Origin of the sequence: Kitasatospora sp. NPDC098652 (genome assembly GCF_044760155.1) — a bacterium.
Classification (GTDB): Bacteria; Actinomycetota; Actinomycetes; order Streptomycetales; family Streptomycetaceae; genus Kitasatospora.
This window is the reverse complement of the sequence record NZ_JBIWAQ010000002.1, coordinates 320567-551252: the sequence shown is the minus strand read 5'-3', so window position 1 is coordinate 551252 and position 230686 is coordinate 320567. Positions and strand designations below refer to the sequence as shown.

Here is a 230686-nt window from a genome sequence, read left to right as displayed (position 1 = left end):
GCCTGCGCGAAGAACCGGGCCAGCGCCCGGAAGTCGGCCGACCGGTCCGAGCGCCCGCCGCGCCGCTCGTTCAGCGCGGCCACCGTGTTGACCAGCGCGGTGATCGCGCTGACCGCCGCGCCGCGCAGCAGCTTCGCCTGGGAGGGCTGCCGGCTGGAGCGGCTGAGGAACCAGTCGGTGAGGCCCCGCCAGCGGTTCTCCCAGGCGGTCAGCGCGGCACTCGTCGCCGCCGCGCGGGCCTGCTCCGCCTGCCGACCGTCCACGTCCGCCCCCGGTACGGCGTCCGGCAGGGCATCTCCGGCTTCGCGCTGCGCCGCGGCCAGCAGCAGCCGCTCCACCCCGGCCGCGTTCAGCCGGGTGAGCAGGTTCGCGATCTGCGCGCCGCGATTCGCCAGATCGGCGATGAACCGCTCGATGTACTCGACGAGACGGTCCTTGTACGCGATGAACGCCGCCTCGTCACCGTCCTGGAAGTCGATGGTGCGACGCAGCGAGGCCATGAACGCCTGGGCGTTGTCCGCGAGACTGCCGAACCGCTCCGCGATCTGGAGCAGCAGCAGATGTGCCTTCCCCGGATCGGGATCAGGCTGCCCCGCCAGGACGAGCAGCGACCCCAACTGCTCGGCGATGTCCGCCAGCGCGACCGACTGCAGCTGGCCGCGCCGGCCCAGCGCCTGCTCGTACACGGCGAGTGCCCGCAGGGCGGCCTGGCCGTGCTGGGTCAACTGGTAGAGGTAACGGGCCCGGTGGAAGTCCTCGACCGAGGTCACCCGGCCGGTGTCGGCGTCCGCGCGGAGGTTCCCCCAACCGACCAGCTGCTCCAGCGCGCCACCGACCGCCTCGATCGACGCGACTGCCGAAGACGCGTCCGCCGCCGCGTCCCGACGGAGCTCGGCGGCGACGTCCTCCGGCCGCAGATGGACGATGAACCGCTCCTTCGCCTGGGCGAAGACGGCCAGGACCTGGCCGTACAGGACCGCGTTCGGAGCCTGGAGGTAGGCGAACGGCTGGGGCTGCGGAGCGCTGGACACGCGCTCCAGTCTTGCAGATCCGGTTGCCCGCTCGGGCGGGAGTGGGAAACCCGGTTGACCGCGGAGCCTTCGACCTTGCGTCACCTCAGGTCTGCCGGCGTGCTCGTGGGCTACCGCACCGTGACGGAACGTGTCAGACCGGTGTATGCCTTGGACAGAATCGTGGTGACGGCTCCGATCTCGAAGGAATGACCGTCCACGTCACGCACCGGCTGCACTTCGTAGGCCGTGCCGGTGAGAAAGACCTCCTCGGCGCGTTGCAGTTCCTCGGGCAGGATGTGCCTTTCGTGGACAGAGATCCCCAGGTCCCGGGCGAGGGCCAGGACCGTCTGCCGGGTGATGCCGTTGAGGAAGGTGTCCGCGGTCGGCGTGTGCAGGGCTCCGTCGATCACCAGGAAGAGGTTGGCGCCGGTGGCCTCCGCCAGGTACCCGCGGAAGTCCAGCAGGAGGGCGTCGTGGCAGCCGGCCGCCTCCGCCTCGTCGCGGGCGAGGGTGCAGATGTTGTACAGCGATGCGGCTTTCGCCCGTACCGGCGCGGTGTCGGGGGAAGGACGCCGCCACCGGGAGGTGCGCAGCCGGATGCCGTGGCTGTGCGCGTCGCCGGAGAACACGTGCGGCCACTCCCACGCGGCGATCGCGACGTGGACGGAGGTTCCCGCCCCGGACACGCTGATCTGCTCGCTGCCCCGCCAGGCCACGGGCCTGACGTACCCGTCGGTGATTCCCTGGCGCCGGATGGTCTCCCGCATGGCGGCGTCCAGTTCCGCGGGGCCGAAGGGGATGCGGAAGTTCAGTTCCCGGGCCGAGGTGTGGAGGCGCTCGAAGTGCTCGACGGACTTGAACGGCCGCCCGTCGTACACCCGGATGCCCTCGAAGATGCCGCCGCCGTAGTGCAGGCCGTGGGAGAGCACGTGCAGGTGGGCGTCGCGCCACGGCACGAACGCTCCGTCCAGCCAGATCACGCCGTCACGGTCGTCGAACGGAACGCTGGTCACGCCTGCCCCTCCTGGTGGGTGTCGTCCGTGTAGTCGATGCGGATGGACTGTTCCAGGAAGCTGTGGAACTCCTCGGCCTCGGCGGTGTTCGCGTGCCGCGACAGTACGAACGCCGGGTAGCCGGTGAAGTCCGGGTAGGGCCGCACGACGTCTCCCGGGAAGAGCATCTGCACGACGTGGTCGACCCTGGGGTCGTCGCGCAGTTCGGCCAGGCCGTGGACCGCGGTGATCCGTCCGGAACCGCCGCAGGGGACGATGTAGTTGGCCGCGGCCGCCACGGGCGTCGGCAGCGGGCCGGAGCCCAGGGATTCGGTGGCGGTGCCGGCGGCGATCCGCAGTGCCTGCGCGGCGAAGTCGACACCGGTCACCCCGGAGGCGATGTAGTGGGACACCCCGGAGCCCCCGATCCGGGCTCCCATCTCCAGCAGGTACGGCGTCACGCCACCGCGCAGGCGCAGTTCCGTGTGGGTGGGCCCGTCCGTGATGCCGAGAGCTCGGTGCGCGGCGACCACCTCGCGCCGGATGTCCTCCTGCACGGCCTCGGACAGGACGGCCGGTGCACGGTAGACGCCCTCCTCGAAGTGCGGCCCCTGAGGGTCGCCCTTGTAGCCGATGGCCAGGACCCGCACGTCACCGCCGTGGGCGAGGGACTCGACGGCGAACTCGGGGCCGTCCAGGTACTCCTCGACCACCAGACCGTCCGTGCGGCCGAGCTTGTTCGCCGAGGTCTGCCACACCTCGTCCACGACGCTCCTCAGGTCCTGTGGGGACTCCGCCTTGGTGACGCCGAGGCTGGAGAAGCCGTGTGCCGGCTTCACCACGACGGGGAAGTCCAGGCTCGCGGCCTTCTCCCAGTCGGCCGGGTCATCCACCCGGACGAAACCCGGCACGTTGAGGCTCGCGGCGGCCAGACGCTCCCTCATGACGCGCTTGTCCTGTGCGCCGAGCGCCACGTCGCGGCCGATCCCGGGAAGTCCGAGCAGCTCGGCGGCCTCGGCGACGAACGGGACGGCGGGGTCGTAGAGGGTGACGATCCCCTGGAAGGCGTTCGTCTCGTACCGGTGCCGCAGGGCGTCCAGTGCGCCGGCTCGGTCGGCTTCGACGTCCAGCCGCAGGACGTCGACCACGGCGGGCGGCAACCGGTCCTCGGACACCGCTTCGTCGGGCCGGGGGACCAGCACGAGGTCGATCCCGGCTCGTTCTGCGCTCTCGAAGACCCAGGGGAGCGAGGTGCGCTGGTAGACCAGCACGAGGGTGGGCTTGGGGCTGTCCGTTGTCATCACGAGGTCCTCTGTCGTCACGGTGTTCCTTGCCGGGTGTGAGCTCCGGCTCCCGTCCTGGTGTGCTCTTCGTCCGAAGCCGCCTCGACCGCGGCGGGCCCGGCGGGGCGGGCACCGCCGATGGTGAGCCACACACCGCCCCCGCACAGCAGGAGCAGCAGGAGCACGAGCGGTGCGGGCGCGGCCTCCCGGCCCAGGGTCCATTCCCCCAGCCGCACCAGGAACGGCACCACGAGCGCGAGCGCGGAGGTGAACAACGGCCCCTTGCGCAGGATGAGTTCGTGCGAGATGAGGAAGACCGGGGCGGTGAGGACCGCGCCGAGGACCGCGATGCCGCCCCAGTCGGCCGGGGAGACGCCGCCGAGCGGGACGAACAGGACGACCGTCAGCCCCAGCATGACCGTGCCCGCTCCGGTGACGGCGGGCAGGGCCGCGACCGGGGTCAGGTCCGCCATGCGCCGCCGGTAGACGTAGCCGTACACCGCGTACGTGAAGGTGCCGCCGAGTGCCAGCAGCCCCCCGCCCGCCAGGGCGCCGCCGCCGGTCCCGGAACCCGCGCCGCCGGCCGCGGAGCCGTCGGCCAGGGCGTACCCGCAGGCCGCGACCACGGCCAGCACCGTGCCCAGGACCTTGCGGGGCGTGGAGGGCTCGCGGAAGGCCGCGACTCCGATCACGAAGGTGATGCAGGGCAGCAGGGAGACGATCAGGCCGACCCGGGAGGCACCGATGAAGCCGGTCCCGAGCAGCGTTCCGGCGTAGTACGCGAAGAAGCCGAGGAAGGCCAGGAGCACGACACTTCCGCCGCGGGCGGTCGCGGCCCGGACGTCGGGCCGCGACCGCGGGCGCAGCAGCGCGATGACGGTGATGACCACGAAGCTGGCCGCGGTCCGCCCGGCCGCCACCGCCAGCGGGGGAACGCCGTCGACCAGACGCCCGGCGAGCAGCCAGCCGGCGGCCAGCAGGGCGATCATCAGTGCCGAGAGGGCGGGCACCACGAGGTGTCCGCCCCGGCGGGGGCGCAGGGGTGCGCCGCTCACCACTCCGCCCGCTCGAACTCCAACGCGGGCATCCGGTCCAGCCCCTGCTTGGCGCGCAGCAGGACCCGCTGGTCCTCGGTGAAGGCGTACCGCTGCCGTGCCGCACCTTCGGCGGCGGGCTCGGGAGCGGGGAGGTACCTGCGGACCAGTTCCTTGGCCGCCGAGCGGTACTCGTCGTCGGTCGTGACCTCGGCCTCCAACTCCTCGACCGTGGCGACGAACCGCCGCAGCGCGTCGAGGGCCTTTGCCCGGTCGAAGTGCAGCAGTCCGCCATCGCCCGGGGAGCCGGCCAGCGCACCGTGCTCGCGCAGCCAGGAGTAGAGGAAGACCCCGGTGCCCGAGTCGAAGTTGCGGGTGGCGTCGTCCGCCTGCGGGTAGCGGAAGACCCGCTCCAGCAGGATCATGTCGACCTGTTCCGCCGCGAAGGGCACCACACCGCTGTCCGCGCAGGCCAGGACGGTCCTGGCGTCGACCTTGATCTCCTCCAGCAGGCCGACGAACCAGTTCATCTTCAGCGAGATGTGCTGGTCGAACGGCCAGAGCCCCTGGTAGTGCATCGAGTCGTGCAGGTAGCCCCAGATGGCGCGGGCCTCGAAGCACACGTCGGCGTCCAGGCCCGTGGACGCGCGGGGCAGGGATTCCGGAGTCAGCACGGCCTCCGCACCGCGGAGCGCGTAGGTCTCGTGGATCTTCCGCATCTTGTTGTAGAAGAACATGGCGTACGGCTGCTCGGTGATCTTGTCGTGAGCGGCCACGTTCTCCGGGAAGAACACCAGGCAGTTGCCCTGCCGGAAACCCGCGCTGCCGGTGATCAGGACGAGCGACTGGCAGTTGTTCTTGGGATGCGGGTACGACTCGGCCAGCTCCGGCAGCGCGGCCGGTTCCTTGCGCAGCGCGAAGAAGCAGTCCAGTCGCTTGCCCACGGGCGGCGCGCTGTTGGTGCTCTGCAGCGGTGCGAGGAAGAAGACGGCCGAACCGTCCTCGGGCACGCGCAGGGCGTCCCGGGAGCGTGCGAAGTGCGGCCGGGTGTCGAGGCCGGCCGCGAGCCAGCCGTCGACGTCGGCGGCCAGTGCGGCCGCCTGGTCGTCCTGTCCGCGCCGCGCGTACCAGGCGCACGCCTCGTCGCGGATGCGGCCGAGCAGCGCACGGTCATCCTCGGTCGCGCCGGGGACGGTACCGTCGTCCGCCTGACGCGCCCGGAAGCGGTCGACCCGCGGGATCAGGGACCCGGCCAGTTCGTCGGCGTCGGCGAGCAGGGCCGCGGAAACGGGAGCGGTCGCGGTGGTCACCGGGCCGCTCCCACCGGGAGCAGCCGCTCCTCCTCCGCGCCGACCGCCAGAACCTGATGGACGGTGAAGACCATGGGCACGGCGCCGAAGTCCCGTACCACTCGCAGCCCGTGGTCCTCGGCCGCGACGATGGTGGTGATGCAGCCCTCGACGCGGCCCTCGGCGCACTCGATGGCAGCCCGGGAGTTGCTCAGGACCTCCCGGATCTCCGTGCCGACGGGCACGAGACCCGTCGGCGCCGGGTGCGAGGCGACCGTGGCGGGCACGTCGACCCCGTTGGTGGCGAGCACCATGTTGTGCGTCGGCATGATGAAGCTGTCGACCATGTGCAGGCGGTGCAGGTTCCCGAACACCAGGGTGTGCAGCGCTGGATAGACAGCGCAGGCGACCAGTGCGTGCCGGCCGTCGTCCGGCACGGCGTCGAGCGCGGACTCGATGGAGGAGTGCAGCTCCACCGTCCCCTGGACTCCCCGTCGGCGCAGCCATTCGTGGGACGCGGCTTCCAGATTGGTGCCGCTCGGACCGAGCGTGTGCAGGTGCCGGACCTCATCCGCGTCCGCCCCGTAGCTGGCATGCCTCATCGGCTCCCCCTCCCCCAAAGTGAAGAACACGGCGACCGTGCCAGGTGGTTCCCGGAGGTCCCGGACAGGAGAACATGGCCGCTGGAGGTGATCAAGTGAGTGCGGACACCATCTCGGATGGTGGGCTCACGGCGCTTGTCTCTCCTGCCCCGTCCACGTCGAGCCCGCCGTAGCGGCCGGCGCCGCCTCGGGGGAGCCGCGGCCGAACGCGCTCGCGCAGATCGGCGAGGGCCTGCGGGCCCCGCTGTGGGGCGGGGCCGCGCTGCTGGGGCTGGCCGGTCTGGCCTCGCTGCCGTGGTCGCGCCGCATCGAGCCCGATCCGGCGGCGCGGGCGCAGGCCCCGGTCGAGGAGGCCGACCCGCAGCCCGCCGGTTGAGGGATCAGTGCGGGCCGGCGCTGAGGATGCTGGGGAGGACCATGTCCAGGACGCGCTGGAGTTCCAGCCGCAGGTCCAGGTCCTTGAGGTCGTTCCGGCGCAGCCGGAACAGGGCGCCGAGGTAGGCGTCGCGGAGGAGGTGGCCGACCTGGAGGGGATCGGTGCCGGTGCGGATCTGGCCCTTCGCGATGCCGGTCCGGATCACGTCCGCGAACATCTCGGCGGTGTAGGGGTGTTCGGTGATCGGCAGGCCCGCCCGGACCCAGCACATCAGCATGACCTGGTTGAGTTCCGCCGACTCCTCGTCGTTGATGTCGACGAGCGCCGTCATGCACCGTCCGAGGGCTCTGCTCACGTCGACCTCGGCGAGCGCCTCCTGCTGGAGCTTCTCCTCCAGCAGCTCTCTGCGCCGGTTGCTCCAGGTGGTGATGAGCTCTTCCTTGTGCTGGAAGTGGTTGAAGAAGGTGCCCCGGGCGACGTCGGCGCGTTCCGTGATGTCGTCGATCGTGGTCTGCTCGAACCCCTTCTCGGCGAAGAGGCTCAGGGCGGCCGAGAAGATACGTTCCCTCATCCGCTGCTTGTTGCGCTCCCGGCGGCCCGTCGGAACAAGTGCGACGGCGGCTTCGTCGGCCATGCGTACTCCTGTGGTGAGGGTGTCAGGTCCTGAGGTCCTGCTCCACGGGGTGGGAGCTCCCCGGTCACCGGCGCGGCGTCCGAACGAGCCCGTGGAGGGCTGGGTCAGCCCTTGCATAACTTATACTAGGATTTAAGTTTAGAGTCACATGCCAGGTTCATGTTCATGTGGGTCAGGGTCGCGGCGTCGCGCACTTTCTGACGGGGAGACGTCAATCACAGTGCGGCGATGGACAGCTGGGGCAAACTACAGTCCGTACGAGCGATCCTTTCTCGACCCCATCGCCGATCGGAGCCGCACCCATGGGTGAGCAGACCCAGACGCAGACCATGCCGCGTACCGTGGCGATCCCGCCTGAGGTCCTCAGCCGTTTCGCCGACGGCGGCGTCGACCTGGAGGCGATGTTCGCCTCCGGGCACCTCGGCAACCGCATGGGCATCGTGCTCGTCGAGGCCACCGCCGACCGGGTCGTGGCGACCATGCCGGTCGAGGGCAACACCCAGCCGTACGGACTGCTGCACGGCGGCGCCTCGGCCGTCCTGGCGGAGCACGTGGGCTCGATCGGCGCGACCCTCCACGCCGGTCCCGAGCGGGTCGCGGTCGGCGTGGAGCTGAGCTGCACCCACCACCGGGGGATGCGCGAGGGGACGGTCACGGGCACCGCGACCCCGGTCCACCGCGGCCGCACCACGGCGACCTACGAGGTCGTCATCACCGACGAGCAGGGCCGGCGGGTCTGCACCTCGCGTCTGACCTGCCTCATCCGGGACGTGGCCAAGGGCGGTGCGGGCGCGTCGCACTGACGATCCGTCACAGCTGCGCCGCCGAACTCGAAGGCGCCGCCCGGTGATCGGGCGGCGCCTTCGAGTTCGTGCGTGGGTCCGGGCACGAGGGGGGTCGGCCGCGACGGCTACTTCCGGCTCCCGGCGACGGGGCTGTCGTCGACGATGCTGGGCAGCAGGAAGTCCACGATGCGCTGCAGCTCCGCGGCCAGGCCGTCGCCCTTCAAGTCGCCGCGGCACCACCGGAACAGCGCGCCCAGGTAGGCGTCCCGCAGCAGGTACCCCACCTGCATGGGGTCGACGCCGGGCCGGATCCGGCCCTCCGCCAGTCCGGCCCGGATCACGTTGGCGAACACCTCGGCCGTACGCGGCGGTTCGGTGATCGGCAGGCCCGCCCGGACCCACGAGGTGAGCATGACCCGGTTGAACTCCGGCTCCTCCTCCTCGTTGATCTCGACGAGTGCCGTCATGCACCGTCCGAGGGCGACGCACAGGTCGTCGTTCGAGGGCGTCCTCTGCCGCATCTTCTCCTCGAATCTCGATTGGCGCTGGCTGCTCCAGGTGGTGACGAGCTCTTCCTTGTGCTGGAAGTGGTTGAAGAACGTGCCGCGCGCGACGTCGGCGCGCTCCGTGATGTCGTCGACCTTCGTCTGCTCGAAGCCCTTCTCGGCGAAGAGGCTCAGGGCGGCGGAGAAGATTCGTTCCCTCATCCGCTGCTTGTTGCGTTCGCGGCGGCCCATGACAACGGGCGCGAGAGGGGGGTCAGCAGTATGCATACGTTCTCCAGCGACAAGGGAGTGGACCTTGTAACCATCTGTTGCACGGCCCGTACGGCCGGGCCCGGTCCTCCTCTGCGGAGTTATACCAGAAGTTAACTTTGATGCGTAGTATTCGTTTAAACCTCAGTCGATTCCAGGAGCCGGCCGATGGTCTCCTGGCCGAGCAGGCGCCCCACGGGCAGGTCGATGCCCGTCGCGGTCCGGATGCGCTGCCGCAGTCGGACGGCCGTGATGGAGTCGAGGCCCAGCTCGCGCAACGGCCGTCGGCGGTCGAGGCGTTCGGGGGTCGTGCCGAGCAGCGCAGCGGCGTGCGTCAGTACGGCCGACTCGTGGTCGCCGGCCTGTGCGGGAGCGGGTGCGGGTACGGCCTCGGGCGCCGCTGGGGGCGCGGCGGCGGATACGGCGGCGTCGGGTGCGGCCGCGGGCACGGGTCCGGCCTCCGCCGCCACCGGGCCGGTCAGCCGCAGGAGTTGGACCCCGTGCAGCTCCGCCAGCACATGGTCCCCGTCGTCCGTGTGGAGCACGACGTCCGCGCGGACGACGGAGTCACCGGACGCCGTGCCCTCCGCCACCGGTCGGAGCACGGCCGAGCTCCACACCGGCTTCGCCAGGTCCGTCGCGTCACCGTGCACCGTCACGGCGTCGATGCCGACGGCCAGGTAGCTGTGGCTCGCGCCGTCCGGCCCGCCGTGGGGCAGCACGGCGAGCAGCGGCTGCAACGGCACCTCCCAGGCCGCGGGGTGCCCGGGGGCCGGCAGGTGCATCCGGGCCACCGCGAGGCCCGTCCGCCGCCAGAGCCGTCGGACGCCCGCGAGTTCGTCGGGGACGTCGTAGCCGTACCCCCGGACCTCGTCGTAGAAGTCCGGCCCGGGCAGGTACTCGCCGCACTGCGCCAGCAGCGCGTCCAGGCTCCGGGGCGAGGCGCCGCCCCGGGGCGGGGTGGCGGTGACCCGGGCCGTCAGACAGGTCAGCGCCGGCTCGCTGCCCGAGCCGGGGCTGACGACCTGGACGGTCGCGAGGTGGTCGGCACCCTCGGGGCGCAGCCTGACCCGGAGGGAGGCGCCGAGAGCCTGTCTGCGGTCGACCAGTTCCCCGGTCAGGGTGACGTCCTCCAGGCGGTGCTGCCCGCCGAGTTCGGCCCGCGCCGCGCTCAGCACGGCGTCGACGTACACCATCGGCGGTACGACGGCCGTGCCGCGGAACGACGCCCCCAACGCCTCGATGTCCAGCGGCCGCTCAAAGGTGAAGCCGGTGGCGGCCGGAGGGGCGGCCGGTACCCGCAGGTGCTCGTCGTCCCAGGGATAGCGGGGCAGCGGCACGGGGCGGACCGTGCCCCGGAACCACCGGGTGAAGTCGATCCCGGCGCCCGCGGCGTGCAGGCGGCCGGCCGCGCGGGCGAGTTCGGCGCCCTCGTGCTCCCTCCGGCGCAGCGAGGCGACGGTGAAGGCCGGGGCGCCGAGCGCCTCCAGAGTCTCCTCCACGGCCGAGGTCAGCAGCGGGTGCGGGCTGATCTCCAGGAAGACGCTCTCCTCCTGCTTCGCCAACTGCGCCACGGCACCGGCGAACCGCACCGGGCGCCGCAGGTTGTCCATCCAGTACCGGGCGTCGAGGTCCGTCCCGGGGACGGGCTCGGCGCGCACGGTGGAGTGCAGCGGCAGTGACGTCCCGCGCGGTTCGAGGCCGGTGAGGGCGTCGAGCAGCTCGGGCCGCAGGGCGTCCATGTCGGGGGAGTGGGAGGCCACGTCGACCTTGACGAACCGGGCCAGTCGGCCGCGCTCCGTCAGGCCCTCGGCGAGCCGGGCGAGGCTCTCCGGATCCCCGGCGAGGACGGTGGAGCGCGGTGAGTTCTCCACCGCGACGCACAGCGCGTCGGGGTACCGGGCGGCGACCAGCTCGGCCTCGTCCGGGGACAGGTCGGTGGCCAGCATCCGCCCCCGGCCGCCGAGTCGGGCCATCAGCCGGCTGCGGCGGCAGATGACGGCGGCGGCGTCGCGCACCGACAGGGCGCCGGTGATCACGGCGGCGGCCGCCTCGCCCATGCTGTGCCCGACGCACACGGAGGGGCTGACGCCGAGGTCCTGCCAGAGGGCGGCCAGCGAGACCTCCATCGCCCACAGGGCCGGCTGGACGACGTCGATCCCGGTGGGGAACTCCTCCTGCTCGCGGTTCAGCAGGTCGACGACGGACCAGCCCAGTTCGGCCCGGATCACCGTGTCGCACTCGGCCATCCGGTCGCGGAAGGCGGGGAAGGCCGCCAGCAGCCGGCGCCCCATGCCCGCCCACTGCGCGCCCTGCCCGGGGAGGACGAACACCGTCCGCCGCTGCGGGCCGAAGCCGGCCTCGCCGCGTCCGCCGTCGGCGATCTCCCGGCCGGCCGCCAGCGCCTCCAGCCGGTCGGCGAGCTGCTCGTGGCTGTCGCCGATCGCCCACATCCGGTACGGGTGGTGGTCGCGGCGCAGCGCGGCCGCGGCGCAGATGTCGCGCAGGGGCTCCCGGTGGCCCGCGCCGCCGGGGCGCAGGTGGCGGGCGTAGGCGGTCGCGAGCCGTTCCAGGGAGCGTTGCGAGCGGGCGCTGATCACCAGCAGCTCGGGGCGCCCGTCCGTCGCGGCGTCCGACGAGGTGCCCGATGCGGTGGACTCGGGGGCGGCCTCGGCGGGGTACGGGCTCAGCACGACATGGGCGTTGGTCCCCGACAGGCCGAAGGAGCTGACGCCGAGGTAGCTGGACTCGCCGTCCCCGAGCGGCTCGTTCTCGGTGACCACGCGGACCGGGGAGTCCGGGGCGGCGATCAGCGGGTGCGGACTGTCCAGGTGGAGCGAGGCGGGGATGACGCCGTGGTGGGCGATGAGGACGGTCTTGATCAGCCCCGCCATGCCGGCGGCCGCCTCGGCGTGGCCGATGTTGGACTTCACCGAGCCGGTCCGCAGTGGCCGGCCCGGGGCGCGGCCTCGGCCGGCCGCCGCCGCCAGCGCGGACAGTTCCACCGTGTCGCCGACGGCGGTGCCGGTGCCGTGCGCCTCCACGTAGCCGAGGTCGGCCGGGGAGATCCCGGCGCTGCGGCAGGCCTCCCGGACCATCTCTGCCTGGCCCGGGACGGAGGGCTTGACCAGCAGTCCGCTGCTGCGTCCGTCGTTGTTCACGGCGCTGCCGGCCAGTACCGCCAGGACCGGGTCGCCGTCGCGCCGGGCGTCCGCGAGGCGCTTGAGCAGCACCACGCCGACGCCGTCACTGCGCACGAACCCGTCGGCGTCGGCGTCGCCGAACGCGCAGTGCCCCTCCGGCGAGAGCATGCCCGCCTGCGAGTAGGCGATGGCGTCCCGGGGGGAGAGGACGATGTTGACGCCGCCGACGACGGCGAGGTCGCTCTCCCCGGTGAGCAGGCTCTGCCGGGCCATGTGCACCGCGACCAGGGAGGAGGAGCAGGCGGTGTCCAGCACGATGCTGGGGCCGCGCAGGTCCAGCGCGTACGAGATGCGCCCGGAGGCCATCGACCGCAGCTGGCTGCCGACGGTGCGCCAGATGTCCTGTTCGGTCAGCGGCCGGTGCTCGTCGCCGTACTCGGCGGTGGCCTGGCCGACGAAGACGCCGGTCCGGCTGCCGGCCAGGGTGGAGGGGCGGAGGCCGGCGTCCTCCAGCGCCTCCCAGACGACCTGGAGCAGGACGCGGTGCTGGGGGTCGATGGTGCGGGCCTCGGCGGGCGAGATGCCGAAGAAGCCGGGGTCGAAGGCGAAGGGGTCGCCGATGAACCCGCCCTTCGCCGACACGGACTTGCCCGGGGTGGCCGGGTCGGGGGAGTGGTGGGCGGTCGCGTCGTACCGGTCGCCGGGCACCGCCGTGACGCTGTCGGCATTGCCGATCAGGTGCTCCCAGAACTCGTCGGGGTTCGAGGCGCCGGGGAATCTGCATCCCAGGCCGATGACGGCGATCGCGCGGTCGGACGCTACCTCGGGCTGATCCATGGGGCGTACCTGCCTTCATGTACGAGCGAAGCATCGGTGCTACAGGAGTGATAGTCGTTCAATCATTGATGCAAGGTCAAGATTGAACTCGCGCTGCCTAGTTGCATCGCTGGCCACCGAATGTGCCCCCCACCTGCACCGCTCCGGCGTCGGGCGGTCGGGCGGCGGCTCCGGGTGTGGCCCAGATCGCTCTCGTACTTGGCTCTCAGTTAAAAGTGATACTTGCATCCAACCTCGACTCATGGTCCCATCTTGTCCGGTAGTCGACCAATCCTGAGGAGGCACCAGACATGCCGAGTGCGGGGATACGGATCAGCGGCGGCGACGCCGACGTGGCGTACAGCATCGAAGGCAGCGGTCCGGCTCTGGTCCTGGTGCACGGCACCGGAACCCGCGGCGCCGCTTGGGCCCAGCAAGTCGAGGAGCTGAAAGGGAAGTTCACCGTCGTCACCCCGGACCTGTCCGGCTCCGGTGACACGGTCGACCACGGCGGGCCGCTGACCCTGGGCGACCTGGTCGCGGAGGTGCTGGCGGTGGCCGACCACGCCGGCCTCGACACCTTCCACCTCGCCGGCCACTCCCTCGGCGGGGTGGTGGCGCTGCGCCTCGCGGCCGAGCACCCCGAGCGGGTGCGCTCGGTCGTCTCGCACGCCGGCTGGGCGTACACCGACGAGCGGATGACGGCCGACTTCCGCTACTCGCTCGACCTGCTGCGCACCGACGCGGAGCTGGGCACCGCGCTGGTTCCGCAGATGTTCCCGCTGGCCACCCTCGGCCCCCGCTACTGGGAGGCGACCAACGAGGCGGAGCACGGGAAGCTCGTCCGGCAGATCGCCGACAACTTCCAGCCCGGCACCGCGCGCCAGTTCGAGGTCGGCCTCACCGTCGACCTGCGTCCGCTGCTCGGCCGCATCACCGCGCCGGCGCTGGTGTTCGCCAGCGCGCACGACCGCGTCTGCGGGGCGAACCAGCAGCAGCTGCTGCGCGAGGGCATACCCGGTGCCGCCTACGCGGAGATCGACACGGGCCACAACGCGCTGGCGGAGGACCCCGCGGGGTTCGCCGCGGTGCTCGGCCCGTTCCTCGCCCAGCACACCGGCAGCTGAGAACCACACCCGCTGGTCCCGGCCCGCAGGGCCGCCGCAACACACCGAAAGTTGGAGGAAGTTCATGTCCGTTTGGCTGATCACCGGCAGCTCCCGTGGCCTCGGCCTGCACATCGCCCGGGAGGCGCTGGCCAGCGGTCACCAGGTCGTCGCGACGGCGCGCGACACGGAGGTCGTGCGCGCGGCGCTCGGCGACGCCGGCGGCGAGGTGCTGTACCTGCCGCTCGACGTGACCGACGAGCAGCAGGCCCAGGAGGTCGCGCGGGCCGCGTACGAGCGCTTCGGCCGGATCGACGTCCTGGTGAACAACGCCGGCCGCGGCCTGCTCGGCGCCGTCGAGGAGGCCACGGACGCCGAGGCGCGCGCGGTCTACGACATCAACGTGTTCGGCCTGCTCGCCGTCACCCGGGCGGTGCTGCCGTACATGCGCCGGGAGCGGTCCGGCCGGATCCTCAACATCAGCTCCGTCGGCGGCTTCACGGCCGGCTCGGGCTGGGGCATCTACAACAGCACCAAGTTCGCCGTCGAGGGCCTCAGCGAGGCCCTGCGGGCCGACCTCGCCCCGCTCGGCATCCACGTCACGATCATCGAGCCCGGGGTCTTCCGCACCGACTTCCTGGACGGCTCCTCGCTGCACAGCACCACCCCGATCGACGACTACGCGCAGACCGTCGGCAAGACCCGCGAGTGGGCGGTGGACAACAACCACCAGCAGCCCGGCGACCCGGTCAAGGCCGCCCGCGCGATCGTCACCGTGGCCGCCTCGGACGCGCCCCCGGTGCGCCTGCCGCTCGGCGCGGACTGCGTCGCCCGGGTCGAGAGCAAGCTCGAGACCGTCGCCAAGGAGCTCGACACCTGGCGGGAGCTCGCGCTGGACACCGCCATCTGACCGACCGTCTCCGGAGAAGGAGGACCCCGATGAGCTCGGCGAGTTCGGCGGGGCGGGTGGACCCTCGGGTCTGGCTGCTCGCGCTGGGAACGTTCGCAACCGGTACCGACCTGTTCATCGTCGCCGGCCTGCTGCCGGCGGTGGGACGGGACCTGCACCTATCGACGGCACTCGCGGGCCAGACGTCCACCGCGTTCGCCGCCACCTACGCGGTGGGAGCGCCGATCCTGGCCGGGCTCACCGCCAAGTTCCGGCGCAAGCCGCTGCTCATCGGGGTCATGCTCGTCTTCGGCCTCGGCAACCTCCTGTCGGCCGTCTCGGCGAACTTCACCGTGCTGCTGATCAGCCGGATGATCACCGGTGCGGGCGCCGCCCTGTACTCGGCCAACGCCTCCGCGGTGGCCGCCCGGATCAGCCCGCCCGAGGTGCGCGGCCGGGCGCTGGCCATCGTCTACGCGGGCATGACCAGCGCCATCGCCTTCGGAGTGCCGATCGGTAACTGGATCGGCGAACTCTCGTCCTGGCGCTGGGCGTTCGGTCTGGTCGCGGTGCTCGCGGCGGTGACGGTGGCCGGCATCCAGTTCTTCCTGCCGGACGTGCCCACCGGCCCCGGCGCCACGGTGCGGGAGCGGATGGCCGCGATCCGGATCCCGCAGGCCCCCACGCACCTGCTGGTGACGGCGCTGTGGACCGCGGGCACCTTCACCGTCTACACCTACCTCGGCTCCATCCTGGAGCAGGTCACCGGACTGTCCGCCGGTCAGCAGTCGTGGGTCCTGCTGCTCTTCGGCGTCGGCAGCTTCGGCGGGGTCTTCGTCGGCGGCCGGCTGGCCGACCGCTTCGGCTCGGTCGTCGGCCTCTCGATCACCATCACCGCGCTGGGTCTCTGGCTGGTGGTGCTCACCCCGACCCTCCAGTGGCCGCTGGCCGCGGCGCTCGCCGTCGGCGTGTGGGGCCTGGTGCACTGGCCCAGCTTCCCGCTGCTGCTGCACCGGGCCCTGGGCATCGGCGGGGACCGCGGCGACATGCTCCTGGCGCTGAACAACAGCGCCGTCTACGTGGGCCAGATGACCGCCGCCGCGGTCGGCGGACTGCTCGCCGACGCCGACCTGCTCCGCTGGAACCCGCTGGCCGGGGCCGGCTTCGAGCTGCTGGCCGGCCTCGCCCTGGTCGTCAGCGTGGGAGCGCTGCGCCGCGACCGCAGGCGCCAGCGGCCGGTGGCCGCGCCCACGACGGACGCGGAGGAGTCCAGCCCCGCGCTGCAGGGCTGAACCGAGCCGCCCGGCACCGCCTTGGCGCCGTACCACTGCCGTACGACCGTCCACTGCCGTACGACCGTCCACCGCCGTACGACCGTCCACCGCCGTAGCACCGGCGGCCGAGCACCGACGAAGGAAGCGCGTCCCGAACGAAGGAACCCCCTCCCGCAGGAAGGACACAGCATGTCTGCTCACCAGGAGATGGAAGTCGAGACGGGTCCCCGCCTCGCCCCGGAGGTCCGGGCCCTCGCGGACGGACCGAACTTCGCCGCCCTGACCACCCTGATGCGGGACGGCACCCCGCAGACCCAGATCGTCTGGGTCTCCACCAGGGGTGAGTACCTCGCCCTCAACAGCGAGGTGGGGCGGCAGAAGGTGCGCAACCTGCGCCGCGACCCGCGGGCCACCGTCACCATCTGGCAGCAGGACGACCCGCTGAACTTCGCCGAGGTCCGCGGCCGGGTGGTCGAGGAGGTCCTCGGCGCCGAGGCCCGCGACCACATCGACGAGCTGTCCACCAAGTACCTGGGCGGCCCCTTCGCCGACGAGTTCATCGGCTCGGACCGCGTGCTGCTCCTCCTCGCTCCCGACCGCCAGCTCGTCCGCGACCACGCGCGCTGGGTGGCAGGCCTGCCCCAGCAACAGCACCAGTGAGCCGTATCCGTCCCTTCATGCGTGAGGAGTCACAGTGAAACGCCGCATCCTGATCATCGGAGGGGGCATCGGCGGTCTCGCCGCCGGAGCCGCACTCGGACAGCAGGGCATCGACACCACCGTCGTCGAGATCCAGTCGGAGAACCTCGTCGCCGGCGTCGGCATCAACATCCCGGGCAACGCGCTGCGGGCCCTGAGGCAGCTGGGCCTGCTCGACGAGGTCCTCGCCCACGGCTTCACCTTCGACCGGGTCGACTTCCACGACTCCGCCTCCCGGCTGCTGCTCGCGCTGCGCTCCAAGCTCGGGGTCGACGGCGTGCCCGCCAACTGCGCGATCCAGCGCAAGGACCTGGCCCGGATCCTGGAGAAGGCCTGCGTCGACGTGGGCACCACGATCCGCTACGGCACCTCGGTGGAGAAGATGACCACCACCGCCGACGGCGGGGTCGAGACCCTCCTCACCGACGGCAGCACCGAGCACTACGACCTGGTGGTCGCGTTCGACGGGATCCGCTCCTCCTTCCGCAAGGCGGCCCTCGGCATCGAGCCCCGGTTCACCGGCTACTCGGTGTGGCGGGTGGCCCTCGAACGGCACCCCGACGTCACCCGGAACATGTACTTCCAGGGCATGGGCACCAAGGCGGGCCTCTTCCCGCTCAACACGGATGTCATGTACCTGCTGCACGTGACGCCCGAGCCGGGCAACCCGCGCCACGCGCGGGAGGACTTCCACGGCCACCTCACCCAGCGGCTGGCCGGCTACACCGGCCTGATCGGCGAACTGCGCGACCGCATCCAGCCCGACGACGACATCGTGTACGCGCCGATCGAGGAGGTGCTCCTCCCGCTGCCCTGGTACCAGGACGGGCTGCTGCTGCTCGGCGACGCCGCCCACGCCATGGCGCCGCACCGCACCCAGGGCGCGGCCATGGCCATCGAGGACGCCGCCGTGCTCGGCGAGACGCTCGGCCGCGACGGCGACCTCCGGGAGCTGCTGGCCGAGTTCCAGGACCGCCGCTTCGGCCGCGCCAAGATCGCCCAGGACGCCTCCCGCAACATCCTCCTGTCCGAGATGAACACCACCGACCAGGCGTCCCTGGACCGGCAGCTCGACTTCATCCGCAACGGCCTGGAAGCGGTCGCCCACCAGGTGGACGACGCGCTCAACCAGCCGATCTGATGCCGCACCGCTCCGAAGGGACGAACGCGTGACCAGCACCACCGCCCACCTGTCCGACCCGCACCGCCCACCCCTCGGGGCGGCCGACTTCGACGCCCACGTCCGCGCCCTGATGGCCTGGCACTTCGACGACGCCACCGGCTCGCCGTTCTGGCTCGCCCGCCGCGCGGACCTCGGCTTCGACCCGCGCACCGACGTCACCGGCGCGGCCGACCTGCTGCGCTTCCCCGACGTCAGCCGCGAACTGCGCACCGTCCCGGCGGCCGACCTGATACCCAGGGGCGCCGCACCGGGCCAGGTCTTCCGGGTCTACGAGTCCGGCGGCACCACCGGCGCCCCCAAGCGCATCGTCGACGGCAACTACCGCTCCCGGATGGGCGCCTGGACCAGGCAGCGGCTGACCGAGCACGGCGTGCCCGAGACCGGCGACTGGCTGCACCTGGGGCCCACCGGCCCGCACGTGGTGGCCTTCGACACCTCCCGCTACGCCGAGCCCGCCGGCGGCCTGTGCTACACCGTCGACCTCGACCCGCGCTGGGTCAAGCGCCTGCTCGGCTCCGGCCGGCAGCAGGAGGCCGACGACTACATCGACCACCTCCTCGACCAGGCCCGCGAAGTCCTGCTGAGCCAGCCGGTGCGGGTGCTGAGCACCACGCCGCCGCTGATCGAGGCCATCTGCGCCCGGCCGGAGCTGCACGAACTGGTCGCCTCCCGGGTCGGGGCGATCATCTGGGCCGGCACCTCGTTCAGCCCGGAGAGCCTGCGCGTCGTCAGGGAGGACTTCTTCCCCGACGCCCGCCTGGTGGGGATCTACGGGAACAGCCTGATGGGCGTGGCCCCGCAGCGGGTCCGGACGCCCGAGGACGTCCACGCCTGCGTCTTCGAGCCGTTCGCCGAGACCACCCGCCTGGACCTGGTGGACGAGGACGGTGAGCAGGTCGGCTACGGCGAGCGCGGCCGGGTCAGACTGCACCTGGTCAGCGAGGAGATGTTCCTGCCCAACGTGCTGGAACGGGACACCGCCGTGCGGGTCCGGCCGGCCTCGGACGGCGGCGTCGACGGCCTGGCGGAGGTGACCAGCGTGGCGACCTTCGAGGACGCCGACGTCGTCGAGGGGGTGTACTGAGTGCTCGTCATCGACCCCCTGGTCGCCGGGGAGAGCCGGCCGAGCGCCGACCGCACCGTGCTGACCGACGTGCACGGCGAACCGCTCGCGGACATCGGCCTCGCCCCCAGGCTGGCCGCCCAGGCCGCCGTCAACCGGCTGCGCCGCGACGCCGACGGCCTGCCCCCCGCGCCGGCGGTGTTCCGTACGGCCGCGCGGCTGTTCGCCACCGCCGAGCTGGACGGCGAGAGCGCCGAGGACTACGTGCGGCACACCGTGCGCGGCACCGGCCTCGCCTCCACCACCGTGCGGCGCGGCCTGGCGGACATGGCCGCCGAGATCGAGGAGCTGCCCGCCACCACCGCGGCGGAGCTGCCCGCCGCCCGGCTGACACCGACCCACCGCGTCCACCGGGCGCCGGCGGGCCGGCTCTTCACCGCCGTGATGGCCAGCAACCACCCGCTGCCGCACGCCACCTGGGTGCAGCCGCTGCACCACGGCTACAGCGTGGTCGTCCGGCCCGGCAGCCGCGATCCGTTCACCCCGCGCCGACTGGCCGCCGCCCTGCTGGCGGCCGGGCTGGCGCCGGAGAAGCTGGCCGTGCTGCCGAGCCCGCACGCCGTCGGCTCGTTCCTGCTGAACGCCGCCGACCGCGGCATCATCTACGGCAACGAGCAGGCGGTGAGCGACTGGAGCGACCGCGCCCGGGTCGCCACCCGCGGTCCGGGGCGCTCCCGGGCCCTGCTCGACGTACCGCTGACCGACGCCCTGCTGGACCACCTGGCCACCAGCGCGGCCTTCGACGGCGGCACCCGCTGCACCAACCTCTCGGCCGTCCTCACCAGCAACGACGTCCACGACACCGCGGCCGCCCTGGCCGGGCGACTGGCCCACCTGCCGGTGCTGCCCGCCGCCGACCCGGAGAGCGTGCTCCTCGTCGTCGGGCGCGAGCGCGCCGACGGGCTGCGCCGGCAGATGGCCAAGCTGGCCACCGAACTCACCGACCACAGCACCCCGTTGTACGGAGAGGACTTCCTCGTCGACCTCGGTGACGGCTCCTTCCTGCCCCGCCCCGTGGTCCTCGCCGCCGACCGCGCGGACCACCCGGCCGTCGGCACCGAACTGGCCTTCCCGTTCGTGGTGGTCGCCCCCTGGAGCCCGGCCGACGGCATCGCCCCGCTGCGGCCCTCGCTGGTGCTCAACCTGCTGACCGAGAACGCCGCGATCACCGGCCAGGCGCTGCTCGACCCGTCCGTCCGGAAGATCACCGACGGCGCGGTCCTCCCCTGGGAGCTGGTGCCGGGCATGCCGCACGACGGCAACTACACCGAGTTCCTGCTGGACGCCAAGGGCGTAGTCACACCGGCCGGGTGACCTGGCCGCCGTCCCCCACCTCACCGTCGGGAGTCTTCACCATGTCCAGTCCGACCGGGACACCCGTGCCCGCGTCCGCGCGCTTCTCACGGCTGCCCTCACTGACCGGCATGCGGTTCTTCGCCGCCTTCATGGTCTTCCTCTTCCACTCGACCCTGCCGCCCTACACGCCGTTCACCGGCGGCACCGCCACCTCCGTCACGCACGCCGTCAGCAAGGCGGGCTGGCTGGGCGTCGGGTTCTTCTTCGTCCTCAGCGGCTTCGTGCTGACCTGGTCGGCCCGCCCGGGGGACAAGCCCCGGCAGTTCTGGCGGCGCCGGTTCGTCAAGATCTACCCGAACCACGTGGTGACCTTCTTCGTCGCGCTGGCGCTGTTCGCCTACATGAAGGCGACCTGGACGGCGGGGATCTCCAACCTCTTCCTGCTGCACACCTGGATCCCGGACGCCAAGGTCTTCCAGAGCATCAACCCGCCCGCGTGGTCGCTCTCCGTCGAGGCCGTCTTCTACCTGTGCTTCCCGCTGCTGCACCGGGCGATCCAGCGGATCCGGCCGGAGCGGCTGTGGCTCTGGGTGGGCATCCTGGCCGCCGCCGTGGTCGCCGTCCCCGCCATCGCCTACGCGACCCTGCCCGACTCTCCCGCCATGCCGTTGAAGTTCCAGGCCTCCGTGTGGCAGTACTGGTTCGTCTGGCAGCTGCCGCCGTTCCGGATCCTGGAGTTCGCGGTGGGCATCCTGATGGCCCGGATCGTCATGACCGGCCGCTGGATCAAGTTCCCGGTGGTGCCGGCGCTGGCGCTGGTCGCCGTCGCCTACGTGGTCGAGTTGACGTGGGTGCCGTGGCTGTACGCGATGAGCGCCGTGACGCTGATCCCGGTCGCCCTGCTGATCGCCGCGATGGCCGGCACCGACATCGCGGGCCGGCCCTCGTTCCTGCGCAAGCGGGTCTTCGTCTGGCTCGGTGAGGTCTCGTTCGCCTTCTACCTGGTCCACGACATCACCGTGCACGTCTTCGTCGACCGCTTCGGCCTCAGCGCCACGCACAGCGCGCCGGTCGGGGCCGGGATCCTCGCCCTCGAAGTGCTGATCAGCCTCTTCTTCTCCTGGCTGCTGTACATCGGCGTGGAGCAGCCGCTGATGAAGCGCTTCGCGCGCAGCCGCCCGCCGCTGCCGAGCGCCGCCGCGGGCGGGGTCGGCAGCGTCGAGCCCGACGGCCGGCCGGCCGAACCGGTGCGGACGCACTGACGCCCGCGCCGCCCCCCTGAACCGGGGCGGCCGCGCCACGCCCCCCGGCGCGGCCACCCCTTCCCTCCTTCCCTCGCAACGGCGCGACCGCAGGACGCTCCCCCCTCCGGCACACCAACCAAGGACAGCCCAGGAGACCGATGATGAGCCCCCTCCAGCCGACCGCCGAACTGAGCGCCAGCACCCGGATGCTGCTGGCCTGCGACGGCTCCACCACCCTGCTGCTGCAAGCCCTCACCGGCCACGACCTGTCGATCCGGGTCGACGCCCAGGGCGACACCCCGGCCGGCCGCCTCCCGGACGGCATCCGGTCCGCGCTCGGACTCGCCGACACCGCCGTCGTCCTGGAGCGCCGCTCCTGCCTGGTGACCCCCGAGCAGGAGGTGGTCAGCATCAACCGGGTGGTCTTCGACGGGGCCGCCCGCCGCCGGATGGGCGTGCCCGACGCGCTCACCCCGATCGGCCTCCAGCTCCGCGACCAGCAGGTGCACCAGCACCGCGAGCAGCTGTCCACCGGGCTCATGCGCTGGCGGGACAGCCTCACCGAGCAGTGGGTGGACTCCGCCTTCAAGGAGTACGTCATCCACTACGCCGCCGGCGGACGGGCCTATGTGCACGAGCAGTTCAACCCGCACATGGTCCAGCTCACGAGCGACTAGGGCGCGCTTGACCACCACCGTCACCGCCTGATCGCCCTTCACCCCAGCGAAGGAACTGTCATGCCCCAGGCTCTCGCGACCGCCGAACAGGCGGCCCGCACTCCGCACTCGCACGCCGGAGACCAGACCGGCTGGCGCTTCTACCGGGCGGCCCAGCAGCCCTCCTGGGCCGATCCGGCCCGGCGCGACGAGGTCTGCGCCGACCTCTCCGGCCGTCCCGTCCTCACCCGGCTGCCCGACCTGCTCCAGCTGCGCCGCGAACTCGCCGACGTCGCGGCCGGCGACGCCCACGTGCTCCAGGCCGGCGACTGCGCGGAGGACTTCGCGGAGTGCACGGCCGAGCACGCGGTCCGCAAGGAGCGCGCCCTCGTGCGCCTCGCCGACACCGTCGCGGTCTCGACCGGGCTCCCGGTCGTCCGGATCGGCCGGATCGCGGGGCAGTTCGCCAAGCCCCGGTCCGCGCCCACCGAGGACGTGGACGGCCGCCCGCTGCCGGCCTTCCGCGGCCACATCGTCAACTCCGAGGCCCCGGACGCGGCGGCCCGCAGACACGACCCCGAGCGGATGCTGCGCGCCTACCGGGCCGCCAAAACGGTGGCCGACGCCATCGAGGGGCGGCACGACCGCAGCCCGGCGATCGGCCGGCGCACCTGGATCAGCCACGAAGCCCTGGTGATGGACTACGAGACGGCCCTGGTCCGGTTCGACGAGTCCGCGGGCGGCTGGTTCCTGGGCTCCACCCACCTCCCGTGGATCGGCGAGCGCACCCGGCACAGCGAGGGCGCGCACGTGCGCCTGCTGGCCGACGTGATGAACCCGGTGGCCTGCAAGGTGAGCGGCAAGGCGAAGCCGCAGGACCTGCTCGACGTGGTCGAGCGCCTCGACCCCGAGCGCGAGCCCGGCCGGCTGACGCTGATCTCCCGGTTCGGCAAGGACGAGGTCCGCACCCACCTGCCGGCCCTGGCCCAGGCCGTCAAGAACGCCGGCCACCCCGTCGTCTGGCTCTGCGACCCGATGCACGGCAACACCTACAAGGCCTCGAACGGGCTCAAGACCCGGCGCCTGGACGACGTCTCCGACGAGATCCGGGGCTTCGTCTCCGCCCTGCGCGGCGTCGGGATCCGCCCCGGCGGCCTGCACCTGGAGACCGCCGCCGAGGACGTCACCGAGTGCGTGGGCGCGAACGTGCCGGACGAGGGGGCCCTGACGGCGCGCTACACCAGCCTCTGCGACCCCCGGCTCAACCCGGTCCAGGCGTCCCTGGCCGTCGACACCTTCCTGTCGGCCCTGTAGCGAGGAGGACTCCCATCGACCTCGACGGCGGGCACCCGCCCTTCTGCGTACTCCTCGGCCCCGACTACTCGGGCAAGTCCTCGGCACTCGACCGACTCGCCCGGACCGCGCCCCCGTGGCGGTTCCTCTCCGTGGACGACACCCGCCTCGCCCCCGAGCACGAGCTCATCGGCCGGCTGCGCCGCAACGTCGTCAAGGACGTGGCGCCGCACCCGGGCGTGTGGTCCCCGGACTTCCTCGCCACGCTCGTGCAGACCGCCGTCGTCCACCTGCGCGACCAACTGCTGCGCGCCGACGCCGGCACCCCCGTCCTCGTCGACTCCTACTACTACAAGCTGCTGGCGAAGTGCCGCCTCGCCGGGGCGGGGGAGAGCCCCCTGCTCGACTGGTGGCGCACCTTCCCCCGGCCGAGCCGGGTGGTCTACCTCGACGTGCCGCCCGAGACGACCTGGCAGCGCAGCCGGGAGGGGGCCGACCTCAACGTCCTGGAGCACTACGGCCCGCAGCCGGACCGGGCCGGCTTCCGGCGGTACCAGAGCGACCTCGCCAAGGTCATGCGGGACGAGATCCAGGACCTGCCGGTCACCGTCATCGAGGAGCTGGACCACCCGGAGCTCACCGCGGCCGCGATCCGGGAGGTGGTCAGCCATGAGTTCTGCTGAGGCCTGGTCCGACCCCGTCCGGCTGCGGCGCTACCGCGAGCGGGTCTTCGCCGAACGGCAGGCCCTGCGGGCCGCGTTCAGCGACCCGGCCGGCCGGCAGCAGCAGGTGATGACCGACCTGCTGGAGTTCAACGCAGGCACGGAGTACGGGAAACGGCACGGCTTCGCCCGCATCCGCACCCTGGACGACTACCGCAGCGCCGTACCGGTGCAGAGCTACGCCGACCTCGAACCGTGGATCGAACGGGCCGCGGCCGGAGAGCGGAACGTCCTGACCGCCGACCACCCCGCCGTGTTCTTCACCAGCAGCGGCAGCACCGGCGCCCACAAGAAGATCCCGGTCACCCCCCGCTTCATGCGCACCACCTTCTTCCCCTTCTACTACGCCGCGTGGGCGCCGCTCATCGAGCACTTCCCGGAGGTCCTGGAGTCCCCCGGGGCGGTGCTGAACCTCAAGCACGACCCCATCGCGGCCCCGCCCACCACGGCCTCCGGGCGCCCCCATGTCGGCGCCAGCCAGGTCGACTTCGGCGCCGCCTTCGGGGAGCCGCTGTCCGCGGAGCCCGGCAGCGGCGCCCCCTGGGCGACCCTCCCGGTGCCCGTCGCGGCGGACCGCCACGCGGAGAAGATGTACCTGCGGCTGCGCCTGGCGGTGGAGAGCGACGTCCGCTGCGTCATCGGGATCAACCCGGCGATGGTCGCCGCCCTGCCGTACCAGCTGAACCTGTGGTGGCCCCGGATCGTCCGGGAGGTCCGCGACGGCACCCTCGGCGGACTGCCGCACCGCGCCCCCGACCCCGCCCGCGCCGCCGAGCTGGAGCGCCTCGCCGACCGGCACGGCACCGTGCGCCCCTGCCACGTCTGGCCCCGGATGCGTGCGCTGTTCTGCTGGACCACCGGGGTGGCCTCGCTGTACCTCCCACGGCTGCGCGAGGAGTACGGCCCCGGCGTGGTGGCCCTGCCCGCCCCCGTGGCCGCCTCCGAGGGCCCGGTGGGCGTCGCCCTGGACCGGCACGGCCGGGCCGGCAGCCTGGTGGCGAACGCCGCGGTGTACGAGTTCGCCGACGCCGACCGGGACCTCGGCCCCGACACCGCCACCCTGCGGCCGCACGAACTGGAGCCGGACCGCGACTACCACGTGGTGTTCAGCCACGTCGGCGGGCTCTACCGCTACGCGGTGGGCGATGTCGTCCGCGTCGTCGACCACCAGGACGGCGTGCCGCGGCTGGAGTACGCCGGCCGGGCGAACCGCTCCGACCACGCCGGCGAGCGGCTGCGCGACGCCCAGGTGATCAGGGCGCTGCACGGCGCGCTGGACGCCACCGGCCTCGAACTGCGCAACGTCGCCTGCCGGGTCGCCGGGGCGCCGCGGCGCTCCCCGGGCTACGAGTTCGCCGTCGCCCCGCGCACCCCGTGGAGCCGGGAGGAGTCCGAGCGCTTCACCGCCCTCCTCGACCGGGCCCTCGAACGCCAGTCGGCCGACTACCGCACGGCGCGCAGCCGGGGCCGGCTCTGCGCACCGGCCCTGCTGCCCCTCGACCCCGACGCCTTCCTGCGCGACTGGCAGGCCCGGGTCGAGAGCGGCATCCGGCCCACCCAGGTCAAGGACCGGCTGTTCAGACAGGACCCCCAGGAGTGGGCCCGGCTGACCGGGCAGGGCCCCGAAGGGCACGGCACAGCAGCCCCCTGAGCCGGCGACGAGCCGCCGCGGGCCTGCGCACCCACCGACCGGAGGACCGACATGACCGTTTCACTGGACGCCGTCGAGCGCACCGCGCTCCTCACCGCCGCCCTGCGCGCCGCCGAGAGCGAGCGCCCGGACCGGCTGTACCAGGACCCGCACGCCGCCGCCCTCGCCGGGGACATCGGCCCCGAACTGCTCGCCGAGGTGGTCCGCGCGACCTTCCCGCCGGGCCGCGAGCGCACCATCCCGAGCACCCCCGACTACAACGCGATCCGCACCCGGTTCTTCGACGACTACCTCCGGGCGGCGGCCGAGGACCCGGACACCACCCAGATCGTGCTGGCCCCGGCCGGGATGGACTCCCGCGCCTACCGCCTGGACTGGCCCGACCGGGTGCGCTGGTTCGAGGTGGACCGGCCGGCCGTGCTCGCGTACAAGGCCGAGCGGCTCGGGGCGACCGAGCCGCGCACCGACCACCGGAAGGTCGCCGTCGACCTCACCGAGCCGGACTGGGAGGCCCGCCTGGAGGCCGCCGGGTACGACCCCGCCGTCCCCTCCACCTGGCTGCTCGAAGGCCTCCTCTACTACGTCCCCGCGCCGGACGCCCACCGCGTCCTGGAGCGGGTGGCCGCGATCTCGGCCCCCGGCAGCCGGATCGCCGCCGACATCGTCAACGCGGCCGCCCTGACCCTGCCCCACATGCGTGGCCTGCTGGACGTGTTCAGCGGCTGGGGCTGCCCCTGGCTGTTCGGCACGGACGAGCCGGAGGAGCTCTTCGACCGGCACGGGTTCGACGTCCGGGCGACCCAGCCCGGCGAGGACGGCGCCGACTACGGGCGTTGGCCCGATCCGGTGCCCCCGCGCAGCGAGCGCGACGTGCGCCGGGTCTTCTTCGTCCACGGGCGGCGGCGCTGACATGCCGACCGCAGTGATCGCCGGCGGAAGCGTCGCCGGGCTGGCGAGCGCGCTCGCCCTGTCCGGCATCGGGTACCGCGTGCTGGTCCTGGAGCGCGCCCCGAGTCCGCCGCAGTGGTCCGGCGCGGATCCCGGCTCGGGGTGGCGGCGCCCGACCGCGCCCCAGGGCCTCCAGTCGCACACCCTCACCTCGCTCGGCGTCCGCGTGCTGCGCGAGCGCGCACCGCGGCTGCTGGCCGCCGCCAGGGCCGCGGGCGCGCCCGTCCTCGACCTCACCCGGGCGCTGCCCGCCGACGCCGCCGACAGCGCCCCGGAACCCGGCGACGCCGAGCTGGTCGCGCTCGGCTGCCGCCGCTCCACCCTGGAGCTGCTGCTGCACCGGACCGTCGGCGACACGCCCGGGGTCACCCTCCGGCACGACACCACCGTCGTCGCCCTCGAACTCCACCGCGGGCACCGGGGCGTGGCGGCCGTCGTCACCGGCACGGGCGAGCGGGTGCCCGCCGACATCGTGGTGGACGCGACCGGGCGCCGGGCGCTGTCCCGCCGCTGGCTGCATGACGCCGGGATCCCGGTGACCGCCGACCGCACCAGCGCGTCCGGGCTGGTCGGCCACACCCGCTTCTACCGGCTGCGGGGCCGCACCCTGCCGGGGCCGCTCAACCGCGGCCACGGCGTCGGGGACGTCTACGACCACTACGCGGGCGTGCTGCACCCCGGCGACGACGGCACCTTCTCCATCGCCCTGGGCTCCCTGCCGGGCGACCGCGTCCTCCAGGCCGCCCTGCGCACCCGCACCGGGTTCACCGCGGCCGCCCGCGCCACCCCGGGCCTCGCCCCCTGGCTGGCGGACGGCGTCAGCTCCCCGATCTCCCCGGTGCGGGTGATCTCCAGCCCGCCCAACACCCTCCGCGGGGCGGCCGGCCCGCAGCAGTTCCCCGTCCCGGGCCTCTTCCAGGTCGGCGACGCCGCCTGCATCACCAACCCGCTCTTCGGCCGCGGCATGTCGCTCGCCCTCGACCACGCCTTCCGGCTCGCCGACCTGCTGGCCGAGCGGCCCGACATCGACGCCGCGCAGCGGCTGGCCGTCGCCCGGATGACCCACGAACTGTTCCTGCCCTGGTACGAGCAGGCCGCGGGCGCCGACCGGCTCCGCAGCGCCCGCTGGCAGGCCGCCGTCGACGGCCGCCCCGCCGTGCCGGTGCCGCCCGGCGAGCTGCCCACGGGGGAGCTGCCCACCGGGGAGCTGCCCACCGGCGCGGAGATCGCCGCTGCGGCCCGTACCGACGGCACGGTCTGGCGGGGGCTCACGCGGATGCTCATGACCCTGTGCACGCCCGCGGAGCTGTTCGCCGACGACAAGTTCCTCGCCCGGGTCCGGCAGGCGGCCCCCGCCGGTCCCGCACCGACCCCGCCGCCCGGCCGGGACGAGCTCCTCCGCCTGGTCACCGCGACAGAAGGGACTCGCGCATGACGACGACCCTCTCCGTGGCGGGCCCCCGCCCGCGGCCGGGCGCCGTGGACCGGCCCCGGGTGCTCCTCGCGCCCGTCACCATCACCCCGTCCAAGCCGCTCACGCCGAGCCACCTCAAGGGGCTGCTGTGGACGGACGTGATGTACCGGGCCACCCGCCCGCTCGCGGACGTCGCCTACCGCTACAGCCACACCACCTACCACGCCACCGAACAGACCCTGGGCTTCTGGGAGTTCCTCGACCGCAGCCGGGGCGCCACCGACTACGGCGACCTCACCGAGGAGCGGATCGGCGAGCTGTACGTCGCCTTCCGCGCGGCCGAGCGGGCCCCCGCGCAGGCCCTGCTCCCGTACGCCGAAGCGGTCGAACGCGGCTGGGTGCACCCGGTGAGCACCCGCGTCCTGGAGCTGTGGTCCGGGCACTACGCGGCCCTCGGCCTGCACGATCCGGGCCTGCTGCGGCACCAGCCGCCCGGCCTGGGCCTGGCGGCCGTCCTCGACCGGCTCACCGCGCTCGGCATGTGCCTGGACCAGCGCGAGGTCGGCGGCCCCGTCTACCTGGACCTCACCCGCTTCGGGCTGCCGCTGCGCCGGCTGGTCACCGCGGACGGGCGGCCGAACTACCTGGCCTGCGCCCTGCGGGAACTCATCCCGCTCGCCCCCGACTTCGACGAGCTGGTGCTCCTCTACGACCACGAACTCGACGCCGACTACCAGCAGTTGGAGCGGGTGCTGAGCGCGCTCGGCCCACGCGTGCGGCGGGTGTCGGTCGGCCGGGTGCCGATCGAGGGCCGGATCCGCTCCGCCCGGCAGGGCGGCTGGCGGGGGCTGCACGCCGGGACGCTGATCGACGCCGCCCGCGCCGAGCACCACGAGGACGCCGTACGCCTGGGCATGCGGCTGTACTTCATCGCCGTGCTCGGCCCCGGATGGCAGCAGTCGTTCCGCTCCGACCTGCTGCTGCAGTACGTCCGGCGGGCCGCGCGCCTGCTGGACGAGGCCGGCCCGGCGACGGACCGGCCGACGCTGGGCGACCGGCTGGCGCGGCACCGCAAGGACCACGTGTACGTCGACCCGTACCGGCTGACCTCCCACCTCCTCGGCAGGCACCGCGCCGCGCCCGCCGAGGACCTGCTGAGGGGGGTGTTCCTGTGAGCGCGACGGCCGCCCCCATGACGCAGGACTGCCTGCGCGCCCGGGAGGCGATGCGGATCCGCGCCGCCCGACCCGACCTCGCCGCCCGGCACGACCTGAGCTCGTACGACGGTCTGACCGCCGCCCGCAGCGACATCACCGCGGAGGGCGACACCGGCAGTTCGGTCGCGGTGGTGCTCAGGAGCTTCGACCTGGCCCGGTGGGTGCGCGACACCTGTGTCTTCGCCCTCGGCGTCGAACCCCGGCAGGCGGCGGACTGGCGCACCTCCTTCACCCGTACCGTCTTCCTCGCCGGCAACCCGGAGCAGCTGGGCGAGCGGTTCCGCTTCGCGCACACCGCCGCCGACGGCTCCGCGGCGTGGACCGCGCCCGGGCCCGCGGCTCGGACCGCCTCGCTGCGCCGGCTGCTCAAGGCCTTCGACGCGCCCGCCAGGCTGCCGGACCGGCCGGACACCCTGGTCGAGATACCCGCCGGGCTCCGTCCGCCGGGCCGCCCGCGGGCCCGCCGCGACCTGTACGTCGCCACCGCGGAGTGCACCATCTCGGAGGCCCTGGTGCACGTCAACCACGTGCTGGCGGAAGCCGTCCTGGACGGGCACATCGCGCCCGGCGACCACCTGGTGGTGCACCAGGTGCCCCGGATCGTCGGGGCCCCCGCGCGCCTGGTCACCGTGCGCGTGACCACCGAGAAGCACCTTCCCGGACGGCTCAAGGCGGCCGCCGGACTGACCGAGGAGGCACGCGTTGCCTGAGCAGACCCTGACGCCCGAGCAGACCCTGACGCCCGAGCAGGCCCGGACGCCCGAGCAGGCCACGACCGCCGCCCGCTCCAGGACCGTCCGGTTCGGCTACCACGGCTCCACCGAGGTGGTGGACCGCATCGTCCGGCTGGCCGGCCGCGAGCGGGCCGACGTGCAGCTGGTCGAGTACGACATCGCCGACCCGTTCCGTGGCGTCCGGGCGGGCGAACTCGACGTGATGATCGTGAAGTTCGGCATCAACGAGCCCGACCTGGTCACCAGCCGGGTGCTCACCGAGGACGCCCGCGCGGTGGTCGTCGGCTCCGGGCACCCGCTGGCCGGGCGGGCGTCGGTCTCCATCGAGGAGCTCGCCGACTACGACGCCTTCGCCCCGCCCGGCGTCTTCCCCGCGTACGTGTGGGACGACGTAGTGCCACCGCGCACCCCCGCCGGGCGCCCGATCCGCCGGGTGCGCCGGGTGCGCACCGTCCCGGAGATGATGCGCACGGTCGCCGCCGGCGACGCCGTGCACATCTCGCTGGTCTCGCTCGCCGACCTCGCGCCGCCCGGCATCGAGGTGGTGCCGATCCACGACCTGCCGCCCGCCCCGGTCACCCTGGCGTGGGTCCGCGGCGCCGAGGAGCACGACCACGTACGGGAGTTCATCACCACGGCCGAGGCGGAGGCCTCCCGGTGACCGTGACCGCCACCGGTACGTCCGGCTCCCACGCGCCCGGCACCCGCGCGCCCGGCGCCCGTACGCCCGTCGTCCTGCTGCACGCCCTCTCCCTGCACGCCTCGATGTGGGCGGCCCAGGAGAGCGCCCTGCGCGCCCTGGGGCGAACCGTCCTGGCCGTCGACCAGCGCGGTTTCGGATCGGCCCCGCTCGGCGACGCCCCGCCCTCGCTCGACGTGGTCGCCGAGGACCTGGCCCGCACGCTCGACGGGCACGGCCTGGACCGGGTCGTCCTGGTCGGATCGTCCATGGGCGGCTACGCGGCCATGGCGTTCCTGCGCCGCCACCCCGACCGGGTCGCCGGGCTCGCCCTGCTCTCCGCCCGCGCCACCGCCGACGACCCCGAGGACGCCGCCCAGCGGCTGCGCTTCGCGGAACTGGTCCAGGACCCGGCCCACCGGCCCGTGCTGGTGGAACGGGTCACCCCGCTGCTGCTCGCCGACTCCACCTGCGCCGAGCGCCCCGAGCTGCTCGCCCGGGTCCTCGCCGACGCCCACGCCGCCGACCCCGCCGCCCTGGCCTGGGCCCAGCGGGCGATCGCGGCCCGACCCGACTCCACCGACGTGCTGCGCGCGGCCCGGATCCCCGCCCTGGTGATCGCCGGCGCGCAGGACGCCCTGGTCGCCCCCGAGGAGTCCCGGTACGTGGCGGACGCGTTGCCGCAGGGGCGCCTGATCACCCTCACCCGCACGGGCCACCTCCAGCCCCTGGAAGCCCCCGAGGCGGTCACCGACGCCCTCCGCGGCCTGCTGGCCGAGGTCGATGCCACGGCGGACGCCCGGAGCGGGGCCCGGGCATGCTGACCGAGGACCACGAGGCCTGGGGCCACACCTCCTCGACCGGCCTCGGCTTCACCCACCACACCATCGTCGACGCGCACTTCCGCGCCTGCGAGGAGAGCTATCTGGAGCTGCTCGGCCGGGCCGGCCTGCGCCCCGGACAGCACGTCCTGGACGCGGGCTGCGGCCCCGGCGGCTTCCTGCCGCACCTGGCCGCGCTGGTCGGCGCCGAGGGCCGGATCACGGCCGTCGACCTGGCCGAGGAGAACGCCGCGCTCGCCGCCGACCGCGCGGCCGCCTGGCGGCTGCCCTGCCCCACCGAGGTCCGCACGGCGGACCTGCTGGACCTGCCCCACCCGGACGACAGCTTCGACGCCGTCTGGTGCGCCAACACCGTGCAGTACCTGGACGACGACGAACTCGCCCGCGCACTGGCGGAGTTGATCCGGGTGGTCCGCCCCGGCGGCACCGTCGCGGTCAAGGACCTGGACGCCCACCTGATCACCGCCCGGCCCGCCGACCCCTACCTGTTCACCGACTTCTTCCGCGCCGCGGGCGCGCGGCCCGGCTACGCCCGGCAGCTGCTGCGCAGCCGCGAGCTCCACCGCCACCTGAGGCGCGCCGGGCTCACCGAGGTGCGCCAGTGGACCGTCCTGATCGAGCACCACGCCCCACTGGCCCCCGCCGCCCAGGAGTTCTACAAGGCCGCCTGCGCCCAACTGGCCGGGCAGGCCCTGGCCCTGGGCCTCGACGGCGGGTGGCGGCGGTTCGCCGACCCGGCCGCTCCCGCCCACCCGCTGGACGACCCCGACGGCTACATCAGCGAGGGCAACGTGCTCGCCGTCGGCACCGTGCCCGGCCCTTCCCACTGACCGCGGCACCCGCCGCCCAGGCAACGACGAGGAGCCCGTAGCGCCATGTCAGCGACCACCACCGCCCCCTGCCCGCCGGCCCCCGGGCGGGTTCCCGTCCTGGGCCACGTGCCCGCACTGCTGCGCCGACCGCTGTCCTTCTTCGAGTCCACCAGGACCGAGGACCCGCTGGTACGGGTCGGGTTCGGGCCCGTCGGCCTGTACCTGGCCAACGACCCGGCCCTGGTGCACCGCATCCAGGTCGACACCGACGCCTTCGAACGCGGCCGCTTCTTCGACGTCCTGGCCGGGCACTTCGGGAACCCGCCGATCGCCTCCGACGGCGCGCACCACCGGCACCAGCGGCGCACCCTCCAGCCGGCGTTCAGCCGCACCAGCGTGCGCGACCACACCCGGGCGATCGTCGAGGAGGCGCAGCGGCGCTTCGGTGCCTGGCGGCCCGGAACACCGGTACGGGCGGAGGAGGAGATCTCCGACTTCGTCGCCGCCGTGGTGCTGCGCTCCCTGTTCGGCGCGGAGCTGGCCCCGGCCGTGGTGCGCGACATCCGGCACACCCTCAGCCTGATCTCCGGCAAGCTGCTCGCCGGGACCGTCTTCCCCTCGGCCCTGACGACCCTGCCCACGCCCGCCAACCGGCGCTTCGAGGCCGCCATGGGCCGCTTCCACGCCGTCATCGACGCGCTGATCCGGGACCGGCGGGCCAACCCCGGCTCCGTACCGGACGTGCTCGACATCCTGCTGAAGGCGACCCACCCGGACACCGGCCGCCCCTTCACCGACCACGAGATCCGCGGCGAGGCCCTGATCCTGGTCTTCGCCGGGCTGGAGACCACCAGCACCACGCTGACCTGGGCGGTCTTCGAGACGGCCGTCCGGCCCGAGGTGCAGCAGCGGCTGTACGACGAGGCCGTCCGCGTCCTGGACGGGCAGCCGCTCGGCTACGACCGGGTCAGGGAGCTCTCGTACACCCGGAAGGTCGTGGACGAGACGCTGCGGCTGCACGCGCCGATGCTGTCCACCCGGCGCGCCCGGCACGACGTCGTCCTCGCCGGGACCCTCGTCCCGGCCGGCGCGGAGGTCGGCTACAGCCCGCGCGCCGTGCACCGGAACCCGGCCGTCTACCCGGACCCGCACCGCTTCGACCCGGAGCGCGCCGCGGCCGACCCCGACCAGGCCCCGCCGCCCGGCGCCTACGTCCCCTGGGGCGTCGGAGCGCACCGCTGCATCGGGGAGCACCTCGCCGCGACCACGATGACCGTCGCCCTGGCCACCCTCGCCACCCGCTGGCAGCTGCGCATCGCTCCGGGCGCCCGGATCCGGATGGCGACGAGCTCCCTGCCGTACCCGCGCAGCCTCCCCCTGGTGGTGCGCCCGCGCGGCCGCGGCGGCGCCGAGTGAAGCCGGAACGACCCTCGCAACCGAAGGAGCCCGCCGTGGCATCGGCCACCCCGCCCCAACCGTCCCTGGACACCGGGGACCTGACGGTCACCCGGCTGCTGCGCCGCAACGCCCGCGCCCACCCCGGCCGCCCCGCGCTCACCAGCGGCCCCGGCCCCGACGCCACCACCTGGACCTGGTCGCGGCTGCGCGCCGAGACCGCCGCGCTCGCCCACGGCCTGGCCGGGCTCGGCCTGTGCCGCGGCGAGCGGGTGCTGATCGGGATGTCCAAGCGGCCCGAGCACTGGGTCGCCGACCTGGCCGCCGTCCACCTCGGCGCGCTGGCCTGCACCCCCTACGACACGCTGAGCACCGAACAGCTGCGCTTCGTGGCCCGGCACAGCGCGGCCACGGTGGTGGTGCTGGAGGACGCGGCGCAACTGCGGCGCTGGCAGCCGGTGCTGACGGAGATGCAGGATCTGCGCGCGGTCGTCCTGGTGGAGCCGGCCGAGGCCCCCGAAGGTGACCCGCGCTACGTCACGTACGCCGAGCTGACCCGCGAACTGCCCGACGAGCGCGCCTTCGACGAGCTGACCGACGCCGCGACGCCCGACACGCCGCTGACCGTGGTCTACACCTCGGGCACCACCGGGGATCCCAAGGGTGTGGTGCTCTCGCACCGCAACGTCATCCACGAGTCGATGATGCAGGACCGTCTCGTCCCGGTGCCCGCGCACCCGCGCACCATCGCCCACCTGCCGCTGGCGCACATCGCCGAGCGGGTGCTGGGCATCTACATGCCGATCTGCAACGCGGGCCACGTCACCATCTGCGACGACCCGGCGCAGCTGGCGTCCGCGCTGCGGGTGGTGCGCCCGCACGCGCTCTTCGGGGTGCCGCGGGTGTGGGAGAAGCTGGCGGTCGCGGCGCGCGCCCGGCTCGCGGAGCTGCCGCCCGAGGAGGCCGCGGCGGTCGACGAGGCGCGGGAGACCGCCGTCGAGGTGTACCGGCTGCGCTCGGCCGGGCAGCCAGTCCCGGACGAACTTGCTTCCCAGTATGAAAAGTTGGACGATGTCGTGCTGCAGCCGATCCGAGCCGCCATCGGGCTCGACGACTGTCACCGCGCCCTGAGCGGCGCGGCGCCCATTCCCACTGCCGTGCTGGAGTTCCTGGCCGGTCTCGGGCTGTCCGTGTACGAGGTGTGGGGGCTCAGCGAAACCACCGGAGCCGCCACCGTCAGCACGCCGGAGGTCTTCGCGCTGGGCGCGGTCGGCCGTCCGGGGCCCGGTATCGAGGTCCGGACCGGCGCCGACGGCGAGCTGTTCCTGCGCGGCCCCGTGGTGTGCGCAGGCTACCTGCGTGCCGACGGCGGCCTCGACCCCGCCACCGACGCCGAGGGCTGGCTGCCCACGGGCGACGTCGGCGCCGTGGACGACCGCGGCCTGGTCACCATCACCGACCGGAAGAAGGAGCTGATCATCACCGCCGGTGGCAAGAACATCGCCCCGACGAGACTGGAATCCCTGCTGCGCGCCCACCCGTTGATCGGCCAGGCCGCCGCCATCGGCGACCGCCGACGGTACGTCACCGCGCTGCTCGTCCTGGACGAGGAGGCGCTGCCCACCTGGGCACGGGCCAACGGGGTCGACCCGGCGGGGCTGACCGACCCGGCCCGCCACCCGGCCGTCCGGGCCGCCCTCGACCAGGCCGTCGCCGAGGCCAACGCCGTCCTCGCCCGGGTCGAGCAGATCAAGAAGTACCGCCTGCTGCCCGGCCCGTGGACGCCGGAGAGCGGCGAACTGACGCCGAAGCTCAGCCTGCGCCGGACGGCGATCGCCGAGCTGCACGCGGACGCCATCGAGTCGATGTACGGCGCGGACTGACCCGAGTCCGCCCGTCCCGACCCTCCGCACACCCCGACCGGCCGAGCACCCGAGCACCTGACCACCCGTCCGCCCTCGACCCTTCCTTCCCCGCGTCCCCTTACCCCGACTCTCGACAAGGAGCCACCCCTGTGTCCGACGGGATCCGTCCCCACAACAGGGTCGCCCTGCTCGCCGTGACCTGCATCGGGCAGTTCATGGTCCTCCTCAACAACACCATCACCAGCGCGGCGCTGCCGGACATGCAGAAGCGCCTGGACACGACCCTGACCGGGCTGCAGTGGATCGTGAACGCCTACGTGCTCGCGGTGGCGATGCTGCTGCTGGCCGGCGGCGTCTTCGCGGACCGCTTCGGCGGCAAGCGCATCTTCCTGGGCGGCATGGCGGTGTTCACGCTCGCCTCGCTGGCGTGCAGCCTGTCCGCCTCGGTCGGCTGGCTGCTGGCCGCCCGCATCCTCCAGGGCATCGGCGCCGCCGCGCTCAGCCCCGCCAGCCTCGCGCTGCTCGCCTCCGGCTACCCCGTACCCGGGGACCGGGTGAAGGCGATCGGCCAGTGGGCCACGTTCAGCGGCATCGGCCTCGCGGTCGGGCCCGCGGCCGGCGGCCTGCTGGTCCAGGCCTTCGACTGGCGGGCCATCTTCCTGATCAACATCCCGATCGGTGTGGTGACGCTCCTCGTCGGTGCGCGCATCCTGCCGGACCAGCGCAACCCCGAGGCGCCGCCGCTCGACGTGCCCGGCCAGGTGCTGGCGCTCCTGGTCGTCGGCACGCTGGCCTTCGGACTCACCGAAGCCGGTGACAAGGGCTGGACGGCGCCGCTGATCCTGTCCTGCTTCGCCGCGACGGTCGTCCTGCTGGTGCTGTTCCTGGTCGTCGAGGCCCGGTCGGCCCGGCCGATGCTGCCGCTGCGCCTGTTCCGGCACCGGCTGTTCACCGTCTCCAACGCGGCGATGGTCGTGGTCGGCTTCGGCCTGATGGGCTCGGGCTTCTTCTTCACCCAGTTCTTCGCCACCGTCCAGGGCCATTCGGTGCTGCGCTCGGCGATGGAGACGCTGCCCTGCACGCTCGCGATGGTGGCGTGCAGCCCGTACGCCGCCCGGATCGCCGCGCGGTTCGGCTTCCGCAGCGTCGTCACCGTGGGCCTGGTGCTGGCCGGGGCCGGGCTGGTGACGATGGCCGCCGTGCACACCGACACGCCGTACCTGAACGTGTGGTGGCGCCTGGCCGTCACCGGGGTCGGCTTCGGCCTCACCATGTCCCCGCTGACCGGGGCGGCCATCTCCTCGGTCAGCGCCCAGGAGGGCGGCCTCGCCTCGGGGATCAGCAGCACCACCCGCCAGATCGGCGCGGTCTTCGGGGTCGCGGTGCTCGGCGCCATCGTGCGCACGCGCCAGGAGCACGGCGCCTCCTACAGCAGCGGCCTGAACACCGCGTTCCTCACCGCCGGGGTCGTCACCCTGGTGAGCGCCGTGTTCACCGGCCTGTGGCTGGTGCGGCAGCAGGCCCCCGCGGCCGTCGCCCCGCAGAACGCCCCGACGGCCGTTCCCCGGCCCGAGGGTGAGCCGGTCCTGACCGACTGACCGCCGCCGACCGGAGCAGCAGGGTGGCCGCCCCGGCCGGGGCGGCCACCCTCGCACGACCCGAGGACCCCACCCTCGTACAGGAGAAGGAGATCATGTCCCTTCCGACGTCCCAGTCCTCCCAGTCCTCCCAGTCCTCCCAGCCCTTCCAGCCCTCGCGGTTCTCCCAGATTTCCCGGTCCTCGCCGGGCCTCACCGTGGCCCTGGCGGTCCGCAAGGACATCCACCGCTACGGGCTCGAAGGGATGCTGCACTCCCTGGAGTCGATCGCGAGCATCTTCAGCTACCCGACCGTCGCCGACGCCGCGGCGGCGGCCCCGAAGCTCTCGCCGGACCTGCTGCTCACCTCCGCCGCCGAACTGGCGGAGGCCCCGGACGCGGCGCCGGCCCGGCGGCTGCGCGACCACGACGTGCGCCTGGTGGTCCTGGTCGGCCCGGAGGAGCGGATGACCCCGGCCTGGGCCCCGCACGTGCACGGCTTCGTGGACCGGTCGGCCCTGCACCTCAGCCTGCTGCGGGAGGCGGTCTCCGACGTGTCCGCCGGGCGCTTCCACGTGTCGGCGAGCCTGGCGCGGCGCCTGCTGGTGCCCGCCGACCCCGGCCCCGCCGTCGCGCTGACGGCGCGGGAGACCCAGGTGCTGGAACTGGTCGCGGGCGGCCTCAGCAACAAGCAGGCCGCCCGCTCCCTGGGCATCTCCGAGAACGGCGTCAAGCGGCTGATGGGGAACATCCTCGCCAAGCTCAACAGCCCGAACCGCACCCTCGCCGTGGTCAGGGCGATGGAACTCGGCCTGCTGGCGAAGCCGGCAGCAGCGTGACCAGCTCGCGCTTGAGGACCTTGCCGCTGGGGCCGAGCGGCAGCCGCTCGACGAACTCCACCCGGCGCGGCCGCTTGTAGCCGGTCAACTCCCGGCGGGCCAACTCGTCCAGGCCATCGACGAGTTCGGCGTCCGTGCCGAAGCCGTCCCGGCGCACCACGACGGCGCAGACCTGCTCGCCGCGGGCCGGATCCGGGACGCCCACCACCGCGATCTGCTCGACGCCCGGGTGGCGCAGCAGCACTTCCTCGACCTCGCGCGGGTAGACGTTGTAGCCGCCCTGGATGATCACGTCCTTCTTCCGGTCCACCAGCGTGAGGTAGCCGTCCGGCGCCAGGCGCCCGAGGTCCCCGGACCGGAACCAGCCGTCCACCAGCACCTCGGCGGTGGCCTTCGGCAGGCCGAGGTACCCGGCCATCACGTTGTGGCCCCGGACGACGACCTCGCCCACCTCGCCCACCGGCAGCAGCTCCACCCGGCCCTCCAGGTCGGCGCGGGCGACGGCCACCTCCACACCGGTGACCGGCAGCCCGACGGTGCCGGGCCGCGGCGGCGTCCCCGGGTGGTTGTACGAGACGCAGGGCGAGGTCTCGGTCAGGCCGTACCCCTCGTACACCTCGCAGCCGAGGACCTCCCGGACCTGCGTCAGGACCGCGACCGCCAGGGCGGATCCGCCGCTGTAGGCGCGCCGCAGCCGGTGCGCGGGCGCGCCCGCGGCCACCGCCTCCAGCAGCGCGTGGTACATGGTCGGCACGCCCATGAAGACGGTGCAGCCGTGGCGCGCCATCTCCTGGAGGGCCTGCTCGGCGGCGAACCGGGGCGCCAGGACGAGGGTGGCGCCGGCCAGGAAGCAGGTGCCCATGACGCAGACCTGCCCGAAGGTGTGCGACAGCGGCAGGCACCCGTAGAGCACGTCGTCGTCCTGGACCGCGAAGGGGGAGACGGCGGTCACCTCGATGTTGGTGACGACGTTGCGGTGGGTGAGCATCGCGCCCTTGGGGCGGCCGGTGGTGCCCGAGGTGTACAGGATCGCCGCGAGGTCCTCCGGGGCGACCGCCACGAACTCGGTGACCGGCTGCCCGGGGTGGGGGGCGTCGAGGTCGATCCCGCCGGAGCGCTCGTCCGCCACGGTGAACAGCTCGATCCCGGCGGCCGCGGCCGCCGGCCCGCCCTGTCCGACGACGGTGCCCTCGCAGACCAGGGCGCGCGCGTCGCAGTCCTTGAGCACGAACTCCACCTCGGCGGTGCGGGACTGCGCGTTCATCGGCACCACGACCGCGCCCAGGGCGAGGACCCCGAAGTACGCGGCCGGGAAGCGGGGGGAGTTGGGCAGCATCAGGACCACCCGGTCACCCGGGCCGACGCCGTGGTGGCGCAGCACCGCGGCGTAGTGGCGGGCCCGGTCCCACAGCTGCCGGTAGGTGACGACGGTGTCGTCCTGGACCAGGGCCGGACGGTCCGGCCGCCGTGCCGCCGTATCGGCGAGCACGGCGGCCAGGGAGCGGGTCACACAAGCTCCTTCGCGGTGGTGTGCCCGGCCGCGCGGTCGGACGCGGTGGCGATCCCCAGCTCCTGCCAGATGCCCGCCAGGGCCTGGGCGAACTTCTCCACGTCGGCCTCCGTGTGGGTCGCCGACGGGGCGATCCGCAGCAGTTCCTCGCCGGCGCGGACGCTGGGGGCGTTGATGGCCTGGACGTACAGCTTGTGCCGGTCCAGGAGGAGCGCCGAGGCCTCCTTGCACAGGGCGTCGTCGCCGACCAGCGCCGAGACGATGTGCGAGTCGGTCGACAGGAACGGCACGTCGGCCTCCTGGAGCAGCCGGTGCAGCAGCTGGGCGTTGCGGGCCAGGCTCTCCCGCTCGGCGTCGGAGCCGCGCAGGTGGCGCACGGCGGCCAGGGCGCCGGCCGCGGTCGCGGGCGGCAGCGAGGTGGTGAAGACGAACGCCCGCGACATGGTGCGCACCGCGTCGACCAGGTCCTGCGGCCCGGCGATGTAACCGCCGGCGGTGCCGAGGCCCTTGGCGAGGGTGCCCATGATGACGTCGAACCGGTGGGCGATGCCCTCGCGGGCGGCGATGCCCGCGCCCTCGGGGCCGTACATGCCGATGGCGTGCACCTCGTCGAGGAAGGTGGTCGCGCCGTACTGCTCGGCCAGGTCGGCGATCTCGGCGAGCGGCGCCACGTCACCGGACATGGAGTACACCGACTCCAGCACGATCAGCTTGGGCGCCTCCGGGTCGGTCGCCGCCAGGAGTTCGGCCAGGTGCGCGACGTCGTTGTGGCGGAAGATGCGCTTCTGGGCGCCGCTGCGCCGCAGGCCGTCGATCATCGACGCGTGGTTCAGCTCGTCGGAGAAGACCACGGTGCCCTTGGGGTTGCCCGCGATCACCGCGAGCGCGCCGTCGTTGGCGGTGTAGCCGGAGGCGAAGAGCAGCGCGGCGTCCTTGCGGTGCCAGTCCGCGAGTTCGCGCTCCAGCTCCACGTGGCGGTGGTTGGTGCCGCCGATGTTGCGGGAGCCGCCGGAGCCGGCGCCGAACCGGGCCACGGCGTCGTGGACGGCGGCCAGGACTGAGGGGTGCTGTCCCATCCCGAGGTAGTCGTTGCTGCACCAGACGGTGATCTCGTTGTCCTCGTCGGCGGTGCGGGCGATCGCGCTGGGGAAGCTGCCGGCGCGGCGGCCGATCTCCAGGAAGGTGCGGGTACGGCGCTGCTCCTCGGTGAGCTGCTCGGTGAAGTAGTCGAGGTGCCGGGGCATGGGAGTTCCTCTCGTTCGACACGAAATGCGAAATGGCTTGACCGGTACGGGAGTTCGGGTTGACGCGGGGCCTCAGGCGGTGGCGGCGGCGCTGTGCTCGCGCAGCCGTGCCTTGTCGGGCTTGCCGGTCGGGTTCATGGGGAGTTCGTCGAGCACCAGGACCCGCTCGGGGGCCAGGGCCGGGGAGAGGTTGGCGCTGATGTGCTTGCGCACCGCCTCGGGTTCGACGAGCGTGCCGGGGCGGCAGGTCAGGGCGGCGTGGAGGTGCTCGGTGCCGTCGGCGTCGCGCACCCCGTAGACGGCCGCGAGGGCGACGCCGGGGACGGTCAGCAGCTCGCGCTCGACCACGGCCGGGTAGATCTTGACCCCGTCGACCTTGACCACGTCGGAGACCCGGTCGAGCAGGTGGAGGTAGCCGCGGTCGTCGCGGTAGCCGATGTCGCCGGTGCGGTACCAGCCGTCGCGCAGCACGCCGGCGTCCAGGGCCGGGTCGAGGTAGCCGTCCATGAGCTGCGGGGAGCGCATCCGGATCTCACCGACCTGGCCGTCGGCCAGCGGCACCCCGGTGTCCGGGTCGCGCACCTCCAGCTCGACCTCGGGGAAGACCCGGCCGACCGTGGCGGCCAGGCCGGCGTCGGCGTGCCCGGCCGGGTCGAGGTAGCTGATCCGGCCGCTCTCCGTGGTGCCGTAGAGCTGCAGCAGGATCGGGCCGAACACCTCGTGGGCGACGGCGAGGCGGCTGGGCGCCGCCGACGTCCCGCTGTAGCTCAGGCTCCGCAGGCCGGCCAGCCCGGCCGACCGGGCGTCGCGGTGCCCCAGGTCCTCGAGGTGGTCGAGCAGCCGGTACAGCTGGGTGGTGGCCATGAAGGTGCGGGTGACGCGGTGCTCGATCACGGCGCGCACCACCTGCGGCGCGTCGAACTCCGGCAGCAGCACGACGCTGCCGCCCACCGCCAGGGCGCCGTCGACCAGGAGGCCGGCGCTGTGGCTCAGCGGGGTGCTGTACAGGGCGGTGATCTCGGCGGCCTCCGCGGGGGTGTCGACCGCGATCCGCACGGTGCCCTCCCAGGACCGCAGCGACTTGCGGATGCCCTTGGGGCGGCCGGTGCTGCCGCTGGTGAACATGATGACCGCCAGGTCGTCGGGCTCCCCGCGCCCCGGGGCGACCGCCCCGGGGTCGTCGGTGGGCGCCGTCCCGGCGGACCCGTCCTGCCCGGGGCCCACCAGCACGGCCCCGGACCGCTCGGCCAGTTCGGCGGCCCGCGCCGCGCTGGTCCGGTCGGCGTACAGCACGGTCGCACCGGTGTCCCGCACGATGCCGAGCTGGTCGGTGAGCGGCAGCATCGCCGTGCTGGTGCCCGGGTTGGTGGAGCGCAGGTAGCAGACCGCGGCGCCGGCCAGGTGCGCGGCGTGCCGCACGCTGAGCATGTCCGGGCTGTTGGGCGCGGTGAGCACGGCGACCACGGTGCCGCGCCCGACGCCGTTGGCCCGCAGGGTGCGGTAGGTGCCGGTGACGGCCCGCAGGTAGTCCTCCGCGGTCAGCTCCGTACCCGGGTAGCGCAGCACCACCTTGCCGGGGTGCTCCGCCAGTGCCGCCAGTACCTCGGGCACGTAGCCGCCCGCGTCCGACCACCAGGCCCCGCCCGCAGTCACCATGCCGCCCTCTCCTCACCGCCCCGCCGCATCCGGCGGTCAGCCGTTGACCTGACAGCTGGAGTCTTCTGGTCGCCGCCGGCGCGGAACAGGCGTGTTCGGGCACGTCGATGGTGCGCCCGGGCCGGCTGCACCACGGGGGTACCCGAACGGGTAGGCCACCCGGGGCCGCTGGTGCGCTGCCCGTCGGGGGCTCCCCGGGAGCGGGGGAGCGGGGCGAATGTGAACAGTCTGTGCCGTCGATCACGGAGGGGGGAACGGCGCAGAACGGCTGACCTGCAACGATCTGGTGGGCGGATGGATCGATTCGGGAATCGTGCTTGATCGCCGCTCCCGAACGGCGCAGGATCGATCCCGGCAAGGCACCGAGCCGTGCCGTGACACGGGGGACTGAGCGGGCCGTATCTCCTCGGCTCCGGACGACTTTTCTCACTTTCCTGACGGGCTATCCGACGGGCGGCTTCGGGCCGCTCGTTCCCATGTCACGACCGCGCCGGTTTTTCCCACTACACCGATGTTGCGGGGGAAGTGTGTTGCAACAGCCTTACTCATATCGGTACAGAGCCCTCGTGGAGCCCGACTGGCGGCGGATCCCCGGCTGGCGCGAGGTGACCGAGCAGGAGTGGCACGATCCGCAGTGGCAGCGGGTGCACTGCGTGAAGAACGTCCGCCAGCTCAGGTCGGTCTACGGTGACCTGCTGTCCGAGGAGTTCTACCTCGACGTGGAGCGCGACCAGGCGGAGCGGGCGACCATGTCGCTGCTGCTGCCGCCGTACGTGCTCAGCATGATGGTGCCGCACGCCGAGCCGGACGCCGAGAGCATGTACGCCGACCCGGTGCGCCGGCACATGCTCCCGGTGTTCTCCGACCGGGACCCCGAGTGGCCCTCGCACCCGTACGCCTCGCGGGACTCGCTGCACGAGGCCGAGATGTGGGTGGTCGAGGGCCTGACCCACCGTTACCCGACCAAGGTGCTGGCCGAGTTGGTCTCCACCTGCCCCCAGTACTGCGGGCACTGCACCCGGATGGACCTGGTCGGCAACTCGACGCCGCAGATCCTCAAGTTGAAGTTCACGGTCAAGCAGGCCGACCGCCACGACGCCATGCTGGACTACTTACGCCGGACGCCGACCGTCCGCGACGTGGTGGTCTCCGGCGGCGACGTGGCCAACGTGCCGTGGCCCCGGCTGGAGTCCTTCGTCTCGGCGCTGCTGGAGCTGGACCACATCCGGGACATCCGGCTCGCCTCCAAGGCGCTGATGGACCTGCCGCAGCACTGGCTCAGCGACGACGCCCAGCGCACCATGGGCCGGCTGGCCGCCACCGCGCGCGAGCGCGGCGTCAGCCTGGCCGTGCACACCCACACCAACTCCGCGCAGCAGGTGACCCCGCTGAACGCGCGGGCCGCCCGGAGCATGCTCGACCTCGGCGTGCGCGACGTGCGCAACCAGGGCGTCATGCTGCGCGGGGTCAACGACACCCCCGAGTCGCTGCTCGACCTGTGCTTCGCGCTGCTCGACGGCGCCGGGGTGATGCCGTACTACTTCTACCTCTGCGACATGATCCCGAACGCCGAGCACTGGCGCCTCGCCCTGTGGGAGACCCAGGCGTTGCAGCAGGCGGTCATGGGGTACCTGCCGGGCTTCGCCACGCCCCGGCTGGTCTGCGACGTGCCGTTCGTCGGCAAGCGCTGGGTGCACCAGACCGAGCACTACGACCGTGAGCGCGGCATCTCGTACTGGTCCAAGAACTACGTCACCTCACTGGAACAGGACGACCCGTACGCGCTCGCCAAGTCGTACGAGTACTACGACCCGATCCAGACCCTCGGCGAGGCGGGGCGCGAGTGGTGGCGCTCCCACGTCGCAGTGTCGGAAACCGTCCCGAGCACCAGGAGCTCCCATGAGTGACCTCAGCCCCATCGCGCCGCTCTCGGTGCGGCAGAAGTTCCTGGTCGAGCCCGACCTGGGGGCCGGCAACTTCCTGCAGTACGCCCTCAAGTACAACCCCAACACCGACGTGCCGCTGGTCTACAGCCACCGGACGGACGAGCGCGGGCAGGTGGCGCTGCGCGGGTACAGCCTGCGCGAACTGGAGGCCATCCGCGACCAGTACGCCCGCTGGTACTGGGCGAACGGCGTGCGGCCCGGCGACCCGGTCGCGCTCTACATCGCCGAGGGCCTGCAGCCGATCCTGCACTTCCTGGCGCTCACCGCGCTCGGTGCCGTCCCGGCGCTGGTCAACGACGCGATGCCGATCCCGACGGCCAAGCGCTACCTGGACCACGTCGGCGTGGTCGGCCTGGTCGCGGACGACCCGCGGCTGATCTCGGCGGCCTACAAGCCCGGCCAGCCGCGGCCCCGGTTCATCGTGCCGTCCGCGGAGATCCGCGCGCACGACCCCGAGTCGGGCACGCTCCCGGACGTCTACCCGTACCGGCACGCCGCCGAGGACGTGGTGGGGCTGATCCACTCCTCCGGCACCACCGGCACCCCCAAGTCCACCATGGTGGCCCACCGTCAGTTCTGGGTCGGCAAGGAGACGCGCATGGTGCGCTTCCCGGCCGAGCCGTACGACCGGCTGCTGTCGCTGATGCCGCACACCCACGCCGGCGGTCTCAGCTACCTGCTCACCACGATCCTGCTGGGCCTGCCCACCCTGACCATGGGCGACTGGCGGCGCACCGCGGTGGAGCCGGTGATGAAGGCCTTCCAGCCCACCATGGTCGCCTCCTTCGCCCGCACCTTCGTCGAACTCGCCACCGGCGAGGCGCCGGTGGAGGCCGCCGCCAAGGTGCACACCTGGTTCAACACCGGCGACTCGGCGCACTACGGCCACATCCGCCGGCTGGTGCGGCTCGGCGAGCGCCCCTCCGGCCTGATCCAGCCCTGGCTGCTCCCCGAGGGCGACGCCGGCCAGGCGGTGCTGCCCGGCTCCCGGTTCGTCGACGGGCTGGGCTCCTCCGAGATGGGCATGGCGCTGTTCGGCCAGGTCACCACCCCGGAGACGCCCCGCGACGACCGCTGCGTCGGCCTGCCGGTCGAGGTGGTCGAGCACGCCGCCGTCCTGGACGACGACGGCAACGAGGTGCCGGACGGCACGGTCGGCTACCTCGCGGTCAAGACCCCGTCCCGCACCCCGGGTTACTGGAACGACCCGGAGCTGACCCGCAGCTTCGAGCTGGCCGGCTACTGGCTGACCGGCGACATCGCCCGCCGCACCGAGGACGGCCGGTTCTACCACCTGGACCGCACGGTCGACGTGATCAACACCGCCACGGGCCCGGTCTACAGCCTCCCGCTGGAGGAGGTGCTGATCGCCGACTGCGAGGACCTGGTGATGGACTGTTCGGTCATCGGCGTGCCCGGTGCGCGCGGTGACGGCCAGCAGCCGATCGCCGTGGTCCGGCTCCAGGAGGGCGCGGCCGGCACCGAGCCGGCCACCATCCTCGACGCGGCGAACAAGGCCCTGGCGGCGGCCGGACTGGCCGAGCTGGCCGCGGTCTTCGTGGCCGAGCAGGAGGGCGACTTCCCGACCGGCCCCACCGGCAAGGTGCTCAAGCGCGAGCTGCGCACCCGGCACGCCACGGCGCTGACGGCCGAGGCCGCCCAGCAGTAGTCCGGCTCCACCTCCACTCCTTCACGGCTACCAGGAAGAGCTATGTCAGGAGAGAAGCAGACACGTGCGATCGGCGTCATCGGCGCCGGTCCCCGGGGTCTCTCCGTCGTGGAACGGTTAACCGTCAACGCGACGGAGGGCGGCCACCCGGTCGTGATCCACGTGGTGGATCCGTACGTCGGCAGCGGCGGCCGGGTCTGGGACGTCACGCAGCCGACCGAACTGCTGATGAACACGGTGGCCTCGCAGGTCACCATGTTCACCGACCCGAGCGTCACCTGCGAAGGCCCGATACGTCCGGGACCGAGCCTGTACGAGTGGGCGAAGCTGGACATCGAGCTGGAGCCCCTCGAGTACCCGGAGTGGGTGAGCAAGGAGGCCGCGGAGCTCGGCCCGGACTCCTACCCCTCCCGGGCCTTCTACGGCCACTACCTGGTCTGGGTGCTCGACCGCCTGGTCAGCACGGCCCCCGACCACGTCTCGATCCGGCTGCACCGCAACACCGCGGTGAGCCTGACCGAGGCCGAGGACGGTTCGCAGATCGTCACCCTGGACGACGGCAGCGGACTGCTGCTGGACAGCGTCGTCCTGGCCCAGGGGCACCTGGACATGCCGCCGAGCGCCGGCGAACTGGGCCTGGACGGCTACGCCCGGGCGCAGGGCCTCGGCTACCTGCCGCCGACCAACCCGGCCGAGGCCGACCTGGACTTCGTCGCCCCGGGCCAGCCGGTCGCGCTGCGGGGACTGGGGCTCAACTTCTTCGACTACCTGACGCTGCTGACCACCGGCCGCGGCGGCACCTTCGTCCGGGAGGGCGAGCGGCTGCGCTACCGCCCGTCCGGCCGGGAGCCGTTGATGTACGCCGGCTCCCGGCGCGGCATCCCGTACCACGCGCGCGGCGAGAACCAGAAGGGCGCCTTCGGGCGCCACTGGCCCAACTCCCGCACCATGGAACGGATCAACGTGCTGCGCGAGCAGCGCCGGCAGGGCGCGGAGGTCGAGTTCACCCGGCACATCTGGCCGCTGGTCGACCGCGAGGTCACCGGGGTCTACTACCACGCGCTGATCTCCGAGCGGCTCGGTGGCGAGCAGGCCGACGCCTTCCTGCGGGAGTACGGCGACCGGCTGCCGGGCGCGGACGACGAGGAGTTGCTCGGCCGGTTCGGCCTCGGGCCGGCCGACCGCTGGGACTGGGAGGCGATCGCCCGGCCGTACGGGGACCGCAAGTTCCTCAGCCGGGTCGAGTTCCAGGACTGGCTGCTCGGCCACCTGCGGCAGGACCTGGTGGAGGCCCGGCGCGGCAACGTCCGAGGGGCGCTGAAAGCGGCCCTGGACGTCATGCGGGACCTGCGCAACGAAGTCCGGCTGCTGGTCGACCACGCCGGGATCACCGGCGAGTCCTACCGCGACGAGCTGCAGGCCTGGTACACGCCGCTCAACGCCTACGTCTCGATCGGTCCGCCGCCCAGACGGATCGAGGAGCTGATCGCCCTGGTCGAGGCGGGCGTGGTGACCATGCTCGCCCCCGGCATGCGGGTCACGCCCGCACCGGCGGGGGCCGGGTTCACGGTCGACTCCACGTCCGTTCCCGGTGGGGAGGTCGAGGTGACCGCGCTGATCGAGGCGCGGCTGCCCGAGGTCGACATCCGCACCACCGAGGACCCGCTGGTCCGCAACCTGCTGGAGCGCCGGGCCTGCCGGCCGTACCTGATCCCCACCGGCACCGACGGGCACGTCGAGACCGGCGGGCTGACGGTCACCGAGCGGCCGTACCGGCTGGTCGACGCGGCGGGCCGGGTGCACCCGTACCGCTACGCCTTCGGGGTGCCGACCGAGACGGTGCACTGGGCGACCGCGGCCGGGATCCGGCCCGGGGTCGACTCGGTGATCCTCGGCGACGCCGACGCGATCGCCCGGGCCTGCCTGTCGGCCGAACCGGGCCAGCGCTCGCCGTCGGCGGTGCGGGTGCGGGTCACCCTCTGAGGGGCGGGCGCAACCGCACCACCCGGTGGCCCCGGCCACCGGTCGTACCGACAAGTACCTTGAGAAAGTCCTGAGTTGAACATCCAGAAGGAGGACCGCGCAGTGCCCGACCAGACCGCGTCCGATTCGACCGTCCGCCGACCGAGCGGCAGTGACCGCGCACCGGTGAGCGTCGACGCCGGACTGCTCTCACCGGTCTGGGCGGGCACCGACGCGCTCCGAACCCTGGGCGACGAGGCATGGGTCGCCGCGATGCTGGAGACCGAGGTCGCGCTGGCCCGTGCCCAGGCGTCCCTCGGCGTGATACCCGCCGACCTGGCGGGAGCGATCGCCGAGGGCGCCGCGAGAGCCCGGATCGACGTCGTGGAGCTGGCCGCCGAGGCCCGCGGCGCCGCCAACCCGGTCGTCGTCCTGGTCCGGGAGCTGACGGCGGCGGTCGCCGCCGTCGACCCCGCCGCCGCCGGGTACGTGCACCTCGGCAGCACCAGCCAGGACATCCTGGACTCGGCCGCGATGCTGCTCGGCGCGAGAGTGCTGGCGGACATCCGGCAGAACCTCTCCCGGGTGGCCGCGGCGCTGGCGAAGCTCGCCGACGAGCACCGGGCCACCCCGATGGCCGCCCGCACCCTGGCCCAGCACGCCGTACCCACCACCTTCGGGCTCAAGGCGGCCGGCTGGCTGGACTCGGTACTGGACACCGTCGAGCGGGTCGACCGCACCGCCGCCCTGCTGCCCGCCCAACTGGGCGGCGCGGCCGGCACGATGGCGGCCTACCAGGAGTACGCCGTGGCCACCCCGGCCGACCGGCCCGGCCACGGGATCGAGCTCGCGGCGCGCTTCGCCGCCGAACTCGGCCTGCGCGAGCCCTCCGCCCCCTGGCACAGCCTGCGCGTCCCGCTGAACGACCTCGGCTGGGTGCTCAGTTCCGTCACCGGGACGCTGGGGAAGTTCGCCCTGGACGTCCAGGGGATGTCCCGCACCGAGGTCGGCGAGGTCGCCGAACCGGCCGCCGCGGGCCGCGGCGTCTCCTCGGCGATGCCCCAGAAGCGCAACCCGGTGCTGGCCACCCTCATCATGGCGGCCGCCCGTCAACTGCCCGCCCAGGCCATGATCCTGGCCCAGAGCATGGTGGCCGAGGACGAGCGGGCGCCCGGCGCCTGGCACGCCGAGTGGCAGCCGCTGCGCGAGGCGCTGCGGCTGGCCTCGGGCGCGGCGTACACGGCCGTGGAGCTCGCCGAGGGCCTGGAGGTCTTCCCGGAGCGGATGCGGGAGAACCTGGCGCTCACCGGCGGCTCGATCGTCTCCGAGCGGCTGAACGTCGCCCTCGCCCCACTGCTGGGCAAGGCCGAGGCGAAGAAGCTGCTGGCCGAGTGCGCCCGCCGGTCCGCCTCCGGCGCGGGCTCGTTCACCGAGGTGATGGAGGCCCGGGCGGACCTGGTGGCCAAGCTGCCGGCCGGCGTCACCGTCCAGGACCTGCTGGCCCCCGAGGGCTACCTGGGTGCCGCCGAACAGCTGGTGGACCGCGTGCTGCGGCGCCACCAGGAGAACCACGCGTGAAGGAGCCAGCATGAGTGACCTCTCCCCGGCGGTACGCCCCCGCGGGCTGCGCGGTCCGGTGGCGTTCTGGCTGATCGCCACCACCCAGTGCCTGCTGCTGTTCGCCTCCAGCGCGCCGTCCCCGCTCTACGTGGTCTACCAGGCCAAGTGGGGCTTCTCCTCCATCACCCTGACCGAGGTGTTCGCGGCCTACGCCCTGGCGCTGCTGGTCGCGCTGCTGGTGGTCGGCGGACTGTCCGACTACATCGGCCGGCGGCCGGTGCTGCTCGCCGCGCTCGTCGTCGAGGTGGTCAGCATGGCGCTGTTCATCCGCGCCGACGGCGTCGCCTGGCTGATGGCCGCCCGGGTGGCGCAGGGCCTGGCCACCGGCGCCGCCACCGGGGCGACCAGCGCCGCGATGCTGGACCTCGCCCCGCAGCACCGGCCCAGGCTCGGCCCGCTGGTCAACAGCGCCGCGCCGATCGTCGGGCTGGCGCTGGGCGCGCTGGGCGCGGGCCTGCTGGTCCAGTACGCGCCGCACCCGCAGACCCTGGTGTACGCGCTGCTGCTCGCGGCCTTCGTGCTCTGCGCGCTGGCCGTCCCCGCGCTCGCCGAGACCTCCCCGCGCCGCCCGGGCGCGCCGGCCTCGCTGACGCCGCGGATGGGCATCCCGCGCGAGGCCAGGCCGATGTTCCTGGTGGTGGTGCCCTGCCTGTTCGCGGTCTGGGCGCTGGGCGGCCTCTACATGTCGCTCGGCCCGTCCATCGCGGCCGGCATCCTGCACATCTCCAACCACGTCATCGGCGGCCTGGTCATCTTCGCGCTGACCGGGACGGGGGCGGTCGGCTCGCTGCTGCGCCGCAACCACCCGCCGCGGCAGACCATGACCCTCGGCTTCGTGGCCTTCTTCGTCGGGGTCGGCGCCACCCTGGGCGCCCTGGCCGCGGCCTCCACCCCGCTGTTCTTCGTCGGCACGGTGATCGCCGGGTACGGCTTCGGGACGGGCTTCCTGAGCGCCTTCCAGACCGTCGGGCCGCTGGCCGGACCGGACGTCCGCGCCGAGCTGATCGCCAGCATGTACGTCGTCTGCTACCTGGGGTTCAGCCTGCCGGCCGTCGCCGCCGGGGTGGCCGTGGGCCACATCGGGCTGAAGTCCACCGCGACGGTGTACGGCATCGCCGTGATGGTGCTCGCGGTGGCCGCCACCGCGGGGCTGCTGGTGCAGCAGCGCAAGGAGCAGCGCCTGCGGCGGAGCGGGAGCGAGCCGGTGCCCGTCTCCGGTTCGGCGCGCCGTTGACCGGAGCGCGGCTCCCCGTCCACCTCCACGTCCACGTCCACGTCCCCGCCTACCTGAGGTGCTTCCCATGACTGACGACAACCGGCCGACCGGGTACGACCCGGTCGAGGTGGACGTCCTGCGCCGGTTCCTGCTGACCGCCCGGCGCGACCCGGACGCCGTCGCCGTCGTCGACGACACGTCGACCGTGAGCTACGGCGAACTGGAGCTGCGGGTACGGCGGATCGCCGCCCGGCTCGGCCCGGACTGCGGCACGGTGGCCGTGCTGACCTCCCGCTCCGCGGACACCGTGGCGGCGCTGCTCGGCGTGCTCGCGGCCGGCGGCACCTACTGCCCGATCGACCCCGCGTTCCCGCTGGAGCGCAAGGCCGCGCTGCTGGCGGCCGCCGGGGTGCGCAGCGCGATCGCCGCGGACCCCGGCCGGCTGCCCGCCGGGGTGCCGGTGCTGGACCCGTCCGACGCCGCGGGCACCGGGGAGCCCGAGGCCTTCCCGGCCGGCTGGCTGCCCGAGCCCGATCCGGCCGCCCCCGCCTACCTGCTGTTCACCTCGGGGTCGACCGGGCAGCCCAAGCCGGTGGTCACCCCGCGGCGGGCGATCGGTGCCTCGGTCGCCTCGCTGGCCACCCTGTTCGCGGTCGCCCCCGGCGACCGGGTGCTCCAGTTCGCCTCGCTCAACTGGGACACCTGCTTCGAGGAGATCCTGCCCGCGCTCACCGTCGGCGCCACCCTGGTCTTCGACGCGGACGCCTACTCGGCCTCCTTCCCGCGCTTCCTGCGGATGGTCGAGCGGCACCGGATCACCCTGGTGGACCTGCCCACGGCGTTCTGGCACGAGTTCGTCAACCACCTGACCGAGGAACGGGACCTGACCGAGGAGCAGGACCAGACCGAGGAGCGGGCCGCCCTGCCGGAGAGCCTGCGCACCGTCGTCATCGGCGGCGAGGCGGCCCGGCCGGCCCGGATCGACGACTGGTGCGCGCTGCCGGGCGCCGACGCGGTCCGCCTGGTCAACACCTACGGGTGCACCGAGACCACCCTGGTCACCCACGCGATCGACCTGCACGGACCGTTCGCCGCCCCGGCCCTCGCCCCGGAGGCCGGCCGGGTCGTCCCGATCGGCCGGGCGCTGCCGCACGTCCGGGAGCAGCTCAGCGAGGAGGGCGAACTGCTGATCGGCGGGGACGGGCTGGCGCTCGGCTACCGCGGTCTGCCGGAGGTCACCGCGGAACGGTTCGCCGAACTCGACCTGCCCGGTGCGCCGGGGCGCTACTTCCGCACCGGCGACCGGGTCCGCCGGGAGCCGGACGGCGTCCTCGTCCACCAGGGCCGCCTCGACGACGAGCTCAAGGTCCGCGGCATCCGGGTCAGCCCGGGCGAGGTCGAGGCCCAGATCTGCGCCCACCCGGACGTGGCGGCGGCCGCCGCCACCGGCGCCGCGCTGGGCGACCACACCGTCCTGGTCGCCTATGTGACACCCCGTCCGCACGCCGACACCGACACCCTCGCGGCCGGGCTCGCCCGCTACCTGCGCCGGTCGGGGCCGAGCCACCTCGTACCGTCCCGGATCACCGTGGTGCCCGAACTCGTCCTCACCGCGAGCGGCAAGGTCGACCGGCGCCGGACCCACCAGATGTACGCCACCAGCAACTGAAGCCAAGGAGAACGACCGTGTCCACCGTTGGTACCGTCGACAGCGTGATCGGCATCTTCGGCCGGGTCCTGGAATCCGACCAGGTGACCGCCGACTCGGACTTCTTCGACCTGGGCGGGGACTCCCTGCTCGCCACCCGGGTGCTCAGCGGGGTCGCCCGCGAGTTCGGCGCGGAGTTCGGCATCGCCGAGTTCATCGACGCCCCGACCCCGGCCGCCCTGGCCAAGCTGATCGAAGGTGCGGCCCGATGAGCGTCATCGTCGTCGGCGCCGGCCTGGCCGGGCTCACCGCCGCCACCGAACTCGCCGACAGAGGCGTCGAAGTGACCGTCCTGGAGGCCCGCGACCGGGTCGGCGGCCGCACCCACGGCATCGAGGTCGCCCCCGGCCAGTGGGCCGACGCGGGCGCCGCCTACCTCGGCGAGCGCCACACCGAGCTCAAGGCGCTGATCGAGCGGCTCGGCCTGGCCACCGCGCCCACCACCATGCTCGGCCAGAGCCGGTTCTCCCTGGGCGGCGACCCGGAGAGCACCGACGGCCGCTTCCCGCCGCTCAGCCCGATCGCCCTCGGCGAGATGTTCGACCTGCTGGACGAGGTCACCAAGGCGGTCCGCGCGGACGCCCCGCACCTCACCCCGGACGCGGAGCGGCTGGACCGGCTCACCGTGGCCGAGTGGGTCGAGCAGAACGTCCAGCACCCCGACGCCAAGCTGTTCTTCCCGCTGTTCCTCGGCGAGATGATGGCTGCCGACCCGGCCGACGTGTCGGTGCTGCACATGGCCTTCTACCTGAACTCCGGCGGAGGCATCCGCTACCTCAACGCCTTCCAGGGCGGCGCCCAGGAGGAGCGGGTCGACGGCGGTGCGCACCGGCTGAGCGAGCTGCTGGCGGAGAAGCTCGGCGACCGGGTGCTGCTCTCCCGGCCGGTGCGCCTGGTCGAGCAGATCGGCGACCGGGTCCGGGTCCACACCGACCAGGGCGTGCACGAGGGCGACAGCGTGGTCATCGCGCTGCCGCCGCTGCTGGCCGACACCATCGAGTTCCGGCCCGGGCTGCCCGCGCCGCGGTCGAGCTCGGCCACCGCCCGGGGCTGCGCCGTCAAGGTCCACCTGATCCACCCCAAGCCGCTCTGGCGCGACCACGGGCTGTCCGGCTGGTCGGTCAGCTCCGACGGGCCGCTGCTGTCCACCGTGGACGACTCGCCCCCCGGTGAGGGCGTCGGCATCCTGACCGGCTTCGTCACCGGCAGCGAGGCCCGGACCTTCGCGGCGCTTCCCGCCGAGGAGCAGCGCAGCGCCGTCCTGGCCCAGGCCCGGCGGCTGTTCCCGCAGCTGCCCGAGCCGATCGGCTACCACGTCACCGACTGGATCAACGAGGAGTACAGCCGCGGCTGCTACGCCGCGCTGTTCGGGCCGGGCGACTGGCTGGCCCAGGGCCCGCAGCTGACCGAGCCGTTCGGCCGGGTGCACTGGGCCGGCACCGAGACCAGCACCGAGTTCTTCGGGCTGATGGAGGGCGCGATCCGCTCGGGCCTGCGGGCGGCGGAGGAGATCGCTCCGGTCGACTGACCGGCCCCGAGCGACTGATATATCGTCACATCGCCGTGGTGGGTGCCGGTACCGATCGCGGTACCGGCACCCACCCGTGCCCAGGACCCGACAGCCCCAGGAGCCCACCCATGACCAGTGATTCGGCGGCGTCGGAGGCGGAGGCAACCGCCCGGCGCTGCGCGGAGGCCATGTACGCCGACGACCGGACGTGTCAGGCGCTCGGCATCACCATCGACCAGGTCGGCCCCGGCCGCGCCACCGCCCGCCTCAAGCTCGCCGACACCATGGTGAACGGCCACGGCACGGCGCACGGCGGATACCTGTTCCTGCTCGCCGACGCGGCCTTCGCCTACGCCTGCAACACCCATGGCGTCGCCACCGTGGCCCAGGCGGCCCAGGTGACCTTCCTGCGCCCGGCCTCGGCCGGGGACGAGCTGGCCGCCGAAGCGGTGGAGCGCTCCCGGTTCGGCCGCAGCGGGATCTACGACGTCACGGTGCGCCGGGCGGACGGCAAGGTGATCGCCGAGTTCCGCGGCCAGAGCCAGTCGCTGCCCGGCCAGCCCGTCTCCTCCTCCCGCCCGCAGTCGAAGGACCGGTGATCCCCATCAACACCACACCCGACATCCGGCCCTGGGACCGGCGGGCGCTCCAGGTCACCGAGGAGATCATCGACCGGGTCGGGGCCGAGGACCTCGACCGGCCGACCCCCTGCTCGGAGTGGACGCTGCACAAGCTGCTGGCCCACATGATCGGCCAGAACCACGGCTTCGCCGCCGCCGCCGAAGGCGTGCGGACCGAGCGCGCCGACTGGGCGGACCGCGAGTTCGGCGACGACTGGGCCGGCGCCTTCCGGGCCTCCTCGGCCCGGGTGAGCCGGGCCTTCGCCCGCGAGGGCGTGCTGGACGGCGAGTTCTGGCTGCCCGAGGTGCGCGGCGGACAGATGTTCCCGGCCCGTACGGCGATCGGCTTCCACTTCGTCGACTACGTGGTGCACGGCTGGGACGTGGCCGCCGCGATCGGGGTGCCCGCCGGGTACGAGCCCGAGCTGCTCGACGCGGTGCTCCCGTACGTCGAGGAGGTGCCGGACGGGAGCAACCGGCTCCAGCCCGGGTCCTCCTTCCGGCCGGGGCTGCCCACCGGCAGCACCGACCGGCTGGACCGGATCCTGGCGATGCTCGGACGCTCGCCCCGCTGGCCGGCCGAGCCGGGCGACGCGGCCGGAGCGGGTGCGCCGCTCTCCGGCTCCGCCGCGCCGGGGGAGCCGGGCGCCGGGGCGTGACCCGCGCGCGCGACCTCCCGCTGCTGCTGGCCGCCTCCTTCGCCGTCTTCTCCGACTACGCGCCGCTGGTCTCGGTGGTGCCGCTCTGGTCCGCGACCGGGGGCTCCTCGGGCGTCGGCGCCGGGGCGGCCACCGGGGTGACCATGGGCGCGGGCATCCTGGTGCAGCTGTGCATGGGCCGGCTGGTCCGGGTGCTCGGCCTGCGCCGGCTGCTGATCACCGGCTCCCTGCTGCTCAGCCTGCCGACGGCGGCCTACCTGCTGTCGCCCGCGCTGGGGTGGGTGCTGGCCGTCTCGGCCGTCCGGGGCGCGGGGTTCGGCATGGCCGCCGTGGCGGGCAGCGCGCTGGCCGCCGAACTGGCCCCGCCGGGCCGGCGGGCCTCGGTGGTCGGCTGGTACGGGGCCGCGGCGGGGCTGCCGCAGGTGATCTGCCTGCCGCTGGGGGTGTGGTGCGCGCAGACCTTCGGCTTCCCGGCGGTGTTCCTGGGCGCGACGGTGCTGGGCGGGCTCGCGGTGCCGCTCGCGTGGGCGCTGGTGGTGCCGTCCGCGGCGCCGGGCGGCGGGCCGGCCGTGGAGCCTGCCGCGGTGGAGGCGTCCGTGGCAGAGGCGCCCGTGGTGGAGGCGTCCGTGGTGGAGGCGTCCGTGCTGCCGCCGACGGCTCCGCCGCACCCGCCGGCCGGCGGATTCGCGCCGCTGGTCGGCCTGTTGGCGCTGCTGGCCGCGAGCGCGGCCGCGGTGGGCGGCGTCACCTCGTTCCTGGCCTTCGCGCTGCCGGCCCCGGGAGCGGCGGCCGTGGTGCTGTTCGCACTGTCCGCCGCCATGATCCTGGGCCGGCTGGCGGCGGGCGGGCTCGCCGACCGGATCGGCGAGGGCCGCACGCTGGTCCCGGCGGTGATCGCCGCGGCCCTCGGCACGGGCGGCATCGCCGCGGCGGTGCTGCTCACCGCTGCGGCGACGGTCCCGGCGGCCCTGGCGGCCGTGCTCTGCGGGGCGGGGTTCGGGGCGCTGCAGAACGAGACCCTGGTGCTGGTGTTCGCCCGGACCGGACCGGCCCGCCGCGGCATGGCCAGCACCGCCTGGAACATGGCGTACGACGTGGGCACCGGGGCCGGCTCCCTGCTGGTCGGTGTCGCCTCCCGGCTGGTCGGGGTCGGTGGGGCCTTCCTGCTGTCGGCCGCGGTGGTGGCCGCGGTCCTGCCGGGGGCGTGGGCGCGGCCGAAACCGGGGGAGTCGCAGCCCGGCCAGGAGCAGCCCGGCCAGGAGCAGCCCGGTCAGCAGCAGCCCGGTCAGCAGCAGCCCGGTGAGCAACAGCCGGGCGCGTCCGGCCCGCCGAAGCCCGGTCAGACCGGCGCGGGGACCGGGACCCGTCGGCGGACCTGACCCGGAACGGCGGCCTCCGCCATCCGGGCCGCGCAGTCCGCGATCGCCCGGATCCGGGCGTTCTCCTCGGCGGTGCGCCAGATCAGCGCCACCGGCGCCGGTGGCAGGTCGTGGATCCGGACGAACGCCACGTCCGGCTGGGCGTAGTAGCGGGCCACCGACTCCGCCAGCGGCGCCACCCCCTTCCCGGCGGCCACCAGGGACAGGATCTCCTGGCAGGTCTGCACCTCCTGCCCCCGGCGCAGCACGCGCCCGGCGGGCGTCGCCAGCGGCAGGTGGAAGTCCCGCCAGTAGTCGGGCGCGGTGTTGGCCAGCGCGAACACCGTCTCGTGCGCGATCTCCTCGATCGAGATCGACTGCCGCTCGGCGACCGGGTGGTCCAGGGCGACCGCCAGCATCCGCGACTCCAGGCCGATCACCGGCCCCACCGTGATGTCCGGCTCCTCGATCGGCAGCCGCGCCACCAGCGCGTCCACCTCGCCCCGGCGCAGCGGGCCGAGCAGGTCGCTGCACGCCACCTCGTGCAGGGTGATGTCGCACTCCGGGGCGTACGCCTGTCCGGCGCGTATCAGGCCCGCCGCGTACGACCCGCCGGCCGCGCCGGTGAAGCCCAGCCGCAGCTGTCCGTCGACGCCGCAGGCCTGGGCCACCGTCTCGGAGTACACGGCGGTCATCTCCTGGTAGAGCGGCCGCAACCGGTCGACCAGGCCCACCCCCAGTCTGGTCAGCCTGACCTGACGGCTGGTCCGCTCGAACAGCTGGCCGCCGATGCGCTGCTCCACGTCCCGCAGCGTCTGGCTGACCCTGGACTGCGACACGCGCAGTCTCCTGGCGGCCTGCCCGAAGTGCAGTTCCTCCCCGAGCGTCAACAGTGTCCGTACCTCCCGCAGGTCCAGCACCGGAACCGACCCCTCCCGAATAGACATGTCTGCCTCAACAGAACGCACGGTCCTTACAATGCCGCATGACCAGCCGCTTGTTCGGGTAATCCCCAGTCTCCCGAACTCGGAGGCTCCGGTCCACGCAGTGGCCGGATTCGTACGGTGGCGGCCGGCTCCCGGTGCGGCGGGCGAGCGCCCGGGCGGCCTCCCGGCGTGACCGGCGTCACGGACGGTGCGGGGCGGCGGAGTGTCCGGAGATCCCGACCTGACGGCCCGAGTGCGTCCATTCCTGACGGTACCGATACTCAATGAGGTATTGACGCGACTAAGGACGCTGATACTGTGTCGATCACGCAGACAGCTCAGGGGTGCGTGCCGACTACGGGGAACGGGGTCGGCGGGGGCCGGAGCTGGACCGGGTGACGGTGCATCAGGCCACTTGAGGGAGTGGCCCGTTGTGCCGTGCCCGGTCGCCTGCGGTCCGACAGTCCGGGTACACGGGGGTGCATCGATGCAGGGCATGGCTGGGCGCGAAGCGGACGGTCTCCCGCCCCGGGCGGTCGCGGTGGTCGGGATCGGCTGCCGCTTCCCGCAGGCGGACGGGCCGGAGGCGTTCTGGCGGCTGCTGCGGGCCGGCGGTGACGCCGTCACCGAGCGCCCCGGCGACCGGGGGCCGGCCCGCGGCGGCTTCCTCGACCGGGTGGACGGCTTCGACCCGGAGTTCTTCGGCATCTCCCGCCGCGAGGCCGTCGCGATGGACCCGCAGCAGCGGTTGGCGCTCGAACTGGCCTGGGAGGCCCTGGAGGACGCCAGGACCGGACCGGCCGGGCTCGCCGGCAGCCGGACCGGAGTCTTCCTCGGCGTGATCGCCGACGACTACGCCACGCTGCTGCACGGCCTCGGCCCCGACGCGGTCACCGGGCACACCCTGACCGGACTGCAACGCGGGGTGACCGCCAACCGGATCTCCTACGCGCTGGGCCTGCACGGGCCGAGCCTGGTGGTGGACACCGGACAGTCCTCCTCGCTGACCGCCGTGCACCTGGCCTGCGCCAGCCTGCGCAGCGGCGAGTCCGAACTCGCCCTGGCCGGCGGGGTGAGCCTGATCCTGGCGCCGCAGAGCACCCTGGCCCTGGAGCGGGCCGGGACGCTCTCGCCCGCCGGGCGCTGCCACACCTTCGACGCCCGCGCCGACGGCTACGTCCGCGGTGAGGGCGGCGGGGTGGTCGTCCTCAAGCTGCTGGAGGCCGCCGTCCGGGACGGCGACCGGATCCACGCCGTCATCCGCGGCAGCGCGCTGAACAACGACGGGGCCACCGAGACGCTGCCCACCCCCGGCCGGGAGTCGCAGCGGCGGGTGCTGCTCGCGGCCTGCGCCGACGCGGGCGTCGAGCCGGGCGAGGTCCAGTACGTCGAACTGCACGGCTCGGGCACCCGGGCCGGGGACCCGGTCGAGGCCGCCGCGCTCGGCGCGGCACTGGGCACCGCCCGGGCGGCGGGCGAACCCCTGCTGGTCGGATCGGTCAAGACCAACATCGGCCACCTGGAGGGCGTGGCCGGGATCGCCGGGTTCATCAAGGCCGTGCTGTGCGTCGGCGCGCGCGAGCTCGTGCCAAGCCTGAACCACACCGGGCCCGGCGGGCGGATCCCGCTGGACGAGCTCAACCTGGCGGTCAACACCGGGCTCCGGGACTGGCCGGCGCCGGAGCGCCCGCTGCTCGCCGGGGTCAGCTCCTTCGGCATCGGCGGTACCAACTGCCACGTGCTGCTGGCCGACTGGCGCGCGGGCGGGCCCGCACCGGCGGGCGGCCGGGGCGCGGCCGGGGCGCTGCCCTGGGTGCTCTCGGGGCGGGACGAAGGCGCGCTGCGGGACCAGGCGGAGCGGCTGCGGGCCCGGGTGACGGAGCGTCCGGAGCTCGAACCGGCCGCGGTGGGCCGCTCGCTCGCCGTCACCCGCAGCACCTTCGAACAGCGCTGCGTCGTCGTCGCGGACGACCGGGCGGCCTTCCTCGCCGCCCTGGCGGCACGGGCGGCCGGGCAGCCCTCGGCGGCCGTGATCGAGGGGCGGCACGACGGGCCGCCGATCCGCCCGGTCTTCGTCTTCCCCGGCCAGGGCTCCCAGTGGGCGGGCATGGCGGCGGAGCTGCTCGACGACTCGCCGGTCTTCGCCGAGCGGATCGAGGCCTGCGCGCAGGCCCTCCGCCCCTACGTGGACTGGTCGTTGACCGAGGTGCTGCGCGGCGCCGAGGGCGCGCCGGCCCTGGCGGGCGACGAGGTGATCCAGCCCGCGCTCTGGGCGGTGATGGTGTCGCTGGCCGCGCTGTGGCGCTCGGCCGGGGTGGAGCCCGCCGCCGTGGTGGCCCACTCCCAGGGCGAGATCGCCGCGGTCACCGCGGTGGGCGCGCTGTCGCTGGCGGACGGCGCGCGGATCGTCGCGCTGCGCAGCCGACTGCTGAACCGGATCGCCGGCCGCGGCGGACTGCTGTCCGTCGAACTGCCGGCCGGGGAGGTCGAGTCGGACCTCGCGACGGTGGACCGGGCGCTGTCGGTCGCGGCCGTCAACGGCCCCGCGCACACCGTGGTCGCCGGCCCGGCCGCTGCGCTCGACGCGCTGGCCGCCCACTACGGGCCGGGGGTGCGGACCCGCCGGGTGCCGATCGACTACGCCTCGCACAGCGCGGCCGTCGAGGAGCTGCGGGAGGACCTGCTCACCGCCTTCGCCGGGATCGCCCCGCGCGCCGTCGACGTGCCGTTCCACTCCACCGTCACGGCGGCGCCGGTGGACACCGCGGAGTTGGACGCCCGCTACTGGTACCGCAACCTGCGCGAGCCGGTGCGCTTCGGGCCGGCCGTCGAGCAGCTGCTGGACGCGGGCCACACCGCCTTCCTGGAGATCAGCCCGCACCCGGTGCTGGCGCTGGGCGTCCGGCAGGCGATCGACGCGCGCGGCGGCGCGGGCGCGGTGCTCGGCACCCTCCGGCGCGGGCGCGGGGACCGGCGCCGCTTCCTCACGGCGGCGGCCGAGGCCTTCGTCCGGGGCGTCGCGGTGGACTGGGCGGCGCTGCTGCCCGGCTCGGTGCCGCTGGTCGACCTGCCGACGTACCCGTTCCAGCGGCGCTCCTGCTGGCCGGCCGGGCTGCCGGGGGCGACGCCCGAGGTGGGAACAGCCTTGGCGGAGGCGGCAGTTCGGCCCGCCGTACTCCAGGCCGCGCCCGTCGTACCGCGGGCCCCCGTCGTGTCGCAGGCGCCCGTCGCCCCGCAGTTCCCCGCCGTACCGCAGGCCCCCGCCGTGGACCAGCGGGCGCTGTTGGAGCTGGTCCGCAGCCACACCGCCGTGGTGCTGGACGCCGGTTCGGCCGCCGAGGTCCGGCCCGGCCGGACCTTCCGGGAACTGGGCCTGGACTCCGCCATGGCGCTCGAACTGCGCGACCGGCTGTCGGCCGCGACCGGCCTGACGCTGGAGAGCACCGTCCTGTACGACCACCCGAGCCCGCTCGCCCTGGCCGCCGCGATCGGGGCGCTCCGGCCCGACCCGGCGCCGGTCGAGCAGCCCCCGGCACCGGCCCCAACCGGAGCGCCGGAGACGGACCTGACCGGAGCGCCGGAGCCGGACAGTTCGCCGGACCCCGACGAGGACGACCCCGTGGTCATCGTCGGCATGGCCTGCCGCTACCCCGGCGGGGTCCGCTCGCCCGAGGACCTGTGGCGCCTGGTCGACGCCGGGACGGACGCCACCGGGGACTTCCCGGAGGACCGCGGCTGGGACCTGGCCGCACTGTTCCACCCGGACCAGGAGCGGACCGGCACCTCGTACGTCCGCCGCGGCGGCTTCGTCCGGGACGCGCCGGACTTCGACGCGGAGTTCTTCGGGATCAGCCCCCGCGAGGCACTCGCCATGGACCCGCAGCAGCGGATCCTGCTGGAGGTCGCCTGGGAGGCGCTGGAGCGCGCCGGGATCGACCCGACGGCGCTGGCGGGCAGCCGGACCGGTGTGTTCGCCGGGGCGATGCACGCCGACTACGGGCCCGGCATGGAGACGGCCGGCCCCGGCGTCGCCGGGCACCTGCTGACCGGCACCAGCGTGAGCGTGGTCTCCGGCCGGATCGCCTACCTGCTCGGCCTGAACGGCCCCGCGCTGACCGTGGACACCGCCTGCTCGGCCTCGCTGGTGGCGCTGCACCAGGCGGTGCGCTCGGTGCGCTCCGGGGAGTGCACGCTCGCCCTGGCCGGCGGCGTCACCGTGATGGCCACCCCAGGCATGTTCGTGGAGCTCTCCCTCCAGCGGGTGCTGGCCGCCGACGGCCGCTGCAAGGCGTTCTCCGCGCAGGCGGACGGCACCGGCTGGGGCGAGGGCGCCGGCATGGTGGTGGTCGAGCGGCTCTCCGCCGCCCGCCGCCACGGCCACCCGGTGCTGGCGGTCGTCGCGGGCAGCGCCGTCAACTCCGACGGCGCCTCCAACGGGCTGTCCGCGCCGAACGGCCTCGCCCAGCAGCGCGTCATCCAGGACGCCCTCGCCGACGCCGGGCTCGCCCCGCGGCAGGTCGACGCCGTCGAGGCGCACGGCACCGGCACCGCCCTGGGCGACCCGATCGAGGCGAACGCCCTGCTGGCCACCTACGGGCAGGACCGGGCGGGGCAGCGGCCGCTCTGGCTGGGCTCGCTCAAGTCCAACATCGGGCACGCCCAGGCGGCGGCCGGTATCGGCGGCGTGATCAAGATGGTGCAGGCGATCCGGCACGCCACCCTGCCCGCGACCCTGCACGTCGACCGGCCGTCCCCGCACGTGGACTGGACGGCCGGGGCGGTGGCCCTGCTCGACCGGGCCCGGCCCTGGCCGCAGACCGGCGGGCCCCGGCGCGGCGGCGTCTCCTCCTTCGGGATCAGCGGCACCAATGCGCACGTCATTCTCGCCGAGCCGCCCGTCGTCGCGGCCGGTACTGCGGACACGGCGGACGCGCCGGGGACGGCGGAGCGGCCGCAGCGCCCGCCCGTGGTGCCCGTGGTGCTGTCGGCCCGCACCCCCGAGGCGCTGCGCGAGCAGGCCCGACGGCTGGCCGCCGCCCCGCTCGACCCGACCGCGGCCGCACCGGCCCTGACCGCCCGTACCGCCTTCGACGACCGCGCCGTGGTGATCGCCGCCGACCGCGCGGAGGCCGACCGGGCGCTGGACGCCCTGGCCCGCGGCGAGGAGCACCGCGCCGTCGTCACCGGCCGGGCCGGCGAGCCCGGGCGGACCGTCCTGGTCTTCCCCGGCCAGGGCGGCCAGTGGCAGGGGATGGCGGCGGCGCTCGCCGCCGAGAGCCCGGTCTTCGCGGCCCGGCTGGCCGAGTGCGAGCGGGCGCTCGCGCCGTACGTGGACTGGTCGTTGGCCGACGTCCTGGCCGGGGCGCCGCTGCTGGACCGGATCGACGTGGTGCAGCCCGCGCTGTGGGCCGTGATGGTGTCGCTGGCCGAACTGTGGCGCTCCGCCGGGGTCGTCCCGGACGCCGTGGTCGGCCACTCCCAGGGCGAGATCGCCGCCGCCGTGGTGGCCGGGGCGCTCTCGCTGGAGGACGGCGCCCGCGCCATCGCGCTGCGCAGCAGCGTGGCGATCGAGCTGATGGGCAAGGGCGCGATGGCCGTCGTCCCGCTGCCCGCGGCGCGGGTGCGGGAACGGCTCGTCGAACCGCTGGCCGTCGCCGCGATCAACGGCCCCGGCAGTACGGCGGTGGCCGGGCCGCCGGCGGCGATCGCCGAACTGGTCGACGGCTACCGGGCCGAGGGCGTCGAGGCCCGGGTGATCCCGGCCGCCTTCGCCTCGCACTGCCCGGCGGTCGAACCGATCCGGGACCGGATCCTGGCCGGGCTGGCGCCGCTGGCCCCGCGCGGCGGCGGCACGGCGCTGATGTCCTCGGTCACCGCCGACTGGCAGGACGGCGCCGGGCTGGACGCCTCCTACTGGTACGCCAACCTGCGGCACACCGTGCGCTTCCAGGAGGCCGTCGAGGCGCTGATCGCCGCCGGCCACACCACCTTCGTCGAGGTCGGCCCGCACCCGGTGCTGGTCGGCAGCATCGGCCGGATCCTGGAGGAGGCCGGGGTCGAGGGGACGGTGACCGGCTCGCTGCGCCGCGAGGACGGCGGACTGCGCCGCTTCCTCACCTCCGCCGCCGAGGCCCACGTCCGGGGCCTGCCGGTCGCCTGGGACCGGCTCACCGGCCCCGCCGCCGGAACCGCTGCCGCCGCCGACTGCCCCGAGCTGCCCACCTACCCCTTCCAGGGGCGCCGCTACTGGCTCACCGCCACCGCCGGACCGACCGGCACCGCCGACCTCGGCCAGGCCCCGGCCGACCACCCGCTGCTCGGCGCGGCCGTCGAACTCGGCGACGGCGAGACGGTGTTCACCGGACGGCTGGCCGTCCGCAGCCACCCCTGGCTGGCCGACCACGCCCTCGCCGGGACGGTCGTGCTGCCCGGCAGTGCCTTCCTGGACCTGGCCCTGCACGCGGGTGCCCGGTCCGGGGCCGCCCGGATCGAGGAACTGACCGTCACCGCACCGCTGGTGCTGCCCGCGGACGGCGCCGTCGACCTGCGGGTCCGGATCACCGGCGAGGACGGGGCCGGGCTGCGGACCTGCCGGATCTCCAGCCGGGCGACCGGCGCGGCGACAAGCGGGGCGACCGGCGGGGAGTGGACCGAGCACGCCACCGGCACCCTCGCGGTCGCGAGCCCCGCCGCCGTACCCGCGCCGGAGGCCGGGGAGTGGCCGCCGGCCGGTGCCGTGCCGGTGCCGCCGGAGCGCGCGTACCAGGACCTCGCCCTGCACGGCCACGCCTACGGGCCGGTGTTCCAGGGGCTGCGGGCCGCCTGGCGGCGCGACGGTGAGCAGTTCGCCGAGGCCGTCCTGCCCGAGCCGGCCGCCGAGGCCGCCGGGGCCCATCAGCTGCACCCCGCCCTGCTCGACGCCGCCCTGCACGGGCTGATCGCCGAAGCGCTGGAGCGGCAGGGGCGGCGCACCCAGCCGCTGCGCTGGCGCGGCGTGTCGCTGACCGGCGGGGCCGGCCCGACGGCCCTGCGGGTGCACGCGGAGCCCGCCGGGGACGGCGGCTTCCGGCTGACCCTGCGGGACGCCTCGGGGGCCGCGGTGGGGCTGGTCGAGTCGGTGGAGCTGTGTCCGGTCGCGGAGACCGGCGGCTCGGTCGATCCCGAGGCCGCCGCGCGGGACTCGCTGTTCGCGCTGGACTGGGAGCAACTGAAGCCGTCCGAGGCGGAGTTGACTGAACATCAGCAGACTGTCCGCTGGGAGGACCTCGACCTGGAGGCGCTGTGCACGGCGGCCGAGCCGACCGTGCACGTCCTGGTGGACTGTCCGGCGGGTACGGACGGGACCGATCCGGCGACGGCGGCCCGTACCGTGACCCGTCGGACGCGGGACCTGCTCGGCCGCTGGCTGGCCGAGGAGCGGCTCGCCGGGGTCCGGCTGGTGCTGGTGACCCGTGGGGCGGTCGCCGTCCGGGACGGCGAGACCGTCCGGGACCTCGCCCAGGCGGCGGCCTGGGGGCTGGTGCGGACGGCCCAGGTCGAGCACCCGGGCCGGTTCGTCCTGGTCGACCTCGCCGCCGACCCGGCCGACCCGGCCGACCCGGCCGACCCGGCCGACCCGGCCGGTGCTGCCAGTGCGCTCGGTACCGCCGGGGTGCCGGCCGCCGCCCTGGCGCCGGAGGAGCACCAGCTGGCCGTCCGGGACGGTGCCGTCCTGGTGCCCAGGCTGCGATCCGCGGCGGGGGAGCGCGCGCTGACCGTACCGGCGGACGCGGCGGCCTGGCGGCTGGACCTGTCCCGGCCCGGCACCCTCGACGCCCTGGAGCTCCGCTCCTGCCCCGAGGCCGCCGCGGCACCGGGCCCCGGCCTGGTCCGGATCGCGGTCCGCGCCGCCGGGCTCACCTTCCACGACGTCCTGGGCGCGCTGGACCTGCACGCCGGGGACCCGGGCCCGCTCGGGCTGGAGGGCGCGGGCGTGGTCACCGCGACCGGTCCCGGGGTCACCGGGCTGGCCGTCGGCGACCGGGTGATGGGCCTGTTCCCCGCCGCCTTCGGCACCGTCGCCCACGCCGACCACCGCACCCTGGTGCGGATCCCCGAGGGCTGGTCCTTCACCCGGGCCGCCGCCGTGCCGGTCGCCCACCTGGCCGCCATGCACGCGCTGGTCGAACTGGGCGGGGTGCGCGCGGGCGACGCCGTGCTGATCCACGCCGGGGCGGGCGGCGTCGGCACGGCCGCCGTCCAACTCGCCCGGCACCTGGGTGCGGAGGTCTTCGCGACCGCCGCCCCCGCGAAGTGGCCCGCGCTGCGCGCCCTCGGGGTGGACGACGACCACCTGGCCTCCTCGCGGGAGCCCGGCTTCGGCGAGCGGTTCGCCGAACTTGCCTCCGGCGCACGGGGGATGGCGGTGGTGCTGAACTCGCTGACCGGGGAGCTCGTCGACGAGTCGCTGCGGTCGCTGCGCCCGGGCGGCCTGCTGGTCGAACTCGGCCGGGCCGACCGGCGCGACCCCGCCGAGGTGGCCGCCGCCCACCCCGGCGCCCGCTACCGGGCGATGAACCTGCTGGAGCTGCCGCCCGAGCACCTCGGCCGGCTGCTGCGCCGGGTGGTCGAGCTGTTCGCCGAGGGCGCGTTCGGCCGGGCCCCGGTGACCGACCTGGACGTGCGGCGCGCCCCCGAGGCCTTCGGGCTGCTGAGCCGGGGCGGGCACGTCGGCAAGGTCGTGCTGACCGTGCCGCCGGTCCTCGACCCGGACGGGACCGTCCTGGTCACCGGCGGGACGGGCGCCATCGGCCGGGCCCTCGCCCGGCACCTGGTCACCGCCCACGGCGCCCGGCGGCTGCTGCTGGCCGGACGGCGCGGCGCGGCGGCGCCCGGCGCGGCCGAACTCGCCGCCGAACTGGCGCAGTCGGGCGCCGAGGTGCGGTTCGCGGCGGTCGACGTCGCCGACCGGGCCGCCGTGGCCGCGATGATCGCGGCCGTCCCCGAGCGGCACCCGCTGACCGCGGTGGTGCACGCCGCGGGCGTGGTGGACGACGCCCCGATCACCTCGCTCACCCCCGACCGGATCGACCGGGTGATGCGGACCAAGGCCGACGGCGCCTGGCACCTGCACGAGTTGACCATCGGCCACCCGCTCACCGCCTTCGTGCTGATCTCCTCGGTGATGGCGACGCTCGGCGGCGCCGGGCAGGGCGGCTACACCGCCGCCAACGCCTTCCTGGACGCGCTCGCCCGGCACCGCCGCACCCAGGGCCTGCCCGGGCTCGCCCTCGGCTGGGGCCTGTGGGACGACCCGGACGGCATGCTCGGCGGGCTGAGCGCCGCCGACCGCGCCCGCTTCGCCCGGGCCGGACTGGTCGCGATGGCGCCCGAGCTGGGCCTCGCCCTGCTGGACGCGGCCCTGCCGTCCCCGCATGCCGCCCTGCTGCCCGCCCGGCTGGACCGGGCGGCGCTGCGCGAGCTCGGCGGCGAGCTGCCGCCGGTGCTGCGCGAGGTCCTGGCGGCCGCCGGTGCGCAGCGGCCGGGGCACGCCCCCGGGCGGCGGAACCGGCCGTTGCGGGAGGGGCTGGCCGGGCTGGGCGCCGACGAACGCGCCGAGCTGCTGGCCGAGCTGATCCGCACCCAGATGGCGGCCGTACTGGGCTGCCGTCCCGAGGCCGTCCCGGCCGACCGGCCGTTCGGCGAGCTCGGCTTCGACTCGCTCACCTCGGTCGAGTTCCGCAACCGGCTCGGCGCGGCGACCGAGGTCAAGCTGCCTGTCACCCTGCTGTTCGAGGCGCCGACGCTGCCGGAGCTGGTCGCGGTGCTGGACGCCGCGCTCGTACCGGCCGAGCCGGTGGCAGCCGAGCCGATGGCAGCGGTGCCGGAGCCGGAGCCGCAGCCGACAGCGGAGACGGCGGCGGACACGGCCGATCCGGCGGAGGACGTGACGGCGCTGATCGAAGCCGCCACCGCCGAGGAGCTGTTCGCCTTCATCGACCGTCAGCTCGCCTGACCCCTCGCCTCCTCCCCTCTCTCTCCCCCCCCACGCAAGGACCGATCCGCCATGGCAACAGCAGCAGCACCGGCAACAGCATCAGCACCGGCAGCGGCGCCGACAGTGGCACCGGCGCCGGCCGCCGACGAGAAGCTGCTCGGCTACCTCAAGCGCCTCACCGTCGACCTGCACCAGGCCCGCGAGCGCCTGCGCGAACTGGAGGAGGGCGGCCGGGAGCCGATCGCCATCGTCGGCATGGCCTGCCGCTACCCGGGCGGCATCGACTCGCCCGAGGCCCTGTGGCGGCTGCTGGCCTCCGGTGGGGAGACCGTCGGCGCGTTCCCCCGGGACCGCGGCTGGGCGGAGGGCCTGCACGACCCCGCCGACGGCCGGGGTCCGAGCCTGACCGGCTCCGGCGGCTTCCTGCGCGACGCGGCCGACTTCGACGCGGCCTTCTTCGGCATCAGCCCGCGCGAGGCGCTGGCCATGGACCCGCAGCAGCGGCTGCTGCTGGAGACCGCCTGGCGGGCCTTCGAGGACGCCGGGATCGACCCGGATTCGGTGCGCGACAGCGAGACCGGGGTGTTCACCGGGCTGTCCTGCCTGGACTACGGGCAGGGGTGCGGCGAGGTGCCCGAGGAGGCGGAGGGCTTCCTGACCACCGGCTCGGTGGGCGGCGCCGCCGCCGGCCGGATCTCGTACACGCTGGGCCTGCGCGGCCCCTCGCTGACCGTGGAGACGGCCTGTTCGTCCTCCCTGGTGGCGCTGCACCTCGCCGTGCAGTCGCTGCGCCGCGGCGAGTGCACGATGGCGCTGGCGGGCGGTGCGACGGTGATGTCCACCCCGCAGCTGTTCACCGAGTTCACCCGGATGCAGGGGCTGTCGCCGGACGGCCGATGTCGCCCGTTCTCGGCGCAGGCCGCGGGCAGCGGGCTCGCCGAGGGCGTGGGCGTGCTGCTGGTGGAGCGGCTGTCGGACGCCCGGCGGCTGGGCCACCCGGTGCTGGCCGTGGTGCGCGGCAGCGCGGTGAACCAGGACGGTGCCAGCAACGGCTTCACCGCGCCCAGCGGCTCGGCCCAACAGCGGGTCGTCCGGCAGGCGTTGGCCGACGCGCGGCTCTCGCCCGGCGACGTCCAGGTGGTGGAGGCGAGCAGCACCGGCACCCCGCTCGGCGACCCGATCGAGGCCCGCGCCCTGCTGGCCGCCTACGGGCGCGACCGGGACCCAGGGCAGCCGCTGCGGCTCGGCTCGCTCAAGCCCAACATCGGGCACACCCAGGCGGCGGCGGGCGTCGCCGGGGTGATCAAGACCGTGCTGTCGCTGCGGTACGGGAGGCTCCCCGCCACCCTGCACGTCGCCGAGCCGACCCCGCACGTGGACTGGTCGGCGGGCGCGGTCGAGCTGGTCGCCGAGGCGTGCGACTGGCCGCCGAGCGCGGGGCCCCGGCGGGCCGGGGTGTCCTCGCAGGGCATCACCGGCACCAACGCCCACGTGATCATCGAGGAGGCCCCGGCCGCCCCCGCGGCGGGCGAGCGGACCGCGCCGGACCGTCCGGAGCTGCTCACCCTGTCGGCGAAGACCCCGGCCGCCCTCGCCGAACTCGTCGCTCGCTACGTCGAGTTGCTCGACACCGATCCCGCCGGCCGGTCGCTCGCGGCGCTCTGCCGGACCACCGGCCTCGGACGGGCGCACTTCCCCCACCGGCTCACCGCCGTCGCCTCCTCCACCGCCGAGCTGCGCGGCCTGCTCGCCCGGACCGGCCCGGACGGGGCGCTGCCCGCCGGGGTCCGCCGCGGGGCCCGGACCCCGGAGGGCGCCCGCGGGCCGGTGTTCCTGTTCACCGGCGGCCCGGACGGGCAGTTCGCCGATGCGGCGGCCGAGTTGGCCGCGACCGAGCCGGTCTTCCGCGACGCCCTGGAGCGGTGCGCGGAGGAGCCCGGCGCCCGGCCCTCGGCGTTCGCCGTCCAGTACGCGCTGGCCGAGCTGTGGCGGTCCTGGGGCGTGCAGCCCGCCGCCGTCCTCGGGTACGGCGCCGAGGGCGAGGCGGTGGCCGCCTGCGTCGCGGGCATCGGCGCCGTGAGCCCGGCGGAGGCGCTGCGGGCGGCGCGCGCGACCGCCCCCGTCTCCGCCGCCGACGCGGACCGGCGGTTCGCCGAGGGCCTCGCCGCGCTGCTGCGCGAGGGGCACCGCGGCTTCGTGCTGCTCGGCCCCGCCTCCCCGCTGCTCGACCGGGCCCGGGCGGAGGCCGGGGACGCCGGGTTCCTGCCGTCGCTGCGCGCGGGGGAGGAGGCCCGGCGCACCCTGCTGGACGGCCTCGGCGCGCTGTACGTCCGGGGTGCCCGGATCGACTGGGCGCGGGTGCACGGCCAGCCGGTCGGCCCGCCCGTGCCGCTGCCCGGCTACCCGTTCCAGCGCGAGCGCTACTGGCTCTGGAACGGCAGCCCCCGGCCGGAGGGGACGCCGGCGCACGGCCGTGGCGGGCCGCTGGTCGCGCAGGTGCGGCTGGTCGGCGCCGACGGCACGCCGGTGGCCCTGGCCGAGGGCGTACGGCTGGAGCCGGTGCCCGGTGCCGATCGCCCCGAGCAGTCCGTACCGAGCGAGGCCGTACCGGGGCAGCCCGCGCCCGGGGACCAGGACGTCGACGTCGCCGAGCTGGTGGTCGGCATCGTCGGCCGGGCGCGCGGCGCGGCCGTCACCGGCGAGGACCTGCACCGGCCGCTGCGCAGCCTCGGCGCCGACTCGCTGATCGCGATGGACATCCGGCAGACCCTCGCCCGGCGGCTCGGCGTCGACCTCCCGCTGCCCGAACTGCTGGACGGCCGGAGCGTGGCCGAGCTCGCGCAGCGCGTCCAGGCCTCGTACGGCGGCGCAGCCGCCACCACCCCGGCGGAGCGGCCCGGTGCGGCGCTGGTCGCCGACCCGGCGGCCCGGTACGAGCCGTTCCCGCTCACCGACCTCCAGCAGGCCTACCTGGTCGGCCGGACCGACGCCTTCGAGCTGGGCAACGTCGCCACCTCCTTCCTGGTCGAGCTCGACCTCACCGACACCGACCTCGACCGGCTCGCCGCCGCCCTGCGGCAGCTGATCGACCGCCACGACATGCTCCGCGCGGTGGTCTCCCGGGACGGCTACCAGCGGGTGCTCGCCGAGGTCCCCGCGTACCGGATCGCCACCGTCGACCTGCGGGCCCTCGACGTGGCCGAGCGGGCGGAGCGCCTCGCCGAGACCCACCGGGAGCTGCGCGACCGGGTCTTCGACACCGAGGCCTGGCCGCTGTTCGACGTCCGGGCGAGCCTGCTGGACGACCGCACCACCCGGCTGCACCTCACCTTCGACGCGCTGATCGTCGACGGCCGCAGCTCCGGCGTGCTGTTCCGGGAGTGGGCGCAGGCCTACCGCGACGGCGCCCCCGCGACGCCCGCCCCCGGCGTCAGCTACCGCGACTACGTGCTCGCCGCCGCCCGGACGGACGCCGAGCGGCGCGCGGACTCGCTCGCCTACTGGCAGGCCCGCCTCGCCACCCTGCCGTCCGCGCCCCGGCTGCCACTGCGCCCGGGGGCGCTACCGCGCCGACCGGTGTTCACCCACCGCACGGCCCGGATCGAGCCGGCCGAGTGGCAGCGCTTCCAGGCGAACGCCGACGCGGCGGGCGTCTCGCCCTCGGCAGCCCTGTGCGCCGCGTACGCGCAGGTGGTGGGCGCCTGGAGCGAGTCGCCGCGCTTCACGCTCAACCTGCTGGCGTTCCACCGGCGGCCGCTGCACGAGGACGTCGCCCGGGTCCTCGGCAACCTCAGCACGACCACCCTGCTGGAGGTCGACGCCGCCCCCGCCGAGTCCTTCGCCACCGGCGCCCTGCGGCTCCAGCACCAGCTGCTGACCGACCTCGACCACGGGTACGTCAGCGGCGTCGAGGTGCTGCGCGAGCTCAACCGCACCCGGGGCGGGACGGGCCTGGCGAGCATGCCCGTGGTGTTCACCAGCACCATCGGCTTCTCGGCGCAGGACGCCTCCGGCGAGGGCGGCGGTGCCCTGACGGCGCTGACCGGGCTCGGCCGCTCCGGCCGACTGGCCTCCAGCTCCGTCCGCACCCCGCAGGTCTGGCTCGACCACCAGGCCCTGGAGGAGGCCGGCGAACTGGTCCTGAACTGGGACGTGGTCGAGGAGGTGTTCCCCGACGGCGTGGTCGACGCCATGTGGGAGGCCTACCGGGAGCTGGTCCGGGAGCTGTGCGGCGAGGGGGCGTGGCGTCGACCGGCCGCCGTGCCCGTGCCCGCCACCGACCTGGCCCTGCGACGGGCCGTCAACGCCACCGACGCCCCCGTCCCGGCCGAGCTGCTGCACGACGGCTTCCTGCGGCAGGCCGCGGCCCGGCCGACCGCCCCCGCCGTCATCACCGCCGACCGGACGCTGAGCTACGGCGAGCTGGACCGTCGCTCCGACCGGATCGCCCGCCGGCTGATCGCGCACGGCGCGGGCCCGGGCGTGCCGGTCGGCATCGTGACGGACAAGGGCTGGGAACAGGTGGTCGCCGCGCTGGGCGTCCTCAAGGCCGGGGCCGCCTATGTGCCGGTGGACGCCGCGATGCCGGCCCGCCGGCTCCGGATGATCGTCGAGACCGCCGGCATCGGGCTGGTGCTGACCCGCTCGGCGCTCGCGGACACCCTCGAACTGCCGGACGGCACGCGCTCGTTGAACGTCGACACCGAGTCGGCAGACGGCGTCGGCACCGGCGACGGCCTCCCGCTGCCGCCCTCCCCGGCCCGGCCCGAAGACCTCGCGTACGTCATCTTCACCTCGGGCTCCACCGGCGTCCCCAAGGGCGTGATGATCGAGCACACCGGCGCCGTCAACACGATCCGGGACGTCAACGACCGCTACGGCGTGACCGCCGAGGACCGCGTCCTCGCGCTGTCCGCGCTCAACTTCGACCTCTCCGTCTACGACGTCTTCGGCCTGCTCGCCGCCGGTGGCGCCGTCGTGCTGCCCGACGAGGCCGCGCGGCGCGAACCCGCCGCCTGGCTGGAGCTGGCCGAACGGCACCGGGTGACGGTCTGGAACAGCGTCCCCGCGCTGATGGAGATGTTCACCGAACACCTGCGGGCCGTCGGCGGCACACCCCCGCTGCGCCTGGCGCTGCTGAGCGGCGACTGGATCCCGGTCACCCTCCCCGAGGCCGTCGCCGAGCTGCTGCCCGGCACGCGGGTCCACGCCCTGGGCGGCGCGACCGAGGCGTCCATCTGGTCGATCCAGCACCCGGTCGAGCGGACGGACCGGGAGCGGGCGAGCATCCCGTACGGCCGGCCGATGCGCAACCAGCGCTTCCACGTGCTGGACGAGGCGCTGCGGCCGCGCCCGGCCCTAGTCCCCGGCGACCTGTACATCGCCGGCACCGGCCTGGCCCGCGGCTACCTCGGCGACGAGGCCAGGACCCGCGCCGCCTTCCTCCACCACCCGGTCACCGGGGAGCGGCTCTACCGCACCGGCGACCTCGGCCGCTACCTGCCGGACGGCGAGATCGAGTTCCTGGGCCGCGCGGACTTCCAGGTGAAGATCCAGGGGCACCGGATCGAGCTCGGCGAGGTCGAGGCCGCGCTGCTGCGCCTCCCGGGCGTCCGGGCGGCGGCCGCGGTGGCCGAGGGCGAGCGGGGCGGGCCCCGACGGCTGGTCGGGTACGTGGTGGCCGACACCGCGCCGGCCGAGGACTCCGAAGGCTTCGAGGAGGAACTGCGCACGGCACTCGGCCGGGAACTGCCCGGCTACATGGTGCCCGCCCGGATCGTCCGGCTCGACGAACTGCCGCTGACCGACAACGGCAAGGTGGACCGCCGCCGGCTGCCCGCGCCGCCGGAGTCCGCCCCGCGCTCCGCCGCGACCGTCCCGCCGCGCGACGCCGTCGAACGTCAACTCGCCGGGATCTGGGCCGAGTTCTTCCCGAGCACGGCCGCCCGGGAGCTCGGCGTCACCGAGGACTTCTTCGACCTCGGCGGCGACTCGATGCTCGCGGTGCGGATGATGGCCCGGATCCACCGGGCGACCGGGCGCTCGCTCCCCGTCGCCACCCTGCTCGCCCGCCCGACCGTCGCGGCGCTCGCCGAGGTGCTGCGCGAGCGGCCCGGCCCGGCCGCCGACGAGGCCCGGGCCGCGCTGGTCCCCGTCCGGGCCGCGGGCAGCCGGCCGCCGCTGTTCCTGATCCACCCGGTCGGCGGCGACGTGCTCTGCTACGCCGGGCTCGCCGCCCTGCTGGACACCGAGCAGCCGGTGCACGCCCTCCAGTACCCCGACCCCGATCCCGCGCCGCGCAGCGTGGCCGAGCTGGCCGCCCACTACGTGGACGCGATCACCGAGCGCTTCCCGAACGGCCCGTACCGGCTCGGCGGCTGGTCCATGGGCGGGGTGCTCGCCCTGGAGGCCGCCGCGCTGCTCACCGCCCGGGGCGCCACCGTCGAACTGGTCGCGGCCGTCGACCTGCTGGAGCCGCCCGGCCCGGCCGGGCCGCAGTCCGACGTGGCCCTGCTGGCCCGCTTCGCCCGCGACCTCGCGGGGCTGGCCGGACGCGACTGGCACCCCGGCCCGGAGGACTTCGAGCCCACCGGCGACCGCACCCCGACCGAGGAACTGCTCACCAGGGCCCGGCAGGCGGCCGTCCTCCCGGACGACGTCGACCCCGCCACCCTGGACCGGCTCGCGGGCCGCTTCCTGCACCTCAGCCGTGCCCTGGCCGAGCACCGGCCCACCCCGTACCGGGGCCGGGTCAGGCTGCTGCGCGCCATGGACGGGGCCACCACCGGCACCACCCGGCAGTGGCTGGACCTGCTCGGCGACCGCGCCGAGGCCGTCGACCTGCCCGGCGACCACTACAGCGTCATGCGCCCGCCCCACCTCCAGACCCTGGCGGCCGAGCTCGACAAGGCGCTGAACGACCTGTGACCGACACCCACCGGATGAACCGGACGGAACCGATGAACCGGACGAAGCCGACGGACCGGCCGGACCGGCCGAGCTTGGAGGACGAGCGGATGACCGTCGTCGAACTGCCGCCCCGGGCCCCCGAGTCGGGGCTCACCGCCGACGACGTACTGGAGCGGGTCCGGGCCTACGCCGCGACCCTGCCGGCCCGCGCGCCGGAGGTCGAGCGGCAGGGCCGGATCCCGGCCGACCTGCTCGACGGCCTCCGGGCCACCGGGCTGCTGCGCGCCGCCCTCCCGCCCGCCCTGGGCGGGGTCGAGCTGACCGCGCCGCAACTCACCCGGGCCGTCGACCTGTTGGCCGAGGGCGACGCCTCGGTCGGCTGGTGCGCCGCCGTCGCGCTGAACGCCTCGCTCGCGGTGGTCTCGCTGCCCGCCGAGGTGTTCGCCGAGCTGTTCCCGGACCCTGACCTGATCACCGCCACCGTGCTGCCGCCGCTCGGCCGGTCCGCCGCCCACGACGGCGGGTACCTGCTCTCCGGCCGGTGGCCGTCCGCCAGCGGGATCACCCACGCCGACCGGGTGCTGGCCGGCTTCCTGACGCCCGACGGCGCCCCGCGGGTCGCCGTCCTGGACGCCGCGGACGTCCGGGTGCTCGACACCTGGCACACCACCGGGCTGCGCGGCACCGGCTCCCATGACTTCGAGGTCACCGACCTGTTCGTCCCGGACCGGCACACCTTCACGCCCCCGGCGGCCGGCGCCCCGCAGCCGCTCCACCTGCGCGCCGACAACCTCGCCCTCAAGATGGCCGGCGTCCCGCTGGGCATCGCCCGCTCCGCGCTGAGCTGCGCCCGGGAGCTGCTCACCGCCCGCGGCCCGGCCCTGCCCAGGCCCTCCGCCCCGGCCGAACTCGCCCACGCCGAGGCCCTGATCGGCGCCGCCGACGCCTACGTCTACACCACCCTGGACCGGGCCTGGGCCGCCCAGGCCGCGGGCCGCGCCCCCGAACGCGGCACCGCCGCCCTCGCCCGCCAGTACGCCCACCGCGCCTGCCGGGAGGCCGTCCAGCACCTCTACGACCTGGTCGGCGCGGCGGCCGTCTACACCGAGCGCACCCCGCTCGACCGCTGCCTGCGCGACGTCGTCACGGCCGGCCGGCACGTCGCCTCCGCCGAACGCATCCTCGACGCCGTCGGCGAGCTGCGCCTCGGCGGCGACCCCTCCTCGCCCCACCTCTGACGGTGCGGTCGGACGGCGCCGACCACATCCGGACAACTGCGCACCGGGGGGCCGGGGCGCGATCCGGCCCGGAGCGCGGGTGGAGGATTCGCGGAGTACCTGAGGCATTCATGGCCGCCGTCCCCGGACGGCGGCCATCGTCGTCGCCGAACGGCGGGCATTGTCGTCGCCGAACGACGGCCGCCGAACGAGGCCGCTGGACGAGGCCGCCGACGCAGAAGCGCTCGGCCGGGAAACCCGGCCGAGCGCTCGGACGAAGTGATCAACGGCGGTAGGACACCGCCCGCGCACCGCTGCGGCCCCCGGGCGGGGGCTCGGCGGCGACGCGCGGGCGGGTCAGACCGCGGGGGTGAGCAGGGAGTCGGTGCGGGTGACGGTGACGCCCATGCGGTGGAAGGCGTCGACGGCGGCGGTGTGGCCCTGGGGGGAGAGGGCGGCGACGGCGTCCTCGACGACGGTGGTGGGGTAGCCGAGGTTGACGGCGGTGCGGACGGTCTCGCCGACGCCGTACTCGGTGGCGATGCCCGCGACGACCAGGTCGGTGGCGCCGAGGCGGTTGAGCCGGTCGGCGAGGTCGGTGCCGGCGAAGGCGTCGATGCCGTACTTGGTGACGACCTCGTTGCCGGGGCGGGCGGCGACCTCGGGGGCGAAGCGGTTGAAGGCGGAGTCGGGTCCGCCGTCACTGCCGTCCATCCGGGCGTAGCGGACCAGGACGACGGGCCGGCCGGCGGCCTCGAAGGCGGTCTTGAGCCGGGCGGCGGAGCGGACCACCTCCGGGCCGCTGAGCGGGGCGACCGGGCGGCTGACGATCCACTGCTGGAGGTCGACCAGCACCAGGACGGTGCCGGGGGTGAGGGCGGGGGTGTCGGGCATCGGGGTTCCTCGGTGGTCGGTTCAGTCGGTGACGGGTGGCGGCCGGTCGCTCACTCGGCGGCGACGAGCAGGGCGGTCCAGGTGAAGCCGGCACCGGCGCTCAGCAGGACGGCGATCCGGCCGGGTTCGAGCAAGCCGCGGGCGTGCAGGTGGGCCAGGCCGGCGGCGGCGTCGCCCGCACCCAGGTGGCCGGTGCGGGTGCCCAGGTCGAGCACCTCGACGCCGGTCAGCCCGAGGCGGTCGACGGCCGGGAGGTAGGCGGTCTCCAGGACGGTGCGGCCGAGCCGGGGGAGCAGCAGGTGGCTGAGCCGGGGGTCGTCCGGGCCGAGGCCGGCGTCGGCGAGGGCGCCGCGGACGGCCCGGGCCACGCCCTCGCCCGCGGTGGCGGCGAAGTGCGGGCCGAGGCCGTCGCCCAGGAAGGCCTTCTTGGTGCGCCGGATGTCGAGGGTCTCGCCGTTGGCGCGGGGTGCGGCGGAGAAGGCGTCGTGGCCGCGGTGCATGGACTCCAGGTCGGGGGCGGCGGCGGTGTGCGCGGCGAGCAGCCGGTACGGGCCGCGCTCGCGGTCCAGCACGAGCGCGGTCGCGCCGTCCCCGTACGCGACCCCGTAGTCGCCCTGCCAGCGGTCGAAGCCGGGGGCGGCGAAGCGGTCGCCGGTGGTGACCAGGGCCCGCTCCAGGGCCGGGTCGGCGGCCAGCCGGACGGCCGCCAGCTCGACGGCGGTGGCCCCGCCGTTGCACATCTGCTGGACGCCGAGCGGCACCGCCCGTACGGCGCCCGCGTGTTGGGCGACGTAGTGGGCGGGGGACCAGAAGTCGTGCCCCTGGTGGTAGATCCAGGCGTGGACGACCAGGCCGATGGACTCGGGCGGGCAGCCGGCCTCGCCGATCGCCTTGGCGGCGGCGAGGACGGCCATCTCGGGGCCCGACGGGCCGTCGCTGACGGGCAGTTCGAGGTAGCCGTCCTTGGCGGCGTTCTCGGCGGTGACCCGGCCTCCGGCGACGGCCGCCGCCGCGGTGTCCGTGGTCGGGGGGAGCCAGTCGACCACGGCGGCGATCCGGGGCGGTGGGTCGAAGCGCATCGGGGCGGTCCTTAGGGGAGGGTCGGCGGGCGGGGTCAGCGGGCGGGGTGGTGCAGGGCCTCGTCCAGCAGGGCGGTGATCCGGTGCGCCTCGTGCAGCGGGAGCCGGGTGTGGACGTGCTGGTCGGGGCGGACCAGCACCACGGAGCCGCGGCCGGAGCCGCGACCGGCCGTACGCCCGGCGCCGCGCCCGGCGCCGTGCGGCCGGGTGCCCGGGCCCGGCTCGGCCGGCGCGCCGTCGTGCAGGGTGCCGGTGGCGTCCAGCACCCGGACGTCCAGCAGCCCGGGGTGGCGCTTCTCGGCCTCCGCCAGGGCGCGGGCGACCCGCGGCGGCAGGGCGGTGCCGGGCAGCTCGACCAGCAGGGTGTGCTGGAGGTCGGAGACGGCCTCGCGCAGCGACAGCCGGCGGCCGAGCCGGCGGTCCCAGACCTGCCGGTCGGGGGTGAGCGCCCCGGGCACGAAGCGGTGGCCCCAGAGCTTCCAGCTGCGCAGCCTGGTCTCCCGGCCCTCGCCGTAGACGGTGCGCAGGCCAGCCAGCCAGGGGATGTAGTCGAGGTCGAACAGGCCGAACCGGGAGGCGGCCGAGGCGGCCCGGTCGCGGGCGGTGACCTGGGCGGGCTTGCGCAGCAGCCAGGCGCGGGTCTGGAGGTCTGCCTGGCGGACGACGGCGCGGGCGACCTGGGTGCGCTCGGTGTGGTAGCTGTCGAGCAGCGGGGCGCCGGCCTCGCCGCGCCAGACCAGGGCGAGCTTCCAGGCGAGGTTCTGGGCGTCGGTGACGCCGGTGTTGAGGCCCTGGCCGCCGGCCGGGCTGTGGATGTGCGCGGCGTCGCCGACCAGGAACACCCGGCCCTCGCGGTAGCGCTCGGCGTGCCGGGCGTGCACCGCGAAGGTGCTGGTCCAGGCGGAGTCGCGGAGGGTGAGGCCGCCCGGGCCGCGCTCGTCCACGACCTGCTGCATCAGTTCCAGGGTGGCGTCCTCGGGGGCGAGGCCGGGCGGGAGCGAGGTGAAGACCCGGGAGCGGCCGCCGGGCAGGCCGATGATCACCAGCACGCCGCGCGAGGAGCAGAAGTAGTGGGCGGCGTCGTGCTTGAGCGGGCCGTCCACGTAGGCGTCGACCAGCATGAAGGTGTTGGGGTAGGTGAGGCCCTCGAAGCTGAGGCCGAGCAGCTCCCGGACGGTGCTGCCGGCCCCGTCGCAGCCGAGGACGTACGCGTACTCGGCGCTCCGCTCGGTGCCGTCGGCGCCGCGCAGCACGGCGACCACGTGGTCGGGGTGCTGCTCCAGCGCGGTGAGCGAGGTGCCGCGTTCGACCTCGCCGCCGAGCCGGGTGACGGCGGCGCCGAGCAGGTCCTCGATCTCGGGCTGCGGGAGGATCACCGGCTGGGCGCGACCGGTCAGGTCGAGCGTGGCGATCGGGCGGCCCTCGGAGTAGTAGTGGAAGGCGTCGACCGGCAGGCTGCGGGCGGCGGTGCCGGCCGGGTCGGCGAGCCGGCGCAGCACCTCCAGGGTGCGCGGCCAGACCAGCAGGGCCTTGGTGAGCGGGGAGGGCGCCGGGGCGCGGTCGACCAGGTGGATGTCGACGCCGCGGCGCAGCAGTTCGGCCGCGGAGGTGAGTCCGACCGGGCCGGCGCCGACGATCAGTACGGGCCGTCTGCCGGTGGGACGGGGGGCGGTGGGGTCGGCGCTGCTGGTCACGTCTCTTCTCTCGTACGGGTGTCGGGCGGGTGCCGGCCGGTTGCGGTGCGGGTTCCCGTCGTCGTCAGGGGTGGGCGGTGTGCCCCGGTGGGGCGCCTGGGCTACGCGGCGGCGTGCCAGCGCAGCAGGCTGCTGCCGATCGACATGCCGCCGCCGAAGCCGGAGAGCAGCACCAGTTCGCCGTCGCGCAGGGCGCCGGCGCGGTTCGCGGCGTCGAGGGTGATCGGGACGGAGGCGGCGCCGGTGTTGCCGTACTCGGCGACGGTGAGGTGGGTGCGGGCGCGGTCCAGGCCGAGCGAGGGCAGGATCTCGGCCAGCATCTGGCCGTTGGCCTGGTGCGGCACGAAGTGGTCGACCTCGGCGCCGGTGCGGTCGGCCCGGCGGAGCAGTTCCTTGACCGTGAACGGCAGCCGCTCGGTGACGAACTCGCGGACCTCGCGGCCGTTCATGGCGAACCAGTGGGCGCCCTCGGCCAGGCTCTCGGGCGAGGCGGGTCTGCGGCTGCCGCCGGCCGGGACCCGGATGGTGCGGTGGTGCTGCCCGAAGGTCTCCAGCAGGGAGCTCTCGATGCCGTAGCCGGCCGGGACGGGGCCGAGCACGACGGCGCCGGCGCCGTCGCCGAACAGGACGGCGGTGCGGCGGTCGGTGGGGTCGATGATCCGGGAGTAGACGTCGGCGCCGATCACCAGGGCGTGGCCGCCGTCGGCGATCAGGCGGTGGGCGGTGTGCAGGGCGAAGGCGAAGCCGCTGCAGACCGAGTTCAGGTCGAAGGCCGCGGCCTGCTCGGCGCCGATCAGGTCCTGCACGATGGCGGCCGTGGCGGGCTGCGGGTGGTCGGGCGTGGAGGTGGCCACCACGATGTGGTCGAGCTGGCCGGGGCGGATCCCGGCGTCGGCGAGGGCGGCCCGGGCGGCGTGCGCGGCGAGGTCGGAGGTGGCCTCGCCCTCGGCGGCGTAGCGCCGCTCGCTGATGCCGGTCTTGCGGTGGATCCACTCGGCGGTCACACCGGCCCGGGAGCCGACCAGGGTGTTGTCGACGGCGTTCGCGGGCAGGTGCGACCCGGTGCCGAGGATGCCGATGGACGTCGCGTGCTGCTGCGCTGTCTGCATGATCGATACAGTATCAGAGGCCTGACTTAGGTCAATGCCTTGTCCAGTATCGCAATGTTAATGAGTAGGTGAACCATCGGCTGTATCCGAAGCATGGGCGTCCGGCCCCGGAAAAGGGAAAGGCCGCCCCCTCGGCGCCCCGGGTGGTGATCGGGCGTCCAGGGGGCGGCCTTCCGCCCTGCCTCGCAGTGCTGCCGCGGTGCGGCTCAGTCGGTCTTGCGCAGAGCCGCCGCGGAGCGTTCCAACAACTCGCGCAGCTGGGCCTGCTCGGAGTCGTCGAAGGCGTCGGTGAGTCGCTTCTCGACCCCGCGGGCCAAGGTGTCGGCCTTCTTCGCCAAGGTGCGGCCGGAGCGGGTGAGCTTGGCCACCAGCACCTTCTGGTGCACGCTCGACGTCTCACGGGTGATGAGGCCCTTGTGTTCCAGGTTGGTCAGGATCGTGGTCATGGTCTGCGGCGTGACCATGCACTCCCGGGCCAGCTGCGCCCCGGACATCCCGGAGGACTGTTGGAGCACGAGCAGGGTCACGTACTGCGGAACCGTCAGGTCGACGGTGCGCAGCGCGCGCGTCTTCTCGCCGATCAGCGCCTGCTCGGCCCGCTTGATGGCATGGCCCAGGCGGTCGTGGAAATCGAGCGGAGCTGAGTTCGGCTGGTTGGAGCTGTTATCGGTCACAGTGATCGCATCCCTGGCTGCCCCCCACGGCGGATTATTCGGACTTTAAGGTACATCAGTGGGCTGATCAGTCGCTACGTACGAACTGATCCGCGCCGACGGGTCGGCCTCCGGTGCGGACACCGCTGCCACGGCGCGCCGCAACAGTGAGCGGAAAGCCACCACCTCCTCCGCCAGGAACGAGCTGACCAGCTGCTGTTCGGCCGTGTGCTCGGCCGCCTCGCCCCGGACGGTCAGGGCCCGCCCCTCCTCGGTCAGCCGCGCGGTGAAGACGTGCGAGTGGACCGAGGAGACCTGCCGGTGGACCAGCCCGCGCCCCTCCAGCGAGGCGAGCCGGGTGGCCATGGTCTGCGGCGTGACCAGGCAGTGCCGGGCCAGCTGCGCCCCGGACGCGTCCGGGTGCTCGGCCAGCACCCGGAGGGTGAGGTACTGCGGCACGGTCAGGCCGACCGTCCGCAGCGCCCGGCCGCGTGCGGCCATCATGGTCTGCTCACACTGTTTGAGGAGGTGTCCCAGCCTTCGGGAGGGGACGTCCTGGTCGGGGGGAGCCACGGGGCCTCCTCTGTGGTCGGAACCTGAAGTGCTACTCAGAACCTTAATACTTCGTAGAGCCCTGAGTTACAACTCGGAGAACGAACTCGTTTGTGGCGCACGTCAGTAGCGGGTTCCGACGGGAGCCGGGAGGGAGTCCAGCACGGAGAGATCGTCGGCGCTCAGCAGGACCTCGGCGGCCGCGGCGTTCTGCTCGATGTGGAGTCGGCGGGTGCTGCCCGGGATCGGCACGACGTGCTCGCCCTGGGCCAGCGTCCAGGCCAGCGCGACCTGGGCGGGGGTGGCGCCGTGCCGGGCGGCGACCTCCTGGATGCCGTCCGAGATCCGCTGGTTCTGCGCCCGCGCCTCCTCCTGGAAGCGCGGCAGCCGGGCCCGGAAGTCGTCCTGGTCCGGCGCGTTCTCGCCGTCGAAGCGGCCGGCCAGGAAGCCCCGGCCGAGCGGGGAGAACGGGACGAAGGCGGCCCCGTTGGCCTTGCACCAGGGCAGCACCTCGGCCAGCGGGTCCCGGCTCCACACCGACAGTTCGGACTGCACGGCGCCGACCGGGGCGATCGCGTGCGCCGCGTCCAACTGGGTGGCGGACACCTCGCACAGGCCCAACTGCACGATCTTGCCCGCCTGCTGGAGCTCGGCCAGGGCGCCCCAGCTCTCCACCAGCGGGACCCTCGGGTCGACCCGGTGCAGGTAGTAGACGTCGATCCGGTCGGTGCCCAGCCGGCGCAGCGAGCCCTCCACCGCGGCGCGCAGGTGCTCCGGCCGGCCGTCGGCGGACACCTGCACCGAGCCGAGGTGGGACTCCGGGCCGGCCTTGAGGCCGCCCTTGGTGGCGAGCACCACCTGCTCGCGCAGCCCGCCGCGGAGCGCCTCGCCGAGCAACTCCTCGTTGGTGAAGGGGCCGTAGAGGTCCGCGGTGTCGAGCAGGGTGATGCCGAGGTCGACGGCGTGCCGGATGGCGCCGATCGACTCCTCGGTGCTCTGCAGCTGGGAGGTGTAGACCCAGTTCATCCCCATGCAGCCGAGGCCGATCGGGCCGACGGCCGGTCCCTCGGCGCCCAGGGTGCGCTGCTGTGCCATGAAGTCTCTCCTTGTGGTTGGTGCGGATTCGCGGGGGGCGTGGGGGCGGGGGTGGTGAAGCCGCTTGGGGCAGACGGTGGGTGACCGGGCGTCAGTACCGCGAGCCGACCGGGGCCGGCGCGGAGTCCAGCTCGGTCAGGTCGGCGTCGGACAGCCGCAGGTCGGCCGCGCCGGCGTTCTCGGCGAGGTGGCCGAGCCGCTTGGTGCCGGGGATCGGGACGACCTGCTCGCCCTGGGCGAGGGTCCAGGCGAGGGCGACCTGCCCCGGGGTGGCGCCGTGCCGCTCGGCGACCCGTCGCAGGGTCTCGACGATGGCGAGGTTGGCGGCGAAGGCCTCCCGGGCGAAGCGCGGGTTGGCGGTGCGGTAGTCGTCCGGCGCGAAGGCGTCCGGGCTGGTGTAGCCGCCGGTGAGGAAGCCGCGGCCGAGCGGGGAGTACGGGACGAAGGCGGCGCCGTTGGCCTCGCACCAGGGCAGCACGTCGGCGAGCACCTCCCGGCTCCACAGCGACAGTTCGGTCTGCACGGCGGCGACCGGGTGGACGGCCTGTGCGGCTGCCAGCTCCTCGACGCCGACCTCGGAGAGGCCGATGCCGCGGACCAGGCCGGCCTCGACCAGCTCGGCCATCGCGCCCCAGGACTCGGCCAGCGGGACGTCCGGGTCCACCCGGTGCAGGTAGTACAGGTCGACGTGGTCGGTGCCGAGGCGCTTGAGCGAGGCGCGGATCGAGGCGTGGATGTGCTCGGGGCGGCCGTTGCGGTACATCGGCCGGTCCGGCTCCTGGACCAGCCCGACCTTGGTGGCCAGCACGGCCTGCTCGCGACGGCCGGCCAGCGCCCGGCCGAGCAGCTCCTCGTTGGTGAAGGGGCCGTAGACGTCCGCGGTGTCGATCAGGGTCATGCCCTGGTCGAGGGCGTGGTGGACGACCTCGACCGAGGCGGCCTCGTCGTAGCCGCCGGTGGTGTAGAAGTCGGTCATCCCCATGCAGCCGAGGCCGATGGCTCCGACGTCGAGGCCGGTGGGGCCGAGGTGGCGGCTGTGCATGATCTCTTCCTTCGCGGTGGTTCGGGGGCGGGGGTGCAGGGGGTCCAGCGGGTGCGGGAGGTGCGGGAGGTGCGGGAGGTGCGGGAGGTGCGGAGGCGGAGCGGTCCGGGCGGGGCGGCGGGTTCACCGCGCCCCTCCCGGACCGGTCGCTCGGGTCTGGCGGTCAGTTCCGTCGCGGTGGGCGTCAGCGCCCGGCGCCGACCGGCTCGGGGGCCTGGTCGGCCTCCGGGGCGGTCACCGCGGCCGCGGCGGCCTTGCGGTCACGGAGCATCACGGCGATCAGCGGGGCGCTGAGCGCGGCCACGCCGGCCAGGATCCACAGCACGGTGCGCAGCGCGTCGGTGTAGCCGTCGGCGAGGAAGGTGTGGAAGGCCTGGCGGCCGGCCTCGGCGACGCCGGACTCCGGGTCGGCCAGGTTGCCCTGGGCGACCTTGGCGGCGAGGCCGTCCGGGTTGCCGGTGAAGCCGCTGCCGTAGGAGTCGAGGTTCGTGGAGACGTTGGAGCTGACCAGGCTGACCAGGACGGAGCCCATACCGGCGATGGCGATCGCCTCGCTGGCCAGGCGCATGGTGTTGAACATGCCCGCGGCCATACCGGCCCGCTCCGGCGGGACGGAGCCGATCGCGGCGCCGTCCAGCAGGCCGAAGGAGATGCCGACGCCGGTGCCGATGATCAGGAACGGGCCGATCAGGCCGGCCACGCCGATGCCCGGGTGGATGGTGGTGAGCCAGGCGGCGCCGCCGGCGACCAGCAGCAGGCTGACGGCCAGCAGGGTGCGGACCGAGATCTTCTGGGCGAGGCGACCGGCGATGATCGGGAAGACCAGCACGGGGGCGGTGAGCAGCAGCATCACGGCACCGGCCTCGGAGCTGCTGAACCGGTTGGCGCCCATGAAGTAGGAGGGCAGGAAGACCAGCAGGCAGACGAAGCCGAAGGCGAGCGCGACGGGGACGAAGCAGATCGCGACGAAGCGGCCCTGGGTGAACAGGGTCATGTCGAACATCGGGCGCTCCTGGCGCAGTTCGACGACCACGAAGAGCGCGAGCAGCAGCACGAAGCCGGCCAGCAGGCCGAGCACGACGGGGCTGGTCCAGCCCTGCTGGGGGCCCTCGACCATGGCGAGGGTGACCAGCGCGAGGCTGGTGGTGAAGGTGATGGTGCCGCCCCAGTCGACGCCGCGCGCGCCCGGGTCACGGGACTCGGTGATCCGCGGCAGGGCCAGCAGCAGCGCCAGGTCGATCGCCGCGTGCAGCAGGAAGACCGAGCGCCAGCCGAAGGAGGAGACCAGCAGGCCGGAGGTGGAGGGGCCGAGGGCGAGTCCGACGCCGAAGGACGAACCGAGGACGCCGAAGGCCTTGGCCTGGGCCGGGCCGGAGAAGGTGGTGGCGAGCACCGCGCTGCCGGCGGTGAGCACCGCGGCGGCGGCCGCGCCGGCCAGCAGGCGGGCGCCGTCCAGCAGGTAGATGTTGCTGCTCAGGCCGCTGACCAGGGAGCAGAGGCCGAAGAGCGTGATGCCGATGCCCAGCATTCTGCGGCGGCCGACCAGGTCGGCGATGGCGCCGCAGGCGAGCATGAAGCTGGCGAAGGTCAGGTTGTAGCCGTTGACCACCCACTGGAGCGGTCCGAGGCCCGCGCCCAGATCGGTGGCGATCTTCGGCAGGGCCACCGAGGCGCCGGTGAGCGAGGCGGGGAGCAGCCCGCCGGCGATGCACACCGCTGCGAGCGTGGTGCGTGGGTAGCTCTTCATGGGTCGAGGACTCCGATGATGTCGATGGTGTCGATGAGTTCGATTAGCAGCAAGAACCCTGTTCGGTATCAGGGTTCTTACTCATGACAGAGGACGCTATAGGTTCGCCGCGGCGGGCGTCAAGACGGTCGGTCGTCCGGGATCGGGATTCTTGGTGAAGTCTTGATATGAGACAGGGTCGTAAGCTGTCTACGAATACTGATACTGTCCTGGCAGCTGGCCTCCCGTCAGGAAGGCGGGAGAGGGCTGCAATTCAAGCCTTTTGCCTGTTCAGAGACGCGCGCCACGCGCACTTCATGTGATGGGGGCATTGACATGACGCATCGAACCGATGTTCTGTACCTGGTCGGCGACCGCTTCGGCGCACTGGCCGCGAACGACGGAGTGGCCACCGCGGGTGGGTTCGTCAAGGAGCTGCGGGCGGGGCGCTACAGTGACCCCGAGCTCCGTCTGACGCTGATCAACGGCCAGGGCATGAGCTCCTACGAGTGGGACTGGGTGGCTCGTGAGATCGCCCGCTACGGTGCGGCCGAGCGCATCTCGGTGCCCGAGCTGCAGCCGAGCCTGGCCTGCCGGGACGAGGCGCACAAGCACCGCGAGCAGAACGTCCTGATCGCCGGCCTGCGCCAGATCGACGCGCTGCGCTACCAGGCGGACCTGAGACTGGACAACGACAACGAACTGCTCCTGGACCACACCACCGGCCAGCACATCCAGGGCATGATCATCATCGAGGCGGCGCGGCAGATGTTCCTGGCCGTCACCGAGCGGTTCTACGCCTCGGCCTGGCCGGAGCGGCAGTACTACTACGTGATCAAGAGCTTCGACACGGACTTCGAGAACTTCCTGTTCCCGCTGGACGCCACCGTCGACTACGAGATCCTCAGCGCGAGCATCGACAACCCCGAGCGGCTGTCCTTCGGCGTCGAGATCGCCGTCCACCAGGGCGGCGCCCGCGCCTCGCTCTCCCGGGTCGAGTTCACCGCCTTCGAGAGCGACGTGATCTCGCAGAAGGAGGGCAAGCGCGCGGCCCGCACCGTCGAGCAGGTCCGCCTCGCCCGTACCGAGCAGGAGCAGGAGCGGGACGGCGAGCTGGCCTCCGCCGGCTCGCGCTGACCGACCCGACCGGATCCCGATCGGATCCCGACCGGACCCGGGACGCACCCGGAACGCACCCCGGACGCCATGACGAACACCAGGAGCACCCAGTGACCCGCCCGACCGGCCCCGCGGCCTTCTTCGACGTCGACGAGACCTTGATCAACGTCAAGAGCATGTTCGACTTCCTGGCCTTCCGGTACCGGGTCGAGGGCCGCCCGGAGTCCGACTACGCGCGGGACCACGGCGCCCTCCGCCGACTGGCGGACGGCGGCGTGCCGCGCGAGGAGGTCAACCGGGCGTACTACCGGCTGTTCACCGGCGTACGGGAGGCCGACCTCGCCGAGCAGGGCGAGCAGTGGTTCAAGGAGCGGACCGGGGAGGGGGAGCTCTTCCACGCCCCCGCCCTGGCCGCCTTCCGCCGGCACACCGAGCAGGGCCACCACACCGTCCTGGTCTCCGGGTCCTTCCCCGGCTGCCTGGACCCGATCGCCCGGTACGTCGACGCCGACACCGTCCTGTGCAGCCGCCCACTGGTGGCCGACGGGATCCTCACCGGAGAACTGGAGCAGCCGATGATCGGCGCGGCCAAGGCCGTCGCCGCCCGCGAGCTGCTCGACCGGGGCGGCTTCGACCCGCAGGAGTGCCACGCCTACGGCGACCACTCCTCCGACCTCGACCTGCTCCGACTCGTCGGCCACCCCACGGTGGTGGGCGACGACCCGGTGCTGACCGAGCACGCCGACCGCGGAGGCTGGAGCCGGCTGCCCGGCCTCGGCCACGGCGCGGCACAGCACTGACCGACCGACCGTCCCACCCCCCGCGCCCGCCCGGGTCCCCCCGGCCCGGGCGGGCGCCCCCCGACCGACCCGGTCCGCTGTTCGGCGGCTCGACGCGCCCCGCAAGGGCGCGAAGCGGCTCGAAGCGGACCGGCCCGGTCCACCGAAGTACCCCGCAGTACCCGGCAGTTCACGCGGTGCGCCGCGGTCCACGCGGTTCGCCGCGGCGCCGGCAGACCAGTAGCAGCAGCAGTTCGACAGCACAGCAGCCAGGAGGCATTCCCATGCGCGCCATTCGTTTCGACAGCTACGGCGGCCCCGAGGTCCTGACCCTCGTCGACGTGGAGATCCCCGAGCCCGGTGCGGGCGAGGTGTCGATCGACGTGGAGTACGCGGGCGTCAACTTCGCCGAGGTGATGTTCCGCCGCGGCCAGTTCCAGCCCGGTACCCCGCACGTCCCCGGCCTGGAGGTCACCGGGACCGTCCGCGCCGTCGGCGAGGGCGTCACCAACCTGCGCCCCGGCCAGCGGGTCGCCGCGCTCACCCTGGCCGGCGGCGGCTACGCCGAGGTCGCGGTGGCCCGTGAGCGGCTGACCGTCGCCCTCGACGGCGAGCTGGACGCCATCCCCGGCCCGGTCGCGGCCGCCTTCCCCTGCAACCTGCCGGTCTCCTGGGCGATCCTGCACGACGTGGCCCGGGTCCGCGAGGGCGAGAGCGTCCTGGTGCTGGCCGGTGCCGGCGGCGTGGGCAGCGGCGCCGCGCAGATCGCCCGCAACCTGGGCGCCGGCGCCGTCTACGGCGCGGTGAGCAGCGCGGACAAGGCCGCGTTCGCCAAGGAGAAGTTCGGCTACGACGAGGTGTTCACCTACGACGAGCTGGAGGAGCGCCTCGCCGAGGTGACCGGCGGCCGCGGCGTCGACATCCTGCTGGACTCCATCGGCGGCCCGCTGCGCGCCAAGGCCCTGGACCTGCTGGCCCCGCTCGGCCGCCACGTGGTCTTCGGCAACGCCTCGCAGCAGGACCACACCTACGAGGCCAACCAGATGTGGTACACCGCCAAGACGGTGGCCGGCTACAACATCGGCGGCCTCGCCGACCAGCAGCCCGACCTGGTCCACGGCCACCTGGTGGAGGCCGCCCGCCAGCTCGCCACCGGCGCCGTCCGGATCGAGACCACCGAACTCGCCCTGGAGGAGGCCGTCAAGGCGCACGAGATCCTCGAGGCCCGCGACTCCACCGGCAAGTTCGTCCTGCGCGTCAAGGCCTGACACCCGGCCGCCCGTACCCGAGGGCCGCCTCCGCCATCCGGCGGGGGCGGCCCTTCGGCGTTCCCGCGCGCGGAAGCGCCATCCGCACGCCCGTGAGCGCAACCCCCTTCTGGAGTCCTTCTGATCGCCTTTCGACGCTCGGGCCGCCGCGGAGCCCCGTGAAAGGTGGTTGGAAAGCGCACCGGTCTGGACTGGTCCCAGCCGGGGCCGCCCGGCGGAACCGGACCGGGACCACACCCCGGCCGGACGAGGGACGCACTACGGCACAACGGCACAGCGAACAGCACATGGGGGAGAGCGCAATGACGAAGACCCGGATCATGATCCGCACCGTGCTCGGCCTGGCGGCCGGCGCGATGGCGGTCGGGGTGGTCCTGTCGGCCGCCGGCGCGGGCGGCGAGTCGGGCGACGACACCCACTGGGGCATGGCGCGCTCCTCGGCCGACACCCACTGGGGCGCACCGGTGCCGGTCACCGACGACACCCACTGGGGCGTGACCGGGCCGGAGCTCGCCCCCGGCCGGTGAGCGACCCGAGGGGTCGGGACCGATCGTCAACGGACAGGGAGGAAAAGGTCATGGGCGGGACACGCCGGATGATGAAGCTGGGGGCGTTCATGCTCGTCCCCGGGTACCACGTCGCCTCCTGGCGGCACCCGGCGGCGCGGGCCGACGGCGGCCTGGACTTCGGCCACTACCGGGACCTGGTGCGCACGGCCGAGCGGGCCAAGTTCGACATGTTCTTCGTCGCGGACGGCGTCGGCATCCGCACGCCGTACCAGGACGCCGACGAACTCAGCCGCTGGGGCCGGTTCCTGCAGTTCGACCCGATCACCCTGCTGTCCGCGCTCTCGGTGCACACCGAGCGGATCGGCCTGGCCGCGACCGCCTCGACCACCTACAACGAGCCGTTCCACCTGGCCCGCAAGTTCGCCTCGATCGACCACCTGAGCGCGGGCCGGGCGGCCTGGAACATCGTCACCTCGGTGACCGACGCCGAGGCCCGCAACTTCAACCGGGACTCCCAGCCGGACCACGGCGCCCGCTACCACCGGGCCCGCGAGTTCATGGAGGTGGTCACCGGGCTGTGGGACAGCTGGGAGGACGACGCCTTCGTCTACGACAAGGACGGCGGGCAGTTCTTCCGGCCCGAGAAGCTGCACGTGCTCGGCCACAAGGGCGAGCACTTCTCGGTCGCCGGCCCGCTCAACGTGGCCCGCCCGCCGCAGGGCTACCCGGTGCTGATCCAGGCCGGCGCCTCCGCCGACGGCCAGGACTTCGCGGCCCGGTGGGCCGAGGTGATCTTCACCGCCAGTCAGACCCTGGAGGAGGGGCAGGCCTTCTACCGGGCGATGGGCGAGCAGGTCCGGGCGCACGGGCGCGACCCGGAGCAGGTGAAGATCATGCCGGGGCTGTTCCCGGTGGTCGGCCGCACCCGCGCCGAGGCCGAGGACAAGTACGCCGTCCTGCAGGAACTCGTCGACCCGGTGGTCGGGTTCGGCCTGCTCACCCAGCTGCTCGGCGACGTCGACGTCTCCGGCAGCCCGGTGGACGGCCCGCTGCCCGAACTGCCCGAGACCCAGGGCAGCACCAGCCGGCAGCGGCTGGTCTACGACAAGGCGCGGCGCGAGGGGCTGACCATCAAGCAGCTCTACCAGTCCGTCTCCGGCGGCCGCGGCCACCGGGTGCTGATCGGCACCCCGGAGGAGATCGCGGACGCGATGGAGGAGTGGTTCACCGGCGGCGCCGCCGACGGCTACAACGTGATGCCGCCGGTGCTGCCGGACGGCCTGACCGACTTCGCCGACCTCGTCGTCCCCGAACTGCAGCGCCGCGGCCTGTTCCGCACCGAGTACGAGGGCACCACGCTGCGCGAGAACCTCGGCCTGGACCGCCCCGCCCACGGCGCCGCCGCCCGTACCGAGCACGCCTGAACAGCTCGCACGTCATCCGAGAACCCGAGGAGCACCCGAGCATGCCGTCACTGGCACGAGACCTCAGAGAGATACCCCCCTCGCCCCTGGTCCAGGTGGAGGAACTGCTCAGCCGCAGCGGCGACCTGGCCCCGATCGGCCTGCACCAGGGCAAGACGGTCTTCGAGCCCTGCGCCCGCCCCCGGCCGTGGAACGCCGAGGAGTTCGCCACCGCCGCCCACCAGCACGCCCCGCCCGGCGGCGTCCGACAGCTGCGCGAGGCCTTCGCCGAGCACCTGGCGGCCCGCCGCGGCGCCCCGGTCGAGCCCGCGCAGGTGCTGGTCGGCAACGGCGGCACCCACGCCATCTCGGTGGTGCTGCACGCGATCCTGGGCCAGGGCGACGAGGTGCTGGTGCTGTCCCCGCAGTGGCTGTTCGCCACCGGACTGGTGTGGGCGGCCGGCGGGGTGCCGCGCGAGGTGCCGGTCTTCCTGGAGCTCAGCGCCGACGCCGACTTCGACTTCCTGTCGGTGATCGAGCGGGCGGTGACCGCCCGCACCCGGGCGATCTACTTCAACAACCCCAACAACCCGACCGGCTACCGGCTCAGCGACGCCCAGCTGGCGGCGCTCACCGAGCTGGCCGAGCGGCACGACCTGTGGCTGATCGCCGACAACGCCTACGAGAACTACGACTTCACCCGGACCGGCTTCGTCGACCCGGCCACCGTCGGGCGGGCCGCCGAGCGCACCTTCTCGGTGTACAGCTGCAGCAAGACCTACGCGATGCCGGGCGCCCGGGTGGGCTTCCTGGTCTCGCCGCCCGGCCTGGCCGAGCCGCTCACCAAGTGGTCGCTGCACTCGCTCTACTCGGTCTCCACCGCGGCCCAGTTCGCCGCGTACGAGGCGCTGCGCACCCCGGCCGAGGAGCTCACCCGCCGCCGCGACCGGGCCGCCGCGGCCTGGTGGCTCGCGGACTCCAAGCTGGAGGTCCCGCACACCGCCGTCTCCGGCGGGCTGTACACCTTCCTCGACCTGGCCGCGTACGGCGACGGCGAACGCTTCGTCCGCCGCTGCGCCGAACTGGGCGTGGGGCTGGCCCCCGGCCGGGTGTTCGGCGCCCACTGCGCCGACTGGGCCCGGCTCTGCTTCACCGCCGCGCCGCCGCCGCTGGTGGCGGAGGCGATCGACCGCATCAACAAGATCTACCGGGAGGGCATCGATGAGCACTGACACGGTGGTCCTGGAGCATTCCGGCCTGGCTCCGTTCCTGCGCCGCTACGACGCGCCGTCGCGCGTCGGCCTCAAGGTCAACGCCTACCGGGGCTACGAGGTGGAGGGCCTGGCCCGGGCGCTGGAGGCGCCCGAACTGGCCGACTGCCCGCTGGAGTGCGTGATGGTCGGCGACTCCTACTTCATGACCCACCTGGGCCGCCCGAGCACCGCGCTGGCCGACGACGCCGAGCGCGAGTGGGCGCTGGCCACCCTGACCGGGCTGGTCGCCGAGGTGCGGGAGGCGATCGACGCCCACTTCCCGGCCGACCGCCGGCCCTTCCTGCTGGCCGACCTGCCGGACGGCGCGACCGCGAGCCCCGCGGCCGCCCTCGCCGCCGGCGAACGGTTCCGGGCGGCGGGCGCCGACGCGGTGAAGGTCGAACTGGCCGGCGACGGCGACCTGGACTGCCTGGAGGCGCTCGCGCTGACCGGCACCACCACCCTCGGCCACCTCGGCTACACCCCGCAGCGCGGCGAGCTGAGCCGGCACGGCGACAGCGTCGAGGGCGCGGAGCGGATGTTCGCCCAGGCCCGCCGGGTGCGGGACGCGGGCGCGGCCGGCCTGATCGTCGAGATGGTCAGCGAGCCCGTCAACCGGGCGCTGAGCCGCCCGGACGCCGCCGGCATCCCGCTGTACTCGGTGTTCAGCGGCCGGGCCGAGTGGGGCGGGCAGAGCCTCAACGTCTGGGACGCGGTGGTCCGCCCGGCCCGCGGCGGCCGGTTCTTCCCGCCGACCGCGGTGATCGAGGCCGCCGAGGCCCCGACCCGCTACACCCCGGACCTGATCGCGGACCGCCTGCGCGAGCTGATCGGGCTCACCCTGGACGGCGGCTTCCCGCTGTCGCCGCGCACCGTCCTGACCCCCGAGGAGACCGAGCGGATCTCCGCGACCGAGCCCTGGAGCGCCCGATGACGACCACCCTCCCCGCCGGCCCCTCCTCCGGCACCGCGGTCTTCGAGCAGCTGGAGTCCGAGATCCGCACCTACTGCCGGCGCTTCCCGGCGGTCTTCACCCGGGCCAGCGGGCACCGGATGTGGGACGAGGACGGCCGCGAGTACCTGGACTTCCTGTCCGGTGCCGGCGCGCTGAACTACGGTCACAACCCGGCCGACGCCCGTCAGGCGCTGGTGGACTACCTGCTCGCGGACGGCCCGGTGCACGGGCTGGACCTGCACACCGGCGCCAAGCGCCGCTTCCTGGAGCGCTTCCAGGAGGTCGTGCTGGCCCCGCGCGGCCTCTCCTACCGGGTCCAGTTCACCGGCCCGACCGGCACCAACGCGATCGAGTCCGCGTTCAAGACGGCCCGCCGGGTCACCGGCCGCACCGACATCGTCGCCTTCACCGGCGGCTTCCACGGCCTCTCGCTCGGCGCGCTCGCCGCCTCCGCCACCGCCTTCAAGCGCGACGCGGCCGGCGTCCCGCTGGCCAACGTGGTGCGGATGCCGTACGAGGGCTTCGCCGGCGAGGGCGTCGACACCATCGACCACCTGACCCGGATGCTGGACGACCCGGGCAGCGGCATGGACAAGCCCGCGGCCTTCGTGGTGGAGACCGTGCAGGGCGAGGGCGGCCTGGCCACCGCGACCCCGGAGTGGCTGCGCCGGCTGGCGCAGGTCGCCCGGGAGCGGGACATCCTGCTGATCGTCGACGACATCCAGGCCGGCTGCGGCCGGACCGGCACCTTCTTCAGCTTCGAGGAGTCCGGCATCACCCCGGACCTGGTGTGCCTGTCCAAGTCGATCAGCGGCTACGGGCTGCCGATGGCGCTGGTGCTGGTCAAGCCGGAGCTGGACCAGCTCGGCCCCGGCGAGCACAGCGGCACCTTCCGCGGCAACAACCTGGCCTTCGTCACCGCCGCCGCCGTCCTGGACCGCTGGGCCGACCCGGCGTTCACCGAGGGCCTGGCCGCCCGGGTGGAGCTGCTGGACGGCCTGCTGGCCGACCTCGCCCGGCGCTTCGCCGCGCTCGGCTGCACCCCGCGCGGCCGGGGCCTGATCCGCGGCCTCGGCTTCACCGACCCCGCCTTCGCGGACCGGGTCTCGCGGGCCGCCTTCGCCGCCGGGCTGCTGGTGGAGACCACCGGCGCGCGCGGCCAGGTGCTCAAGATCATGCCGCCGATCGTGCTCGCCGAGGACCGGCTGACGCACGGCGTCACCCTGCTCGCCGACGTCATCGACGCGGTGTCCCGCAAGGAGGAGGACCGTTGACCGACCTGCTGCCCGACCTCGACACCCCCGTCGCCCCGGACGCCGCGGACGGGCCCGAGGACCACGCCCACGGCATCGACGAGACGGTGCTGCGCCGGCTCGCCGCGTCCTGGCCGCGCCGCGCCACCGTCCGCACCGACCTGGACCGGATCACCGACCCGGACCCGGCGGAGTACGACGCCGCGCTGCCCGACTACCCCGAGCGGCTGCTGCCCTTCGCCGAGCACCCGCTCTGGCTGGCCGCCACCCCGGAGCAGCGGCGGACGGTGCAGACGCTGGCCTGGCTGGTCTACAACGAGCGGGTCATCGCCGCCGAGGAGTACGTCGCCAACCCGACCTTCGCGATGATCATGCACGGCGTCTTCCCCGGCGCCGACGGCGTGCACACCAAGCGGGCGGTGCAGCAGACCCACGTCGACGAGGTGTGGCACACCTACATGCACATGGTCGCCATGCAGCGCACCCGGGAGCTGCGCGAGGTGACCGCCGAGCCGGCCTACCCGCACACCGTCACCTACCGGCGGCTGCTGGAGGCCGAGGCCAAGGTCTCCGAGAAGTGGGAGCGCGACCTGCTCAAGCTGGTCTGGACGACCGTCTCGGAGATCAGCGTCAACGCCTACCTGGAGCTGCTCTCCCGCGACGAGACCGTCCAGCCGCTGCACGCGCTGGTGCCCCGGCTGCACGCCCGCGACGAGTCCGCCCACTCCTCCGTGATGGTCGAGGTGGCCAAGGGCCTCTACACCCACCTGAACAAGGAGCAGCAGCGGGCCTTCGTGAACGCCCTGCCCGAGGCCCTGAACGCCTTCGTCGCCCAGGACTTCGCGGTCTGGCCCGGCATCCTCAGGCACGCCGGGTTCGAGCGGGCCGAGGAGATCGTCGAGGACTGCCGGCGGGCCGCGGGCCACAACCTGCTGGTGCGCGACTTCTCCGGGATCCGCCGGATCGTGCGCGAGATGGAGCTGACCGAACTGGTCGACTTCGACTTCGGGGCCGAGTGATGCGGCGGCCGGTCGGTCTGCGGGAGCTCTCCGCCGAAGGGCGCCGACTGGCCCTGGCCGCACTCGTCCAGTCCCTGGGCATCGGCCTGTTCACCGCCAGCTCGATCGCCTGGTTCACCCGGCACGTCGGGCTGAGCGCCAACCAGGTGGCGACCGGCCTCGCGGTGGCCGGCGCCGCCGCCCTGGCCGGCTCGCTGCTGGCCGGGGTGCTCGCCGACCGGCACGGCGCCCGGCGGGTGCTCGCCACCGTCTACGCGGGGCGCGGACTCTGCTTCCTCGCCTTCGCGTTCGTGACGGACCTCTGGCAGTACCTGCTGGTCACCCTGTTCTCGGTGGCCTTCGACCGGGCCGGCCCGCCGGTGCTCCAGGCCCTGGTCGCGGCCGCGCTGCCGGAACAGCGCGACCGCAGCCGGCTGCTCGGCCTGGTCAACGTGGTGCGCAACATCGGCCTGGGGCTCGGCGCCATGGCCGGCGGGGTGACGCTCACCCTCGACACCGTCGAGGCGTACCGGATCACCATGGTGCTGATCACCGTGGCGTTCCTGGGCGGCGCCCTGCTGGTGCTGCGGGTGCCCGCCCCGACCCGACCGGCCGCCGCCGCCACCCCCGTCGGCGGCGGCCCCCGGGCCCTGCCGGACCGCCACTACCTGGCGCTGACCGGCCTGAACTTCCTGTTGTCCTTCTTCGACGTGCTGCTGCTGGTGGCGATGCCGGTCTGGGTGCTGGACCACACCACCGCCCCGCACGCCACGGTGTCGGTGCTGTACGCGCTCAACACCGTCCTGGTGGTGGTCGCCCAGCTGCCGGTGAGCCGGCTCGCCGACGAGGTGCGGCGCAGCAGCCGGATGCTGCTGTGGGGCGGGGTGGCGCTGGCCGCCTGCAGCCTGTGCTTCGCCGCGGCGGGCGCGGTGCACGGCGCGGCCTCCGTCCTGATGCTGGTGCTGGCGATCGTGGCGCTGTCGGTGGGCGAGGTGGTCAGCACCTCGGCCACCTGGAGCCTGTCCATCGAGCTCGCCCCGCCCGAGGCGCGCGGCCGCTACCTGGCCGTGTTCGGCCTCGGCCTGGCCGGCCAGCGGGTGCTCGGACCGGTGGTGGTCACCGGACTGCTGCTCGGCTCGGGCGCGGTCGGCTGGATCGGCGCGGCCGCGGTGTTCGCGCTGACCGGCGCCGCCGCGGAGCGGGTGGCGCTCGCCGGGCACGCCGAACTCACCGCCCGGGAAACCGAATTGACGACAACGTGATGGATGCGAACGTAGGGAGACCGACCATGCGGATCGGATTCGCCGGACTCGGGACGATGGGCGGCGGCATGTGCCGGCGCCTGGCCGAGGCCGGTTTCGAGGTGGCGGCCTTCGACCTGGACGCCGCCGCCGCCGAGCGGGCGGCCGAGCAGCCCGGCATCACCGCCGCCGCCGCGCCCGCCGACTTGGCCGCGCCGGTCGTGGTCACCATGCTGCCGGACGGCGCCGCCGTCCGGGCCGTCGCCGAGCAGCTGCTGCCGGCCATGGCGGCCGGCTCGGTGCTGGTCGACACCGGCTCCAGCGACCCGGCCGACACCCGCGAACTGCGCGAACTGGCCGCCCGGTACGGCGTGCAGGTGGTGGACGCCCCGGTCTCCGGCAGCCCGGCGGCGGCCCGCGGCGGCGAGCTGACCCTGATGGCGGCCGGCGACCCGGCGGCCCTCGACCTGGCCGAGCCGGCGCTCACCGCGCTCGGCCGGGTGTACCGGGTCGGCCCGTCCGGCGCCGGTCACGCGTTGAAGGCGCTGAACAACCTGCTGTCCTCGGTCAGCCTCGCCGCCACCGCCGAAGTCCTGCTCGCCGGGCGGGCGTTCGGCCTCGAACCGGCCGTCGTGCTGGAGGTGGTGAACGCCTCCACCGGCCGTAACCACGCCTCCGAGACCAAGTTCCCGGCGCACGTGCTGACCGGCACCTTCGACTCCGGCTTCGCGCTCCGGCTGATGCTCAAGGACCTGCGGATCGCCGACCGGCTGCTGGCGGACGCCGGCGGCCGCTCCGACCTGGGCCGGGCCTGCCGGGCGCTCTGGGAGGACGCCCGGGAGAAGCTGCCGGAGCAGGCCGACAACGTCGAACTGGTCCGCTGGCTGGAGTCCGAGGCCGGACGGGAGCTGCGGTCGTGAACGGCCCCGAGCTGACCCCCGCCCCGCGGATCGCCGTGATCGGCGGCACCCCCGCCACCCTGCGCAAGGTGCGCGCCGCGGGCTTCGAGATCGTCTGGGTGTACGGGCCGCAGGAGCTGGACCCGACCGGCCTGGCGCACGTCGCCGAGGCCTACCTGACGGACTACCGGGAGCCCGCCGCCGTCGCCGAACTGCTCGCCACCGTGCACCGGTCCCGCCCGCTGGTCCGGGTGGTCTCGATCATCGAGGACGGCCTGGAGCCGGCCGCCGCCGCGACCACCCGGCTCGGCCTGCCCGGCAACGGGCTGGACCTCGTCCAGGTGCTCCAGGACAAGCTGGCCTTCCGCACCCTCCTCGCCGAGCGCGGTGTGGACGCCGTCGCGGCCCGGATCGGGCACACCGCCGAGGACATCCGCGCCTTCGTGGCCGAGCACGGCCCGACCGTGATCAAGCCGCGCTACGGCTCCGGCAGCCTCGGGGTGCGCTTCGTCGAGGACCTCGCCGCCGTGGACGAGGCGGGCACCTGGGCGGCCGGCTTCGGACTGCACTCCTTCCTGATGGAGCAGTTCCTGTCGGGCACCGAGATCAGCGTGGAGACCTTCAGCTACGCCGGCCGGCACGTGGTGCTCGCCTTCACGGCGAAGGAGAAGCTCGCCTCCTTCGTCGAGGTCGGCCACGCCCAGCCCGCCCCGCTGGAGGACGCCACCGCCCGCCGGGTCGAGGACCTGGTCTTCGCGATGCTCGACACCGTCGGCCTGGCCGACGGCCCCGCCCACACCGAGGTGATCCTCACCGCGCAGGGGCCCCGGCTGGTCGAGTCGCACAGCCGGCGCGGCGGGGACCGGATCACCGACCTGGTGAAGGAGGTCTACGGGATCGACATTGATGCCCTGGCCTTCCTCTGGTACGCCGGGCGCACCGACCCGGTCCGGCCCGGGGAGCCGTCCTGCGGCGCCTCGATCCGCTTCCTGACCGCCGAACCCGGCGTGGTCGCCTCGGTCGAGGGCCTGGACGCGGTGCTCGCCGACCCGGCGGTCGTCGACGCCTCGGTGAGCGTCGCCCCGGGCGACACCGTGGTGCCGATCGCCTGGTCCTACGACCGCTGCGGCCTGGTGCTGGCCCGCGGCCGGGACGGCCGGGACGCGGCCGAGCGGGCGAGCGCCCTCGCCGCCCGGATCGCGATCCGGACCGCGCCCGCCGAGACCGGCCCGCCCGCCCGCACCCTGGCCACCATCGCGGCCCGCCCGGACCGGCTGGTCGGCGCCGCCCCGGACCCCGGCCCGGACCCCGGCCCGGACCCCGGCCCGGGAGTCGGCCCGGGAGCCAGCCCGGACCCCGGCCCGGGAGCCGGCCCGGGAGCCGCCGAGTGAGCGTCGACGCCAAGGAACTGCGCGGGGCGCTGCGCCCGCACGCGGCCGGGATCGCGGTGCTCACCGCGCCCGGGCCGGTCGGGGTGACGATCACCTCCTTCACCTCGGTCAGCGCCAGCCCGGCGCTGGTCTCCTTCGCCCTGGCGCAGACGTCCAGCACCTGGCCGCGGGTCCGGGACAGCGAGTGGTTCGGCGTCCAGATCCTCGGCGCCCACCAGCAGGAGCTGGCCCGACTGTTCGCCACGCCGGGCGCCGACCGCTTCGGCCCGGACACCCGCTGGCACTCCGGGCCGCACCAGGTCCCGCTGCTCGACGGCTGCCTGAGCTGGCTGGTCTGCACCCGGCACGACGTCCGCACCCTGGGCGACCACCACGTGGTCACGGCCGCCGTCACGGAGGTCCGCCACGGCGCGCCGGGCGACAGCCTGGTCCACCTGCACGGCGTGGTGCGGCCGGTGGCCCGGCCCGCCCTGGCCCGGCCCGCCCTGACCCGGAGCTGACCCCCGCCGGGAGCCGACCCCTGGCCGGGACCTGATCCCTGGCCGGGAGCCGGCCCCCCGCCCACCATCCGACTGGAGGAGCAATGGAGACGGAAGCACGACCGCCGCGGCAGCCGGCCACCGGGGCGACCGCCCCGCACGCCCTGGTGCTGGTGGACAGCGACCACGCCGACACCCCGTACGACCTCTGGGCGGCCGAACTCGGCGTCCGGCTGACCCTGCTGGTCTCCGAGGAGAAGTACCCGCAGTACGCCCACCTGCCGGCCGCCCGGTCGATCCCCGGCTACCACGGCGGCAGCGAACTCGAGCGGGTGGCCATGGAGTTGGCCGAGGAGGACTTCGTCGCGGTGATCGCCCGCGGCGAGCGGGACGTGCTGCGCGCCGCCCGGCTGCGCGAGCTGTTCGGCCTGCCCGGCCAGCACTGGGACAGCGCCCTGGCCTTCCGCGACAAGGTCCTGATGAAGACGATGCTGCGCGAGAAGGGCCTGGACGTACCGGAGTTCGCGCCGGTGCGGGTCGCGCTCGACCTGTTCGGCTTCATCCGCGAGCACGGCTACCCGGTGGTGGTGAAGCCCGCCCTGGGCTCCGGCTCCAAGGGCACCGTGGTGCTGCGTGACGAGGCCGACCTCACCGGACTGCTCGCCGGGGGCCTGCCCGAGCACGCCGAGGTGGAGCGCTTCGTCGACGGCCGGATGTACGTCGTCGACGGCCTGGTCACCGAGGGCCGGCTGGCCGCCGTGTTCGTCTCGCACTACCTCAACGACTGCCTCACCTTCCACTCCGGCGGCTACCTCGGCTCGGCCCAGCTGAACCGGGGCGAGCCGCTGGTGGAGCGCCTGATCGAGTACGCCGAGACGGTGCTGACGGTGCTGCCGACCCCGGACTGCACCAACTTCCACCTGGAGGTCTTCCTCACCCCCGACGACCGCCTGGTGCTCTGCGAGGTGGCCAGCCGGACCGGCGGGGCCCGTACCACCGGGGCGATCCGCGCCGCCACCGGCTTCGACCTGGACCAGCGCTGGTTCGCCGCCCAGCTCGGCGAGCGGATCCCCCGGGGCGAGGAGCTGCGGGCGGTGCCGCCGGGCGGCTCCGGCGGCTGGGTGCTGTTCTACCCCGGGCGGGGCCGGCTGACCGGACTGCCGCAGGAGCCGCCGTCCTTCGTGGTCGAGGAGCGGATCAAGGGCACGGTCGGACACCGCTACCACGGCGGCGAGAAGTCCGGGGACTACCTCGGCGGCTATGTGATCATTGGCCGGGACGCGGCCGAAATCGCCGCCAACGCCGAGGAGTTGGCCGCGTGGTACGCGAACGGGATCAGCTGGGAGGAGTAGGGCTCGATGGACAAGCGGTACATCGTGGTCGGCGCCGGGGCGGTGGGCGGCGTGGTCGGCGCGCGGCTGCACCGGGCCGGGCAGCAGGTGGTCCTGGTCGCGCGCGGCGAGCACGGCGCGGCGCTGCGCGAGCACGGGCTGACGGTGCACTCCCCGGCGGGAGCGGACACCGCCCGGATCCCGGTGGCCGCCGGTCCGCAGGAGGTCGAACTGCGCGAGGGCGACGTCCTGTTGCTGGCCGTCAAGACCCAGGACACCGCGGCCGCGCTGGCCGACTGGGCCGAGCGCCCGGTCGGCCCGGACGGCGCCCGGGCCGGCTCCCGGCTGCCGCTGGTCTGCCTGCAGAACGGGGTGGAGAACGAGCGGCTGGCGCTGCGCCACTTCCGCCGGGTGTACGGCGCCATGGTGGTGCTGCCGGCCGCCTTCCTCACCCCGGGCGAGGTGCGCATCTGGTGCGGGCCGCGCACCGGCGCCCTCGCCCTGGGCCGCTACCCGGACGGCGCCGACGACACCGTCCGGGAGATCGCCGCCGACCTCACCGCGGCCGACTTCCGGGCCGAGGTGGTCGAGGACGTGCTGCGCTGGAAGTACGGCAAGCTGGTCGACAACCTGGCCAACGCCGTCGACGCGCTGTGCGGCCAGCGGCCCGGGGCGGAGTCCGCGGCTCTGGCCGTCCGGGCGCGGGCCGAGGCCGTCGCCGTGCTGGAGCGTTCGGGCATCGCGTTCGCGACCTCCGAGGAGCTGACCGAACTGCGCCTCGGCGCGGTCGAGCGTCGGCCGTCGGACCCAGGGGCCGGGCACGGCTCGACCTGGCAGAGCCTCAAGCGGGGCGGCCGGTCTGCCGAGGTGGACTACCTGAACGGGGAGATCGTGCTGCTGGGGCGCGGCTGCGGGGTGCCGACGCCGGTCAACGAGTTGTTCCAGGAACTGGTGAACCGCTGGGTGCGGGAGCGCCGCGAGCCCGGCAGCCTGGCCGTGGCGGAGCTGGCCGAGCTGATCGGGCGGGCGGCGGACGAACAGCCCCTCGCGGCGGGGTAGTCGGCCGGGTCGGGGCAGGCCCGGTCGAGCTGTGAGCCGGCGGTCAGCAGCGGTCCGGGCGGCTCCCCAGGCGCAGCGCCGGTCCGGCCTCGGCGGCCGGTTCGGGGCCGCGCCGGGACTCGGCCAGCAGGTCCTCGGTGCGCTCCAGCCAGGGCCTGGAACCGAGTTCGGTGAACAGCTTCCGGCAGGCCTTGAGGTGCCCGGCGGCCTGGGCGCGGTCGGCCCGGCGGAGCGCGATCTCGGCCAGCGCATAGCGCGAGCGGCCCTCCACGGCCCGCTCGCCGACCTGCCGGGACAGCTCCAGCGCCCGGGTCAGGGTGTCGACCGCGCCGTCCAGCCGGCCCTCCCGGCGGTGCACCGTGCCGAGGCCGTGCAGCGCGTAGGCCTCGCCGATCCGGTCGCCGCCGGCCCGGACGATCCGCAGCACCTCCCGCAGGGCGTCCTCGGCCAGGTCCGTCCGCCCGGCCGACAGGTGCAGCTCGGCGAACCGTTGCAGCACCTGGGCCTCCACCCGGACACAGTGCTCCGCCCGGCAGATCACCAGGGCCTGCTCCAGCAGGGCGTGGGCCCGCTCCGGCCGGCCCGCCGTCATCCACCAGCCGGCCAGGCTGCGCAGGATGTGGGCCTCGCCGATCCGGTCGCCGACCAGCCGCATCACGGCCAGCGCCTCGTCGTACTTCTCCCGCATCGCCAGGTCGTCGCCGCGCACCCCGTCCAGGAAGGCGTCGTTGCGCAGCACCAGGGCCCGGCCGTGGTCGTGTCCGGCCGCCTCGAACAGCTCCCGGGCGAGTGCGAAGTGCTCCTGGGCCTGCTCGTGCCGGGTCTGGAACATGTGCAGGGTCCCGAGCGAGTAGAGCATCGCGGCCTGGCCGACCGTGTTGCCCGCCCGGACCGCCGTCTCCTGGGCGAGCCGGGCGGTCTCCTCCCAGTCGTCGAAGTGCCCCTTGGCCTCGAACAGGGTGACCGAGGTGAGCGCGAGGTCCCAGCAGAGTTCGTCCAGCCCGGCCGCGGCGGCCTGCCGCACGGCCGTCACCAGGGCCAGCCGCTCGGTGTCCCAGCCGTCCACCCCGGTCCCGGCCGCGCCCGAGCGGCCCTCCAGCGGCGGCCGCCAGCGCTCGGCCGTGCCGTGGATGACGGTGTAGTCGCCGCCGTACTCCCGGCGGTGGGCGTCCTCGGCCAGGGCCAGCCAGCCGCCCAGCATCCGGGCCAGCGCCGCCTCCTGCTCGCCCACGCCCTCGGTGGCCACCAACTGCTCGTGGGCGTAGGCGCGGACCAGGTCGTGGAAGCGGTAGCGCGGCCCCGGCTGGTTCGGGTACTGGACGATGTCCATCACCTGGGCCTCGACCAGCAGGTCGAGGGTGTCCTCGGCGGTGCACGGGTCGCAGTCCAGCAGCGCCGCCGCGATCCAGGCGGGCGCGTCCGGCAGCTGGACCAGGGAGAACAGCCGGAACAGCCGCTGCGCCGAGGGCGGCAGGGCGCGGTAGGTGAGGCTGATGGTGGAGCGCAGTTCGAGGCCGTGGTGGCTGAGCTCGTCCAGTCGGCGGCGCTCGTTGCGCAGCCGCCGGACCAGCCGCTCCACCGGCCAGTGCGGGTGCGAGGCCAGCCGGGCGCCGGCGATCCGCAGCGCCAGCGGCAGCCCGTCGCACAGGTGGACCAGCTCGACGGCGGTGTCCAGTTCGGCCTGGACCCGCGGCCTGCCGATGATGCCCGCCAGCAGGTCCAGCGCGTTGGACATGTCGAACACCTCGACGTCCACCCGGTGGATCCCCGGGACCCGGGCCAGCCGGACCCGGCTGGTCGCGAGCACCGCGCAGCTGGCGCTGCCCGGCAGCAGCGGCGTCACCTGCTCGGCGCTGGTCACCCCGTCCAGGACCACCAGGACCCGGCTGTCGGCCAGTCGGCTGCGGTACATCTCGGCCCGCTCCTGCGGGTCCTCCGGGATCGCCTTGGCCGGCACCCCGACCGCCCGCAGGAAGCGGGCGAGCAGCGTCCCGGTCCGGCCCTCGCCCTCGCCGGGGGCGCCCGGCTCGGCGCTCGGGGTGTGCAGGTCGGCGTAGAGGTGGCCGTCCGGGAAGTGGGCGCCGGCCTCGTGTGCGGCGCGCACCGCCAGCGCGGACTTGCCGACCCCGCCCGGGCCGCAGATGTTGACGATCGGCACCGCGTAGCCGGGGGCCTGGGTGCCGGCGTAGGGCACGATCAGCTTCTTGATCTCGTCGAGCTGGCTCCGGCGGCCGATGAAGTCGCTGATGCTGGCGGGGAGTTGGCGGGGGGTGAGGCGGAAGGCGGCCTCGGCGGCGGGGTGTGCCGGGTGGGTGGTGAGGGTGGCCTGGACGGTGTGGGTGGTGTGTGTCGCCTGGACGGTGTGGGTGGTGTGCGCGGCGTGGACGGCGGGAGCCGGGGGCGCGGGCGGGGGAGTGGCGGGGCCCGGGTCCGCGGTGCCCCGGTCGGCGGGCGGCACCGACAGGGGCGCCACGGAGACCAGGGGCACCTGGGGTACGGGCGCCGGTGCGGGGGCGAGTACGGGTGCGAGCGGCGGAGCGGCCGGGCTGGCGGCGGTGTGCCGGGCGTGCCCGGCGCGGTGCCCCGGCAGGTCCAGCCCGGGGGACTGGCACAGGATCGCCCGCTCCAGCTCCCGCAGTTCCTGGCCCGGCTCGATGCCGATCTCCTCCACCAGCGCCCGGCGCGCCCGCTGGAACGCCTCCAGCGCGTCCGCCTGGCGGCCCGAGCGGTACAGCGCCAGCATCAGCTGCCCGTACAGCCGCTCCCGGAGCGGGTGGCGGGCGGTCAGCGAGGCCAGTTCGGCGCCCAGCTCACCGTGCCGGCCGAGCAGCAGGTCCAGCCGGACCCGCTCCTCCAGCACGGTCAGCCGCCGGTCGTCCAGGTGGGTGGCGGCCCGCTGGGCCAGCTCGCCGGGCACCCCGTCCAGCGCGGGCCCGCGCCACAGCGCCAGCGCCTCGCGCATGGTGGCGGCCGCCCGCTCGGTGCGGCCCGCGCCGTCCTCCTCCCGGGCGAGCGCGACCAGCCGTTCGAACTCCAGGCTGTCCACGTCGGCGGGCGCCAGCTCCAGCGCGTAGCCGGGGGAGCGGGTGGTGATCGCCTCCGGCCGACCGGCCTGGGTGAAACGTTTGCGCAGGGTGGAGACGGCGACCTGGACCTGGCCGCGGGCCGTGGTCGGCGGTGCGTCCCCCCACACCGCGTCGATCAGCTGTTCGGTGGAGACGGTCCGGTTGACGTTCAGTCCGAGCATCGCCAGGACCACCCGCTGCCGTGGGCCGCCCAGGTCCAGCGAGCGCCCCTCATGGACCAGTTCGACCGACCCCAGCAGCCGTAGCAGCATGCCTTCCTCCCCGTCAACCGAAACGCGCTCAGCGTATTGGTATACACCAGATTCCCCCGTGGACACTACCGTCACAGCATTAACCGGACAGTCCGTGCGGGAGGTTTCTGTACGCCCGGCGAATTCTCGCCATAACCCCCGCGCTATCGTACGTGATCCCGGTCTGACCATTGCTGACGCAGATGCTTCGTGCACGTGGCAGCTCTGTCGGGGCCTCCGGACGGATTCTCCGGGGCGGGGCCCCCGGCGGGCGGCCCCGGAATTGTTTTTGGACATTCGGGAGCGGCCCGCCGGGCCGCTGAACCGGCCGTGCCGCCCGGCCCGTTCGACGCGCCCCGAACGGGCCCTCAGGTTACGGTGACCGGACCGGACGGGGCCGAACGGAGGAGGGCGGGTCGATGGCGGGCGGGTCGATGGCGGGCGAGCCGACGGAGAGCGGGTCGAGGGCCGACGGATCGACGGCCGGAGGGCCGGGGGAGGACGTGGTGGACCGGCGCCGGCCGCGCCGGCTCGCGCGGCTCGCCCTGCTGTGCGCACTGGCCGCCGTGGTCGTGCTCGCCTTCACCGGCCCGCACGGGCTGCTGGTGCTGCTCGCCGAGCTCGCCGGCCTGGTGGTGACGGCCGTCGGCGTCTGGTGGACGATCACCCGGCGGGCCCTGTGGCGGCTGGTCGGCGTGCTGCTGGCCGTCGGTGGGCCGACCGCCGGCGTCCTGCTCGCCTACGACGCCGGGGTGCTGGCGCTCACGGTGACCGCCGTGGCCCTCTGGCTCGCCGCCCTCGCCTGCGCCCGCGCCGCGCTGCGCGCCGCCCGGCCGCCGCGCCCGATGCCCACCCGGGAGGCCCCGCCGCCGCGGCAGCCCGTCCTGATCATGAACCCGAAGTCCGGCGGCGGGAAGGTCGAACGCTTCGACCTGGTCCGGCGCGCCGAGGACCTGGGCGCCCGGGTGGTGCTGCTCGACACCTCCGTCGAGCAGGACGTCGCCGAGCTCGCCCGCCGGGCGGTCGCCGACGGCGCCGACCTGCTCGGCGTGGCCGGCGGCGACGGCACCCAGGCCCTGGTCGCGGCCGTCGCCGCCGAGCACGGCCTGCCGTTCCTGGTCGTGTCCGCCGGGACCCGCAACCACTTCGCGATGGACCTCGGCCTCGACCGCACCGACCCCGCCACCTGCCTCGACGCCCTCCGCGACGGCGTCGAACTCACCGTCGACCTGGGCCGGGTCGGCGACCGGACCTTCGTCAACACCGTCTCCTTCGGCGCCTACGCCCAGATCGTGCAGAGCCCCGAGTACCGCGACGCCAAGACCGCCACCGCCCTCGACGCCCTGCCCGACCTGCTGACCGGCGAGGCCGGGCCCACCCTCACCGCCCGCGCCGACGGGCACCGCATCGACGCCCCGCAGGCCCTGCTCGTCAGCAACAACCCGTACGCCGCCCCCGACCCCGTCGACCTCGGCCGCCGCCCCCGGCTGGACGAGGGCCTGCTGGGCGTGGTCGGCGTCCGGGTCGAGGGCGCCGCCGGGGCCGCCGAACTCGTCCTGCTCGGCGAGCGGGCCGCCGCACTGACCCTGCTGTCGGCGCGGCAGGTCACCGTGCACGCCGACGCCGCCGAGATCCCCGTCGCCGTCGACGGCGAGGCGCTGACCCTGCCGACCCCGGTCGTCTGCACCCTGCGGCACCGCGCCCTGCGGGTCCGCGTCCCGCGCGAGCGCCCCGGCGCCGACCCGGCCCAGCGGGCCCACGCCCATCCGCTGGACTGGCGCGACGTCACCAGGCTGGCCCTGTCCGGCGCGGGCCCGCACCCGGCGCAGGCCCGGCCCACCGGAGGCCACCGGTGACCGGCCCGGTCCTGCGCGACCTCACCGCGCTCGACGCGGCGCTCTACGCCGCCGTCGCCGCCACCGACACCCCCGCCCTCGACTCCGCCCTGCGCACCCTCTCCGCGGCCGCCGACCACTCGAAGATCAACCTCTCCGTCGCCGCCGCCCTGGCCCTCGTCCCCGGCCGCTGCCGCCGCGCCGGAGTGACCGGCGCGGCCGCCGTCGCCCTCGCCTCCTTCACCGCCAACATCCTCGGCAAGCGGCTGGTCCGCCGCCCCCGCCCGGACCGGGAGGCCGCCCGGGTGGTGCTGGGCCGGCACGTCCCGATGCCGGTCAGCGCCTCCTTCCCCTCCGGCCACACCGCCTCCGCCTTCGCCCTGGCCACCACCGTCGGCACCCTGCTGCCCGCCACCGCCGTCCCGCTCGGCCTGCTCGCCGTCGCCGTCGGCTACTCCCGGGTGCACACCGGCGTCCACTACCCGGGCGACGTCCTGGCCGGCGCCCTGCTGGGCAGCACCTGCGCCGGGATCGCGCTCGCGGCCGGACGGCGGACGCCGTAGGGTCGAGCCTTCGGACCCGGGGAGGGGAACACTGATGCTGCACCGCAGCCTGGGAGTTGACGGACCGAGGGTGAGTGCGCTGTGCCTCGGCGCGATGACCTTCGGCACCACCGTGGACGAGCGGACCGCCACCGCGATCCTCGACCGGTTCACCGAGGCCGGCGGGACGTTCATCGACACCGCGAACAACTACGCCTGCTGGGCCCCCGGCGGCACCGGCCACGAGAGCGAGGAACTCCTGGGCCGCTGGACCGCCCGCCGCCGCAACCGCGACCGGCTCGTCCTCGCCACCAAGGCGGGCGCCCGTCCCGTCCCCGGACTGCCCTACCCCGAACACCTCGAAGGCCTCTCCGCCCCCGCCCTGCGCAGCGCGGCCGAGGGCAGCCTGCGCCGGCTCGGCACCGACCGGATCGACCTCTACTACGCCCACGTCACGGACCCGGGCACCCCCGTCGAGGAGACCATGGGCGCCTTCGCCGGCCTGGTCGCCGACGGCAAGGTCACCGCCCTCGGCTGCAGCAACCACCGCGCCGCCGACCTCGCCGCGGCCAACGACCTCGCCGACGCGCGGGGCTGGCCCGGCTACCGGTGCGTCCAGCAGCGCCACAGCCACCTGCAACCCCGGCCCGGCGCGGACCTCGGCATCCAGCGGCACGCCGACCGGGCCCTGCTGACCTACCTCGCGGACCGGCCGGACCTCACCCTGCTCGCCTACTCGCCGCTGCTCGGCGGCTCCTACACCCGCCCCGACCGCCCCCTGCCCGAGGAGTACCGGTGGCCCGGCACCGAGGCCCGGCTCGCGGCGCTGGCCGAGGTCGCGGAGGAGACCGGCGCCACCGTCAACCAGGTCGTCCTGGCCTGGCTGCTCGGGCACCCCGTCCCCACCGTCCCGGTGATCGGCGCCGGCTCGGTCGCCCAACTGGAGGAGAGCCTGGCCGCCCTGGACCTGACCCTCGACCCGGACCAGCGCCACCGCCTGGACACCGCGGGCAGTTGAGGCGGGCAGTCGGGCAGTCGGGCAGTTGAGTCGAGCCGGGCGGGCCGTCAGTGCCGCCCGGTCCCGGTCCCGGTCGCGGGGCGCCGGATCGAAGGCGTCCACCGCCACCGACGGCCGGCCGGGCCGCCCTCGGCGCCCGCCGAGCGGGCCCCGTGCACCCGGAGGCGGGCTTGCTCGGCGAGCCCGCGGGTGTCCGCGGTGGTCCGGTCGAGGGCGGTCGCCACCAGGTCGACGGGCAGCCGGAACACCTCGTGCAGCACGAAGGCGACCCGCTCGGCGGGGGCCAGCGCGTCCAGCGCGGCCAGCAGCGCGGGCCCGACCGACCCGTCCGCCGGCACCGGGTGCCCCGGCCCGACCGGCACGTCCGGGAGCCGCCGGGGCCGGGTGTCCCGCGCACCCAGCAGCCCCAGGCAGACCCGCCCGGTCACCGTGGTCAACCACTCGGCGAGGTCCGCCACCTCCGCCGGATCGATCCGGCCGAGCCTGACCCACACCTCCCGCACCGCGGCCTCCGCCTCCGCGTGCGAGCCCAGCAACGGGTACGCGAGGGCCCTCATCCGCGGCCGCAGGTGCTCGAACTGGCCTGCCTGCCGGTCCTGCTCGGGCACGGTCACACTCCTCGGCTCCGGAGGGTTCGTCACCGACCGGTAGCCCGGCCGTGGCTGGACCTTACTCGGAGAAGCAGGTTGATCACACCGGGTGGTGCCGGGCGAATCTCCGGGGAGGTCCGAAGCCGGTCGCCGGAAACGACGCCGGTCGCCGGAAACGACGCCGTCCCCCGCCGGAAACGACGCCGTCCCCCGCCGGATGGACTCCCGGCGGGGGACGGTGCTCTGCGGTGCTGGGGTCGAACGGGTGTTACACCGTCTGCTGGGCCTCGAAGATCCAGTGCTCGTTCCCCTGGTCGACGCACTGCCAGACGTCCAGGCCCCGGCCGTTGGTGGTGTTCCAGGCGCTGAGGTCCAGGCAGAGGCCGGACGCCGGGTTGTACAGCGAGTTGTCGTAGCGGCGGGTCCAGGTCTGCGAGCCCGGGTTGCTGCCGCAGTCCTGCGCGACGACCGGGGTGCCGTTGACGGCCGCGGCGTCCGCGGTGCCGAGGCAGAGTCCGGAGATCGGCATCTTGATCCGGTTGTCCTTGGTCATCACGAAGTGCTGGCTGTCGCCGTTCCAGCAGTCGTAGATCCGGAGCTGGGCACCGGCGTTGCCACCCCAGTTGTCGAGGCACTTGCGGCTGTCGACCGCGCTGCGGATCTGGATGGCCGAGTCGGTGGTGGCGAGCGTGTTGGCCTGCTGGTCGGTCAGCGCGTACGGGTAGGCCCGGACGTCGCTGATCGCGCCGTTGAGCAGGTCACCGGGGGTGGACTTGTTGTAGGTGACACCGCCGATGTTCAGGCTGCCGGGGGCCGGCTTCCAGCCGCTGGGCATCTGCGCGCTGCCGACGGCCGCGCCGTTGACGTACAGCGTGATCGTCCCGGTGTCGGCGTTGAACGTGCCGGTCAGGTGGGTCCACTGGCCGACCGCGGCGTTGGTGCGGCCGCTGCGGTCGTAGGCGGAGTACCAGGCCGTGGGGTTGGTGCTGTCATTGCTCGGTGCGACGAAGGCCCAGTTGTGGAAGGACTTCGAGTACTGCAGGTAGAACGGGCTCGCCACGTCGCCGGTGAGGGAGACGGCGGTCTGGAAGGTGTCGAGGTTGTTGACCTTGACCCAGGCCGAGACGCTGTAGCTGCGGGTGGTGTCGAGACCGCTGTTGACGGGGGCGGTGGTGCGGTAGACCGACGCTCCGTCGAAGGCGGTGGCCTTGTTGGCGGTGCGGTTGTGGTCGGCGGTGAGGGTGGCCCCGGTCGGGTAGCTGTTCTTCGGGTCGTCGCCGTTGCGGTAGAGCTTGTTGGTGTCACCGCTGTCGCCGCCGGTGCGGCCGTCGAGCACCCATTGGGCCGGGTTGACGGCGGTGTTGGCGACGGTGTTGGGGCCGACCTGCCAGGTGTAGCCGGCGGTCGGGGTGCCCGGAGTGGTGACCTTGCCCCACCAGATGTCGACGGAGCCGTCGGCCTTGGTACCCCAGAGGGCGGCGTTGCCGTTGCCGGTGAGGTCGCCGTCGGAGCCGAGGGTGGTCCAGGTGTCGCTGGGCACCCCGCCGATCTTGGTGGTGCCGGCGATGCCGGTGAGGGTGGGGACCATCAGCGGCTTGCCGGTGGGGTCGTTGACGGGCTGGCCCTGGTTGTCGGTGGCCTGGACGGTGCCGGTGGTGAAGGTGAGGCCGTTGAGGTCGTCCTTGGCGGCGTCGGCGGAGGCGGCGAGGTTGCGGGTGAACAGGCCGGGGTGGCCCTGCTTGGCCCAGTCGCCGGGGGTGATGAGCTCCTTGTCCTTCCAGCCGGTGGCGGCGAGGCGGACGGGCTTGCCGAGGGTGTTGGCGTTGGTCGCGGGGTAGTACCAGAGGGCCGCGTCCGTGCCGTTGTTGGTGCTCTCGACGGTGAGCAGGCCGGTCTTGTTCTTGAAGCCGAGCTTGGGGTCGAGGTCGGTGTTGACCGGGTCGCCGAGGGCGGCGATGCGCAGGGTGGTGGACCAGTCGTTGGCGTTGTAGCCGGCGGTGGTCAGCCAGGAGCAGTCCTCGGTGGCGGTCTTGGCGCACTTGGGCTTGGCGAGCGGGACGGGCTTGTCGATCCGGCCGTAGACGCCGGTGTTGCCCGGGTTCGGGTAGACCCAGAGTTCGCCCGCGCCGGGTGCGTGGGCGATCACGTCGTCGATGTTGTTGCCGCCGGTGAGGGTGCCGCGGTGGGTCAGCTGGATGCCGTTCCACCCCTTGCCGCCGGGGGCCTCCGCCGGGAGGGAGACGGCCGAGACGGACGGGCTCTTGGCGTTCGGGTTGCCCGGCGGGTTGTACGCCCGCAGGTAGCCGGCCTGGTCGGGCGCGAGGATGTCGGGCGCGCCGTCGCCGGTGACGTCACCGAAGACCGGCGGCGGGCCGTCCGGGTTCCACGGCACGTAGAAGGAGTACTGGGCGACCGGGGAGACGTTGCGGGCGTTGTCCATCACCTGCAGGTACAGGATGTTGGTGCCCCAGCGGCCGGGGGTGACCGGGATCCCGCCCTGCGGCATCGAACCGCCGCACGACCAGCCGACGTTGGCGAGCTGCGGGTCCCAGCCCCAGCGGGCGCAGACCACGCCGGAGGCGTTGCCGCCGGGCGCGGGGTCGGTCGCGGTGAAGGGCACCAGGCCCTGCTCGCCGACGTGCTTCTTGGTGACCTGGCCGTTGCCGGACGGCGGGAACCTGTCCGCGAGGTCGGCGGCCGACAGCACGGTGTTGGCGTCCGGGACGGAGAGGGTCGGCGGGGTCAGGTCGACGCCGAAGCGGCACATCGGGGTGGAGGCCGACATCCGGACCAGCTTGTCGGTGGCCATGGTGCCCCAGCCGTAGACGTGGCCGTCCTTGATGACGCTCGGGTTGACCTGGAAGACCGCGTTCCCTCCGTTGGTCACCTCGGGGGTGTAGCCGGAGTCGACGTCGGCGCTCAGGTCCGCGTAGTCCCAGATGTGGGTCCAGGCGAACAGCGAGGTCTGGGCGTTGCTGCTGACCGTCGCGTTGAGGCTGACCGACCCGTTGAAGCCCGAGGAGGAGTTGAGCCAGCCGATCGAGTTGCCGTCACAGCCCTGGTTCTCGGCCCACGGCACGGCTGTCGAGGGGACGGGCCAGGCGTACGGGTTGGTCGGGGTGTTGGGGACGCGGTCGTACTCGACGACGACGGCGGGGTTGTAGGTGAGGCGCTTGAAGGCCATCTTGTCGGACTCGTTGTGGGCGAAGAGTCCGAAGGTGAGGGTGTCGTGGCTGGGGGCGTACTGCTGGTAGGCGCCGGTGACGTCGTAGTCGAACTGGGTGTTGCCGCCGCAGCCGCTCTGGCCGGCGCCGCCGACGTTGGCGCTGCCGGTCCAGGCGACGACGCCGGGGGTGTTGTTCCAGCTGGTGCTGTTGTCGATGGCGCCGGTGAGGGCGAGGTCGACCTGGTACTTGTTGGTGCAGGACATGTCGGAGGACTTGGCCTCCCAGACCGACAGGACGGCCTTGTTGATGACGATGTCGTTGTACCAGCGGGTGTCGAACTGGAAGTAGGAGCGTTCGATGCCCTTGTCGGTGCGCCAGCCCTGGTAGCCGACGCCGGGCTGGGCGTACTGGTCGCCGGTGTTGGCGACGGTGCGGCCGAGGTTGGCGGCGCCCGGGTAGGCGGACTGGGTCCAGGTCCAGGCGTTGGCCTCGCGGCGGTCGTAGATCCAGCCGGGGTCGATGAACCAGGGGCCCTGGCCCTTGCCGAGGACGGTGTCGTCGGTGGTGAGCTCGACGGCGTCGCCGGAGACCGCCGTCTTCATGGTGGCGACCTTGGCGTTCGTCCCCGGTGCCTCGGCGGTGCTGGTCTGCTCCGGGGCCTGGCCGTCGCCGTCGCGTTGGGCGGCGGCGGCCCTGCCCTTGACCGCGGGGGCGCCCGTCGTGCCGCTGTCCCACATCTGCGGGGCGGAGGCGTGCCAGCGGGTCTTGCCGTCCTTGGTGGTGGCGGAGAGGTTCCCGGCGTCGTCGGCCTTGACGGTGACGCCCTTGGCCTTGGTGGGGAAGCGGACCTTCTTGAGGGCCGGGTTCTTGGCGGCCTCGGCGGTCTTGACGACGAGGACGGTGGAGAGGCCGCCGAGCTTGGAGGCGGTGACGCGCAGGTCGATGCCGGGGGCGACCTCGGGGTAGACCAGGGCCTCGCCCTTGGGGTCGAGGGTGGGCCTGGTCAGCGGGAAGGGCGAGTCGATGGTGAGGGACTCGCCGTCCGGGCTGGTGAGGGTGCCGAGCGGTCCGTCTCCGCCGCCGGAGAGGTGGACGCCGGCGACGGCGGTCTTCGGCCGGTAGCCGCCGTGGTCGTCGGCCACCAGGGTGCCGTCGAGGTCGGCCCAGGCGTTGTCCTGCTTCACGCGCTGGGGGTCGGCGTGCTGGGTGCGGGAGAGGTGCCCGGCGGGGGTGGCGACGGTCTCGCTGTACTCGTCGGTCAACTCCGTTACGGGGACGGGCTTTCCGGTGCGCTTGGCCTCGGCGATCGCCTTGTCGGAGGCGATTTGGGGCTTCTCGCCCGCGAACTTGGCGTCGCCGGCGGCGATCCGGTCGGCCAGGTCCTTCGGGATCGCCCCGGGGGTCTGGCCGGTGGAGGCCGCGGGGGCGCTCGGGGAGTCGGCGGCGAAGGCCAGTGGCGCGATCGGTCCGACGGAGGTCAGCGCGAGCACGAGGGCGACCGCGACGGCGTGGGAACGCCGGGGCGGATGCCCGGTTCTGCGCATGCCGGAGGAAGCTCCGGACGGAGCGGACATGGTGAAGCCCCTTCGAGGAGAGGAGAGACCGTCCGGCCGCGAATGGCGACCGGATCCGGTTCGTTCGTGAAGGACCTCAGCAAGCTGCCGCATTAGCTGGTTGATCGTCAATTGCTATATGCGGCCGGGATGTCCGCTTTGACGGACCGTCCGCCGATTTCGTTCGACTGTGATTTGAATCACATCCTCAGGGGATCCTCAAGCCGCTCGACCACCGGATCGTCAGCCCCCTACCCTCCAGCGAGACTGTCCGCGCCGAGTCGCGGTGCGGACTTCTCAAAGGGGTGGAGATGTCCTCTTTTCCCGAACGACCACCCGGTGAATCCGGGTGGGACCAGTCGCCGTCGAGATGGCGTAAATCCCAATTGTCATTGGTCGGTTCGTTTGCGGTGCTGGCCGTTCTGGCGGCGCCGCTCGGCACCGCGGTAGCGGCCCCTGCGGGCGGCGGCGCCGACCACGGCCGGATCTGGTCGCCGCCGGGCACGCCGCTGCCGAAGACGGCCTCGGTGCACGGCGCGGCGGACAAGGTGAAGTCGACCTCACCGCCGACCGGTTCGCCGAACTGGGTGCCGCCGAAGTCCCTGCCGCAGCCGAAGAGCGGCAGCGCGGAGGTCGCGCTGGACGCCGGCGCCGGTGCGTCCAGGCAGGCGGGTGACCTGCCGGTCTGGCTGGCCCCGGCGCCGGGGGGCGGGGCCGCGCCCGCCGCGCCCGTGCGGGTGAAGGTCGCCGCACCGTCCGCGGAGTCCGCGAAGGGTGTGCAGGGCACGGTCGTCACGCTGACCCGCGACGGGGCGGCGGAGGCCGGCAAGGTCCAGGTCGGGATCGACCTCGGCGCGATCGGTGTCGGCGCGGAACTCGCCTCCCGGGCACGGCTGGTGGCGCTTCCGGAGTGTGCGCTGAGCACGCCGGACGCGGACGGCTGCCGGGTCCGGACACCGGTGGCCTCGCACTACGACGAGAAGTCGAAGCGGCTGGTCGCGGACGTCGACCTGCCGGCGGTGGGCGGGACGTCGAAGGGCTCACGGGCGGAGTCCGCGGCCGCCGCCGAAGCGCCCGCAGCCGCGGGTCAGGTGCTGCTGGCGCTGGACGCCGCGCCCTCCGGCGGGACCGGCACGTACAGCGCCACACCGCTGGCCTCCAGCCAGAGTTGGACGGCGGGCAGCACGTCGGGCTCGTTCACGTACAGCTATCCGATCGCGCTGCCGCCCTCCCTGGGCGGTGGCGCTCCCACGCTCGCGCTCGGCTACGACTCGGCCTCGGTGGACGGCAGGACGGCGTCGACCAACGCCCAGGCCTCCTGGATCGGCGACGGCTGGGACCTGAGCGCGGGCTTCGTCGAGCGCGGCTACCGCGGCTGCGACAAGGCGGGCATTCCCGGTTCGGGCGACCAGTGTTGGGGCGGTCCGAACCTGACCCTGTCGCTGGGCGGCCACTCGGGTGAGCTGGTGCCGGAGGACTCCTCGTGTGCCGCCGGGACGGCGACGGACGAGCAGTCGCGGTGCAAGTGGCGGCTCAAGGGCGACGACGGGACGAAGGTCGAGTTCCTGACCGGTGCGAACAACGGCACCTGGAACGGCTCGTACCTCAAGGTGACCGACACCTCGGGCACGGTCTACTACTTCGGGCTCAACCAGCTTCCGGCGGCGGACGGTTCGCCGAGCAAGGCGGGGCCGGAGAGCAAGTCGGCGTGGACGGTTCCGGTGTACTCGCCGAACCCGGGTGACCCGTGCTACGACGGGTCCAAGGGCAAGGGCTCCTGGTGCCAGACGGCGTGGCGGTGGAACCTGGACTACGTGGTCGACGCCCACGGGAATCTGACCACGTACTCCTACACGCCCGAGACCAACTGGTACGCGCGCGGTGGCGCGCAGAACGGCGGCACGGGCACGAACACCGCGTACACGCGGGGCGGGGTGCTGGCCGCGATCACCTACGGCCAGCTGCTGTCGGACCAGTTGGGCGCGGGCGGCTCGTACCAGGCGGCGGCGCGGGTGGACTTCGACTCGGGTGAGCGGTGCGTCTCGGACGCGGCGACCTGTGACCCGGCGAAGCGGACGGCGGCCAACGCCGCCAACTGGCCGGACGTGCCGATGGACAAGCAGTGCCAGGAAGTCGGCGCCTGCACCAACTACGGCCCCACGTACTGGTCGACGAAGTGGCTGAACGCGATCACCACCTCGATCCGTTCCGGCAGCACGTACCGTCCGGTGGACAAGTACGAGTTGACCCATGTGTTCAAGACGCCGCAGAACGCGACGGAGAACGCGCCGATCGCGTGGCTGCAGTCGGTGAAGCGGACCGGTAAGGACACCGCCAACGGGCAGGCCGAGCAGGCGCTCCCGGCGGTGACCTTCGCGGACCTGCTGCTGCCCAACCGGGTGGACGGCCTGGTGCCGGCGCGTCCGCGCTACAACCGGCCGCGGCTGGCGGTGATCACCACGGAGACCGGCGGCAGCATCCTCGTCTCGTACAAGCAGGACCAGTGCTCGCGTACGGCCGGGCGGATGCCGCCGTCGGCCGACAACAACACCAAGCCGTGCTTCAACGTGAAGTGGTTCGACACCCAGGTGCAGTCCACGGTGGACGACTGGTTCCTGCGCTACCCGGTCGACACGGTGACCGTGGACCCGAACGCCAACCTGATCTCCGGTTCGGTGCCGCAGACGACCTCGTACTCGTACGGTCCGGCGGCCTGGCACCGCAACGACAGTCCGCTGGTCGAGTCCGACTACCGGACCTGGGACCAGTTCCGGGGCTTCGCGAGCGTGACCGCGGTGACGGGCTCGGGCAAGGACGGGCCGCAGGCCATGTCGACCACCAGCTACTACCAGGGCATGGACGGCGACCTCAAGGCCGACGGCAAGCCCAGGGGCGCCTCCGTCGCCGGGATCAAGAGCGGCAGCCGGACCGACTCCGACTGGATGTCCGGGCAGGTCCTGGAGTCGGACACCTACGCGGACGCCTCGGCCGACGCGGGCTCGCCGGTGTCGTACACCGTCAACGCGTACGAGAACCCGGTGGTGACGGCCACCCACAAGCGGGCCGGCCTGCCGGACCTGGTCGCCCGCTACGGCGCCACCAAGGTGACCACCGCGGCGACCGCCGCGACCACCACCGGCAGCCGCACCACCACGACGGTGTCGAACACGGACGCCGGGAACAACAACCGGGTCACCACGTCGCTGAGCACGGCCGACGGCACCCCGGACGTCTGCACCCGCTACCGCTACGCGGGCGGCGCCAACCCCCAGATGACCGGCCTGGTCTCCGAGCAGCTCGTCGTCTCGGGCGCCAACGCCTGCACCGCGGACGCGAACGCCTCCAACACCGTCTCCGACACCCGCACCCTCTACGACGGCCAGGGCTTCGGCAGCGCCGGCGCCAAGGCCGAGGTGACGGGCAAGCAGGTGCTGAACGGCTACGACGCCAACGGTGCCGCGCAGTTCGTCACCACCGCGACCAGCACGTACGACCAGTACGGCCGGGTCACCTCGGTGACGGATCCGACGGTCACCGACAGCGCCAACCCCAACGGCGCGGTCACCACCACGGCGTACAGCTCGGCCAGCCCGGGCGAGCTGCCGAACCAGGTGGTCACCGGCACCCCGGCCCCGGCCGGCGCGCCGGACGCGGGCACCGCCCGCACCAGCACCGTCACGCTCAGCCCGGCGCGCGGTCTCGCGCTCACCTCGACGGATCCCAACGGCCGTAGCACGACCAGGACCTACGACGGTCTCGGGCGGGCGAAGGCGGTTTGGTCCCCGGGGCAGAACACCGGCGGCAACGCGAACGCGACCTTCGACTACGCCGTCAACGGCACCTCGGGGCCGTCCACGGTGACGACCAACTCGCTGCGTCCCGACGGCAAGGCGTACGGGAAGTCCGTGCAGATCGTCGACGGCCTGGGACGCACCGTGCAGACCCAGGGCGACCCGGCGATCTCCGCCTACCAGGGCCGGATCGTCTCGGACACCTTCTACGACTCCCAGGGCCGGGTGGGCCGTTCCTACGGCGCCTACTACGAGGACACCAACAAGCCGAACACGACCCGGTGGATCCCGGACGGCGCGATGGTGCCCAACCAGAGCGTGGTGCAGTTCGACGGCCAGGGCCGGGTGGTGAGCACGCAGTTCGTGGCGCTGGGCAAGCCCCAGACCACCACGACGACGGCCTACCCCGGCGCGGACCGGGTGGACGTCTCGCCGCCCGCCGGTGCCACCGCGACCAGTACGGTCACCGACGCGCGCGGGCGCAAGACCCAGGTGTGGCAGTACCGGACGGCCGCGGCGACCGGCAACCAGGCCGACGCGGACGTCACCAACTACACCTACACGCCGGGCGGCCAGGCGGCCACCCGGACGGATGCGGCCGGGAACACCTGGAGTTACACCTACGACCTGCGCGGGCGTCAGGTGAAGGCCGACGACCCGGACACGGGCGTGTCGACCCGGACCTACGACGGTGCGGGGCAGTTGGCGACGACGACGGACGCGCGTGGTCAGACGGTCGCGATGACGTACGACCTGCTGGGCCGCAAGACCGGCACGTTCAACGGTTCGGTGGCCGCGGCGAACCAGCTGACCGGCTTCGTCTACGACACCGTGGCGAAGGGGCAGTTGACCTCCTCGACCCGGTACGTGGGCGGCGCTGGTGGTTCGGCCTACACCAAGTCGGTCGGTGAGTACGACGCGGCGTACCGGGCGACCAGGTCGACCGTGTCGATCCCCGGCAGTGAGATCGGCGGCAGTGGTCAGGTGAACTTCGACTACTCGGCCGCCTTCAACCCGGTCAGTGGTTCGCTGGTGTCGGAGACGCGTGCCGCGGCGGGTGATCTGGCGCAGGAGGCGGTGAACTACAACTACGAGGCGTTCGGTCAGCTCAACGACATCAGCGGTGCCGGGTACACCTATCTGCGGCAGGCCGACTGGGACGCGTACGGGCGCAACATCCGTGACACGATGAACCCTTGGGGCACGCAGGTCGTCTCGACGAACACCTACGACGAGTCGACCGGGCGTCTGCTGACCCAGTACGTGGACAAGCAGACGGCCACCACCGGCACGGTCCAGAACACCACCTACGCCTACAACCCGGCCGGTCGGGTCACGGCGGTGCGGACGATTCCGGACAACAGCCCGGACCGGACGGACCTGCAGTGCTTCACGTACGACTACCTGGGCCGGCTGACCACGGCGTGGTCGGACACCGGGCGGCTCAACCAGCCCACCCCGTCCCTTGCCGGTCAGGGCTCGTGTGCCAATGCGACGCCCACCAGCGGGGCTTCGACGGCGGGTACCACCACCGTGGGCGGCAGTGCGCCGTACTGGCAGGACTACAGCTACGACGCGGTCGGCAACCGGACGAAGCTGGTCATGCACAACCCGACCGGTGACACCTCCAAGGACCTGACGATCGACCAGTCGTTCCCGGCGGCGGGTTCGCGCAACACGCCGACCACGGCGGCGGGCACGGGCGGCGGCACCGGCGGTTCGCACGTGCCGACGGCGGTGAAGTCGACGTTCCCCAACAACGGGAGCACGCCGGGGAGTTACCAGTACGACGCGGCGGGGAACACGACGAAGATCGCCAACCCGGGGGCCAACAAGACCCTGGGCGCGGGCTTCGTGCTCAACCCGGGTGAGTCGGTGCGCTCCAGCAGTGTGCAGCTGACCATGCAGTCGGACGGCAACCTGGTGCTGACCTCGCTGCGGACCGGTCTGGTGACGTGGTCGACGAACACGGCCAACCACCCGGGTGCGTGGGCGACGATGCAGGACGACGGCAACTTCGTCGTCTACGACCCCCAGCGGGTGCCGCTGTGGTCCTCGCAGAGCTGGGTCGGGGCGAACAGCAAGTACTTCGCGGTCGTCCAGGACGACGGCAAGTTCATGGTGTACGCGCCGGGCTGGGTGCCGAAGTGGGACTCCCACACCTGGAACACCGTGGACGCGGCCAACGGCGCGGACCTGACCTGGGACGTGGAGGGCAAGCTCGCCACCCTCAAGCAGGGCGGCGCCACGACCTCCTACGTCTACGACGCGGACGGCAACCAGCTGATCCGCCGCAACCCCGGCAAGGTCACCGTCAACCTCGGCGGCGGCGACGAACTCACCTACGACACCGGCGCCAAGACCAGCACCGGCACCCGCTACTACGCCCTGCCCGGCGGCGTCACCCTCGTCCGCCAGGGCCCGACCAAGCTCACCTACCAGTTCGCCGACCACCACGGCACCAACTCCCTGTCGATCGACTCGGCGACGACGAACGTGAGCCGTCGCTGGGCCGATCCCTTCGGCGTCCTGCGCGGCTCCGGCAGCGGGACCTCGTGGGCCGGCGACAAGGGCTTCGTCAACGGGTTGAAGGACGACGCGACCGGCTTCACCAACCTGGGCGCCCGCCAGTACCAGCCCGGCACCGGCCGCTTCCTCAGCCCGGACCCGCTGATGCTGGCCGACAACCCGCAGCAGTGGAACGCGTACGCCTACAGCAACAACGACCCGGTGAACAAGACCGACCCCACCGGCATGGCGCTGGAGGAGTGCGCGAGCGGATTCGCCAAGTGCTCCAACATGGGCACCGTGGTCGACACGACGCAGGACGGGCCGAACTACCAGCGGATCGTGGCGGAGATCAAGAGGGCGGAACCGATCCGCAGGGCGGGTTACGTCAAGTTCGTCGAGAGGAGCCTGTCGAAGCCCCTGCCGAACCCCAACCGGGAGAAGAAGGTGCCGACGGCCCCCGCAGGGCCGGGGGGCGTCATCGTCGGCCACTCCACGAGGGAGGTCAGCCACGACGCGCAGCCCACCGTCGACTACAGCGTCGGAACCGACTTCGGCTCGGCCGAATCGCTGGATCCGGTGGTCCTGGGGATCTCCACGACGGAGGCGACCCAGTTGAGCAAGCAGGTCACGAAGAAGAACACCTTCTCCCACAGCAACAAGGTCGGCGGAAGCGTCGGGTTCAAGATCGGCGGAGTCGAGATCGGGGCGGACACCGAAGCCAACTGGGAATGGGGCTCCGAGGACACGACGCAGACGACCGAGGGTAAGACCGACTCGGTGACGGTGGACCAGAAGGTGACGCTGCGGCCCACCGTGCTCCACCAGCTGTACGGCAAGTCGCCCATCGTGACCCGACGGGTCTACGAGACCACGTACTACTACGACGACGGGAGGACGACGACCAAGACGTGGGGGACCGTTTACGTCAACAGCTGGACCCCGGTCCTCTACCAGCCCGGGGCACAGGTGCAGGACGTCAAGGAGCCGTAGCAGTGCCGGGCCGATCGTGGGCCGGCACCGCATCACAGGAGGTCGAAGGAGGAGAATGAGCCGTGTGAGGGGTGTCACCGGGAGGCTTCGCACCGTTGTCGCGGGCCTGGCGTTCAGCGCCTGCGCGTGCACCACGGTGTCCGGGCAGGCCGGCGCCGGCGCCGGGGCGACTCCCACGCCGACGCCGACATCGACGCCGACATCGACGCCGACGCCGACGGTGTCGGACCAGGCGGCCCGGTCGGACCAGGTCAGGCAGTTGATCCTGGGGACAGCCAAGGAGAGAGGGACGGCACCTGTCGGTGACGCGTTCACGGAGCTCCGGTTCAGCAACGGCTACGGGCCGGAGCTGATCTGGCAGGCGGAGAAGACCGGTGACATCTGCACGGCGTCGGACCGGGTGCTCGCCCGGGGCTGTGTCCCGCTCGCGGAGATCGCCAAGCGGCCGACTCCGGGAGTCGGCACCTTCGTCGGCGCCAGCCTGTTCGAAGGCAACTGGTCGGTGCTGCTGATGGCCGACGGTGAGACGGTCGATCACATCTCGTGCCAGGGGCGGGACTTCCCGGTCCGCGCCGGGTACTCGATCCCCGTGGACGGCGTGCTCCACACCGTCTACACCGTGGCCGTCCCCAGGAACCTCCAGGGCCGGTACCACGTGGCCGTCCAGCGGGACGGCGGGTCGGCCGAGGAACGCCTCGACATCACCATGGAAAAGGACTACGGCAACGTTCCCGTGGAGTGCTAGCGGCCGAGCGTGACCCGGCGGTGCCCCGCCTCCCGGCCAGGGAGGCGGGGCACCGCCCTTTCGTCTGCCGGGTGGGGGTGGGGCCAGGCCCACCCCGGTCCGGGGTGCAGGTGGATTCTGCGGGCGGGGCGGCGTCCCTAGATTCGATCACGAGCCGCCTCCGGGGCGGGTGGTGGTGAGACGGGGGAGGACACCGTGCGGGGATCGGTGCAGCCGGCGCTGCGGCTGTCGGGGCTGCGGAAGCGGTTCGGGGCGCACGTGGCCGTGGACGGGGTGGACCTGGTGGTGCCGAGCGGCTCGTTCTACGGGCTGGTCGGCCCGAACGGGGCGGGGAAGACCACCGCGCTGTCGATGGCGGTCGGGCTGCTGCGCCCGGACGCCGGGAGTTCGGCGATCCTCGGGGTCGACGTGTGGAGCGACCCGGTGCGGGCCAAGGCGCTGGTGGGGGTGCTGCCGGACGGGATGATGCTGCCGGAGCGGCTGAGCGGTCCCGAACTGCTGCACTATCTGGGGCGGTTGCGCGGGCTGCCGGGTGCGACGGTGGACGCGCGGGCGGCGGAGCTGCTGGCCGTGCTGGAGCTGGACGGGGCCGGGGACACCCCGGTGATCGACTACTCGACCGGGATGCGCAAGAAGATCGGCCTGGCGACGGCGCTGCTGCACGCGCCGCGGCTGCTGGTGCTGGACGAGCCCTTCGAGGCGGTCGACCCGGTGTCGGCGGCGACGATCCGGGCGATCCTGCGGCGCTTCGTCGCCTCGGGCGGCTCGGTGGTGTTCTCCAGCCATGTGATGGCGCTGGTGGAGCAGTTCTGCGACCACGTCGGGGTGATCGCCGGGGGCCGGGTGCTGGCGGCCGGGCCGGTGGCGGAGGTGCGGGCCGGGCGGGGGCTGGAGGACGTCTTCGTCGAGCTGGTCGGTGGCCGGACCGGTGGGGAGGAGGGGCTGTCGTGGCTGGCGTCATGAGGTCCGGGGGTGTCCTGGATCCCGGGCGTGTGCTCGACCCCGCAGGTGTGCCGAACCCCGCCGCCGTGCTGACCGGGATGAAGCTGGCCGTGCTGCGGCGGTCGATGTCCGGCCCGCGGGCCGCGAGCCTGATCGCGGGCGGGGTGTGCGGCGCCCTGGCGGCGGTGGGCACGGCGCTGCTGGGCCTGGTGGACTTCCCGGTACCGGAGGCCGGGGTGGGCACGATCGCCCTGGTGCTGCTGGTCTGGACGGTCGGCTGGGCGGTCGGGCCGACCCTCACCGGCGGGGACCCGACCCTGCGGCTGTCGTACTTCGCGCTGGTGCCCCAGCCCCCGCGTCGGCTCGCGCTGGGCCTGCTGGCCGCCTCGTTCGTCGGCGTCACCCCGGCGGTCGCCCTGGTCGCCTTCGCCGTGCTGGTGGTGTTCGGTGCCGGGCTGGGGCTGCTGCCCGCGCTGGTGGCCGTGCCCGCCATGCTGCTCCAGCTGCTGTTCGTGGTGGTGCTCGCCAAGCTCGGCGTGCAGGGCCTGGGCAGAGTGGCCCGGTCGCGGCTCGGCTGGGAGCTGTCGGCGCTGCTGGTCGGCCTGGTGTGCGGGTTCCTGAACACCGGCTGGTTCGGGATCGCCTTCTTCCTCGACCTGCTGGGCGGCCACTGGGCCCCGACCGTCGGCACGCTGGTGCGCGTCCTGCCCTCCGGCTGGTCGGTGGTCGCCGTGGACGCCGCCCGGCGCTCCGACTGGGCCCTGGTCGGCGCCTGCCTGGGCGGACTGCTCGCCCTGTGCGGGCTGCTGTTCGCCGCCTGGACGGCCCTGCTGGCCCGGCAGTTGGTGCGCGGTACGGCGGGCGGCGGACGGCCCGCCGTCCGTCGGCGCGGCCGCCCGCGGCTCCTCCCGGACACCCCCGGGGCCGCCGTCCTCGGCAAGGAGCTGCGCCTGTGGGTGCGCGACCCACGCCGGGCCCGCTTCCTCCGGATCGCCCTGTGGACCGGCCTGTTCACCGGCCTGCTGCCGGTGCTCGGCGGCTTCCCGACCGTACTGCCGTGGATGGGCGTGGTCCTGGCGCTGTACGCCGGCGCGCTCGGCTCCAGCCTGTACGGCCTGGATGCCGGAGCCCTGTGGCTGACCCTGGTCGCCCCCGGCGCGGAGCGGATCGACGTCCGGGCCCGGCAGTCGGCCTGGCTGCTGCTGGTCGGCCCGGCCGCGCTGCTGCTCAGCGTCGCCGGGACGGTCGCCGCCCCGAACGGCTGGGCCTGGCCCTGGCTGCTGGCCGCCCTGCCGGCTGTGCTCGGTGCGGGGGCCGGGCTGGTGCCGCTGATGTCGCTGCTCGGCCCGGCACCGTTCCCGGACCGGCCGGGCGGCAACCCGCTGGACGGGTTCAGCGACGAGAGCGGCGACCAGGTCCGGATGCAGAGCCTCGCCGTCCTGCTGCTCCAGCTGTTCGCCGCGCTGCCGGCCACCGGCGTGGTGCTGGCCGGGACGCTGCTGCACTGCGCGCCGCTGCGCTGGGGCGGGACGGCGGTCGGCCTGGCCACCGGGCTGCTGTACGCCTGGTGGATGGGCCGGGCGGCCCGGCACCGGCTGGAGACGCGCGGGCCGGAACTGCTGGACGTGATGCGCAAGGGCGTCCGTCGGGCGGCCGGGTCCGCGGACCGCTCGCCGGAGGAGCAGGACCTGCTGGACCGCCTCTCCCGCCGCCGGACCGCGGCCGCCGGGCTGCTGGTCACGGCCGGGGTGCTGAGCACGGCCCCGCAGGGCGGGGTGGCGCTGGCCCTGTCGCTGCTCGCGCCGGCCGATCGGAGCTGGTTCCTGGCCCTGTACCTGCCGCCCGCCTGGCAGGTGCCGGTCGCGTCGGGGTTCATCCTGCTGGGGACGGGGTGCTTCGTGGGGGTGTACCGGCTGATCCGGGCCAAGCAGGCGGCCGAGCGGGCAACCGGCGGGTGAGCCGGGCCGGTTGCCGGGCTGCCATCATGATCGTCCAGCACAGCACAGCACAGCACAGCACAGCAGGGCACAGCACAGAACCGTCGAGCCGACCGGAGGCCCACCCCGTGAGCACCCCGCAGTCCCGAGGCGCCGAGGCGCTGCGCACCGCCCTCCGGGCGCTCGGCCGCCTCGCCGTCTTCACCCTGCTGATCCCGGTCGGCGCCGTGCTGGCCGTGCTCTTCCTGGTCTCGTTCCTGCTCTGGGTCGGTGCCGGGATGGTCCCGCTGTTCCCGGTGACGACCCGGGTGGTCCGCTCCGCCGCCACGGCCGCCCGCTGGGCCTCCGGCCACTGGTCGCAGGTGCCCGTACCGGTGCCGTACGTGCCGCGCCCGGCGCTGGAACGCACCCTGCACGGCTGGTTCTGGACCGGCCACGACTACCACAAGAACCGCTGGTTCGCGGGCTTCGCACTCAAGCTCCGCTGGCTCTGGAACGACCCGGCGACCTGGCGGGACGCCGGCTGGCTGCTGGTCGACCCGCTGATCGGCGGCGGCATCGCGGCCACGCCCGTCCTGCTGACCGGCTACGGCCTGTACGGGCTGGCGCAGCCCGTACTGCCCGAACCCGGCCCCGGCTACGGCCTGTTGCCGCTGCCCGGGCTGCTCGGACCGCTGCTCGGCCTGGTCCTGGTGTCCGCCGGTCTCGCCCTCGCCGGGCCCGCGCTGCACCTGCACGGCCGGTGGACCCGCTCCCTGCTCGGCCCCACCGAGCGCTCCCGGCTGGCCCATCGGGTCGAGCAGCTCACCGAGATCCGGCTGGACGCCACCGAGGCCCAGGCCGCCGAGCTGCGCCGGATCGAACGGGACCTGCACGACGGCGCCCAGGCCCGGCTGGTCGCCGTCAGCCTGCGGCTCGGCGCGGTGGTACCGCTGATCGACCGGGACCCGGAGAAGGCGAAGCAGGTGGTGACGGACGCTCAGGAGAACGTCACCCAGGCCCTGCAGGAGCTGCGCGACCTGGTGCGCGGCATCCACCCGCCGGTGCTCGCCGAGCGCGGCCTCGCCGAAGGGATCCGGGCGCTCGCGCTGGACGTGCCGTTGAAGGTCGAGGTCCGGGCCGAACTGCCCGGCCGGGCCGAGGCGCCGGTGGAGTCGGCGGTGTACTTCGCGGTCAGCGAGGCGCTCACCAACGCGGTCAAGCACGGCGACGCCCGGCACGCCACGGTGGAACTCACCCACGCCGCCGGACTGCTGCGCGCCGAGGTCGCCGACGACGGCCGGGGCGGCGCCGACCCGGAGGGCGGCAGCGGCCTGCGGGGCATCCAGCGCAGGCTGGCGGTGTTCGACGGTACGCTCACGCTGACCAGCCCCCCGGGGGGCCCGACCAGGCTGATCATGGAGCTGCCGTGCGTGTTGTCCTCGCCGAGGACCTCGTCCTGCTGAGGGACGGACTCGAACTCCTGCTGAGCGCCCACGGCCACGACATCGTCGCCGCCGTGGAGAGCGGGCCGGAACTGTCCGCCGCGCTGGCAGAGTACCGCCCCGACATCGCCGTGGTCGACGTCCGGCTGCCCCCCACCTACTCCGACGAGGGCCTCCAGGCCGCGCTGGCGGCCCGCCGGGAACAGCCCGGCCTACCGGTGCTGGTGCTCTCCCAGCACGTCGAGCAGCTCTACGCCCGGGAGCTGATCGCCGACGGCGCGGGCGGCGTCGGCTACCTGCTCAAGGACCGGGTCTCCAAGGCCGACCAGTTCGTGGACGCCGTCCACACCGTCGCGGCCGGCGGCACCGTCATGGACCCCCAGGTCATCACCCGCCTGCTGGCCCGCAACGCCTACGACGAGCCGCTCGCGATGCTGACCCCGCGCGAACGCGACGTGCTCGCGATGATGGCCGAGGGCCGCTCCAACGCCGCGATCGCCCAGCGGCTCCACTTCAGCGAGGGCGCGGTCAGCAAGCACACCTCCAACATCTTCGCCAAGCTCGGCCTCGGCGCCTCCGACGACGACAACCGCCGCGTCCTGGCCGTACTCGCCTACCTGAACGGAACCCGCCCGGAGTAGCCCACACAAGGTCGCCGGGCCCGCCTTCCGGTCCAGGGGCCGGGCGCAGAAGGTCGGGCCGGCCTCTGACGGGGGGCTCTCTGCCGTTGGACGTGGGAAGTCGGCGGGCCCGACCTCTGAGGTCGGGGGGCCGGCTGGGTGGGCACAGAAAGTCGGCGGGCCCGACTTCTGGTGCGCGGCCGGGTTGGCCCGGCGGGGCCGGAGGGTTGGTTGGGCTGGCGTTCTGCTGTTGGGCACGGAAAGTCGGTGGGGTCGACTTCTGGTGCGGGGCCCTTGTGTCGCTGGGCGTGGGATGTCGGCGGGGTGGCCTCTGATGGGGGTTCTCTGCTGTTGGGCGTGGGAAGTCGGCGGGCCCGACCTCTGAGGTCGGGGGGCCGGTTGGGTGGGCACAGAAAGTCGGCGGGCCCGACTTCTGGTGCGGGGCCAGGTTGGCCCGGCGGAGCCGGAGGGCCGCCCGGGCTGGCTGCTGGGGCGGGTCTTCCTGCTGTTGGGCGTGGGAAGTCGGCGGGGCCGACTTCTGAGGTCGAGGGCCGGGGGTGGGCACGGAAAGTCGGTGGAGTCGACTTTTGGTGCGGGGCCAGGTTGGCCCGGCGGGGGTGGAAGGTCGCCCGGGCTGGCTGGTGGGGCGGGCGTTCTGCCTTTGGGCACGGAAAGTCGGCGGGCCCGACTTCTCGTGCGGGGTCAGGTTGGCCCGGCGGAGCCGGAGGGCCGCCCGGGCTGACTGCTGGGGCGGGTCTTCCTGCCGTTGAGCGTGGGAAGTCGGCGGGCCCGACTTCTGGGGTCGGGGGCCGGTTGGGTGGGCACAGAAAGGCGGCGGGGTCGACTTCTGGTGTCGGGCCGGGTTGGCCTGGCGGGGCCGGAGGGTTGGTTGGGCTGGCGTTCTGCTGTTGGGCGTGAGAAGTCGGTGGGGTCGACCTTTGGTGCGGGGCGCTTCTGTCGCTGGGCGCGGGAGGTCGGCGGGCTGGCCTGTGGGTGGGCCTTCGTGCCGTTGGGCCTGGAGGTCGGCGGGGCTGACTTCTGGGGTCGGGGGCCGGTGGGGTGGGCACGGAAAGTCGGCGGGGTCGACTTCTGGTGTGGGGCGGTGGGGGTGGTTGCTGGGGGTGGGGGTGGGGCGGGCGTCGGTACGATCGCCGTATGGGTGGTGCGAAGGACGAGGCCTGGGACGCGGATGCGGCCGAGCGGGCGGTGGCGGTGCTGAAGGCGGTGGCCGATCCGTCGCGGTACCGGCTGCTGTGGGCGTTGAGCCGCCGGGAGCTGCCGGTCAGCGAGCTGGCCGAGCTGTTGGGTGCGCACGTGGCGGCCACCTCGCAGCACCTGGCGAAGCTGCGGGCGGCGGGGCTGGTGGTGGCCCGCCGGGAAGGGACGCGGATCTTCTACCGCGCCACCGAGGTGCGCGGGCTGCTGATCGAGGCCGCCGTGATCGCCAACGACCTGCCGGACCGCAGCGGTGGTGACGGCCGTGGTGGTGACGGTGGCGCGGCCCCGGCCGCCGACACGGCGGAGCAGCCCTTCGCCCGGGCCGCCCGCGCCGCCCGCGCCGTCCGGGGGGTGCGCCGCCGCCCGGCGACCGGCCCGACGGGCTGAGCCGGGGCCCTTCCCGTCCTACGACCTGCCCTACGACCCGTCCTCGCCGCCGCCGTTGCGGATGACCTGGGCGCGGCGGAACAGTTCGTCGGTCTCGGCCGCCAGCACCCCGCCGAGCAGCAGCTGCGGGTGGTAGAAGGACCCGGCGGCCTTGGCCACGGCGACGGCGGACAGGTCGATCTGGTCGAGGCCGGTGCGGCGCAGCCCCTCGATCGAGGTCGCCCACACGACCTGCCCGATCCCGGCCCAGGCGCAGGCGCTCATGCACATCGGGCAGGGCTCGGCGGTGGTGTACAGGGCGGTGCCGCCCCATTCGGGGCTGCCGTAGGGCTGCCCGTAGTCGTCGATGGCGACCATCTCGCCGTGCTGGGTCGGGGTGTCCGCTGAGGCGGTGCCCCGGGCCACCACCCGGCCCGAGCGGACGATCACCGCCCCGAAGGGGTAGCGCTGGTTCCTGCGCCCCTCCTCGATCGCCGCCGCCATGAAGCGCTCGTGGTCCTGCGGCGCAGCGGCGGCCGCGACCGGCGCCGAGTACGGCGCGAGCCCCACCGCGCCGACCGCGCCTGCCGCGCCGACCGCGCCCAGGAAGTGACGCCTGATCAGTGTCAAGGTGTGCTCCATCCGGTCGACGTAAGGGAGTTCCACGGCATTACACGGCATTGTCCCCGCCCTACGCCTCCTCCGACCGGTATTCCTGCCGGGCCGCGTCGTAGCCGAACAGGCCCGCGTAGCGGCCCCAGTCGGTGGCGGTCTCCAGCTGCCGGTCGACCTGTTCGCTGGTGTAGTGGTGGGCGAGGAGGTCGCGGAAGAAGCCGGCGCGGACGGTGGCGCCGGGTGCGCCGCCGAGGCTGTTGGCGATCAGCTTGACCAGGGGGACGTCGAGGGCGGCGTCGGCGAAGAGGGCGCGGGAGTCCTGGACGTCGGCGCGGGCGAAGGCGGTGCCGTCCTCGGTGAGCAGGAGGTCGTCGCCGTGGATCTCGGCGAAGCCGAGCAGGTCGAGGGCGTCGACCTGGGGGAGCATGTCGTCGATGTCGAGGCCGAGTTGGTCGGCGAGGTCGGCGAGGTCGCAGCGGCCGGCGCGGTGGGCGATCATCTCGGCGAGGCCGGAGAGGCCGTCCACGCTGGCGCTGGGCAGCGGGGTGTTGGCGACGGTCCGGCGGTCAGGGCGCTCCGGGTCGACTCGGTCCGAGTCGGGGCCGTCCGGTCCGGTGGGTCCCGGCTCGGTACGGCCGGGTTCGGGCCGGCCGGCGGCCCGGGGGTCCTTGGGCCGGCCGGTCATGATCCGGTAGACCCGGTCGACGAGTTCGTCGAAGGCGGCGGAGTCGCGGTCGCGCGGCCGTTCCAGGTCGACCTCGACGGTCTCCCGGATGGTGCCGTACGGGCGGGAGCCGAGGACGACGACGCGGTCGGCCATCAGCACCGCCTCCTCGATGTTGTGGGTGACCAGGACGACGGCGCGGGTGGGGAACTGTCCGGAGTCCCACAGTTCCATGAGTTCGCCGCGCAGGTTCTCGGCGGTGAGCACGTCGAGCGCGGAGAACGGTTCGTCCATCATCAGCACGTCGGGTTCGACGACCAGGGCCCGGGCGAAGCCGACGCGCTGGCGCATGCCGCCGGAGAGCTCCTTGGGGTAGGCGTTCTCGAAGCCGGTCAGGCCGATCAGGTCGATGGCCTGGTCGGCGGCCCGGGCGCGCTCGCGCGGGGGCACCCCACGGGCCTCCAGGCCGAGTTCGACGTTCTGCCGGACGGTCAGCCAGGGCAGCAGGGCGAAGGTCTGGAAGACGAGCGCGGTGCCGGGGTTGGCGCCGGTGAGGGGGGTGCCGCGGTAGCGGACGGTGCCGGAGCTGGGCGGCAGCAGGCCGGCCAGGCAGCGCAGCAGGGTGGACTTGCCGGAGCCGGAGCGGCCGAGCAGGGCGACGATCTCGCCGGCCCGGACGGTGAGGTCGATCCCGGAGAGCACCGGGAGTTCGCCGTCGGCGCCGGCGTACGACTTGGTGAGGCCGACGGTCTCCAGCAGGATCGCGCCGTCCGCCACGGCGGGCTGGGCGACGGCGACCGCGGGGGCGGGGGCGGGGCGGGAGGAGAACGGGAAGCGCATCGGGGGGAACCTCACTGGAGCGAGTAGCGGCGTTCGGCCAGCCGGTACAACCGGCGCCAGACCAGGCGGTTGAGGGCGACGACGTACAGGCTCATCACCGCGACCCCGGCGAGCAGGTGCGGGTGGTCGCCGCGTTCGGTGGCGCGGGCGATGTACGCGCCGAGGCCGGTGGCGGTGAGGGTGGTGCCGCCGAAGGCGACCACCTCGGAGACGATGGAGGCGTTCCAGGCGCCGCCGGAGGCGGTGATGCCGCCGGTGACGTACGCCGGGAAGATCCCGGGGGCGATCAGCCGCCGCCAGCGTTGCAGGCCGCGCACGCCGAGGTTGTCCATGGCCTCGCGCAGGTCGCTCGGGATGGCCATGGCACCGGCGATGGCGTTGAACAGGATGTACCACTGGGCGCCGAGGGCCATCAGCAGCACGCCGCCGAGGTCGATCGACAGGCCGGTGCGCAGCAGCAGCCAGACCACCAGCGGGAAAAGGAAGTTGGCGGGGAAGCTGGCGAGCACCTGGACCAGGGGCTGGGCGATCCTGGTCAGTCGGGGGGAGAAGCCGATCCGCACGCCGATCGGCACCCAGACGACGGTGGCGACCGCGACCAGCACCACGACCCGGGCCAGGGTGGCGAGGCCGAGCAGCAGGGGCTCGCCGAAGACGCCGAGGCCGGTGGTTCCGGCGAGGTAGCGGCCGAGGTCGACCAGGCCCCAGAGCACGATGCCGCCGGAGACGGCGGCGAACAGGAGGTCGCCGGTGCGCTGCCGGGCGCGGCTGACGGCGAGCGGCCGGTCGTCGGTGCCGAAGACCCGTCCGGCCCGGTTCAGGGCCCGGCCGAGCGGGCGCAGCACCCGGCCGAGCAGGCGGGGCAGCCGGGAGCGGCGCAGCAGGGCGAGTACGACGGAGCGTTGCACCTCGGTGGCCTCGGACTGCTCGTTCTTGAAGCGTTCGGCCCAGGCGGTGAGCGGCCGCCAGAACAGGAAGTTCACGCCGAGGACCAGGACGGCCATGGTGGCGATCGCCCAGCCGACCCGGCCGAGGTCGCCGGCGGCGATGGCGGCGCCCGCGTAGGAGCCGACCCCGGGCAGGGCGTAGCGCTGGTTGTCGACGCTGATCGCCTCGGAGGCGACCAGGAAGAACCAGCCGCCGCCGAAGCTGAGCATGCCGTTCCAGACCAGGCCGATCATGCCGGAGGGCAGTTCGACCTTCCAGAAGCGCATCCACCGGCCGAACCGGAAGGAGCGGGACAGCTCGTCGAGTTCGCGCGGCAGCGCGACCAGCGAGTGGTAGAAGCCGAAGGTCATGTTCCACGCCTGGGACGTGAAGATGGCGAACACGGCCGCGCACTCCAGGCCGAGTTCGGAGCCGGGGAACAGGGCGAGGAAGCCGGTGACGGCCACGGTCAGGAAGGCGAGCACCGGCACCGACTGGAGGATGTCCAGCGCGGGGATCAGCACCCGTTCCAGCCGGCGGCTGCGGGCGGCGGCGTAGGCGTAGCCGAAGGTGAAGCCGATCGAGAGGACCAGCGCGGCGAACATCCGCAGCAGCGAGCGCGCCGCGTCGTAGGGCAGCCGGACCGGGTCGGTGTCCACGGCGGCGTCGCGCGCGGTGGAGAACCGTACGGTGGTGCCCTGTCCGACCCGCAGGGCGAGGTAGAGCAGGACCAGGACGGCCGCGGCCACGACCACGTCCGCCCAGCCCGCCCGGGCCAGGCGGCTCGTCCGGGGCGGCAGTGGGCCCCGGGGCGGGCCCGGGGCGGACTTCGGGAGGGACGGGAAGGACATGGCGGGGACCTCCGGCGCGCAAACCCGGGCAGTCTGCTCCCTTCTGACGTCCGTACGCAAATGAACCCGTGTGCCGGCCCGCCGCTCAGGCGGCCCGCTCCTCGGCGCGCAGCAGGGCCTCGCTGCCGGGCGGCGCGGAGAGCTGGACGTGGTCGAGAGCCGTGATCACTGCGGCCTCCTATCGGGTCTGCTGCCGGGCGGCGGTGACCAGCAGCCGGGCGGTCGGGGTGGGCAGGCCGAGGTGGTCGGCGATCCACTGGGGGTCGTGCCCGTGGGTGGCGAACACCCAGGCGGTGTAGAGCCGGTTGAGGCCGGGGGCGTCGGGGCCGAGCAGGAGCGGGCGGACCTGCTCCATCGGGAAGCCCTCCAGCGAGCGGGCGCTGAACCACTGGGCGTCGTCCTCCCCGAGGGCACCGGCGCGGCCGGTGGGCGGCCGGCCCGCCCGCTGCCGGCTGTGGGCCAGCAGCAGGGCGAGCAGCAGCCCGACGGCGGAGCCGCCGATGAGCACGCCGGAGAGGAACAGGCGCAGCGGGGCCGGGGCGACGCCGAGGGCGGCGACCTGGAGGGCCAGGAGGAGCATGGCGACACAGAGCGCCGTACCTCGGCCGGTCCAGGGGAACAGGGCGGTTCTGGTCATGCGGTGTCCTCCTCCGGTGGTGTCGGCGGTGCTGCGGCGGGGCCGGCCTCAGGCGGCGCGGACCAGCCGGGGGTCGTACTTGTAGCCGATCTGGCGGACGGTGGCGATCGCCTCCCGGTGGCCGGGGCCGAGCTTGCGGCGGATCCGGGCGATGTGGGTGGCGATGGTGCGGGTGTCGCCGGTGTCGGGCCGGCCCCAGACGGACTCCATCAGCTGGCGGCGGGAGTGCACCCGCAGCGGGTTGCCGACCAGGTGGGCGAGCAGCTCGAACTCCAGGTAGGGAAGGTCGAGTTGATGGCCGTCGACGGTGACGGTGCGCTGCTCCGGGTCGACCACCAGGCCGGGGTCCGGGCTGGGGACGGGCCGTGGGGCCGGGGCGGGGGCGGCGGTGGTGTGGTCCGAGAAGATGGCGTCGAGCCTGCGGTAGCGCACGGCCATGGCGGATGCTCCTTCGTCGGGTCGAAGTGAGAGTCGAAGTGAGAGTCGAAGTGAGAGTCGAAGTGAGAGTCGAAGTGAGAGGGGGGGAGGAGAGTCGGTGGGGTGGCTCAGGTCAGTGGTTCAGCGCGGTCTGCACGATCTTGACGATCACCATCACCATCGCGACCAGCAGGTAGGCCCGCAGGGCGCCCATGCCGATCTTGCGGGCGGTGGACATCACCGGCTTCTCCAGGGTTTCCAGCGGGGGCATCCGCCAGTTCTCCCGGCCGGTGCGGTCGATCGGGTCCTCCTTGGTGCCGCGGCGGCCGGAGAGGAAGGAGTACCCGGCGACCAGGACGCCCGCCACCCCGCAGCCGGCCATGATCCGCAGGATCGCGTCCGAGCTGATCTCCGGCCAGACGACGGCCGCGGTGAGGATCAGCGAGAGGGTGACCAGGATGCCGACCACGGCGGCGGTGAAGGCGTTGGTCCTGGGACCGTTCACCCAGGGGCCGAGCACGGCCTTGTCGTTGCAGAGCAGCAGCAGGAAGACGGTGGCGGAGGGCAGCAGCACCCCGGCCAGCACCTGGACGAACTGGGTCATCAGGCCCTGCAGGTACCCGGTGGACAGCAGGGTGATGGCGGCCGCCGCGATCACCAGGCCCGCGTAGACGCCGTAGAAGCCCTTGGCGCCCTTGACCCCGCGGTGCAGGGAGTGCTTGATGCCGAGGACGTCGCCGATGGCGTAGGCGGTGGAGAGCGAGACGGCGAAGGCGCCGATGATCGAGGCGTCCAGCAGGGCGATCGCGAACAGCACGCCCGCCAGGTGGCCGGCCTTGTCCTCGATGCCCTTGGCGACGGCACCGGCGTCGGAGAACTGGCCGAAGCCGTCGGTGCCGGCGAAGGCGGCGGCGGTGAAGCCCATCATGGCGGCGGCGCCGATGATCACGATCGCGATGCCGATCCAGAGGTCGGCCTTCTCGTACTTCATGAAGCGCGGGGTGATCCGCTTGTCGATGACGTACGACTGCTGGAAGAACAGCTGCCAGGGGGCGACGGTGGTGCCGACGATCGAGATGATGACCAGCATGACCGCGGCCAACTCGCCCGCGCCGCCCGGCATCTGCGGCACCACGAAGTCGTGGGCCAACTGCGAGGTCTTCGGGTGGACCATGAAGTAGATCGGCACCAGCAGCAGCGAGCCGACGCACAGGGTCACCGCGACCCGCTCGAAGCGCTGGAAGGAACCGGTGAAGGCCGAGGCGATGATGATCGCCGCCGCCAGCACCACCGAGGCGACCTTGGGCAGGCCCAGGTAGCCGGCCGCGAGCGTGACGCCGATGAACTCGGTGACCAGGGTGAGGGCGTTGAGCAGGAAGAGGTCGATGACGCTGAACGCGCCCCAGAACTTGCCGAACCGCTCCAGGATCAGCCGGGCGTGGCCGACGCCGGTGACCGCGCCCAGGCGCAGCACCATCTCCTGGTTGACGTACAGCACGGGCACCAGCATCAGCAGTGTCCACAGCAGTTGGGTGCCGTAGTTCTGGCCGGCCTGGCCGTAGGTGGAGAAGGCACCGGCGTCGTTGTCGCCGACCATCACGATCAGGCCGGGGCCGACGATCGCCAGCAGGGTCCTGAGTCTCGCCGACAGGCCGTGGCGCGGTGCGTCGTCGTCGAGGCGGATGGTGCCGAGCGCACCCTTGATGTCGCCGACGTGGGCGTCGTCCAGCACGGCCGAACGCGGCTGCGGGACTGTGGAGTTGAGTGTGGCGTTGGTGGTCATGACGTTCCTCCCGTGGACCCCGGGACAGGCGGGGTGATGGGGGCGCGCAGCAGTGACTCCCCTGCGTGCGGGCACGGCGAAGCCGCGTGCGGGGGTGAGCAGTGCGGACGTGTCGTCGGACGCAGTGCTGACGCACCGTCTGATGTGCGCGCAGGGAAGGTTGTTACCGCATGCCGGAGGTGTACGAGGACAGGCGGGGGCGGGGGCTACTGTGGCCCGGACTACTGCAGTCCATGTCTCTCGCCTCCTCCCGGTCGGCGCACCCCGTGGTGCGTGTCATCGACGCGGCAAGGAGCTCGCCGGCGCGCGGAACGGCCACCGGTTCACCCCAACTCGTCAGAGCTTTGGCACTCCACGGCGTGTCCGACCCGCCCGGGCCGGAAGCCACTTCGGATCAACCCTTAGGTCGGGAAGATCTGTCCTAACCCTGGGCGTCTCTCGACGTCGTCGGATCAGTGGCCTGTGTCCGTGAAGAAGCCTCACCGAACGAGGTGCCTTCTTCAAACCTCCAGAAGCATAGACCGGCGGGAGCGCGATACTTGCGCACTTGGTAGAACCTTTACCTTTGCCGAGGCGTGACAGCCGTCCGGGTGACGCGGGTTTGGGCGCCACGTGACGACGGAACGACTTCCCGCCGGATCCGTACCCGCACACGCAGCTGAGGGGTGGCATGGCGACCGCAGGCTCCCAGACCGCAGGACCTCCGGGGGCTCCCCGGCGAGCGAAGGCGCTGGCGCTCGCCCGGCGCCCGAAGCTCTGGCTCTTCCCCGGCGTGCTGTGCGTCCTGGTGGCCGCACTGCTCTCGCTGCTCTACCTGGGCGGCATCGTCAACCCGAGCGGTCACCTGCACCGGCTGCCGATCGCCCTGGTGAACGCCGACCAGGCCCCGCCCCCGCCCGGCCAGCCGGTCAACCTCGGCACCCAGCTGGCCCGCGCCGTGGTGGCCGGGACCCCGGACGACACCGTCCACTGGCGCCAGACCGACGACGCGGGCGCCCGCGACCTGCTCGCCGCCGGCAAGGTCTACGGCGTGCTGCTCGTCCCCGCCGACTTCACCGCCACCGTCACCGCGCTCGCCACCGGCGGGGCCACCCACCGGCCCACCCTCACCGTCCTCACCAACCCCGGCCTGGGTAGCCTCGGCTCCTCGATCGCCGCCCAGATCGCCCAGAACGCCGCCCACCAGGCCTCGGTCGCGGCCGGGCAGCGGCTGCTGGCCGCCGTACCGGCCCAGGGCGGCCCGGGCACCCAGGGCCCGGACACCGGCGCCACCGCCCGACTGCTGCTCGCCGACCCGTTCGCCGTCACCACCCAGGTCGGCCACCCGATCGGCAGCCACAGCGGCCTCGGGCTGAGCGCCTTCTACTTCACCCTGCTCGCCGTGCTGACCGGCTTCATCGGCGGCAACATCATCCACAACGGCGTCGACACCGCGCTCGGCTACAGCGACAGCGAGATCGGCCCCTGGCACACCCGCCGCCCGACCGTCCCGATCAGCCGCACCCAGACCCTGCTGCTCAAGATGCTGATGACCGCCGGGATCATGCTGGTCACCACCTCCCTGGTGCTGCTCTGCGCGGTCGGGATCCTCGGCATGGACGCCCCGCACCAGGCGCTGCTCTGGGTGTTCGCCTACTGCGCCAGCCTGGCCGTCGGCCTCGGCGTGCAGGCGATCAACGCCGCGTTCGGCGGGATCGGGCAGCTGGTGTCCATGTTCGTGTTCATCGCGCTCGCCCTGCCGTCCTCCGGGGCGACCGTCCCGCTCCAGGCGGTGCCCGGCTTCTACCGCTTCCTGGCCGTCTTCGAGCCGATGCGGCAGCTGAGCGACGGCATCCGGGCGATCCTCTTCTTCGACGCCCGCTCGGACGCCGGGCTGGCCCGCGGCTGGGTCATGATCGCCGTCGGGGCGGCGCTGGCCCTGGCCTTCGGCTTCGGGATGACCCGCTACTACGACCGCAAGGGCCTGCACCGCTGGACGCCCCAGCCCTCGGAGTAGCCACTCCTCGGGCCCGGTGACGGTCAGGCCTTGGTGACGGTCAGGCCTTGGTGACGGTCAGGCCTTGGTGACGGTCAGGCCTTGGTGACGGTCAGGCCCTGGTGACGGTCACCTTGAGGTGCTTCATGATCGGCTGGTCGCTCTGGGTGCTGTGGTCGCCGATCGCGCACAGCACGTTCAGCTCCGGCATGTAGCCGGCCGCGCAGCCGCGCGGGATGTCGTACGGGACGGCCAGGTAGCCGTGCACCGAGCGGGTGGAGCCGTCCCGGGCGGTGCTGGTGATGTCCACCGGGTCGAACTCGGCGATGCCGCGCTCGCGCATGTCGTCCGGGTTGAGGAAGACCAGGGTGCGCAGGTTCTGCACGCCCCGGTAGCGGTCGTTGTCCGAGTAGATGGTGGTGTTCCACTGGTCGTGCGAGCGCATCGTGCCGAGCGCCAGGGTGCCCGGCGCGGGGACGACGTCGGGCAGCGGGGCGGCGGAGAACTCGGCCTTGCCGGAGGGGGTGAGGAAGACCAGCTCGCGGGCGGGCTGCTTGATCCGGAAGCCCAGCGGCAGCCGCACCCGGCGGTTGAAGTCCTCGAAGCCGTCCAGCACTTCGGCCATGGTGTCGCGGATCCGGTCGTAGTCCTCGATGTACCACTCCCACGGGGTGGGGCTGTCCGGCAGGGCCGCGCGGGCCATCCCGGCGACGATCGCGGGCTCGGAGAGCAGGTGCGGCGAGGCCGGGCGCTTCATTCCGACCGACAGGTGCACCATGCTCATCGAGTCCTCGACCGAGGTGGACTGCACCCCGGCGCGCTGGTGGTCCTTCTCGGTCCGCCCCAGGCACGGCAGGATCAGCGCCCGGCGGCCGTGCACCAGGTGGCTGCGGTTCAGCTTGGTGCTCACCTGGACGGTCAACTCGCAGGCGCGCAGGGCCTGGTAGGTGTAGGGGGAGTCCGGGGCGGCGAGCGCGAAGTTGCCGCCCATGCCGACGAAGACGGTCACCTCGCCGCGCCGCATCGCCTCGATCGTCCCGACCGTGTCCAGGCCGTGGGCGCGCGGCGGGTCGATCCGGCAGACCGCGCCGAGCCGGTCCAGGAAGGCGTCGGACGGCCGGTGGTCGATCCCGCAGGTGCGGTTGCCCTGGACGTTGCTGTGCCCGCGCACCGGCGAGGGCCCGGCCCCCTCCCGGCCCAGGTTGCCGCGCAGCAGCAGCAGGTTGACGATCTCCCGCACGGTGTCCACCCCGTGCTCGTGCTGGGTGACGCCCAGGCACCAGCTGAAGATCGAGCGGTCCGCCTCGCGGTAGACCCGCGCCGCCTTGAGGATCTCCGCCCGGGCCAGCCCGCTCTGGCGCTCCAGCTCCGCCCAGGGCGTCTCCTCGCAGACGCGCCGGTAGTCCGCGAACCCGCTGGTGTGCCGCTCGATGAACAGCCGGTCCAACGCCCCGTCGTCGGCCGCCGACTGCTCCAGGAGCGCCTTCGCCATGCCGCGCAGCAGCGCCATGTCGCCGCCGATCCGCGGCTGGAGGTTGAGCGTGCTGGTGCGGGTCGCCCGGTTCAGCGCCATGTCGGTGAAGTCGTGCGGGATGATCGTCCGGGTCGCCGCCGCCTCGACCAGCGGGTTGACGTGCACGATCTGCGCGCCGCGCTTGAAGGCCTCGGCAAGCGAGGTGAGCATCCGGGGCGCGTTGGAGGCCGCGTTGACGCCCAGGATGAACAGCGCGTCGGTGACCTCCCAGTCCTTGAGGTCGACCGTCCCCTTTCCGGTGCCCAGTGCCGCCTGGAGGGCCCGTCCGCTGGCCTCGTGGCACATGTTGGAGCAGTCGGGGAGGTTGTTGGTGCCCAGCTCGCGGGCCATCAGCTGGTACAGGAAGGTCGCCTCGTTGCCGAGCCGGCCGGAGGTGTAGAACGCCGCCCGGTTCGGGTCGTCCAGCCCCCGCAGGGTGCGGCCGACCAGGGCGAACGCGTCCTTCCAGCCGATCGGCACGTAGTGGTCGGTGTCCGGGTCGTAGACCATCGGCTCGGTGAGCCGGCCCTGGTCCTCCAGGGCGAAGTCGCTCCACCCGGACAGCTCGGTCACCGAGTGCGCGGCGAAGAACTCCCGGCCGACCCGCTTGCGGGTCATCTCCCAGGTGACGTGCTTGATGCCGTTCTCGCAGATGTCCAGGTGCAGGCCCTTGGTGTCGTCCGGCCAGGCGCAGCCCGGGCAGTCGAAGCCGGTGTTCTCGTGGTTCATCCGCATGACCGCGCGCGGGCCGTCCAGGTACGCCCCCTCGCGGGCCAGGAAGCGGGTGACGCTCTTCGCCGCGCCCCAGCCGGCGGCGGGGTGGTGGTACGGCGCGTAGCGGGGCGGCGCGGCGGGGGCGGGGCCGACCTCCTCCGGCTCGGGGCGGGCGCCGTCGACGGCATCGTCGGAGGTGGTCACGGTGGTCGCCTTCCGTCGCGCGGGTGGGGGCCTCACGGGCCCGGCTCGACGCTACGCCGGGCCGTCGGACCCCGCGCGTCGAACCGCTACGGCCCCCGCGCGTCGAACCGCTACCTCTCCGGCAGGGCGCCCAGCACCCCGGCCAGGTCCGTCCGCCGGGCCACCTCCAGCAGGGCGCGGGCCATCACCGACCCCGGCTCCCGGTCCGCGGTCACCAGCCCGATCGGCGTGCTGTGCACCGGCTCCACCAGCGGGACGGCCCGCATCCCGGGCGGCACGCCGAACACGTGCAGCCAGGCGTACGGCACCACGCTCGCCCAGTGGCCGGTGCGCACGTGCGCGAACAGCGAACCCACCGAGTCGGTCTCCACCCGGGGTGCCGGTGCCAGTCCGAGGCCCGCGAACACCGCGTCCAGCACCCGGCGGCCCTGCATGCCCGGGTGCAGCAGGCACAGCGGCAGCCGGGAGGCCTCCGTCCAGGTGGCGTGCGGCCGCCCGGCGAGACCGTCGGTGGGGCCGGTCAGCAGGACGTACCGCTCCTCGTAGAGCGGGAGGCTGCGCACGCCCTCGGCGCCCTGCTCCGGGAGGTAGCCGAGGCCCGCGTCGATCTCGAAGTTCCGTACCCGGCGCAGGAGTTCGTCGGCGGGCAGGTCGGTGGTCAGCTCCACGGCGGCCAGCGGGTGGGCGGTGCAGAACGGGCCGGTGAGCAGCGGGACGGCGCCCGAGGCGGTCGGCACCGAGCCGATCCGCAGCCGTCCGCTCAGCCCGGTGCGCAGCGCGTCCACCTCGTCCCGCAGGGCGTCCCGGTCGGCCAGGATGCGCTGCGCCCACCGTACGATCCGCTCGCCCTCGGGGGTCAGGCCCTGGTACGCCCGGCCGCGCCGCACCAGCAGCACCCCCAGTTCGTCCTCCAGCTTGCGCAGCGCCTCGGACAGCGCCGGCTGGGAGACCTGGCAGGCCTGGGCGGCGCGGGCGAAGTGCTGCTCGCGGGCGAGGGCGACCAGGTACTCGAGCTGGCGGAACAGCATCTACTCGGCCTCGGCGGCGGTCCCGGCCTCGGCCTCGGCGGCGGTCCCGGCCTCGGCCTCGGCCTCGGTGTCGTCGGGGAGTCCGGTCGGGTCGGTCAGGTCGGCCGGGTCGGTCAGGTCGATCCGGTCGGTGCGGGTGTACACGTTCATCGAGTCGCCGCGCAGGAAGCCGACCAGCGTCAGCCCGCTCTCCTCGGCCAGGTCCACCGCCAGCGAGGACGGCGCGGAGACGGCGGCGAGCGCCGGGATGCCGGCCATCACCGCCTTCTGCACCAGCTCGAAGGAGGCCCGGCCGCTGACCATCAGCACCGTGCCCCGGGCCGGCAGCAGGCCCTCGCGCAGCGCGTGGCCGACCACCTTGTCCACCGCGTTGTGCCGCCCCACGTCCTCGCGCAGGCAGAGCAGCCGGCCCTGCGCGTCGAACAGTCCGGCCGCGTGCAGGCCGCCGGTGCTGTCGAAGACCTTCTGGGCGGCGCGCAGCCGGTCGGGCAGCGCGGTCAGCAGTGCGGGGGTGATCCGCAGCCCGTCCGCCGCGACGCTCCACGGCGCGGTGGTGCGCACCGCGTCCAGGCTGGCCTTGCCGCACAGGCCGCAGGAGGAGGTGGTGTAGAAGTTGCGCTCCAGCGAGGCGTCCGGGGCCGGCACCCCGGCCGCGAGCGCCACGTCCACCACGTTGTAGGTGTTGCCGCCGTCGGCGGTGGCCCCGGCGCAGTAGCGGATCCCGGCCAGGTGGTCGGCGGCGTGCAGCACGCCCTCGCTGACCAGGAAGCCGGCCGCGAGGTCGAAGTCGCTGCCGGGGGTGCGCATGGTCACCGTCAGCGGACGGCCGCCGACCCGGATCTCCATCGGCTCCTCGGCGGCCAGGGTGTCGGGGCGGTGCGAGGGCACGCCCTTGCGCAGCCGCAGGACCCTGCGGGGTACGGTCACTCGGCCCATGGTCGTCGGCTCCTCGGGTGGGTCGCGGGTCGGCCTCGCGGTCGGTCAGGTCTGTACGGATGAATCCTCGCGCGTTTCCGGGCCGGGCGGGCTGCCGGGGTCGGGCAGGTGGCGGCGGCTGTGGACGCCGGTGACCGCCAGGCAGAGCAGGCCCACCCCGGCCATGCCGACCAGCAGCGCCGGGTAGGAGGCGCGCCCGGCCGTACCGGCCAGCAGCAGCGGGGTGAGGAAGCCGCTGGAGGTGGTGCTCTGGTAGAGCGCGGCGGACGTCGGTCCGGCGGGGCCGCGCCCGGCGTCGGCGCTCGGGGCGGTGAGGCGCTCCACCTCGTGCAGGCCCGCGCCGAGGGTCAGCCCGTACCCGGTGCCGAGCACGACCGCGGCGGCCAGCACCAGTCCCACCGAGTCGCGGTCGGCGGCCAGCGCGCCGAGCAGCAGTCCGGCGATCACCGTCGCCATCGCGGTGAGGGTGGCCCGGGCGCTGCCCGCGTCGTCCAGCCGGGCCGCGAAGGGCTGGGCGAGCACCCCCATGGCGAGCGTCAGGGCCGCCACCAGACCGCTGAACAGCGGTGCGTAGCCCGGCAGATGGTGGGCGACCAGCGGCGGCAGCACCACGTAGCCGACGGTCGCGGCGCCCAGTACGGCGGGGCTGGCGGGCAGCACGACGTAGCGGAACCGGGGGTGCCGCACGGCCGCGCGGTGGTGCTCCGAGGGCCGGGCCGGGCGGCGCACCGCGGCCGTGTCCGGGAGCCGGCCGGTGGCCCGCAGGACCAGCAGACAGGCCGCGGCGTGGGCGAGGCAGGGCACGGCCGTCGGATCGGGCAGCCACTCCGAGAGGACGCCGGAGGCCAGCGCACCGGCCGAGAAGCCGATCCCGGTGGCGTACATCGCGCGGCGCGCGGAGGCCACCGGGGACGTCCCGGGGCCGGAGAGCTCCCGGAGCCAGGTCGTCCCGGCCAGGAACACCAGCCCGGCCGCGAAGCCGGTCGCCAGCCGGGCGACGTACCCGGTCGGCTCGTCCGCCAGGGCCAGCAGCGCACTGGCGGCCGCCGACAGGGCGAGCCCGGCCCGCACCGTGCGCCGGCGCCCGTACCGGTCCGCGGCCGGGCCGCCCAGCAGCAGCCCGGGCACCAGCCCGACCAGGTACACCGAGAACATCGCGGCCAGCGACACCGGCGACCAGTCGGTGTGCACCCGGTAGACGCTCGCCAGCGCGGTGAACTGGTTCGCGCCCCAGGCGGCGACCGCCACGGCGGCCGCGGCCGGTGTCCAGCGGGCGGTGCGCACGTGCGGGGTCTCCTCGGACGGGTTCGCTCGGACGGGAATCCGGCGGCGGTGGGCCGCCCGTCCAGTGTCCTGTCCGGCATCGTCGCAGGTCAAAGAGGTGGTACCAGTCGTCCGATCGGCGCGGCCGATCGAACGGGACGGGCCCTGAGCCCCGGCTAGCCGCCGTCCCCCACCGCCAGCACGACCGCGCTCGCCGCGCCGCCGGGTGTCTCGTAGCTCACCGTCTCCCCGGCGTGGCGGCCCAGCAGCGCCTTCCCGAGCGGGCTGTCGTACGTCACCAGGGTCAGCTCGCGCTCCTCGGCCAGCTCGGAGATCTCGACGGTCTCCTCCTCGCCGTCCGAGAACCGCACGGTGACCGTCGAGCCCACCCCGATCACGTCCGTGGACGGCGGCCCGGCCGCCTCGGCCTCCCGCAGCCGCCCCTCCAGCACGGCGATCCGCCGGTCCAGCCGCGTCACGTCCGAAGCCCGCTGCAACTCGTCCGCCGCGTCGGCGCGGTCCCCCACCGGATCCTCCCCGCGCAGGGTCGCCGCCACCTCCCCCCGCTCCGCCCGCAGCTGCGCCAACTCCTCCTGCACGGCACGCAGCCCCTCGGCACTGATCGGTTCCGGCCCACCGCTCATCGCACGCTCCCGGGTCTCTGAGGGAACACCCAAACACCGGTCGCCTCTCATTACCCCACCCCGCCGAACCCCCGGCAAATCCTCGGCCGGGCCGTGCGTCAGCGGGCGAGCGGCTCCGCCCGGGCGAGCGGCTCGGCCAGTGCGACCGGTTCGGCCCGGGCCACCGGTTCGGCCAGGGCGGCCGGTTCGGCCCGGGCGGCCGGTTCGGCCGGGACGACCGGTTCGAGGAAGCGGCTGGGGGCGCCGTGCCAGGAGACGGAGAGGGCCTCGCGGGCGCGGGTGCAGGCCACGAACAGCAGGTTCAGCTCCCCGTTGAGGTCCTCCCGGTGCTGCTGCGGGTCGGTGTCCTCCGGGGTGAGCGCGTTGCCGTTGGGCACCATGGCGTCGCCGACGCCGACCACGGCGACGCAGCGGAACTCCAGCCCCTTCATCCGGTGCATGGTGCCGATCCGCACGCCGGGGGCCGGCGCGCTGCCGAGCAGGTGGGCCGGGGTGCCGGCCTGCTCCAGTGCCCGGGCCGTGTCGCGGCCGAGCTGGGCGGTGCGGGTGGCGACGCCGATGTCCTCCGGGCCGACCCCCGAGGCGGTCCACGCCGCGATGCGGGCGACCAGGGCCCGGAGCTCCTCGGCCTGGTCGGCGTGGCCGTGCGCCTCGGGCTGCGCGCCGTGCAGGGTCGAGTGGTAGCCGACCAGCGACTCCTCGCCGCCGTCCAGGTCGTCCGGCCGCTCGCCGGTGAGCAGCGAGGCGGCCCAGCTCAGGATCTCGTGCGTGGTGCGGTAGTTGACGCGCAGCCGGGAGGACCGGCCGACCACCTGGATGCCGAGCGAGCGCAGCGAGACCTTGTTGCCGTAGATCCGCTGGTGGGGGTCGCCGGCGAGGAACAGGTCGTCCGGTCCGGGGGCGGCGAGCGCGCGCAGGAAGCGCCACTGCGCGGGATGCAGGTCCTGCGCCTCGTCGACCACCACGTGCCGGAACGGGCGTTCGCCCCGTTCGTCGAGGGCCCGGGCGGCGTGCGCGCAGACCTGGAGGAAGGTCCGCTCCCCGCTCTGCCGCAGCTCCTCCTCGAACGCGGCCACCGTGCGCCACAGTTGGGCCCGTTGCAGCGGGCCGAGCGCGGTGCCCCGGCCGGTCCGCGGGGCCTTGAGGTACTGCTCCGGGCTCTCGATCGCCTGGGCCAGGACGACCTGGCGCCACTCCTGGTCCAGGAAGACGTCGGTGAAGTCGACCCCGAGCCGCTGCCCGACCCGGCGCCAACGGGCCAGCACCGCACGCTGGTTGAACAGGATCTTCAACGGGGCGCCGCCGAGCGAGCGGCGCAGCACCTCGTTCGCCAGGGCGTCGACGGTGACCACCCGGACCTTGGCCCGGATCCGCGCGTCGGTGATCAACAGGCCCAGGCAGCGCTCCAGTTCGGCGGCCAGGTCCTTGGTGTAGGTGGTGAGCAGCACCGACCCGTCGGGGGCGTCGGCGGGCAGCCGGCGGGCCAGGTGGTAGGCCCGGTGCAGGGCGACGACGGTCTTGCCCGTCCCGGGGCCGCCGGTGACCCGGGCCGGGCCCTGGTACGAACCCCGGTAGGCGATCCGGTACTGGGCCGGGTGCAGGAAGATCCGCCAGGCGTCGAAGGGGCGCTCCAGGATCTCCTGGAGCTCCTCGGGCCCGGACACCAGGGCGACCCGGCCGCGGGCGTGGGCCATCGCCGACACCAGTTCGTCCCCGGGCCGCCCGGTGCCCACCGGGTCCGCCGCCCGCGCGTACGCCTGGACGATCTCGCGGTCGATCTCGGCCGGTTCCATCCCGCTGGCCAGCCCGACCAGCACGTCGAACTGCTGCTCCGGCAGGACCCGGTGGAGCGCCTCCAGGTGCGCCTCGTCGGGCAGCAGCCGGATGATCGGCAGGATCTCCTCCTCGATGCCCAGGCTGCGCAGGACCTTGTCGGAGCGGTCGGCGAACAGCCGCTGGGGCTCGTCCGAGGCCCGGGCCCGCAGTGAGGCGGAGGCGCGCTCCAGGGCGACGTCGTTGCGGATCTCGACGCCCTGGGTGGCGGCGTTCACCGAGGCGCGGTGCTTGAGCGCCCAGTCGTTGGCCTTGTCGTGGGGGAGCACCTTGAGCAGCAGGTAGCCGTCGCCCCGGTCGGCCTTGAGGACGACCCCGCGCCAGAAGTCGGTGATCCGGATCGTCCGGATCCGCGGGTCCCGCTGGTGGGTGAGCTTCTCCAGGTGCGCGCCGGCGTGGGTGGCCCCGGTGAACTTCTCGAAGGTCTCGAAGACCCGCCGCTGCACCGAGCGCTCCAGCGCCGCGAACTCCATCAGGAAGTCCCGGTGCATCCCCAACGTCGCCACCCGGGCCCCCTCGCGCCTCGTCCGGATCTTCGATGCGCCCACTCTACTGGGGCACTTGGGGGTGGCGGTGATCACCTTCCGGGGCGGGGCGGTGGGGGAAAGCGCAGGTGGGAGCGGTGGGGTGGCGGGGCCGGGGAGGGACCGGCGGTCGGGCCGGAAGCGGGCGAAGCTACCATGTGGGCAACACCCTCAGCTCGAAAGATGGACTTGTGACTGTCAACGACGACGTGTTCACGGACTGGAAGAACCGCGAGGAGATCGCGGAGTCGATGATCCCGATCATCGGGCGACTGCACCGGGAGAAGGACGTCACCGTCCTGCTCCACAGCCGTTCCCTGGTGAACAAGTCGGTGGTCAGCATCCTCAAGACGCACCGCTTCGCCCGGCAGATAGCCGGCGAGGAGCTCTCGGTCACCGAGACGATGCCGTTCCTGGACGCGCTGACCACCCTGGACCTCGGCCCCTCGCAGATCGACCTGGCGATGCTCGCCTCGGCCTACCGGGCGGACGACCGGGGCCTGTCGGTGGCGGAGTTCACCGCTCAGGCCGTCGCCGGTGCCACCGGTGCGAACAAGCTGGAGCGCCGGTCCGCGCAGGACGTCGTGCTGTACGGGTTCGGCCGCATCGGCCGGCTGGTCGCGCGGCTGCTGATCGAGAAGGCCTCGGGCAACGGCCTGCGGCTCAAGGCCATCGTCGTGCGCAACGGCGGCGGCGACGACCTGGTCAAGCGCGCCTCGCTGCTGCGCCGGGACTCGATCCACGGCCAGTTCCAGGGCACGATCACCGTCGACGAGGCGAACAACAAGATCGTCGTCAACGGCAACGAGATCACGGTGATCTACTCCAACGACCCGAGCGAGGTCGACTACACGGAGTACGGGATCAAGGACGCGATCCTGATCGACAACACCGGTCGCTGGCGTGACCGCGAGGGCCTGTCCAAGCACCTGCGCCCCGGCATCGCCAAGGTCGTGCTGACCGCCCCGGGCAAGGGCGACGTGCCGAACATCGTGCACGGCGTCAACCACGACATGATCAAGCCGGACGAGCAGATCATCTCCTGCGCCTCCTGCACCACCAACGCGATCGTCCCGCCGCTCAAGGCGATGGAGGACGAGTACGGCGTCGTGCGCGGCCACGTCGAGACCGTCCACTCGTTCACCAACGACCAGAACCTGCTGGACAACTACCACAAGGCCGACCGTCGCGGCCGCTCGGCGCCGCTGAACATGGTGATCACCGAGACCGGTGCCGCCTCGGCCGTCGCCAAGGCGCTGCCGGACCTCAAGGCGAAGATCACCGGCAGCTCGATCCGGGTGCCCGTCCCGGACGTCTCCATCGCGATCCTGAACCTCCAGCTCAAGCGGGAGACCACCCGCGAGGAGGTCCTGGACCACCTGCGCGAGATCTCGCTGACCTCGCCGCTCAAGCGGCAGATCGACTTCACCGACTCGCCCGACGCGGTGTCCAGCGACTTCATCGGGTCGCGCCACGCCTCGATCGTGGACGCCGGTGCGACCAAGGTCGACGGCGACAACGCGATCCTCTACCTGTGGTACGACAACGAGTTCGGCTACTCGTGCCAGGTCGTCCGGGTCGTGCAGTACATCTCGGGTGTCGAGTACCCGACCTTCCCGGTGTCGGCGGGCTGATCCGTCGGGCGGGACCTCGCGGCGGGGCGGTGACCTTCGGGTCGCCGCCCCGCCGGCCTTTGGGGCCCGGTGCGGGGAGGGGCGGTCAGGCGCCGGCCAGGCCCGCGTCCGGGACCTTGCCCGACTGCGCCTGCTCGATGCGGTTGACCAGCATCACGGCGAACCGCCGGGCGGCGGGCAGGTCCACCGGCCCGCCCTCGGTGGTCACGCTCGCCACCACGGTGCCCGAGCGCACCACGATGCTCACCCCGTCACCGTCCGCCAGCGGCCCGACGAAGGCCTGGCTCTCGCTGCCCACCGCCGGAGCCTCGACCTTCTTGAACGGCCCGACCGGGTAGGAGGCGAACGTCTCCTTCGCCCGGTTCTTCGCGGCGTCCCGACTGGGCAGGGTCTCCACCAGGAAGCGGGTCACCAGGTCTCCCGAGGAGAACCGGACCGACGCGCTGAGCGGCTTGCCGCTGCACGGTGCCGAGGCCGTGCAGGTCACGGCGTGGTCGGCGGTGTCGACCTTGCGCTTCTCCTCCTGCCACCCGGCCATCGCCTTGGCGTCCGGCAGCACCTGCCCGACCACCTTGTCGTCCAGCAGCGGAGCCTCCAGGTCCGCGCTGGGCGCCGCCGCCGGCGGTGCCGTCACCCCGCCGCCCGCCCCGGCCGCGGGCGCCGAAGCCCCGGCGGCCCCACCGGGCGAGGGAGCCCCGGCCGTCGTCGCGGTGCCACCCGTCGCCGTACCACCGGGAGTCGGCGCCGCACCACTCGGGACGGCACCGCTCGCCACCGCCGAACCGGGCGCCGCCGCGGCCCCCTTGCCCGGCTCCGACCCTCCGGACGAACACCCCGCCAGCACGCCGGCCAACAGTCCGGCCGCCACCACGGCGGTGACCCGCCGACCACCCATCCCCATGCGCCCACTCCCTTACGGCTGTCCGTGACCCCTCAAGATAGCGACCGCCCTGCACACGAACCGCCCCGCCCCGGGCATCACCGGCCCGCCTCGGGGCTTACGGGCAGGGCCCGGGTCGCACGGGCAGGCCCCGGGTGTCACGGGCAGGCGGGCAGTTCGTGGAGGCCGAGGGCGAGCAGGGTGTCCAGGGCGCAGTGGGGCACCAGCCAGCCCGGGAGCGGGCCGGCCGGACCGGTCGCGGCGGCGCAGGCGACGGTGAGGGCGGCCTCGGCGGCGAGCAGGCCGTCGGCGAGGACGAAGGCGATGCCGTCCACCGCGTCCGGCCCGACCAGGATCCGGGCGTGCTCGATCCGGGCCCCGGCGGGCAGGCCGCGGGCCAGCCCGTCCCGGACGGCCTCGGGGGAGGGCGGGTGCGGGACCGGGCGGTCGGGGCGGTCGGGGGCGCGGAGGTGGAAGCGAATGGCGTGCACGTGACCCAGCCTGACGGATCGTCGACGCGGGCGGCACCGAGCCCGCTGTCAGAAAACTGTCAGGCAGCAATATGTCACCCGTTCCCGGGCTCCGCCGCCCCCGGCCCCGGGCCGCGCTGGGCTGGGCAAACGGATGTCGGTCGGCCGTGATATGTACTCACCTGGGGCGGTCACTGTGCGGCCGTGCGATAGATGCCGATGATGTTCGAGGGGGCCACACACATGCCGCTGTTCCGACGCCGCTCGGGCGGGGAGGGCGAGCCCGGCGCGCAGGACCGGGCCGGTCGCCGCGGGTTCGGGCTCGGGCTGGGCAGGCGGGCCGCCGAGGCGCCGGCGGCCGAGCGGGGGCCCGCGCCTCGGCTCGACCCGGCGTACGGCGACGAGTCCGTACGGCTGCTGCTCGGGCAGGCCGCCGCCGGGGACTGGACGGCGCTGCGCCCCGCGCTGGCCGCCGCGACCGGCGCCGAGCTGACCTTCCTGGTCGGCGCGGTCTCCGACGTCCCCGGGGTCGAGCAGTGGACGGCCCGCGCGGTGGCGGACGCCCCGGGCGACGCGCTGCTGCTGCTGCTCTCCGGCGCCCGGCACGTCACCTGGGCCTGGGAGGCGCGCAGCGGCGCCCGGGCCAAGCACGTCAGCGAGGAGCAGTGGAAGCTGTTCCACCAGCGGCTGGACGTCGCCGAGGAGCAGCTGCTGGAGGTCGCCGAGCGGGAGCCCGGCTGGCTCGCCCCCTGGTACTTCCTGCAGATCAGCGCGCGCGGCGCCTCGCTCGGCGAGGAGGTCGCCACCGCCCGCTTCGAGGCCGCGGTGCGCCGGGTGCCCGGGCACCCGGGCTCGCACCGCCAGCGCCTGCAGCAGCTGTGCGCCAAGTGGGGCGGCTCGCACGAGGCCATGCACGAGTTCGCCCGCTCCGCCATGCTGGCCGCCCCCGAGGGCAGCCCGCTGGGCGAGCTGGTGGCGCTCGCCCACCTGGAGCGCTGGCTGGACCTCCCGGACGGCGAGGACCACGCCTACCTGTCCAGCCCCGCCGTGGTGGCCGAGTTGCAGGAGGCCGCGTTCCGCTCCGTCCTGCACCCGGACTTCGTCCCGGAGCGCGGCTGGCAGTCGAGCTTCAACACCTTCGCGATGGCCTTCTCGCTCGCCGACCAGCGCAAGACGGCTCGGCTGCTGTTCGACGCGCTGGACGGCCTGGTCACCGAGTCGCCCTGGCACTACCTGGCCGGAGACCCGGTCACGGCCTTCCGTGCCCACCGGGACCGCTGCGCCGGGTACTGACCCGCGCCGCCGCCCCCGTACGGCGCCCCCGTACGTCACCCGCACGTCACCCCCGTACGTCACCCCTTCCGCATTCCGCGACCGAAAGAGCCTCCGGTGTCCCCAACCGACAACCCGACGAGTGCGCACACCTTCCAGGTGGACCTGCGCGGCCTGGTGGACCTGCTCTCCCACCACCTCTACTCCAGCCCGCGGGTCTACCTGCGCGAGCTGCTGCAGAACGCGGTGGACGCGATCTCCGCCCGCCGCGCCTTCGACCCCGGGGCGCCGGCCGCCATCACCGTCCGGGCCGACGACGAGCTGTCCGTCACCGACACCGGCATCGGCCTGACCGAGCAGGACGTCCACACCTTCCTCGCCACCATCGGCCGCAGCTCCAAGCGCGACGCCGACGGCGGCCTGGACGGCGACGGCCTGGCCAGGGCCCGCGGCGACTTCATCGGCCAGTTCGGCATCGGCCTGCTGGCCTGCTTCGTGGTCGCCGACGAGATCACCGTGGTCACCCGGCACGCGGGCAGCCCGGACGCGCCGGTCATCGAGTGGCGCGGCCTGTCGGACGGCAGCTACACCATCCGCACCCTGCCCGCCTCGGCCAGGCCCGAGCCGGGCACCACCGTCACCCTCGCCCCGCGCACCGACGCCGCCGAGTGGACCCGCCCCGCCCGGGTGCTCACCCTGGCCCGGGACTTCGGCAGCCTGCTGCGCCACGACGTCACCGTGATCGACGCGGGCGGCACCGAGCACCCGGTCAACCGCACCCCGCCGTGGGCCGAGCGGCACGGCTCCCCGCTGGCCCGGCGCGACGCGCTCGCCGAGTACTGCCGGAGCACCTTCGACTTCGTCCCGCTCGACACCATCGAGCTGGACCTCCCGCTGGTCGGCCTGCGCGGCGTCGCGTACGTGCTGCCCGATGCCGCCCCGCCCTCGCGCCGTCACGGCCACCGGGTGCACCTCAAGGGCATGCTGCTCTCCGACCAGGCCGACGAACTGCTGCCGGACTGGGCGTTCTTCGTCCGCTGCGTGGTGGACACCGACGGGCTGCGCCCGACCGCCTCGCGCGAGGGCCTGTACGCCGACGAGACGCTGGCCGCCGTCCGCGACGCGCTCGGCGCCCGGATCCGCGACTGGCTCACCGGCCTGTCCGCGAGCGACCCGGCGCTGCTGCACCGCTTCCTCTCCGTGCACCACCTGGCCGTCAAGGAACTCGCCCGCTACGACGACGAGTTGCTGCGGATGATGCTGCCCTGGCTGCCGTTCGAGACCACCGACGGCAACGTCACCCTGGACGAGTTCGCCCGCAGCCACCCGGTGGTGCTGGTGACCCGTACGGTCGAGGAGTTCCGTCAGGTCGCCCCGGTCGCCGGTGCGGCCGGGCTCGGCGTGGTCAACGGCGGCTACACCTACGACCGCGACCTGGTGCACCGGCTGCCCGAGATACGCCCCGGCGTCTCGGTCGCCGACCTCGACCCGGGCACCGTCACCGCGCACCTGGACACCGTCGACCCGGCCGCCGAACTGGCCGCCGCCACCTTCCTGGCGATCGCCCGCGAGGTGGTCGGCCGGTTCGACTGCGACGTCGCCCTGCGCAGCTTCCACCCGACCAACGCGCCCGCCCTGCTGCTCGACAACCGGGAGGCCCGGCACGAGCGCACCCGCGCCCAACTCGCCGACGAGGCCGACGGGTTGTGGGCGGACATCCTGGGCTCGCTGCGCGCCGAGGCGCCCCGCGCCCAGCTGGTGCTGAACCACCTCAACCCGCTGGTACGCCGCGCCGCCGGAGTCACCGACCACGACCTGGCCGTCACCGCCGTCGAGGCGCTGTACGGACAGGCCGTGCTGATGACCCGCCGCCCGCTCAAGGCCAGCGAGTCCGCGCTGCTGAACCGTTCGTTCATCAGCCTGCTCGACCACGCGATGCTCGGCCACGAGGCGGCCGGCCCGGACCACGACGGCCCGAAGGAGGCGTGATGCTGGACACCCCCGCCGCGGTGATGGCCGCGCTGCGCGAGAACGACGCCCGCCCGTACGGCCGCACCCGCACCGTCACGGCCGAGGAACTCGTCGAGGCCGCCGAGCAGTTCGAGGACACCGAGGTCCGCTCGATGGCCCTGCTCGAACTCATGGAGGCCTACGAGTACGACGGCGAGAGCAACAAGAGCCCGGTCGTCTTCGCCCGCATCCTCAAGCTGTGGGACCAGGACCCGGACGGCTTCGGCGACTGGGCCGAGCAGCAGGTGTTCTGGCGCTTCAAGTGGGTGGCCGGCTCGCTGCGGGACAACCCGGACGTTCCGCTGGCCGCCGTCGAGCGCTGGCTCACCGAACTGCGCGACCGCTACCGGGCGGCCGGCCACGGCCTCCAGCCGTACTACGCCCAGCGCTACCACCTGGCCCGGCACACCGGCGTCGGGGTCCAGGACGCCTACGAGCTGTGGACGGCCCGCCCGCGCACCGAGCTGAGCAACTGCCACGCCTGCGAGACCCGTGCCCGCGCCCGGCACTTCCTCGACCTCGGTGAGGACGCCCGCGCCCTGGAGACCCTCGCCCCGGTGCTGAGCGGCCGCAGCAGCTGCGCCGAGGAGCCGTGCCTCAGCCAGTCCGTCGCGCTGCTGCCGCTGCTGCGGCTCGGCCGGCTCGACGAGGCCCGCTCCACCCACCTGACCGGCTACCGGGCCGCCCGCGGCAAGGCCTCCATGCTGGCGGCGGTAGCCCGGCACATCGAGTTCTGCGCGCTGTCCGGCAACGAGCCGCGCGGGCTGGAACTGCTCGCCGAGAACCGCGACCTGTTCGCGGTCACCGGGGAGCCCGGCGCCCGGCTGGACTTCCTGACCGGCGTCGAGGTGCTGATCGCCGCCCTGGCCGCGGCCGGGCACGGCGAGCTCGCGGTCAGCGGCCCGGCCGGCCGCAGCTGGACGGTCGACACCCTGCTCGCCCACCTGCGCACCGAGGCCGACGCCCTGGCCGCCCGCTTCGACGCCCGCAACGGCACCGACACGGTCGGCGCCGCCCGGCGGGACCGGCTGGCCGTCCGGCCGCTGCTGGCCGAACCGCTGGCGCTGGGCGTACGGGCCGTCGCCGCACCGGAGTTGACCGGCGCGGCCCCGGCCGCCGCCCCGCTGCGCACCGTCGAGGCCGAGCCGGAGGACTTCGCCGCCCTGGTGCTGCGCGCCCGCGAGCTGGAGCTGCTCGGCCACCCGGACGGCGACCGGCTGTGGAAGCGGGTCGCCGAGCGCGCCGCCGCCCCGGACTTCACCCACCCGGAGCACGCCGAACTCGGCGGCCCGGAGCGGCTGCGCGCCGAACTCGCCGAGCAGCGCGCCCACGAGGCGCTCCAGCGGGACGACCACGCCGAGGGCGCGGCCGGCCTGCTGGCGGCCGCCGAGCTGTTCGAGCAGGCCGGGCTGCCCGGCCCGGCCCTGATGGTCCGCACTCGGACGCTGGTCGTCGAACTCGGCGAGGTCGAGGGCGCGGTGGCCGACTGGCCGGCCCTGGACGCCGCGCTGGCCCGGGCCGGGGAGCTGCACGCCGCGGGCGCCATGACGGACGACGACTACCTGATCGTCCTGCAGTCGCTCGCCTACGCCGCCCACCACGACCTGGTCGAGGCGCTGCCCGAGCCGTCCGCCGGGACGGTCGCGCGCTTCGAGGCGGCCGTCGGCGGCTACCGGCGCGCGGCCGTCGAGCTGGGCTCCGCCCGCCGGGCCGCGACCTCCCGGCAGTACGTCGCCGACGCCGCCGCCCGGCAGGGCCGGTCGGCCGAGGCGGCGGCCGAACTGCGCGAGGTGCTGGCCCAGTTGGACGCCGCCGAACTGCCCTGGCACACCCCGCGGGTGCTCGGCCTGCTCGGCCAGGTGCTGCTCCAGGGCGGCGAGCCCGGCCAGGCGGTCGAGGTGTTCCACCGGGCGCTGGCCGAGGCCGTGCGCTGGGGCGACGACGCCTACCCGTACGCGCCGACGTACATGCTGCTCGGCCACGCGAGCCTGGGGGTCGAGGACTTCGGCGGGGCGGTCCGGGCGCTGTCCGAGGCCGCCGCGCGCTTCGACCGGCTGGGCGCCGGGGCGGTCGAGGACGCGGCCCGGGTGCGGCTGCAGCTCGCCGAGGTGCTGCGGGGCACCGGCCGGGACGCCGACGCGGTGGCCGTGCTGGAGTCCGTCCTGGACGCCTCGGCCTCGACCGCCGGCCTGGACGCCCGGATGGTCGCCCAGGCCCGGCTGGACCTCGCCCGGGGCCTGGTCGAGCTGGCGGAGTACCGGGACGCGGCCGAGGAGTACCTGCGGCTGGCCGAACTGGTCGCCGGCTGGGAGGACCAGGAGACCCACACCATGGTCGCCTGCGAGACCGCCCTGACGCTGGCCCGGGCGGGCAGCTGGGAGGCCGCCGAGGCCGCCCTCGGGCGGGCCCGGGAGGCGCACCGGAAGGCCCCGCAGGTCGACCGACTGGCGGCTACGCTGCGGGAGTTGGCCCAGCTCACGATGCGCGAGCGGGGCGGCCCCGAGTGGCTGGACGCCGCGCTCGCCCTGCTGGCCGAGGCCGACGCGCTCGGCGAGGCCGCCGAGCGGCACGGGCAGGAGCACACCGCCTGGTACCTGCGCGGCGGTTCGCACTACGCCCGGGCGCGCTGCCTGGCCGTCGCCGACCGCTTCGAGGAGGCGCTGGCCGAGGCCGAGCGGGCCGTCGAGGTCTACGGCGAGCAGGGTGAACCGGCCGGGGCGCCGCAGCCGGAGTCGCTGCGGGCCGAGGCGGTCCGGCTGGCCGCGCTGATCGAGGGCGGCGACCTCGACCGCCCGAAGGCCGCGGTGAAGCGGTTGACCGCGGCGATCGCCCGCGCCGAGGCGGCCGGCCTGACCGAGGCGCCGCAGGTGCTCGCCGAGCTGCGGGGGCGGATCGCCGGCCACTGAGCCGGGGCTCCCCGGGGCCGTTCCCGGGTACGCGGTGAGGGGCGGGCGTCCACGACGCCCGCCCCTCACCGCGTTCCGGCGGGGTCAGCAGGGGCCGTCGTCACCCCAGACGCCCCACTGGCCGCTGGCGCTCGGCACCTCGTTCAGCGTCCACCACTTGGCGTGGTAGTTGCGGCCGTTGTACGAGACCTTGGCGCCCGCGGTGTACGTGGTACTCGGGCTCCACGCGGGGGCGGTGCAGGTGCCCGGGGTGGTCGGGGGCGTGGTCGGCGGGGTGGTCGGGGGAGTGGTGGGCGGAGTGGTGGGCGGGGTCGCCCCGGCGAACTTCACGGTGTACTTGGTGAAGTCCCAGTCGCTCTGCGCCACGCTGGAGCAGGAGCCGGACAGGCCCGGGTCCACCGGCCCGGTGCACTGGCGGTCCCGGTTGACCGACCAGAAGGTGTAGCGGGCCAGGCCGTGCGCGGTGGCGAAGTCCAGCACGCTCTGGAAGTCGGCCTGGCGGAAGTACTCGGCGGCGTCGGTGCGGCCGTTCATCATCGACACGCCCTCGTGGGCGTACGCGGTGGCCTCGCTCCAGCCGAAGGTGGTCTGCAGGATCTGGTTGAACTTCACCAGCGCGTCGGTCTGCGCCGCGGCGCCGTTGAAGCCGCCGTCGAACGGCATGATCGAGTAGTTGTTCGGCGTGAAGCCCTGCGACTTGGCCTCGTTGAGCATCTGGGTGCCGAACCAGCCGGTGCCCGCGTTGGTCCCGGCCGTGGTGATGGAGATGTACAGGCCGGGGTTGTTCTGCTGGAGGATGCGGGCCGCGCCGATCTCGTTGTGGATGGCGGCGGTGTTCTCGTACTCCGGCTCCTCCAGGTCGAAGTCGATCGCCTTGAGGCCGTACCTGGTGATGACCTGCTGGTACCCGGCGGCGGTCGCCTCCGGGGTGCCGCAGACCTGGCCGAGCTTGGTGCCGCCGTACCCGCCGACCGACACCGAGACGTCCCCGCCCTTGCCGCGGACGGTCTGGATGACGGCGGGCATGGTGGTGTCGGAGCCGATCGGGGAGGTGCCGCCCCAGGCGGGCGAACAGCTGTTGCCCTGGGCGAGGACGAAGGCCAGCTGGAAGGCCTTCTGGCCGGTGGCGTCCATCACGGCGGCGGCGTCCGGCGGGCTGTTGTCCTCGGGCATCAGGTACGGCGCCGAGGCGTACCAGTTGCTGCCCAGTCCGGCGGTGGCGGTGGTGCCGGCGGCGCCGGTGGTGGAGGCGGAGGCCGGGCCGGTGCCGGCCAGGGCGGCGAAGCCGCCGGCGACCAGGCCGAGCACGCCGGCCACGGCGAGGGCGGCCCGGGATCTGCGGGTGGTCGGTGCGGTGCGTGGCTGTGGGGGAAGTACGCGTTGCATCGGGGGGCCTTTCCGGGAAACGTGCGTGGGGGAGGGCCCGTGCGCGCCGGAGGTGGGGGTGGCGCGGGCAGGCCGAACTGTCCCGGGGCGTGGGGTGGTTGCCCAGAGCTCCCACTGGTATAGACCTGTCTCGGAGGGCCGGTCAAGGGTCCGGCGGGGCGGGAGTCGGGCGGGGTCCGGGTGGGGGCGGAGTGGGGGCGGAGCGGGGTGACGGAAGGGGAATCCGATGCTCCGGATCAAAGCTCGATGATCCTCGAACTTGGTCTAGACAAGTTCTCGAACGGTCGGTTAGCTTTCGGACCACGAGATCTCGTGAGTAAGTGCACAGCCTCTCCAGTCCACCTTCCCGAGCGGAGGAAAAAATGGTTCAGGCGATTCTCAACCTGGTCGACCGGGCGGTTTCCGGCGGACGCAAGGCGCAGGCCGCCGACGCGTATTGCCAGTGCCCGGCCGGCACCACCACCAACTGCGTCGGTGAGACGCTCTACGTCCGGGAGTGCTGCTCCTGGAACTGTGCCGCCGCCCCCACCTGCATCACCTACGCGATCGTGGGCGGCTGCTGACCCGACCGGCTCGGCCGACTGATCCGGCCGGCTGACACACGGCCGCCGGTGCCCCCGCCCTGCGTCGGCGGGGGCACCGGCGGAGGGGGAGTCATGACCGCATACCTCTTGCTCGGCTGCCGCGCCGTCATCGCGGTGGTGTTCGCCCGGTCCGCCTGGGCCAAGCTCCGCGCCCGCCGCGACTTCCGGTCCGCGCTGCGCGCGATGGCCGTCCTGCCGCCCCGGCTGACCGGCGCCGCGGCGGCCGCAGTGCCGCTGGCCGAGGCGCTCCTCGCCCTGCTGGTCTGGGTGCCCGCACCCGTCGCCAGCTGGGCCTTCGCCGCGACCGGCGGACTGATCACGCTCTTCGCCGCCGTGCTGGTCCGGCTGCTGCGGCAGGGCGCCGACGTCTCCTGCCCCTGCTTCGGAGCCTCCGGCGTACCGGTCAGCCGGGCGCACGTGGCCCGCAACCTGGTGCTGCTCGGCGTCGCCGCGGCGGGCCTCGCCGCGGCCGCCGCCCCCGACCCCGGCGGCGGCCCGGGCGCGGCCGGGGCGGCGGTGGTGCTGCTGGCCGCCGGCTTCCTGAGCGCCCTGATCATCGCCACGGACACCCTGATCGAACTCTTCTCGACGGCCCGCTGAGCCGTCGCCCGAACCGCGGCCGCCGAGCTCTCCGCCCGGCACCGGGGGCCGTACCCCGGTGGAAAACGGGCCCTACCTCCCTGAATCCCCCTTAGTCCGGAACGAGGCGCGAAACCGTAATGTCCACGCTTTTCATCGTCCTCATCGGTGGCATTTCCCTGTTCAATCTGATGCTGACCCTGGCGCTCGCCCGGAAAATCAACAACAACGGTTCGCCGACCTCCTTCGGAAATGTCCGGGTCGGTGTTTCCATGCCCGATAACCGACTTCCCGACGGCACCCCGATGCCGGAATTCCGGGCGGTGTCCGAAACGGACGGAGAAGTCACCCGGGCCGACCTCGCCGGGGCGCCGGCGGTGGTCGGCTTCTTCTCCGGCAGCTGCGGACCCTGTCTGGAGCAGGCGCCCGACTTCGTCAAGGCGGTCACCGGCTTCCCCGGCGGCCGCGGGCAGGTGCTGGCCGTGGTCAAGGGCAGCGGCCCGGTGGTCGCCGAACTGCGCACCCTGCTGGAGCCGGTGGCCCGGGTGGTGGTGGAGCCCGCCGGCGCCCTGCCCGGCTCCACCGCCGAGGCGTTCGGGATCGTCCGCTGGCCCAGCTACGTCGACATCGCCGCCGACGGCCGGATCACCAACCACCTCGCCCCGGGCGAACTCGTCCTCCCGACCACCGCGCGATGAGCACCCCCTGGTCCGCCGGCCCCGGCGCCGAGCAGCCCGGGGCCGGCCGGGCCCTGCGCTCGGCCCTGGCCGCCTGCGCGCTGGCCTGGCGCTCCGGCCGGGCGGCACTGCTGCTCTCGCTGCTCTGCGGGGTGACGGCCGGTCTGCTGCCCGCCGTCGCCGCCCTGCTGGTGAGCCGGCTGTTCGACGAACTCGGCGGTGCCGCACCCGGCTCGACCTCCGGCTCGCCGACCGGCACCTGTGTGCTGCTGATCGTGGTGAGCCTCGGCCTCGCACTCGCCCCCGCGCTCAGCGAGTACACCCGGGCCCGCTCCGGGCGGGCGATCCGGCTGCGGGTGCAGGAGGAACTGTTCCAGGCCGTCAACCGGCTGCCCGGGCTGCGCCCCTTCGAGGACCCGCGGTTCCAGGACCGGCTGCGGCTCGCCCAGCAGGCCGGCGGCGCCGCCCCGGACATCCTGGTCGGCGCGGCCTTCGGCAGCCTCCAGGCGCTGATCACCGTGCTCGGCTTCCTCGGCACCGTCTTCGTCGTCGGCCCGCTGCTCGGCCTGCTCACCCTGCTGCTGACCCTGCCCCTGGTGCGCAGCCAGCTGGCGGCCGGCCGCCGCCGGGCCGCCGTCCTGGGCGAGACCATGGCCCGCAGCCGGCGCCAGTCCTTCTACGGCAGCCTGATCGCCGACGTCGACGCGGTGAAGGAGATCCGGCTCTTCGGCCTCCAGGACTTCCTGCGCGGGCGCGCCCGGCGCGAACTGCTGGCCGTCAACGGCGCGGAGGAGCGGACCGACCGGCAGAACCTCGCCCGCCGGCTGCCCGCCTCGCTGCTCGGCGTCGGCGTCTACGCGCTCGGCCTGCTGTGGGCGGTGCGCGCCGCCCGGCACGGCGAACTCTCGCTCGGCCAGGTCTCGATGTGCCTGGCCGCGGTGGCCGGCGTCCAGACCGGCGTCGGCCAGCTCGCCGCCAGCGGCGCCTCCGCCTACCAGGCCGCCCTCACCTTCGACCACTACCGGGCGCTCGGCCAGGCCCCGCCCGACCTCGCCCCGGCCACCGACCCGCGGCCGCCCGCCGCGCTCACCGGCACCGTCGAGTTCCAGGACGTCTGGTTCCGCTACCACCAGGACGCGCCGTGGATCCTGCGGGGCGTCGACCTGACCCTGCGGGCCGGCGCCGTCACCGCCCTGGTCGGCCTCAACGGCGCGGGCAAGAGCACCCTGGTCAAGCTGCTGTGCCGGCTCTACGACCCGGACCGCGGCCGGATCCTCTGGGACGGCGTCGACATCCGCGAGTTCCCGCCCGACGAGTACCGGCAGCGGATCGGCGTCGTCTTCCAGGACTACTGCCGCTACGACCTGACGGCGGGGGAGAACATCGGCCTCGGCCGGCTCGCCCACCTCGACGACCCGGACCGGATCACCGCCGCCGCCCGCGCGGCCGGCATCCACGAGCGGGTGCAGCGCCTCGACGGCGGCTACGGCGCCCTGCTCAGCCGGATCTTCCTGCCGGAGGGCACGGACGCCGGCTGGGGTCGTTCACTGTCCGGCGGGGAGTGGCAACGGCTCGCCGTGGCAAGGGCGTTCATGCGGCGCGACGCCGACCTGATGATCCTGGACGAACCCAGCGCCGGGCTCGACGCCGCCGCCGAACAGGAACTCCACGACAACCTCCGGGAGTTGCGCCGCGGCACCGGCAGCCTGGTGATCTCGCACCGGCTGAGCACGGTGCGCGAGGCCGACCGGATCGTGGTGCTCGGCGCGGGGCGGGTGGTCGAGGAGGGGACGCACCGGGCGCTGATGGCGCGCGGCGGCCCGTACGCGGAACTGTTCACCCTGCAGGCGTCCGGCTACCAGGACGCCGCCGTGCCGGCCCCGTCGGCCGGCTGACCGGAGGAGGCGGAGCGATGCGGCTGTTCCTGGTACTCGGCCTGGCGGCGCTGGCCGCACCGGTGGCCGGGCTGGTGCTGCTGCGCACCGCGCTGTCCGTGGTCGTGGTGGCGGGGCCGAGCATGAGCCCGGCGCTGCGGCCCGGGCAGCGGGTGCTGGTCCTGCGGCGCGGCCTGGCCCGGCTGCGGGCGGGGCGGATCGTGGTGGTCGCGCCGGACGGGCTCGTCCCGGCGGGTGGTGCTCCGGCGGGTGGCGCTCCGTCGGGTGGTGCTCCGGCGACCCGGCGGCCCGCGCGGTTGCTGGTGAAGCGGCTGGCCGCGCTGCCCGGGGAGCCGGTTCCGCCGCCGGTCCGCCCGGTGCTCCCGGCCGGCACCGTACCGGGCGGGCATGTGGTGCTGTTGGGCGACAACCCGGACTTCAGCACCGACTCCCGGCTGTGGGGCGCGGTGCCCGCGGACCGCGTGGTGGGGGTGGTCCTCGACCGGGTGCGGCTGCGGGGCTGAGCGGCCCAGCCGGGTCCGGCCGCCGCCGCGAGGACCGGTACCCGCTCAGGCCGGTGCGGCCGCGGCCGGGACCAGGCCCGCCCCCACCCCGGCGAGCAGTCCGCCGACCGCCGGGGACCAGGGGCGCCCGGTCGGCCCGGTGAGGGTGAGGGTGCGGTGCACGGCCGGCCGGATCGGCACCAGGACGCACTCCGGCGGCAGCATCGTCACGGCCAGCGCGGGCATCACCGAGACGCCGACGCCCGCGTGGACCATGCCGATCAGGGTGTTGAGGTCGCGGATCCGGTGCCGGGGCGTGAAGCGGGTGCCGGCCCGCCGGTAGGCCTCGCGGATGTGGCGTTCGCAGCCGCCCTCCGAGAGCAGGAAGTCGTCGTCCGCCAACTCGCCGACGTGGACGGTCTGCTGGCCGGCCAGCGGGTGGTCACGGCGCAGCAGCGCGTGCATCGAGTCGGCGCCGAGCGCGACCGCGCCGGGCGGCAGCGGGCCGGCGTCGACCAGGACGGCGGCGTCCACCGTGCCGGCCTCCAGCCAGGTGGCCAGTTCGGCGTCCTCGCCCTCGAAGACCCGGACGGTGACCTGCGGGTGCGCCGCCTTCCAGTCCCGCAGCAGCCCGGGCAGCAGGGCCTGGCAGACGGTGGTCGGCGCGGCCAGCCGTACGGTGCCGGTGAGGCCGCCGCAGTGCCGGGTGGCGATGGTGCGGACGGCCGCCGCGGAGGCGACGGCGGTGCGGGCGTGCGGCAGCACCTGCTCGCCGAGCGGGGTGGGGCGGCAGGGCGCGCCGCGCCGCAGCACGGGGGCGCCGAGCGCGCGCTCCAGGGCTGCGACGGCGTGCGAGACGGCGGACTGGCTGATGCCCAGCTCGTCGGCGGCCGCGCCGAAGCCGCCGGTGTCGGCGACCGCGACCAGCGCCCTGAGCTGGGCCAGATTGACCTCCGAGGCCATGAGACTCCCTCATCCTCCGTGCATCGCCACTTGTTGGACTCATGCTCCGTCGGCGGGCCACCCTCTGTCCAGGACGCGGGAACGGGCCGCGCGACGGACACGGGAACGGGACGGGGAGGTGGTCGGGGTGCGGCGCTGGTGGCCGGGCTTCGTAGCACTGTCGGCGATCTGGGGCGCCAGTTTCGCCCTGATCAAGGTGGCGGTCGACGCGGGGGTGCCGCCGGTGTGGGTGGCGCTGTGGCGCAGCCTGCTGGGCGCCGCCACGCTGTGGGCGGTCCTGCTGCTGCGCGGCGGGCGGGCCCCGCGCGACCGGGCCCTGTGGGGCCACTCGGCGGTCGTCGCGGTGCTGCTCAACACGGTGCCGTTCGCCCTGTTCGCCTTCGGCGAGACCAGGGTGAGCTCGGTGCTCGCCGGGGTGCTGAACGCGACCACCCCGCTGTTCACCCTGCTGTTCGCGGTGCTCACCGTGCCCGCGGAGCGCCATCCGGGGGTCCGGCGGCTGGCCGGCCTCGGGCTCGGCTTCGTCGGCGTGCTCACCGTGCTCGGGGTGTGGCGCGGCTTCGGCCCGGGGGCGACCGCCGGCGCCCTCGCCTGCCTGGCCGCCGCCTGCTGCTACGGCGCGGGCTTCGGCTACCTGCGCCGCTTCCTGTCCGGCCGCCCGGAGTCGGTCACCACCCTCTCCGCCGTCCAGATCACCTGCGCCACCGCCGAACTGGCCCTGGTCGCCCCGCTCGCCGCCGGTGCCCCGCACTGGCCGGGCGGCTCGGCGGCCTCCGCCCTGCTGGTGCTCGGCGCGCTCGGCACCGGGCTGGCGTACCTGCTCAACCTCGGCCTGGTCCGCACCGCCGGCACGGCCGTGGCCTCCGCCGTCACCTACGTCATGCCGCTGTGGTCCACCGCGCTGGGCGCCGTCCTGCTCGCCGAGCCGGTCGGCTGGAACGCCCTGGCCGGCGGCGTCCTGGTGATCGCCGCAGTCGCGCTCACCCGCCCGCCCGGGACCCCGTCGGCCGCGGCCGCCCCGCCTCGGGTGGCGCCTGCCCGGCCCCGGCGCTCGGTCGGGTGATCGGGCTGACGTTCGGTGGCCGGTGGATTACGGGTCGTGCCCGGAGGGCCGCTAGGGTGGCCCCCGTGGTGAGGTCGTGGGATGCGGCGGTCCAGCGGGCGCAGGACCGGTTGGCGGCGGGGGTGCGGTTGCGGGCCTTCGTCGAGGGCGAGGAACAGCGGTTCGCCCGTTGGGACTTGGCGTCCCTGCTGGAGGGCGAGCTGGGCGAGCTGGTGGACCCGGACGGGCTGGACCGGCCCGCCGAACGGGGCTGGCGGGAGCGGCTGGGGGAGAGCGGCCGGGACTGGCCGGGCGGGGAGCTGTACCGGCGCCGGTACTGGGTCCTGGACGGGCGGGGCGAGGTCGTCGGCACGGTCGCGGTGGACAACTGGACCAAGGGCCCGAGCCAGCTCGCGGTGTCCTCGCTCTACCTGCGGCCGCAGGCGCGCGGGCAGGGGCTGGCCGCCGCCGCGCTGGACGAGGTGTACGCGGCGGCCACCGCCGAGGGCCTGCCGGGCTTCCGGCTGGAGGCGCACTGGAGCTGGCAGTCGGCGGTCCGCTACTACCTGCGCCGCGGGCTGTGGGTGGTGGGCTGGAAGCGCTCGCTGTCGTTCGCCCGGATGCCCCAACTGCCCTCGCACCGGGTGCGGGAGGAGGACGGGCGGCTGCTCCTGCTGGTCGCGGACCGGCAGCGCGGCTGGGTGCCGATACTGGCCGCCGGGCAGGAGGGCCGCTGGCTGCGGCTGGACGAGACGGCGGACTACCGGGGCTGCGACGGCTGGGTGCACGAGTACGCCCGGTCGACGCTGGCGCTGTACCTGGCGCTGGCGGGCCGGCCGCTGGTGCGCGGGCCGCAGTGGTGGGCGGAGGCCTGGCGCTGGGCGGAGGCGGGCGAGCCGGAGGGCCTGGCGGCCAGGATCGAGGAGATCGAGCGGACCGCGCGGGCGGCGGGCCGCACCGTGGCCGGACCGTACCGCCCGGTGGTGCTGCCGCAGGCGTCACCGCTGGTGTCCCCGCGGCTGGCAGACTCGGGGGATGGCTGAGATCGAGATCGACGGCGCGCCCGCGGACCCGGCGCGGCTCGCCGCGCTGGGGCTGCTCAACTACGGGCACTTCACCACTCTGCGGGTCGAGGGGGGCGCCGTCCGCGGCCTGGAGCTGCACCTGGACCGGCTGGTCCGGGACTGCCGGGCGCTGTTCGCCGTCGAGTTGGACCGGGCGGTGGTCCGGGAGCGGATCCGTGCGGCGCTGCCGGCCGACGGCGGGCCGGGGATCGTCCGGGTGACCTGCTACGACCCCGCGCTCGGCCTGGAGCGCCCCGCCGCCCCGGCCGCCCCCGTCCTGCTGGTGACCACCCGCCCGGTCGGCGCCGTGGCACCGGCCCCGCTGCGGGTGCGCACGGTGGCCCACCGGCGGGAGCTGCCGACGGTGAAGCACGTCGGCCTGTTCGGTCTGGTGCACCACCGCCGCGCGGCCCAACTCGCCGGGTATGACGATGTGTTGCTCACCGACGGGGGCGGTCTGGTGACCGAGGGGGCGACCTGGAACGTCGCCTTCCTGGCGGGGGAGCGGCTGGTGCTGCCCGCCGGCCCGGCGCTGCCCGGCGTCACCGAGGCGCTGCTGAGCGGCGCGTACGACGGTCCGCAGGTCCGCGAGCCGGTCCGCGTCGACGAGTTGGCGCTCTTCGACGCGGCCTTCGCGCTGAACGCGGGCGTCGGCCTGCGGCCGCTCGCCGCCGTCGACGGCACCGCCTTCGACCCGGACCACCCGCTGCTCGCGGACCTGCGCGCCGCCTACCTCGGGATCGCCGCCGACCGGGTGTAGGCGCCGTCCGGGTGTGGGTGCCGTCCGGGCGGATCACCCGGACGGGTGACAAACCCCGCGCGAAACCGGCGCAACGGCACGGACGACCTGCCCGGAGCCCTTGGGTGCAGCCGATCCTGAGGTGGGATCAGCTACGCTCTCGCCCGCCCCGCCCGAGCCGTCGAAGCAGAGAGTAGCCACGACATGAGCAGTCCTCCTGCCGCCCCCGCGCCCCGCTGGCCGCTGGTCCTCCTGCGCGTCACCGCCACCACGCTGGCACTGCTGGCCCTGCTCCAGACCATGCTCGCCGGCAGCTTCCTCAACGGCACCTACGACTCCCTCAAGGACCACGAGGACAATTCGAGGCTGCTGGCCGCCGTGGTGGTGGTCCAACTGGTGGTGGCCGTGCTGGTGCGCCGGCCCGGTGGCGGGCCGCGCTGGCCGCTGTGGACCACCGCCCTGCTCGCCGTCGCCGTGACGGGGCAGATCGGCGCGGGCTACGCCCGGTCGATCGGGCTGCACGTCACCCTCGGGGTGCTGCTGGTCAGCGGCATCCTGTTCGGCCTGGTCGGCGCCTGGCGGCTGCCGCTGCCCGCCCGGGAGGGCCTGCCCGAGGCGGGCCCGGACGGCGGCGGACGGCTGCCGCGCCCCGGCGGGCCGGTGGCGGTGGAGCGGTGAACCGCCGCCGCTTCCTCGGCATCGGCGCCTCGGTGCTCGGCGCGGGCGCGTTGGCCGCCGTCGCCGTCCCGTCGGCGGCGTACCTGTTCGCGGAGGGCCTCCCCGGGCGGCTGCTCGGCAGCGACCTGGAACTGCCCGCGGCCTTCCAGGTCCCGCTGCCGGTGCCGGCCGTGCTCCGGCCGGTGCGCAGCGACGGCGGCAACGACTACTACGAGATCACCCAGCAGGTCGCGATGCTGGAGATCCTGCCCGGGGTGCGGACCGAGGCCTGGACCTACGGCGGGACCTTCCCCGGCCCGACGCTGGTCACCCGCTCCGGCCGGGCCGCGGTGGTCAAGCACCGCAACCAGCTGCCGGTGCCCTCGGTGGTCCACCTGCACGGCGGGCACACCCCGGCCGACAGCGACGGCTACCCGGTCGACCTGCTGCTGCCGGTCGGCTCCCCCGATCCCGCCGCCTCCGCCGCCTCCGCCGGGGCAGCCGGGTCCGCCGGGGCAGCCGGGGCCGCCGGGTCCGCCGCCCCGGCGATGGACGGCATGGCGGGGATGCCGGGGATGCCGGGGATGCGGCACATGAGCGGCCGCACCGTGGTCGGCGAGCGCACCCACACCTACCCGGGCAAGCAGCGCGCCGCCACCCTCTGGTACCACGACCACCGGATGGGCTTCACCGGCCCCGGCGTCTGGCGCGGCCTGGCCGGGTTCCACCTCGTCCAGGACGACGAGGAGGCCGCCCTGCCGCTGCCGCGCGGCGATCGCGACCTCCCGCTGATGATCACCGACCGCTCCTTCGCCGCCGACGGCTCCTTCAAGTACCCCGCCGCGGACGCCTCGGCGGCCACGCCCGGCGTCACCAACGGCTACATGAACGGCGTCCTCGGCGACGTCATCCTGGTCAACGGCGCCCCGTGGCCGCGCCTGGACGTCGACCGCGCGCACTACCGGCTGCGCCTGCTCAACGCCTCCAACTCCCGGCTCTACCGGCTCGAACTGGACCCGCAGCCCGCCGGCGGCGACGCGCTGGTCCAGATCGGCTCCGACGGCGGCCTGCTCGCCGCCCCGGTCGGCCACGACGGGATCGAGATCGCCCCCGCCGAGCGCTTCGACGTGGTCGTCGACTTCTCCCGCTACCAGCCGGGCACCCAGGTCCGCCTGGTCAACCGCTTCGGCAGCGGGCGAGCCGCCGAGGTGATGCGCTTCGACGTCTCCTCCCGGGCGGTGAACGACGACGCGAAGGTGCCCGACCAGCTGTCCACCGTCGAGCAGTTGGACCCCGCCGCGGCCGTCGCCACCCGCGACTTCGCCTTCCGGCGCAGCGGCAGCGACGGCTGGACCGTCAACGGCGACCCGTACGAGCCCGGGCGCAGCCTCGCCGCCCCCGCCCTCGGCCGGGTCGAGCGCTGGCGCTTCTCCACCGACGTGCACCACCCCGTGCACGTCCACCTCGACCCCTTCCAGGTGGTCGCCCGCAACGGCAAGGACCCGGGCCCGTGGGACGAGGGCTGGAAGGACACCGTGGACCTGCGGCCGGCCGAGACGGTGGAGGTGCTGGTGCGGTTCACCGACTACGCGGGGACGTACATGCTGCACTGCCACAACCTGGAGCACGAGGACATGGCGATGATGGCGGACTTCACGGTGGGCTGAGCCCGGCCGCCCGCCTGCTCCCCGCCCCGGCCCTTCGTTCCTCCGTTCCTCCGTTCCTCCGTTCCTCCGTTCGGCCCAGTGCCGGAGGGCGCGCGCCGCGCCCTCCGGCACGCTGGTCCCAGGGCCGACGGACGGAGCCGCCGCATGACCACCCCTGCCGAACGCCGCCGTACCGGCCGGGCCGCCCGGGAGCGGGTCTCCCGCTCCGAGCACGGCCGGTGGATCCCGGCCGCGGACCGGCCCGATCCGCTCGGCGTGCTGGAGGCCCAGGGCGTGGACCGGCTCGCCCGGCTGCTGCCGATCCGCTACGGGCGGATGGCCGACAGCCCGTTCGGCTACCTGCGCGGCGCCGCCGCGGTGATGGCCGCCGACCTCGGGGCCGTCCCCGACACCGGGCTGACCGTCCAACTCTGCGGCGACGCGCACCTGTTGAACTTCGGGGTGTACGCCTCGCCGGAACGCGCGCTGCTCTTCGACGTCAACGACTTCGACGAGACCCACCCCGGGCCCTTCGAGTGGGACGTCAAACGCCTCGCCGCCAGCATCGTGGTCGCCGCCCGCGACCACGGCCAGGACGACGACCGGGCCCGGCGCGCCGCCCGCACCGCCGTCCTGGGCTACGCCGCCGCGATGCGCCGGCTGGCCGGCCTCGGTGAACTCGACGTCTGGTACAGCCGGATCGACACCGCTGACCTGCTGGCGCTGGTCCGCAGGACCAAGCGTCGCAAGGCGGTCGAGGCCGGCCTCGACCGCGCCCGGCGCCGCACCAGCCTCCAGGCCTTCGGCAAGCTCACCGAGGAGCGCGACGGCCGGCGCCGGATCATCAGTGCGCCGCCGCTGATCGAGGAGCTGGAGCGGAGCGAACTGCAGGGCGTGGGCCAGGTGTTCAGCGACTACCGGGCGACCCTCGCCGAGGACCGGCGGGTCCTGCTCGACCGGTACCGCTTCGTCGACGCGGCGATGAAGGTGGTCGGCGTCGGCAGCGTCGGCACCCGCTGCTACATCCTCCTGCTGGAGGGCCGGGACACCCGCGACCCGCTGTTCCTGCAGCTCAAGGAGGCCGGCCGGTCGGTGCTGGAGGACCACCTGCCGCCCACCCGGCTGGAGGCCGAGGTCGCCGCCCACCACGGCGGGCGCCGGGTGGTCACCGGGCAGCACCTGATGCAGGCGGCCAGCGACATCTTCCTCGGCTGGACCACCGGCCCCGCCGGGCGGCACTTCTACGGGCGCCAACTGCGCGACATGAAGGGCTCGGTGGAGGTCGACACGATGACCGCGTCCGGTCTGCGGGCCTACGCCGACCTGTGCGGGCGCGCTCTCGCCCGGGCCCACGCCCGTACCGGTGACCGCGTCGCCGTCGCCGGCTACCTGGGCGGCGCCGACACCTTCGCCGACGCCGTCGCCGACTTCGCCCTGCGGTACGCGGACCGGACGGCGGCCGACCACCGGGAGCTGGTCGAGGCGATCGCCTCGGGTCGGATCAGGGCGACCCGGGGGGTGTGAGCGCGGTCGCGCCCCCGGGCGGCCTGGCCGGGCCCGGTGTCAGTGGCGTGTGCAAGGGTGACCGCATGCTGGCGATCACGGTGCAGACGAACGACGAGCGGCACTTGAGGGTGACCGCGGGGGAACTGGCGGAGTTGGTCCGGCGCATCGGCGCCGGGGCCGACACCTTCCTCGTCGTGCAGCGGATACCGGACCTGCCGGACGTCTACATCCAGGTGTGGCACAAGGCGGGCGGCCACTACGAGCTGGAGCACCGCGACGGCTGCGCCGCCCGGCACTTCGAGGTGCGGGTGGACGGGCCGGAGGCCGTGGTCGCGGCGATGACGGGCTGGGCGCGGCACGAGCCCGGCTGGGGCGAGGGCCTGGCCTGGGCGCCGCTGGACTTCGGCCCGGCGCCCGAACCGGTGCCCGAGCCGGAGCTGGCGGCCGAGGAGCGGCGGCAGTTGGAGGAGCAGCTGCGGCTGACCCTCGCCTGCGGCTACACCGACCGCGCCCGGCTGGCCGAGCAGGCCGAGGAGTACCTGGTGTCGGGCGAGCGCCGCCCGCTCTCCCGGGCCCAGGCCGAGCAACTCGCCGACCGGCTCTGGCTGGAGCGGGTCGGCGTGCAGAGCGGCTGGATCGGGGAGACGGATCCGGAGCGCCTCGCCCGGGCCTTCGCCGCGCTGGAGGCGGCCGGCATCACGGCGCGGGAGAACTTCGCCTGCTGCCGTTCCTGCGGGGAGGCGGAGATCGGCGCGGCCGGGGCGCCGGAGGCCCGGGGCTTCGTCTACTTCCACTCCCAGTGCACCGAGTCGGCCGCTGCCGGGCGCGGCCTGTCCCTGCTCTACGGCGGCTTCGACGGCTCCGCGGCGACCACCGCGGCCGTCGGCCGGGAGGTGGTGGCCGCCCTCGCGACCGTCGGCCTGCCGGCGGTGTGGAGTGGCGACCCGTCCGACGCGATCGAGATACGCCCGCTGCTCTGGCGGCGCCGGCTGGTCGGCTGACCACGTACGCAGGGGAGGCCGAACGAATGAGTGTCGACGTGCTGTCGGTGATCCCGACCGACCCGCCGCTTCGAGCTGGAGGTGTGGGACCTGGAGCAACCCTGGTTCACCGAGGCCCAGTTGGCGGCCCTGGCCGCCGCCCTCGGCCACCCGGTCCGGCGGATCAGGGCGCATCTGTGACCACGGGCCCTCGGGCCCCGGGCGGCCGCCGCCGCCCGGGGGGTTCCGGGGGCCTCAGGGCACCAGCAGGCGCAGGGCCTCGCGTCGGACCGTGACGTCGACGGGGAGCGCGGTGATGAACTCGCCGTCGGCGTAGGCGGTGATGCCCGGGGACTCGATCCGCAGCGACTCGGTGCGCAGGGTGGTGACCTCCGGGTGGGTGGTGTGGGTGCCCTTGAAGAGGGTCGGGAAGAAGCGGGCGATCCGCAGCCGGGGCATGGCGTCGACCAGGGTGACGTCGAGCAGGCCGTCGTCGGGGAGGGCGGCGGGGCAGATCAGCATGCCGCCGCCGTAGCTGCGGGTGTTGCCGACGGCGGCGAGGGTGAGGTCACGTTCGATGACGGTGCCGTCGGCGAGGGTGATCCGGAACGGCAGCGGTTTCAGGTTGGCGAACTCGGCGAGGATGGCGAGGTTGTAGCGCATCCGGCCGCGCGGCCAGCGCAGCCGGTTGGCGCGGTCGCTGACCAGCGAGTCGAAGCCGCTGGCCAGGACGGAGCCGTACCAGCGCACGGCGCCGTCCGGGCCGGTGATCCGGCCGAGGTCGACGGTGCGGGTGCGTCCGGCCGCGATGACCTCGGCGGCGGCCTCCGGGTCGCCGATGGGCAGGCCGTACTCGCGGGCGTGGTCGTTGCCGGTGCCGGCGGGTATGACGCCGAGCGGGACGGCGGTGTCGGCCAGGGCCTGGAGGGCGAGGTTGACCATGCCGTCGCCGCCGACCACGGCCACCGCGTCGGCCCCGCCGGCCGCCGCCTCGCGGGCGAGGCGGACGGCGTCCTCGGCGGAGCGCCCGGCCTGCGGGTCGACCTCGAGGCCGAGGGCGCGCAGGCGGGCGACGGCCCGGTGGGCGGCGGGTTCGGCGTGGCCGATGCCCGCCGCCGGGTTGGTGAGAACGGTGACCCTGCGGATGACGGTTCTCGGCGCGGTCATGGGATCAGCTTGCCGGGGTTGAGGATGCCCGCCGGGTCGAGTTCGGCCTTGACGGCGCGCAGGATGCGCACGCCGAGGTCGCCGATCTCGTCGGTCATCCAGGGCCGGTGGTCGGCGCCGACGGCGTGGTGGTGGGTGATGGTGCCGCCCGCGCGGAGGATGGCGTCGCCGGCGGCCCGCTTGGCGGCGCCCCAGCGGGTGAGCGGGTCCTCGCCGAGGGCGGCGACGACGGTGAAGTACAGCGAGGCGCCGGTCGGGTAGACGTGCGAGATGTGGCACAGCACGAGCGAGCCGGGCAGGGCGGTGGTGAGGGCCTCGGTGACGGCGGTGCGCAGATCGGCGAGCCGGCTCCAGCCGGTGGCCGTCTCCAGGGTCTCGCAGAGCGCGCCGGCGTTGAGCAGCGAGTCGCGCAGGTAGGGCGCGTTGAACCGGCCGTGCTCCCAGGCCCGGGCGGGTGCTTCGCCGAGCGAGGTGCCGCCGGCGGCGAGCAGGACGGCGCGGGTGAGGCCGTGCCGGGCGGCGACCTGTTCGGCGGTGCCCTCGAAGACGGTGACGGCGAGGCAGCCGCTGACGGCGGGGGCGCCGCCGATCTGCTCGGTCAGGGCGAGGTTGATCATGGTCTCGGCCTCGTCGGAGAGCCGGATCACGGTCGGGCCGGTGCCCTGCTGCTCGACGGCGCGCAGCGCCGCCGTCCCGGTGGCGAAGTCGGGGAAGCTCCACGCCTCGTACGCCTTGACGGCGGGCAGCGGGTGGACGCGCAGGCGCACGGCGGTGATGACGCCGAGGGTGCCCTCGGAGCCGAGGAAGAGCTGGCGCAGGTCGGGGCCGGCGGCGGAGGCGGGGGCGCGGCCGAGGTCGAGCGTCCCGCTGGGGGTGACCACACGCAGGCCGCGGACCATCTCGTCGAAGCGCCCGTGGCCGGCCGAGTCCTGGCCGGAGGAGCGGGTGGCGGCGAAGCCGCCGATGGTGGCGTAGCGGAAGCTCTGCGGGTAGTGGCCGAGCTCCCAGCCGCGCTCGGCGAGCAGGGCCTCGGCGGCGGGGCCGGTGAGGCCGGCGCCGAGGACGGCCTCGCCGGAGGTCTCGTCCAGGTCGAGCAGCTGGTCGAGGCGGCGCAGGTCGAGGGAGACGACGGCGCGCAGGTCGCCGCGCTCGGGGTCGAGCCCGCCGACCACGCTGGTGCCGCCGCCGAACGGGACGACGGCGATGCGGCGTTCGGCGCAGACGGCGAGGACGGCGGCGATCTCCTGTTCGCTGCCGGGCAGCAGGACGGCGTCGGGCGCGTCCTGTTCCGCGCGGCTGCGGCGGCGCAGCAGGTCGGGGGTGGACTTGCCGCCGGCCCGGGGCAGCCGGTCGGCGTCGGCGGTGCTGACGTGCTCCGCGCCGACGGCGGCGGCGAGCGCCTGGACGTCCTCGGCGGTGATCCGGGTGGGGTGCAGCACGACCTCGGCGGCGCTCGGCCCGGGGGCGGCGTCGCCGGTGACGCCCAGGGCGGCGGCGAGCAGTCCCTTGATGTCCGCGGACAGCTCCTTGGCGAGCGCCGGGTCGCCCCAGGCGTTCCACTTCATCGGGGGGAGCGGCAGCGCGGCTGCGGCCGCTCCCGCTTGCGTCTCAGGTGCCATGCGTTACAGTTTCACACATCATGTCAAGTAGTAACGCCACGGCCGGAGCGCCGCGCAGCACCGACGACGCGATCCTGGACGCCGCCGCCGACCTGGTCGTGCACCTCGGCGTCCGCCGCACACAGCTGGCCGAGATCGCGCGCCGCGCCGGGGTCAGCCGCCCGACCGTCTACCGGCGCTGGCCGGACGTCCAGGCGGTGATCGGGGCGCTGCTCACCCGCGAGATCATGGCCACCCTGGAGAGCACCTCGCTGGGCGTGCACGACCAGGGGGCCCCCGCGGGCCACGGGACGCCGGTGCGCCGCGAGGCCTTCGTGGACCAGGTGGTCGAGGTCGCCGTCCGGCTGCGCGACCACCCGGTACTCGGCGCACTGCTCCACTCCGACGACTCCGACCTGCTGCTCCAGTACGTGGTGGAGCGGCTCGGCGAGAGCCAGCGCGGCCTGCTGGAGGCGCTGCGCACCGGCATCGCACTCGGCCAGGCCGACGGTTCGGTCCGGGCCGGGGAGCCGACCGAACTGGCCGCCATGGTCCTGCTGATCGCCCAGTCCACCGTCCAGTCGCACCGCATGGTGGCCTCCCTGCTGCCCGAGGCGGCCTGGCGGCGCGAACTGGCCAGAGCGCTGAACGGATACCTCGCGCCATGACCCTCTCCGCAGGCCCGTACGCCGGAACGGCCCGACTCGACGCCCGGCGACGGACGCTCGAACTCGACGCGCTCGCCGCCGACCCGCGGATCGACCTGCTGGTGATCGGCGGCGGGGTGACCGGCGCCGGGGTGGCGCTGGACGCCGCCGCCCGCGGCCTGCGGACCGTCCTCGTCGAGTCCCGCGACCTCGCCTTCGGGACCAGCCGCTGGAGCTCCAAGCTGGTGCACGGCGGCCTGCGCTACCTCGCCTCCGGACGGGTCAAGGTCGCCCGGGAGAGCGCCGTAGAGCGCGGTGTGCTGATGACCCGCACGGCCCCGCACCTGGTCCGCGCCCTGCCCCAACTGGTGCCGCTGCTCCCGGACCTGCTGCGCCCGGGCCAGGCCGCGCTGATCCGCGCGGGCTTCCACGCCGGGGACGCGCTGCGGCTGAGCGCCGGGACGCCGGGCGCCCTGCTGCCCAGGGTCCGCCGGATCGACGCTGCCCGGACCAGGCAGCTGGTGCCGGCCGTACGGACCGACGGCCTGCGCGGCGCGTTGGTCGCCCACGACGGCCAACTCGTCGACGACGCCCGGCTGGTGGTCGCGCTGGCGCGCACCGCCGCGCAGTACGGGGCGAGCGTGCTGACCCGGGTGCGGGCCGAGTCCGTCACCGGGACCTCCGCCCGGCTGGTCGACGCGCTGAGCGGCCAGTCGCTGACCGTCACCGCGGGCGCGGTGGTCAACGCCACCGGGGTGTGGGCCGGCGAGGTGGACACCTCGATCAAGCTGCGCCCCAGCCGGGGCACCCACCTGCTGGTGGACGCCGCGACCCTCGGCCACCCGGTGGCCGCGCTCACCGTGCCGGTGCCCGGCTCCACCAGCCGCTTCGTCTTCGCGCTGCCGCAGCAACTGGGCCGGGTCGCCGTCGGCCTGACCGACGAGGACGCCCCGGGCCCGGTCCCGGACGAGCCCCAGCCCACCGGGGCCGAGCTGGACTTCCTCCTCGACACCGTCAACGCGGCCCTCGCCACCGCGCTGACCAGGGCGGACGTACGCGGCGCCTACGCCGGGCTGCGCCCGCTGATCGACACCGGGGGCGGGAACACCGCCGACATCTCCCGGGAGCACGCGGTGCTGGAGTCCCCGTCCGGGGTGATCACCGTGGTCGGCGGCAAGCTCACCACTTACCGGCGGATGGCCGAGGACGCGGTGGACACCGCCGTCCGGCTGCGCGGCCTGCCGGCCCGTACCTGCTGGACGGCCCGGCTGCCGCTGGTCGGCGCCCCCGGCCACCGGGACAGCCGGCCGCTGCCGATCCAGGGGGTGCCCGCCTCGCTGGTCGCCCGGCACGGCGGACTGTCCCAGGAGGTGATGGCGGCGGGGGAGTCGGCGCCGGTGGCGGAGGGCCTCGACGTGACCCGCGCCGAGGTCGCGTACGCCGTGACCCACGAGGGCGCGCTGGACGTGGCCGATGTGCTGCACCGGCGGACCAGGATCGGGCTGGTGGCGGAGGACGCCGAACGGGCCCGCGCGGCGATCGAGGAGATCGTCGGTGAGATCGCTGGGGACAGCGCCGGGGAGATCGCCGCCGAGTGAGTGGGGCCGTGGGCCGCCGGGGCGTCAGCGCGCGGTGCGTTCAGCGCGCGGTGCGTTCCGGCATCGGGTGTTCGGCGCCCGCCAGCTCCAGCACGCAGGCGAGCGGGTGCTCCGCCCGGCCCGTCCGGTCCAGTCGGACGGCCAGTGGTCGCGGCGGTTCCTCGGCGAGTTGCCCGGACAGCGTCAGCGGGTAGCCGCCGTGGCCGTGGGTGCGGTGGAAGGCGCACTCCTTGCCGTCCACCAGCAGCTCGGTCTCGGTGATCCAGCCGGAGCGGACGTTGACGGTGACCGAGTGTCCGTCCCGGTCGAGGTGGAAGCTGTACCGCTGACGCATGGGAACCTCCCGCGAGGGCCTCGGAACGGGGACGGCCAGGGGATCCACCGCCAGTCTAGGTCGGCCGTATCCTCCCGGCGCTCCGGCCGGTACCGTGATCGGAGCGCGAGGGATCGGGCGCGAGGGGTCGGGTAGAGGGGGGATCGGGGGGAGGGGGCGATCGGTTCCCGCTCCGGCCCCTGAGAAATCCCCGGGGCGGGGCCCGCCCGCAGGCGGATTCTCGCGATCTCTACAGTGTTGTAGATTCGTCCGCAGGGAGAGATCCGAGGAGGGCATTGTGGGAGTTTCGCTGGCCAAGGGCGGCAACGTCTCGCTGAGCAAGGAGGCGCCCGGACTGAGCGCCGTGATCGTGGGTCTCGGTTGGGACGTCCGCACCACCACCGGAGCCGACTACGACCTGGACGCCAGCGCGCTGCTCTGCAACGCGCTCGGGAAGGTGGTCTCGGACCAGCACTTCGTCTTCTTCAACAACCTCCGCAGCCCCGAGGGTTCGGTCGAGCACAGCGGCGACAACCTGACCGGTGGCGGCGACGGCGACGACGAGCAGATCAAGGTCGACCTGGCCCGGGTGCCGGCCGACGTCGCCAAGGTGGTCTTCCCGGTGTCGATCTACGACGCCGACGCCCGGCTGCAGAACTTCGGCCAGGTCCGCAACGCCTTCATCCGGGTCGTCAACCAGGCCAACGGCCAGGAGATCGCCCGCTACGACCTCACCGAGGACGCCTCGACCGAGACCGCGATGGTCTTCGGCGAGCTGTACCGCAACGGGGCCGAGTGGAAGTTCCGCGCCATCGGCCAGGGGTACGCCTCCGGTCTGCGCGGCATCGCCACCGACTACGGCGTGAACGTCTGATCGCCTGAATGCCAGAACGCCTGAACGCCAGAACATCTGATCGCGTGATCGCGTGATCGCCTCCGGGGCCGGTGCGGCCCCGGCCCGGGCGGGCCGGTTCAGCCGGCCCGCCCGAGCGCCTGTCCGCCGAACCCCGAACCTCCGCCGCCGAGTTGGCCCTGCCACCAGCCGGCCATCGCCGCGGCGTCCATGGCCGCCCAGTTCGGCGCCGCGGTGACCTGGGCCCGGCCCAGTGACCGGCCCAGGTCCACCAACTCCCGCCCGGCCGGGGTCCGTTCCCGGTCGTACGCGGCCAGCAGGGGCCCCCAGGAGCGGCCGCCGAGCCGCCGCCCGGCCAGCTCGAAGGCGTGGGCGTCCTGCAGCGCCTTCACCGCGCCGCTGGTGTTGTGCGGGCGGACGACGGTCGCCGCGTCCCCGCCGATCAGCAGCCGTCCGGCGGTGCGGTGCGGGACCGTCAGGTCGTAGACGGGCTGCAGCAGGGTCCGCTCGCGCGGGGTCGACGCGATCACGGCGGCCCAGTACGGGGGCAGCTGCCGTGCGGCGAACTCCCGCATGCCGTCGAGCTGTTCGTCGGTGAGGGTGCCGGCGGCGACGGCCGTCGGGCCGTCCAGGCGCAGCCAGTCCGGGGTGGGCGCGTAGAAGACCCAGTTCACCAGGGTGCTGCCGGGGGCCAGTCCGGGGATGCGGTAGAGCACGACCTGGCCGCCCGGGTAGCAGACGGTGGCGCACTCGTCCTCCGGCCAGGCCGCCGCCCCGCCGGGCAGGTCGTCCAGCAGTGCGGCGTCGTAACTGCCGCGCCAGCACACGTAGCCGGCGTACTCGGGCGCGGCCTCCGGGCAGACCGCCGCCCGGACCACCGAGCGGTAGCCGTCCGCGCCGATCACCAGGTCGTACGGGGTGCGGGTGCCGTCGGCCTGTTCCGTCCAGGCGCCGTCGTGGTCGCCGCCGACCGCGGTGACGGTGGTGCCCGGGCGGTACTCCACGGCCGCCGGGGTCCGCTCGCGCAGGGCCTGCCAGAGCACCGCCCAGTGGTGCGAGTGGAACGGGAACGGCTGGACCCAGAGCGGCCGCCCGCGGCCGTCCGGCCCGCCGGCCTCGCCGTCCGGCCCCCGGGCGACCCAGCGGCGCACGGTGAGCCGGTGGCGGCGGGTGTCCGGAGGCACGTGGCCGGCGTCCACCAGTTCGGCGAAGCGGTCGTTGTGGGTGCAGATCCCCAGGCCGCGGTCCTCCAGCCGGCCCGGGCTGCGCTCCAGCACCACGACCCGTTCGGCGCCCAGCCGGGCCGCCGCCCCCGCGAAGGCGCTTCCGGCGATGCTGCCACCGACCACGGCCACCGAGCCACCCCGCATGGGCCGTCCCCTTCCGCCGAGCCCTGTGAGGCCGGGAAGGGTCTTCCGGGCCCCCTTGCGCAGGGAGTCGACGATACGCGGCGCGGACCGGGCGCGGAGGCGGTTGCGACCGTTCCGGTTGAGCTGCCGGCATCCGGGCTATGCAACTAGTTGCATAGCCCGGCGAACGTCCCCTACTCTGCGGTAACAATCCGGGAGACCCCTCCCGCCGCCGCCCCTCACAGGAGACGTCGATGAGCTCGACCCCCGGCAGCAGCCGCTACCCGCACCTGCTCAGCCCGCTCGACCTCGGCTTCACCACCCTGCCCAACCGGGTGATCATGGGCTCGATGCACGTCGGCCTGGAGGAGGCCCCCGGCGGCTACCAGCGGATGGCCGCGTTCTACGCCGAACGCGCCCGCGGCGGCGTCGGCCTGATCGTCACCGGCGGCATCGCCCCCAACGAGGCCGGCCGCCCCTGGGACGGCGGCGCCATGCTGACCACCGAGGCGGAGGCCGACGAGCACCGGGTGGTCACCGACGCCGTGCACGCCGCCGGCGGGAAGATCGCCCTCCAGATCCTGCACTTCGGCCGCTACGCCTACCACCCCGAGCTCGTCGCCCCCAGCGCGCTCCAGGCCCCGATCAGCCCCTTCGTGCCCAACGAGCTCACCGCCGAGCAGGTCGAGCAGACCGTCGAGGACTTCGCCCGCTGCGCCGAACTCGCCCGCCGGGCCGGCTACGACGGCGTCGAGATCATGGGCTCCGAGGGGTACCTGATCAACGAGTTCGTGGTCGCCGCCACCAACCACCGCACGGACGAGTGGGGCGGCCCCTACGAGCGGCGGATGCGCTTCCCGGTCGAGATCGTCCGCCGGGTCCGCGAGCGGGTCGGCGAGGACTTCATCATCGTCTACCGGCTCTCCATGCTCGACCTGGTCCCCGGCGGCTCCACCCTCGACGAGGTCGTCCAGCTCGCCCAGGCCGTGGAGGCCGCCGGCGCGACGATCATCAACACCGGCATCGGCTGGCACGAGGCCCGCATCCCCACCATCGCCACCTCCGTCCCGCGCGGCGCCTTCGCCTGGGTCACCCAGCGGGTGATGGGCAAGGTCGGCATCCCGCTGGTCACCACCAACCGCATCAACACCCCCGAGATCGCCGAGCAGTTGCTCGCCGACGGCAAGGCCGACCTGGTGTCGATGGCCCGCCCGCTGCTCGCCGACGCCGACTTCGTCGCCAAGGCCCGCGAGGACCGCGCCGACTCCATCAACACCTGCATCGGCTGCAACCAGGCCTGCCTGGACCACACCTTCAACCTCCAGATCACCTCCTGCCTGGTCAACCCGCGCGCCTGCCACGAGACCGAACTCGTCCTCGGCCCCACCGAACTGCGCAAGTCCATCGGCGTGGTCGGGGCCGGACCGGCCGGCCTCGCCTTCGCCGTCTCCGCCGCCGAACGCGGCCACGCCGTCACCCTGTACGACGCGGCCGACACCGTCGGCGGCCAGCTGAACATCGCCCGACGGATCCCCGGCAAGGAGGAGTTCGGCGAGACGCTGCGCTACTACCGCACCCGGCTGGCCGAGTTGGGCGTCACCCAGCGCCTCGGCGCCGTCGTCGGCGCCGAGCAGCTCGCCGCCGAGGGCCACGACGAGATCGTCCTCGCCACCGGCGTCACGCCCCGAACTCCCGCCGACATCCCGGGAATCGACCACCCGAGCGTGCTCGGCTACCTGGACGTGCTGCGCGACGGCGCACCCGTCGGCGAACGCGTCGCCATCCTCGGCGCGGGCGGGATCGGCTTCGACGTCGCCGAGTTCCTCACCGACCAGGGCGACCAGGCCAGCCTCAACCCGCCCGTTTTCCAGGCGAAGTGGGGCATCGACCCGGAGTACCGCGAGCGCGGCGGGCTGCGCGCGCCCGAGCGGCCCACGCCCCCGCGCAGCGTCCACCTGCTGCAGCGCAAGACCACCAAGGTCGGCGCCGGCCTCGGCAAGACCACCGGCTGGATCCACCGCACCGAACTCAAGCACCGCGGCGTGGTGATGGTCGCGGGCGCCACGTACGACCTGATCGACGACGCCGGCCTCCACTACACCGTCGACGGCGAACGCCAACTCCTGCCCGTGGACACCGTGGTGCTCTGCACCGGCCAGGAGCCGCGCCGCGAGCTGGCGGCCGAGCTGCGCGAACGCGGGCTGTCCGTGCACGTCATCGGCGGTGCGGACGTGGCCGCCGAACTGGACGCCAAGCGGGCCATCAAGCAGGGGACGGAACTGGCCGCCTCCCTCTGACGCCGGGTGGCCGGGGGGCTACCCGGCGTACCGGGGCCCGCGGCGCCGCGCTGCGGGCCCCTCGGCCGTTCCCGCCACCGTTGACCTGTGCCGATGCCCGCCCGCGCGCCCCGTCCGGGCCCCGGTGGGAGACTGGTGCCCTGTCCCTGCCCTGACTCTCGACCGGGGGCCAGCATGTCCCTCCCGAGGCCTCTCCACGCCCTGGCCGCCGCCGCCCTCGTCGCGGCGGCCGCCCTGGGGCCGACCGTCGCCGTGAGCGCCGCCGCGAGCGCCGCCGGTTCCGCGCCGGTGCTGCCCTCCGCCGACCAGCTGAAAGCCGCGCTGCTCACCGCGAACGACCTCGGCCCCGGCTACACCGAGGCCCCCGCCAGCGGCAGCCCGGGCCCGAGCGAGAACCCCACCCCCGTCAGCGGCTGCGACGCGCTCAACGCCCTGATCAACATGCACGCCACCGGCTCCGGCCCCGCCACCCCGCGCGCCGAGACCGAACTCGACGGCCCGGACGGCGGCAACCCGATGGTGACCGAGGCCCTCACCGCCGAGGACCCGGCCCGGCTCGCCACCGACTTCGCCACCGCCACCGACGCGTTCAGGACCTGCCACACCATCACCTTCAACGCCGGCACCGACGCCTCGGTGACCTTCACCGTCACCCCCGTGACCCTCGGGGACCGCCAGGACGCCCCGGCCGTCCGCCTCGACGGCACCCTCGCGGGCGTCCAGCTCAGCGCCTACCTCGGCATCGAGCGCTTCGGCACCGTCGGCATGGCCTACGGCTTCTTCCAGCGCCAGGGCGCCGATGCCCAGACCGCCTCGATGCAGTACCGCAGCGCCGTCGCCAAGGTCGAGCGCACCCTCGGCACCACGGCCGGCAGCACCACCCCGCCCACCGTCACCGCGACCCAGGGCATGTCGGTCTGACCGCCCGCGACACACGGCGGCCCCCGTCGAGCGCAGCGCTCGACGGGGGCCGCCGCGTGGTCGACCTAGTACCAGCCGGTCCGGTAGAAGCCCTTGGAGCCGGCGGAGCTGGCCTGCGACTGGATGTCCTTGTCGTTGTCCATCATCGACCAGATGGCGCCGCCCGAGGACGTGAAGGTGGAGTAGTCGCTCTCCTGGCCCGGGTGGTTCTGGATCCCCACGGACTCACCGGGGACGGCGTTCCGGTCCCGCGCCCAGGCGGCCCGGCAGGACGGGCTGTAGCGCAGCTCCAGGTCGCCGTTGGTGGAGACGGTGATGGCGTCGTTGGCGCAGGTGGTAGTGGCCGGGTCCTTCCCGGTGCAGCTGCTCGCGTAGCAGCTGGTGGCGGCGGAGGCCGGGGAGGCGACCAGCACCGCCCCGGACACGGCCAGGGCCAGGGTGGCGCCGATCGTCGCGGTCTTGCGGGCGAGGGAACGCATGGAGTCCTCCGAAGTGGTGAGGGGGATCGACGGATCAACGCCGCAACTCTCGGGCCCCGCACCGCCGTCCCGCTACCGTCCCACCGTCCCCGGGACATCCCGGCCCGTCCCGGGAAGCCCCGCCGGGGCGGCCGCACCCCCGTGGCGGACGCCCGTCCCGCCGGTCAGCGGAGGAACCTGACCATGTCGGTCTGGCTCCGGGGCGCCACGAGAACGGAAATAAGGTTCGTCAACCTCATTTTTCGGCAGGGCTGCCCGATTTGACTTCACCACTCCCCATTTCCTCCGGTGTGATGCTGATCACGTCGGAACTAGTTCGACAACGTGCTGGACCGCCCTGCCTTGCCAGGCCTACGCTCCGCCCTTAGTTGCCGGGTCCGCGCGCGGGCGCGGCCCCAATTCCACTGGGGGAAAGACGTGTTCGTGAACAATGTCCGTTTCCGTCGATTAGTCACCAAGGAATGGTCACCTCCGACAAGGGCGAAATCCCGAATGGCCGCGGTGAGTTCGTTGGCAATCCTGGGGTCGCTGCTGTCGCCCGTGGCGCCGGCCCTCGCCGCAGGGGTTTCGGGCGACAAGGGCGGGATCTGGTCACCGCCGAACACGCCGCTGTCGCGGACGGCGTCGGTGCCCGGGGCTGCCGACCACCCCAAGTCCTCGGCACCGGCGACCGGTTCGCCGAACTGGGTGCCGCCGAAGTCGGTGCCGCAGCCGAAGTCGGGCAGCGCGGTGGTGGGGCTGGACCCGGGTGGGGCGAAGCAGGCCGGTGATCTGCCGGTGTGGCTGGCCCCGGTCGCGCCCTCCACCGGGGCGGCCTCGGTGCAGGTGCGGGTCGCCGATCCCAAGGAGGCGTCCGCCGCCGGTGTGCCGGGCACCGTGGTGTCGCTCTCGCGCGGTGAGGCGCCCGAGGAGGGCCGGGTCCGGATCGGGATCGATCCGGGTGGGCTGGGCTACGGTGGCGACTTCGCCCACCGGGCGCGGCTGGTGGAGCTGCCGGAGTGCGCGCTGAGCACACCGGCAGCCGATGCCTGCCGCACCCGGAAGCCGGTGGCCTCGCACTACGACGAGCAGACGAAGCAACTGGTGGCGGAGGTCGACCTGCCCGCCGCCCCCGCCTCGGCCGCGCGGCAGCGGGCCGAGGCGCAGTCGGCGGGCCCCGCCCCTGCTCCGGCGCAGGTCCTGCTGGCCCTGGACGGCGCGCCGTCCAGCGGGACGGGGACGTACAGCGCCACGCCGCTCTCCTCCAGTCAGAGTTGGGCGGCCGGCAACGCCTCCGGCTCGTTCACGTACAGCTATCCGATCCAGCTGCCGCCGACGCTGGTCGGGACCCCTCCGGCGTTCTCCCTTGAGTACGACTCGGCGTCGGTGGACGGCAGGACGGCGTCGACGAACGCCCAGGCGTCCTGGATCGGTGACGGCTGGGACACCAACGTCGGTTTCGTCGAGCGCTCGTACCGGGTGTGCGACAAGGCGGGTATTCCCGGTTCGGGTGACCAGTGCTGGGGTGGCCCGAACCTGACGCTGTCGCTGGGCGGGCACTCGGGCGAGCTGGTGCCGGACGACGCGTCCTGTGTCGGCGGCACCGCGACGGACGAGCAGTCGAAGTGCAAGTGGCGCCTGAAGGGCGATGACGGGACGAAGGTCGAGTTCCTGACCGGTGCCAACAACGGGACGTGGAACGGTTCGTACCTGAAGGTGACGGACACGTCCGGGACGGTGTACTACTTCGGGCTCAACCAGCTGCCGGCGGCGGACGGTTCGCCGAGCAAGGTGGGGCCGGAGAGCAAGTCGGCCTGGACGGTTCCGGTGTACTCGCCGAACTCGGGGGATCCCTGCTACAACTCCTCGAAGGGCAAGGGATCCTGGTGTCAGACGGCGTGGCGCTGGAACCTGGACTACGTCGTGGACCCGCACGGCAACCTCGCCACGTACTCCTACACACCGGAGACCAACTCGTACACCCGCGGCGCGGCCCTGAACGCCGGCAAGGGTGAGCCGAGCTCGTACACCCGTGGTGGCGTGCTGGCGTCGATCGCCTACGGGCAGCTGCTCTCCGACCAGTTGGGTGCGGGCGGCTCCTACCAGGCGGCGGCGCGGGTGGACTTCGACTCGGGTGAGCGGTGCGTCTCGGACGCGGCGACCTGTGACCCGGCGAACCGGACGGCGGCCAACGCCGCCAACTGGCCGGACGTGCCGATGGACAAGCAGTGCCAGGACGGTGCGGCCTGCACCAACTACGGTCCCACGTACTGGTCGACGAAGTGGCTGAACGGGATCACCACCTCGATCCGCTCCGGCAGCACGTACCGCCCGGTCGACCGCTACGACTTCACCCATGTGTTCAAGACGCCGCAGAACGCGACGGAGAACGCGCCGATCGCCTGGCTGCAGTCGGTGAAGCGGACCGGCAAGGACACCGCCAACGGGCAGGCCGAGCAGCCGCTCCCGGCGGTGACCTTCGCGGACCTGCTGCTGCCGAACCGGGTGGACGGCCTGGTGCCGGCGCGTCCGCGCTACAACCGTCCGCGGCTGGCGGTGATCACCACGGAGACCGGTGGCACGATCACCGTCTCCTACACCAAGGACTCCTGCTCACGCACGACGGGTCGGATGCCGGCCTCGGCGGACAGTGACACCCTGGCCTGCTTCAACGTGAAGTGGTTCGACACCGGTGTGCAGACGACGGTCGACGACTGGTTCCTGCGCTATCCGGTGGACACGGTGACCGTCGACCCGAACTCCAAGCTGATCTCGGGCGCGGTGCCGCAGACGACCTCGTACTCGTACGGCCTGGCGGCCTGGCACCGCAACGACGGCGCGCTGGTGGAACCGGACTACCGGACCTGGGACCAGTTCCGGGGCTTCGCGAGCGTGACCGCGCTGACGGGTTCGGGCAAGGACGGGCCGCAGGCCAAGTCGACCACCAGCTACTACCAGGGCATGGACGGCGACCTCAAGGCCGACGGCAAGCCCAGGGGCGCCTCCGTCGCCGGGATCAAGAGCGGCAGCCGGACCGACTCCGACTGGCTGTCCGGCCGGACCCTGGAGACGGATGCCTACGCGGACGCCTCGGCCGACGCCAACTCCCCGCTCTCCTACGAGATCTACACCTACGAGCACCCGTCCGACCGGGCCACCCACGCCCGCACCGGCCTGCCGGACCTGGTCGCCCGCTACGGCTCCACCAGGACGACCAGGACCACCACGGCCGTCACCACGACCGGCACCCGGAACACCTCGACGGTGACCACCACCGACCCGGACAACAACAACCGGGTCACCAGCTCGCTGAGCACCGCCGACGGGACCCCGGACGTGTGCACCCGCCAGAGCTATGCGAGCGGCGGTAACCCGCAGATCACCGCCCTGGTCTCCGAGGTGCTGGTCGTCTCGGGAACCAACGCCTGTACGGCGGGCCAGACTTCGGCCAACACGGTGTCCGACACCCGCACCCTCTTCGACGGCCAGGGCTTCGGCGGCGCCGGAACGAAGGCGGACGTGACCGGGACCCAGGTGCTGGACGGCTACGACGGCAACGGCGCCGCGCAGTACGTCACCACCTCCGCCACCACGTACGACGCCTACGGCCGGATCGCCTCCGTCACCGACCCGACGGTCACCGACAGCGCCAACCCGAACGGTGCCGTCACCACGACCTCCTACAGCTCCGCCAACCCGGGCGAGTTGCCGAACCAGGTGGTCACCGGCAGCCCGGCCCCGGCCGGCGCGCCGGACGCGGGCACCGCCCGCACGACCGCCACCACGCTCAACCCGGCCCGCGCCATGGCGCTCACCTCGACGGACGTCAACGGCCGGACCAACAGCCGGAGTTACGATGCTCTGGGGCGGTTGAAGGCGGTCTGGCTGCCCGGTCGGGACACCGGGGCCGGCGCGAACTACACCTACGACTACGCGGTGAACGGCACCGACTCGCCGTCCACCGTCACGACGAGGGCCCTGCGGCCGGGCGGCATCGACTACGGGATGTCGACCCAGATCGTGGACGGCCTGGCCCGGGCGGTGCAGACCCAGACCGATCCGGCGATCTCGGCGTACAAGGGCCGGATCGTCGCCGACACCTTCTACGACTCGCAGGGCCGGGTGAACCGCTCCTACCAGCCGTACTACGACGACACCAACACCCCCAGCACGACCCGGTGGATCCCGGACGGTGCGAAGGTGCCGAACGCGACGGTCACGATCCGGGACGGTCTGGGCCGGACCACCAGCAGCCAGTTCGTGGCGCTGGGCACGCTGCAGACCACCACGACGACGGCCTACCCCGGTGCGGACCGGGTCGACGTGACGCCGCCGGCCGGTGCCACTGCGACCAGTACGGTCACCGACGCCCGTGGGCGCACGGTGCAGTTGTGGCAGTACAAGACTGCTGCGGCGACCGGTAAGCAGGCCGACGCGGACGTCACCGGCTACACCTACACGCCGGGCGGCCAGGCGGCCACCCGGACGGATGCGGCCGGGAACACCTGGAGTTACACCTACGACCTGCGCGGGCGTCAGGTGAAGGCCGACGACCCGGACACGGGTGTGTCGACCCGCAGCTACGACGGCGCCGGCCGGTTGGTGTCGACGACGGATGCCCGCGGGCAGAGCGTCGCGATCACCTACGACCTGCTGGGCCGTAAGACGGGCACCTACAACGGGTCGGTCGCTCCGGCGAACCAGCTGACGGCTTATGCCTACGAAACCGTGGCGAAGGGCCAGTTGACTGCGTCGACCCGGTTCGTGGGTGGTGCTGGTGGTTCGGCATACACCAAGTCGGTCGGTGAGTACGACGCGGCGTACCGGGCCACCAAGACCTCGCTCTCCCTTCCGGGGGCCGAGATCGGCAGGAGCGGACAGGTCAGCTTCGACTACTCGGCCGCCTACAACCCGATCAGCGGGGCCGTCACCAGCGAGACGCGTGCCGCGGCGGGTGATCTGGCGCAGGAGGCGGTGAACTACAACTACGAGGCGTTCGGTCAGCTCAACGACATCAGCGGCTCGGGGTACACCTATCTGCGGCAGGCGGACTGGGACGCGTACGGGCGCAACATCCGTGACACGATGAACCCTTGGGGCACCCAGGTCGTTTCCACCAACACGTACGACGAGTCGACCGGGCGTCTGCTGACCCAGTACGTGGACAAGCAGACGGCCACCACCGGCACGGTCCAGAACACCACCTACGCGTACAACCCGGCCGGTCGGGTCACGGCGGTGCGGACGATTCCGGACAACAGCCCGGACCGGACGGACCTGCAGTGCTTCACGTACGACTACCTGGGCCGGCTGACCACGGCGTGGTCGGACACCGGGCGGCTCAACCAGCCCACCCCGTCCCTTGCCGGTCAGGGCTCGTGTGCCAACGCGACGCCCACCAGCGGGGCTTCGACGGCGGGTACCACCACCGTCGGCGGCAGTGCGCCGTACTGGCAGGACTACAGCTACGACGCGGTCGGCAACCGGACGAAGCTGGTCATGCACAACCCGACCGGTGACCAGTCCAAGGACCTGACGATCGACCAGTCGTTCCCGGCGGCGGGTTCGCGCAACACGCCGACCACGGCGGCGGGCACGGGCGGTGGTACCGGCGGTTCGCACGTGCCGACGGCGGTGAAGTCGACGTTCCCCAACAACGGGAGCACGCCGGGGAGTTACCAGTACGACGCGGCGGGGAACACGACGAAGATCGCCAACCCGGGGGCCAACAAGACCCTGGGGGCGGGTTTCGTGCTCAACCCGGGTGAGTCGGTGCGCTCCAGCAGTGTGCAGCTGACCATGCAGTCGGACGGCAACCTGGTGCTGACCTCGCTGCGGACCGGTCTGGTGACGTGGTCGACGAACACGGCCAACCACCCGGGTGCGTGGGCGACGATGCAGGACGACGGCAACTTCGTGGTCTACGACCCCCAGCGGGTCCCGCTGTGGTCCTCGCAGAGCTGGGTCGGGGCGAACAGCAAGTACTTCGCGGTCGTCCAGGACGACGGCAAGTTCATGGTGTACGCGCCGGGCTGGGTCCCGAAGTGGGACTCCCACACCTGGAACACCGTGGACGCGGCCAACGGCGCCGACCTGACCTGGGACGTGGAGGGCAAGCTCGCCACCCTCAAGCAGGGCGGCGCCACGACCTCCTACGTCTACGACGCGGACGGCAACCAGCTCATCCGCCGCAACCCCGGCAAGGTCACCGTCAACCTCGGCGGCGGCGACGAACTCACCTACGACACCGGCGCCAAGACCAGCACCGGCACCCGCTACTACGCCCTGCCCGGCGGGGTCACCCTCGTCCGCCAGGGCCCGAGCCAGCTCACCTACCAGTTCGCCGACCACCACGGCACCAACTCCCTGTCGATCGATTCGGCGACGACGAACGTGAGCCGTCGCTGGGCCGACCCCTTCGGCGTCCTGCGCGGCTCCGGCTCCGGCGCCTCGTGGGCCGGTGACAAGGGCTTCGTCAACGGGTTGAAGGACGACGCGACCGGCTTCACCAACCTGGGCGCCCGCCAGTACCAGCCCGGCACCGGCCGCTTCCTCAGCCCGGACCCGGTCATCGACGCGGCGAACCCGCAACAGTGGAACGCATACGCGTACAGCACCAACGACCCGACCAACCTGAGCGACCCCGGTGGCCTCCGCCCCGAGGGGGTGTGCGGCGGCTTCGGCGCCTGCTACACCGACAAGGGCGACGTCATCACCGAGACGTTCAAGCCGGAAGGCCACGGCGCCTGGACGGAGGAGTACTGGAGCAAGGGGAACGGCACCCCCAAGTATCCGAACATCGTCAGCCCGCACTACTTCATCATCACCAGGGGCGGAACGCTCTGGGGCAACGTCCGCGACGCCGCGGACGGCGCCTCCTGGATCCCGGGCCTGAGCGTGCCGGCCAGCGTGTTGGGCGCCGCCATGGACATCAAGGACGGCAAGTACCTGGACGCCGCCGAGGGCCTGGCGGGCATCCTCCCCGGCGGACGTGCCGTCGGCGCGGTAGGAAAGGCGGAGAAGGCAGAGAAGGCGGGGACGACCGCTGCGAAGGACCTGGAGAAGGCCGAGGCGGAGGCGGCCGGCGCCTGCCCGAACCCGCTGTTGGCGGTGACGGGCACCCACAGCTTCCTGCCCGGCACCAAGGTCCTCCTAGCGGACGGGACGACCAAGTCGATCGAGGACCTCCAGCCCGGCGACCAGGTCGAGGCCACGGATCCGGCCACCGGGAAGTCCGAGCCGAAGCCCGTCACGCGCACGATCCGCACCCCTGACGACAGCAAGTTCACCGATCTGACCCTGCAGACCACCGACCCCTCCACCGGGGCGCCCGGAGGTACCGAGAACCTCACCAGCACCCAGCACCACCCGTTCTGGGACGAGACCACGCACCGCTGGACCGACGCGGCAAACCTCCACCCCGGCGAGAAGGTCCGCACCGCAGACGGCCGAACCCTCACCATCCGAACAGTCCGGAACTACGAGACGGCCCCCCAGGTCGCCTACGACCTCACCATCGCCGACATCCACACGTACTATGTGCTGGCCGGGGCCACGCCAGTCCTCGTCCACAACTGTGGTGAAGCTGACGAGGACCTGCTCGATTTTGCGGACGCGGCGTTGAGTATTCCGCCCGCAGATCGGCCAAATGTGGCGACGAAGATTATCTCTGCAGATGGCCAGCATACGGATATGTCCTATGCTGTTGACACTCGTACGGGCACTATGCCGGAGCAGACTGCGAGGGCGGTCGCCGATTCGGCCCATCACGGGGGCTGTGGAGAGGTGGGATGCGCCATTAAGTTCGAGACGAGTGGCATTCCGCTTGCGGGTTCAACCTTCCAGTCCGTAAAAATCGGTGGTGGCGGTCGAGGGAATTCATTCCCATTGCTAGAGCACGGTGAATTGATCGGCCCGTGCCCTGCATGTAAGAGGTTCCTCCAGGTTATCGGCGGAAATGGATAGTCATGAGTTCTCTGCCGGAAGGATTGAAGGAAGTCCTGCGCAAGTTGCGCGAGGTTCGTTCTGCCAGGCCATCGGGCTCTGAGGAGTCGGAGGAATTCGCGGCATGGTGGGAGCGAATGGCCGATGTCCTGGAAGAGCTCTCTGGTGCGCTTCTTTTCGATGCGGATCGGAAACGTGCACGGGCAGAGTCTGAGGCGGCCAGGGAGCGTGCTATCGAGATCCGGGGAAGAGCCCATGGGGGTGCGTGATGGCGGCGCATGGGCTTGGTGAGCGATTTCTCGGATGAGTCCGACTGAGTGGTAGTTCGGCGCGAGAGCCCCAGATTGAGTCCTGGGGCTCTCGCGTGTGGAGAGTCCGGCGGCCTGAAGGGGCGGCAGCTTGGACGTGTGTCGTTCTACGTGCTGGCCGGCGATACGCTGGACGGGGCATCGACCTATCGGAGCGTAGGTGAACTGGGGGCTCAGCATGGACTGGCAGAACTCCGCTGTCCAACACTGATCAGGGAGGATCGGTGGACGGTTCCAAGTCTGACGAAGACCTCTGGGCTCTGGTCGTAACGGCCGAACAGCAGGCTGCCAGGGCCCGCGCGGACTTCTACCGGGGCGCGGGTTCGCGCCGTGCCGTTCTGTCCGCTGCGCTGCGGGGGGCGATCTGGGAGCAGGGGACGGCGCTGTCGTTCCTGCAGCGTCTCCCCGGCGATGTGGCCTCGTTGCTCGAGGAGTTGGTCGACCTCGCGATGTCACCGAGGTTCGCGCTCGAAGCCAGGAAGGCGATCGCCGCCGGGAGCCCGCAGGTGACGAGGCCGGAGGTGCGGCGACTCGTGGAGGAGCGGCTGCCGACCGCGGATGCCGACGACTGGCGCAGGCTGGTCGAGCTCCACCTGCACCTGAACGACCGGGTGGCGCTCCGTGGGCTGGCTGCCCGGGTGGAGAAGAGCGAGGACCCGGAGGTGCGTGAGGTGGGCCAGGACGTCCTGGCCTGGCTCTCGGAGGACTCGTGAGCCGGCGGGGCCACCGGCTGTTCGTTCGGGCCCGGGCGGCCGCACCCCCGTGGCGGCCGCCCGATTCCGTTGTCACGGGAGGTACTTGACCTCCGGGAACCTCGGCGAGGGGCCGTCGAGGAGGGCGCTGCGGCGGTGGCGGAGGTGGGCGTCGAAGAAGGCGAGCGGGTAGGACTGCTGGATGCGGGTGGAGCGGTCGGCGGGGAGGGTGCCGATCATCTCCTGGATCTGCTGGTCGGGGATGCCGAGCTCCTTGGCGACCTGGGGCATCAGGACGGCCGCGTCCCCGTAGGAGTTGTGGCGGACGCCGTCGGCCTGGATGTTGAGGTGCCAGCCGCGCAGGTGGTTCCAGAAGGTGACGGCGTTCGGGTTCTGGTCACGGCCGAACTCGGCGGTGATCATCATGAACGGCCGGTCCAGGTCGGTGACGGGGATGGCCGCCATCGGACCGTCGAGGGCGAGGCCGGCCCGGACGCGGCGGTCGGCCATGAGGACGGCGGCGGTGGCCGAACCGCCCTTGGACCAGCCGAACATGCCGACGTCGAGCGGGTCGGGGGCGCCGAGGAGGCCCTCGGGGAGCGCCTTCCCGTCGACGTCGGGGTTGCGTCCGGCGGCGAGTTCCTCGACGCAGTCCAGGACGAACCGGGCGTCGGCGGCGCAGTCCTTCGGGCCGATCCTGGGGGCACCCTCGATCCACGGGGTGAGCACCCGGCCGTCGGGGAACTCGGTGAACGCGTCCCAGGTGTGGTCGACGGTGACCACGACGTAACCGTGGCTGGCGAGTTCCTGGACGATGACGGTGTTGACGGCCCGGTGGGCGTGGGCGCCGTGCGAGTAGACGACGACGGGCAGCCGGTGGCCGGGGCCGTGGCCGGGGCGGTGGACGGGTGCGCCCTCGCGGGCGGCGGTGAGCGGGCCGGCGGTGATCGGGAGCTGGTAGCCGGCATCGTCCAGGAAGGCCTTGAGGGCGCCGTCGGACAGCCAGGGGGCGAGCGGGAGTTCCTCGGCCTGCCGGGCGGGGTACCAGACGCTGGCCATCAGCTCGCGGTACCGGCCGGGGCCGGCGAACGGGTCCGGCCGTGAGGTGTCGCGCAGGTGCAGGGCGACCGTGCCGATGCGGTGCGGGCCGGTGGGCGCGGGCAGGGTGAGCCGGCCCGGTGCCGGAGCGGGCGGGGGAGTGCCGCCCGGTGCGGCGGGGGCGTCCGCCCGGGCGGTGGAGGCCAGACCGAGCGGGGCGGCGACGCCCAGGGCCAGAGCGGTGCCCAGCATGCGACGGCGGGTCGGTCCGGTGCGGTGGGTCGGCCCGGACGGTCCGGACGGTCCGGTGGGGCCGGTGAACGGCGTGGTGTCCATGCCGAGGACGCTGTCACGGGGCGCGGGGGAGCGGCATCGGCCCACCGGTTGATCTCCGGGCAGGCCGCATTGGTCCACGGGTTTACATCCCCGGGCTGATGCGCGGCCGGGCGTGCAAAGGGTCGGGAGTGGGAAGTCGGCCGAGCCGACTTCCCACTCCCGTTGTTCTCCGTGCGTCGAGGTCCGGTCAGCCTCAGTTGAAGACCAGGACGTCGGTGCGCATCGGGATGGAGCTGTTCCAGCCGATGTTGATCTTGAACGTCACGATCCCGTTGCCGGGGGCGATGCTCGACACCTGGAAGGCGGCGGCGCCGACGAAGCGATTCCCGTTGGAGTCGATCTCGGAGGCGGTGATGACGACGGTGGAGTCGATCCCGATGACGTTCCAGGGGATCTGCAGGTTGAACGTCCCGTGCGAGGGGGTCCAGGTCCACCAGCCGCGCCACACGGCGCCGACGTTGCCGCCGATCGCGGCGAGCTCCTGTCCGGGGCTGGTGGGCTGCGAGTGGCCCGCGATCTGCGGGATCTCGGAGGCGGAGGATTCGGCTGCGCTCATGGCGTCACTCCTTGCGCCGGGAGAGCCCCATGAGCTCTCCGGATGCTTCGAGTGTCGGTCAGTGTGCGGAGCTTCGACAATCACCCGTGAGAGTGAACTCCCTTGCGTGGTAAGCATGTTGACGTGCACAGCGGTTAGGTTTCATTGGGAGGTGTCGACTCGTTGGGTCGCCGCTGAGGGTGCGTTGTCGACCACCCGCAGTGCCTCCGACAGCGCCGTCAACAGCGGCAAGGTCGACGCCGCATGCCCCGCCTCGACCGCCCGCACCTGCCCCTCGGCCAGCCCGGACCGTTCCGCCAGCTCCGCGACCGACCACCCGAGCGACTGCGGGCGCCCAGTGTGACAGGCTGTCATCCGGAAAGGGTGCGGCGGCGGTCAAGTCTCGTCGACCGCCGCCCGGTTCGAGCTCCAGATACCGGAGCCCGCTCTTGGGGAGTCCAGAACGGGACCGAGTGGGGATGCTCAGACGAACTGGAGCAGGGGGGAGCGCAGGAAGCCGTCCAGGCCTCCCCACTCGAAGATGCAGACCGCGGCCACCACATGGGCATCGGCGCGAACGCCGCTCCAGTCGCCCGATCGCCGCTCCGCCACGACGTCGTCCTGGGAGGAGAGGGCCTGCACCGAGAACCGGTGGGTCCGGAAGCGGATGGTGCCGGCTGTGGTGGCGACGGTGACGGCCCGCTCGCCCGGCAGCAGTGAGTGGTGGCCGTGCACGACCACCGGGGTTCCGGAGAACTCCCCGCGGACGGTCTTCCGGACGCGGCGTCGTGCGCCGACCCCGGGGCTGCCCATGTCATGAAGCGTGAGGACATCCTCGCCGGCGATGCTGATCGTCCAGTGCTCCCAGCCTTCCCACTGGGATGCGGGGCCTCCTCGGCTCGCTCGTTCGCGATGGAGCAGCACCTCTCCGAGGGGGCTTCGGGCGTGTGCGTACTGGCGTCGCTCCTTTGCGGGGTTGGTCCAGTCGCCGAAGCTGACGTCTCGTTCGAATTTCATTTCATCCACCTGTGCGTACTGGACTGTGCAGTGTACCGGGGTCGGCCCGGCCGACTTCGGGAGAAGTCGGCCGGGCCGACCCGTGTGTCGAGCCGGTGGCTGGCCAGCGCTGAGCCGCTCAGTCACCGGACGCGGTCATCAGAAGAACCGCTTCCAGAGGGATTTGATGTTCCTGGCACCCCACTTGATGCCGAAGATGGCCGGTCCGTCCCCTGTCTTGAACTTGGCGGCGCCGTTGATGCCGCCTCCCCTGGCCGACCCCGTGAGGAACCCGACGGCCTCCCGCCCGGTCGTCCGGTGGCCCATGGCCTTGTCCGCCACGAGGTGCGACGGTACGCCCACGAGCATGCCCACGCCCGCGCCTGCTGCGATGGCACAGCCGACGCCGGCCGTTCCGACGCAGAATGCCGCGGCGGCGGCCCCGGCAGCCATACCGGTACCGAAGGAGACGGCACCGTGGATGATGCTCCGCTTGTTCCGGTGCCAGAACCCGCTCACCGACGACGTCACGGTCTGCTTGGCGCTCTCGACCTTCTTGACGACCTTGTTGTAGGTGCGGCCGAACGCGCAGCCGCCGCCCTTGCGGTACTTGACGCACCAGCGACCGTCGAGATCGTACTGGTTGATCGGATCGCCGTAGACGTAGTCGTACGCGTTGGCGTTGCCGCCATAGACCGGGTCGACGGACAGGAAGCGGCCGCTGGCCGGGTTGTAGAGGCGGACGCCCATCAGGACCAGGCCGTCCTGGGCCTCGCCCGACCGTTCCTTGCCGCCGAGCCAGCCGTAGCGGGTGGCGGGCTGGCCCTGGGCCGGGTTGCCGTACTCGTCGGCGTCGAGGAGGACGGGCTTGGTGAGGGCGGTGTCGGTGGTGAGGACCACCGAGCCGAACAGGTTGGTGAGCTGGAGCCGGATGTCTCCCTTGTCGGTGACGGTGGCGGCGAGGTCGCCGTCGGTGCCCGGGACGTTTCGGGTCCAGGCGCCGGTGGCGGGGTCCTCGACGATCCACCGGGGGCTGTCGCTGTCGCCGCCGTAGTGGTGGACCTTGGTGGCGGTGGCGGACCAGCTGCCGTCGGCCTGCTTCTTGGCGGTGGTGCTGCCGTTGAAGCGACCGGCCGGGTCGATGGTCCAGGTCTGCCGGGTGTCGGCGGTCTCCTGGGAGGCGACCAGGTCGTCGACCCGGTAGCCGATCGAGGTGCCGGTCGGCGTCCTGACCGTGCGCCCGAACGCGTCGTACTGGTAGCCGGGGTCGGTGATCCGGTCGGCGCTGTCGTACGCGGACGTGGTCGTGGTGGCGCCGGCGGTGGTGCAGCTGCCGTCGACCGAGCCGGAAACGGCCTTGCCAGTGCGGTTGTAGTGGTTGTCGTAGGTGTAGACCCGGGTGGTGCAGCCGGTGCCGGTGCTGCCGTGTTCCGCCTTCACCAGGCGGCCGAGGCGGTCGTAGCCGTAGCTCTTGCGGCCGGTGCCGGTGCTGTCCTTGACGACCTGGCCCTGGGTGGAGAGCTCGTTGGTCTGCGCCCAGATCACGGTGTTGTCGGAAGCCCGGGTGTAGCTGCGGGCGATGGCCTTGCCGGAGGCGTTGAGCGTGTCCTTGCGGACGATGCCGCCGGGGTAGCTCTGTTCGACGAGCCGGCCGTCCGGGCTGTACTTGGCGGTGAACTCACCCGACTTGCTGTCGGTCACCGAGGTGATCAGGCCGCGGGGGTCCTTGGCCCGGTCGTAGGTGATGGACAGCGAACCGGTGGTGTCCAGGACCTTGACCGGCTTGCCGAACTTGTCGAACTCGGTCGTGGTGGTCGCGCCGTCCGCGTCCGTGTAGGACACGGTGCGGCCGAGGACGTCCTTGACCGTGGTGACCGCCTTGCCGCCCGCCGTGACCGTGACGGCCTCGCCGGTGGCGGGGTCGTAGGCGGTCTCGGACTTTGGCACGGCGGTGCCCTCGTCGCCGGTGGTCTCGGTGGAGAGCGGCCGGTTGGCCGCGTCGAACACCGTCACCGTCCGGCGGGTCTTGCCGGCGTTGGTCTCGACGACCTCCTCGGGCTTGCTGCTGCGCGAGTAGCGGGTGACCTGCTTGACCGGCAGGGTGGTCGGCATCCGCGCGGAGTCCGCGCCGGTGACGGCGGCACCCGGGCTGGTGGTGCACGCGAGGCCCGCCCACTCGGGGCGGTTGGCGCAGGCCGGGGCGGCCGGGTTGGCGCCGGCCGTGTAGTACGCGGTCTTCACGGTGCTCGCGTCGGCCGTGTCGTTGCCGGGGACGCGCAGCTCGACGGTGCGTCCCTGGGCGTCGTAACGGGTGGTGCTGGTGAGCTTGGCGCCGAGCGCGTCGGTGGTGACCGAGGTGGGCTTCTTCAGCGTCCAGCCGGAGGTGCCGCCGATGGGCGTCCCGTAGCCGTTCTTGGTGACCCGGAGTTCGGTGTCGTCGGCGTAGCCGTCGATGCGGGCGCCGTCGGTGGCGGTGGTGACCAGGTGGTAGGCCTGGCCGTCGGGCTTCCCTTCGTCGTAGGTGTTGGTGGTGTGGTCCCGCGCCACGACCGAAGTGCCGGCCGGGAGCGTCGGGTTGACGGTCGTCTTGGTGAGCGTGACGGTGTCGACGCCGGTGTGGAAGCGCTCGCCGCCGCTGGCCGGGTTGGTGCCGGTGACCGTGAGCTTGAGCTCGTGGTCGCCGCGGGTCAGGTGGACCGCCTCGCCGACCGTGTACGGGACGATGGCTGGCGTTGCGGTGTAGGTGTCGATCGGCTGGCCGACGTCCTTCCCGTCGATCGCCCACTGGATGATCCCGTGGTCGCTGGCTTTGGTGAGCTGGCCGGAGAGGACGTAGTCGCCCTCCTCGGGCACGGTGATCCGCATGGTGTCGAACGCGCCCGCCGCGGTGCCGCGGATGCCCAGGTGGGCACCACCGGACCAGGTCAGGCCGCAGCAGTCGTTGTCGACCTGGACCTTGGTGTTGGTGCCGAGCTGCGGGAGCTTCTCGGCCTCGAATGTGACCGAGACCGGGTTGGTCTGGCCGTTGACCTGTTCGGCGAGTGAGGCGCGGTAGACCGGACCGAGGGTGTCCGCCACGTCCAGGCCGTCGGCCGTGTACGAAATACGCGAGTCCAGCAGACGGGCGCGCGAGGCGGAGTCGGACGGCAGGTTCAGCTCGGCCGCGTACTTGTCCGCATCCGGGTGGGTGCCGAGCGCGATGGAGCGGTTGGTGGCGTCCAGGGTGCGCACGGCGTGGCCGTAGCGGTCGTACTCCTTGGTGTCGATGTCACCGCCGGGGGTGACGGACGGGGTCGCGGTGTTGACCTCGTTGCCGGAGGCGTTGAGGTAGTGGACGCTGGCGGGCTTGTAGCCGTCCGGGCCGGGCTTGGCGGCCGTGGCCGTGCTGGTGCCCGGGTCGTCCTCGGGGCCGAACACGGCGGTGGCGTCGGTGGGGGCGTCGGTCTGTGCCCACTTGGCCACGTCCGAACCGGCCATGTCGTACGGACCGCCGGCACCGCGGGTCAGCGGCACGTCGTAGACGACGCTGGTGGCGGTCTCACCGCTGACCTGGTCCTTCGAACCCTGCGCCAGCGCGGCGCGCCGCACCTTGAGCAGTCGGCCCGGGTCCTGGTCGGCCGCGGCCTTGCCGTAGTCGAAGTTCCACGGCAGCTGGCCGGCCGGAGTGGCACGCGTCAGGTGCCCGGCGTCGTCGTAGCCGTAGGTGGTCTTCAACGGGGTGGCCAGGCGCGGATCCCATGCCTCGGCCAGGCGGCCGCGGTTGTCGTACGCGTAGCGGGCGACCTCGACCGCCTCCTGCTTGGAGGTGGCCGGGTTCCACGACCAGGCCTTCACGGCGCGCACCCGGTCCAGGTAGTCACCCGGGGCGGACGCGGTGGCTGTGGTGACCTTGGCGTAGTCGTATTCCAGGACCTGGCAGCCGCGCGGCAGCGGGTCGACGGTGCAGCCGTTGACGTCGTCGACGCCCGGCTCGACGGCCGGGATGACGCGCTTGACCAGGGAGCGGCCGTCGGTGGTGTCGTACTGGTAGCGGGTCGTCGAGTTGGCCTCGGGTCCCGTCTCGCTGACCACCTGGTAGATGCTGGATCCGGCCTGGCGGGCGAAGACGGTCTTGGAGCCGTCCAGCTCGGTCAGTTCGTAGGTGGTGCCGGCGGTCTGGATGTCCCAGACCTGGTTGGGGCCCGCCCAGCAGACCCAGATCGAAGCGCCCTTGTCGGCGTCCAGGCACTGGCCCGAGTGGCGGTTGGTCACGGTGTTGTTCGGCCGGACCTCCCACTGCTGGTTGTCACCGCCGTTGCAGGTCCACAGGGTGAGCGGGGTGCCGTTGGCGGACTGGCCCCACGGGTTGTCCAGGCAGTAGCCCAGCAGCCGCAGGGTGAGGTCGTCGCCGCGGGTCCACTGCTGGTTGGCGGCGCCGGTGCACGGGGCGGGCTGCAGCCGCGCGCCGGTGCCGGCGGCGCCGTTCGGCACCTCCAGGCACTGGCCCGAGGCGGACAGCACGATCGCGCCGGACTTGGCCGGGACGGCCTTGAGGGCCAGGGCCTCGGCACCGGGCTCGGGGAAGAATGTTCCGTCGTTGCCCTTGGCGAAGGTCAGCGAGGTGTCGTCGTTGCCCTTGATCTCGACCAGGTCGGACTGCGGGAAGGAGAGCGAGCGGTAGTCACCGCCGGTGCCGGCGTCCGGGCCGCCGGCCCACTGGGGGCCGAAGGGGGCGACGAGCTCCTTGAGCGAGAGGTCGTCGAAGAAGACCTCCTTGCCGCTGCCGGCGGCGTTGCCGTTGTAGAGGCGGAACCAGGCCTCGGTGGCGTCGGCCGGGACGGCCATGTCGACGGTCAGCTGCTGCCAGCCGTCGGTGAACGAGGCCTTCGGCGAGGCGGTCTCGCCGTAGCCGGCCGGGGTGCGGTAGACGCCTACCATCCGCAGGCCGCGGTTGGCCAGCGGGTTGTCCAGGCCGGTGGCGCCGGGGACGTAGATCCAGCCGGTGAGCCGGTAGGTGCGGCCGGGCTTCATGCCCTGGCCCATGGTGTACTCGGGGCCGACCGCGGCGAAGGAGTCCCAGCCGGAGGCGGCCGGGACGATCCGCAGCGAGTCGGTCGAGCTGTCGTGGCCGCGTGCCGTGGAGCGCGAGACGTCGGCCTGACCGGGGGTGAAGCCCGCGGTGTCGGTGCCGATCTGACGCTGGTTGAGCGTCAGCCGCTCGCCCTGGGGCTGCCAGCCGCGGGCGAGGTCGCGGGAGGAGGTGGTGCGCTTGACCGACATGCCGAACTCGTCGGCGTCGGTGACATCGGTGGAGTAGTCACCGGTGAGCAGGTTGACCGAGCCGGGGCCGATGGTGTCGGTGGCCGCGCCGTCGGCGTTGCGGTCGACCGTCATGGTGTTCCAGACGGTGGTGTAGCCGTTGCCGGAGCCGTCCTCGGGGAACAGCACGGCGCGGACCTGGACGACGCCGCCGACCTGGCCGAGGGTGTCGAGCACGTTCCAGTTGGCGTGCGGGCCGAGGTCCGCCAGCCGCGGCTTGTCCTCGGTGACCGGGGAGTTGTCGGCCTTGGTGAGGTTGGCGCGCGGGACGTTGTACTCGGTGGCGCCGGGGCCGCGGCGGTACTGGTAGACCACCCGCTTGAACTGGGTCTGGGCGTCCACCGAGAGCTTGACGCGCTTGGCGGTCTGGGTGCCGTTGACCGGCGAGCTCATGCCCGCCTGGCCGACCTGGAACACGTACGTCGCGGGCGGGGAGAGGTTCCCCGCACGGTCCTTGGACTGCACCGACAGGACCCGGCGGCCCTCGGTGGTCGGCGTGATCGAGGTGGTCAGGGCGCCGGTCGCGGTGACCGTCACCGGTGTGCCGCCGTCCAGGGTGTAGACGTAGGCCGCGGTGTCGTCGGTGCCCGGGGCGGGCGAGAAGGTGAACGAGCCGGGCTGGTTGGCGGTGCCGTGCCAGAGGCCGTCGGACGGATAGTCGGCCGAACTCACGAACGGCGTTCCGGGCTTGACGGTGTCGGCGATGACGTTGGTGCCGACCCAGCCGGACCGGGACTTGCCGTCGTCGAGCATGGCCCAGATCGAGTACTGCACGCCCTCGTCGAGCTTGGCGATGCCGTAGTCGGAGGGACGGACCGTCGCGATCGCGCCGTTCGGGGTGTCCCGGACGATGCTGCCGAGGAAGGTGCCGCCGCGCCACAGGTCCAGGTAGACCTTGAGCGGGTCGCCGTCGGGGTCGGCCGCCTGCACCTGGAAGCGCGGGTTCGGGTCCGAGGTGTAGCGCGGGTTGCCCTGCTGGGAGGGGAGCACCTCGACGGTCGCCGGGGTGGCCGGGACGGTGTTGTAGGTGATCGAGATGTACGGCGGCCAGTAGCCCTCGGCGGAGCTGAACCGCTTCCAGGACAGGCTGCTGGACTCGTCGGCGGCCTTCAGGGCGAAGGCGTAGTCGTTGTAGCCGTACCCGGCGAAGTTCCGGATCATCTCGGTGACGTCGGCCCTGGCCCAGAACGAGCCGTCCGGGGCGTAGCAGTCGTGGCTGTCACCGTCGTTCGCCACGTCCCAGGTGTCGTTCGAGGTGGCCCACTTGCGGTCCAGCGCGGGCTGGTTGCCCCAGCGGGTCCACCAGGCGGCGCCGGGCGCGTTCCAGACCTCCCACTGCTTCGGGGTGCAGGACGAGGAGTGGTAGTTGGCGACGTTGAGGGTGGCGCCCAGGATCTGCTTGCCGTTGAACGGGCCGCCCGGGATGGTCAGGAAGGACCTGGCCACGGTCTTGCCGTCGTAGCTGCCCAGCTTGAGGTCCGTCGACGCGGAGGCGTCGATGTTCTCGTTGGTCTGGACGTAGGTGTCGAAGGTCGTGCCGACGTCCACCACCGGGTCGATGGTGACCGGGAACCGGGTCTTCTGGTCCGCGAGGAAGGCCGCGTCCGGGGTGAACACCAGCTCGGTGTCGGCGCCCTGGCCGCGCAGCTCCATCGTGACCGGGCCGCGGTTCAGGTGCTCCTGCGAGGCCTGGTCGACGGTGGCGTCCCACATCACGGGGGCGGGGATGCGGACGACGGTCTTGCCGTTCGCCTTGTCGAGCAGCTGGATCGAACCGTCCTGCTGCGGGGCGACGGTGAGGCCGGTGGTGTCGAGCGGGATCGTCACGGTGCCGGTCTGGGCGACGGCGGCACGGTCCTTGACGATCAGGAACTGCTCGAAGCCGGTCCGGGTGGCCTCCAGGACCAGGTCGACGCCGGGGCGGGCGTCGACGTAGGTGGCCTTGTTGCCTTCGAGCTTGGGCTTGGGCAGCTTGCCGAGCCAGCCGAACTTGACCTGCTGCTCACCGGAGCCGATCTTGACCAGCTCGCGCTCGGCGGGCTTGGCGTCGGTGGGCTTGGGGGCTGTGGGCTGCTGGTCGGCCGGCTTCGGGTCGGCGGCCGGGGCCGCCGCGGCGCGGGCGCCGTTGCGGGAGGCCCGGGACGGTTCGGCGGAGGCCGAACCCGCGGCGGAGGCCGACGGGGAGGCCGGGGTGGAAGCCGAACCGGAGGCGGACGGGGCAGCCGACGGCGAGGCGGTCGACGGGGCGGAGCTGCTCGCTGACGGCGTGCCGGCGGGCGTCGTCGGCGCCGCGCTGGGAGCTGCCGTCGGAGCCGCCGTCGGAGCAGCGCTCGGAGCAGCACTCGCCGCCGCGGCGCTCGGCAGGCTGTCGCCCACCGTCACCCCGGCGTCGCCGCCCTCGAAGACCACCCCGCCCGGGTGCGCCTTCGGCGCGACCTTGCCGTCCGTCGTCTGCACCAGCGTGGTGTCGACGGGCACCCAGGCCTCGCCGACCTTCATCCGGATCGGCCCGGTGGACCGGTCGGAGGTCAGGGTGCCGTCGGGGTTCGCCCACAGGGTGGTGAACTCCGTTCGGGCACCGGTGACTTCGATGCGTCGCTTCTGCAGTCGGGCGGTCAGCAGGGCCGACGCCTCGTCGGGCGCCTCGGTGGCCGGTGCGACCGGGGGTGCGGGTGGCGTGGGCGCGGCGACGGCGGGGGTCGCCGTGAGCGCGTCCACCGCCACGCCGGTCTGCACCAGCAGACCGAGCGTCAGGAGCGCGGCTATTCGCCGCGTCCTGCGCGTGGAGAAGGCCCCGCCCGTGGAACCGGACGAGGCCAGAGACCGTCGTGACATCAAGACTCTCTCAAGAGATTGCCATTGTTGGTAAAGGCTTTTTCGAAGCCGAATGACAATCTCTCATTCCCGGTAGAGGCCCCATGGCCAGCCGGGATGAAGATTTTGTAACGGATCGCCTACGCGCGGTGTTGATTAATGGCGATTTGCCGAGAAAGGGGGGGATTGTCTGACCGATTGTCAGGCACGCCAGGGTGGGTAAGCGATTGTTCTTTGCTGGTACTTTCCCCGGGTATTGCCTTGTCCGCGCGGCTTCCGGTCAGGCCGGCTCGTAGGTCGTGCGCCGGACCAGGGCTCGGGCCTGGGCGCCGTCCATGGGGTGGGCGAAGAGGTAGCCCTGGCCGAGTGGGCAGCCCATGGCGGCGAGCAGGTCGCGCTGGTCGGGGTGTTCGATGCCCTCGGCGATGACCTGCACGCCGAGGGTGTCGGCGATCCGGGTGATGCCCTCGACCAGGGCGTACTGCTGGGGGGAGAGGCCGAGTCCGTCGATGAAGGACTTGTCGATCTTCAGCAGGGAGATCGGGAACTCCCGCAGGTAGGACAGCGAGGAGTAGCCGGTGCCGAAGTCGTCGATGGCGAGGCCGATGCCGAGGTCGCCGAGGGTGGCCATGTCGGCGCGCAGCCGGTCGTCGCGGCGCATCAGGACGGATTCGGTGAGTTCCAGGACGAGGGTGCGCGGGTCGATGCCGGAGGTGTCCAGGGCGTGCCGGACCACGTCGACGAAGCCGGCGTCGCGGAACTGGCGGGCGGAGACGTTGACGTTGACGCGCAGCGGGGGGCGGCCGGTGGCGGTGCGGGGGGCGGAGCTGGCGGCGTGCCAGGCGGCGGCCTCCTCGGCGGCGCGTTCGAGGACCCAGGCGCCGAGCGGGACGATCTGGCCGCTCTCCTCGGCGAGGGCGATGAACTCGTCGGGCAGCACCATGCCGCGCTGGTCGTGCGGCCAGCGGACGAGGGCTTCGAAGGCCACCAGATCGCCCGTACGCAGGTCGACTATCGGCTGGTAGTAGAGCTGGAAGGCCGATTCGGCGATGGCGGAGTCCAGGTTCTCGTTCATCTCGTGGCGCTCCACCATGCCGGTCTGCAGGGCGGGCCGGTAGTGGCACCACTGGCGGCGGCCGGCCGCCTTCGCCGAGTAGAGCGCGAGGTCGGCGTGGGCCAGCAGCTCGGCGGAGTCCACGCTGTCGTCGGTGGTGGACACCCCGATGCTGGCGCTGACCCGGACGGCGCCGGCGCTGAGCTTGAACGGTTCGGTGAACACCTCGAGCACGGATGCCGCGATCTTGTCCACGTCGGTCGGGCGGAGCGCGTCCTCGACCAGGACGGCGAACTCGTCGCCGCCGAGCCGTGCCGCGGTGTCGGAGCTGCGCAGCGCGGTGGAGATCCGCAGCGACACGGCGACCAGCAGCTCGTCGCCGACCGCGTGGCCCTGGGTGTCGTTGACCACCTTGAAGTCGTCCAGGTCGATGAACAGCACCCCGGTGACGGCGCCGCTGCGCTCGCCGCGGGAGAGCGCGTGGCCGACCCGGTCCTGGAACAGCACCCGGTTGGCGAGGCCGGTCAGCGAGTCGTGGAAGGCCCGGTGGGTCAGCTCGCGCTCCATCTGACGCTGCTCGGTGACGTCGCGCAGGGTGAGCACCAGGCCGCCGACGGTCGGGTCGTCGCGCAGGTCGGTGTAGCGGACCTCGGCCTCGATCGGGGTACGGTCCTGGCGCAGCAGCCGCCAGTGCTCGCGCGGCTGGTCGCCGCGGGGCGGCTCGGCGGAGCCGCGCATCCGGGCCAGCGCGCCGCCGACCTCCCGGCTGTCCTCGGGCGGGACGAGGTCGGTCAGCCGGGTGCCGTTCAGGTCGGGGTGGCCCAGGACGCGCTCCGCGGAGGAGGAGGCGTAGCGGATGCCGTCGTCGGCGTCCAGGATCAGGATGACGTCGCTGGCGTTCTGCACCAGGGTGCGGAAGTACAGCTCGCTGTTGCGGCGGGTGACCTCCTGGCTCAGCACCACGCGTTCCACGGCCAGCGCGGCCTGGGCGGCGAGGATCTCCAGCGAGCCCCAGAGGCTGGTCAGTTCCTGCTCGGTGCCGGTGACGACCAGGGCGCCGATGAGCGGGTCGCCGGAGGGGCGCTCGGCCAGCATCAGCGGGCTGACCAGGGCGGCGGGCATGCTGCCGAGGTGGGCGGGGAGTTCGTCGGAGCCGACGGGCAGCAGGCGGGTCTCGCGGTGGGCGGCGAGGCGGGCGAGGGCCTCGCCGTGGTCGTGCCGGTCGTGCGCATCGTGCCGGTCGTGCCGGTCGTGCGCATCGTGCCGGTCGTGCTGGTCGGGTGCATCGTGCTGGTCAGGTGCATCCCGCCGGTCGTCCTTGTGGTTGCCGGCCCGGCGGACGTGCAGCACCCCCGATTCGGTGACCGCGAGCAGGGCGACATGCCCCCGCTCGGCGGGCATCAGGGTCGCGGCGGCGGACTGGACGGCGTCGGCGACCTCCGCCACCGTGACGGCGGCGGTCAGCCGCGCGCCCGCCTCGCGCAGCGTCCGCTCCCGGGCCACCGCCTCGCGGCGGGCCACCACCACCACAGCCAGCCGGGCCAGCACCAGCAGGTACAGCAGGGCGGAGAAGGCGCCGATCACGCCCGCGTTGCTGGTGTTCCCGGCCAGTGACTCGATGATCAGCATGCCGGGCGCGATCAGCGAGGCCAGGGTCAGCAGGGTGAGCCGGCCGGCGGAGAGGTCCGGCTGCTGGGTGGGGACGGGCCTGGTCAGCTCGACCATCGAGGGGTGCAGGGCGGCCGCGCCCCAGGCGGTGTAGAAGGCGGCCCAGCCGAGTTCGACGCCGGTGCCGATCCGCCAGGTGCCGTGCAGCTGGATCAGCCCGTAGAGGATGTCGGAGGTGAGCAGGCCCAGGGCGCCGACGGTGAGCAGTTGCAGCGAACGGGAGTTGCCGCCGCGCGGGGTCAACAGCCGTAGCAGCAGGGCGAGGACGACCACGTCGCCGAGCGGGTAGGCGATCGAGACGGCCTTCTGGATCCAGCTGAGGTCCGGGTTCCGGGAGTACGGGAGGATCAGGTAGATCCAGACCAGCAGGGCCAGGCCGAGGGTGATGATCAGGGCGTCCAGCAGGCCGGCGCGGTCCTGGCGGGCGGTGCGCCAGCGGATGAAGCCGACCAGGCCGACCGCGTAGAGCAGGAACTCGGCCAGGTAGAAGCCGTCCGCGACGGACGGGAACGGGTTGTGCAGGTGCAGGATGTCGAGCTGCAGGGCCTGGACCGCCTCGCCGGTGGTGAAGCAGAGGTTGGCCAGCGCCAGGACGTACCAGGAGAGCGGGTGGCGAGGGTGGTTGAGCCGGACACCGACCACCACGGCGGCGACGCCGCCGAGGCCCATGCCCGTCCACCAGATGATCCGCAGCCCGGGGTCGGCGAAGTAGATGCCGGTGAACAGCACCATCCAGAGCAGGTAACAGGCCATCAGGCGTTGTCGCCGGCGAGTCAACGAGGCTACCTCCTCCGCGACACCACCCCGCCGGTCGGGCGGGGGAGTTCGGGTGAGGGTGGGTCCTGCGGACGGTCCTCCGCGGCCGGTCGGCCCACGGGGGAGTGGCGTCCGGCGGGCTGTGCGACGGACGTTGTAGGTGTCTCCTGAGTGCGTATAGTCGGAAATGTCGCACCTCCCAGCATTCTGCCGCTTCAGCACGAGGTCAAGCCGGTGGACGACGCAGTCGACAGCGCACGGGGCGTACGCGCGGATGTGAGGTCCGGGCGTCACGCCGTGGTACGGAACGACGACGGCCAGTACGCGCTCTGGCCGGGGGACTTGACCCTGCCCGGCGGGTGGCGCCAGGTGTACGGGCCGGACGGGCGGGAGCAGTGCCGGGCCTGGGTGGAGCGCAACGTGCCGGACGCACCGCGGCGCGGCGCCCACGGCGCCCGGGCCGGCTTCGCGGACACCGTGCACGGGCTGTTCCGCACCCGGGCCGCGCACGATCCGGCGGCGGTCGCGGTGGTGAGCGAGGAGGGCACGCTGAGCTACCGCGAGCTGGACGCGCGCAGCGACCGGCTGGCGGCCGAGCTGCGCGCCCGGGGAGTCGGGCCGGAGCAGGTGGTGCCGGTCTGCCTGGGGCGCGGGGTGGAGCTGGTGGTGGCCTGGCTGGGGGTGCTCAAGGCGGGCGGGGCCTTCCTGCCGCTGGACCCGGCGCATCCGCAGCGGCGGCTCGCGGGGCTGGTGGCGGACGCGGGGGCGCGGGTGGCGGTCACGGACGGGCACGGCTTCGACGGGGTGGAGCGGGTGGGGGTGGACGCCGGCGCTCCCGTACCGGCCGGGCCTGAGGACGGTCCCGGGCCGGACGGCGGTCCCGGGCCTGAGGACGGTCCCGGGCCGGACGGCGGTCCCGGGCCGGACGGTGCCGTCGACGGTGCCACCGACGGCGCCAACCCCGACGACCTCGCCTACCTGATCTACACCTCCGGCACCACCGGCCGACCCAAGGGCGTCCCGGTCACCCACCGTTCGCTGCTCTTCACCCTCGACCGGGTGGTCCGCGCCTACGGCCTCGCCCCCGGCGAGCGGGTGCTCCAGCTGGCCGCGCTCGGCGCCGACACCGCGCTGGAACAGGTGTTCTCGGCGCTGCTCGCCGGGGCGACGGTGGTGCTCGGCGGCCGCGACACCTGGGCGCCGACCGAACTGGTCCGCCGGCTGCCCGGGCTCGGCCTGGCGGTCGCCGACTTCACCCCCGCGTACTGGCACCACGTGCTCGACCTGCTGCCGCCCGGCGGTCCGGCCCCGGCCGGGCTGCGGCTGGTGGTGGTCGGCGGGGACGTGGTGCACGCCGACGACTGCCTGGCCTGCGCGGAGCGGCTGCCGGGCGTGCGGCTGCTCAACGCGTACGGCGTGACCGAGGCGGCCGTCACCTCCCTGCACGCCGAGCTCACCCCCGGGCTGCTGGACTCCCCGGCCGCCCACGTGCCGATCGGCCGCCCGCTGCCGGGAGTGCGGGTGCACGTGCTGGACGGGCGGCTGCGCCCGGTGCGGCCGGGTGAACGGGGGGAGATCCACCTGGGCGGGCCGGGGCTGGCCCGCGGCTACTGGAGGCAGGCCGGGCTTACCGCCGAATCGTTCCTGCCCGACCCGTACGCGCCGCTGCCCGGCGAGCGGATGTACCGCACCGGCGACGCCGGGCGCTGGCGCGCCGACGGGCAGCTGGAGCTCCTCGGACGCTTCGACGACCAGGTGAAGGTACGCGGGCACCGGGTCGACCCGGCCGAGATCGAGGCGGTGCTGGCCGGCCACCCGGCGGTGCGGCAGGCCCGGGTCGCGGCCGACGGCAGCGCGCCGGACGGCAGCCGGCTGCTCGTCGCCTACTACACGCTCGGCGACCGGGCGGTGCGGCCGGAGGGGCTGCGGGCGTTCCTCGCGGAGCGGCTGCCGGAGTACCTCGTCCCGGCGGAGTACGTCGCGCTGGAGGCCATGCCGCTCACGGCGGCGGGGAAGATCGACCGGCGCGCGCTGCCGCACGCCCCGGTCCGGGCCGACGGGCCGGACGCACCTGTGGGCGCACCGGGCGAGGGCGAACCGGCCCCGGGCCGACCGGCCGAGGGTGAACCGGCCCCGGGCCGACCGGGCGAAGGTGAACCGAGCGCCGTCGAGGCCGCCGTCGGCCACCTCTGGGCGGAACTGCTCGGCGCCGAACTCGTCCGCCCCGCCGACGACTTCTTCGCGCTCGGCGGCACCTCGCTGCTCGCCATGGAGATGCTCGCCCGGGCCCGGATGATGTTCGGCCTGGACGTCGGCCACGTCCGCACCCTCACCCGGGCACTGCTGCGCTCGCCCGTGCTGCGCGACTTCACGGCCGCCCTCCAGGCCGAGCGCAGCGGCACCGCCCCCGGGGAGGCCGCCGTCGACTGGCAGGCCGAGGCCCGGCTCACCCACCCCGTCGGGCAGTCCTGGAGCCCCGCGCCCTCCCGTGCCGAGCCCGCCGAGATCCTGCTCACCGGAGCGACCGGCTTCTGCGGCGCCCACCTGCTGCACGAACTGCTCGCCACCACCGGCGCGCGGATCCACTGCCTGGTCCGCGCACCGGACCAGGAACACGCCCTCGAACGGCTACGCGCCACCCAACAGCGCTTCCTGCGGCACGACCTGGCGGACGCCCGGGTGGTGCCGCTGGTCGGCGACCTGGCCGCCGAGCGACTCGGCATGACGGAGCGTCAGTTCGACTGGCTGGCAGGACATCTGGACGCGGTGTACCACCTCGGCGGGCTGGTCAACTTCCTCTACCCGTACCACCAGCTGCGCGCGCCCAATGTCGACGGCACCCGGGAGGTGGTCCGGCTCGCCGGACACAGCCGGGGCGTGCCCGTGCACTACCTCTCCACCCTCGCCGTGCTGGCCGGATTCGGCGCGGCGGGCGTCCGCGAGGTCACCGAGCGCACGCCGCTGGCCCACCCCGAACGGCTCGGCGTCGGCTACGTGGAGAGCAAGTGGGTCGCCGAACAGCTGCTGCACAACGCGGCCGCGAGCGGGCTGCCGGTCACCGTGCTGCGCACCAACGACGTCACCGGGGACCTCGCCACCGGGGTGATGAACACCGGCACCGAACTCTGCGCGCTGATCAAGTACCTCGCCGACAGCGGCAGTTGCCCGGACGTCCGGCTGCCGCTGGACTTCGTGCCGGCCGACCGCTTCGCGCGGGCGGTCGCCCACATCGCCGCGCACGCGCCCGCCGACGGCGAGGTCTACCACCTCACCTCGCCGAACCCGGCCGGGCTCCCCGAACTCGCCGACCGGCTCCGGGCGCGCGGCCACCGGATCGCCGAACTCCCGTACCGGCAGTGGGTGCAACGGCTGGTCCGGTTCGCCGCCGGGCACCCCACCCACCCGATCACGCCGTTCGTGCCGCTGTTCGTCGACCGGGCGCCGGGCTCCCGGCTGTCCATCAGCGAGCTGTACTTCCAGCCGGTGTTCCCCCGGTTCGACCGGCGCAACACGGAAGCCGCCCTGGACGGCAGCGGCATCGAACTGCCGGACGTGGACGCCGACTTGCTGGACCACTACCTGGCGCGGCTGACCGACGAGGGGTTCCTGTGACCCGTACGGTGGCGGACTTCGACGCCCTCGACCTGCACCATGCGCCGACGGACGGGCCGGTGGCCTTCGGCGGGGTGCTCGGCCCGCAACTGCTGCTCTCGGCCTACCGGTGCGGACTGTTCCCGCTGCCCGCCGCCGACGACTACGCGGCCGCCTACAACGAGGCGCTGTACGGGGACGCCGTCGAGGCCGGCGAGGTGGCCCTGCTGCCCGGCGGGGCGGACCCGTACGCACTGGCGTGGTGGTCGCCCGACCCACGGCCGGTGCTGCGGCCCGGCGCCGTCCGGCTGCCCCGCCGGCTCGCCCGGCGGCTGCGCACCGCGGGGAGTACGGGCGGTGCGGGCGGTGCGGAGGGTGCGGAGCGTGCGGGGGGTCGGGCCCCGGAGTGGTGGACGACCGCGGACCGGGCCTTCGAAGCGGTCCTCACCGCCTGTGCCGAGGGGCGTCAACCCGCCTGGCTCACCGAGGAGTTACGGGCCGCACTGGTCGAGCTGAACCGGATCGGCGCGGCGCACAGCGTCGAGGTGTGGGAGGGCGAGGAACTGGTCGGCGGGGTCTTCGGCGTGGCCGTCGGGGCGGCGCTCAGCCTGGACTCGATGTTCCACCGCCGCCCGGACGCCGCCCGGATCGCCGTCGCCGACCTCGGGGCCCGGTTCGGCGCCGCGGGCGGGCGGCTGCTCGACGCCCAGTGGGACGGGCCGTACGTGCGCAGCCTCGGGGCGGAGCCGACGGAGCGCTCCCGTTACCTCGGGGAGCTCGCCGCCGTCGGGGGCCTCACGGCGGGTGCCCTGCCGGACGGTCGACTGCCTGTCGCGCGGCTGACCTGACCTGCGGTTTCAGGGCGCCGGGGGATCCCGTTGGCCTGTCTTCGACAAACTTATTCCTCGTCAGTAACATGACGCCGCGTGTCCAAACCCTCGATAGGCCGGGCCGCGCCCGCAGCCCTGCTCACCCTCATCCTCGCCGGAACGGCCGCATGCGGGCCCACCGGCTCCGGCAGCACCCCGCAGGCCGCCGTCCAACCGGCCGCCGCCACCGGCACCGCCGACACCGGCGCCACCACCGCCGGGGGCAGCCCGGCGGGCGGCGCCCCCGGCTCCGACGCACCGCGCGCCCGGGCCGGTGCCGCCGCCTCCGCCCGTCCGACCCCGACCAGCGGGACCGGCAACGTCACGGTGGCGCCGGCCGACGACCAGCACGCCGCCATCGGCAACCCCGGCAAGGACGGTGGCGCGGTCACGGCCGCGACCAAGGCGCTCCAGCTCACCGCGTACGACCCGGGGAAGGGCACGGCCGTGCTCACCTCCTCCGGCGCGACGGCGGCGCCGACCGCTTCGCCGACCGCTTCACCGACCGCTACGCCGAGTGCATCGGTGACTGCTGCACCGGGCGCATCGGCGAGTGCATCGGCGAGCGTTGCGCCGAGCGTTGCGCCGGGCGTTGCGCCGACCGCTTCGCCGGGCGCGGGCGCGGCCCCCTCGGCCGGCGGCGCCGCCACCGCGACCGCCGCAGCCGCCGCCGTGCAGCCCGGCCAGCTGCTCGCCAGCCCGCCCACCGCCGCCGCCCCGCAGGGCGCCCTGGTCGCCGTCACCGGCGCCACCCCGGGCGCGGGCAACACCGTCAACCTCACCACCCGGCCCGCCACCCTCGCCGAACTCCTCGGCGGCACCGAGGCGGACGGCCAGGTGCCGATCGACGTGCACGGCATCAAGGTGACCCCGCTGGTCAAGGACCTCAAGGCCACCGCCGGCATCGACGGCAACGGCGTGCAGGCCGACGCCTCCGGCACCCTGGGGATCGACGTCAAGGCCCCCGTCCCGCTGCCCGAGGGTGCGAGCCTGGACGCCTCCGGCTCCCTCCAGCTGCACCCGGCCGTCCACTTCGCCTACCACGGCGCGCAGGCCACCAGCCCGCGCACCGCCTCGATCGGCTTCGACCTGGGCGCCCAGGCGCACTGGAAGGTCACCGGCGACGTCGCCCGCAACACCGGCGCTGCCCCGATCCGGGTCCCCTTCGCCAAGCTGCAGGCCAGCCCGGTGCTGACCGTCGCCGGTCTGCCCGTCGTCGTCAACCTCGGCCTCACCTGCTACCTGGAGGTCAGCGCCGACGGCCAGGTCCACCTGGAGACCGAGCAGGACGCCACCGGCACCTGGGCCGTGCGCGCCGACTACACCGGCGGCAAGGGCTGGACCCCGGTCACCAGCGCCGACACCAAGGTGTCCCCGGTGCACGTCCGCCTCAACGGCAAGGCGTCCGTCCGCGCCGCCCTCGGCGTCGAGGCCAGCGTCGGCCTCTACGACACCGTCGGTGTCCAGGCCGGTGTCGCCCCCTACCTCAGCGCCAAGGCCGACGGCTCCCTCGCCGTCGACCTGCCCGGCAAGGGGCCCGAGGTGAAGGGCAGTTGGGCCCTCGTCGGCGGCGTCGACCTGAACGGCGCGCTGACCGCCCACCTCAAGATCTTCGGTACCCCGCTCTTCGAGAAGAGCCTGCCCTTCCCGCCGTTCCACAAGGAATGGCCCCTGCTGACCGGCTCGGCCACCCTCCCGGCCACCAAGCCCAGCAGCAGCTGAGGCCGCCCGGAACGCGTTGAGGAGTGGGAAGTCGGCGGGTCCGACTTCCCACTCCTCCTGCTTGCGCAGGCACCGGCACCGGCACCGGCGCCGGCACCGGTGCCGGTGCGTCAGTCCTCGACGGCCTGGTAGACCGTCGTCCAGAAGTCGTGGATCAGCCGCGCCGAGTGCGGTACGGACATCCCGACCTGGGTGAGGAGGATGCCGACGAGCCCGTACTCCGGGTCGGCGTACGTCGAGGTGCCGCTGCCGCCGTCCCAGCCGAACTGGCCGACCGGCGCGTAGTCGCCGCGGTAGGTGCGCACCGCCATCCCGAAGCCCCAACCGCCGTGCTGCCCCTGGCCGTACGACAGGTGGACGTTGTCGCGGGCCAGGGCGGTCCGGGCGGCGGTCTGCTCGGGGGAGAGGCGGTTGGTGGTCATCAGCCCGACCGCCGGGCGGGACAGCACCCGCTCGCTCCCGTGCGTGCCGTGGTTCAGCAGCATCCGGAAGTAGGCGTGGTAGTCGTCGACGGTGGAGGCCAGGCCGCCACCGCCGCCCGGGAACGCCGGAGGCTTGCTCCAGCGTCCGTCCGCGGGCTCGTCCCAGACGGTGAACTCGCCGCTCTGCGGGTCGGGGGCGTAGAGCGGGGGCAGCCGGTCGAGCTTGTCGGCGGGCACGTGGAACCCGGTGTCCGACATGCCCAGCGGGTCGAAGATGCGTTCGCGCAGCACCTCCTCGAACGGACGGCCCGTGACCCGGGCGACCAGCACACCGAGCAGGTCGCTGGCGATGTGGTACTGCCAGCTCTCGCCGGGCTGGTGCATCAGCGGGAGCGTGCCGAGGCGGCGCATCCACTCGTCGGGCTCGGGCATCGGCACCGGCAGATCGGGCGTGAGCCCCTGCTCGAAGACCGCGTTCATGATCGGCGTGCCGAGCGCGGTCATATCCATGCCGAGCCCGAAGGTGCTGGTCAGCACGTCGCGCACGGTGATCGGCCGCTTGGCCGCGACCGTGTCGTCCAGCGGTCCGTCGATCCGCTTGAGCACCCGCCGGTCGGCGAGCTCCGGCAGCCACTGCTCCACCAGGTCGTCCAGCCGCAGCTCGCAGCTGTCGAGCAGGGCCATCGCGGCCGCCACCGAGACCGGCTTGGACGTCGAGGCCATCCGGAAGATCGTGTCCCGGCGCATCGGGGCGCCCCCGCCGTGGCTCATCGTTCCCAGCGCTTCGACGTGCGTCTCCCCGCCCCGGCTCACGAGGGCGACGACCCCCGGGATCCGTCCGGAGTCCACGTGGCGCGCCAGCACGTCGTGCACCCGTCGCAGTCCCGCATCCGAGAAGCCGCTGTTGCTCCTGACCATGGTGGATCTCCCTCTGCATGAGTGTTCGGTGATTGCTGAACGATGTCGAAGCTACATTGCGTTCAGCAAATCGTCAACGAGGACGGATGCCCATAATCCCTGCAAGCGCTGGGATGTGAGGTCGTCATTGCAATGATTGTGACGCTGAATGCAATGGCGCTCGACGTAGGCATTGCAATGGCCTGGCGGTGAACGCATACTGCGGAGCGGAACCGCGTGGAGTGCGCGGACGGAGGGGAAGGAGCGGCAGCGGATGCCCGGAGGAAGGCTCACCGACGAGGACCGCCGGACCATCGCCGAGGGGCTGGCCGAAGGCCTCGGCTACGCCGGGATCGGGCGACGGCTCGGGCGCCCGGCCTCGACCGTCCTGCGGGAGGTCACCCGCAACGGCGGGCCCGAGGGCTACCGGGCCGACCGGGCGCGGGAGTCCACGCGGGACCGGGCGCGCCGCCGGAGGCAGGAGCGCCCACCGGAGCCGACGGCGCCCGAGGACGCTCACGGGCGCGACCCCCGGCAGCTCCGGGAGTTCGAGGAGTTCTTCACCGGGCTGCTCGAACGGCAGGGGCTGCCCAGGATGGCGGCCCGCGTACTGGCCCGGCTGTGCCTCGCCGACTCCGGTGCCGCCACCGCCGCGGAGCTGGTCCGTCGCCTCCGGGTCAGCCCGGCCTCCGTCTCCTCCGCCGTCAACTTCCTCGAACAGCAGGGGATGGTCCGGCGCGAGCGCACGCCCGGCGAACGCCGCGAGCGCTACGTCCTGGGCGACGACATCTGGCGCCGCTCCGCCCTCGCCGCGCTGCGGATGAACGAGGAACTGATCGCGGCGACGCGCCGCGGGGTGGAGGTCCTCGGCCCGGCCACCCCGGCGGGTGCCCGCTTCGACTCCTCCGCGGAGTTCCTGCTGCTGATGAGCGAGGCCCTGCACCTGGTGCTGGACCGCTGGCGCGAGCGGGAGGCCCGGTAGGAACGGGAGTTCAGGTTCCTGGAGGGCGTCGCGTTCGTGTGTCGGCGGTCGCCGGTTCCGGAGCGGATATCCCCTACTCTTCCTCCATGCTGTCTGTGGTGGTGGCCCCCTGGGAGGGCGACGCGGATCCGGTCTTCCTGCGCGCGCCGGACGAACTGCACGACGCCGCGAGCACGATGAAGGTCGCGGTACTGGCGGCGCTGACCCGCGGCGGGGTGGACCTCGACGCCGAGGTGCCGGTGGTGAACCACTTCGAGTCCGTGGTGGGCGGGGAGTTCGGCAACGATCCCGACTGGGACAGCGACCCGCTGCCCTGGGAGCTGCTGGGCACCCACGTACCGCTGCGGCTGCTGGCCGAGCGGATGATCACCCACTCCTCCAACCTGGCCACCAACCTCTGCCTGGCCCGCACCGACCAGCGGACGGTGGCCGAGGTGTGGCGCCGGGCGGGGGCCACCCGCAGCTCCAGCCCGCGCGGGATCGAGGACTACGCGGCGCGCGCGGCGGGCGTGCACAACCGGGTGAGCGCCCGCGATCTGGTCCGCCTGCTGCACTCGCTCGCCGACGAGCCGGAGTTGCTGGCGCTGCTGGAACGCAACGACTTCCGGGTCGACCTCGCGGCCGGCATCCCGCCGGGCACCCGGATCGCGTTCAAGAACGGCTGGGTGCCCGGCGCCCGGCACTGCGTCGGCCTGGTCCACCCGTACGACTGCCCGCCGTACCTGATCGCCGTCTGCTACACCGGCCCGCTCGCGGACGGCAGCGACCGCACCGATCCGGCGGCCCGGCTGCTGGCCCGGATCTCCCGGGCGGTGTGGCAGCGACGCAAGGAGATCACCCGCCGGTCGTGATCACCACCAGCCTGCTGCGCACCCCGCGCGGGCGCAGCACCCGCGCGGGGTCCGGAGGCAGCGGCTCAGGAGGGCTGGGACTCAGGAGGGCTGGGACTCAGTACGGCTGGGACTCAGTACGGCTGGACGAGGACGTGGGCGGCGCCCGGGATGCCGATCTTGAGGAGTTCGTCCTCCTCCGGGGTGGTCGGGGTGCCGGTCTCCTGCTTGAGGACGGCGCGGGACATCGACTGGACCCACATGGCGCGCGGGCGGCGGCGGGCCTCCCAGGCGGTGAGGGCGGCCGGGACGTCGGGCGCCGCGTCGAGGCTCTCGGCGAGGACCAGGGCGTCCTCGACGGCCATCGCGGCGCCCTGGGCGAGGTGCGGGGTGGAGGCGTGGGCGGCGTCGCCGGCGAGGGCGACCCGGCCGACGTGCCAGGGCTCCTCGACGGTGACCTGGGAGATCCGGGAGTAGACCACGGCGGCCGGGTCGGTGACCTGGGCGAGGGCCTCGGCGATGGGGCCGCCGAAGCCTGCCAGACGCTCCCGGAGCTGCTCGTGGGCGCGCTCGGGGTCCGGGCGGAAGTCCTCGGCCTCGGCGAACACCGAGCCCAGGTACATCAGTTCCTCGCTGATCGGGGTGAGCAGCGCCTTGGCGGCGAGGTTCCCGGTGGACATCACCACGCCCTTGACCTCGGGCGAACGGGGCAGGGTGACGCGCCAGTTGGCGAAGCCGGTGTACTCGGGGGCGTAGGCGTCCCCGTACAGCCGCCTGCGCAGCGGGGAGCCGATGCCGTCGAAGCCGACGACCAGGTCGTAGCGGTCGTGGTGGCCGTCGGTGAGGGTGGCCTCGACCCCGGTGCCGTCGTCGGTGAGCTCCGAGATCGTGGTCCCGAAGCGTAGGCCGGCGCCGGCCGAGGTGGCGGCGGCGGCCAGCACCCGGGCCAGGGCGGGGCGCGGTATGCCGTTGTTGGAGGGGGCGTCGCCCATCCGGGGCTGGGGGATCTGGGCGAGGGTGGTGCCGGCCGGGTCGCAGATGGTCAGCACCTCCCATTCGAAGCCGGCGGCGAGGCACTCGTCGAGCACGCCGATCTCGCGCATCACGTGCAGGGCGTTGGACGGCTGGATGATGCCGACGCCCAGGGCCTCCAGCTCGTCGCGCAGTTCGGCGACGTCGACGTGGTGGCCGCGCCGGGCGAGGGCGGTGGCGAGGGTGAGGCCGCCGATGCCGCCGCCGTGGACGAGGACGCGCAGGGGTGTGGTCATGAAGGGGTGCTCCAAAGGACAGGGCTCGGGCGGGCGCTCAGCCGACGGGGGCGGCGGCGAGGTCCATCAGGTGGTCGACCAGGGCGAGCAGCAGGTCGCGGCCGAAGCCGCGCTCGCGCACGTCGCCGATCAGCATCGGGACCTGCGGGTCGAGGTCGAGAGCGGACCGGATCTCCTCCGGGGTACGGGTGTTGTGGTTGTGGAAGCAGTTGATGGCGACCACGAACGGGATGCCGCGGCTCTCGAAGAAGTCGATCGAGGCGAAGCTGGTGTCGAGCCGGCGGGTGTCGGCGATGACGACGCCGCCGAGGGCGCCGTTGACCAGGTCGTTCCACATGAACCAGAAGCGTTCCTGCCCGGGCGTGCCGAACAGGTAGACCACCAACTCGGGGCTGACGGTGATCCGGCCGAAGTCGAGGGCGACGGTGGTGGTGTCCTTCTGGTCGACGCCGGCCAGGTCGTCGACGCCGACGCTGGCCGTGGTCAGGTACTCCTCGGTGCGCAGCGGGGTGACCTCGCTGACCGAGCCGACCAGGGTGGTCTTGCCGACGCCGAAGCCGCCCGCGATCAGGATCTTGACCGCGGCGGGGGCCGCGGCGGGTGCGGCGCCGGGTGCGGCAACGGGTGCGGGGGAGTGGGGTGTTGCCATCGTTCAGAGTCTCCGGAGTCCTTCGCGTACGGCCGTGAGCAGGCCGAGGTCCACGCCCCCGGCGGCACGGGCGACCGAGAGGGGCGCCCGGGCCTTCAGCAGGCCCTGGGCGACGAGGTCGCCCAGCAGGATCTTGGTGACCGAGACCGGGAGGTCCAGGCCGGCCGCGACCTCGGCGACGGCGGCCGGGCGCCGGCAGCGGTCGAGGATCAGCCGGTGCTCGGGCTGGAGGCCGCGGGCACCGGCGCGGCTGCCCCGCGCCAGGGCCGCGTCGGCCTCCTCCTCGGCGGTGGTGAGCACGGTGATCAGGGTGAGGTCGTCGCGCTCGGGCGCGGTCCGGCCGCGGGTGATGGTGTACGGGCGGACCATGACGCCGGTCTCGTCCTCGGCGTACGGCTCCTCCAGTTCGCTCCAGTGCGGCGTCCGGCCGCGGGCCCGCGGGTCCTCCTCGCCGGTGTGCGGCCCCACCACGGTCAGCCCCGGTTCCGGGAGGCGAAGACGTCGAAGGACGCGGGGGCGCCCTCGGCACGGGCCGGGGTGGTGAGCTTCTGGCCGACCTGCTGCACCAGGGTGTGCATGGCGACGGACATCACCTCGGCGTCGACCTCCTGGGAGGCGACCACGGCCAGGTGGGTGCCCTGGGCGGCGGCGATGACGAACAGCCAGCACTCGGCGAGTTCGACGATCACCTGGTGCACCGGCCCGCCGTCGAAGAGCTGGCCGACGCCCCGGGCGAGCGACTGCTGACCGGTGGCCACGGCGGCGAGGCGCTCGGCGTCGGCGCGCTCGATGGTGCGGGAGTGGCTGACCACGAGGCCGTCGTCGGAGAGCAGGACGGCGTTGCGGGTCCCGGGCACCGAGTCGACGAGTCCGTCCAGCAGCCAGTCCAGGTCCTGGTGGGTGGCGATCGTGCGGTTCATGACTGGTCATCCGTTCGTGTGGTTCGGGGTTCCGCGGCCGGCAGGGCCCAGGGGGAGGGCGCCGACGCGGGGGCGGGGGGACCGGCGGGCAGGGCGGGGAGAGCCGGCGGGGTGGGGCGGACGGGCAGCGGGTGCTCGCCGCTGTCCTGGGCACGGGCGGCGCGGGACTGCCGCTGGAAGGCGCCGATGGCGGCGCCGGAGCGGCGGACGGGCCGTTCGGCGCGCTCCGCCGGGCCGGGCCGGTCCGCCTGGTGGGGCGGGGCGCCGGCGGGCTGCCCGGCGGCCGGGTCGACCCACTCCTGCCGGGTCGGCGGGGGCACCCGCAGCTCGGCGGCCAGGCTGGCCTGGCGGACGCGCTGGGGCAGCGGCGGCTGTCCGCCCTCGACCTGGCTCACCGGCACGGCGGAGGGGTACTCGCGGTGCCGGCGCCGCTCGGCCAGCCGGTAGTGGTCGGCCGGGCGGTACTGCTCGTCGGCGTACGGGGCCTCGGCCTCGGTGACCCGGGCGTAGGCGATGTCCGGGTAGGCGGGGGCTTCCGGCGCGGGGGTGGTGCCGGTGGCGGGCTGCGCCCCGGCCGGGGCGGCGGCGTAGGCCGGCGCCGGGTCGACGGGGGAGCTGTGCTGGATCGGCTGCTCGTGCGGCGGCTGCGGCTGCTCCTGCGGCTGCTCGTGTGGCTGCTCGTGCGGCAGCTGGTGCGGCAGCTGGTGCGGCAGCTGGTGCGGCAGCTGGTGGAGCTGCGCCGGGAACGGTCCTTCCACGAACGGTCCTGCCGGGAACGGCGGTTGCGGGAACGGGGCTTCCAGCGGCCCCGGCTCCTGGAAGGCCGGGGCGACGCACTGTGCCGGAGCGACGGTCCCGACGGGCACGCCGACGCCGGCCCCGACGGGCGCGCCGGCCCCGACCCCGACCCCGCCCGGCAGCGGCCCGAAGGAGTGCACCGGTGCGACCGGCGGCCCGACCGCGACGGCCGGCTGCGCCGCCTCGTCGGAGGCGGAGCGCACCGCCCGGCGGGAGCGCCGGACCAGCGGGATGGGCTCGACGGGAGCGGCGTCCGGGAGTCCGGCGTCGCCGTCGATGACCAGCTCGTCCGGGACGAGCACGACCACCCTGGTGCCGCCGAAGGCGGACGGCCGGAACTCGATCTTGAGCCCGGTGAGCGAGGCGAGCCGGGCGACGACGTGGAAGCCGAGCCGGATGTCGTCGGCCCGGGCGAGCACGTCGGTGCGCGGCGGGCGGCTCATCAGCTCGTTGGCCGCGTCGTACTGTTCCGGATCCATGCCGAGGCCGCGGTCCTCGATCTCGACCGCGAGGCCGCGGCCGACCATGGCGGCCCGGACCTCGACCGGGGTGGGCGGCTTGGAGAAGGTGGTGGCGTTCTCCATCAGTTCCGCGAGCACGTGGGCGACCGGCCCGACGGCCCGCTCGGAGAGCCAGGGGTGGCCCTCCACGTCGATCATGATCCGCCGGTAGTCCTGCACCTCGCCCTGGGCGGAGCGCAGCACGTCCAGCAGCGGGACGGGCTTGCGCCAGCGCCGCTGGGGCTGGCCGCCGGCCATGATGACGAGGTTCTCCTCGTAGCGGCGCAGGCGGGCGGTGAGGTGGTCGAGGTCGAACAGGCCCTCCAGGACCTCCGGGTCCTCGTGCTTGCGCTCCAGTTCGTCGAGCTTGCGCAGCTGGCGGCCGATCAGCAGCTGGGTGCGGCGGGCGATGCGCTGGAGCAGCCGCTCGAAGCCGCGGTGCTGGTCGGCCTGCCGGACGGCGGCCTCCAGGGCGGCGGAGCGGGCCAGGTTGAGGGCCTGGCCGAGGCGGGCGAGTTCGTCGGTGCCGTTGCCGTGCTCGCCGGTGGTGACGGCGCGGCTCGCGGCCTCGGTGTCGACCTGTTCGCCGCGGCCGAGGCGGTCGACCACCTCGGGCAGGGTGCGCTCCATCTCCTCGGCCTGGGTGTGGAGTTCCTTGATGCGGCGGCGCAGCGAGCGGCTGAGCCGCCAGGAGGCGATGACCACGGCGACGACGGTGATCAGGCCGATCGCGGCGGTCAGCACGACGCGGGTGAGCAGGCCGAGGATGGTGCCCTTGCCGACCTCGACGATGGCGCCGGTGCGGGCCTCGATGGCCTTGACCAGCTGGGGGTTGAGCTGGTCGACGGCCTGGCGCCACTGGTCCTGGGCAGCGGGCAGTTTGACCGTGCCGTTGGACTCGGCGGCGGTGGGCCGGGTGAGCTGCTGCTCGACGGCGGTCTTGGCCTGCCAGGCGGGGCTGTTCATTAGGTCGTGCCAGGCGGCGGCCTCGCCGTCCGGGACGTACGGGACGACCTGGACGGTGAACAGGTGGTCCTGGGCGCCGATCAGCTGCTGGACCTGCTGGTAGTCGGCGGTGCTGAGCCGGCCGGTGGGCCAGCCGCGGGCCAGGACGGCGTCCTCGCGGGCCAGCATCTCCTTGGCCCAGAAGGAGTTGACCAGGGTCTTGGACACCCAGGTGACCTCGCCCGCGTCGACGTGGCTGAGCGCGGTGAACAGCCGCAGGTCGACGGCGATGAGATCGGTGTAGTAGGTGAAGACGGCCTGCTGGTCGACGGTGCCCTTGTCGACGGCGGTCCGTTCCTCGGCCAGTTTGCCCATGGCCTGCCGGGCTTCGGCGACGGCGCTGCGGACGTCGTCGGGGGCGTTGTCGGCGGTCTCGCCGGACAGCGCCTGGAACTGGCGCACCGCGTCGTCGGTCAGCTGCCGCTGGTGGCGCAGCTGGTCGGCGTTGCCGCCGGGCCGGGCGAGTGCCTCGGCGCTGAGCCGGCGTTCCTCCTGGAGGTTGTAGTAGACGATGTTGGACGGCTGGCCGGCCTTCTGGGCGAGCATGCCCTGGGCGGCCTGGCGCTGGAAGTCGAAGACGGTCTCACCGCTGGTCACCGCCCAGAGGGCGACCAGGGCCAGGCTGGGGACGACGGCCAGGACGAGCAGGGCAGTCCGCAGGGACAGGCGTGGACGCCTGCGGGGGGCCTTCGGCGTCGGGGGCCGCCGATTCGCACGCGCGCGCAGAGCAGACTCCTTGGGGCTGGCGGCCGACCGGTGAGGGGCAGGCCGTCCGGGCACGGGCTTCTGACGAAGCGATACTAGTCATATCGTGTGATTGGAGTGAAAGCCCGTGCGCCACCTGCGCGGTGCTTGTGCACCAGCTGGACACAATGTCGCCCCCGCGTTGACCGTTTGTGTCCGAAGCAGCCGGGTCTGCTCCTGCCTGACACAGTGTCGCCCGCAGCCGGAGCCGTTGGGTGGCCGTGGTGTGAAAACTGTGTGACGCACGCTCCGGAAGACCGCCTGCGCCCGCCGGTGGCTTCGGCGAGGGCCGCTCGCTGGTGGCCTCGGCGAGTGCCGGCCGTCGGTGGGTTCAACGGGGACCACTCGCCGGTGGGTTTAACGGGTGCCGCCCGCCCGTGGGTTCAGCGCGGGCTGAGCAGCCGCGAGCGCGTCGACTCCAGCTCCGCTGCCAGCACCCGCCCCGCCGCCGCCGGATCGCCCTCGTGCAGCGCCCGTACCAGCTCCGCGTGCGAGTCGTACCCCTGGTTCGGATCCCCCTCGCGCAGCCCGAACAGCCCGACCAGGGCCACCAGGTGCTCCCGCAGCACCGGTGCGAACTGGGCGAAGAGGTCGTCCAGTACGGGGTTGTGGGCGGCGGCCACGATCGCCGTGTGCAGCGCGATGTCGGCGTCCACGAAGACCGTGTCGTCCGCCCCGCCGGCCGCCAGGCGAGCGGCCAGCGCGGCGTCCACGGCGGCCAGGTCGGTCTCCGTACGGCGCTCGGCGGCCAGCCGGGCGGCCTGCACCTCGACCATCGTCCGCACCTCGTAGACGTGTGCCAGCTCGGCGGCGCGCAGTCGGGTGGCCCAGTCCCCGGCGGTCGGGCGGTCGGCCGTCACGAACACCCCGGCGCCCTGGCGGGCGTGCACCATCCCGGCCGCGGCGAGGGTGCGCAGCGCCTCCCGGACGGTGGAGCGGCCGACGCCCAGCTCCTTGGCGAGCGCGACCTCGCCGGGCAGCCGGCCGCCCACCGGCCAGTCGCCCGACCGGATCCGCCGCTCGATCAGTTCGGCGGCCTGGGCGGCGAGGTGGGAGGGGCGGAGCGGGGGCATCGTCGTCACCTGTCAGGTTGTCTGAGGACTTCGGTCATGGTTACTCTACCCGGCATGCAGCCGTGGAGCGCTCTCCTTCTTGGTGGCCGCAGCGGGGCGTGACCTGACCGGCACCCCGCTGCGGGGCGCCGTCCTGCCGGTCTCCGGAACCAGCCCGGTTCCGGTACCCGAGTCGAGGACCCCCGAGGACACCCGATGCGCTTCCCGACCCTGCACGCCCCCGCCGGCCCCACCCCGGCCGACGCCCCCGCCTGGAACCCCCAGCGCGGCGGCGCCATGCCCTCCCACCGCTACCGCCCCGCCCACGAGCGGGTCCCGGTGCCGGCCCTGCTGCGCCGCTGGCCCGGCCGCCGGATCGAGCGGGCCCCGCTCTGGGTGCCCGTCGACCTGCGCGACGGCAACCAGGCGCTCGCCGAACCGATGGACCCGGCACGCAAGCAGCGGATGTTCGACCTCTTCCTGGCCATGGGCTTCAAGGAGATCGAGGTCGGCTACCCCTCCGCCAGCCGCACCGACTTCGAGTTCGTGCGCCGGCTCGCCGAGACGCCCGGGGCGGTGCCGGAGGACGTCACCGTGGTCGTCTTCACCGCCGCCCGGGCCGACCTGATCGACCGCACCTTCGAGGCCGTCCAGGGCCTGCCGCGCGTCGTCGTCCACCTCTACACCGCCACCGCGCCGCTGTGGCGGGACGTCGTCCTCGGCAAGGACCGGGCCGAGCTGCGGGCGCTGATCACCGCGGCCGCCGAGCGGATGGCCCGGCTCGGCGAGGGCCGGGACGGCCTGCGGTTCCAGTTCTCGCCCGAGGTGTTCAACCTGACCGAACCGGACTACGTGCTGGAGGTCTGCAACGGCCTGACCGAGCTGTGGGACGCGAGCCCCGACCGGCCCGTGGTCCACAACCTGCCGGCCACCGTCGAGATCGCCACCCCCAACGTCTACGCCGACCAGATCGAGTACGTCGACCGCCACCTGGCCCGGCGCGACTCCGTGATCCTCTCCGTCCACCCCCACAACGACCGGGGCACCGGCGTCGCCTGCGCCGAACTGGCCGTGCTGGCCGGCGCCCAGCGGGTCGAGGGCTGCCTGTTCGGCAACGGCGAGCGCACCGGCAACGTCGACCTGGTCACCCTGGCGCTCAACCTGCACACCCAGGGCGTCGACCCGATGCTCGACCTCTCCGACATCGACACGATCCGGCGCACCGTCGAGCACTGCAACCGGCTGCCCGTGCACGAGCGCCACCCCTACGCGGGGGACCTGGTGCACACCGCCTTCTCCGGCACCCACCAGGACGCCATCAAGAAGGGCTTCGCCCGGCACGCGCGGACCGCCGCCGAACTCGGCCTGCCCGAACGGGAGGCGCCCTGGTCGGTGCCGTACCTGCCGATCGACCCGGCCGACCTCGGGCGCGACTACGAGGCGGTGATCCGGGTCAACAGCCAGTCCGGCAAGGGCGGCATCGCCTACCTGCTGCAGAGCGCCGCCGGACTGGAACTGCCCCGGCGGCTGCAGATCGAGTTCGCCCGGGTCGTCCAGGAGGCCACCGACGACAGCGGGCGGGAGGTGACCGGCGAGGAGCTGTACGCGCTGTTCCGGGCCGAGTACCTGGACGCCGGCGCCGCCCGCACCTGGCGGGTCGACGGCGGCCGGGCCGAGGTGGACGGCCGCCCGGGCAGCGGCGCCGGGCCGGTGGACGCCGTCGCGGACGCGGTGGGGGTGGAGGTGCTCTCCTTCACCGAGCACAAGGTCGGGGGCAGCCCGGACGCGATCGCCTACGTCGAGGCGCGGGCGGGCGACGGCGCGGTGGTCTGGGGCGTCGGACGCGACGCCTCGGTGCTCACAGCGGGCGTACGGGCGGTGCTGAGTGCCGCCGAACGCGGGGTGTCCGCAGGGGCCGTCCCCGGCACGGCGATGGCCGTCGTGCCGCCCTCGGCGGCTGGCGGCTGAGGGCTGACGGCTGACGGGGTGAGGGCTGACGGCTGAGGCCGTCACGGCCCACCGCCGTCCCGGCGGTGGGCCGTTGCCGTGCGGAGCATCCCTGGGACGCCCGGGGAGCCCGGGCCGCAGGCGTTCCCGGGGCGGGCGGCGTCCCAGGGACGGGGAAGCGCTAGCGGGACGCCGTCAGCGGCTCCTAGCGTCGGTCGGGTCGAAAGCGGCCGGTCACGGCCTGCGCACCCCACCCCGGGAGACCCCACCAGTGTTCAAGCCATCCTCGTTCAAGCGCGCCGCAGTGGTCGCGGCCTCCGCAGGACTCGCGTTCGTCGCGCTGGGCGGTACGGCCAGCGCCAGCTCCACGGCCGGCGACATCTCCATGTACGACACCGGGATCGGCGTCAAGTGCGTCCAGATGGCGCTGAACGACTCGAACGTGCACGCCGGCCTCAAGGTCGACGGCATCTTCGGCCAGCACACCAAGGACGCCGTGATGCAGTTTCAGCGGACGAACACCGCCAAGGCGGGCTGGTCGCTCGACGTCGACGGCATCGTCGGCCACAACACCGGCTCCGCGATGATGGAGATCATCGTCCACAACGAGCACGACTGGGGCAACACCTGCTGGGAGAACATGCCCACCTGACGGGCCGGCCCCACTCCGCTTCTCCTTCCCTCCCCCTCCCGCACTCAGTGAGGAATTCGTCAATGAAGCGCATCCCGGCCATCATCGCCGCGATGTTCGCCGCGCTGGTCGCGGCCGTGCTCGTCGCTCCGGCCGCCCAGGCCGCGAGCTGGCCCCTGGTCCGCAACGGTGACCACGGTGACAACGTCACCACCGTCCAGTACCTGCTGTCCGCCCGCGGGTTCGCGACCGGCGCCGACGGTGCCTTCGGCCCCGGCACCGAGGACAAGGTCAAGAGCTTCCAGAGCGCCAACGGCCTGAGCCCGGTCGACGGCATCGTCGGCGGCGACACCTGGTCCAAGCTGATCGTCACCGTCCGCAACGGCGACAACGGCGACGCCGTCAAGGCCCTCCAGGTCCAGCTGAACGCCCACGGCGCCGGCCTCAACGTCGACGGCGCCTTCGGCTCCGGCACCGACAGCAAGGTCCGCAGCTTCCAGCAGTCCGCCGGCCTCAACCCGGTCGACGGCATCGCCGGCCCGGCGACCTGGGCCGCCCTGCTCGGCGGTGGCGGCAGCACCGGCGGCTCCGGCGGCGGTAGCGGTGACAAGCTGACCCAGTCGCAGGTCGCCTCGATGTTCTCGGCCGCCGGCATCACCTGGTCCTCCTCGGGCAACTGCTCGGACCGCACCAACAGCAGCTGCACCTCCTTCGACGGCCTGCGCCGCGCCTCGGCCGACGGCGCCGTCAACTTCAAGCACGCCAGCAACTGCGCGCTGAACATCACCGGTGGCACCGAGACCGGCCACGCCAGCGGCACCTACAGCCACGGCACCGGCTACAAGCTGGACTTCGGCATGACGAGCTGCATCACCAACTACATCCACGGCAACTTCTCGCACAGCGGCACCCGCGGCGACGGCGCCGACCTGTGGACCGCCCCCTCCGGCAACATCTACGCCAACGAGGGCAGCCACTGGGACGTCACCTTCATGAACTGACGCCCGCGGAGCGCTTCCTGAGCGGCGCACCCTGCGGCGGCGGGGCCACCGGACTTCCTCCGGTGGCCCCGCCCCGTCGCGTTCCCGGGCCCCGGGCCCCGGGCCCCGGGCCCCGGGCCCCGGGCCCCGGGCCCCGGGAACGCGGTGCGTGTGCGGGACTCGGCCTCATGCCCCGGAAAGCAGTCCGAACCGTGTTGCCACCTGACCGGCCAGGTCGGTGACGGGAACTCCGCCGTCGATCGTGATGGTGTCGAGCCCGTACCTGTCCGCTTGCCTGCGGACCTCCTCATCCCAGAGGGCATCGCGTCCGAGGCGTTTGGCGAGCGTGGTTTCGAGGTCACTGCTACCCCAGTTGGCGCGCGCACGGGCCGGATCCGCGTAGCGCGCGGCGAGTGCGTTCCGCCGGAACCGGGGTGTGGGCAGGAGGAAGACGGCTCGGTCGGGCCGCCCCAGCAGCGGTCCGAGGTGAACGGGCAGGATCCCGAAGTAGTCGACCAGGATGACGCGGTCGCGGGGCATCGCGAGCAGGTCGTCGACAAGGAAGCCGGCGGTCTCTCCGTGCAGGCCCGGCATCGCCTGGAACACCTCACGCGGGGTGCGGCCCCGCCACATGTCGCCCGGGGGCGCTTCGCGCAGGGCCGACAGGCGCGGGTGCCGCTGCGGCGTGCAGCGCGCCAGCCAGCCGTGTTCCGCACGGTCGCCGTCGTACACCGCGAGGTCGTGTCGGTCGGCCAGGACCCGGGCCAGCGTGCTCTTGCCGGCGCCCGTGCCGCCGGCGATCCAGCGCACGTGTATCAGCAGAGCAGCCACTTCTCTACGCGTCCCGGTGTGCGGGAAAGGGGAGGCCATGCGAGCCATGGTCCCGGTCTCGGCCTGAAAATCGCAGTCTTGTTCTTGCATCGCGGCACGCTGATGATGGAAGAGAGGGGACTGGTCCACGCACCAAGCGATGAGCCACGGCCGTCCGATCGACAAGGACGAGCGGATCGAGGCCAGTGCCCGGAAGTTCTGTACCCAGGGCGGGTCTTGTGGATCAGGCCGGGCCCCGCCCTGGCCCCGCCCTCCGGTGGACCCCGCCCGCAGGGCGCCGTCGGTCACGGCGGACACTGGGGTACGGGCCGTCCGCCGGGCCGGCCCCTTCGAACGGTTGACGAGGAGCCGACGTGTCCGCCCTGCTCATCCTGAACTACGACGTCACTGACCCCGAGCGCCTGGAGGCCTACCGCCAGGGCGCCGCCGCCGTCCTGCTGGGCCCCGCGGAGCTGGTCGCCAGCACCGACCGGACGGTCCACCTGGGCGAGGGCGGTCGCCCGCCCGGCGGCAGCCACACCGTGGTGCTGCGCTTCGCCGACGCCGAACAGGCCCACGCCGCCTACGAGTCGGACGCCTACCGGGAGCTGCTGGAGGAGCGCCTGGCGGCCACCGTCCCGTTCACGGCGATGATCGTGCCCGCCCTCTGAGCCCTTACGATCCGGGCCCTTTCCGTCCGGGCCCTCTCCGTCCGGGCTACCGCGCCGGGGCTACCGCACCCGGCGGACGACGGTGACGTCGTCCCAGCCCTTGGAGCCGACCGTCTGGAGCGCCGTGGCCTCCAGGCGGTCGTCCGCGCCGACGGCGCGGGCCAGCCAGATGGTGCTGTACCGGCCAGCGTGCCGAACTCCAGCACCCGCCGGGCGCCGCTCATCCCGCACAGCAGGGCCAGCAGCTTCCCCTGGTTCGCGGTGACCTCGGCCTGCGGCATCGTCGTCGCCGCGCCGGACCGCCGGGCCCGCACCAGCGCGTCGTCCTCGGGGACGAGGGTGTCGACGAAGTAGGCGTCGACCTCACGCCAGGCCTGCTCGGATTCGTATATGCCGTCGTTCCTCCCCGGTGGTGGTCCCGGCCGCTCGGGTCAGTCGGCGAACCAGGCGAAGTCCTCAGGATGGTGCATCTGGTGCAGGCAGACCAACAGCCCGTTGCGCTTGTCGAGGTCCTCGACGGCGTCCAGCCAGGGGACGACGGCGAGGAGTTCCACCAGGTCGTCGGTGACGGTGGTGTCGAGGAAGGCGTCGAGGTCGGCGGGTATCGAGTCGTCGGTCAGGCAGAGCCAGGCGAGGGCGGCGCTGACCCGGACCTCCGGCGGGCGGGCCGCGTCCCGCCACCAGGCGTGCATGGTCGCGGTGGTCTCCGGTTCGCGTGTCTCCCAGGCGAGTTGGCCGATAGCCAGGACGAGGGAGGCCCGCACCGCCGGGTCGTCCTCGACGGCGAGGCGCCCGTGCAGCACGGCCGCGACCACGGGCGCCGGGGGCGGGACGACCGCTGAGGCGTGGGCGACGGCGTGGCGGACCTCCGGGTCGGGGTCGTCCAGCAGGTGGAGCAGCAGCGCCGCGTCCGCGGCCACGGCCGAACGGGCCGCCTCGATCGACCAGTTGGCCAGGCTGCCGGCCGGCTCGTACCGCGGCCGGTCCGCCGGGAGGCCGACGCGCAGCAGGCCGCCACGCGTCCCGTCGCCCCACGGCATCCGGTGCGCCACCGCCGCCGTCAGCCGCACCAGCGAAGCGCGGTGCCGGGGGTGGGCGAAGGCGATGCGCAGCAGGAAGGGGACGGCCAGGGCGCCGGCCGTGGAGGTACCGCCCTGGTGGGCAAGGCTGTTCCACAGTGTGGTCAGAGCCCCCTCGGAGGCTTTCGCGTCACCGAGGCGGACGCTCTCCAGCAGGCCGGGGACGTCCTGGGCGGAGCCGTAGGCGTGGTCGAACCGGGCCCAGGGCACCGCGTCGTAGCGCAGGTCGTCCTTGACGATCCGCGGTATCGCGGCCACGACCGGGCGCACGTCCTCGCGCTCGGGCAGCGTGCCCGCCCAGCCCGCCCAGCCCTCCCAGCCCTCCCAGCGCTTCGGAGCCGGTGTCGAAGCGTCGGTCTCGATCCACCCCACAACAGTTCCCCGTCCATCACGTCCGTTGGTGCACACCCTTCCTAACACGTGCCACCGACAACCCGAGGGGCTGCCGGTGGCGGAGGCGGTGACGGTGGCGGTGGCGATGCCGGTGGCGGGGGCCCGCCACAGAGCGTCACGGGGCGTCAGGGGCGTTAGGGGCGTCAGGGAGCGGGAACCGGCTCCCGCTCGGCGGCCGGCGCGGTGCGCGCCGCCGGGCTCCGGGGCGGCGCCGGGCGCAGCAGGACGGCGCAGGCGAGGGCGGCCAGCAGGGCGAGCGAGGCCGCGACGACCACGCAGAGCCGCAGGCCGTCCAGGAAGGAGCCGCTGAGCGCCGTCAGGGCCTGGCCGGTGGCCGGGCCGAGGTCCAGTCCGGCGACGGCGCCGAGGCCCTGCTCGCGGGCGACGTCGACGACGTGCCCGGCGGTCGTGGCCGGCACCCCGGTGTCCGCGAGCCGGCCGGGCAGCGCGTCCACGGCCCGGGTGGTCAGCAGCGCGCCGAGGACGGCCGGGCCGAGGGCGCCGCCGACCTGGCGGAAGGCGTTGTTGCCGGCCGCGGCCATGCCCGCCAGGTGGTGCGGGACGGCGGAGACGGCGGTGGCGGTCATCGGGGTGAGCACCGCGCCCAGGCCGAGCCCGAGCAGCAGCAGCCGCCAGGCGATCGAGCCGAAGGAGGTGTGGGCGTCGAGGTTGGTCAGCGACAGCAGCGAGCCCGCCGTGACGACCAGTCCGGTGGTGATCAGGACCCGGGCGGACACCCGGTGCATCAGGCGCCCGACGGGCAGGCTGGCGGCCAGCGACGCCCCGGTCACCATGACCATCCGCAGGGCCGCCTGGAGGGTGGTCAGGTGCTGCACCAGGCCGAAGTACAGGCTGAGCACGAAGAAGAAGCCGATCAGCCCCAGGAAGCTGATCATGGCGACCAGTGAGGTGGCGGTGAAGGCCGGGCTGCGGAACAGGGCGGGGTCGATCATGGGGCTGGCGCTGCGCCGCTCCACGACGACGAACACCGCGGCGGCGAGCGTGCCCAGCACCAGGGCGGCCACCGTGGCGGGCTCGCCGAAGCCGTTCGCGCCGCCCTCGATGACGCCGTAGACCACGGCGGTGACGGCCACGGCCGCGCCGATCTGGCCCGGCCAGTCGAGCCGACGGCCGTGCGGGGCGCGCGAGTCGGGCAGCAGGAACGCGGCGACGACCAGCACGACCAGCGACACCGGGACGGGCAGCAGGAAGATCCAGCGCCAGGCGACGTGCTCCAGCAGTACGCCCGCGATCAGCGGGCCCACGGCCAGCGAGGCCAGCAGGGACATCGCCCACAGCCCGATGAACTTCCCGCGCTCCCGGTGGTCGGGCACGGCGTGGCTGATCAGCGCCAGCGTGGTGGGCAGCAGCGCGGCCGCGCCGAGGCCGGAGGCGGCCTGCCCGGCCCACAGGACCTGGACGGAGTCGGAGCCCAGCGAGACCGCCGCGCCCACCGCGCACAGCGCCATGCCCGTCTGGAACACCCGCTTGCGGCCGTGGACGTCGCCGACCACGCCGGTGGTCAGGATCAGCGCGGCCATCGGCAGCACGAACGCGTCCGACACCCAGGACAGTTGGGCGGTGGTCGCGCCGAGCGCCCGCTGGATCGCGGGCAGGCTGACGGAGACGGTGGTGACGGGCAGGTAGGCGACGAAGACGCCCAGGCAGGCCATGACGAGGGTGACGCCCCGTCCGGTCCTGGGGCCGCCTGGCATCGTTGCGGAGTTCACTGAGTCTTCCTTCGGCTGCGGAGGGTGCCGTACGGGCACCGGGTGCGCAGGTGCCCGTACGGGGCGCCTGCGGCGATGAGAGCGCCGCCGTGTCCGGCGCGCGCCCGCTCACGGGCCGGGCGCACCGGCCGGGCCGCGCGGCCCCCACCGGCCGCCGCTCGACCGCGGAGCCGCCGACCAGCTTCACCCCGGCGGGCCTCGGATCTCCGAACGATCTCGGAAGACGTTGCGAAACATCCATCCTGGTGGTGCCCGTGTGATGATTCCGCCATGCCTGACGCCCTGGACCGCAAGATCATCCACGGACTCCACTACGGACCGCGGGTCCCCTTCCGCCGCCTCGCCGAGGTCATCGGGGTGTCCGAGCAGACCGTGGCGCGCCGGTACGCCGCGCTGCGCCGCAGCGGGGTCCTGCGGGTTGTCGGCCTGAGCAGCCCGGCCGCCCACGGTCGGGCCGAGTGGATCGCCCGTCTGCGCTGCCGCCCCGACGCCGTGGGGCCGCTCGCCGAGTCCCTCGCCCGCAGGCCTGACGTCGCCTACGTGGGCATCGCCTCCGGCGGGTCGGAGATCAACTGCATCATCCGCTCACCGGCCGGCACCGGCCGCGACGACGTCCTGCTGCGGCAGCTCCCCAAGGCGGCCTCCGTCCTCGACATGAGCGTCGACCTGCTCATCCACCCCTTCGGGCCCGAGCGCGCGGCCGGCTGGACCGGCGGCGAGGGCTCCCTCACCGAGGAGCAGGTCCGCCGGCTCGCCGGGGAGCACCCCGAGCCCGTCGGCCCCCCGCTCACCCCGACCGACGAGGACCTCCCCCTGCTGGCCGCCCTGGCCGAGGACGGCCGCGCCTCCCACACCCGCCTCGCCGAGGTCACCGGCTGGTCCAAGGCCCGGGTCGCCCGCCGCCTGGAGGCCCTGGAGGCCTCCGGCTCCCTGGTCTTCGACGTCGACACCCTGCCGGAGCGGCTCGGCTACGAACTCAACGCCACCCTCTGGCTCCAGGTCGACCTGTCCGGGCTGCAACGGATCGGCGAGGAGATCAGCCGACACGACGAGGTCGCCTTCGCCGCGGCCGTCAGCGGCCGGCACAACATCATGGTGGTCGTGTTCTGCAAGGACACCCCGGACTTCTACCGCTACCTGAGCGACCGCCTCGCCCGGATCGACGGCATCCGCGGCTACGAGATCAGCGTCCGCGTGCGCCGCCTCAAGCAGGCCGCCTCGCTGATCCACCACGGCCGGCTGATCCACCCGGCGTTGGGGTGACCGGTGCTCGGGTGGCCGGTGCTGGGATGACCGGTGCTGGGATGACCGGTGCTGGGATGACCGGTGCTGGGATGGCCGGTGCTGCGGCGCCGGCCTGCCGGTGGGCGCGGCGGGCCGGGGCCGGGTGCCACTACTTCACGTAGGCGGTCCACTGCTGGTTCGGGGAGCCGATCGACAGCTCGGTGGTGACGCGCTGGTCCTGCCCGTTGGCCTGGAGGACGTAGTCCAGGTACTTCACGCTGGCGATGGCGGTGGCGTCCACGCTCGGCTCGACCATCCACCGCTGGGCGAGGTCGCTCGCATCGCAGGCCTGCTGGGTGACGGCCTTGCCGGGGCCGATGGCCGCGAGGCACTTGCCGTAGTGGGTGCCCTTGATGGTGAAGGTGCCGTTGCCGAGCGGGGTGAGGACCCAGGCCTGGTAGGTGAGGCCGGGGTCGCGGGTCCAGACGTCGCTTCCGAGGTACTCGTCCAGGTTGTTGTAGTCGCTCTGGACCTGGAGGGAAGCGGTGACCGGGACGGCAGCGGTGGCCGTGTCGCAGTTCAGGACGGCGACACCGGCGAGGGAGGCGGCCGCCGCGAGGGTGGCGACGGCCTTCTGAGTGATGCGCACTGCTTCTCCTAGCTCAAGGGGTCGGCGGACCCGGATGGGCCTGCCCGGCCGAGAAGCTAGGGGTGGGAGGCGGGTCGTTTGTGGACGACTCGATGGGGGTAGGCCAAGTGGTTCAGGCGTTTCGCTGGGACGGCGCAGCCGTGGTGGTCGCGAGGGTGAGGAAGGCCTGCCAGGCGGCGGGGGTGAAGCTGAGGCAGGGGCCGCTCTTGTCCTTGGAGTCACGGACATGGACGGTGGTGGTGGTCTCGGCGACCTCGACGCACTCGCCACCTTCGTTGCCGCTGTAGCTGCTCTTGAACCAGACGAGTTCCATGGCATCTGACGGTACGCCAACGGCCCGCCGCCGGGTAGGTGGTGGGCCGTTGAGGGAGATCGGTCAGACCTCGGTGGTGGCGGCGAACGTCACGAAGGCCTGCCAGGCGGCCGGCTCGAAGGCCAGCTGGGGGCCGCTCTTGTCCTTGGAGTCACGAACGTGGACGGTACCGGGAGCCTCTGCAACCTCGACGCAGGCGCCGCCCTCGTTGCTGCTGTAGCTGCTCTTGAACCAGACGAGTTCCATGGCATCTGACGGTACGCCAACGGCCCGCCGCCGGGTAGGTGGTGGGCCGCTGAGGGGGATCGGTCAGACCTCGGTGGTGGCGGCGAACGTCACGAAGGCCTGCCAGGCGGCCGGCTCGAAGGCCAGCTGGGGGCCGCTCTTGTCCTTGGAGT

The 230686-nt window shown here is 73.7% G+C and carries 164 protein-coding genes and 1 riboswitch (1 of these 165 only partly in view); of the genes, 97 read left to right on the top strand and 67 right to left on the bottom strand.

The window, feature by feature from the left end:
* The 7 genes from ACIQWA_RS06360 to ACIQWA_RS06330 all read right to left on the bottom strand — a co-directional run.
* Positions 1–1031 carry the 5' portion of a TIGR02677 family protein gene (locus ACIQWA_RS06360; protein ID WP_402478835.1) on the bottom strand. It extends 577 nt beyond the left edge of the window, so the window shows 1031 of its 1608 coding nt (coding positions 1–1031); its start codon is at positions 1029–1031; the stop codon falls past the left edge of the window.
* A 110-nt stretch (positions 1032–1141) separates the two neighbouring features.
* A complete protein-coding gene (locus ACIQWA_RS06355) occupies positions 1142–2026 on the bottom strand; it encodes a branched-chain amino acid aminotransferase (protein WP_402478832.1) in 885 nt (294 codons plus the stop codon).
* Positions 2023–3306 carry an ATP-grasp domain-containing protein gene (locus ACIQWA_RS06350; protein ID WP_402478830.1) on the bottom strand — a complete coding sequence of 428 codons (1284 nt, stop codon included), beginning with the start codon at positions 3304–3306 and terminating at the stop codon, positions 2023–2025. The genes ACIQWA_RS06355 and ACIQWA_RS06350 overlap by 4 nt, the downstream gene beginning before the upstream one ends.
* 17 nt (positions 3307–3323) lie before the next feature.
* Positions 3324–4343, bottom strand: coding sequence for a DMT family transporter (locus tag ACIQWA_RS06345; RefSeq protein WP_402478828.1), 1020 nt, complete (start codon positions 4341–4343; stop codon positions 3324–3326).
* On the bottom strand, positions 4340–5632 hold the full coding sequence (locus ACIQWA_RS06340; RefSeq protein ID WP_402478825.1) for a DUF6421 family protein: 1293 nt from the start codon (positions 5630–5632) through the stop codon (positions 4340–4342). Before ACIQWA_RS06340 ends, ACIQWA_RS06345 begins: the two co-directional genes overlap by 4 nt.
* Positions 5629–6213 (bottom strand): bacilysin biosynthesis protein BacA, encoded by a 585-nt coding sequence (locus tag ACIQWA_RS06335; RefSeq protein WP_402478822.1) that lies wholly within the window; start codon positions 6211–6213, stop codon positions 5629–5631. The genes ACIQWA_RS06340 and ACIQWA_RS06335 overlap by 4 nt, the downstream gene beginning before the upstream one ends.
* A 380-nt stretch (positions 6214–6593) precedes the next feature.
* Positions 6594–7223 carry a TetR/AcrR family transcriptional regulator gene (locus ACIQWA_RS06330; RefSeq protein WP_360237796.1) on the bottom strand — a complete coding sequence of 210 codons (630 nt, stop codon included), beginning with the start codon at positions 7221–7223 and terminating at the stop codon, positions 6594–6596.
* 302 nt (positions 7224–7525) lie between these two features.
* Between ACIQWA_RS06330 and ACIQWA_RS06325 the strand changes: the two genes are divergently transcribed.
* The gene (locus ACIQWA_RS06325) at positions 7526–8026 is read left to right on the top strand and encodes a PaaI family thioesterase (protein ID WP_402478818.1); all 501 of its coding nucleotides are present in this window, start codon (positions 7526–7528) and stop codon (positions 8024–8026) included.
* Between the two features lie 107 nt (positions 8027–8133).
* On the opposite strand, the gene ACIQWA_RS06320 is transcribed toward ACIQWA_RS06325, so the two are convergent.
* Positions 8134–8715 (bottom strand): TetR/AcrR family transcriptional regulator, encoded by a 582-nt coding sequence (locus ACIQWA_RS06320; protein WP_360237792.1) that lies wholly within the window; start codon positions 8713–8715, stop codon positions 8134–8136.
* A gap of 185 nt (positions 8716–8900) precedes the next feature.
* A complete protein-coding gene (locus ACIQWA_RS06315) occupies positions 8901–12743 on the bottom strand; it encodes a type I polyketide synthase (protein ID WP_402478816.1) in 3843 nt (1280 codons plus the stop codon).
* A gap of 290 nt (positions 12744–13033) precedes the next feature.
* Here ACIQWA_RS06315 and ACIQWA_RS06310 point away from each other — a divergent pair, with 290 nt between their 5' ends.
* The 7 genes from ACIQWA_RS06310 (at position 13034) to ACIQWA_RS06280 (ending at position 20310) form a co-directional block, all read left to right on the top strand.
* Positions 13034–13849 carry an alpha/beta fold hydrolase gene (locus tag ACIQWA_RS06310; protein ID WP_402478813.1) on the top strand — a complete coding sequence of 272 codons (816 nt, stop codon included), beginning with the start codon at positions 13034–13036 and terminating at the stop codon, positions 13847–13849.
* A gap of 64 nt (positions 13850–13913) precedes the next feature.
* Entirely contained in the window at positions 13914–14738 is an 825-nt protein-coding gene (locus ACIQWA_RS06305; protein ID WP_360237786.1) for an oxidoreductase, read from the top strand.
* Between the two features lie 29 nt (positions 14739–14767).
* On the top strand, positions 14768–16009 hold the full coding sequence (locus tag ACIQWA_RS06300; protein WP_402478810.1) for an MFS transporter: 1242 nt from the start codon (positions 14768–14770) through the stop codon (positions 16007–16009).
* 171 nt (positions 16010–16180) lie between these two features.
* On the top strand, positions 16181–16651 hold the full coding sequence (locus ACIQWA_RS06295; RefSeq protein WP_402478808.1) for a PPOX class F420-dependent oxidoreductase: 471 nt from the start codon (positions 16181–16183) through the stop codon (positions 16649–16651).
* Positions 16652–16685: 34 nt separating this feature from the next.
* Positions 16686–17831: an FAD-dependent monooxygenase gene (locus ACIQWA_RS06290; protein ID WP_402478806.1), complete on the top strand. Its 1146-nt coding sequence runs from the start codon at positions 16686–16688 to the stop codon at positions 17829–17831.
* Between the two features lie 28 nt (positions 17832–17859).
* The gene (locus tag ACIQWA_RS06285; RefSeq protein WP_402478803.1) at positions 17860–18957 is read left to right on the top strand and encodes a phenazine biosynthesis protein; all 1098 of its coding nucleotides are present in this window, start codon (positions 17860–17862) and stop codon (positions 18955–18957) included.
* The gene (locus tag ACIQWA_RS06280) at positions 18958–20310 is read left to right on the top strand and encodes an aldehyde dehydrogenase family protein (RefSeq protein ID WP_402478800.1); all 1353 of its coding nucleotides are present in this window, start codon (positions 18958–18960) and stop codon (positions 20308–20310) included. It begins immediately after the preceding gene.
* On the opposite strand, the gene ACIQWA_RS06275 is transcribed toward ACIQWA_RS06280, so the two are convergent.
* Positions 20294–20422 (bottom strand): hypothetical protein, encoded by a 129-nt coding sequence (locus tag ACIQWA_RS06275; RefSeq protein ID WP_360237774.1) that lies wholly within the window; start codon positions 20420–20422, stop codon positions 20294–20296. The genes ACIQWA_RS06280 and ACIQWA_RS06275 overlap by 17 nt on opposite strands.
* Between ACIQWA_RS06275 and ACIQWA_RS06270 the strand changes: the two genes are divergently transcribed.
* From ACIQWA_RS06270 to ACIQWA_RS06195, 16 genes are all read left to right on the top strand, one after another.
* The gene (locus ACIQWA_RS06270) at positions 20421–21554 is read left to right on the top strand and encodes an acyltransferase family protein (protein WP_402478797.1); all 1134 of its coding nucleotides are present in this window, start codon (positions 20421–20423) and stop codon (positions 21552–21554) included. The two genes, ACIQWA_RS06275 and ACIQWA_RS06270, sit on opposite strands and share 2 nt — an antisense overlap.
* Before the next feature lie 140 nt (positions 21555–21694).
* Positions 21695–22213, top strand: a complete 519-nt coding sequence (locus ACIQWA_RS06265) for a hypothetical protein (protein WP_360237770.1) — start codon at positions 21695–21697, stop codon at positions 22211–22213.
* Positions 22214–22273: 60 nt separating this feature from the next.
* The gene (locus ACIQWA_RS06260; protein ID WP_402478794.1) at positions 22274–23506 is read left to right on the top strand and encodes a 3-deoxy-7-phosphoheptulonate synthase; all 1233 of its coding nucleotides are present in this window, start codon (positions 22274–22276) and stop codon (positions 23504–23506) included.
* A 131-nt stretch (positions 23507–23637) separates the two neighbouring features.
* A complete protein-coding gene (locus ACIQWA_RS06255) occupies positions 23638–24168 on the top strand; it encodes a hypothetical protein (RefSeq protein ID WP_402478793.1) in 531 nt (176 codons plus the stop codon).
* Complete coding sequence (locus ACIQWA_RS06250) at positions 24155–25858, top strand: GH3 auxin-responsive promoter family protein (protein WP_402478790.1); 1704 nt, start codon at positions 24155–24157, stop codon at positions 25856–25858. Before ACIQWA_RS06255 ends, ACIQWA_RS06250 begins: the two co-directional genes overlap by 14 nt.
* Before the next feature lie 51 nt (positions 25859–25909).
* Positions 25910–26767, top strand: coding sequence for a class I SAM-dependent methyltransferase (locus ACIQWA_RS06245; protein ID WP_402478788.1), 858 nt, complete (start codon positions 25910–25912; stop codon positions 26765–26767).
* Position 26768: 1 nt separating this feature from the next.
* Positions 26769–28241 (top strand): FAD-dependent oxidoreductase, encoded by a 1473-nt coding sequence (locus tag ACIQWA_RS06240; RefSeq protein ID WP_402478786.1) that lies wholly within the window; start codon positions 26769–26771, stop codon positions 28239–28241.
* Positions 28238–29395 (top strand): hypothetical protein, encoded by a 1158-nt coding sequence (locus tag ACIQWA_RS06235; RefSeq protein ID WP_402478784.1) that lies wholly within the window; start codon positions 28238–28240, stop codon positions 29393–29395. Before ACIQWA_RS06240 ends, ACIQWA_RS06235 begins: the two co-directional genes overlap by 4 nt.
* Positions 29396–29412: 17 nt before the next feature.
* On the top strand, positions 29413–30147 hold the full coding sequence (locus ACIQWA_RS06230; RefSeq protein ID WP_402478781.1) for a DUF6182 family protein: 735 nt from the start codon (positions 29413–29415) through the stop codon (positions 30145–30147).
* Positions 30140–30832, top strand: coding sequence for a LysR substrate-binding domain-containing protein (locus ACIQWA_RS06225; RefSeq protein WP_402478778.1), 693 nt, complete (start codon positions 30140–30142; stop codon positions 30830–30832). Before ACIQWA_RS06230 ends, ACIQWA_RS06225 begins: the two co-directional genes overlap by 8 nt.
* Positions 30829–31674, top strand: coding sequence for an alpha/beta fold hydrolase (locus ACIQWA_RS06220; protein WP_402478777.1), 846 nt, complete (start codon positions 30829–30831; stop codon positions 31672–31674). The genes ACIQWA_RS06225 and ACIQWA_RS06220 overlap by 4 nt, the downstream gene beginning before the upstream one ends.
* Positions 31668–32522: a class I SAM-dependent methyltransferase gene (locus ACIQWA_RS06215; protein ID WP_402478775.1), complete on the top strand. Its 855-nt coding sequence runs from the start codon at positions 31668–31670 to the stop codon at positions 32520–32522. The genes ACIQWA_RS06220 and ACIQWA_RS06215 overlap by 7 nt, the downstream gene beginning before the upstream one ends.
* A 45-nt stretch (positions 32523–32567) precedes the next feature.
* Entirely contained in the window at positions 32568–33920 is a 1353-nt protein-coding gene (locus tag ACIQWA_RS06210; RefSeq protein ID WP_402478772.1) for a cytochrome P450, read from the top strand.
* Positions 33921–33955: 35 nt separating this feature from the next.
* Positions 33956–35782: an AMP-dependent synthetase/ligase gene (locus tag ACIQWA_RS06205; protein WP_402478770.1), complete on the top strand. Its 1827-nt coding sequence runs from the start codon at positions 33956–33958 to the stop codon at positions 35780–35782.
* Between the two features lie 131 nt (positions 35783–35913).
* Positions 35914–37362 carry an MFS transporter gene (locus tag ACIQWA_RS06200; protein ID WP_402478769.1) on the top strand — a complete coding sequence of 483 codons (1449 nt, stop codon included), beginning with the start codon at positions 35914–35916 and terminating at the stop codon, positions 37360–37362.
* Positions 37363–37457: 95 nt separating this feature from the next.
* Positions 37458–38180, top strand: a complete 723-nt coding sequence (locus ACIQWA_RS06195; RefSeq protein ID WP_402478766.1) for a response regulator transcription factor — start codon at positions 37458–37460, stop codon at positions 38178–38180.
* On the opposite strand, the gene ACIQWA_RS06190 is transcribed toward ACIQWA_RS06195, so the two are convergent.
* The 3 genes from ACIQWA_RS06190 to ACIQWA_RS06180 form a co-directional block, all read right to left on the bottom strand.
* On the bottom strand, positions 38134–39690 hold the full coding sequence (locus ACIQWA_RS06190) for a long-chain fatty acid--CoA ligase (protein ID WP_402478764.1): 1557 nt from the start codon (positions 39688–39690) through the stop codon (positions 38134–38136). The genes ACIQWA_RS06195 and ACIQWA_RS06190 overlap by 47 nt on opposite strands.
* Positions 39687–40934: a 5-aminolevulinate synthase gene (gene hemA, locus ACIQWA_RS06185; RefSeq protein WP_360237737.1), complete on the bottom strand. Its 1248-nt coding sequence runs from the start codon at positions 40932–40934 to the stop codon at positions 39687–39689. The genes ACIQWA_RS06190 and hemA overlap by 4 nt, the downstream gene beginning before the upstream one ends.
* A 72-nt stretch (positions 40935–41006) precedes the next feature.
* Positions 41007–42590, bottom strand: a complete 1584-nt coding sequence (locus tag ACIQWA_RS06180; protein WP_402478759.1) for a class I adenylate-forming enzyme family protein — start codon at positions 42588–42590, stop codon at positions 41007–41009.
* A gap of 566 nt (positions 42591–43156) precedes the next feature.
* On the opposite strand from ACIQWA_RS06180, the gene ACIQWA_RS06175 reads away from it, so the two are divergent.
* The 11 genes from ACIQWA_RS06175 (at position 43157) to ACIQWA_RS06125 (ending at position 56879) form a co-directional block, all read left to right on the top strand.
* Positions 43157–44497, top strand: coding sequence for a lysine 2,3-aminomutase (locus ACIQWA_RS06175; protein ID WP_360237733.1), 1341 nt, complete (start codon positions 43157–43159; stop codon positions 44495–44497).
* Positions 44490–46205 carry a class I adenylate-forming enzyme family protein gene (locus ACIQWA_RS06170; RefSeq protein WP_360237731.1) on the top strand — a complete coding sequence of 572 codons (1716 nt, stop codon included), beginning with the start codon at positions 44490–44492 and terminating at the stop codon, positions 46203–46205. The genes ACIQWA_RS06175 and ACIQWA_RS06170 overlap by 8 nt, the downstream gene beginning before the upstream one ends.
* A gap of 42 nt (positions 46206–46247) precedes the next feature.
* On the top strand, positions 46248–48188 hold the full coding sequence (locus ACIQWA_RS06165) for an FAD/NAD(P)-binding protein (protein ID WP_402478755.1): 1941 nt from the start codon (positions 46248–46250) through the stop codon (positions 48186–48188).
* Between the two features lie 75 nt (positions 48189–48263).
* Positions 48264–49745, top strand: coding sequence for an adenylosuccinate lyase family protein (locus ACIQWA_RS06160; RefSeq protein ID WP_402478754.1), 1482 nt, complete (start codon positions 48264–48266; stop codon positions 49743–49745).
* A 10-nt stretch (positions 49746–49755) separates the two neighbouring features.
* A complete protein-coding gene (locus ACIQWA_RS06155; protein ID WP_402478751.1) occupies positions 49756–51021 on the top strand; it encodes an MFS transporter in 1266 nt (421 codons plus the stop codon).
* Positions 51022–51088: 67 nt separating this feature from the next.
* Complete coding sequence (locus ACIQWA_RS06150) at positions 51089–52672, top strand: amino acid adenylation domain-containing protein (protein ID WP_402478749.1); 1584 nt, start codon at positions 51089–51091, stop codon at positions 52670–52672.
* Between the two features lie 17 nt (positions 52673–52689).
* Complete coding sequence (locus ACIQWA_RS06145) at positions 52690–52923, top strand: phosphopantetheine-binding protein (RefSeq protein WP_360237721.1); 234 nt, start codon at positions 52690–52692, stop codon at positions 52921–52923.
* Positions 52920–54239 carry an FAD-dependent oxidoreductase gene (locus ACIQWA_RS06140; RefSeq protein ID WP_360237719.1) on the top strand — a complete coding sequence of 440 codons (1320 nt, stop codon included), beginning with the start codon at positions 52920–52922 and terminating at the stop codon, positions 54237–54239. The genes ACIQWA_RS06145 and ACIQWA_RS06140 overlap by 4 nt, the downstream gene beginning before the upstream one ends.
* 110 nt (positions 54240–54349) lie before the next feature.
* Positions 54350–54820 (top strand): hydroxyphenylacetyl-CoA thioesterase PaaI, encoded by a 471-nt coding sequence (gene paaI, locus ACIQWA_RS06135; RefSeq protein ID WP_402478745.1) that lies wholly within the window; start codon positions 54350–54352, stop codon positions 54818–54820.
* Positions 54817–55500 carry a TIGR03086 family metal-binding protein gene (locus ACIQWA_RS06130; RefSeq protein ID WP_402478743.1) on the top strand — a complete coding sequence of 228 codons (684 nt, stop codon included), beginning with the start codon at positions 54817–54819 and terminating at the stop codon, positions 55498–55500. Before paaI ends, ACIQWA_RS06130 begins: the two co-directional genes overlap by 4 nt.
* The gene (locus tag ACIQWA_RS06125) at positions 55497–56879 is read left to right on the top strand and encodes an MFS transporter (protein ID WP_402478740.1); all 1383 of its coding nucleotides are present in this window, start codon (positions 55497–55499) and stop codon (positions 56877–56879) included. Before ACIQWA_RS06130 ends, ACIQWA_RS06125 begins: the two co-directional genes overlap by 4 nt.
* On the opposite strand, the gene ACIQWA_RS06120 is transcribed toward ACIQWA_RS06125, so the two are convergent.
* Positions 56840–57805, bottom strand: a complete 966-nt coding sequence (locus ACIQWA_RS06120) for a LysR family transcriptional regulator (protein ID WP_402478737.1) — start codon at positions 57803–57805, stop codon at positions 56840–56842. The genes ACIQWA_RS06125 and ACIQWA_RS06120 overlap by 40 nt on opposite strands.
* Positions 57806–58280: 475 nt before the next feature.
* Between ACIQWA_RS06120 and ACIQWA_RS06115 the strand changes: the two genes are divergently transcribed.
* From ACIQWA_RS06115 to ACIQWA_RS06105, 3 genes are all read left to right on the top strand, one after another.
* The gene (locus tag ACIQWA_RS06115; RefSeq protein ID WP_402478735.1) at positions 58281–67778 is read left to right on the top strand and encodes an SDR family NAD(P)-dependent oxidoreductase; all 9498 of its coding nucleotides are present in this window, start codon (positions 58281–58283) and stop codon (positions 67776–67778) included.
* A gap of 51 nt (positions 67779–67829) precedes the next feature.
* A complete protein-coding gene (locus ACIQWA_RS06110) occupies positions 67830–74687 on the top strand; it encodes an amino acid adenylation domain-containing protein (protein WP_402478732.1) in 6858 nt (2285 codons plus the stop codon).
* A gap of 89 nt (positions 74688–74776) precedes the next feature.
* Positions 74777–75907 carry an acyl-CoA dehydrogenase family protein gene (locus ACIQWA_RS06105; protein ID WP_402478729.1) on the top strand — a complete coding sequence of 377 codons (1131 nt, stop codon included), beginning with the start codon at positions 74777–74779 and terminating at the stop codon, positions 75905–75907.
* A 336-nt stretch (positions 75908–76243) separates the two neighbouring features.
* Here ACIQWA_RS06105 and ACIQWA_RS06100 read toward each other — a convergent pair whose 3' ends face one another.
* The 9 genes from ACIQWA_RS06100 to ACIQWA_RS06060 all read right to left on the bottom strand — a co-directional run bounded on the left by ACIQWA_RS06100 (position 76244) and on the right by ACIQWA_RS06060 (position 85751).
* Positions 76244–76780 (bottom strand): cysteine hydrolase family protein, encoded by a 537-nt coding sequence (locus tag ACIQWA_RS06100; protein ID WP_402478726.1) that lies wholly within the window; start codon positions 76778–76780, stop codon positions 76244–76246.
* 50 nt (positions 76781–76830) lie between these two features.
* On the bottom strand, positions 76831–77859 hold the full coding sequence (locus ACIQWA_RS06095) for a 3-oxoacyl-[acyl-carrier-protein] synthase III C-terminal domain-containing protein (protein ID WP_402478723.1): 1029 nt from the start codon (positions 77857–77859) through the stop codon (positions 76831–76833).
* A gap of 35 nt (positions 77860–77894) precedes the next feature.
* Positions 77895–79553 carry an FAD-dependent monooxygenase gene (locus ACIQWA_RS06090; protein WP_402478720.1) on the bottom strand — a complete coding sequence of 553 codons (1659 nt, stop codon included), beginning with the start codon at positions 79551–79553 and terminating at the stop codon, positions 77895–77897.
* A gap of 101 nt (positions 79554–79654) precedes the next feature.
* A complete protein-coding gene (locus ACIQWA_RS06085; RefSeq protein WP_402478717.1) occupies positions 79655–80662 on the bottom strand; it encodes a 3-oxoacyl-ACP synthase III family protein in 1008 nt (335 codons plus the stop codon).
* A 206-nt stretch (positions 80663–80868) separates the two neighbouring features.
* Entirely contained in the window at positions 80869–81336 is a 468-nt protein-coding gene (locus tag ACIQWA_RS06080) for a MarR family transcriptional regulator (RefSeq protein ID WP_360237695.1), read from the bottom strand.
* A 45-nt stretch (positions 81337–81381) separates the two neighbouring features.
* Complete coding sequence (locus ACIQWA_RS06075; protein ID WP_402478714.1) at positions 81382–81888, bottom strand: MarR family winged helix-turn-helix transcriptional regulator; 507 nt, start codon at positions 81886–81888, stop codon at positions 81382–81384.
* A gap of 102 nt (positions 81889–81990) precedes the next feature.
* Positions 81991–82962: an aldo/keto reductase gene (locus ACIQWA_RS06070; protein WP_360237691.1), complete on the bottom strand. Its 972-nt coding sequence runs from the start codon at positions 82960–82962 to the stop codon at positions 81991–81993.
* Between the two features lie 91 nt (positions 82963–83053).
* Complete coding sequence (locus ACIQWA_RS06065; protein WP_360237689.1) at positions 83054–84004, bottom strand: aldo/keto reductase; 951 nt, start codon at positions 84002–84004, stop codon at positions 83054–83056.
* Positions 84005–84188: 184 nt separating this feature from the next.
* The gene (locus tag ACIQWA_RS06060) at positions 84189–85751 is read right to left on the bottom strand and encodes an MFS transporter (protein WP_402478709.1); all 1563 of its coding nucleotides are present in this window, start codon (positions 85749–85751) and stop codon (positions 84189–84191) included.
* A gap of 315 nt (positions 85752–86066) precedes the next feature.
* Here ACIQWA_RS06060 and ACIQWA_RS06055 point away from each other — a divergent pair, with 315 nt between their 5' ends.
* From ACIQWA_RS06055 to ACIQWA_RS05985, 15 genes are all read left to right on the top strand, one after another.
* Positions 86067–86867 (top strand): AfsA-related hotdog domain-containing protein, encoded by an 801-nt coding sequence (locus tag ACIQWA_RS06055; protein WP_360237685.1) that lies wholly within the window; start codon positions 86067–86069, stop codon positions 86865–86867.
* Between the two features lie 92 nt (positions 86868–86959).
* Positions 86960–87649 carry an HAD family hydrolase gene (locus ACIQWA_RS06050; RefSeq protein ID WP_360237683.1) on the top strand — a complete coding sequence of 230 codons (690 nt, stop codon included), beginning with the start codon at positions 86960–86962 and terminating at the stop codon, positions 87647–87649.
* A gap of 263 nt (positions 87650–87912) precedes the next feature.
* Positions 87913–88896, top strand: a complete 984-nt coding sequence (locus ACIQWA_RS06045; RefSeq protein ID WP_360237681.1) for a zinc-binding dehydrogenase — start codon at positions 87913–87915, stop codon at positions 88894–88896.
* Between the two features lie 302 nt (positions 88897–89198).
* On the top strand, positions 89199–89423 hold the full coding sequence (locus ACIQWA_RS06040) for a hypothetical protein (RefSeq protein ID WP_360237679.1): 225 nt from the start codon (positions 89199–89201) through the stop codon (positions 89421–89423).
* A 50-nt stretch (positions 89424–89473) separates the two neighbouring features.
* A complete protein-coding gene (locus ACIQWA_RS06035) occupies positions 89474–90829 on the top strand; it encodes an LLM class flavin-dependent oxidoreductase (RefSeq protein ID WP_360237677.1) in 1356 nt (451 codons plus the stop codon).
* A gap of 41 nt (positions 90830–90870) precedes the next feature.
* Positions 90871–92040, top strand: coding sequence for a pyridoxal phosphate-dependent aminotransferase (locus tag ACIQWA_RS06030; RefSeq protein ID WP_360237675.1), 1170 nt, complete (start codon positions 90871–90873; stop codon positions 92038–92040).
* Positions 92030–92995: a 3-methyl-2-oxobutanoate hydroxymethyltransferase gene (locus ACIQWA_RS06025; RefSeq protein ID WP_360237673.1), complete on the top strand. Its 966-nt coding sequence runs from the start codon at positions 92030–92032 to the stop codon at positions 92993–92995. The genes ACIQWA_RS06030 and ACIQWA_RS06025 overlap by 11 nt, the downstream gene beginning before the upstream one ends.
* A complete protein-coding gene (gene ectB / locus ACIQWA_RS06020) occupies positions 92992–94290 on the top strand; it encodes a diaminobutyrate--2-oxoglutarate transaminase (RefSeq protein ID WP_402478705.1) in 1299 nt (432 codons plus the stop codon). The genes ACIQWA_RS06025 and ectB overlap by 4 nt, the downstream gene beginning before the upstream one ends.
* Entirely contained in the window at positions 94287–95288 is a 1002-nt protein-coding gene (locus ACIQWA_RS06015; protein WP_402478704.1) for a diiron oxygenase, read from the top strand. The genes ectB and ACIQWA_RS06015 overlap by 4 nt, the downstream gene beginning before the upstream one ends.
* Complete coding sequence (locus ACIQWA_RS06010) at positions 95288–96529, top strand: MFS transporter (protein WP_402478701.1); 1242 nt, start codon at positions 95288–95290, stop codon at positions 96527–96529. Before ACIQWA_RS06015 ends, ACIQWA_RS06010 begins: the two co-directional genes overlap by 1 nt.
* 26 nt (positions 96530–96555) lie before the next feature.
* Positions 96556–97428, top strand: coding sequence for an NAD(P)-dependent oxidoreductase (locus ACIQWA_RS06005; protein WP_402478698.1), 873 nt, complete (start codon positions 96556–96558; stop codon positions 97426–97428).
* Positions 97425–98798 (top strand): ATP-grasp domain-containing protein, encoded by a 1374-nt coding sequence (locus ACIQWA_RS06000; RefSeq protein WP_402478696.1) that lies wholly within the window; start codon positions 97425–97427, stop codon positions 98796–98798. The genes ACIQWA_RS06005 and ACIQWA_RS06000 overlap by 4 nt, the downstream gene beginning before the upstream one ends.
* Positions 98795–99298 (top strand): flavin reductase family protein, encoded by a 504-nt coding sequence (locus tag ACIQWA_RS05995; protein WP_402478693.1) that lies wholly within the window; start codon positions 98795–98797, stop codon positions 99296–99298. Before ACIQWA_RS06000 ends, ACIQWA_RS05995 begins: the two co-directional genes overlap by 4 nt.
* Before the next feature lie 83 nt (positions 99299–99381).
* A complete protein-coding gene (locus tag ACIQWA_RS05990) occupies positions 99382–100629 on the top strand; it encodes an acetyl-CoA carboxylase biotin carboxylase subunit family protein (protein WP_402478690.1) in 1248 nt (415 codons plus the stop codon).
* A gap of 6 nt (positions 100630–100635) precedes the next feature.
* The gene (locus ACIQWA_RS05985; RefSeq protein ID WP_402478688.1) at positions 100636–101667 is read left to right on the top strand and encodes a ketopantoate reductase family protein; all 1032 of its coding nucleotides are present in this window, start codon (positions 100636–100638) and stop codon (positions 101665–101667) included.
* Between the two features lie 43 nt (positions 101668–101710).
* Here the strand turns inward: ACIQWA_RS05985 and ACIQWA_RS05980 are convergent, their stop codons facing one another.
* Positions 101711–105004: an AfsR/SARP family transcriptional regulator gene (locus ACIQWA_RS05980; protein ID WP_402478685.1), complete on the bottom strand. Its 3294-nt coding sequence runs from the start codon at positions 105002–105004 to the stop codon at positions 101711–101713.
* Positions 105005–105402: 398 nt separating this feature from the next.
* On the opposite strand from ACIQWA_RS05980, the gene ACIQWA_RS05975 reads away from it, so the two are divergent.
* Genes ACIQWA_RS05975 through ACIQWA_RS05965 form a run of 3 tightly spaced genes read left to right on the top strand, consistent with a single transcriptional unit; the run spans position 105403 to position 108378 of the window.
* The gene (locus ACIQWA_RS05975) at positions 105403–106839 is read left to right on the top strand and encodes a diacylglycerol/lipid kinase family protein (RefSeq protein ID WP_402478683.1); all 1437 of its coding nucleotides are present in this window, start codon (positions 105403–105405) and stop codon (positions 106837–106839) included.
* Complete coding sequence (locus ACIQWA_RS05970) at positions 106836–107381, top strand: phosphatase PAP2 family protein (RefSeq protein WP_402478680.1); 546 nt, start codon at positions 106836–106838, stop codon at positions 107379–107381. The genes ACIQWA_RS05975 and ACIQWA_RS05970 overlap by 4 nt, the downstream gene beginning before the upstream one ends.
* A 34-nt stretch (positions 107382–107415) precedes the next feature.
* Positions 107416–108378 (top strand): aldo/keto reductase, encoded by a 963-nt coding sequence (locus ACIQWA_RS05965; protein ID WP_402478678.1) that lies wholly within the window; start codon positions 107416–107418, stop codon positions 108376–108378.
* A 47-nt stretch (positions 108379–108425) separates the two neighbouring features.
* Here ACIQWA_RS05965 and ACIQWA_RS05960 read toward each other — a convergent pair whose 3' ends face one another.
* Both ACIQWA_RS05960 and ACIQWA_RS05955 read right to left on the bottom strand, forming a co-directional pair.
* A complete protein-coding gene (locus ACIQWA_RS05960; RefSeq protein WP_402478676.1) occupies positions 108426–108986 on the bottom strand; it encodes a hypothetical protein in 561 nt (186 codons plus the stop codon).
* Between the two features lie 250 nt (positions 108987–109236).
* Entirely contained in the window at positions 109237–113679 is a 4443-nt protein-coding gene (locus ACIQWA_RS05955) for a LamG-like jellyroll fold domain-containing protein (RefSeq protein ID WP_402478674.1), read from the bottom strand.
* A 419-nt stretch (positions 113680–114098) separates the two neighbouring features.
* Here ACIQWA_RS05955 and ACIQWA_RS05950 point away from each other — a divergent pair, with 419 nt between their 5' ends.
* The 7 genes from ACIQWA_RS05950 to ACIQWA_RS05920 all read left to right on the top strand — a co-directional run bounded on the left by ACIQWA_RS05950 (position 114099) and on the right by ACIQWA_RS05920 (position 128253).
* Positions 114099–120980 (top strand): RHS repeat-associated core domain-containing protein, encoded by a 6882-nt coding sequence (locus ACIQWA_RS05950; RefSeq protein ID WP_402478671.1) that lies wholly within the window; start codon positions 114099–114101, stop codon positions 120978–120980.
* Between the two features lie 259 nt (positions 120981–121239).
* Entirely contained in the window at positions 121240–121725 is a 486-nt protein-coding gene (locus ACIQWA_RS05945; RefSeq protein ID WP_402478668.1) for a hypothetical protein, read from the top strand.
* Between the two features lie 195 nt (positions 121726–121920).
* Entirely contained in the window at positions 121921–122688 is a 768-nt protein-coding gene (locus ACIQWA_RS05940) for an ABC transporter ATP-binding protein (RefSeq protein ID WP_402478666.1), read from the top strand.
* A gap of 29 nt (positions 122689–122717) precedes the next feature.
* Positions 122718–124625 (top strand): hypothetical protein, encoded by a 1908-nt coding sequence (locus tag ACIQWA_RS05935; protein WP_402478663.1) that lies wholly within the window; start codon positions 122718–122720, stop codon positions 124623–124625.
* A gap of 107 nt (positions 124626–124732) precedes the next feature.
* Complete coding sequence (locus tag ACIQWA_RS05930; RefSeq protein ID WP_402478660.1) at positions 124733–126049, top strand: sensor histidine kinase; 1317 nt, start codon at positions 124733–124735, stop codon at positions 126047–126049.
* Complete coding sequence (locus ACIQWA_RS05925; RefSeq protein WP_402478659.1) at positions 126013–126669, top strand: LuxR C-terminal-related transcriptional regulator; 657 nt, start codon at positions 126013–126015, stop codon at positions 126667–126669. Before ACIQWA_RS05930 ends, ACIQWA_RS05925 begins: the two co-directional genes overlap by 37 nt.
* 1134 nt (positions 126670–127803) lie before the next feature.
* A complete protein-coding gene (locus tag ACIQWA_RS05920) occupies positions 127804–128253 on the top strand; it encodes an ArsR/SmtB family transcription factor (RefSeq protein ID WP_402478657.1) in 450 nt (149 codons plus the stop codon).
* A gap of 30 nt (positions 128254–128283) precedes the next feature.
* Here the strand turns inward: ACIQWA_RS05920 and ACIQWA_RS05915 are convergent, their stop codons facing one another.
* The 6 genes from ACIQWA_RS05915 to ACIQWA_RS05890 all read right to left on the bottom strand — a co-directional run bounded on the left by ACIQWA_RS05915 (position 128284) and on the right by ACIQWA_RS05890 (position 134966).
* A complete protein-coding gene (locus ACIQWA_RS05915; protein WP_402478655.1) occupies positions 128284–128862 on the bottom strand; it encodes a nucleoside deaminase in 579 nt (192 codons plus the stop codon).
* Positions 128863–128923: 61 nt separating this feature from the next.
* Entirely contained in the window at positions 128924–130351 is a 1428-nt protein-coding gene (locus ACIQWA_RS05910) for a nitrate/sulfonate/bicarbonate ABC transporter ATP-binding protein (RefSeq protein WP_402478653.1), read from the bottom strand.
* An 11-nt stretch (positions 130352–130362) separates the two neighbouring features.
* Positions 130363–132129, bottom strand: coding sequence for an ABC transporter permease (locus tag ACIQWA_RS05905; protein ID WP_402478650.1), 1767 nt, complete (start codon positions 132127–132129; stop codon positions 130363–130365).
* Positions 132130–132307: 178 nt separating this feature from the next.
* Entirely contained in the window at positions 132308–132766 is a 459-nt protein-coding gene (locus ACIQWA_RS05900; protein ID WP_402478647.1) for a hypothetical protein, read from the bottom strand.
* A 48-nt stretch (positions 132767–132814) separates the two neighbouring features.
* Positions 132815–133204 carry a winged helix-turn-helix domain-containing protein gene (locus tag ACIQWA_RS05895; RefSeq protein WP_402478645.1) on the bottom strand — a complete coding sequence of 130 codons (390 nt, stop codon included), beginning with the start codon at positions 133202–133204 and terminating at the stop codon, positions 132815–132817.
* A gap of 112 nt (positions 133205–133316) precedes the next feature.
* On the bottom strand, positions 133317–134966 hold the full coding sequence (locus tag ACIQWA_RS05890) for an NRAMP family divalent metal transporter (RefSeq protein WP_402478642.1): 1650 nt from the start codon (positions 134964–134966) through the stop codon (positions 133317–133319).
* Positions 134967–135286: 320 nt separating this feature from the next.
* Positions 135287–135464, bottom strand: a riboswitch (M-box (ykoK) riboswitch).
* A gap of 172 nt (positions 135465–135636) precedes the next feature.
* On the opposite strand from ACIQWA_RS05890, the gene ACIQWA_RS05885 reads away from it, so the two are divergent.
* Positions 135637–136962, top strand: coding sequence for a YhgE/Pip domain-containing protein (locus tag ACIQWA_RS05885; protein WP_402478639.1), 1326 nt, complete (start codon positions 135637–135639; stop codon positions 136960–136962).
* Positions 136963–137053: 91 nt separating this feature from the next.
* Here ACIQWA_RS05885 and ACIQWA_RS05880 read toward each other — a convergent pair whose 3' ends face one another.
* The 6 genes from ACIQWA_RS05880 to ACIQWA_RS05855 all read right to left on the bottom strand — a co-directional run bounded on the left by ACIQWA_RS05880 (position 137054) and on the right by ACIQWA_RS05855 (position 145582).
* On the bottom strand, positions 137054–139372 hold the full coding sequence (locus tag ACIQWA_RS05880) for an FdhF/YdeP family oxidoreductase (protein ID WP_402478636.1): 2319 nt from the start codon (positions 139370–139372) through the stop codon (positions 137054–137056).
* 110 nt (positions 139373–139482) lie between these two features.
* Positions 139483–140400, bottom strand: coding sequence for a LysR family transcriptional regulator (locus ACIQWA_RS05875; protein ID WP_402478632.1), 918 nt, complete (start codon positions 140398–140400; stop codon positions 139483–139485).
* Positions 140401–141336 carry a formate dehydrogenase accessory sulfurtransferase FdhD gene (gene fdhD, locus ACIQWA_RS05870; RefSeq protein ID WP_402478630.1) on the bottom strand — a complete coding sequence of 312 codons (936 nt, stop codon included), beginning with the start codon at positions 141334–141336 and terminating at the stop codon, positions 140401–140403.
* Between the two features lie 45 nt (positions 141337–141381).
* A complete protein-coding gene (locus ACIQWA_RS05865; protein ID WP_402478627.1) occupies positions 141382–142620 on the bottom strand; it encodes an MFS transporter in 1239 nt (412 codons plus the stop codon).
* Positions 142621–142775: 155 nt separating this feature from the next.
* Positions 142776–143243: a GreA/GreB family elongation factor gene (locus ACIQWA_RS05860; protein ID WP_402478624.1), complete on the bottom strand. Its 468-nt coding sequence runs from the start codon at positions 143241–143243 to the stop codon at positions 142776–142778.
* Between the two features lie 98 nt (positions 143244–143341).
* Complete coding sequence (locus ACIQWA_RS05855; RefSeq protein WP_402478621.1) at positions 143342–145582, bottom strand: UvrD-helicase domain-containing protein; 2241 nt, start codon at positions 145580–145582, stop codon at positions 143342–143344.
* A gap of 209 nt (positions 145583–145791) precedes the next feature.
* Here ACIQWA_RS05855 and ACIQWA_RS05850 point away from each other — a divergent pair, with 209 nt between their 5' ends.
* The gene (locus ACIQWA_RS05850; RefSeq protein WP_380396634.1) at positions 145792–147234 is read left to right on the top strand and encodes a glyceraldehyde-3-phosphate dehydrogenase; all 1443 of its coding nucleotides are present in this window, start codon (positions 145792–145794) and stop codon (positions 147232–147234) included.
* Between the two features lie 85 nt (positions 147235–147319).
* Here the strand turns inward: ACIQWA_RS05850 and ACIQWA_RS05845 are convergent, their stop codons facing one another.
* Complete coding sequence (locus ACIQWA_RS05845) at positions 147320–148135, bottom strand: hypothetical protein (protein ID WP_402478618.1); 816 nt, start codon at positions 148133–148135, stop codon at positions 147320–147322.
* Between the two features lie 137 nt (positions 148136–148272).
* The gene (locus ACIQWA_RS05840) at positions 148273–148605 is read right to left on the bottom strand and encodes a hypothetical protein (protein WP_402478616.1); all 333 of its coding nucleotides are present in this window, start codon (positions 148603–148605) and stop codon (positions 148273–148275) included.
* A 222-nt stretch (positions 148606–148827) separates the two neighbouring features.
* On the opposite strand from ACIQWA_RS05840, the gene ACIQWA_RS05835 reads away from it, so the two are divergent.
* The 3 genes from ACIQWA_RS05835 to ACIQWA_RS05825 all read left to right on the top strand — a co-directional run bounded on the left by ACIQWA_RS05835 (position 148828) and on the right by ACIQWA_RS05825 (position 154772).
* The gene (locus ACIQWA_RS05835; RefSeq protein ID WP_402478613.1) at positions 148828–149877 is read left to right on the top strand and encodes a hypothetical protein; all 1050 of its coding nucleotides are present in this window, start codon (positions 148828–148830) and stop codon (positions 149875–149877) included.
* A gap of 96 nt (positions 149878–149973) precedes the next feature.
* Positions 149974–151845, top strand: coding sequence for an HSP90 family protein (locus ACIQWA_RS05830; protein WP_402478611.1), 1872 nt, complete (start codon positions 149974–149976; stop codon positions 151843–151845).
* Positions 151845–154772, top strand: coding sequence for a hypothetical protein (locus ACIQWA_RS05825; RefSeq protein ID WP_402478608.1), 2928 nt, complete (start codon positions 151845–151847; stop codon positions 154770–154772). The genes ACIQWA_RS05830 and ACIQWA_RS05825 overlap by 1 nt, the downstream gene beginning before the upstream one ends.
* A gap of 84 nt (positions 154773–154856) precedes the next feature.
* On the opposite strand, the gene ACIQWA_RS05820 is transcribed toward ACIQWA_RS05825, so the two are convergent.
* Positions 154857–156158 (bottom strand): carbohydrate-binding protein, encoded by a 1302-nt coding sequence (locus ACIQWA_RS05820; RefSeq protein ID WP_402478605.1) that lies wholly within the window; start codon positions 156156–156158, stop codon positions 154857–154859.
* 362 nt (positions 156159–156520) lie between these two features.
* Between ACIQWA_RS05820 and ACIQWA_RS05815 the strand changes: the two genes are divergently transcribed.
* From ACIQWA_RS05815 to ACIQWA_RS05795, 5 genes are all read left to right on the top strand, one after another.
* Positions 156521–156721 carry a hypothetical protein gene (locus ACIQWA_RS05815; protein ID WP_360241889.1) on the top strand — a complete coding sequence of 67 codons (201 nt, stop codon included), beginning with the start codon at positions 156521–156523 and terminating at the stop codon, positions 156719–156721.
* 93 nt (positions 156722–156814) lie between these two features.
* Positions 156815–157342 carry a MauE/DoxX family redox-associated membrane protein gene (locus ACIQWA_RS05810; RefSeq protein WP_402478602.1) on the top strand — a complete coding sequence of 176 codons (528 nt, stop codon included), beginning with the start codon at positions 156815–156817 and terminating at the stop codon, positions 157340–157342.
* Between the two features lie 119 nt (positions 157343–157461).
* Positions 157462–158019, top strand: coding sequence for a TlpA family protein disulfide reductase (locus ACIQWA_RS05805; RefSeq protein WP_402478600.1), 558 nt, complete (start codon positions 157462–157464; stop codon positions 158017–158019).
* A complete protein-coding gene (locus tag ACIQWA_RS05800) occupies positions 158016–159893 on the top strand; it encodes an ABC transporter ATP-binding protein (protein ID WP_402478598.1) in 1878 nt (625 codons plus the stop codon). Before ACIQWA_RS05805 ends, ACIQWA_RS05800 begins: the two co-directional genes overlap by 4 nt.
* Positions 159894–159910: 17 nt before the next feature.
* Entirely contained in the window at positions 159911–160396 is a 486-nt protein-coding gene (locus ACIQWA_RS05795; protein ID WP_402478595.1) for a S26 family signal peptidase, read from the top strand.
* Between the two features lie 45 nt (positions 160397–160441).
* Here the strand turns inward: ACIQWA_RS05795 and ACIQWA_RS05790 are convergent, their stop codons facing one another.
* Positions 160442–161338, bottom strand: a complete 897-nt coding sequence (locus ACIQWA_RS05790) for a LysR family transcriptional regulator (RefSeq protein WP_402478592.1) — start codon at positions 161336–161338, stop codon at positions 160442–160444.
* A gap of 127 nt (positions 161339–161465) precedes the next feature.
* Here ACIQWA_RS05790 and ACIQWA_RS05785 point away from each other — a divergent pair, with 127 nt between their 5' ends.
* The 7 genes from ACIQWA_RS05785 to ACIQWA_RS05755 all read left to right on the top strand — a co-directional run bounded on the left by ACIQWA_RS05785 (position 161466) and on the right by ACIQWA_RS05755 (position 168993).
* Complete coding sequence (locus ACIQWA_RS05785; protein WP_402478589.1) at positions 161466–162401, top strand: DMT family transporter; 936 nt, start codon at positions 161466–161468, stop codon at positions 162399–162401.
* 65 nt (positions 162402–162466) lie between these two features.
* Positions 162467–163423: a GNAT family N-acetyltransferase gene (locus tag ACIQWA_RS05780; RefSeq protein WP_402478587.1), complete on the top strand. Its 957-nt coding sequence runs from the start codon at positions 162467–162469 to the stop codon at positions 163421–163423.
* Entirely contained in the window at positions 163416–164204 is a 789-nt protein-coding gene (locus ACIQWA_RS05775; RefSeq protein WP_402478585.1) for an aminotransferase class IV, read from the top strand. Before ACIQWA_RS05780 ends, ACIQWA_RS05775 begins: the two co-directional genes overlap by 8 nt.
* A gap of 183 nt (positions 164205–164387) precedes the next feature.
* Complete coding sequence (locus tag ACIQWA_RS05770) at positions 164388–164861, top strand: hypothetical protein (RefSeq protein ID WP_402478582.1); 474 nt, start codon at positions 164388–164390, stop codon at positions 164859–164861.
* On the top strand, positions 164858–166507 hold the full coding sequence (locus tag ACIQWA_RS05765; RefSeq protein ID WP_402478579.1) for a multicopper oxidase family protein: 1650 nt from the start codon (positions 164858–164860) through the stop codon (positions 166505–166507). The genes ACIQWA_RS05770 and ACIQWA_RS05765 overlap by 4 nt, the downstream gene beginning before the upstream one ends.
* Before the next feature lie 144 nt (positions 166508–166651).
* Positions 166652–168010: a DUF2252 domain-containing protein gene (locus ACIQWA_RS05760; protein WP_360241922.1), complete on the top strand. Its 1359-nt coding sequence runs from the start codon at positions 166652–166654 to the stop codon at positions 168008–168010.
* Between the two features lie 65 nt (positions 168011–168075).
* Complete coding sequence (locus ACIQWA_RS05755; protein WP_402478577.1) at positions 168076–168993, top strand: DUF6891 domain-containing protein; 918 nt, start codon at positions 168076–168078, stop codon at positions 168991–168993.
* A gap of 234 nt (positions 168994–169227) precedes the next feature.
* Here the strand turns inward: ACIQWA_RS05755 and ACIQWA_RS05750 are convergent, their stop codons facing one another.
* Both ACIQWA_RS05750 and ACIQWA_RS05745 read right to left on the bottom strand, forming a co-directional pair.
* A complete protein-coding gene (locus ACIQWA_RS05750; RefSeq protein WP_402478574.1) occupies positions 169228–170139 on the bottom strand; it encodes a diacylglycerol kinase in 912 nt (303 codons plus the stop codon).
* Positions 170136–171758: an FAD-binding oxidoreductase gene (locus ACIQWA_RS05745; protein WP_402478572.1), complete on the bottom strand. Its 1623-nt coding sequence runs from the start codon at positions 171756–171758 to the stop codon at positions 170136–170138. The genes ACIQWA_RS05750 and ACIQWA_RS05745 overlap by 4 nt, the downstream gene beginning before the upstream one ends.
* Positions 171759–171778: 20 nt before the next feature.
* Here ACIQWA_RS05745 and ACIQWA_RS05740 point away from each other — a divergent pair, with 20 nt between their 5' ends.
* Together ACIQWA_RS05740 and ACIQWA_RS05735 are read left to right on the top strand one after the other, a co-directional pair.
* A complete protein-coding gene (locus ACIQWA_RS05740; protein WP_402478570.1) occupies positions 171779–172405 on the top strand; it encodes a TetR/AcrR family transcriptional regulator in 627 nt (208 codons plus the stop codon).
* Positions 172402–173982 carry a glycerol-3-phosphate dehydrogenase/oxidase gene (locus ACIQWA_RS05735; protein ID WP_402478567.1) on the top strand — a complete coding sequence of 527 codons (1581 nt, stop codon included), beginning with the start codon at positions 172402–172404 and terminating at the stop codon, positions 173980–173982. The genes ACIQWA_RS05740 and ACIQWA_RS05735 overlap by 4 nt, the downstream gene beginning before the upstream one ends.
* A 40-nt stretch (positions 173983–174022) precedes the next feature.
* On the opposite strand, the gene ACIQWA_RS05730 is transcribed toward ACIQWA_RS05735, so the two are convergent.
* Positions 174023–174316: a hypothetical protein gene (locus tag ACIQWA_RS05730; RefSeq protein WP_360241943.1), complete on the bottom strand. Its 294-nt coding sequence runs from the start codon at positions 174314–174316 to the stop codon at positions 174023–174025.
* 277 nt (positions 174317–174593) lie between these two features.
* On the opposite strand from ACIQWA_RS05730, the gene ACIQWA_RS05725 reads away from it, so the two are divergent.
* On the top strand, positions 174594–175169 hold the full coding sequence (locus ACIQWA_RS05725) for a TerD family protein (protein WP_360241946.1): 576 nt from the start codon (positions 174594–174596) through the stop codon (positions 175167–175169).
* Positions 175170–175267: 98 nt separating this feature from the next.
* Here the strand turns inward: ACIQWA_RS05725 and ACIQWA_RS05720 are convergent, their stop codons facing one another.
* Positions 175268–176518, bottom strand: a complete 1251-nt coding sequence (locus ACIQWA_RS05720) for an FAD-dependent monooxygenase (protein ID WP_402478563.1) — start codon at positions 176516–176518, stop codon at positions 175268–175270.
* A gap of 233 nt (positions 176519–176751) precedes the next feature.
* Between ACIQWA_RS05720 and ACIQWA_RS05715 the strand changes: the two genes are divergently transcribed.
* Both ACIQWA_RS05715 and ACIQWA_RS05710 read left to right on the top strand, forming a co-directional pair.
* Entirely contained in the window at positions 176752–178794 is a 2043-nt protein-coding gene (locus ACIQWA_RS05715; protein ID WP_402478560.1) for an FAD-dependent oxidoreductase, read from the top strand.
* Between the two features lie 174 nt (positions 178795–178968).
* Positions 178969–179715 carry a hypothetical protein gene (locus tag ACIQWA_RS05710; RefSeq protein WP_402478558.1) on the top strand — a complete coding sequence of 249 codons (747 nt, stop codon included), beginning with the start codon at positions 178969–178971 and terminating at the stop codon, positions 179713–179715.
* A 65-nt stretch (positions 179716–179780) separates the two neighbouring features.
* Here ACIQWA_RS05710 and ACIQWA_RS05705 read toward each other — a convergent pair whose 3' ends face one another.
* Complete coding sequence (locus tag ACIQWA_RS05705; RefSeq protein WP_360241958.1) at positions 179781–180194, bottom strand: DUF2690 domain-containing protein; 414 nt, start codon at positions 180192–180194, stop codon at positions 179781–179783.
* 501 nt (positions 180195–180695) lie between these two features.
* On the opposite strand from ACIQWA_RS05705, the gene ACIQWA_RS05700 reads away from it, so the two are divergent.
* Positions 180696–188138, top strand: coding sequence for a polymorphic toxin-type HINT domain-containing protein (locus tag ACIQWA_RS05700; protein ID WP_402478556.1), 7443 nt, complete (start codon positions 180696–180698; stop codon positions 188136–188138).
* Between the two features lie 511 nt (positions 188139–188649).
* Entirely contained in the window at positions 188650–189138 is a 489-nt protein-coding gene (locus tag ACIQWA_RS05695) for a hypothetical protein (RefSeq protein ID WP_402478553.1), read from the top strand.
* Between the two features lie 72 nt (positions 189139–189210).
* Here the strand turns inward: ACIQWA_RS05695 and ACIQWA_RS05690 are convergent, their stop codons facing one another.
* The 6 genes from ACIQWA_RS05690 to ACIQWA_RS05665 form a co-directional block, all read right to left on the bottom strand.
* On the bottom strand, positions 189211–190491 hold the full coding sequence (locus ACIQWA_RS05690; protein ID WP_402478550.1) for an alpha/beta hydrolase family protein: 1281 nt from the start codon (positions 190489–190491) through the stop codon (positions 189211–189213).
* Between the two features lie 193 nt (positions 190492–190684).
* On the bottom strand, positions 190685–191047 hold the full coding sequence (locus ACIQWA_RS05685) for a hypothetical protein (protein ID WP_360243666.1): 363 nt from the start codon (positions 191045–191047) through the stop codon (positions 190685–190687).
* 141 nt (positions 191048–191188) lie between these two features.
* The gene (locus ACIQWA_RS05680) at positions 191189–191401 is read right to left on the bottom strand and encodes a helix-turn-helix domain-containing protein (protein WP_402478547.1); all 213 of its coding nucleotides are present in this window, start codon (positions 191399–191401) and stop codon (positions 191189–191191) included.
* A 108-nt stretch (positions 191402–191509) separates the two neighbouring features.
* Positions 191510–191839 carry a hypothetical protein gene (locus tag ACIQWA_RS05675; protein ID WP_402478544.1) on the bottom strand — a complete coding sequence of 110 codons (330 nt, stop codon included), beginning with the start codon at positions 191837–191839 and terminating at the stop codon, positions 191510–191512.
* 342 nt (positions 191840–192181) lie between these two features.
* Entirely contained in the window at positions 192182–200155 is a 7974-nt protein-coding gene (locus ACIQWA_RS05670; protein ID WP_402478541.1) for a ricin-type beta-trefoil lectin domain protein, read from the bottom strand.
* 259 nt (positions 200156–200414) lie between these two features.
* Positions 200415–203633: a putative bifunctional diguanylate cyclase/phosphodiesterase gene (locus ACIQWA_RS05665; RefSeq protein ID WP_402478538.1), complete on the bottom strand. Its 3219-nt coding sequence runs from the start codon at positions 203631–203633 to the stop codon at positions 200415–200417.
* A gap of 150 nt (positions 203634–203783) precedes the next feature.
* On the opposite strand from ACIQWA_RS05665, the gene ACIQWA_RS05660 reads away from it, so the two are divergent.
* The 3 genes from ACIQWA_RS05660 (at position 203784) to ACIQWA_RS05650 (ending at position 209794) form a co-directional block, all read left to right on the top strand.
* The gene (locus tag ACIQWA_RS05660) at positions 203784–207224 is read left to right on the top strand and encodes an amino acid adenylation domain-containing protein (protein WP_402478535.1); all 3441 of its coding nucleotides are present in this window, start codon (positions 203784–203786) and stop codon (positions 207222–207224) included.
* Complete coding sequence (locus tag ACIQWA_RS05655; RefSeq protein WP_402478533.1) at positions 207221–208051, top strand: leucyl/phenylalanyl-tRNA--protein transferase; 831 nt, start codon at positions 207221–207223, stop codon at positions 208049–208051. The genes ACIQWA_RS05660 and ACIQWA_RS05655 overlap by 4 nt, the downstream gene beginning before the upstream one ends.
* A gap of 78 nt (positions 208052–208129) precedes the next feature.
* Positions 208130–209794 (top strand): hypothetical protein, encoded by a 1665-nt coding sequence (locus ACIQWA_RS05650; RefSeq protein ID WP_402478531.1) that lies wholly within the window; start codon positions 208130–208132, stop codon positions 209792–209794.
* Between the two features lie 110 nt (positions 209795–209904).
* Here ACIQWA_RS05650 and ACIQWA_RS05645 read toward each other — a convergent pair whose 3' ends face one another.
* Positions 209905–211134, bottom strand: coding sequence for a serine hydrolase domain-containing protein (locus ACIQWA_RS05645; RefSeq protein WP_402478528.1), 1230 nt, complete (start codon positions 211132–211134; stop codon positions 209905–209907).
* A 253-nt stretch (positions 211135–211387) separates the two neighbouring features.
* Here ACIQWA_RS05645 and ACIQWA_RS05640 point away from each other — a divergent pair, with 253 nt between their 5' ends.
* Both ACIQWA_RS05640 and ACIQWA_RS05635 read left to right on the top strand, forming a co-directional pair.
* Positions 211388–212095, top strand: a complete 708-nt coding sequence (locus ACIQWA_RS05640) for a MarR family transcriptional regulator (protein WP_402478526.1) — start codon at positions 211388–211390, stop codon at positions 212093–212095.
* Positions 212096–212181: 86 nt separating this feature from the next.
* On the top strand, positions 212182–212946 hold the full coding sequence (locus tag ACIQWA_RS05635) for a serine hydrolase (protein ID WP_360243639.1): 765 nt from the start codon (positions 212182–212184) through the stop codon (positions 212944–212946).
* 113 nt (positions 212947–213059) lie between these two features.
* Here the strand turns inward: ACIQWA_RS05635 and ACIQWA_RS05630 are convergent, their stop codons facing one another.
* From ACIQWA_RS05630 to ACIQWA_RS05605, 6 genes are all read right to left on the bottom strand, one after another.
* Positions 213060–214193, bottom strand: a complete 1134-nt coding sequence (locus tag ACIQWA_RS05630; protein ID WP_402478522.1) for an FAD-dependent monooxygenase — start codon at positions 214191–214193, stop codon at positions 213060–213062.
* A 37-nt stretch (positions 214194–214230) separates the two neighbouring features.
* Positions 214231–214842, bottom strand: a complete 612-nt coding sequence (locus ACIQWA_RS05625) for a GTP-binding protein (RefSeq protein ID WP_402478520.1) — start codon at positions 214840–214842, stop codon at positions 214231–214233.
* 3 nt (positions 214843–214845) lie between these two features.
* Positions 214846–215211 (bottom strand): DUF742 domain-containing protein, encoded by a 366-nt coding sequence (locus tag ACIQWA_RS05620; protein ID WP_360243681.1) that lies wholly within the window; start codon positions 215209–215211, stop codon positions 214846–214848.
* A 104-nt stretch (positions 215212–215315) separates the two neighbouring features.
* Complete coding sequence (locus tag ACIQWA_RS05615) at positions 215316–215762, bottom strand: roadblock/LC7 domain-containing protein (RefSeq protein WP_402478517.1); 447 nt, start codon at positions 215760–215762, stop codon at positions 215316–215318.
* Positions 215759–218662 (bottom strand): nitrate- and nitrite sensing domain-containing protein, encoded by a 2904-nt coding sequence (locus ACIQWA_RS05610; RefSeq protein WP_402478515.1) that lies wholly within the window; start codon positions 218660–218662, stop codon positions 215759–215761. Before ACIQWA_RS05610 ends, ACIQWA_RS05615 begins: the two co-directional genes overlap by 4 nt.
* 530 nt (positions 218663–219192) lie before the next feature.
* A complete protein-coding gene (locus ACIQWA_RS05605) occupies positions 219193–219882 on the bottom strand; it encodes a FadR/GntR family transcriptional regulator (protein WP_402479694.1) in 690 nt (229 codons plus the stop codon).
* Between the two features lie 195 nt (positions 219883–220077).
* On the opposite strand from ACIQWA_RS05605, the gene ACIQWA_RS05600 reads away from it, so the two are divergent.
* From ACIQWA_RS05600 to ACIQWA_RS05590, 3 genes are all read left to right on the top strand, one after another.
* On the top strand, positions 220078–221829 hold the full coding sequence (locus ACIQWA_RS05600) for a 2-isopropylmalate synthase (RefSeq protein ID WP_402478512.1): 1752 nt from the start codon (positions 220078–220080) through the stop codon (positions 221827–221829).
* 250 nt (positions 221830–222079) lie between these two features.
* Complete coding sequence (locus ACIQWA_RS05595) at positions 222080–222460, top strand: peptidoglycan-binding domain-containing protein (protein WP_360243622.1); 381 nt, start codon at positions 222080–222082, stop codon at positions 222458–222460.
* Between the two features lie 62 nt (positions 222461–222522).
* Positions 222523–223440, top strand: coding sequence for a peptidoglycan-binding protein (locus tag ACIQWA_RS05590; RefSeq protein ID WP_402478509.1), 918 nt, complete (start codon positions 222523–222525; stop codon positions 223438–223440).
* 165 nt (positions 223441–223605) lie between these two features.
* On the opposite strand, the gene ACIQWA_RS05585 is transcribed toward ACIQWA_RS05590, so the two are convergent.
* Positions 223606–224229: a hypothetical protein gene (locus tag ACIQWA_RS05585; RefSeq protein ID WP_402478507.1), complete on the bottom strand. Its 624-nt coding sequence runs from the start codon at positions 224227–224229 to the stop codon at positions 223606–223608.
* A gap of 374 nt (positions 224230–224603) precedes the next feature.
* Between ACIQWA_RS05585 and ACIQWA_RS05580 the strand changes: the two genes are divergently transcribed.
* On the top strand, positions 224604–224900 hold the full coding sequence (locus tag ACIQWA_RS05580) for a DUF1330 domain-containing protein (protein ID WP_360243617.1): 297 nt from the start codon (positions 224604–224606) through the stop codon (positions 224898–224900).
* Positions 224901–224960: 60 nt separating this feature from the next.
* Here the strand turns inward: ACIQWA_RS05580 and ACIQWA_RS05575 are convergent, their stop codons facing one another.
* The 3 genes from ACIQWA_RS05575 to ACIQWA_RS05565 all read right to left on the bottom strand — a co-directional run bounded on the left by ACIQWA_RS05575 (position 224961) and on the right by ACIQWA_RS05565 (position 228087).
* The gene (locus ACIQWA_RS05575) at positions 224961–225131 is read right to left on the bottom strand and encodes a hypothetical protein (protein WP_402478505.1); all 171 of its coding nucleotides are present in this window, start codon (positions 225129–225131) and stop codon (positions 224961–224963) included.
* A gap of 200 nt (positions 225132–225331) precedes the next feature.
* The gene (locus ACIQWA_RS05570; protein WP_402478503.1) at positions 225332–226351 is read right to left on the bottom strand and encodes a hypothetical protein; all 1020 of its coding nucleotides are present in this window, start codon (positions 226349–226351) and stop codon (positions 225332–225334) included.
* 164 nt (positions 226352–226515) lie between these two features.
* Positions 226516–228087: an MFS transporter gene (locus ACIQWA_RS05565; protein ID WP_402479691.1), complete on the bottom strand. Its 1572-nt coding sequence runs from the start codon at positions 228085–228087 to the stop codon at positions 226516–226518.
* Between the two features lie 285 nt (positions 228088–228372).
* Here ACIQWA_RS05565 and ACIQWA_RS05560 point away from each other — a divergent pair, with 285 nt between their 5' ends.
* On the top strand, positions 228373–229365 hold the full coding sequence (locus ACIQWA_RS05560) for an Lrp/AsnC family transcriptional regulator (protein ID WP_402478500.1): 993 nt from the start codon (positions 228373–228375) through the stop codon (positions 229363–229365).
* Positions 229366–229495: 130 nt separating this feature from the next.
* On the opposite strand, the gene ACIQWA_RS05555 is transcribed toward ACIQWA_RS05560, so the two are convergent.
* From ACIQWA_RS05555 to ACIQWA_RS05545, 3 genes are all read right to left on the bottom strand, one after another.
* Positions 229496–229975: an RICIN domain-containing protein gene (locus tag ACIQWA_RS05555; protein ID WP_402478497.1), complete on the bottom strand. Its 480-nt coding sequence runs from the start codon at positions 229973–229975 to the stop codon at positions 229496–229498.
* 112 nt (positions 229976–230087) lie between these two features.
* Positions 230088–230288, bottom strand: a complete 201-nt coding sequence (locus ACIQWA_RS05550; RefSeq protein WP_402478494.1) for a DUF397 domain-containing protein — start codon at positions 230286–230288, stop codon at positions 230088–230090.
* A gap of 63 nt (positions 230289–230351) precedes the next feature.
* Positions 230352–230534 (bottom strand): DUF397 domain-containing protein, encoded by a 183-nt coding sequence (locus tag ACIQWA_RS05545; protein WP_402478491.1) that lies wholly within the window; start codon positions 230532–230534, stop codon positions 230352–230354.
* Positions 230535–230686: the final 152 nt, after the last annotated feature.

Coding starts and splice junctions, on each gene's coding strand:
- ACIQWA_RS05740 (WP_402478570.1), top strand. CDS start 171,779: ATGTCAAGTAGTAACGCCACGGCCGGAGCGCCGCGCAGCACCGACGAC.
- ACIQWA_RS05805 (WP_402478600.1), top strand. CDS start 157,462: ATGTCCACGCTTTTCATCGTCCTCATCGGTGGCATTTCCCTGTTCAAT.
- ACIQWA_RS05690 (WP_402478550.1), bottom strand. CDS start 190,491: ATGGACACCACGCCGTTCACCGGCCCCACCGGACCGTCCGGACCGTCC.
- ACIQWA_RS06170 (WP_360237731.1), top strand. CDS start 44,490: ATGAGTGACCTCAGCCCCATCGCGCCGCTCTCGGTGCGGCAGAAGTTC.
- ACIQWA_RS06150 (WP_402478749.1), top strand. CDS start 51,089: ATGACTGACGACAACCGGCCGACCGGGTACGACCCGGTCGAGGTGGAC.
- ACIQWA_RS06215 (WP_402478775.1), top strand. CDS start 31,668: ATGCTGACCGAGGACCACGAGGCCTGGGGCCACACCTCCTCGACCGGC.
- ACIQWA_RS06110 (WP_402478732.1), top strand. CDS start 67,830: ATGGCAACAGCAGCAGCACCGGCAACAGCATCAGCACCGGCAGCGGCG.
- ACIQWA_RS06140 (WP_360237719.1), top strand. CDS start 52,920: ATGAGCGTCATCGTCGTCGGCGCCGGCCTGGCCGGGCTCACCGCCGCC.
- ACIQWA_RS05910 (WP_402478653.1), bottom strand. CDS start 130,351: ATGCGCTTCCCGTTCTCCTCCCGCCCCGCCCCCGCCCCCGCGGTCGCC.
- ACIQWA_RS05770 (WP_402478582.1), top strand. CDS start 164,388: ATGAGCAGTCCTCCTGCCGCCCCCGCGCCCCGCTGGCCGCTGGTCCTC.
- ACIQWA_RS05955 (WP_402478674.1), bottom strand. CDS start 113,679: ATGCGCAGAACCGGGCATCCGCCCCGGCGTTCCCACGCCGTCGCGGTC.
- ACIQWA_RS05720 (WP_402478563.1), bottom strand. CDS start 176,518: ATGCGGGGTGGCTCGGTGGCCGTGGTCGGTGGCAGCATCGCCGGAAGC.
- ectB (WP_402478705.1), top strand. CDS start 92,992: ATGACGACCACCCTCCCCGCCGGCCCCTCCTCCGGCACCGCGGTCTTC.
- ACIQWA_RS05795 (WP_402478595.1), top strand. CDS start 159,911: ATGCGGCTGTTCCTGGTACTCGGCCTGGCGGCGCTGGCCGCACCGGTG.
- ACIQWA_RS05705 (WP_360241958.1), bottom strand. CDS start 180,194: ATGCGTTCCCTCGCCCGCAAGACCGCGACGATCGGCGCCACCCTGGCC.
- ACIQWA_RS06060 (WP_402478709.1), bottom strand. CDS start 85,751: ATGAAGAGCTACCCACGCACCACGCTCGCAGCGGTGTGCATCGCCGGC.
- paaI (WP_402478745.1), top strand. CDS start 54,350: ATGACCAGTGATTCGGCGGCGTCGGAGGCGGAGGCAACCGCCCGGCGC.
- ACIQWA_RS05710 (WP_402478558.1), top strand. CDS start 178,969: ATGTCCCTCCCGAGGCCTCTCCACGCCCTGGCCGCCGCCGCCCTCGTC.
- ACIQWA_RS05990 (WP_402478690.1), top strand. CDS start 99,382: ATGGAGACGGAAGCACGACCGCCGCGGCAGCCGGCCACCGGGGCGACC.
- ACIQWA_RS06095 (WP_402478723.1), bottom strand. CDS start 77,859: ATGCGCTTCGACCCACCGCCCCGGATCGCCGCCGTGGTCGACTGGCTC.
- ACIQWA_RS05605 (WP_402479694.1), bottom strand. CDS start 219,882: ATGCCCCCGCTCCGCCCCTCCCACCTCGCCGCCCAGGCCGCCGAACTG.
- ACIQWA_RS05615 (WP_402478517.1), bottom strand. CDS start 215,762: ATGAACCGCACGATCGCCACCCACCAGGACCTGGACTGGCTGCTGGAC.
- ACIQWA_RS05600 (WP_402478512.1), top strand. CDS start 220,078: ATGCGCTTCCCGACCCTGCACGCCCCCGCCGGCCCCACCCCGGCCGAC.
- ACIQWA_RS05715 (WP_402478560.1), top strand. CDS start 176,752: ATGAGCTCGACCCCCGGCAGCAGCCGCTACCCGCACCTGCTCAGCCCG.
- ACIQWA_RS05560 (WP_402478500.1), top strand. CDS start 228,373: ATGCCTGACGCCCTGGACCGCAAGATCATCCACGGACTCCACTACGGA.
- ACIQWA_RS05750 (WP_402478574.1), bottom strand. CDS start 170,139: ATGACCGCGCCGAGAACCGTCATCCGCAGGGTCACCGTTCTCACCAAC.
- ACIQWA_RS06165 (WP_402478755.1), top strand. CDS start 46,248: ATGTCAGGAGAGAAGCAGACACGTGCGATCGGCGTCATCGGCGCCGGT.
- ACIQWA_RS05675 (WP_402478544.1), bottom strand. CDS start 191,839: ATGGGCAGCCCCGGGGTCGGCGCACGACGCCGCGTCCGGAAGACCGTC.
- ACIQWA_RS05735 (WP_402478567.1), top strand. CDS start 172,402: ATGACCCTCTCCGCAGGCCCGTACGCCGGAACGGCCCGACTCGACGCC.
- ACIQWA_RS06210 (WP_402478772.1), top strand. CDS start 32,568: ATGTCAGCGACCACCACCGCCCCCTGCCCGCCGGCCCCCGGGCGGGTT.
- ACIQWA_RS06245 (WP_402478788.1), top strand. CDS start 25,910: ATGACCGTTTCACTGGACGCCGTCGAGCGCACCGCGCTCCTCACCGCC.
- ACIQWA_RS05625 (WP_402478520.1), bottom strand. CDS start 214,842: ATGGCAACACCCCACTCCCCCGCACCCGTTGCCGCACCCGGCGCCGCA.
- ACIQWA_RS05645 (WP_402478528.1), bottom strand. CDS start 211,134: ATGGTCAGGAGCAACAGCGGCTTCTCGGATGCGGGACTGCGACGGGTG.
- ACIQWA_RS05635 (WP_360243639.1), top strand. CDS start 212,182: ATGCTGTCTGTGGTGGTGGCCCCCTGGGAGGGCGACGCGGATCCGGTC.
- ACIQWA_RS05730 (WP_360241943.1), bottom strand. CDS start 174,316: ATGCGTCAGCGGTACAGCTTCCACCTCGACCGGGACGGACACTCGGTC.
- ACIQWA_RS06115 (WP_402478735.1), top strand. CDS start 58,281: ATGGCTGGGCGCGAAGCGGACGGTCTCCCGCCCCGGGCGGTCGCGGTG.
- ACIQWA_RS06005 (WP_402478698.1), top strand. CDS start 96,556: ATGCGGATCGGATTCGCCGGACTCGGGACGATGGGCGGCGGCATGTGC.
- ACIQWA_RS05900 (WP_402478647.1), bottom strand. CDS start 132,766: ATGACCAGAACCGCCCTGTTCCCCTGGACCGGCCGAGGTACGGCGCTC.
- ACIQWA_RS05670 (WP_402478541.1), bottom strand. CDS start 200,155: ATGTCACGACGGTCTCTGGCCTCGTCCGGTTCCACGGGCGGGGCCTTC.
- ACIQWA_RS05590 (WP_402478509.1), top strand. CDS start 222,523: ATGAAGCGCATCCCGGCCATCATCGCCGCGATGTTCGCCGCGCTGGTC.
- ACIQWA_RS06235 (WP_402478784.1), top strand. CDS start 28,238: ATGACGACGACCCTCTCCGTGGCGGGCCCCCGCCCGCGGCCGGGCGCC.
- ACIQWA_RS05745 (WP_402478572.1), bottom strand. CDS start 171,758: ATGGCACCTGAGACGCAAGCGGGAGCGGCCGCAGCCGCGCTGCCGCTC.
- ACIQWA_RS06305 (WP_360237786.1), top strand. CDS start 13,914: ATGTCCGTTTGGCTGATCACCGGCAGCTCCCGTGGCCTCGGCCTGCAC.
- ACIQWA_RS06100 (WP_402478726.1), bottom strand. CDS start 76,780: ATGCCCGACACCCCCGCCCTCACCCCCGGCACCGTCCTGGTGCTGGTC.
- ACIQWA_RS05640 (WP_402478526.1), top strand. CDS start 211,388: ATGCCCGGAGGAAGGCTCACCGACGAGGACCGCCGGACCATCGCCGAG.
- ACIQWA_RS05885 (WP_402478639.1), top strand. CDS start 135,637: ATGGCGACCGCAGGCTCCCAGACCGCAGGACCTCCGGGGGCTCCCCGG.
- ACIQWA_RS05800 (WP_402478598.1), top strand. CDS start 158,016: ATGAGCACCCCCTGGTCCGCCGGCCCCGGCGCCGAGCAGCCCGGGGCC.
- ACIQWA_RS05760 (WP_360241922.1), top strand. CDS start 166,652: ATGACCACCCCTGCCGAACGCCGCCGTACCGGCCGGGCCGCCCGGGAG.
- ACIQWA_RS06035 (WP_360237677.1), top strand. CDS start 89,474: ATGGGCGGGACACGCCGGATGATGAAGCTGGGGGCGTTCATGCTCGTC.
- ACIQWA_RS06195 (WP_402478766.1), top strand. CDS start 37,458: ATGTCCCTTCCGACGTCCCAGTCCTCCCAGTCCTCCCAGTCCTCCCAG.
- ACIQWA_RS05980 (WP_402478685.1), bottom strand. CDS start 105,004: ATGCTGCTACGGCTGCTGGGGTCGGTCGAACTGGTCCATGAGGGGCGC.
- ACIQWA_RS06240 (WP_402478786.1), top strand. CDS start 26,769: ATGCCGACCGCAGTGATCGCCGGCGGAAGCGTCGCCGGGCTGGCGAGC.
- ACIQWA_RS06300 (WP_402478810.1), top strand. CDS start 14,768: ATGAGCTCGGCGAGTTCGGCGGGGCGGGTGGACCCTCGGGTCTGGCTG.
- ACIQWA_RS06010 (WP_402478701.1), top strand. CDS start 95,288: ATGCGGCGGCCGGTCGGTCTGCGGGAGCTCTCCGCCGAAGGGCGCCGA.
- ACIQWA_RS05835 (WP_402478613.1), top strand. CDS start 148,828: ATGCCGCTGTTCCGACGCCGCTCGGGCGGGGAGGGCGAGCCCGGCGCG.
- ACIQWA_RS05550 (WP_402478494.1), bottom strand. CDS start 230,288: ATGGAACTCGTCTGGTTCAAGAGCAGCTACAGCGGCAACGAAGGTGGC.
- ACIQWA_RS06320 (WP_360237792.1), bottom strand. CDS start 8,715: ATGAGGGAACGAATCTTCTCCGCCGCCCTGAGCCTCTTCGCCGAGAAG.
- ACIQWA_RS06040 (WP_360237679.1), top strand. CDS start 89,199: ATGACGAAGACCCGGATCATGATCCGCACCGTGCTCGGCCTGGCGGCC.
- ACIQWA_RS06045 (WP_360237681.1), top strand. CDS start 87,913: ATGCGCGCCATTCGTTTCGACAGCTACGGCGGCCCCGAGGTCCTGACC.
- ACIQWA_RS05890 (WP_402478642.1), bottom strand. CDS start 134,966: ATGACCACCAACGCCACACTCAACTCCACAGTCCCGCAGCCGCGTTCG.
- ACIQWA_RS05985 (WP_402478688.1), top strand. CDS start 100,636: ATGGACAAGCGGTACATCGTGGTCGGCGCCGGGGCGGTGGGCGGCGTG.
- ACIQWA_RS05965 (WP_402478678.1), top strand. CDS start 107,416: ATGCTGCACCGCAGCCTGGGAGTTGACGGACCGAGGGTGAGTGCGCTG.
- ACIQWA_RS05815 (WP_360241889.1), top strand. CDS start 156,521: ATGGTTCAGGCGATTCTCAACCTGGTCGACCGGGCGGTTTCCGGCGGA.
- fdhD (WP_402478630.1), bottom strand. CDS start 141,336: ATGGGCCGAGTGACCGTACCCCGCAGGGTCCTGCGGCTGCGCAAGGGC.
- ACIQWA_RS05775 (WP_402478585.1), top strand. CDS start 163,416: ATGGCTGAGATCGAGATCGACGGCGCGCCCGCGGACCCGGCGCGGCTC.
- ACIQWA_RS06055 (WP_360237685.1), top strand. CDS start 86,067: ATGACGCATCGAACCGATGTTCTGTACCTGGTCGGCGACCGCTTCGGC.
- ACIQWA_RS06275 (WP_360237774.1), bottom strand. CDS start 20,422: ATGCCGGTCAGTGAGGGCAGCCGTGAGAAGCGCGCGGACGCGGGCACG.
- ACIQWA_RS06230 (WP_402478781.1), top strand. CDS start 29,413: ATGACGCAGGACTGCCTGCGCGCCCGGGAGGCGATGCGGATCCGCGCC.
- ACIQWA_RS06270 (WP_402478797.1), top strand. CDS start 20,421: ATGCGGTTCTTCGCCGCCTTCATGGTCTTCCTCTTCCACTCGACCCTG.
- ACIQWA_RS06315 (WP_402478816.1), bottom strand. CDS start 12,743: ATGGATCAGCCCGAGGTAGCGTCCGACCGCGCGATCGCCGTCATCGGC.
- ACIQWA_RS05905 (WP_402478650.1), bottom strand. CDS start 132,129: ATGTCCTTCCCGTCCCTCCCGAAGTCCGCCCCGGGCCCGCCCCGGGGC.
- ACIQWA_RS05820 (WP_402478605.1), bottom strand. CDS start 156,158: ATGCAACGCGTACTTCCCCCACAGCCACGCACCGCACCGACCACCCGC.
- ACIQWA_RS05810 (WP_402478602.1), top strand. CDS start 156,815: ATGACCGCATACCTCTTGCTCGGCTGCCGCGCCGTCATCGCGGTGGTG.
- ACIQWA_RS05685 (WP_360243666.1), bottom strand. CDS start 191,047: ATGAGCGCAGCCGAATCCTCCGCCTCCGAGATCCCGCAGATCGCGGGC.
- ACIQWA_RS05680 (WP_402478547.1), bottom strand. CDS start 191,401: ATGACAGCCTGTCACACTGGGCGCCCGCAGTCGCTCGGGTGGTCGGTC.
- ACIQWA_RS06260 (WP_402478794.1), top strand. CDS start 22,274: ATGCCCCAGGCTCTCGCGACCGCCGAACAGGCGGCCCGCACTCCGCAC.
- ACIQWA_RS05860 (WP_402478624.1), bottom strand. CDS start 143,243: ATGAGCGGTGGGCCGGAACCGATCAGTGCCGAGGGGCTGCGTGCCGTG.
- ACIQWA_RS05895 (WP_402478645.1), bottom strand. CDS start 133,204: ATGGCCGTGCGCTACCGCAGGCTCGACGCCATCTTCTCGGACCACACC.
- ACIQWA_RS06295 (WP_402478808.1), top strand. CDS start 16,181: ATGTCTGCTCACCAGGAGATGGAAGTCGAGACGGGTCCCCGCCTCGCC.
- ACIQWA_RS05755 (WP_402478577.1), top strand. CDS start 168,076: ATGCTGGCGATCACGGTGCAGACGAACGACGAGCGGCACTTGAGGGTG.
- ACIQWA_RS06335 (WP_402478822.1), bottom strand. CDS start 6,213: ATGAGGCATGCCAGCTACGGGGCGGACGCGGATGAGGTCCGGCACCTG.
- ACIQWA_RS05845 (WP_402478618.1), bottom strand. CDS start 148,135: ATGGGGATGGGTGGTCGGCGGGTCACCGCCGTGGTGGCGGCCGGACTG.
- ACIQWA_RS06265 (WP_360237770.1), top strand. CDS start 21,695: ATGATGAGCCCCCTCCAGCCGACCGCCGAACTGAGCGCCAGCACCCGG.
- ACIQWA_RS06070 (WP_360237691.1), bottom strand. CDS start 82,962: ATGGCACAGCAGCGCACCCTGGGCGCCGAGGGACCGGCCGTCGGCCCG.
- ACIQWA_RS05825 (WP_402478608.1), top strand. CDS start 151,845: ATGCTGGACACCCCCGCCGCGGTGATGGCCGCGCTGCGCGAGAACGAC.
- ACIQWA_RS06330 (WP_360237796.1), bottom strand. CDS start 7,223: ATGGCCGACGAAGCCGCCGTCGCACTTGTTCCGACGGGCCGCCGGGAG.
- hemA (WP_360237737.1), bottom strand. CDS start 40,934: ATGCCCCGGCACCTCGACTACTTCACCGAGCAGCTCACCGAGGAGCAG.
- ACIQWA_RS05565 (WP_402479691.1), bottom strand. CDS start 228,087: ATGCCAGGCGGCCCCAGGACCGGACGGGGCGTCACCCTCGTCATGGCC.
- ACIQWA_RS05875 (WP_402478632.1), bottom strand. CDS start 140,400: ATGCTGTTCCGCCAGCTCGAGTACCTGGTCGCCCTCGCCCGCGAGCAG.
- ACIQWA_RS06250 (WP_402478790.1), top strand. CDS start 24,155: ATGAGTTCTGCTGAGGCCTGGTCCGACCCCGTCCGGCTGCGGCGCTAC.
- ACIQWA_RS05620 (WP_360243681.1), bottom strand. CDS start 215,211: ATGGTCCGCCCGTACACCATCACCCGCGGCCGGACCGCGCCCGAGCGC.
- ACIQWA_RS05630 (WP_402478522.1), bottom strand. CDS start 214,193: ATGACCACACCCCTGCGCGTCCTCGTCCACGGCGGCGGCATCGGCGGC.
- ACIQWA_RS06025 (WP_360237673.1), top strand. CDS start 92,030: ATGAGCACTGACACGGTGGTCCTGGAGCATTCCGGCCTGGCTCCGTTC.
- ACIQWA_RS06180 (WP_402478759.1), bottom strand. CDS start 42,590: ATGGTGACTGCGGGCGGGGCCTGGTGGTCGGACGCGGGCGGCTACGTG.
- ACIQWA_RS05920 (WP_402478657.1), top strand. CDS start 127,804: ATGGGTGGTGCGAAGGACGAGGCCTGGGACGCGGATGCGGCCGAGCGG.
- ACIQWA_RS06065 (WP_360237689.1), bottom strand. CDS start 84,004: ATGCACAGCCGCCACCTCGGCCCCACCGGCCTCGACGTCGGAGCCATC.
- ACIQWA_RS06310 (WP_402478813.1), top strand. CDS start 13,034: ATGCCGAGTGCGGGGATACGGATCAGCGGCGGCGACGCCGACGTGGCG.
- ACIQWA_RS06120 (WP_402478737.1), bottom strand. CDS start 57,805: ATGTCTATTCGGGAGGGGTCGGTTCCGGTGCTGGACCTGCGGGAGGTA.
- ACIQWA_RS05545 (WP_402478491.1), bottom strand. CDS start 230,534: ATGGAACTCGTCTGGTTCAAGAGCAGCTACAGCAGCAACGAGGGCGGC.
- ACIQWA_RS06030 (WP_360237675.1), top strand. CDS start 90,871: ATGCCGTCACTGGCACGAGACCTCAGAGAGATACCCCCCTCGCCCCTG.
- ACIQWA_RS06325 (WP_402478818.1), top strand. CDS start 7,526: ATGGGTGAGCAGACCCAGACGCAGACCATGCCGCGTACCGTGGCGATC.
- ACIQWA_RS06105 (WP_402478729.1), top strand. CDS start 74,777: ATGACCGTCGTCGAACTGCCGCCCCGGGCCCCCGAGTCGGGGCTCACC.
- ACIQWA_RS05790 (WP_402478592.1), bottom strand. CDS start 161,338: ATGGCCTCGGAGGTCAATCTGGCCCAGCTCAGGGCGCTGGTCGCGGTC.
- ACIQWA_RS06085 (WP_402478717.1), bottom strand. CDS start 80,662: ATGCAGACAGCGCAGCAGCACGCGACGTCCATCGGCATCCTCGGCACC.
- ACIQWA_RS06350 (WP_402478830.1), bottom strand. CDS start 3,306: ATGACAACGGACAGCCCCAAGCCCACCCTCGTGCTGGTCTACCAGCGC.
- ACIQWA_RS06155 (WP_402478751.1), top strand. CDS start 49,756: ATGAGTGACCTCTCCCCGGCGGTACGCCCCCGCGGGCTGCGCGGTCCG.
- ACIQWA_RS05975 (WP_402478683.1), top strand. CDS start 105,403: ATGGCGGGCGGGTCGATGGCGGGCGAGCCGACGGAGAGCGGGTCGAGG.